Origin of the sequence: Streptomyces sp. NBC_00727 (genome assembly GCF_045161745.1) — a bacterium.
GTDB lineage: Bacteria > Actinomycetota > Actinomycetes > Streptomycetales > Streptomycetaceae > Streptomyces.
The window spans coordinates 2749637-2978624 of sequence record NZ_CP108981.1 but is presented as its reverse complement, the minus strand read 5'-3'; the positions used below and the strand labels follow the sequence as shown (position 1 = coordinate 2978624).

Annotated in this window: 207 protein-coding genes, 2 tRNA genes and 2 pseudogenes (1 of these 211 only partly in view); 122 read left to right on the top strand and 89 right to left on the bottom strand. The window is 70.6% G+C overall.

Annotation, left to right across the window (positions count from 1 at the left end; translation table 11 throughout):
• From OG242_RS13300 to OG242_RS13275, 6 genes are all read left to right on the top strand, one after another.
• A protein-coding gene (locus tag OG242_RS13300) for an Lrp/AsnC family transcriptional regulator (RefSeq protein ID WP_405898373.1) crosses the window boundary here: on the top strand, positions 1–78 show its 3' portion. Its footprint begins 378 nt before the window's first position; only the last 78 of its 456 coding nucleotides appear in the window; its start codon lies off the left edge, out of view; the stop codon is at positions 76–78.
• Positions 79–124: 46 nt separating this feature from the next.
• Entirely contained in the window at positions 125–1288 is a 1164-nt protein-coding gene (mqnE, locus tag OG242_RS13295; RefSeq protein ID WP_405898372.1) for an aminofutalosine synthase MqnE, read from the top strand.
• 124 nt (positions 1289–1412) lie between these two features.
• Positions 1413–1937 (top strand): GNAT family N-acetyltransferase, encoded by a 525-nt coding sequence (locus tag OG242_RS13290; RefSeq protein ID WP_405898371.1) that lies wholly within the window; start codon positions 1413–1415, stop codon positions 1935–1937.
• Positions 1938–2070: 133 nt separating this feature from the next.
• Positions 2071–2325, top strand: coding sequence for a DUF4229 domain-containing protein (locus OG242_RS13285; RefSeq protein ID WP_019521237.1), 255 nt, complete (start codon positions 2071–2073; stop codon positions 2323–2325).
• A 413-nt stretch (positions 2326–2738) separates the two neighbouring features.
• Positions 2739–4085, top strand: coding sequence for a dicarboxylate/amino acid:cation symporter (locus tag OG242_RS13280; protein ID WP_405898370.1), 1347 nt, complete (start codon positions 2739–2741; stop codon positions 4083–4085).
• 159 nt (positions 4086–4244) lie between these two features.
• Entirely contained in the window at positions 4245–4865 is a 621-nt protein-coding gene (locus OG242_RS13275; protein WP_405901594.1) for a TetR/AcrR family transcriptional regulator, read from the top strand.
• Here the strand turns inward: OG242_RS13275 and OG242_RS13270 are convergent.
• On the bottom strand, positions 4855–5670 hold the full coding sequence (locus OG242_RS13270) for a MaoC family dehydratase (RefSeq protein WP_405898369.1): 816 nt from the start codon (positions 5668–5670) through the stop codon (positions 4855–4857). The two genes, OG242_RS13275 and OG242_RS13270, sit on opposite strands and share 11 nt — an antisense overlap.
• A 4-nt stretch (positions 5671–5674) precedes the next feature.
• Positions 5675–6994, bottom strand: a complete 1320-nt coding sequence (locus OG242_RS13265; RefSeq protein WP_405898368.1) for a 3-oxoacyl-ACP reductase — start codon at positions 6992–6994, stop codon at positions 5675–5677.
• Between the two features lie 76 nt (positions 6995–7070).
• Between OG242_RS13265 and OG242_RS13260 the strand changes: the two genes are divergently transcribed.
• The gene (locus tag OG242_RS13260; RefSeq protein ID WP_405898367.1) at positions 7071–8369 is read left to right on the top strand and encodes an acetyl-CoA C-acetyltransferase; all 1299 of its coding nucleotides are present in this window, start codon (positions 7071–7073) and stop codon (positions 8367–8369) included.
• 172 nt (positions 8370–8541) lie between these two features.
• Complete coding sequence (locus OG242_RS13255) at positions 8542–10455, top strand: AMP-dependent synthetase/ligase (RefSeq protein ID WP_405898366.1); 1914 nt, start codon at positions 8542–8544, stop codon at positions 10453–10455.
• Between the two features lie 28 nt (positions 10456–10483).
• On the opposite strand, the gene OG242_RS13250 is transcribed toward OG242_RS13255, so the two are convergent.
• Complete coding sequence (locus tag OG242_RS13250) at positions 10484–11206, bottom strand: helix-turn-helix domain-containing protein (RefSeq protein WP_405898365.1); 723 nt, start codon at positions 11204–11206, stop codon at positions 10484–10486.
• 262 nt (positions 11207–11468) lie between these two features.
• On the opposite strand from OG242_RS13250, the gene OG242_RS13245 reads away from it, so the two are divergent.
• The 3 genes from OG242_RS13245 to OG242_RS13235 are packed head-to-tail and all read left to right on the top strand — an operon-like array spanning position 11469 to position 13933.
• Entirely contained in the window at positions 11469–12137 is a 669-nt protein-coding gene (locus OG242_RS13245) for a hypothetical protein (protein WP_405898364.1), read from the top strand.
• A 42-nt stretch (positions 12138–12179) separates the two neighbouring features.
• Positions 12180–13160 (top strand): ATP-binding cassette domain-containing protein, encoded by a 981-nt coding sequence (locus OG242_RS13240; protein ID WP_405898363.1) that lies wholly within the window; start codon positions 12180–12182, stop codon positions 13158–13160.
• A complete protein-coding gene (locus OG242_RS13235; RefSeq protein WP_405898362.1) occupies positions 13157–13933 on the top strand; it encodes an ABC transporter permease in 777 nt (258 codons plus the stop codon). Before OG242_RS13240 ends, OG242_RS13235 begins: the two co-directional genes overlap by 4 nt.
• Positions 13934–13963: 30 nt before the next feature.
• Here OG242_RS13235 and OG242_RS13230 read toward each other — a convergent pair whose 3' ends face one another.
• Genes OG242_RS13230 through OG242_RS13220 form a run of 3 tightly spaced genes read right to left on the bottom strand, consistent with a single transcriptional unit; the run spans position 13964 to position 15457 of the window.
• The gene (locus OG242_RS13230; protein WP_405898361.1) at positions 13964–14452 is read right to left on the bottom strand and encodes a hypothetical protein; all 489 of its coding nucleotides are present in this window, start codon (positions 14450–14452) and stop codon (positions 13964–13966) included.
• Positions 14449–14961 (bottom strand): RNA polymerase sigma factor, encoded by a 513-nt coding sequence (locus OG242_RS13225; RefSeq protein WP_405898360.1) that lies wholly within the window; start codon positions 14959–14961, stop codon positions 14449–14451. The genes OG242_RS13230 and OG242_RS13225 overlap by 4 nt, the downstream gene beginning before the upstream one ends.
• Positions 14951–15457: a DUF3995 domain-containing protein gene (locus tag OG242_RS13220; RefSeq protein ID WP_405898359.1), complete on the bottom strand. Its 507-nt coding sequence runs from the start codon at positions 15455–15457 to the stop codon at positions 14951–14953. Before OG242_RS13220 ends, OG242_RS13225 begins: the two co-directional genes overlap by 11 nt.
• A gap of 194 nt (positions 15458–15651) precedes the next feature.
• Here OG242_RS13220 and OG242_RS13215 point away from each other — a divergent pair, with 194 nt between their 5' ends.
• The 3 genes from OG242_RS13215 to OG242_RS13205 all read left to right on the top strand — a co-directional run bounded on the left by OG242_RS13215 (position 15652) and on the right by OG242_RS13205 (position 18571).
• Positions 15652–16929: an MFS transporter gene (locus tag OG242_RS13215; protein WP_405898358.1), complete on the top strand. Its 1278-nt coding sequence runs from the start codon at positions 15652–15654 to the stop codon at positions 16927–16929.
• 135 nt (positions 16930–17064) lie between these two features.
• The gene (locus OG242_RS13210) at positions 17065–17910 is read left to right on the top strand and encodes an LLM class F420-dependent oxidoreductase (RefSeq protein WP_405898357.1); all 846 of its coding nucleotides are present in this window, start codon (positions 17065–17067) and stop codon (positions 17908–17910) included.
• 64 nt (positions 17911–17974) lie between these two features.
• Entirely contained in the window at positions 17975–18571 is a 597-nt protein-coding gene (locus OG242_RS13205; RefSeq protein WP_405898356.1) for a hypothetical protein, read from the top strand.
• 25 nt (positions 18572–18596) lie between these two features.
• Here the strand turns inward: OG242_RS13205 and OG242_RS13200 are convergent, their stop codons facing one another.
• Positions 18597–19322, bottom strand: a complete 726-nt coding sequence (locus OG242_RS13200; protein ID WP_405898355.1) for a class I SAM-dependent methyltransferase — start codon at positions 19320–19322, stop codon at positions 18597–18599.
• A gap of 197 nt (positions 19323–19519) precedes the next feature.
• Between OG242_RS13200 and OG242_RS13195 the strand changes: the two genes are divergently transcribed.
• Together OG242_RS13195 and OG242_RS13190 are read left to right on the top strand one after the other, a co-directional pair.
• Positions 19520–19987 (top strand): hypothetical protein, encoded by a 468-nt coding sequence (locus tag OG242_RS13195; protein ID WP_405898354.1) that lies wholly within the window; start codon positions 19520–19522, stop codon positions 19985–19987.
• Between the two features lie 110 nt (positions 19988–20097).
• Positions 20098–20730 (top strand): DUF4333 domain-containing protein, encoded by a 633-nt coding sequence (locus OG242_RS13190; RefSeq protein ID WP_405901593.1) that lies wholly within the window; start codon positions 20098–20100, stop codon positions 20728–20730.
• Positions 20731–20772: 42 nt separating this feature from the next.
• Here OG242_RS13190 and OG242_RS13185 read toward each other — a convergent pair whose 3' ends face one another.
• From OG242_RS13185 to OG242_RS13175, 3 genes are all read right to left on the bottom strand, one after another.
• Positions 20773–20913 (bottom strand): prevent-host-death family protein, encoded by a 141-nt coding sequence (locus OG242_RS13185; RefSeq protein WP_405898353.1) that lies wholly within the window; start codon positions 20911–20913, stop codon positions 20773–20775.
• A gap of 73 nt (positions 20914–20986) precedes the next feature.
• Entirely contained in the window at positions 20987–21232 is a 246-nt protein-coding gene (locus tag OG242_RS13180) for a DUF397 domain-containing protein (protein WP_405898352.1), read from the bottom strand.
• Positions 21229–22095, bottom strand: coding sequence for a Scr1 family TA system antitoxin-like transcriptional regulator (locus OG242_RS13175; protein ID WP_405898351.1), 867 nt, complete (start codon positions 22093–22095; stop codon positions 21229–21231). The genes OG242_RS13180 and OG242_RS13175 overlap by 4 nt, the downstream gene beginning before the upstream one ends.
• Before the next feature lie 133 nt (positions 22096–22228).
• Here OG242_RS13175 and OG242_RS13170 point away from each other — a divergent pair, with 133 nt between their 5' ends.
• Complete coding sequence (locus OG242_RS13170; RefSeq protein WP_405898350.1) at positions 22229–22651, top strand: ATP-binding protein; 423 nt, start codon at positions 22229–22231, stop codon at positions 22649–22651.
• Between the two features lie 5 nt (positions 22652–22656).
• On the opposite strand, the gene OG242_RS13165 is transcribed toward OG242_RS13170, so the two are convergent.
• The 4 genes from OG242_RS13165 to helR form a co-directional block, all read right to left on the bottom strand.
• The gene (locus OG242_RS13165; protein ID WP_405898349.1) at positions 22657–24420 is read right to left on the bottom strand and encodes a protein kinase domain-containing protein; all 1764 of its coding nucleotides are present in this window, start codon (positions 24418–24420) and stop codon (positions 22657–22659) included.
• Positions 24421–24539: 119 nt separating this feature from the next.
• The gene (locus OG242_RS13160; RefSeq protein WP_405898348.1) at positions 24540–25964 is read right to left on the bottom strand and encodes an ATP-binding protein; all 1425 of its coding nucleotides are present in this window, start codon (positions 25962–25964) and stop codon (positions 24540–24542) included.
• A gap of 128 nt (positions 25965–26092) precedes the next feature.
• Positions 26093–26296, bottom strand: coding sequence for an ATP-binding domain-containing protein (locus OG242_RS13155; RefSeq protein ID WP_405898347.1), 204 nt, complete (start codon positions 26294–26296; stop codon positions 26093–26095).
• Positions 26239–28290, bottom strand: a complete 2052-nt coding sequence (helR, locus tag OG242_RS13150) for an RNA polymerase recycling motor ATPase HelR (protein ID WP_405898346.1) — start codon at positions 28288–28290, stop codon at positions 26239–26241. Before helR ends, OG242_RS13155 begins: the two co-directional genes overlap by 58 nt.
• 249 nt (positions 28291–28539) lie before the next feature.
• Between helR and OG242_RS13145 the strand changes: the two genes are divergently transcribed.
• Complete coding sequence (locus tag OG242_RS13145) at positions 28540–29922, top strand: serine/threonine-protein kinase (protein ID WP_405898345.1); 1383 nt, start codon at positions 28540–28542, stop codon at positions 29920–29922.
• 36 nt (positions 29923–29958) lie between these two features.
• A complete protein-coding gene (locus OG242_RS13140; RefSeq protein ID WP_405898344.1) occupies positions 29959–32541 on the top strand; it encodes a bifunctional FO biosynthesis protein CofGH in 2583 nt (860 codons plus the stop codon).
• Positions 32542–32555: 14 nt separating this feature from the next.
• Here the strand turns inward: OG242_RS13140 and OG242_RS13135 are convergent, their stop codons facing one another.
• Entirely contained in the window at positions 32556–33326 is a 771-nt protein-coding gene (locus tag OG242_RS13135; RefSeq protein ID WP_405898343.1) for a hypothetical protein, read from the bottom strand.
• On the bottom strand, positions 33323–34501 hold the full coding sequence (gene eccE, locus OG242_RS13130; protein ID WP_405901592.1) for a type VII secretion protein EccE: 1179 nt from the start codon (positions 34499–34501) through the stop codon (positions 33323–33325). The genes OG242_RS13135 and eccE overlap by 4 nt, the downstream gene beginning before the upstream one ends.
• A gap of 247 nt (positions 34502–34748) precedes the next feature.
• On the opposite strand from eccE, the gene eccB reads away from it, so the two are divergent.
• The 11 genes from eccB (at position 34749) to OG242_RS13075 (ending at position 44865) form a co-directional block, all read left to right on the top strand.
• Positions 34749–36299, top strand: coding sequence for a type VII secretion protein EccB (eccB, locus tag OG242_RS13125; RefSeq protein WP_405898342.1), 1551 nt, complete (start codon positions 34749–34751; stop codon positions 36297–36299).
• 229 nt (positions 36300–36528) lie between these two features.
• Positions 36529–37641 carry a type VII secretion-associated serine protease mycosin gene (gene mycP / locus OG242_RS13120; RefSeq protein ID WP_405898341.1) on the top strand — a complete coding sequence of 371 codons (1113 nt, stop codon included), beginning with the start codon at positions 36529–36531 and terminating at the stop codon, positions 37639–37641.
• 156 nt (positions 37642–37797) lie between these two features.
• Positions 37798–38148, top strand: coding sequence for a WXG100 family type VII secretion target (locus OG242_RS13115; RefSeq protein ID WP_360860779.1), 351 nt, complete (start codon positions 37798–37800; stop codon positions 38146–38148).
• Between the two features lie 54 nt (positions 38149–38202).
• Positions 38203–38484 carry a WXG100 family type VII secretion target gene (locus OG242_RS13110; RefSeq protein ID WP_405898340.1) on the top strand — a complete coding sequence of 94 codons (282 nt, stop codon included), beginning with the start codon at positions 38203–38205 and terminating at the stop codon, positions 38482–38484.
• Positions 38485–38595: 111 nt separating this feature from the next.
• Positions 38596–39078 (top strand): hypothetical protein, encoded by a 483-nt coding sequence (locus OG242_RS13105; RefSeq protein ID WP_405898339.1) that lies wholly within the window; start codon positions 38596–38598, stop codon positions 39076–39078.
• Positions 39079–39110: 32 nt separating this feature from the next.
• Positions 39111–40667: a hypothetical protein gene (locus tag OG242_RS13100; protein WP_405898338.1), complete on the top strand. Its 1557-nt coding sequence runs from the start codon at positions 39111–39113 to the stop codon at positions 40665–40667.
• Between the two features lie 97 nt (positions 40668–40764).
• Entirely contained in the window at positions 40765–41976 is a 1212-nt protein-coding gene (locus tag OG242_RS13095; protein ID WP_405898337.1) for a S8 family serine peptidase, read from the top strand.
• 43 nt (positions 41977–42019) lie between these two features.
• Positions 42020–42772, top strand: coding sequence for a YbaB/EbfC family nucleoid-associated protein (locus OG242_RS13090; protein ID WP_405898336.1), 753 nt, complete (start codon positions 42020–42022; stop codon positions 42770–42772).
• Positions 42773–42798: 26 nt separating this feature from the next.
• The gene (locus tag OG242_RS13085) at positions 42799–43101 is read left to right on the top strand and encodes a hypothetical protein (protein ID WP_405898335.1); all 303 of its coding nucleotides are present in this window, start codon (positions 42799–42801) and stop codon (positions 43099–43101) included.
• A gap of 28 nt (positions 43102–43129) precedes the next feature.
• A complete protein-coding gene (locus OG242_RS13080) occupies positions 43130–43870 on the top strand; it encodes a hypothetical protein (protein ID WP_405898334.1) in 741 nt (246 codons plus the stop codon).
• Between the two features lie 389 nt (positions 43871–44259).
• On the top strand, positions 44260–44865 hold the full coding sequence (locus tag OG242_RS13075; RefSeq protein ID WP_405898333.1) for a PH domain-containing protein: 606 nt from the start codon (positions 44260–44262) through the stop codon (positions 44863–44865).
• A 29-nt stretch (positions 44866–44894) separates the two neighbouring features.
• Here OG242_RS13075 and eccCa read toward each other — a convergent pair whose 3' ends face one another.
• Positions 44895–48863, bottom strand: a complete 3969-nt coding sequence (gene eccCa, locus OG242_RS13070; protein WP_405898332.1) for a type VII secretion protein EccCa — start codon at positions 48861–48863, stop codon at positions 44895–44897.
• 201 nt (positions 48864–49064) lie between these two features.
• Here eccCa and eccD point away from each other — a divergent pair, with 201 nt between their 5' ends.
• A complete protein-coding gene (gene eccD / locus OG242_RS13065) occupies positions 49065–50534 on the top strand; it encodes a type VII secretion integral membrane protein EccD (RefSeq protein WP_405898331.1) in 1470 nt (489 codons plus the stop codon).
• 155 nt (positions 50535–50689) lie between these two features.
• Complete coding sequence (locus OG242_RS13060; RefSeq protein ID WP_405898330.1) at positions 50690–51802, top strand: ADP-ribosylglycohydrolase family protein; 1113 nt, start codon at positions 50690–50692, stop codon at positions 51800–51802.
• Here OG242_RS13060 and OG242_RS13055 read toward each other — a convergent pair.
• The 4 genes from OG242_RS13055 to OG242_RS13040 all read right to left on the bottom strand — a co-directional run bounded on the left by OG242_RS13055 (position 51790) and on the right by OG242_RS13040 (position 56040).
• On the bottom strand, positions 51790–53379 hold the full coding sequence (locus OG242_RS13055) for a sodium:solute symporter family protein (RefSeq protein WP_405898329.1): 1590 nt from the start codon (positions 53377–53379) through the stop codon (positions 51790–51792). The two genes, OG242_RS13060 and OG242_RS13055, sit on opposite strands and share 13 nt — an antisense overlap.
• 436 nt (positions 53380–53815) lie before the next feature.
• Positions 53816–54016 carry a DUF397 domain-containing protein gene (locus OG242_RS13050; protein ID WP_405898328.1) on the bottom strand — a complete coding sequence of 67 codons (201 nt, stop codon included), beginning with the start codon at positions 54014–54016 and terminating at the stop codon, positions 53816–53818.
• Between the two features lie 210 nt (positions 54017–54226).
• Positions 54227–55084, bottom strand: a complete 858-nt coding sequence (locus tag OG242_RS13045) for a helix-turn-helix transcriptional regulator (protein WP_026243262.1) — start codon at positions 55082–55084, stop codon at positions 54227–54229.
• Positions 55085–55317: 233 nt separating this feature from the next.
• On the bottom strand, positions 55318–56040 hold the full coding sequence (locus tag OG242_RS13040; RefSeq protein WP_405898327.1) for a GPP34 family phosphoprotein: 723 nt from the start codon (positions 56038–56040) through the stop codon (positions 55318–55320).
• Positions 56041–56219: 179 nt separating this feature from the next.
• Here OG242_RS13040 and OG242_RS13035 point away from each other — a divergent pair, with 179 nt between their 5' ends.
• The 3 genes from OG242_RS13035 (at position 56220) to OG242_RS13025 (ending at position 61241) form a co-directional block, all read left to right on the top strand.
• Positions 56220–58580, top strand: coding sequence for a serine hydrolase (locus OG242_RS13035; protein WP_405898326.1), 2361 nt, complete (start codon positions 56220–56222; stop codon positions 58578–58580).
• Between the two features lie 199 nt (positions 58581–58779).
• The gene (locus tag OG242_RS13030) at positions 58780–60606 is read left to right on the top strand and encodes an MFS transporter (RefSeq protein ID WP_405898325.1); all 1827 of its coding nucleotides are present in this window, start codon (positions 58780–58782) and stop codon (positions 60604–60606) included.
• Complete coding sequence (locus OG242_RS13025; protein ID WP_405898324.1) at positions 60603–61241, top strand: ATP-binding protein; 639 nt, start codon at positions 60603–60605, stop codon at positions 61239–61241. Before OG242_RS13030 ends, OG242_RS13025 begins: the two co-directional genes overlap by 4 nt.
• Here OG242_RS13025 and OG242_RS13020 read toward each other — a convergent pair.
• The 3 genes and pseudogenes from OG242_RS13020 to OG242_RS13010 all read right to left on the bottom strand — a co-directional run bounded on the left by OG242_RS13020 (position 61207) and on the right by OG242_RS13010 (position 65540).
• Positions 61207–62091, bottom strand: a complete 885-nt coding sequence (locus OG242_RS13020; protein ID WP_405898323.1) for a GNAT family N-acetyltransferase — start codon at positions 62089–62091, stop codon at positions 61207–61209. The genes OG242_RS13025 and OG242_RS13020 overlap by 35 nt on opposite strands.
• A gap of 58 nt (positions 62092–62149) precedes the next feature.
• Positions 62150–63836, bottom strand: a pseudogene (locus OG242_RS13015) (restriction endonuclease).
• A 219-nt stretch (positions 63837–64055) separates the two neighbouring features.
• Positions 64056–65540, bottom strand: coding sequence for a hypothetical protein (locus OG242_RS13010; RefSeq protein ID WP_405898322.1), 1485 nt, complete (start codon positions 65538–65540; stop codon positions 64056–64058).
• Positions 65541–65730: 190 nt separating this feature from the next.
• On the opposite strand from OG242_RS13010, the gene OG242_RS13005 reads away from it, so the two are divergent.
• The 7 genes from OG242_RS13005 (at position 65731) to OG242_RS12975 (ending at position 75189) form a co-directional block, all read left to right on the top strand.
• A complete protein-coding gene (locus tag OG242_RS13005; RefSeq protein ID WP_405898321.1) occupies positions 65731–66144 on the top strand; it encodes a GNAT family N-acetyltransferase in 414 nt (137 codons plus the stop codon).
• A 102-nt stretch (positions 66145–66246) separates the two neighbouring features.
• Positions 66247–66528 carry a type II toxin-antitoxin system Phd/YefM family antitoxin gene (locus tag OG242_RS13000; RefSeq protein ID WP_405898320.1) on the top strand — a complete coding sequence of 94 codons (282 nt, stop codon included), beginning with the start codon at positions 66247–66249 and terminating at the stop codon, positions 66526–66528.
• 2 nt (positions 66529–66530) lie between these two features.
• Positions 66531–66812 (top strand): type II toxin-antitoxin system RelE/ParE family toxin, encoded by a 282-nt coding sequence (locus OG242_RS12995; RefSeq protein ID WP_405898319.1) that lies wholly within the window; start codon positions 66531–66533, stop codon positions 66810–66812.
• A gap of 947 nt (positions 66813–67759) precedes the next feature.
• The gene (locus tag OG242_RS12990) at positions 67760–69505 is read left to right on the top strand and encodes an N-6 DNA methylase (protein WP_405898318.1); all 1746 of its coding nucleotides are present in this window, start codon (positions 67760–67762) and stop codon (positions 69503–69505) included.
• A complete protein-coding gene (locus tag OG242_RS12985) occupies positions 69502–70728 on the top strand; it encodes a hypothetical protein (RefSeq protein ID WP_405898317.1) in 1227 nt (408 codons plus the stop codon). Before OG242_RS12990 ends, OG242_RS12985 begins: the two co-directional genes overlap by 4 nt.
• Positions 70728–73862 carry a type I restriction endonuclease subunit R gene (locus tag OG242_RS12980; RefSeq protein WP_405898316.1) on the top strand — a complete coding sequence of 1045 codons (3135 nt, stop codon included), beginning with the start codon at positions 70728–70730 and terminating at the stop codon, positions 73860–73862. Before OG242_RS12985 ends, OG242_RS12980 begins: the two co-directional genes overlap by 1 nt.
• Positions 73863–74061: 199 nt before the next feature.
• Complete coding sequence (locus OG242_RS12975) at positions 74062–75189, top strand: hypothetical protein (RefSeq protein ID WP_405898315.1); 1128 nt, start codon at positions 74062–74064, stop codon at positions 75187–75189.
• Here OG242_RS12975 and OG242_RS12970 read toward each other — a convergent pair.
• Both OG242_RS12970 and OG242_RS12965 read right to left on the bottom strand, forming a co-directional pair.
• A complete protein-coding gene (locus tag OG242_RS12970; RefSeq protein ID WP_405898314.1) occupies positions 75171–75734 on the bottom strand; it encodes a GNAT family N-acetyltransferase in 564 nt (187 codons plus the stop codon). The two genes, OG242_RS12975 and OG242_RS12970, sit on opposite strands and share 19 nt — an antisense overlap.
• Positions 75731–77014: an XRE family transcriptional regulator gene (locus OG242_RS12965; protein WP_405898313.1), complete on the bottom strand. Its 1284-nt coding sequence runs from the start codon at positions 77012–77014 to the stop codon at positions 75731–75733. Before OG242_RS12965 ends, OG242_RS12970 begins: the two co-directional genes overlap by 4 nt.
• Positions 77015–77240: 226 nt before the next feature.
• On the opposite strand from OG242_RS12965, the gene OG242_RS12960 reads away from it, so the two are divergent.
• The 7 genes from OG242_RS12960 (at position 77241) to OG242_RS12930 (ending at position 86381) form a co-directional block, all read left to right on the top strand.
• Complete coding sequence (locus OG242_RS12960; protein WP_405898312.1) at positions 77241–77687, top strand: ATP-binding protein; 447 nt, start codon at positions 77241–77243, stop codon at positions 77685–77687.
• A 511-nt stretch (positions 77688–78198) separates the two neighbouring features.
• Complete coding sequence (locus OG242_RS12955) at positions 78199–78378, top strand: FxLD family lanthipeptide (RefSeq protein ID WP_019759145.1); 180 nt, start codon at positions 78199–78201, stop codon at positions 78376–78378.
• Between the two features lie 88 nt (positions 78379–78466).
• Positions 78467–81550, top strand: coding sequence for a lantibiotic dehydratase (locus tag OG242_RS12950; protein WP_405898311.1), 3084 nt, complete (start codon positions 78467–78469; stop codon positions 81548–81550).
• Positions 81551–81561: 11 nt separating this feature from the next.
• The gene (locus tag OG242_RS12945) at positions 81562–82812 is read left to right on the top strand and encodes a lanthionine synthetase C family protein (RefSeq protein ID WP_405901591.1); all 1251 of its coding nucleotides are present in this window, start codon (positions 81562–81564) and stop codon (positions 82810–82812) included.
• Between the two features lie 21 nt (positions 82813–82833).
• On the top strand, positions 82834–84915 hold the full coding sequence (gene fxlM / locus OG242_RS12940; protein WP_405898310.1) for a methyltransferase, FxLD system: 2082 nt from the start codon (positions 82834–82836) through the stop codon (positions 84913–84915).
• Between the two features lie 88 nt (positions 84916–85003).
• Positions 85004–86125 carry a hypothetical protein gene (locus OG242_RS12935; protein ID WP_405898309.1) on the top strand — a complete coding sequence of 374 codons (1122 nt, stop codon included), beginning with the start codon at positions 85004–85006 and terminating at the stop codon, positions 86123–86125.
• A 70-nt stretch (positions 86126–86195) separates the two neighbouring features.
• Positions 86196–86381 (top strand): hypothetical protein, encoded by a 186-nt coding sequence (locus tag OG242_RS12930; protein WP_405898308.1) that lies wholly within the window; start codon positions 86196–86198, stop codon positions 86379–86381.
• Between the two features lie 259 nt (positions 86382–86640).
• Here OG242_RS12930 and OG242_RS12925 read toward each other — a convergent pair whose 3' ends face one another.
• From OG242_RS12925 to OG242_RS12900, 6 genes are all read right to left on the bottom strand, one after another.
• Complete coding sequence (locus tag OG242_RS12925; RefSeq protein ID WP_405898307.1) at positions 86641–88092, bottom strand: hypothetical protein; 1452 nt, start codon at positions 88090–88092, stop codon at positions 86641–86643.
• Between the two features lie 67 nt (positions 88093–88159).
• Positions 88160–89863 (bottom strand): relaxase/mobilization nuclease domain-containing protein, encoded by a 1704-nt coding sequence (locus OG242_RS12920; protein WP_405898306.1) that lies wholly within the window; start codon positions 89861–89863, stop codon positions 88160–88162.
• The gene (gene mobC / locus OG242_RS12915; protein ID WP_405898305.1) at positions 89860–90183 is read right to left on the bottom strand and encodes a plasmid mobilization relaxosome protein MobC; all 324 of its coding nucleotides are present in this window, start codon (positions 90181–90183) and stop codon (positions 89860–89862) included. Before mobC ends, OG242_RS12920 begins: the two co-directional genes overlap by 4 nt.
• A 411-nt stretch (positions 90184–90594) precedes the next feature.
• On the bottom strand, positions 90595–91404 hold the full coding sequence (locus tag OG242_RS12910; protein WP_405898304.1) for a DUF2637 domain-containing protein: 810 nt from the start codon (positions 91402–91404) through the stop codon (positions 90595–90597).
• 195 nt (positions 91405–91599) lie between these two features.
• Entirely contained in the window at positions 91600–92835 is a 1236-nt protein-coding gene (locus OG242_RS12905; protein ID WP_405898303.1) for a DUF3631 domain-containing protein, read from the bottom strand.
• Positions 92836–93050: 215 nt separating this feature from the next.
• Positions 93051–93281, bottom strand: coding sequence for a hypothetical protein (locus OG242_RS12900; RefSeq protein WP_405898302.1), 231 nt, complete (start codon positions 93279–93281; stop codon positions 93051–93053).
• 94 nt (positions 93282–93375) lie between these two features.
• Here OG242_RS12900 and OG242_RS12895 point away from each other — a divergent pair, with 94 nt between their 5' ends.
• Entirely contained in the window at positions 93376–94041 is a 666-nt protein-coding gene (locus tag OG242_RS12895; RefSeq protein ID WP_405898301.1) for a helix-turn-helix domain-containing protein, read from the top strand.
• Positions 94042–94052: 11 nt separating this feature from the next.
• Complete coding sequence (xerC, locus tag OG242_RS12890) at positions 94053–95603, top strand: tyrosine recombinase XerC (protein WP_405898300.1); 1551 nt, start codon at positions 94053–94055, stop codon at positions 95601–95603.
• Between the two features lie 821 nt (positions 95604–96424).
• Here the strand turns inward: xerC and OG242_RS12885 are convergent.
• The 4 genes from OG242_RS12885 to OG242_RS12870 all read right to left on the bottom strand — a co-directional run bounded on the left by OG242_RS12885 (position 96425) and on the right by OG242_RS12870 (position 101403).
• Positions 96425–98920, bottom strand: coding sequence for an NACHT domain-containing protein (locus OG242_RS12885; protein ID WP_405898299.1), 2496 nt, complete (start codon positions 98918–98920; stop codon positions 96425–96427).
• Between the two features lie 180 nt (positions 98921–99100).
• On the bottom strand, positions 99101–100477 hold the full coding sequence (locus tag OG242_RS12880; RefSeq protein WP_405898298.1) for an IS1380 family transposase: 1377 nt from the start codon (positions 100475–100477) through the stop codon (positions 99101–99103).
• 60 nt (positions 100478–100537) lie between these two features.
• The gene (locus OG242_RS12875; RefSeq protein ID WP_405898297.1) at positions 100538–100936 is read right to left on the bottom strand and encodes a hypothetical protein; all 399 of its coding nucleotides are present in this window, start codon (positions 100934–100936) and stop codon (positions 100538–100540) included.
• A gap of 394 nt (positions 100937–101330) precedes the next feature.
• Positions 101331–101403: transfer RNA gene (locus OG242_RS12870), tRNA-Arg, on the bottom strand.
• Between the two features lie 118 nt (positions 101404–101521).
• On the opposite strand from OG242_RS12870, the gene OG242_RS12865 reads away from it, so the two are divergent.
• Positions 101522–102007, top strand: a complete 486-nt coding sequence (locus tag OG242_RS12865) for a hypothetical protein (RefSeq protein WP_405898296.1) — start codon at positions 101522–101524, stop codon at positions 102005–102007.
• Here OG242_RS12865 and OG242_RS12860 read toward each other — a convergent pair.
• Positions 102004–103284 (bottom strand): M6 family metalloprotease domain-containing protein, encoded by a 1281-nt coding sequence (locus OG242_RS12860; protein WP_405898295.1) that lies wholly within the window; start codon positions 103282–103284, stop codon positions 102004–102006. The two genes, OG242_RS12865 and OG242_RS12860, sit on opposite strands and share 4 nt — an antisense overlap.
• Positions 103285–103557: 273 nt before the next feature.
• On the opposite strand from OG242_RS12860, the gene OG242_RS12855 reads away from it, so the two are divergent.
• Together OG242_RS12855 and OG242_RS12850 are read left to right on the top strand one after the other, a co-directional pair.
• Positions 103558–104205, top strand: coding sequence for a TetR/AcrR family transcriptional regulator (locus OG242_RS12855; RefSeq protein WP_405898294.1), 648 nt, complete (start codon positions 103558–103560; stop codon positions 104203–104205).
• Positions 104206–104376: 171 nt separating this feature from the next.
• Positions 104377–105909 carry an MFS transporter gene (locus OG242_RS12850; protein WP_405898293.1) on the top strand — a complete coding sequence of 511 codons (1533 nt, stop codon included), beginning with the start codon at positions 104377–104379 and terminating at the stop codon, positions 105907–105909.
• An 84-nt stretch (positions 105910–105993) separates the two neighbouring features.
• Here the strand turns inward: OG242_RS12850 and OG242_RS12845 are convergent, their stop codons facing one another.
• Complete coding sequence (locus OG242_RS12845; protein WP_405898292.1) at positions 105994–106506, bottom strand: MarR family winged helix-turn-helix transcriptional regulator; 513 nt, start codon at positions 106504–106506, stop codon at positions 105994–105996.
• A gap of 135 nt (positions 106507–106641) precedes the next feature.
• Here OG242_RS12845 and OG242_RS12840 point away from each other — a divergent pair, with 135 nt between their 5' ends.
• Complete coding sequence (locus OG242_RS12840; RefSeq protein WP_405898291.1) at positions 106642–107424, top strand: dioxygenase; 783 nt, start codon at positions 106642–106644, stop codon at positions 107422–107424.
• Between the two features lie 80 nt (positions 107425–107504).
• Here the strand turns inward: OG242_RS12840 and OG242_RS12835 are convergent, their stop codons facing one another.
• Entirely contained in the window at positions 107505–108551 is a 1047-nt protein-coding gene (locus OG242_RS12835) for a questin oxidase family protein (RefSeq protein WP_405898290.1), read from the bottom strand.
• A gap of 389 nt (positions 108552–108940) precedes the next feature.
• Here OG242_RS12835 and OG242_RS12830 point away from each other — a divergent pair, with 389 nt between their 5' ends.
• Complete coding sequence (locus OG242_RS12830) at positions 108941–109939, top strand: RNA polymerase sigma factor RpoD/SigA (protein WP_405898289.1); 999 nt, start codon at positions 108941–108943, stop codon at positions 109937–109939.
• Positions 109940–110035: 96 nt separating this feature from the next.
• On the opposite strand, the gene OG242_RS12825 is transcribed toward OG242_RS12830, so the two are convergent.
• Positions 110036–111019, bottom strand: a complete 984-nt coding sequence (locus tag OG242_RS12825) for a helix-turn-helix transcriptional regulator (RefSeq protein WP_405898288.1) — start codon at positions 111017–111019, stop codon at positions 110036–110038.
• Positions 111020–111081: 62 nt separating this feature from the next.
• Between OG242_RS12825 and OG242_RS12820 the strand changes: the two genes are divergently transcribed.
• Positions 111082–112602 carry an MFS transporter gene (locus OG242_RS12820; RefSeq protein WP_405898287.1) on the top strand — a complete coding sequence of 507 codons (1521 nt, stop codon included), beginning with the start codon at positions 111082–111084 and terminating at the stop codon, positions 112600–112602.
• A 79-nt stretch (positions 112603–112681) separates the two neighbouring features.
• Here OG242_RS12820 and OG242_RS12815 read toward each other — a convergent pair whose 3' ends face one another.
• A complete protein-coding gene (locus tag OG242_RS12815) occupies positions 112682–113437 on the bottom strand; it encodes a DUF6227 family protein (protein ID WP_405898286.1) in 756 nt (251 codons plus the stop codon).
• 134 nt (positions 113438–113571) lie between these two features.
• Entirely contained in the window at positions 113572–114660 is a 1089-nt protein-coding gene (locus OG242_RS12810; protein ID WP_405898285.1) for a P1 family peptidase, read from the bottom strand.
• Between the two features lie 127 nt (positions 114661–114787).
• On the opposite strand from OG242_RS12810, the gene OG242_RS12805 reads away from it, so the two are divergent.
• Genes OG242_RS12805 through OG242_RS12780 form a run of 6 tightly spaced genes read left to right on the top strand, consistent with a single transcriptional unit; the run spans position 114788 to position 120365 of the window.
• Positions 114788–115951 carry an MFS transporter gene (locus OG242_RS12805; RefSeq protein WP_405898284.1) on the top strand — a complete coding sequence of 388 codons (1164 nt, stop codon included), beginning with the start codon at positions 114788–114790 and terminating at the stop codon, positions 115949–115951.
• Positions 115948–118272: a molybdopterin oxidoreductase family protein gene (locus tag OG242_RS12800; protein ID WP_405898283.1), complete on the top strand. Its 2325-nt coding sequence runs from the start codon at positions 115948–115950 to the stop codon at positions 118270–118272. The genes OG242_RS12805 and OG242_RS12800 overlap by 4 nt, the downstream gene beginning before the upstream one ends.
• A gap of 7 nt (positions 118273–118279) precedes the next feature.
• Entirely contained in the window at positions 118280–118882 is a 603-nt protein-coding gene (locus OG242_RS12795) for a 4Fe-4S dicluster domain-containing protein (protein WP_018104243.1), read from the top strand.
• Positions 118879–119694, top strand: a complete 816-nt coding sequence (locus OG242_RS12790; protein ID WP_405898282.1) for a ubiquinol-cytochrome c reductase iron-sulfur subunit — start codon at positions 118879–118881, stop codon at positions 119692–119694. Before OG242_RS12795 ends, OG242_RS12790 begins: the two co-directional genes overlap by 4 nt.
• Entirely contained in the window at positions 119691–120125 is a 435-nt protein-coding gene (locus OG242_RS12785) for a hypothetical protein (RefSeq protein WP_405898281.1), read from the top strand. The genes OG242_RS12790 and OG242_RS12785 overlap by 4 nt, the downstream gene beginning before the upstream one ends.
• Before the next feature lie 36 nt (positions 120126–120161).
• On the top strand, positions 120162–120365 hold the full coding sequence (locus OG242_RS12780; protein WP_018524894.1) for a hypothetical protein: 204 nt from the start codon (positions 120162–120164) through the stop codon (positions 120363–120365).
• A gap of 22 nt (positions 120366–120387) precedes the next feature.
• Here the strand turns inward: OG242_RS12780 and OG242_RS12775 are convergent, their stop codons facing one another.
• The 6 genes from OG242_RS12775 to OG242_RS12750 all read right to left on the bottom strand — a co-directional run bounded on the left by OG242_RS12775 (position 120388) and on the right by OG242_RS12750 (position 126277).
• A complete protein-coding gene (locus OG242_RS12775) occupies positions 120388–120816 on the bottom strand; it encodes an MscL family protein (protein WP_405901590.1) in 429 nt (142 codons plus the stop codon).
• A gap of 174 nt (positions 120817–120990) precedes the next feature.
• Positions 120991–121566, bottom strand: coding sequence for a hypothetical protein (locus OG242_RS12770; RefSeq protein WP_405898280.1), 576 nt, complete (start codon positions 121564–121566; stop codon positions 120991–120993).
• A 172-nt stretch (positions 121567–121738) separates the two neighbouring features.
• A complete protein-coding gene (locus OG242_RS12765; protein WP_405898279.1) occupies positions 121739–122572 on the bottom strand; it encodes an S-methyl-5'-thioadenosine phosphorylase in 834 nt (277 codons plus the stop codon).
• Between the two features lie 109 nt (positions 122573–122681).
• A complete protein-coding gene (locus tag OG242_RS12760) occupies positions 122682–123026 on the bottom strand; it encodes an FmdB family zinc ribbon protein (RefSeq protein ID WP_405898278.1) in 345 nt (114 codons plus the stop codon).
• Positions 123027–123093: 67 nt separating this feature from the next.
• On the bottom strand, positions 123094–124377 hold the full coding sequence (locus tag OG242_RS12755; RefSeq protein WP_405898277.1) for an MFS transporter: 1284 nt from the start codon (positions 124375–124377) through the stop codon (positions 123094–123096).
• Positions 124378–124693: 316 nt separating this feature from the next.
• On the bottom strand, positions 124694–126277 hold the full coding sequence (locus tag OG242_RS12750) for a potassium/proton antiporter (RefSeq protein ID WP_405901589.1): 1584 nt from the start codon (positions 126275–126277) through the stop codon (positions 124694–124696).
• A gap of 243 nt (positions 126278–126520) precedes the next feature.
• Here OG242_RS12750 and OG242_RS12745 point away from each other — a divergent pair, with 243 nt between their 5' ends.
• Positions 126521–129274, top strand: coding sequence for a penicillin acylase family protein (locus OG242_RS12745; protein WP_405898276.1), 2754 nt, complete (start codon positions 126521–126523; stop codon positions 129272–129274).
• Between the two features lie 25 nt (positions 129275–129299).
• On the opposite strand, the gene OG242_RS12740 is transcribed toward OG242_RS12745, so the two are convergent.
• A complete protein-coding gene (locus OG242_RS12740; protein WP_405898275.1) occupies positions 129300–129884 on the bottom strand; it encodes a 5-formyltetrahydrofolate cyclo-ligase in 585 nt (194 codons plus the stop codon).
• Positions 129885–129991: 107 nt separating this feature from the next.
• Between OG242_RS12740 and galU the strand changes: the two genes are divergently transcribed.
• The 7 genes from galU (at position 129992) to OG242_RS12705 (ending at position 135403) form a co-directional block, all read left to right on the top strand.
• Positions 129992–130894 (top strand): UTP--glucose-1-phosphate uridylyltransferase GalU, encoded by a 903-nt coding sequence (galU, locus tag OG242_RS12735; RefSeq protein WP_405898274.1) that lies wholly within the window; start codon positions 129992–129994, stop codon positions 130892–130894.
• A gap of 4 nt (positions 130895–130898) precedes the next feature.
• A complete protein-coding gene (glp, locus tag OG242_RS12730) occupies positions 130899–132209 on the top strand; it encodes a gephyrin-like molybdotransferase Glp (protein ID WP_405898273.1) in 1311 nt (436 codons plus the stop codon).
• 122 nt (positions 132210–132331) lie between these two features.
• Positions 132332–132832 carry a cyclic pyranopterin monophosphate synthase MoaC gene (gene moaC, locus OG242_RS12725; RefSeq protein ID WP_093708401.1) on the top strand — a complete coding sequence of 167 codons (501 nt, stop codon included), beginning with the start codon at positions 132332–132334 and terminating at the stop codon, positions 132830–132832.
• On the top strand, positions 132829–133341 hold the full coding sequence (locus OG242_RS12720; RefSeq protein WP_405898272.1) for a molybdenum cofactor biosynthesis protein B: 513 nt from the start codon (positions 132829–132831) through the stop codon (positions 133339–133341). Before moaC ends, OG242_RS12720 begins: the two co-directional genes overlap by 4 nt.
• A gap of 17 nt (positions 133342–133358) precedes the next feature.
• Complete coding sequence (locus tag OG242_RS12715) at positions 133359–133970, top strand: GNAT family N-acetyltransferase (protein WP_405898271.1); 612 nt, start codon at positions 133359–133361, stop codon at positions 133968–133970.
• A gap of 137 nt (positions 133971–134107) precedes the next feature.
• Positions 134108–135232 (top strand): gephyrin-like molybdotransferase receptor GlpR, encoded by a 1125-nt coding sequence (glpR, locus tag OG242_RS12710; RefSeq protein ID WP_405898270.1) that lies wholly within the window; start codon positions 134108–134110, stop codon positions 135230–135232.
• A 97-nt stretch (positions 135233–135329) separates the two neighbouring features.
• A tRNA-Ala gene (locus tag OG242_RS12705) sits at positions 135330–135403 on the top strand.
• Positions 135404–135637: 234 nt separating this feature from the next.
• On the opposite strand, the gene OG242_RS12700 is transcribed toward OG242_RS12705, so the two are convergent.
• The 7 genes from OG242_RS12700 to OG242_RS12670 all read right to left on the bottom strand — a co-directional run bounded on the left by OG242_RS12700 (position 135638) and on the right by OG242_RS12670 (position 141932).
• Positions 135638–136930, bottom strand: a complete 1293-nt coding sequence (locus OG242_RS12700; protein WP_405898269.1) for a hypothetical protein — start codon at positions 136928–136930, stop codon at positions 135638–135640.
• 526 nt (positions 136931–137456) lie between these two features.
• On the bottom strand, positions 137457–138566 hold the full coding sequence (locus OG242_RS12695) for a hypothetical protein (protein ID WP_405898268.1): 1110 nt from the start codon (positions 138564–138566) through the stop codon (positions 137457–137459).
• Positions 138567–138987: 421 nt separating this feature from the next.
• Complete coding sequence (locus tag OG242_RS12690) at positions 138988–139572, bottom strand: hypothetical protein (protein WP_405898267.1); 585 nt, start codon at positions 139570–139572, stop codon at positions 138988–138990.
• A 347-nt stretch (positions 139573–139919) separates the two neighbouring features.
• On the bottom strand, positions 139920–140756 hold the full coding sequence (locus tag OG242_RS12685; RefSeq protein ID WP_405898266.1) for a hypothetical protein: 837 nt from the start codon (positions 140754–140756) through the stop codon (positions 139920–139922).
• A 70-nt stretch (positions 140757–140826) separates the two neighbouring features.
• Positions 140827–141186 carry a hypothetical protein gene (locus OG242_RS12680; protein ID WP_405898265.1) on the bottom strand — a complete coding sequence of 120 codons (360 nt, stop codon included), beginning with the start codon at positions 141184–141186 and terminating at the stop codon, positions 140827–140829.
• 18 nt (positions 141187–141204) lie between these two features.
• Positions 141205–141453: a hypothetical protein gene (locus OG242_RS12675; RefSeq protein WP_405898264.1), complete on the bottom strand. Its 249-nt coding sequence runs from the start codon at positions 141451–141453 to the stop codon at positions 141205–141207.
• A 290-nt stretch (positions 141454–141743) separates the two neighbouring features.
• Positions 141744–141932 (bottom strand): hypothetical protein, encoded by a 189-nt coding sequence (locus OG242_RS12670; protein ID WP_405898263.1) that lies wholly within the window; start codon positions 141930–141932, stop codon positions 141744–141746.
• 329 nt (positions 141933–142261) lie between these two features.
• Between OG242_RS12670 and OG242_RS12665 the strand changes: the two genes are divergently transcribed.
• The 7 genes from OG242_RS12665 to OG242_RS12635 all read left to right on the top strand — a co-directional run bounded on the left by OG242_RS12665 (position 142262) and on the right by OG242_RS12635 (position 146512).
• A complete protein-coding gene (locus OG242_RS12665) occupies positions 142262–142837 on the top strand; it encodes a hypothetical protein (protein ID WP_405898262.1) in 576 nt (191 codons plus the stop codon).
• A 15-nt stretch (positions 142838–142852) separates the two neighbouring features.
• Entirely contained in the window at positions 142853–143059 is a 207-nt protein-coding gene (locus OG242_RS12660; RefSeq protein ID WP_405898261.1) for a hypothetical protein, read from the top strand.
• 397 nt (positions 143060–143456) lie between these two features.
• Positions 143457–144128, top strand: a complete 672-nt coding sequence (locus OG242_RS12655) for a hypothetical protein (protein WP_405898260.1) — start codon at positions 143457–143459, stop codon at positions 144126–144128.
• A gap of 30 nt (positions 144129–144158) precedes the next feature.
• Positions 144159–144464, top strand: coding sequence for an RNase A-like domain-containing protein (locus OG242_RS12650; protein ID WP_405898259.1), 306 nt, complete (start codon positions 144159–144161; stop codon positions 144462–144464).
• Between the two features lie 11 nt (positions 144465–144475).
• Positions 144476–145159, top strand: a complete 684-nt coding sequence (locus OG242_RS12645; protein WP_405898258.1) for a contact-dependent growth inhibition system immunity protein — start codon at positions 144476–144478, stop codon at positions 145157–145159.
• A 178-nt stretch (positions 145160–145337) separates the two neighbouring features.
• On the top strand, positions 145338–145643 hold the full coding sequence (locus tag OG242_RS12640; protein ID WP_405898257.1) for a transposase: 306 nt from the start codon (positions 145338–145340) through the stop codon (positions 145641–145643).
• A complete protein-coding gene (locus OG242_RS12635) occupies positions 145640–146512 on the top strand; it encodes an IS3 family transposase (RefSeq protein ID WP_405898256.1) in 873 nt (290 codons plus the stop codon). The genes OG242_RS12640 and OG242_RS12635 overlap by 4 nt, the downstream gene beginning before the upstream one ends.
• A gap of 240 nt (positions 146513–146752) precedes the next feature.
• Here the strand turns inward: OG242_RS12635 and OG242_RS12630 are convergent, their stop codons facing one another.
• Positions 146753–147961 carry a hypothetical protein gene (locus OG242_RS12630; RefSeq protein WP_405898255.1) on the bottom strand — a complete coding sequence of 403 codons (1209 nt, stop codon included), beginning with the start codon at positions 147959–147961 and terminating at the stop codon, positions 146753–146755.
• 78 nt (positions 147962–148039) lie between these two features.
• The gene (locus OG242_RS12625; protein WP_405898254.1) at positions 148040–148549 is read right to left on the bottom strand and encodes a SigE family RNA polymerase sigma factor; all 510 of its coding nucleotides are present in this window, start codon (positions 148547–148549) and stop codon (positions 148040–148042) included.
• A gap of 49 nt (positions 148550–148598) precedes the next feature.
• Between OG242_RS12625 and OG242_RS12620 the strand changes: the two genes are divergently transcribed.
• On the top strand, positions 148599–149219 hold the full coding sequence (locus tag OG242_RS12620) for an ATP-binding protein (RefSeq protein WP_405898253.1): 621 nt from the start codon (positions 148599–148601) through the stop codon (positions 149217–149219).
• Positions 149220–149335: 116 nt separating this feature from the next.
• Here OG242_RS12620 and OG242_RS12615 read toward each other — a convergent pair whose 3' ends face one another.
• A complete protein-coding gene (locus tag OG242_RS12615; protein WP_405898252.1) occupies positions 149336–149839 on the bottom strand; it encodes a GNAT family N-acetyltransferase in 504 nt (167 codons plus the stop codon).
• Between the two features lie 50 nt (positions 149840–149889).
• Between OG242_RS12615 and OG242_RS12610 the strand changes: the two genes are divergently transcribed.
• Positions 149890–150705: an exodeoxyribonuclease III gene (locus tag OG242_RS12610; RefSeq protein ID WP_405898251.1), complete on the top strand. Its 816-nt coding sequence runs from the start codon at positions 149890–149892 to the stop codon at positions 150703–150705.
• 199 nt (positions 150706–150904) lie between these two features.
• Here the strand turns inward: OG242_RS12610 and OG242_RS12605 are convergent, their stop codons facing one another.
• On the bottom strand, positions 150905–151552 hold the full coding sequence (locus OG242_RS12605) for a MerR family transcriptional regulator (protein WP_405901588.1): 648 nt from the start codon (positions 151550–151552) through the stop codon (positions 150905–150907).
• Between the two features lie 433 nt (positions 151553–151985).
• Here OG242_RS12605 and OG242_RS12600 point away from each other — a divergent pair, with 433 nt between their 5' ends.
• The 4 genes from OG242_RS12600 to OG242_RS12585 are packed head-to-tail and all read left to right on the top strand — an operon-like array spanning position 151986 to position 155669.
• On the top strand, positions 151986–153512 hold the full coding sequence (locus OG242_RS12600; RefSeq protein ID WP_405898250.1) for a flavin-containing monooxygenase: 1527 nt from the start codon (positions 151986–151988) through the stop codon (positions 153510–153512).
• Positions 153509–154489 (top strand): alpha/beta fold hydrolase, encoded by a 981-nt coding sequence (locus OG242_RS12595; RefSeq protein ID WP_405898249.1) that lies wholly within the window; start codon positions 153509–153511, stop codon positions 154487–154489. The genes OG242_RS12600 and OG242_RS12595 overlap by 4 nt, the downstream gene beginning before the upstream one ends.
• The gene (locus tag OG242_RS12590; protein WP_405898248.1) at positions 154486–155379 is read left to right on the top strand and encodes an SDR family oxidoreductase; all 894 of its coding nucleotides are present in this window, start codon (positions 154486–154488) and stop codon (positions 155377–155379) included. The genes OG242_RS12595 and OG242_RS12590 overlap by 4 nt, the downstream gene beginning before the upstream one ends.
• Positions 155376–155669, top strand: coding sequence for a hypothetical protein (locus OG242_RS12585; protein ID WP_405898247.1), 294 nt, complete (start codon positions 155376–155378; stop codon positions 155667–155669). Before OG242_RS12590 ends, OG242_RS12585 begins: the two co-directional genes overlap by 4 nt.
• A 104-nt stretch (positions 155670–155773) precedes the next feature.
• Here OG242_RS12585 and OG242_RS12580 read toward each other — a convergent pair whose 3' ends face one another.
• From OG242_RS12580 to OG242_RS12570, 3 genes are all read right to left on the bottom strand, one after another.
• Complete coding sequence (locus tag OG242_RS12580; RefSeq protein ID WP_405898246.1) at positions 155774–156490, bottom strand: ricin-type beta-trefoil lectin domain protein; 717 nt, start codon at positions 156488–156490, stop codon at positions 155774–155776.
• Positions 156491–157160: 670 nt separating this feature from the next.
• Complete coding sequence (locus OG242_RS12575) at positions 157161–157364, bottom strand: DUF397 domain-containing protein (RefSeq protein WP_405898245.1); 204 nt, start codon at positions 157362–157364, stop codon at positions 157161–157163.
• The gene (locus OG242_RS12570) at positions 157345–158208 is read right to left on the bottom strand and encodes a Scr1 family TA system antitoxin-like transcriptional regulator (protein ID WP_405898244.1); all 864 of its coding nucleotides are present in this window, start codon (positions 158206–158208) and stop codon (positions 157345–157347) included. Before OG242_RS12570 ends, OG242_RS12575 begins: the two co-directional genes overlap by 20 nt.
• A gap of 96 nt (positions 158209–158304) precedes the next feature.
• On the opposite strand from OG242_RS12570, the gene OG242_RS12565 reads away from it, so the two are divergent.
• Complete coding sequence (locus OG242_RS12565; RefSeq protein WP_405898243.1) at positions 158305–158514, top strand: hypothetical protein; 210 nt, start codon at positions 158305–158307, stop codon at positions 158512–158514.
• Positions 158511–158936: an ATP-binding protein gene (locus OG242_RS12560; protein WP_405898242.1), complete on the top strand. Its 426-nt coding sequence runs from the start codon at positions 158511–158513 to the stop codon at positions 158934–158936. Before OG242_RS12565 ends, OG242_RS12560 begins: the two co-directional genes overlap by 4 nt.
• Positions 158937–158954: 18 nt before the next feature.
• On the opposite strand, the gene OG242_RS12555 is transcribed toward OG242_RS12560, so the two are convergent.
• From OG242_RS12555 to OG242_RS12545, 3 genes are all read right to left on the bottom strand, one after another.
• On the bottom strand, positions 158955–159527 hold the full coding sequence (locus OG242_RS12555; protein WP_405898241.1) for a dihydrofolate reductase family protein: 573 nt from the start codon (positions 159525–159527) through the stop codon (positions 158955–158957).
• 30 nt (positions 159528–159557) lie between these two features.
• Positions 159558–160166, bottom strand: a complete 609-nt coding sequence (locus OG242_RS12550; protein WP_405898240.1) for a dihydrofolate reductase family protein — start codon at positions 160164–160166, stop codon at positions 159558–159560.
• A gap of 76 nt (positions 160167–160242) precedes the next feature.
• Complete coding sequence (locus OG242_RS12545; RefSeq protein WP_405898239.1) at positions 160243–161025, bottom strand: polysaccharide deacetylase family protein; 783 nt, start codon at positions 161023–161025, stop codon at positions 160243–160245.
• A gap of 177 nt (positions 161026–161202) precedes the next feature.
• Here OG242_RS12545 and OG242_RS12540 point away from each other — a divergent pair.
• The 4 genes and pseudogenes from OG242_RS12540 to OG242_RS12525 form a co-directional block, all read left to right on the top strand.
• Positions 161203–161430: pseudogene (locus tag OG242_RS12540) on the top strand (type II toxin-antitoxin system RelE/ParE family toxin); the annotation flags it as partial.
• Complete coding sequence (locus tag OG242_RS12535) at positions 161427–161765, top strand: helix-turn-helix domain-containing protein (protein ID WP_405898238.1); 339 nt, start codon at positions 161427–161429, stop codon at positions 161763–161765. The pseudogene OG242_RS12540 and the gene OG242_RS12535, both read left to right, overlap by 4 nt.
• Before the next feature lie 13 nt (positions 161766–161778).
• Positions 161779–162015 (top strand): helix-turn-helix domain-containing protein, encoded by a 237-nt coding sequence (locus tag OG242_RS12530; RefSeq protein WP_405898237.1) that lies wholly within the window; start codon positions 161779–161781, stop codon positions 162013–162015.
• A gap of 142 nt (positions 162016–162157) precedes the next feature.
• Positions 162158–162751, top strand: a complete 594-nt coding sequence (locus OG242_RS12525; protein WP_405898236.1) for a DinB family protein — start codon at positions 162158–162160, stop codon at positions 162749–162751.
• Between the two features lie 67 nt (positions 162752–162818).
• On the opposite strand, the gene OG242_RS12520 is transcribed toward OG242_RS12525, so the two are convergent.
• Positions 162819–164093 carry a DUF1266 domain-containing protein gene (locus OG242_RS12520; RefSeq protein WP_405898235.1) on the bottom strand — a complete coding sequence of 425 codons (1275 nt, stop codon included), beginning with the start codon at positions 164091–164093 and terminating at the stop codon, positions 162819–162821.
• A gap of 244 nt (positions 164094–164337) precedes the next feature.
• Positions 164338–167622, bottom strand: coding sequence for a S41 family peptidase (locus tag OG242_RS12515; RefSeq protein WP_405898234.1), 3285 nt, complete (start codon positions 167620–167622; stop codon positions 164338–164340).
• A gap of 194 nt (positions 167623–167816) precedes the next feature.
• Between OG242_RS12515 and OG242_RS12510 the strand changes: the two genes are divergently transcribed.
• Together OG242_RS12510 and OG242_RS12505 are read left to right on the top strand one after the other, a co-directional pair.
• Complete coding sequence (locus tag OG242_RS12510; RefSeq protein ID WP_405898233.1) at positions 167817–168389, top strand: TetR/AcrR family transcriptional regulator; 573 nt, start codon at positions 167817–167819, stop codon at positions 168387–168389.
• A gap of 123 nt (positions 168390–168512) precedes the next feature.
• Positions 168513–170741 carry an MMPL family transporter gene (locus OG242_RS12505; RefSeq protein WP_405898232.1) on the top strand — a complete coding sequence of 743 codons (2229 nt, stop codon included), beginning with the start codon at positions 168513–168515 and terminating at the stop codon, positions 170739–170741.
• 125 nt (positions 170742–170866) lie between these two features.
• Here the strand turns inward: OG242_RS12505 and OG242_RS12500 are convergent, their stop codons facing one another.
• Positions 170867–171220, bottom strand: coding sequence for an SsgA family sporulation/cell division regulator (locus OG242_RS12500; protein WP_405898231.1), 354 nt, complete (start codon positions 171218–171220; stop codon positions 170867–170869).
• A 199-nt stretch (positions 171221–171419) separates the two neighbouring features.
• Between OG242_RS12500 and OG242_RS12495 the strand changes: the two genes are divergently transcribed.
• The 11 genes from OG242_RS12495 to OG242_RS12445 all read left to right on the top strand — a co-directional run bounded on the left by OG242_RS12495 (position 171420) and on the right by OG242_RS12445 (position 183170).
• Entirely contained in the window at positions 171420–172514 is a 1095-nt protein-coding gene (locus OG242_RS12495) for an energy-coupling factor ABC transporter permease (protein ID WP_405898230.1), read from the top strand.
• 1 nt (position 172515) lies between these two features.
• Positions 172516–173277: a cobalt ECF transporter T component CbiQ gene (gene cbiQ, locus OG242_RS12490; protein ID WP_405898229.1), complete on the top strand. Its 762-nt coding sequence runs from the start codon at positions 172516–172518 to the stop codon at positions 173275–173277.
• The gene (locus tag OG242_RS12485) at positions 173274–174047 is read left to right on the top strand and encodes an energy-coupling factor ABC transporter ATP-binding protein (RefSeq protein WP_018104173.1); all 774 of its coding nucleotides are present in this window, start codon (positions 173274–173276) and stop codon (positions 174045–174047) included. The genes cbiQ and OG242_RS12485 overlap by 4 nt, the downstream gene beginning before the upstream one ends.
• Positions 174048–174113: 66 nt before the next feature.
• Positions 174114–175274, top strand: coding sequence for a serine hydrolase domain-containing protein (locus OG242_RS12480; RefSeq protein ID WP_405901587.1), 1161 nt, complete (start codon positions 174114–174116; stop codon positions 175272–175274).
• Between the two features lie 75 nt (positions 175275–175349).
• Entirely contained in the window at positions 175350–176126 is a 777-nt protein-coding gene (locus tag OG242_RS12475) for an SDR family NAD(P)-dependent oxidoreductase (RefSeq protein ID WP_405898228.1), read from the top strand.
• Positions 176127–176211: 85 nt separating this feature from the next.
• Positions 176212–176784, top strand: coding sequence for an RNA polymerase sigma factor (locus OG242_RS12470; protein WP_405898227.1), 573 nt, complete (start codon positions 176212–176214; stop codon positions 176782–176784).
• Positions 176781–177716 (top strand): CU044_5270 family protein, encoded by a 936-nt coding sequence (locus tag OG242_RS12465; protein WP_405898226.1) that lies wholly within the window; start codon positions 176781–176783, stop codon positions 177714–177716. The genes OG242_RS12470 and OG242_RS12465 overlap by 4 nt, the downstream gene beginning before the upstream one ends.
• Positions 177717–177746: 30 nt before the next feature.
• The gene (locus OG242_RS12460; RefSeq protein WP_405898225.1) at positions 177747–178985 is read left to right on the top strand and encodes a sensor histidine kinase; all 1239 of its coding nucleotides are present in this window, start codon (positions 177747–177749) and stop codon (positions 178983–178985) included.
• Entirely contained in the window at positions 178982–179656 is a 675-nt protein-coding gene (locus tag OG242_RS12455; RefSeq protein ID WP_405898224.1) for a response regulator, read from the top strand. The genes OG242_RS12460 and OG242_RS12455 overlap by 4 nt, the downstream gene beginning before the upstream one ends.
• A gap of 140 nt (positions 179657–179796) precedes the next feature.
• A complete protein-coding gene (locus tag OG242_RS12450) occupies positions 179797–180642 on the top strand; it encodes an ABC transporter ATP-binding protein (protein WP_405898223.1) in 846 nt (281 codons plus the stop codon).
• Positions 180639–183170: an FtsX-like permease family protein gene (locus tag OG242_RS12445; protein ID WP_405898222.1), complete on the top strand. Its 2532-nt coding sequence runs from the start codon at positions 180639–180641 to the stop codon at positions 183168–183170. The genes OG242_RS12450 and OG242_RS12445 overlap by 4 nt, the downstream gene beginning before the upstream one ends.
• Before the next feature lie 129 nt (positions 183171–183299).
• On the opposite strand, the gene OG242_RS12440 is transcribed toward OG242_RS12445, so the two are convergent.
• The 3 genes from OG242_RS12440 to OG242_RS12430 form a co-directional block, all read right to left on the bottom strand.
• Positions 183300–185057: a discoidin domain-containing protein gene (locus OG242_RS12440; protein WP_405898221.1), complete on the bottom strand. Its 1758-nt coding sequence runs from the start codon at positions 185055–185057 to the stop codon at positions 183300–183302.
• Between the two features lie 133 nt (positions 185058–185190).
• A complete protein-coding gene (locus OG242_RS12435; protein WP_405901586.1) occupies positions 185191–186255 on the bottom strand; it encodes a DUF1996 domain-containing protein in 1065 nt (354 codons plus the stop codon).
• 188 nt (positions 186256–186443) lie between these two features.
• Positions 186444–187334 carry a LysR family transcriptional regulator gene (locus tag OG242_RS12430; protein WP_405898220.1) on the bottom strand — a complete coding sequence of 297 codons (891 nt, stop codon included), beginning with the start codon at positions 187332–187334 and terminating at the stop codon, positions 186444–186446.
• Between the two features lie 91 nt (positions 187335–187425).
• Between OG242_RS12430 and OG242_RS12425 the strand changes: the two genes are divergently transcribed.
• A complete protein-coding gene (locus OG242_RS12425; protein ID WP_405898219.1) occupies positions 187426–188355 on the top strand; it encodes an EamA family transporter in 930 nt (309 codons plus the stop codon).
• On the top strand, positions 188352–188987 hold the full coding sequence (locus OG242_RS12420; RefSeq protein WP_405898218.1) for an NAD(P)-dependent oxidoreductase: 636 nt from the start codon (positions 188352–188354) through the stop codon (positions 188985–188987). The genes OG242_RS12425 and OG242_RS12420 overlap by 4 nt, the downstream gene beginning before the upstream one ends.
• Here the strand turns inward: OG242_RS12420 and OG242_RS12415 are convergent.
• From OG242_RS12415 to OG242_RS12405, 3 genes are all read right to left on the bottom strand, one after another.
• Positions 188981–189139 (bottom strand): hypothetical protein, encoded by a 159-nt coding sequence (locus OG242_RS12415; RefSeq protein ID WP_405898217.1) that lies wholly within the window; start codon positions 189137–189139, stop codon positions 188981–188983. The two genes, OG242_RS12420 and OG242_RS12415, sit on opposite strands and share 7 nt — an antisense overlap.
• Positions 189136–190785 (bottom strand): penicillin-binding transpeptidase domain-containing protein, encoded by a 1650-nt coding sequence (locus OG242_RS12410; protein ID WP_405898216.1) that lies wholly within the window; start codon positions 190783–190785, stop codon positions 189136–189138. Before OG242_RS12410 ends, OG242_RS12415 begins: the two co-directional genes overlap by 4 nt.
• Positions 190786–190930: 145 nt before the next feature.
• The gene (locus OG242_RS12405; RefSeq protein WP_405898215.1) at positions 190931–192709 is read right to left on the bottom strand and encodes a dolichyl-phosphate-mannose--protein mannosyltransferase; all 1779 of its coding nucleotides are present in this window, start codon (positions 192707–192709) and stop codon (positions 190931–190933) included.
• A 52-nt stretch (positions 192710–192761) separates the two neighbouring features.
• Here OG242_RS12405 and rsmI point away from each other — a divergent pair, with 52 nt between their 5' ends.
• From rsmI to OG242_RS12380, 5 genes are all read left to right on the top strand, one after another.
• Positions 192762–193658: a 16S rRNA (cytidine(1402)-2'-O)-methyltransferase gene (gene rsmI / locus OG242_RS12400; RefSeq protein ID WP_405898214.1), complete on the top strand. Its 897-nt coding sequence runs from the start codon at positions 192762–192764 to the stop codon at positions 193656–193658.
• 160 nt (positions 193659–193818) lie between these two features.
• Positions 193819–194208 carry a hypothetical protein gene (locus OG242_RS12395; protein WP_405898213.1) on the top strand — a complete coding sequence of 130 codons (390 nt, stop codon included), beginning with the start codon at positions 193819–193821 and terminating at the stop codon, positions 194206–194208.
• Positions 194209–194250: 42 nt separating this feature from the next.
• Positions 194251–195147: a TatD family hydrolase gene (locus OG242_RS12390; protein WP_405898212.1), complete on the top strand. Its 897-nt coding sequence runs from the start codon at positions 194251–194253 to the stop codon at positions 195145–195147.
• Between the two features lie 36 nt (positions 195148–195183).
• Complete coding sequence (gene rsmA, locus OG242_RS12385; protein WP_405898211.1) at positions 195184–196071, top strand: 16S rRNA (adenine(1518)-N(6)/adenine(1519)-N(6))-dimethyltransferase RsmA; 888 nt, start codon at positions 195184–195186, stop codon at positions 196069–196071.
• A complete protein-coding gene (locus OG242_RS12380) occupies positions 196068–196961 on the top strand; it encodes a 4-(cytidine 5'-diphospho)-2-C-methyl-D-erythritol kinase (protein ID WP_405898210.1) in 894 nt (297 codons plus the stop codon). The genes rsmA and OG242_RS12380 overlap by 4 nt, the downstream gene beginning before the upstream one ends.
• 57 nt (positions 196962–197018) lie before the next feature.
• Here the strand turns inward: OG242_RS12380 and OG242_RS12375 are convergent, their stop codons facing one another.
• On the bottom strand, positions 197019–197651 hold the full coding sequence (locus OG242_RS12375) for a lipoprotein (RefSeq protein WP_405898209.1): 633 nt from the start codon (positions 197649–197651) through the stop codon (positions 197019–197021).
• Positions 197652–197787: 136 nt separating this feature from the next.
• Between OG242_RS12375 and OG242_RS12370 the strand changes: the two genes are divergently transcribed.
• The 5 genes from OG242_RS12370 (at position 197788) to OG242_RS12350 (ending at position 206246) form a co-directional block, all read left to right on the top strand.
• A complete protein-coding gene (locus OG242_RS12370) occupies positions 197788–199605 on the top strand; it encodes an ABC-F family ATP-binding cassette domain-containing protein (RefSeq protein ID WP_405898208.1) in 1818 nt (605 codons plus the stop codon).
• 144 nt (positions 199606–199749) lie between these two features.
• Positions 199750–201501 carry a PQQ-binding-like beta-propeller repeat protein gene (locus OG242_RS12365; RefSeq protein ID WP_405898207.1) on the top strand — a complete coding sequence of 584 codons (1752 nt, stop codon included), beginning with the start codon at positions 199750–199752 and terminating at the stop codon, positions 201499–201501.
• A 247-nt stretch (positions 201502–201748) separates the two neighbouring features.
• On the top strand, positions 201749–203572 hold the full coding sequence (locus OG242_RS12360; protein ID WP_405898206.1) for a PQQ-binding-like beta-propeller repeat protein: 1824 nt from the start codon (positions 201749–201751) through the stop codon (positions 203570–203572).
• Between the two features lie 57 nt (positions 203573–203629).
• Positions 203630–205432, top strand: a complete 1803-nt coding sequence (locus OG242_RS12355) for a PQQ-binding-like beta-propeller repeat protein (RefSeq protein WP_405898205.1) — start codon at positions 203630–203632, stop codon at positions 205430–205432.
• 121 nt (positions 205433–205553) lie between these two features.
• On the top strand, positions 205554–206246 hold the full coding sequence (locus OG242_RS12350; RefSeq protein ID WP_405898204.1) for a response regulator transcription factor: 693 nt from the start codon (positions 205554–205556) through the stop codon (positions 206244–206246).
• A 63-nt stretch (positions 206247–206309) separates the two neighbouring features.
• Here the strand turns inward: OG242_RS12350 and OG242_RS12345 are convergent, their stop codons facing one another.
• The 7 genes from OG242_RS12345 to OG242_RS12315 form a co-directional block, all read right to left on the bottom strand.
• Positions 206310–207584 carry a benzoate/H(+) symporter BenE family transporter gene (locus OG242_RS12345; protein ID WP_405898203.1) on the bottom strand — a complete coding sequence of 425 codons (1275 nt, stop codon included), beginning with the start codon at positions 207582–207584 and terminating at the stop codon, positions 206310–206312.
• A complete protein-coding gene (locus OG242_RS12340; RefSeq protein WP_405898202.1) occupies positions 207581–208783 on the bottom strand; it encodes a trans-sulfuration enzyme family protein in 1203 nt (400 codons plus the stop codon). The genes OG242_RS12345 and OG242_RS12340 overlap by 4 nt, the downstream gene beginning before the upstream one ends.
• Before the next feature lie 50 nt (positions 208784–208833).
• Positions 208834–210789 (bottom strand): FAD/NAD(P)-binding protein, encoded by a 1956-nt coding sequence (locus OG242_RS12335; protein ID WP_405898201.1) that lies wholly within the window; start codon positions 210787–210789, stop codon positions 208834–208836.
• Positions 210783–211784: a 2,3-diaminopropionate biosynthesis protein SbnB gene (gene sbnB / locus OG242_RS12330; RefSeq protein ID WP_405898200.1), complete on the bottom strand. Its 1002-nt coding sequence runs from the start codon at positions 211782–211784 to the stop codon at positions 210783–210785. Before sbnB ends, OG242_RS12335 begins: the two co-directional genes overlap by 7 nt.
• A 12-nt stretch (positions 211785–211796) precedes the next feature.
• Complete coding sequence (sbnA, locus tag OG242_RS12325; RefSeq protein WP_405898199.1) at positions 211797–212783, bottom strand: 2,3-diaminopropionate biosynthesis protein SbnA; 987 nt, start codon at positions 212781–212783, stop codon at positions 211797–211799.
• A 303-nt stretch (positions 212784–213086) separates the two neighbouring features.
• Complete coding sequence (locus tag OG242_RS12320; protein WP_405898198.1) at positions 213087–213377, bottom strand: hypothetical protein; 291 nt, start codon at positions 213375–213377, stop codon at positions 213087–213089.
• Between the two features lie 15 nt (positions 213378–213392).
• Complete coding sequence (locus tag OG242_RS12315) at positions 213393–215063, bottom strand: sodium:solute symporter family protein (RefSeq protein ID WP_405898197.1); 1671 nt, start codon at positions 215061–215063, stop codon at positions 213393–213395.
• Positions 215064–215300: 237 nt separating this feature from the next.
• Here OG242_RS12315 and galT point away from each other — a divergent pair, with 237 nt between their 5' ends.
• The 3 genes from galT to galK are packed head-to-tail and all read left to right on the top strand — an operon-like array spanning position 215301 to position 218487.
• Positions 215301–216344 carry a galactose-1-phosphate uridylyltransferase gene (galT, locus tag OG242_RS12310; protein ID WP_405898196.1) on the top strand — a complete coding sequence of 348 codons (1044 nt, stop codon included), beginning with the start codon at positions 215301–215303 and terminating at the stop codon, positions 216342–216344.
• Entirely contained in the window at positions 216341–217321 is a 981-nt protein-coding gene (galE, locus tag OG242_RS12305; RefSeq protein WP_405898195.1) for a UDP-glucose 4-epimerase GalE, read from the top strand. Before galT ends, galE begins: the two co-directional genes overlap by 4 nt.
• A complete protein-coding gene (gene galK, locus OG242_RS12300) occupies positions 217318–218487 on the top strand; it encodes a galactokinase (protein WP_405898194.1) in 1170 nt (389 codons plus the stop codon). The genes galE and galK overlap by 4 nt, the downstream gene beginning before the upstream one ends.
• A 21-nt stretch (positions 218488–218508) precedes the next feature.
• Here galK and OG242_RS12295 read toward each other — a convergent pair whose 3' ends face one another.
• On the bottom strand, positions 218509–218949 hold the full coding sequence (locus OG242_RS12295; RefSeq protein ID WP_405898193.1) for a GNAT family N-acetyltransferase: 441 nt from the start codon (positions 218947–218949) through the stop codon (positions 218509–218511).
• 198 nt (positions 218950–219147) lie between these two features.
• Here OG242_RS12295 and OG242_RS12290 point away from each other — a divergent pair, with 198 nt between their 5' ends.
• A complete protein-coding gene (locus OG242_RS12290) occupies positions 219148–219948 on the top strand; it encodes a LuxR C-terminal-related transcriptional regulator (RefSeq protein ID WP_405898192.1) in 801 nt (266 codons plus the stop codon).
• Here OG242_RS12290 and OG242_RS12285 read toward each other — a convergent pair.
• A complete protein-coding gene (locus OG242_RS12285) occupies positions 219907–220404 on the bottom strand; it encodes a MarR family winged helix-turn-helix transcriptional regulator (RefSeq protein WP_405898191.1) in 498 nt (165 codons plus the stop codon). The genes OG242_RS12290 and OG242_RS12285 overlap by 42 nt on opposite strands.
• An 87-nt stretch (positions 220405–220491) precedes the next feature.
• On the opposite strand from OG242_RS12285, the gene OG242_RS12280 reads away from it, so the two are divergent.
• Positions 220492–221292, top strand: coding sequence for a trans-aconitate 2-methyltransferase (locus OG242_RS12280; protein WP_405898190.1), 801 nt, complete (start codon positions 220492–220494; stop codon positions 221290–221292).
• The gene (locus OG242_RS12275; RefSeq protein WP_405898189.1) at positions 221289–221654 is read left to right on the top strand and encodes a VOC family protein; all 366 of its coding nucleotides are present in this window, start codon (positions 221289–221291) and stop codon (positions 221652–221654) included. The genes OG242_RS12280 and OG242_RS12275 overlap by 4 nt, the downstream gene beginning before the upstream one ends.
• 64 nt (positions 221655–221718) lie before the next feature.
• Here the strand turns inward: OG242_RS12275 and OG242_RS12270 are convergent, their stop codons facing one another.
• The 3 genes from OG242_RS12270 to OG242_RS12260 all read right to left on the bottom strand — a co-directional run bounded on the left by OG242_RS12270 (position 221719) and on the right by OG242_RS12260 (position 225348).
• The gene (locus OG242_RS12270; protein ID WP_405898188.1) at positions 221719–223398 is read right to left on the bottom strand and encodes an FG-GAP repeat domain-containing protein; all 1680 of its coding nucleotides are present in this window, start codon (positions 223396–223398) and stop codon (positions 221719–221721) included.
• A 283-nt stretch (positions 223399–223681) separates the two neighbouring features.
• Positions 223682–224368: a TetR/AcrR family transcriptional regulator gene (locus OG242_RS12265; RefSeq protein WP_132903237.1), complete on the bottom strand. Its 687-nt coding sequence runs from the start codon at positions 224366–224368 to the stop codon at positions 223682–223684.
• Positions 224365–225348: an acyl-CoA desaturase gene (locus OG242_RS12260; protein WP_405898187.1), complete on the bottom strand. Its 984-nt coding sequence runs from the start codon at positions 225346–225348 to the stop codon at positions 224365–224367. The genes OG242_RS12265 and OG242_RS12260 overlap by 4 nt, the downstream gene beginning before the upstream one ends.
• Before the next feature lie 334 nt (positions 225349–225682).
• On the opposite strand from OG242_RS12260, the gene ppc reads away from it, so the two are divergent.
• The gene (gene ppc / locus OG242_RS12255) at positions 225683–228412 is read left to right on the top strand and encodes a phosphoenolpyruvate carboxylase (protein ID WP_405898186.1); all 2730 of its coding nucleotides are present in this window, start codon (positions 225683–225685) and stop codon (positions 228410–228412) included.
• 69 nt (positions 228413–228481) lie between these two features.
• On the opposite strand, the gene OG242_RS12250 is transcribed toward ppc, so the two are convergent.
• The gene (locus OG242_RS12250; protein WP_405898185.1) at positions 228482–228952 is read right to left on the bottom strand and encodes a hypothetical protein; all 471 of its coding nucleotides are present in this window, start codon (positions 228950–228952) and stop codon (positions 228482–228484) included.
• Positions 228953–228988: the final 36 nt, after the last annotated feature.

The window sequence follows — 228988 nt, the reverse complement described above, 5'->3', positions numbered from 1 at the left end:
GTCTCGCGCACCCGTACCACCGTCGTGCTCTCCACCAAGTGGGAGAACCGGGTCGGAGACCTTCCCGAGGAGGGCTAGGCGTACGGTGGGCGGGTTCGGTACGGCGAGGAATTGAGGAGCACTGGTGGACGCGGGACTCAAGCGCGAGCTGGAGCAGAAGGTCGGGGCGGGCGAGCGGCTGACCCGCGAGGACGGGATCGCGCTCTACGAGTCCGACGACCTGGCCTGGCTCGGCGGGCTGGCCCATGAGGTGCGTACGCGCAAGAACGGCGACGTCGTCCACTTCAACGTCAACCGGCACCTCAACATGACCAACGTGTGCACCGCCTCGTGCGCGTACTGCTCCTTCCAGCGCAAGCCGGGGGAGAAGGACGCGTACACGATGCGCATCGAGGAGGCGGTGAAGCTCGCCAAGGCGATGGAGGGCGAGAACCTCACCGAGCTGCACATCGTCAACGGGCTGCACCCCTCGCTGCCGTGGCGCTACTACCCGCGTTCGCTGAGCGCGCTGAAGGAAGCGCTGCCGCAGGTCTCCCTCAAGGCGTTCACCGCCACCGAGATCCACCACTTCGAGACCATCTCCGGGATGTCCGCGTCGGACATCCTCGACGAGCTGATCGAGGCCGGTCTGGAGTCGCTGACCGGTGGCGGCGCGGAGATCTTCGACTGGGAGGTCCGCCAGCACATCGTGGACCACCGGACGCACTGGGAGGACTGGTCGCGCATCCACCGGCTCGCCCACGAGAAGGGGCTGAAGACGCCGGCGACCATGCTGTACGGGCACATCGAGGAGCCCCGGCACCGCGTCGACCACGTGCTGCGGCTGCGTGAGCTCCAGGACGAGACCGGCGGCTTCCAGGTCTTCATCCCGCTGCGCTACCAGCACGACTTCGTGGACATGAAGGACGGCAAGGTCCGCAACAAGCTCCAGGCGCGCACCACGATGGCGACCGGTGCCGAGGCGCTGAAGACGTTCGCCGTCTCCCGGCTGCTGTTCGACAACGTGCCGCACGTCAAGGTGTTCTGGGTGATGCACGGCGTGCAGACCGCGCAGCTCGCCCTCCAGCACGGCGCGGACGACATGGACGGCTCGGTCGTCGAGTACAAGATCACGCACGACGCGGACAACTACGGCACGCCGAACAAGCTGACCCGCGAGGACCTGCTCGACCTGATCCGCGACGCCGGTTTCCGGCCGGTGGAGCGCAACACCCGGTACGAGATCCTCCGCGAGTACCCGGGCCCGGACGCGGAGCGGCGCGAGTCGCCGCAGCCGATGCGGGTCTGACCCCGGCGCGCGCCGCGCGCGCGACGCTGCACGTACGAAAGCTCCGGCCACCGTCCCCGGCCGGAGCTTTCTCGCGTTCCGGACGGCGGTTGAGCCGAGGGGCTGTAATGGTTAACCTGCGCGTATGGCTCTTACGTTCGAGGTGGACCCGACCTACGACCGGTCCGTGCGCGACGACATCGTCGCGCTCTGGGTCGACGTCTCCAACGCGGGCGGCGCGGTGGGCTTCGTACCGCCCGTGTCGGAAGGGGACATCCGGCCGGAACTGCTCAAGTACCAGGTGGCCCTGACCGAGGGGCGGACCCGGCTGGTCGTCGGCCGCGACGAGGACGGCCGCGTCGCCGCCACCGCCTTCCTCACGCTCAACACGCACCGGCTGATGCGGCACTGGCTGTGGGCGTACACCGTGATGGTCCACCCCCGCCACCAGGGCAAGGGATACGGTCGCGACCTGATGGAGGCGGTCGCCGACACGGCGCGCGCGACCGAGGGCATCGAGGCCGTCCGGCTCACCTGCCGGGGCGGCACCGGCGCCGACCGCTTCTACGCCGCCTGCGGCTACAAGGAGGTCGGGCGGGTCCCGGGCGCGATCCGGGTGGCCGAGGGCGACGACCGGGACGACATCTACATGCTGCTGCCGCTGGGCTGAGCGCGCCGGGGCGTGGCCCAGCGAATCGATCGATTGCGGGGCATGCTTCACTGGTCGGGCAGGACTGTCGTACGTAGAGAGAAGGCCAGCTGTGTCCGCTGCCAAGCCGAGCGCAACGATCCGGTACACCGCGATGCGTCTCAGTATCTTCGTCGGCTGCTTCGTCGTCGCCGCCATCGCCGTCAACTTCGGAGTGGTGCCGTCCGGGGTCGGGGGATCCAACGTCGTCTGGGTCATCCTGCTCGCCCTGGTGCTCTCCGCGCCGCTCAGCTTCGTCCTGCTGCGCAAGCAGCGCGACGAGATGTCCGAGCAGCTCGTCTCCTCGGTCGACCGCGCCAAGGCCCGCCTGGAGGCCAACCGCACGCGCGAGGACGGTGTGACCCAGTAAGAGGAACGTAAGCTTCCTCACACCCCTCGCTTTTTCTCGTCGAACCCCGGCACGGGAGCGTCCGCTCCTGTACTGGGGTTTTTCGCTGCTCCAGGCGGAGTTGGGGATTCCGGGGCGGTTGCGGGCGGGTGCGGAGCGCTCTCTCGTACCAAAGAAGACCTTTGAGGTTCTCAAAGTTCAAGTGTTAACGTGTTCGGCATGAAGACTGATGTGCGCCTCCGATCTGCCACGAGCATCCCGCTCGTGGAGCGCCTTCACGTCGATCTCTGCCGCTGTATGTCCGCGGTCTGTTGCCGCAACGTCTGATACCGGCACCATGCAGCGGCGCCGCCCCTGACGCGGGCGCCGCATCCCCGTCCCCCCCCCGCACACCGTCCCCGTGCGTCCCGATGCGTCACATCTGGAGTGTGTCCGTGTCCGCGAACCCCGCGTCCACCGCCGAGAAGCCCGCAGGCTCCGGCTTCCGCATACCCAAGGTCCCGTTCTGGGCCCAGATCGTCGCCGGTCTGGTCCTCGGTGTCCTGCTCGGCTGGCTCGCCCGCAGCCAGGACATCGACTGGCTGTACACCACGCTCGACAAGGTCGGCCACATCTTCGTCCAGCTGCTGAAGCTGGCCGTCGCGCCCCTCGTCTTCTTCGCGATCCTGGTGTCGATCACCAACCTGCGCAAGGTCAACAACGCCGCCCGGCTGGCGTCCCGCACCGTGCTCTGGTTCATGATCACCTCGCTGATCGCCGTCGCCATCGGCCTCGCGATCGGCCTGATCACCAACCCGGGCTCCGGCACCGGCCTCACCCCGAGGGACGGCAAGCTCCCCGAGCACGCCGGCTCCTGGCTCGACTTCCTGACCGGCATCATCCCGGAGAACGTGATCACGCCGTTCACCGAGCTGAACGTCCTGCAGATCGTCTTCATGGCCGCCGTCGCCGGCATCGCCGCCCTCCAGCTCGGTGAGAAGGCGCAGCCGGTCCTCACCCTCAGCGAGGCCGTCCTGGAGCTCCTCCAGAAGGCCCTGTGGTGGGTCATCCGCCTCGCCCCGATCGGCACCATCGGCCTCATCGGCTACGCCATCGCGGACTACGGCTGGGACCTGATCGGCAAGTACGCGACGTTCACCGCCGACGTCTACATCGGCTGCGCCCTGGTGATGTTCGGCGTCTACCCGCTGCTGCTCGCCACCGTCGCCAAGGTCAGCCCGCTCCAGTTCTTCAAGGGCGCCTGGCCCGCGATCCAGCTGGCGTTCGTCTCGCGCTCCTCGGTCGGCACCATGCCGGTCACCCAGAAGGTCACCGAGCGCCTCGGCGTCCCGAAGGAGTACGCCTCCTTCTCCGTACCGTTCGGCGCCACCACCAAGATGGACGGCTGCGCCGCGATCTACCCGGCGCTCGCCGCGATCTTCATCGCGCAGATCTTCGACGTGCAGCTGGGTGTCGGTGACTACATCCTGATCGCGTTCGTCTCGGTCATCGGTTCGGCGGCCACCGCCGGCCTGACCGGCGCCACGGTCATGCTGACGCTGACCCTGTCGACCCTGGGCCTCCCGCTGGAGGGCGTCGGCCTGCTGATGGCCATCGACCCGATCCTGGACATGATGCGGACGGCGACGAACGTGGCAGGGCAAGCCCTCATCCCGGTCATCGTCTCGGCCCGCGAGAAGATCCTCGACCACGACGCCTACAACTCGGCCTCCGCCTCCCCGGTCGACGAGGACGACGAGGTCCGCGACACCGAGCCGGAGCGCGTCCCGGTCGCCGCCTGACCGCCCGGTTCCACCCCGAGGGCCCCTTCTCCCGTGCATCCGCGCGGAGGAGGGGCCCTCGGGCGTACGCGGCCGCTTCTCCGTTCCCCGTACCCTTACCGGGGAGTAGTGCTGCGGGGGGCGGGAGGAGTCGACGTGGGTGCTGTGCGGAACAAGCGGATGCCGCGCGCCGTGCGCGAGCAGCAGATGATGGACGCCGCGGTGCAGACGTTCGGGCAGCGGGGGTACCGGGCCGCCTCGATGGACGAGATCGCGGAGCTGGCCGGGGTGTCCAAGCCGCTGGTCTACCTGTATCTGAATTCAAAGGACGAGCTGTTCACCGCGTGCATCCGGCGGGAGGCGCAGGCGCTGCTCGTCGCCGTGCAGGCGGGTGTGGAGCCGGGTCTGCCGGCCGACCGGCAACTGTGGGACGGGCTGCGGGCGTTCTTCACGCACACTGCGGAGAACCCGGACGGCTGGGCGGTGCTGTACCGGCAGGCGCGTACCCACGGGGAGCCGTTCGCCACCGAGGTCAGCGTGATGCGCGAGGAGATCGTCGCGTTCGTGACCGGGCTGATCGGCGCCGCCGCCCGCGAGGCGCACCACGACCCGGCGCTCCCGGACCGGGACGTGGCGGGCCTCGCGCAGGCGCTGGTGGGCGCCGCGGAGGCGCTGGCCGGCTGGGCCAACGAGACCCCGGGCGTCTCGGCCCGGGAGGCGGCGGCCACGATGATGAACTTCTCCTGGGCGGGCCTGGAGAACCTGATGAACGGCCGCCCGTGGCAGGCGCCTAGCCCGTAGTGCCGGTGAGGTGCAGCCGTTCGCCGTCCGGGCCGCCGCGCAGCTGGAACGCGTGGCCGTCGGAGGCGTACGTGACCGTGCCGGGCAGCAGGACAGGGGCGCGGAAGTCGGCCCGTACGGTGCGGAGCGTGGCCGGGTCGGGGGCCTCGGCGAGGCAGCGGGCGACGGTCCACATGCCGTGCGCGATGGCCCGGGGGAAGCCGAACAGCCGGGCGGTCAGCGGGTGGAGGTGGATCGGGTTGCGGTCGCCGGAGGCCGCCGCGTACCGCCGCCCGAGGTTGGCGGGCAGCCGCCACTCGGCGGCGGCGGGAAGCGGTGCGGGGGGTTTCCCCGGTGCCGTCGCTTCGGTACGCGTGGCGTGCCGGGACAGGTAGCCGCTGCGGGACTCCCACACCAGCTCGCCCGCGAGGCGCGCCTCGGTCACCACCGTGACTTCGGTGCCGCGCCGGTGCGGGTTCAACTCATGTGCGTACACCGTGAGTTCGAGCATGTTCTGCGGCTGGAGGGTGCGGTGGGCGGTGATCTCGATCCAGGTGTGGACGAGGCCGGTGACCGGGAGCGGGAAGCCGGGGCGGGTCATCAGCCGCATGGCCAGCGGGAACGCCAGGACGTGCGGGTACGTCACCGGCAGCGGCCCGGTCGCCGGGAAGCCGCAGATCGTGCGGTACGTGGCAAGGCGCCCGGGTGCGAGGGGTGCGGCGGGCAGGCGGAGGCGGTCGGCGGGGAGGGTGGCGCCGGGGCGTCCGGCCCGTTTGAAGGGCGAGGTGACGGCGCCCCGGGCCAGCGAGAGGGTCAGGTTCGGCATGGGCTCACGCTCCCAGGAGGCTCTGGCCGCAGACCCGGACGACCTGGCCGTTGACGGCCGTGGAGGCGGGCTGGGCGAACCAGGCGATGGTCTCGGCCACGTCGACCGGGAGGCCGCCCTGGGAGAGGGAGTTCATCCGGCGGCCCGCCTCGCGGATGAGGAGGGGAACGGCGGCGGTCATCTTCGTCTCGATGAAGCCGGGGGCCACCGCGTTGACCGTGACGCCGTGGTCGGCGGCGGCGCGCGGGGCCAGTGAGCGGACGAGGCCGATGATGCCGGCCTTGCTTGCCGCGTAGTTGGTCTGGCCGTTGTTGCCGGCGATGCCCGCGATGGAGGCGGTGGCGACGATCCGGCCGCCCCGGTTGAGTGTGCCGGCCTTCAGCAGCGCGTCGGTGGTGCGCAGGACGCTGTCCAGGTTGACGTCGATGACCGAGGCCCAGCGTTCGGCGGGCATGTTGGCGAGCCGCCGGTCGCGGGTGATGCCGGCGTTGTGGACGAGGATGTCGAGCCCGTCCGGGGCGGCGGCCGCGATGCGTTCGGCGGCGTCCTCGGCGGTGATGTCGAGGGGGAGCGCGGTGGCGCCGAGGCGGTCGGCGGTGCGCACCAGGTCCTCCTGGGCCAAGGGCACGTCCAGGCAGATGACGTGGGCGCCGTCGCGGGCCAGGACCGAGGCGACGGAGGCCCCGATGCCCCGGGCGGCGCCGGTGACCAGGGCGGTGCGGCCGGTGAGCGGGGCGGCCCAGTCGCGGACCGGGCCGGGGGTGGCGTCGGTGACCTCGATGACCTGGCCGCTGACGTAGGCGGAGCGGGGTGAGAGCAGGAAGCGCAGGGTGGACTCGGCGGAGGCGACGGCTCCGGGGGCGATGCGCACCAGCTGCACGGTGGCGCCCTTGCCGATCTCCTTGCCCAGCGAGCGGACGAAGCCCTCCAGGGCCTGCTGGGCTGCGGCCTGGTGGTGGTCGTCCGGGGACGGCCGCACCCCGAGGACGACGACCCGGCCGCCGGGGGCGAGCGAGCGGACGACCGGGTGGAGGGCGGCGTGCACGGCGCCGAGCGCGGCTGCGGTGCCGACGGCGGTCGCGTCGAGGACGAGGGCGGCGGGCCGGTCGGCTTGGGCGGTGACCTCAAGGCCGGTGGTGGTGAGGAGCGCGGCCAGTTCCTCGGTGACGGCGGAGTCCCCGGCGGTGAGGTGGAGGACCGGACGGGTCAGCGTCGGTGTCTCCAGGGTCCAGCGTCGCAGCCGGGTGGGCTGCGGGAGGCCGAGCTTCCGGGTGAGGAACTTGCCGGGTGCCGTGCCGGTCAGGTGCAGATAGCGGTCGGCCATTGTCCAGACTCCCTGCTCGGTCGTAGATTTACTCCGGAGTAAGGTTACTCAAGAGTCAGGAGCTGGTCGAGATGAGTTGGTCGAGTTGATTCCCCTCGCACTCCCGCAGCCCCGCCGCGTCGCGGTCATCGGTGGCAGCCGCATCCCCTTCGCCCGCTCCGACGGGCCCTACGCGCGGGCCTCCAACCAGCAGATGCTGACCGCCGCGCTGGACGGTCTCGTCGAGCGGTTCGGGCTCCAGGGGGAGCGCGTCGGCGAGTTCGCGGCGGGCGCCGTCCTCAAGCACAGCCGCGACTTCAATCTGGCCCGCGAGACGGTGCTCGGCTCGCGGCTCGACCCGCGCACCCCCGCGTACGACGTCCAGCAGGCCTGCGGCACCGGCCTCCAGGCGGTGATCGGCGCCGCGAACAAGATCATGCTCGGGGCCGTCGACTCGGCGATCGCGGGCGGTACGGACACCACGAGCGACGCCCCGCTCGGCGTCAACGACGAACTGCGCAGGCTGCTGCTGTCCGTCCGGCGCGCGAAGTCGGCGGGCGCCCGCGCGAAGGCCCTCACGGGCGTACGGCCCCGGCACCTCGTCCCGGACATCCCGCGCAACGCCGAACCCCGCACCGGCCTCTCGATGGGCGACCACGCGGCGCTCACCGCCCGGCGGTGGGACATCGGCCGCGCCGAGCAGGACCGCCTCGCCGCCACCAGCCACCAGCGGCTCGCCGCCGCGTACGAACGGGGCTTCCTGGACGACCTCGTCGTCCCGTACCTGGGCCTGGACCGGGACCAGAACCTGCGCCCCGGCTCCACGGCGGAGAAGCTCGCCACGCTGAAACCGGTGTTCGGCACGGACCACCCGGACGCGACGATGACCGCCGGCAACTCGACGCCGCTCACGGACGGCGCCGCGACCGTCCTCCTGGCGAGCGAGGAGTGGGCCGAGGCGCACAACCTGGAGCCGCAGGCGTACCTCTCGCTGTACGAGACCGCCGCCGTCGACTACGTGGGCGGTGAGGACGGGCTGCTGATGGCGCCCGCGTACGCCGTGCCCCGGCTGCTGGAACGGGCCGGGCTCGGGATCGAGGACTTCGACCTCTTCGAGATCCATGAGGCGTTCGCCTCCCAGGTGCTGGCCACGCTGGCCGCCTGGGAGAAGCAGGGGCTCGCGCCCGTCGACCGGGACCGGCTGAACGTCGCGGGCTCCTCGCTCGCCACCGGTCACCCCTTCGCCGCGACGGGCGCCCGCATCGTCGCCACCCTGGCGAAGCTCCTCGCGGAGCGGGACGCCCCGGGCCGGGGCCTGATCTCGATCTGCGCGGCGGGCGGCCAGGGGGTCACGGCGATCCTCGAACGCGGCGCCTCGTCGTCCGACGGGGCGTAGGGGGCCGCTGCGCGGGGCCTTCTCCCCGCCCCTTCCCGAAACCGGGGCTCCGCCCCGGACCCCGCGCCTCAAACGCCGGCGGGGCTGGATGCGTCGCCGTCCGGCCCCGCCTCGCACGACCGGTCGTCCCCCCCCCAGTGAACCGCCCGTCCCCCATGCCGAGGAGCCGCACGTGTCCACGCCACCCGCCCCTTCACCCGCACCCTCCGTCCCCGCCCTGGTCGAGCCGACGCTGGAGCGGGACGCCCACGGCACCGTCCGGCAGGTCTCCGTACCGGCGTTCGCGCCGCCCGTCCGGCGCGGCTCGCTCGCCGAGATCCCGTTCGACAACGCCCGCGAGGCCCCCGGCGACGCCGTCCTCAGCCGCAAGCAGCCGGACGGCAGCTGGCAGGACGTGACGGCCGCCGAGTTCGCCGCCGAGGTGCTGGCCGTCGCCAAGGGCCTCATCGCGGAGGGGCTGCGCGGCGGCGACCGGATCGCGATCATGGCCCGTACGACGTACGAGTGGACGCTGCTCGACTTCGCGGCGTGGGCGGCGGGCCTGGTCACCGTGCCCATCTACCCGACCTCGTCCGCCTTCCAGGCCCGCTGGATCCTCCAGGACTCCGGGTCCGTGGCCTGCGCGGTCGAGACGGCCGACCAGGGCCGGATCATCAGCCAGGAACGCAAGCAGCTCGCCGGGCTCGCGCACCTCTGGCAGTTCGACACGGGTGCGCTCGGGCGGCTGAAGAAGCTCGGGCAGCACCTCCCGGACGACGCCGTCGCCCAGCGCCGCGCCACCCTGGAACCGGAGACCCCGGCCACCCTGATCTACACCTCCGGCACCACGGGCCGCCCGAAGGGGTGCGTGCTGACCCACGGCAACTTCTTCGCCGAGGTCGACAACGCGATCGAGCTGCTGCACCCGGTCTTCAAGTCGGTGAGCAAGTACCCCGCGTCGACCCTGCTGTTCCTGCCGCTGTCGCACGTCTTCGGCCGGATGGTCGCCATCGGCTGCCTGCGTGCCCGGGTCCGCCTCGGTCACGCGCCGTCGATCCAGACCGATGACCTGCTCGCCGACCTGGCCGGTTTCAAGCCGTCGTTCCTGCTGGCGATCCCGTACGTCCTGGAGAAGGTCTACAACACGGGCCGGGCCACCGCCGAGAAGATGGGCCGCGCCTCCTCCTTCGACCGGGCCGCCCGGATCGCCCAGCGCTACGGCCAGGCCGTCGAGGCCGCAGAACACGGCACGGGCCCCGGCCCCGGCCTCGGGCTGCGCGCCGCCCGGGCGCTGTACGACCCGCTGGTCTACCGCCGCATCCGGGCCGCGCTCGGCGGGCACGTCCGGTACGCGATCTGCGGCGGCTCCCCGCTGGGGCGCCGCCTCGCGGCGTTCTACGCGGGCGCCGGCATCGAGATCTTCGAGGGTTACGGGCTGACCGAGACCACCGCCGCCGCCACGGTCACCCCGCCGCTCAAGCCCCGCCTCGGCACGGTCGGCTGGCCGATGCCCGGCACCGCCGTACGCATAGCCGGCGACGGGGAGGTGCTGCTCAGCGGCGGGCAGGTGTTCCAGGGGTACTGGGACGCCGCGCGCGGGGTGTCGGTGCCCGTGCTCGACGGCGGCTGGTTCGCGACCGGGGACCTGGGCGCGCTCGACGAGGACGGCTACCTCACGATCACCGGCCGCAAGAAGGACATCATCATCACCTCGGGCGGCAAGAACGTCACCCCGGCCCCGCTGGAGGACTGGCTGCGCGCCCATCCGCTGGTCAGCCAGTGCATGGTGGTCGGCGACAACCGCTCGTTCATCACCGCCCTGATCACGCTGGAGGCGGACGGGCTCGCGCACTGGTGCCGGATGCGCAAGAAGCAGGACGTGCCGATGCGCGAACTCGTCCACGACGAGGAGCTGCGCACCACGCTCCAGCGCGCGGTGGACGAGGCGAACCGGCTGGTCTCCCGCGCCGAGTCGATCCGCAAGTTCACCGTGCTGCCGGTGGACTTCACCGAGGAGCGCGGCCACCTCACGCCGTCGCTGAAGCTGAAGCGGGACGCCATCGCGCGGGACTTCGCGGGGGAGATCGAGGAGCTGTACCGGAAGTGAGGGGCGCGCGAGGTGCCCCGAGGGCCCGTCAAGCCGGAGTGTCCGGGGCCTTCGTGTGGAGGATGGCGCGGGCCTGTTCGGCGGCGCGCGCTATCGACTCGGAGACGAAGTCCAGGTAGCGGGCCATGTTCTCCAGGCGGGTGCCCGCCGCCGTGTCCGCGCCGAGGACGGGGACGCCCTTGCGGGCGGTCTCGGCGAGCTGGGCCGTGGAGTGGGCGCTCGCCATCATCGAGTCGTGCATGAGGTCGTTGTCGACGACATAGCGTTCGCGGCGTCCCTCGCGCTCGCGGCGGACCATGCTCTGGGTCTCCAGGAACGCGACCGCCTTGGACACGGAGGCCGGGCTGACCTTCAGGTGTGCGGAGAGTTCGCCGGCGGTGAGGCTGCCGGTGTCGCTGAGGGTCAGGGCCGCGAGAACCCTCGACATCATCAGGGGCGCGCCCGAGGCCGTCATGGCCGTCGTGAACATCTCCTCGTACGCGCGCACCGCCTCGGCGTCCCGGCCGTAGGGCTGCGGGTCCGGGCGCGCGTCGCGGGGCGCGGGGTTCTTCCGGCGGTGGGCGCGCTGCTCGGTGGTGCGGTGGGCGACGTCGGCGCGGTAGCCGACGGGGCCGCCGTTGCGCGTCACCTCGCGGGTGATGGTCGAGGTGGGGCGATCCAGCTGCCGGGCGATCTCGGCGTAGGCCAGGCCGTCGGCCAGGCCCCGGGCGATCTGGCGGCGTTCCTGCTGGGTGAGCCTGCCTCCCGGCATCGCGTACTCCTTCGTGGCGCGGGCACGGCCGTGCGGTGGCCGGTGTGCCGACTATAGCGTTCGACGACAGGTCATTGCAACGAAACTCAGATCGGTCGTTGCGTTATCCGCGAGCTCATTGCTCCAACTTCTCTGTTTTGACGTGCAATTACGTGAATGCAGTGCAACAAGTGCGTTGCCGCGTTCATGAACGCAACGTAGCGTTTCCCTCATCGGAAAGCGCGAGCCGCCCGGGCCCGCCGCACCGCAGAAGGAGCGCATCATGCCGAAGTTCGAAACCCCCGCCGCCGTCACCGCCCGCGTCGACATCCCCGCAGGCATCATCCGGTTCATCGCCGCCGACCGCGCCGACACCGTCGTCGAGGTCCTGCCCGCCGACCCCTCCAAGAGCCGCGACGCGAAGGCCGCCGAGCGCACCGAGGTCACCTGCGCCGACGGCGTCCTGGACATCCGGACTGCCAAGGGCGCGAAGAGCCGCCTCCTCGGCGACTCCGGGTCCGTCGAGATCACCGTCCAGCTGCCCGCCGGGTCGCACGTCGAGGCGAAGGCCGGCGCTGCCGAGTTCCGGGGCGTAGGACGTCTCGGGGAGGTCGTGTTCGAGGGCGGATACCGCAACGTCAAGCTCGACGAGGCCGCGAGCGCCCGGATCGCCGCTCACGACGGCGCCGTCATCGTCCGCCGCCTCACCGGGCCCGGCGACCTCAGCACCCAGCGCGGCGACGTGACCGTCGAGGAGGCCACCCGCGGCGAGCTCACCCTCAGCACCCAGCTGGGCGACATCAGGGTCGGCGCGGCGCGCGGCGTCCCGGCCGTGCTCGACGCGGGCACCGTCCTCGGCCGCATCGACAACGCCCTGATGAACGACGGCGCGCCCGTCCTGACCATCCGGGCGACCACCACCAAGGGCGACATCACCGCCCGCAGCCTCTGACACCTCCCCCCCCACCTCGTACAAGCAGAAGGAGCCACACCCATGACGAACCCGGCCATCGCGGCGAACGGACTGCGCAAGGCGTACGGCGAGAAGACCGTGCTCGACGGCATCGACTTCAGCATCCCGGCCGGAACGGTGTTCGCCCTGCTCGGCCCGAACGGCGCCGGCAAGACGACCGCCGTCAAGATCCTCTCCACACTCGTCCCACCCGGCGAAGGGTCCGGCGCGATCAGCGTCGGAGGCCACGACCTGGCCACCGACGCGCAGGCGGTGCGCGCCGCCATCGGCGTCACCGGGCAGTTCTCCGCCGTCGACGGGCTGATCACCGGCGAGGAGAACCTGCTCCTGATGGCGGACCTGCACCACCTGCCCAAGGCCGAGGGGCGGCGGGTCACCGCGGAGCTCCTGGAGCGCTTCGACCTCACCGACGCGGCGAAGAAGCCCGCCTCCACCTACTCCGGCGGCATGAAGCGCCGCCTCGACATCGCGATGACCCTCGTCGGCAGCCCCAGGATCATCTTCCTGGACGAGCCGACCACGGGCCTCGACCCGCGCAGCCGGCACAGCATGTGGCAGATGATCCGGGGCCTGGTCGGTGACGGCGTGACCGTCTTCCTCACCACCCAGTACCTCGAGGAGGCCGACGAACTCGCCGACCGCATCGCCGTCCTGCACAACGGGAAGCTGGTGGCCGAGGGCAGCGCCGAAGAGCTCAAGCGGATCGTCCCCGGCGGGCACGTCCGCCTCCGCTTCACCGACCCGACCGCCTACCGCGAGGCGGCCGCCGCGCTCGGCGGCGACACCACCCGCGACGACGAGGCGCTGGCCCTCCAGCTCCCCAGCGACGGCACCCAGCGCGACCTGCGCGCCGTCCTCGACCGGCTGGACGCCGCCGGGATCGAGGCGGACGAACTCACCGTCCACACCCCCGACCTGGACGACGTCTTCTTCGCCCTGACCGACACCGAGACCGACACCGAAGCCGTCATCCCCGCCCCGACCAAGGAGACCGTCCGATGAGCACCCTCTCCCTCGCCGTGCGCGACTCGGCCACGATGCTCCGCCGCAACCTCCTGCACGCCCGGCGCTACCCCTCGCTCACCCTCAACCTGCTGCTCACCCCGGTGATGCTGCTCCTGCTGTTCGTCTACATCTTCGGCGACACCATGAGCGGCGGCGCGGGCCGCGACGCGTACATCGCGTACATCGTTCCCGGCATCCTGCTCATGACGATCGGCTCGACCACCGTCGGCACCGCCGTCTCGGTCTCCATGGACATGAGCGAGGGCATCATCGCCCGGTTCCGCACCATGGCCATCCACCGGGGCTCGATCCTCTTCGGCCACGTCGTGGGCAGTCTCCTGCGGACGCTGATGAGCGTGGTCTTCGTCGGGGCGGTCGGGGTGGCCATGGGGTTCCGCTCCACCGACGCCACCGTCCTGGAATGGCTCGCCGCCCTGGGCCTGCTCGCCCTGTTCACCCTGGCCTTCACCTGGATCGCCGTGGGCATGGGCCTGGGCAGTCCCAACGCGGAGGCCGCCAGCAACAACGCCACGCCGCTGATCCTGCTGCCGCTGATCTCCAGCGCGTTCGTCCCGCTGGACTCGATGCCCGGCTGGTTCCAGCCGATCGCCGAGTACCAGCCGTTCACCCCCGCGATCGAGACCCTGCGCGGGCTGCTGCTCGGTACGGAGATCGGCAACAGCGGCTGGCTCGCGCTCGGCTGGTGCGTGGGCCTCACGGTCCTCGGCTACTTCTGGTCCAGGGCGCAGTTCGACCGGGAGCCGAAGTAGGGACCCGTCACCACGGCCGGCCGGGGGTCATCACCCCGGCCGGCCGATGCGTGCGTCCAGCCGGGCCAGCACCTTGCGCCCCGCCCGGCCCACGCCCACCGGGACCAGCGCGGCCCGCCCCGGGACCCGCACCCCGCCCGTGAAGGCGACCAGGGTGTGCCCGGGGCGGGCCGCCGAAGGTGTGGCCGCGATGCCGATGAGGACGAAGCGGCTCTGGAGCCACAGCCAGCCGGGCCGCCGCACCCCGTGGAAGCGGGCGTGCATCCCGAACCGGCTGCGGGCGACCGCCTCGACGCGGTCCCCGTCGGCGCGGGTCAGCCGCAGCCGCCTCATGTCGGGTACCAGGCGGGCCAGTTCACCGTCGATGTCGGCGAGCAGCGGCTCCACCTCGGCGCAGGGTGCGGCGATCTCGCGGGTGGTGACGCGGGCGCCGGGCACCCCGGCCGCGAGGACGCGGAGGCGGCGGACCGGGTCCAGGGGGGCGGCGGCGGGCCACTGGGGGAGCGGGGTGTCGGTCATGACGTCCATGCCTTCCGGAAGGAGTCGCGGGCGCGGGACAGCCGGGACTTGACGGTGCCCACGCGGAGTCCGAGCAGGGCGGCGGCGGCCCGTTCGTCCAGCCCTTCGACGTCGCGCAGCACGAGCACGGCCCGGTGCTCGGGGCTCAGCCGGGCCAGGACGTCCCCGATGTCGGCGGTCAGCTGGGGGTCGCCGTGCTGGGGCAGCGTCGTGAGGTCGGCGGGCACGGACCGGGCGCCCCGGCGGGCGACGCGGACGGCCTCCCGGCAGGCGATGGCCCGCACCCAGCCGTACAGGGCGGCCGGCTCCTTCAGTGAGCGCAGGCCACGGAACACGGCGACCAGGGTCTCCTGGACGGCGTCCGGCCCGTCGGCGAGCGCGATCGGGGCGCAGATGCGGCCGGCGTACGGGGCGAGGACGTCCAGCAGCTCGTTCATGGCGAGCGTGTCGCCGCGCTGGGCGGCCACCACCAGACGTATCGCGCGGTCGCGGTCGGCGTCATCGGGCACGGGCGGCGGCTTCCTTCCCGGCGGCCACCCGGAGCGCGGTGGCTTCCTTCCCGGCGGCCACCCGCAGCGCGGCGGCGGCGAGCAGCAGGCAGAGCGGTGTGTACAGGGCCCGGTTGAGCAGCTGGAAGGTGTCCCCGGCCCCCGCGTCAAGCCCGGTCCGCAGCCCCACCGCCCAGCCGATGCCGGCGAGCCCGCGCAGTGCGGTGCCGCAGGCGACGGCGAGCGTACCGGCCTGAAGGAGGCGCCCGAGCCGGTGGGCGCGCCCCAGCCGGGCGCGGGCGGTGACCAGGGCCGCGCCGCCGAACAGGACGGCGGCGAGGGGGAGTACGACGGGCGGGGTGAAGGGCGCGTCGATGCCGAGGACGGCGTACGAGAGGGACGCCGCGTCCCCGGCGGGCCAGGTGCTTCCGGTGGACCAGAGCACATGGAGCAGCCCGTCGGCGGTGAGGACGGCGGCGACGGTCAGGGCGGCGGCACGGGTGGAGGTTGCGCTCACGGTGGCTCCTCGATGCGGTGAGGGGGCGGCAGGACGCCCGGATCACCCCACAGAGGAGCCGGGACGCGGATTCGTTCCCACGCCGCACCGACTTCATTTATCTCGCCTTCAAGCATCTTGACATCAAGAGAGTATCCGGGCAGGCTTCCGCGGGTCGGTGGGTCTCTTGATGTCGAGATACTTGGGGGTGCGGGATGGGACGCGTACGGACGGGCCTGGTCGCCCAGTTGCGGAACCCGCCGGGCGGCAGGGACGCCCGGATCATGCTGCGCGCCCTCGCCGTCGACCGCACCGGCACCGGCCTGTGGGCGGCCTCCTCCGTCCTCTACCTCACTTTCGTCACCCACCTCGGCGCCCAGCAGATCGGCATCCTGCTCGGCACGGCGGGCGTCGCCGGCATCGCGGGATCACCCCTCGCCGGACGCCTCGCCGGCCGCTTCCCGGTGCGCTCACTGCTGATCGGCTGCCACCTGCTGCGCCTGGTGACTCTGACGCTGGTGCTGCTCTGCACGCGGTTCGACGCGCTGCTCGTCGTGGTCGCGGTGACCTACCTGGGGGACAGGGCGGCCAAGACCCTGGAAATGCTGTTCGCCACCCGCGCGGCGGGCGAACGCCGGGCCGCCTACCAGGCGTTGTCCCGAAGCGCGGCCAACGCCGGATACGGCCTCGGTGCGGGCCTCGCCGCGATCGGCCTGGCGGTCGGCACGACGGACGCCTACCGCGTGCTGATCCTCGGCAACGCGCTCTCCTTCGTCGTCGCGGCCGTGCTGGTGTGTCGTACGGGGGACGAGGGCGGCCGGGCGGTGCCCACCGAGCCCGCCACGCGGCCGGTCCGCACCAAGGGCCCCTGGCGGGACCGGGGTTACCTGCGCTTCGTGCTCCTCGACATCCCCATGAACCTCGACGACTCGGTGCTCGGCGTCGGTCTCCCGCTGTGGCTCGTCGGCCACACCTCCGCCCCGCACGCCCTCGTCCCGGCCTTCCTGGTCGTCAACACGGTGCTCGTCGTCCTCCTCCAACTCGCCGTCTCCCGCCGGGCGGACGGCCCACGGGGCGCGGTACGGGCGCTGGCGCTGTACGGGGTCCTGATGTTCGTCACCTGCGCCCTGCTGGCCGCGTCCACCGGCTGCGGCACCTGGACTGCGGCCGCGATCCTGCTCGCGGCGGCGGTCCTGGTCACGATGGCGGAACTGATGCGCTCGGTCAGCTCCTGGGAACTGGCCGTCCTGCTGGCCCCACCGGACGAACGCGCCGCGTACCTCGGCGTGGCCGGCATGTCCCAGTCCATCCAGAAGTCGGCGGGCCCGCCGCTGCTGACGGGCGTGGTGATGGCCGCGGGCCCGGCGGGCTGGCTGGCCTTGGGGGTAGCGGTGGCGGGCTTGGCGGTGGTGCAACGGCGGTGCTGCGCGGCGCGGTTGGGTGACGCCGAGGTGCCCCTGCCGGTCGCGGGCCCCGTCGGCGGGGCGGCGTGATTCAAGCCTGTCCGGCGTTTGAGGACGGAACCGGTCATGGGGCGGGGCCGAGGCCCTGGGCGCCGTTCACCACAGCAAGGGGGCTCGGACCGCATACGTTGGAGCGTCACGGGACAACGACGGAGGTGCCTTCGTATGCGGATCGCGACCACGATCTTCCTCACCGACGAGACCATCACACCGGTGCGGCTGGCGCACCAGCTCGAACAGCGCGGGTTCACCGGGCTCTACCTGCCCGAGCACACCCACATCCCGGTGAGCAGGGACACCCCCTACCCGGCGGGCGGCGAGCTGCCTCGCGAGTACGGCCGCACCCTGGACCCGTTCGTCGCCCTCGCCCAGGCCGCCGCGGTCACCGAGCGGCTGGCCCTCGGCACCGGGATCACGCTGATCGCCCAGCACGACCCGATCGACCTGGCCAAGCAGATCGCCACCCTCGACCACCTCTCCGCCGGCCGCTTCACCCTGGGCATCGGCTACGGCTGGAACGTCGAGGAGGCGGCGGACCACGGCGTCGAGTGGTCGACCCGCCGCAGCCTGGGTCGCGAACGCCTGGCGCTGATGCGGGCGCTGTGGGCGGCGGAACCCACGGCTTACGAGGGCGAGTTCGGCTCGGTCCGCGCCAGCCACGCCCACCCCAAGCCGTACCAGCAGCCCCGGGGCGCGCTGACCGGCCCGCGCACCCTGATCGGCGGCGCGGCGGGCCCCAAGCTGTTCGCCCGCATCGCGGAGTCCGCCGACGGCTGGCTCCCCATCGGCGGCCGGGGCCTCACGGAGTCCGTCCCCCGCCTCCGTACCGCCTGGGAGGCGGCCGGCCGCGACCCGAAGGACCTCCACGTCGTCCCCTACGCCGTCCTCCCGGACCCGGGCAAGCTGGCCCACTACGCGGACCTGGGCATCGAGGAGGTCGTCCTCCAGCTCCCGCCGGCCCCGGAACCGGAGGTGCTGCGGACGCTGGACGCGTACGCGGCGTACCTGTAGGGACCGGCTGTCCGACCGCGCTGTTACGTTGCCGCGAGAATCCGGCTCACCCTGGGAGAGGCACATGGACGGCACGTACGGCGAACGGCTCGCCGCGTTCTCGCGCGAGCGGCTGGACGGCCGCCCGGTCCCCGACGACCTGCGCGTGCTGCTGATCGCGCAGTGGGAGGGCCGCGACGACTTCGCCCGCCTGCTCGGCCTCGAGTTCTTCGAGCCGGGCGAGCTCCACCCGTTCCTGGACACCGACTACCTGAGCGCGGAGGAGCTCGCCGACCCGGAGATGCAGGCCGTCAACGCCGGGGCCGCGCGGATGTCGGAGTACGTGAAGCTCGTCGCCAAGGGCGGCAAGGGCTGGGTCGGCTACTGGCTCCACCCGGACGAGCCCGCCGGCCGCCCGATCGAGCTGGACACGGAGTTCAGCCTCTGGCCGATGACCGGCTCCACCCTGACGGAGGCCGTCGCCTTCGAACAGTCCGCCTACCAGGACGAACCCGACGAGCGCCTCGCGTACGGGCAGCTGGCCGCCGAACTCCGCGCGCTGGGGCTGCCCCTGAGCACCGAGGACTTCGACGCACTGGACGACTCCGCGTACGCGGTGGACCCGGAGAAGCTGATGGAGACCCTGACCGAGGCGGAGCGCGCGAAGCTCGGGCTGGGGTGAGGGGGCGCCGGCCCGGGCGCGTGGGTCAGTCCCTCCGCGCCACGAACACGAACTCCCGCCCCGGCCGGTCCGGCGCCTCGCGGACGTCCTCCACGGCGTAGCCCGCCGCCACCAGGTCCGCTTCGACCTCCTCCCGTTCGCGGAAGCGCAGCGTTGAGTCCGAGGTCAGCACCTGGCCGTCCGCCGCGAAGCGGTAGGTCCAGCGGAAGGTCACCAGGGGCCCGGCCGCCTCCGTGACGTCGACCCAGGTCTCCACCGCACCGGTCCCGGGGACCTCGGTCACGCTGTGGGACTGCTCGCGCGTCCACTCCTCCCAGGCCCGCCGGGCCGGCACCCGCGTCTCGAAGACCAGGCGCCCGCCGGGCCGCAGTGCCGCGTGGGCTCCCCGCAGGGTCGCCCGCCAGCCCTCGGGGTCCACGATGGCCTGCGCGACGTTCGCGGTCATCGTCGCGAGGTCGACGCGCAACGGCGGGAGCTCCGTGGCGTCACCGCAGATCCAACGGACGCGCTCGCCGCCCGGCTTGGCCCGGGCGACGTCGATGGACGCCTGCGCGGGATCGACGCCGACGACCTCCCTCCCGCGGTCCGCCAGGAGCAGGGCGAAGACCCCGGTGCCGCAGCCGATGTCCAGGACGCGCCGCGCCTCGAACTCCTCAGCCATTCCCAGGTAGGCGTCGAGGTCGGTGCGGTCGGGGTCGAGCGGGTCGTAGAGCGTGGCGAGGCGCGGGTGGGCGAAGGCGTCGTCGGTCATGGCGACGAACGTAGGCGGGGCGGGCCCGGAGTGCGAGCGGGTTTCGGGCGGGGCGGAGGCTCGGTGATGCCCGCCCGCCGCAGACCGGTTGGTCACAATGGGATCACTGGTTCTCCGCAACTTCCCCACATCTCGTTCGAGGTAATACGGTCACTTCACTCGAAGAGGCGTATGACGAGATATATGGGGGGCCCTTCATGCCCAAGGTGTTGAGCCGGCGCAAGCAGTTCTGGGTCGGCGGGATAGCCCTGCTCGCCCTCGGGGCGGCCGGCTGCTCGCAGTCCGGACAGGACGACGCGGCGAAGGTGGCGGCGGCGAGCGCCAAACCGGCGCCCACGGTCACGGTGACCGTCACGGCCACGGCCACCGAGACCGCCACCCCTGCCCCGGCGCCCACGGTGACCGAGACGAAGACCGTGAAGGTGCCCGGGCCCACCGTCACGAAGACCGTCACCAAGGCCGCCTCCTCCGGTTCCGGGGGCAGTGGTTCGTCGGGTGGCGGCACCAAGGCCACCACCTGCTCGATCCGCTCCAACGCGGGCAACTGCTACAGCGCCGGCCAGTTCTGCCGGAACAGCGACCACGGCGCTGTGACGACGACGGCGTCGGGTGCGCGGATCAAGTGCAGTTCCAGCGGCAGTTCCTGGCGCTGGACGTATGCCTGAGCACCTTTGCTTCGGTCGCACGTTCGGGGCTCGGTGATAGCTTGGCGGGCCAGTTCTTGGCGTGTACATCGATGCTAGGGGGACCCATGCAGCAGTCCGTGCGGAGTCGGATGGTGGCCGGAGCGGCGGCCGGGACGCTGGCGCTGTTCTTCGTCTCGGGCTGTTCGTTCAGCTTCGGCGGCGACAAGGTTGTCAAGAAGGACGAGGTCGCCAAGCAGGCGTCCGCCGGGCTGAAGAAGGAGGTCGGGCGCGCCCCCGAGGACGTGAACTGCGAGGACGACCTCAAGGCCAAGGTCGGCGAGTCCGTCCGCTGCACGCTCACCGACGGCGGCAAGAAGCTCGGCATGACCGTCACCGTGCGGTCCGTCGACGGCGACGACGTGAAGATGGACTACAAGGTGGACGGCGGCGCCGGGGCCGGCAGCGGTGCCTCCGCTGACCCTCAGCCCAGCGACTCCGCGCAGCCGTCCGACTCGACGGGCGGCGGCAGCGACACCGGCGCGGCCGGGTCCGTGGACAAGGCCGAGGTCGCCCGCCAGGGCAAGGCCGCCCTCGCCGCTCAGGTCGGCAAGCAGCCCGACGCCTTCTCCTGCCCGAAGGACCTTCCGGCCAAGGTCGGCGCCACGGTTCGCTGCCAGCTGGCCGACGACGGCAAGCAGTACGGAGTGACGGTCACCGCGAAGTCCGTCGTCGGCGGCAAGGTGAACATGGACTTCAAGGTGGACGAGACGCCGGGCGGCTGAGGGGCCGGGCGTGCCCGGCGCGGGTCCGCTGCGGCCGGTGCGTCAGCGCCGCTCCAGGCCGAGCCGTGCGCGTACCTCGTCGTGAGGAACGGTTTTGGCGAGGCCGGCCGCCTGCCGGGCCCGGTACTCGGCGAGGGCTTGGGCGTCCTCCGGCTCGGCACGTTCCTGCTGGTTGTCGCTCATGCGTGAAGTGTGCCAGCCCTAGGCAGGGCCGGGCGGACGGCGAGCGCCGAGGCCGGGCTCGCCGTCCGGCCTTTCAGCCCTGGCGGGCGTACGTGACGAACGCGGACCAGGCCGTCGGTGCCACGTCGAAGTGGGGGCCGGGGATGTTCTTCGAGTCGCGGACGTGGATGGTGGACGCGCAGGACGCGACCTCGATGCACTGCCCGCCTTCGCCGCTGCTGTAGCTGGACTTGCGCCAGTCGTAGGCGACCTCGATGCAGTTGCCGCCCTCGCCGTCGCTGTAGCTGCTCTTGAACCAGTGCAGTTGCTCAGTGTTCATCGGTCTCCCAACATCTTTTCGATGAGCGCCAGGGTCTCCCTGGGGGAGAGTGCCTGTGCTCGCATAATGCCAAAGCGTTCGGTGAAGACTCGCACCTCGGCCGGGTCCGTGATCAGCCTTCCATGCCCGTAGGTCTCGGTGTACGCGGCCTCCGGGCGTCCCTTCGGCGTGACGAGGGTGAACGATGCGTTCAGGCTCGGGTGTTCGGTTCGGTCCGTTGTCATGACCTGGAGTTCGACCGTGCGCATTTGCCCTACCGTCAGCAGCCGCTGAAGCTGCGCCCGGTGGACGGCTGGCCCACCGATCGGGCGCTGCAAGACGGCTTCCTCCACGATGAAGCTGAGCGTCGGAGGGGGCCAGCGCTCGAAGATCTGCTGGCGCGCCAAGCGGTCCGCCACGCGCTTCTCGATCGTCTGCTCGTCCAGCAGCGGCCGCCGTTGGGTGAACACCGCTCGCGCGTACTCCTCAGTCTGGAGCAGGCCGGGGATCACCTGGTTGTTGTAGTCATGCAGGGCCACCGCCTCCGCCTCCGTACGGGCGAAGTCCCGGAACCACCCCGGGTGCCGCAGGCGCGTCCGCTTCAGCGCCTCCCGCACCTCCTCCGCCGCCGCCGACAGCAGTCCACCCGTGTTCAGGGCCCGTTCCGCCAGGGCCAGGAACTCCACCTGCGGGGTGCGCACCCCCCGTTCCATCGCGGAGATCAGGTCCTCGCCGCAATGCGTCGCCGACGCAAGCTCCTTCTGGCTCATCCCCGCGCGTTCGCGCAAGAACTTCAGCTGACGGCCCAGCGCCCTGAACAGGTGCGCGGTACCGTCGGATTCGACCGGGCGCTCCGGCCGTTCCTCACGTTGCGTGTGCGTCATCTTGCCCGTACCGCCTCTGTTCTTCCGGTCGCGGCCGACGTCCCGTACAGCCGGTCGGGCGGGCCCGTACAGCGTTCCGGAGTCGTGGTGTCACTCCTGGTCAGCGTACGAGCAGACGGACACGCTGGGTCACATGAACAGCGAAATCACCCTCGTGGGTACCGAGTTCGTCCAGCGCTTCAGCGCCACCCGCCGAGGCGCGCGCCTCGCCCGCCGCCTCGCCGTGCAGCAACTGGACGCATGGGGCGTGCCGTACGGGTGCGAGCTGTCCGACGACGTGGCGGTGGTCGTGGCCGAGCTGGCCGCGAACGCCGTGCTGCACGGCCACGTGACCGGCCGGGACTTCGAGCTGCGTGTGACCCCCGAGGCGGACGGCTTCCGCATCGAGGCCTCGGACGCGCGGGGCGAGCGGCGCCCGGAGCTGTGCGCGGGCGGACCGGACGCCGAGGGTGGGCACGGGCTGCGCCTGGTCGAGGCGCTGGCGGCGGAGTGGGGCGTCGCGGAGCGGATCGTCGGCAAGACGGTGTGGGCGCGGGTGGCCCCGGGCACCCCGTAGCGGGGTCAGCGCGCGTTGACCCGCCGGAGGATCGTGCCGTCGAACGAGGCGGTGAGCATGGCCGAGGTCTGGTAGTCGCCGTTGACGTAGAACCGCATGGCCTGCTTGCCGTTCTCCCAGTCGAAGATCACATAGGTCTTTGTCGGGTCCGCGTTCCGTACGCCCATCTCCTTGTAGCAGACGCGCAGCAGCCGGGGGAAGGTGTCCCAGTGGACCTTGCTGAGGTCCATCAGGGGCTGATCGTCGAGTATGGCCTTGTTGTTGTTGAGCTCGCCCGAGCCCTCGTCGTACGAGAAGCCGTCGAAGATCTGGTCGTTCGGCATCTTCTCGTCCTTCACGAGCACGTTGCCCGACGCATGGCTCTGGTGGATGGAGAACCAGGAGACCACCTTCGTTCCACCCGTCACCGCCTTGAGCTCCTTGACGACCCTCCGGCCGCCCGCCGCGCTGACGAGATCCGTGTCCTTGGTCGGTGTGGGGGTGGGGGAGGGCGTGGGGGTGGGCGTCGGGGTCGGGGTGGGGGAGTGGGAGTGGGTCGCGGACGGCGTGGGCCTGGCGTCCGCGGACGCGTTGTCGTCGTTGCCGAGGCCGGGTATGTATCCCTTGGCCAGCAGCCCGGCCGCCACGACGGTCATCAGGGCCCCGGGGATCAGCACCCGGCGCACGGCCCGGTTGCTCCCGGCACCCCGCACGGGCGTCCGGCCCGTCGTCGCCGAGGGCTCGCCCCGGCCCTCGGTGTCCCCGCCCGGACGGGCGTCGGCCGGTTCCGGCTGCGGCGGGGACACCGGAGCGCCCGGCCGCGGCGGTACCGGGGTCCCGGGCTCCGTGGGGGTGTAACCGGCCGTCGGCGCCGGGGTCCCGGGCTCCGTCGGGGTGTACGCGGCCGAGGGGGCTGAGGCCGGTCGCGCGTCCTCGGCGGCCCTCGCGGGGCGCTCGTCCGCCGCCCGGGCGAGCAGCCGGTCCAGCTGCTCCGCGTCCGGCCGCGCGGCGACGTCCTTGACCAGGACGGACCGCAGTACGGGGCCGAGGGCGCCGGCCTGCCGGGGTGGCGGGACGCCCTCCTCCAGGATCGCGGCCAGCGTCGCGAGGGTGGACGAGCGGCGCATCGGATGGTGGCCCTCCACCGCGACGTACAGCATCATCGCCAGCGACCACAGGTCCGACGACGGTTCGTCGTCATGCCCGCGCAGCCGCTCCGGAGCCATGTAGTCGGGGGAGCCCACCAGCTCACCGGTGTTGGTGAGGCTGGTCGCCTCGCGCACCGCGGCGATCCCGAAGTCCGTGAGCAGCGGCGTGCCGTCCGTACGCAGCAGCACGTTGCCCGGCTTCACGTCGCGGTGCAGGATGCCCGCCTCGTGCGCCGCCCGCAGCCCGGCCAGCACGCCCCGGCCCAGGCGCGCCGCCTCGACCGGCGCGCACAGGCCGCGCTCCAGCCGGTCCTGGAGCGAGCCGCCCGGGACCAGTTCCATCACCAGCCAGGGGTGCTCCACCTCCGGCGAACTCACGATGTGGTGGATGGTCACCACGTTCGGGTGGGTGATCCGGGCCAGCGAGACGGCCTCACGCAGCACCCGCTTCCGCAGCATCTCCGGCGCGTCCGGACGCAGCCGCAACAGCTCCGGATCGGGCGGCCGTACTTCCTTCAGCGCCACTTCCCGGTGCAGGACGATGTCACGCGCCCGCCACACGAGCCCCATGCCTCCGCCACCGAGCCGCTCCAGCAGTTCGAAGCGCCCATCGATCACGCGTCCCTCGAAACCCGCAGTCATGGGCGGAACGGTACGCGAGGGGCCGACCGCGCACCCGGGGGCGCCGGAGGCGCCGAGGCCGGGGCCCGAGCCGGGGGACGTAGGGGGCCCGGGCGCCCTCCGGGCCCGCCGGCAGGCCGTCAGGCCCAGGCGTCATGGAGGTCCTGGGGTGTGAGAGTGGGGACATCGGCTGTGCAGCCGCTGCGGGTGACGGCGAGCAAGGGGGTGGTCTCGTCGGCCCCGGGAAGCTGGGAGCGGTGGGTGACGAGGCGGGCGAGGTCGCGGTGGTCGAAGGGCTTCTTCTCCAGCCACTTGACCGAACCCACGAGGGTGATCTTCTTGGCGACGGGGGCGCGGTCGGCGCCGACGATGTCGATCTCCGGGTCGTTGGTACGGGTCCAGTAGCCACCGATCGCATCGGTGGCCGCGGGCAGTTGCCCGTCGTCGGAGCCGATTCGCCACAGGGCTTCACGGATGACGGGCTCGATGGCCCTGCCCCGCCACGACGTCCAATTGGTGCGGATGGTGTCGAGAACGCGGTCGCCCCGGCCGCGTTCGATCGCGGGAATGCCTGGGCCGATGAAGGAGAGCCAGAAGCGCAGGTAGGGGTCATCGATGCGATAGCGGGTCTCCCGGCTGGGCTTGGTGGAGAGCGGGAGCTCTGCGGCAACCATGCCGCGAGAGGAGAGACGCTCCAGCGAGCGGGACACCGAGCCGGCGTTGAGACCCCCAGCGGCCCTGCCGATCAGGGTGAAGGTGCGCTCGCCGTGACCGATGGCACCCAGGACGGTGCGAGCCTGAGCCTCGACGGGAAACTCGGCGGCCAAAGATCGTTCGCCGCTGACCAGCAGCGCAGACGTCGGTCTGCGCAGGGCCAGTTTCAGGTACTCCCACAGCCCGGCACCCTGTGGCCACTCCTCAAGGATGAGCGGGAGGCCGCCGGACACCAGATAGGCGTCGAAGGCGTCGGCGGGCGACAGATCGAGCATCGAGGCGACCTCGGCGGGATTCAACGGCGGTACGACCATTTCGGTTCCCCGCTGGTAGAAGGGCCGCCCGTAGGTGTTGAGCTGTTCCATCATTGCGATGTCGGAGCCGATGAGGACGAGCAGAACGGGCAGTTTCGACAGCGTCCGGTCGAACGCCTTCTGGAGCGCTCCCTCGAAGCTCGGGTCCTCGCGCACGAGGTAGGGCATTTCGTCGAGGACCACCACGCTGGGCGAGTCGGTGGGCAGTGCGGAGGCGAGCACGGTCAGCGCGGCGTCCCAGGTGAGGGGGGCGGCGAAATCGCTGAACCGTGCCACGTCAGGAAGCGGTGAAGCGGCCACCTCGGCGGCGAAACCTGCCAGGTCCTCCTCGCGGGAGCCACCGACGGCGGTGAAGAACACATGTGGCAGACCCGCCTGCTCCAGGAACTCCTCCACCAAGCGGGACTTGCCCACCCGGCGGCGCCCGCGGATCAGAACGGCCCGCCCCGGACGCCCGCTGCGCCCGCCGTCCTTGACGGGACGCAGCAGGTCCTCCAGAAGACTGAGTTCGGTGCGGCGTCCGATGAATCCGTTCATGGCAGTCCACCTCCATGGCATGCGCCCCGATGCTTGCATGCAAGATACTCTCATGAATGCAAGTAGCAAATGGATGCGGAGAGTGATCGAGCCCGCTGGGAAAACACCGAGGCGCCCCAGCGCGCCCCTCACGCCCCCGACAGCACCACCAGCTCCCGCGTAGCCCGGGTCATCGCCACGTACCGGTCCACCGCCCCGCCCACCCCCGTGCCGAAGTGCTCCGGGTCGACCAGGACCACGAGGTCGAACTCCAGGCCCTTCGACAGCGTCGGGGTCAGTGCGCGGACGCGGGGCGACGGCGGCGGAAGGACGCAGGCGCGCCGATGACGCACGCCGTGCCCTCGGGGTGGGTCGTCAGCCAGGTGTCGAGGACCGTGGGGAGGTCCGTGAGCGGGCCCCGGCGCACGGGGATGCCGCTGCTGCGGATGGACACCGGGACGTTGGCGGTCGGCAGGGCGGCCCGGATCACCGGCTCCGCGGCGGCCATGATCTCCTCCGGTGTGCGGTAGTTGACGGTCAGCGCGGACAGCGTGATCCGGTCGAGGCCGACCCGTTCCAGCCGCTCCCGCCACGACTCCGTGAAGCCGTGCCGGGCCTGTGCGCGGTCCCCGACGATCGTGAAGCTGCGCGAGGGGCACCGCTGGATCAGCATCTGCCACTCCGCGTCGGTCAGTTCCTGCGCCTCGTCCACCACCACATGCGCGAACGGGCCCGCCAGCAGGTCCGGTTCGGCGGCGGACAGCGCGTCCGGGTCGAGCAGCGTGTCCTGGAGGTCCCGGCCGCGCAGCATCCCCACCGCGCTCTGGCTCTCGTCGATCTCGGCGTTCTCCAGGAGGCTGTCGATGGCCTCGGCCCGGTGCGCCCGCTCGGCGGCGGCCGTCGCCTCGTTGCGGCGCCGGCGGCGGGCCGCATCGGGGTCGCCGAGCCGCTGCCGGGCCGCGTCCAGGACCGGCAGGTCGGAGACCGTCCACGCCTGGGGGTCGGAGCGCCGGAGGCGGGCCACCTCCTCGCGGGTGAGCCCCGGCGCGCAGCTGCGCAGGTAGGCCGGGACGGACCAGAGGTCACCGACCAGGTCCGCCGCCTCCAGCAGGGGCCACGCCCGGTCGAAGGCCGCCGTCAGCTCGCGGTCGCGCAGCAGCGCCCGGCGGACCAGGTGGTCCGGGACCTCCTCGTCCTGCCGGTCGGCGTGCTTGTCGGCCAGGATCGTCAGGATCTCCTCCAGGACCGCGTCCCGTGCCTCGTTGTGCGGGACGCCCGGCGCCGACTCGAAGGCCACGGCCCACTCGGCGGCGGTCAGCCGGACGTCCGCCCAGGGCGTCGTGTCGGTGAGGCCCCCGGCGGGCGGCTCCTCGTAGAACGCGACGGCCGCCTCGACCGCCCGCACGAGATCCGCCGACGCCTTCAGCCGGGCCACCTCCGGATCGGCCTCGGGCAGGGCCGCCGCGCCCTCCGGGACGAGGTCGCGCAGCGTGCACGTACGCACCCCGTCCTCACCGAGGCTCGGCAGCACATCGGCGACGTACCCCAGGTACGGCTGGTGCGGGCCGACGAACAGGACGCCGCCGCGCCGGTTTCCGAGGCGGGGGTCGGCGTACAGGAGGTACGCGGCGCGGTGCAGGGCGACGACCGTCTTGCCGGTGCCGGGACCGCCGTCGACGACCAGCGCCCCGCGCGAACCGGCGCGGATGATCGCGTCCTGGTCCGCCTGGATGGTGCCGAGCACGTCCCGGATCCGGGCCGACCGGTTGGTGCCCAGGCTCGCGATGAACGCCGACTGGTCGTCGAGCGCGGCGTGCCCGGCGAAGGCGTCCGGGGCGAACACCTCGTCCCAGTAGTCGCTGATCCGGCCGCCGGTCCACCGGTAGCGGCGGCGGCTTGCCAGGCCCATCGGGTTGCCGTGCGTCGCCCCGAAGAACGGCTCGGCCGCCGGGGAGCGCCAGTCGGTCAGCAGCCGGCGGCCCTCGCTGTCCGTGAGGCCGAGCCGTCCCACGTACACCGGCTCGGAGCCGTCCGCACCGGCCATGTGGCCGAGGCAGAGGTCCAGGCCGAAGCGGCGCAGGGTGCGCAGCCGCGCTGACAGCCGGTGGATCTCCGCGTCCCGGTCCATCGCCGCCCGGCCCACCCCGCCCGGCGCGCGGCGGGCGGAGTCGAGGGCGGCGGTCAGTTCGGCGACGGTCTCCTCCAGGCAGCGCGCGATCGCGGCGAAGTGGAGCTCGTCACCGGCGGTCAGGGCGGGGTCGGCCTTGGCCTCGGCGCGGTCGCCGGTCAGCGCGAAGGCGCTCGTGGTGAGGGTGGGGGAGGGGGTGACAGGGCTCAGGTCGGGCACTACGCATAACTCCCAAATGCCGCAGGTGGCTGGATCGGATCAGCGATTGTGCGGGACAAGGGGGGCCTTGCGGCAAGGCCCCCCTTGCGCTATACGTTGAGAGTGGCCGGAGGTGGCAGTCCCCTCCCGGCCGGCCGGTGAACACACCCGGCACCCCGCACCGCCTCTCCCAAACCCGCCCGCCCTGCCGCGTATTGGCAGGCACACGGCATACTGGGCCGCCGGGAACACGGGGGGAGCGCCAAGCGCATGGCGTACGGAACGGACGGGGCGGGCCTGCCCGAGAAGGTCGGCGGGTACGCCGTGGAACGGGAGCTCGGCGCGGGGGGCATGGGCGTCGTCTATCTGGCGCGGTCGCGGGGCGGACGTGCGGTCGCCGTGAAGGTGGCGCGGCCCGAACTGGCCGCCGATCCGCACTTCCGGACGCGGTTCCGGGCCGAGGTCGAGGCGGCGCGGAGCGTCGGCGGCTTCCACACGGCGCCCGTGGTCGACGCGGACCCGGACGCGACCGCGCCCTGGCTGGCGACGGCGTACATCCCCGGGCCCACGCTCGGCGCGCTCGTCGAGGCCGAGGGGCCGATGGACGAGGCGCGGCTGCGGCGGCTGGGCGCCGCCCTCGCCGAGGCGCTGGCCGCCATCCACGGCTGCGGGCTCGTCCACCGGGACCTCAAGCCCGGCAACATCATCATGGCGTCGGACGGGCCGCGCGTCCTGGACTTCGGGATCGCGCGGGCCCTGGAGTCGAGCCGGCTCACCGCCACCGGGGTGGCCTTCGGGACGCCCGGGTTCCTCGCCCCCGAGCAGGCGCAGGGCCTCGAAGTCGGTGGCCCGGCCGATGTGTTCGCCCTGGGGGCGGTGCTCGTCGCGGCGGCGGGCGGCAGCGCGTTCGGGGCGGGGACGCCCATGGGGCTGATGTACCGGTCGGTGCACGAGGCGCCGGACCTGGGCACGGTGCCGGAGGGGGTGCGGGACGTCGTGGCGTCCTGCCTGGAGAAGGAGCCCGGCGACCGGCCCACCCCCGACGCCCTGCTGGACCTCTTCGTGCCCGGCGGCCCGGCGCCCGCCCCGGCGACGGCCCCGCCGAGGGAGCCGGCCGACGCGGTCCCGCCGCAGCACTCCCGGCCGCCCGTCGACGCGACCCCGCCGCCGCCCGCGTACCCGCCGGTCGCGCCGACCACCCCGTACCCCTCGCCGTATCCGCCGGCCGCCGCGGTCCCGAACCCGTACGCGCCGTCCCCGTACAGCCCGTCCCCGTACAGCCCGTCGCCGTACCCGCAGGCCGCCACCCCGAATCCGTACGCGCAGGGGGCGCCGGCCAACCCGTGGCTCCAGGCACCGGCCCCGGCCGGCGGCGCCGGGCGCGACATCGGGTTCGTGGGCGTGGGCACGGACACGTCGTTGGTGATCGACGCGCTGGGCGTCGAGTTCGAAGCGGTCAACGGAGTCGTGCTGCAGTTCACCTGGGAAGAGATCGGCAGGATCGAGTACGCGGTGACGGGACCCAAGCACCTCGGCGTCACCGTCCGACTGCGCGCGGGCACCGTCCACACCTGGATGCTGACCGCCCGCAGGCGGTCCCGCCTGCGGGAATGGACGCAGGACCTCCCGCTGATCCTGGAGTGCTACGCGTAGCGGAGGCGCCGGCTACCCGTCCGTATGCTCGGAGGCATGACCGATCCTCAGAGCGGACTCCCCACCACCAACTCCATGCGACGGGCGCTCAGGCGTGCCCGTGACGGTGTCGCCCTCGACCGGGCGGAGGCCGCCGTGCTGCTGCAGGCGCGCGGCGACGACCTGACGGATCTCGCCGCGTCCGCCGCCCGGGTGCGGGACGCGGGCCTGGAGGCGGCGGGGCGGCCGGGGGTCATCACGTACTCCCGGAAGGTCTTCATCCCGCTGACCCGGCTCTGCCGCGACAAGTGCCACTACTGCACCTTCGTCACCGTCCCCGGCAAGCTCCGCCGGGCCGGGCACGGCATGTTCCTGTCGCCGGACGAGGTGCTGGCCATCGCCCGCGAGGGCGCCGCGATGGGCTGCAAGGAGGCCCTGTTCACGCTGGGGGACCGGCCGGAGGACCGCTGGCCCGAGGCGAGGGAGTGGCTGGAGGCCGAGGGATACGACGACACCCTGGCGTACGTACGCGCCATGGCGATCCGCGTCCTGGAGGAGACGGGTCTGCTGCCGCACCTCAACCCCGGGGTGATGAGCTGGACCGACCTCCAGCGGCTCAAGCCGGTCGCGCCGTCCATGGGCATGATGCTGGAGACGACCGCGACGCGGCTGTGGTCGGAGCCCGGCGGCCCGCACCACGGCTCCCCGGACAAGGAACCGGCCGTCCGCCTGCGGGTCCTGGAGGACGCCGGCCGGTCCAACGTGCCGTTCACCACGGGCATCCTCATCGGCATCGGCGAGTCGTACGAGGAGCGCGCGGACTCCCTCTTCGAGCTGCGCCGGACCGCCCGCGCCTACCACGGCATCCAGGAGGTCATCGTCCAGAACTTCCGGGCCAAGCCGGACACCGCGATGCGCGGGATGCCGGACGCGGAGCTGGAGGAGCTGGCCGCCGCGATCGCCGTCGCCCGGCACATCCTCGGCCCGTCCGCCCGCATCCAGGCCCCGCCGAACCTCGTCGACGCCGAGTACGCCCTGCTCATCGGTGCCGGCATCGACGACTGGGGCGGGGTCTCGCCGCTCACCCCCGACCATGTGAACCCCGAGCGCCCCTGGCCGCACATCGACGAACTCGCCGCCCGCACCGCCGAGTCCGGCTTCACGCTGCGCGAACGCCTCACGATCTACCCCGAGTTCATCCAGCGCGGCGAACCGTGGCTCGACCCGCGCCTGCTCCCGCACGTCCGGGCGCTCGCCGATCCGGAGACGGGCCTCGCCCGCGAGGGCGCGATCCCCGAGGGGCTGCCCTGGCAGGAGCCCGACGAGGGGTTCAACGCCTCCGGCCGCACCGACCTGCACCGCACCATCGACACCGAGGGCCGCACCGGCGACCGCCGCGACGACTTCGACGTCGTGTACGGGGACTGGGAGGCGCTCCGCGAGGCGGCGGCCCCCGGGATGGTGCCCTCCCGGATCGACGGGGACGTCCGCGCGGCGCTGAGCCGGGCGGCGGACGACCCGACGAAGCTCACGGACGACCAGGCGCTCACCCTGCTGCACGCGGACGGGCCGGCCCTGGACGAGCTGTGCCGGATCGCGGACACCCTGCGCCGTGACGTGGTCGGGGACGACGTCACGTACATCGTCACGCGCAACATCAACTTCACCAACGTCTGCTACACCGGCTGCCGCTTCTGCGCCTTCGCCCAGCGCCGCACCGACGCCGACGCGTACACCCTCTCCCTGGACCAGGTCGCCGACCGGGCCGCCCAGGCCTGGGACGTCGGCGCGGTCGAGGTCTGCATGCAGGGCGGCATCCACCCGGACCTGCCCGGCACGGCCTACTTCGACATCGCCCGCGCGGTGCAGGAGCGGGTGCCCGGCATCCACGTCCACGCGTTCTCGCCGATGGAGGTCGTCAACGGGGCCACCCGCACCGGCCTGTCCATCCGCGACTGGCTGACCGCCGCGAAGGAGGCCGGGCTCGGCTCGATCCCCGGCACCGCGGCCGAGATCCTGGACGACGAGGTCCGCTGGGTCCTCACCAAGGGCAAACTGCCCACGGCGACCTGGCTGGAGGTCGTCAGGACCGCCCACGAGGTGGGCCTGCGCTCCTCGTCGACGATGATGTACGGCCATGTCGACCAGCCCCGCCACTGGCTGGGCCACCTGCGCACCCTGGCCGCACTCCAGCAGGAGACGGGCGGCTTCACGGAGTTCGTGACGCTGCCCTTCATCCACACCAACGCGCCCGTCTACCTGGCCGGCATCGCCCGCCCCGGCCCGACGGACCGCGACAACCGGGCCGTCACCGCCATGGCCCGCCTGCTCCTGCACCCGCACATCACCAACATCCAGACCAGCTGGGTCAAGCTCGGTGCGGAGGGCGCGGCGGAAATGCTCCGCTCGGGCGCCAACGACCTGGGCGGCACGCTGATGGAGGAGACCATCTCCCGGATGGCCGGGTCCAGTTACGGCTCGTACCGGTCGGTGCGGGACCTGATGGCCATCGCGGAACTGGCCGGCCGCCCCGCGAAGCCGCGCACCACCCTGTACGGGGAGGTCCCCGAGGAGCGGGTCGCGGCAGCCGCCGCCTCGGACGGCCACCTGCCGGAGCTGCTGCCGGTGCTGCCGGACTGACGGCCGGGGCCGGGTCAGTCCAGGCGGCGCGGGCCGCCGAGGAGCCCGGCCTCGATGTCCGTCGGCTGCATCTTGACCAGCTTGCGGTGCTTGGGCGTGCACCACAGGACCATGTCGTCGCCGAGCTGGGACAGTGCCTCCGCGTTCACCCGGGGCAGGCGCAGGATGCGGCCGAGGACCGCGGCCTCCTCCGGCGAGACCCGCTGGATGCCGACCAGCCCCGCGTGCTCCACCAGCTTCGGCGCCGTCGGGCCCAGGAACGGCAGCAGCGTCAGCACGGACTGCCAGGGGCCGGCCGCCAGCCGGCTGCGCGGGGGCCGCATGCCGCAGTCCCGGACCACCAGGACCGGGCTGGTGAGCGAGGCGCCCTGCGGCCCCACCTGCTTCACGTCGTGCACCGTCATGCACTGCTGGCTGCCGCCCGCGGCCTGCGCGAGCCCCGTCCACGCCTGCGGCCGGGCCGTCTCGACGGCGACCCGTGCCCCGGTGCCGGCCGTGCGCAGCGCCAGCACCTGGGCCGTCCACACACTGCCGATGACCACGACGTCGAGCTGGACCGGGCGGAACAGCCCCAGCACCGCGGGCTGCCCCTGTGCGTCGGTGCCCGCCACGACCCCGTCGTCCCCGAGCGGCAGCCGAAGGGCCGCGAGCTGCTCCACGGGCAGCGCGTGGCGGTCCCGGCGCGGCCCGAACAGCCCGCGCCCGGCGCGCGCCCGCCCGGCCGGCGAAGGTGCGGGGGAGGCAGGGCCCGGGCCGCCGGCCGGGCTCGTACGGTGGATGCTCAACGGGTACCTCCGAGCGGCAGGGTGGCCAGCACACCGGGCAGTTGTTCGCGGTCCAGCCGTACCAGGCCGACCTTCACTCCACGCGCGGCGCGCTCCAACTGCCGCCGCACCGAGACCAGCTCATCGGCACCGCGGGCGGTGAGGCGGACGTGCCCGCTGACCGCCGGCATGCCGCCCGTGCCCTGCGACACCGTCAGGCTGAACGTGCTGACCGGGGCCGGCATGGACGTCAGCAGCGCCACCACCTGCGCCGAGGCCACCGCCCCCGCGCCCAGGTGCGGCCAGCGGCCCACCCAGTACGTGGTGTGCCAGCGGTCGTCGCAGCGCCAGGTGCGGCTGGACTCCTCGGTGCGCCGCTCGGCGGTGTCCGACCGTCCCGCCAGCGCGCTGGCCTGCGGGTTCACCCCGGCGGACGTCGCCAGGGCGGACGTCACCTGCGCCTCGGTCAGGAGCGAGGCGTCGAACCCGGCCGCCGTCAGCCGGCTCGCCAGCTGGTCCGCGGCCCGCAGCAGCGCCCGCTGCGCCCCGCCGAGCCCGCCGCCGCGCGCCTGGACCGCCTCCGGGCACAGCTTCGGGTCGAGCTTCAGCGCGATCCACGTCAGCCGGACCGCGGGGGTGCCGGCCTGCGCCTGGAGCGGCGCGTACGAGCGGGCGGCGGCCGCCTGTTCCGGCAGGTGCGGGCCGGGCGCGGGCTGCGTGTGCTGCACGACCTGCGCCGACTCCAGCCGGATGCCGTCCACCTCAAGGGCCTCGTGCAGCAGGCCGAGCTCCAGCGGGCGCGCCTCACGGGCGGCGCGCAGCGGTTCGTCCCGCGGCTGCACGAGGAGCAGCGCTGTCAGGAACGTACCGTCGCCCACCATCCCGACACCGCGCTCGCGCTGCCGGTCGGTGTAGGTGTAGGTGCGCAGCGCGCCCTCGCACTCCAGGACCGGCGCCAGCGCGGGATCGACGCCCACGGCCGTCCACGGCCGCCGTGCGGCCCGCAGCCGGCCGCGCAGGGCCAGGAACGCCTTGACCCACTCCAGCACCGGCCGCCCCCGCCAGCGCAGGACGGCCAGCAGTACCAGTACGGCCCCGACCAGGCCCATCGGCACCATCAGGACCTTGTCCGTCACCCACGCGATCAGCATCAGCGCGCCGGCGACCTCCAGCAGCACCATCTGGTGCAGCCGCACTCCACCGATCCGTCCCGGCCGCGGATGCAACCTCGTCACTGCGGTCGTCGTGCTGCTCATCCCCCGGTATGTCCCTCCGTGTCACGGCACTGCGGCGTGTGCGAGCCGGACCCACGCTATCGGCACACCGGCCCGTGGGCGCCCCCTGGCCCCCGGAGCCCGCACCCGGACGGCGGCGGGCGGGGCCGGGCGGGCATAGTGGGGTCGGTTCGCGACGCGTTCACAACCACGGGGAGAAGTCGGGCAGATGGCATCACGGCGTGACGAACTCAATGCCTACACCTTCGCGAAGAAGAGACTGGTCGCCGCCTTCCTGCAACCCTCGGCGGCCGGAACGGACGAGGCTGCGCCGCGCCCGCTGCGCGCCGTGGTGCCGAGCGTGGTGGTCGGTGCCCTGCTGGTCGCGGGCTTCGGCGCCTGGGGCATCTTCAAGCCGAAGGTCCCTAACGGCTGGTCCGATCCCGGGGCCCACGTCATCGTCGGCAGCGAATCCACCACCCGTTACGTGGTCCTGGAGACCAAGGGCGTCAAGCGGCTGCACCCCGTGCTGAACTTCGCCTCGGCGCGCCTGCTCCTGGACCCCGGTGACTCCTCGGTGATGCAGGTGCCCGAGTCCGAGCTCGACAGCGGCAAGCTGCAACGGGGCCCCATGCTCGGCATACCGTACGCCCCCGACCGGCTGCCCGGCGCGGACGAGGCGGGGAAGAGCAAGCTGTGGGCGGTCTGCGAGCAGCCGGGCGCCGGCTCCGGCGACACCGTCCAGAAGGCGGTGTTCCTGCTGGCCGACCGGGAGGCCGGCAAGGTCGGCGGCAAGCGGCGGCTGCACGACGGGCAGGCGCTCTACGTGGAGGCGGACGGCGGGGACGGCACGCGGTACCTGGTGGACGCGGACGGTACGCGGCACCCCATCGGGACCACCCCCGGCGACAAGCCCTCGGCCCGCGACGAGGTGCTGCGGCGCTCGCTCTTCAGCGAGGGCGCCCGGCCGCAGAAGGTCACCAAGGACTGGCTCGGCACCCTGCACGACGGTTCACCCGTCGACTTCCCGAAGCTGCCCGGCAAGACCGGCGACCCGGCCGGCGTGGACGGCCTCGACCCCGGCCTGAACAAGGTGGGCACGGTGCTCAAGGCCGTCGCCGGCACCGGGATGCAGCACTACGTCGTGCTGCCCGGCGCCGTCGCGCCCGTCTCCGACCTCGTCGCCCGGCTGCTCCTGACGAGCCCGGAGGCGGAGGTGCTGGGCCAGAAGGCGCAGGCCGCCGAGGTCGCCCCGCAGTCCTTCACCTCGTCGCCGGACGAGTTCTACGCGTCGAAGGGCTGGCCCAGGAGCGTCCCGGCCCAGGCCAACGACACCTCGGCCCGGACGGGGACCGTCTGCAACGTGCTGCACGGCGTCGACGCCAAGGGCGTGCCGAAGCTCACGACCTGGGCCGGGCCCCGGTACCCGGTGAGCTTCCTGGACGGCGCCACCAGCGCGTACGTCACCCCGGGCAGCGGTGTGCTGTACCGGCAGTTCAGCGGTGCCTCGCCCACCACCGGGTCGATCTTCCTGGTGACGGACACCGGGCTGCGGTACGCCGTGCAGACCAACAACGACAGCAGCTCCGACCACTCGAAGATCGGTGAGACGGCGAAGCCCGAGGCGCCCGGGGAGCAGATCGCCGAGGTCAACCAGGCGCAGATCAGGCTCGGCTACAAGGACGTGAAGCCGCTGCCGGTGCCGGAGAACTGGTCGAGCCTGCTGCCCAAGGGGCCCCGGCTCGACACCAACAGTGCCAAGCAGCCGCAGAGTTCCTGACGACGGAAGAGGGGGGAGCACGAAAATGATCAACCGCAGCACATTCCGGCGCCAGGCTTCTTCCGGAACTCATTCCGCATCGCGTTCCCCGGTTCGCCCAGCCGCCGCCGTACTGCTTCTGACATGCGCGGCGAGCGTCGTTCTGCCGGTATTTCCGGCCGCGCCGGCGGCAGCCGAGGATTCCGTTCCGCAAACGGGGGCCGAGGGCAGCGGCGAGTGCACCTTCCCGATGCCGAAGCAGATCCAGGGCCGTCCCTGGTCGCTCCAGCGGCTGGTGTTCGACCAGCTCTGGCAGGACACCAAGGGCAAGGGCGTCCGGGTCGCGGTGATCGACACCGGGGTGGACGCAACCAACCCGCAGCTGAAGGGCGCCGTCGACCGGAGCTCCGGCATCGACCTGCTTCCGGCGCTGAACCCGGACGGTTCGAAGGCCAAGGGCAAGGCCAAGGGCAAGCGGGGCGACGGCACGACCGACGTCGTCGGCCACGGCACCAAGGTCGCCGGCATCATCGCGGCCCGCCCGCGCAGCGGCACCGGCTTCGTGGGCCTCGCCCCGGAGGCGACGATCATCCCCATCCGGCAGAACGACGACAAGGGCAACGGCACCGCCGCGACGATGGCCGAGGCGATCCGCCATGCCATCAAGAAGCACGCCCGGGTCATCAACATCTCCCAGGACACCGCCAAACCCCTGCGCGCGGACTCGGAGTTGGGGCGCGCGGTGCGCGATGCCCTGAAGGCCGACATCGTGGTGGTCGCCTCCGCGGGCAACGACGGGCTCACCGCCCAGGTCAAGGCCACCTACCCGGCGGCGTACCCGGGCGTGCTGGCGGTGGCCGCCTCGGACCGCAACGACGAGCGGGCGCCGTTCTCCCAGACCGGTGACTTCGTGGGGGTCGCGGCGCCGGGCGTCGACATGGTGTCCACCGTGCCGAAGGGCGGCCAGTGCGTCGACAACGGCACCAGCTTCTCCGCGCCGTACGTCGCCGGGGTGGCCGCCCTCATCCGGGCCAAGCACCCGCGCTGGACGCAGGCCCAGGTGGTGGCCCAGATCGAGCAGACCGCCGAGCGCGCGGTGAACGGCCGGGACAAGTTCATCGGCTGGGGGGTGGTGGACCCGGTGCGCGCCCTCAACGACGACGAGCACCCGGTGAACGCGCCCACTCCGGACCGCGCGGTTTCGGACGGACCCGTGGGGCCGGAACCGGTGGCGCTCCAGTTGCGTGAAACCAGGCAGGAGCGGATGACTCGGATCTCGACCTACGTACTGGCCGCGACGGGGCTCCTCGTCGCGGTGGTCGCGGGTGTCGCGGTCCTGGTTCGGGACCGGAGCCGTCCGTGAATAGGTGAATGTCCAACAACTTGCTGTTGCAATAAGGCGGTTGGAATCATTGGCCATCGCAGTTAAAATGACAGTCGCAAAAATGCGGTCCGATCTGGACGTGCCAGCCGGCGGCCCGACAGCCCGCAACATCCAATTCATGGGGGAAGGTGCGCTATGGGAGACAAGCTCAAGGTCACATCCGGGGAGATCACTCAGCTGATCAAGGACCTCGGCCATATGCAGGACACGCTGCAGAGCAGGATCACCGCGCTCAACGCGGTCATCGACTCCGTCGAGGGCCACTGGAAGGGCGTCGCGGCCAACGCGTACAACGGCCTCCAGGCGCAGGTGAACCTCGATGTGCGCAACCTGAAGGAGCTCCTGGACTTCACCCACGAGGCCGTCCAGATGAGCCGCGACGGCTTCGACGCCGAGGAGGTCGAGCGCCTGAACAGCTTCAAGGGCATCGACGGCGTCGACCACACGGGCAGCAACAACATCCTGGACCGGTTCCAGGTTTCGTAACAGCCGGCCGCCCGGCCGTCCTCATTCCGCACCTTCGCGTCAGGAGACCGTTCCATGGAGATCACGTACGCCGGGGTCGTCGAGGCCTCTAACCAGGTCAAGACCACCGCCAACACCATCAAGGGCCAGCTGGACGACCTGAACACGAGGGTCAAGGCCGTCGTCGCCACCTGGGACGGTGAGACCCAGCGGGCGTTCCACGACCGCCACAACGGCTGGGACCTCAAGGTCAACCACATGCACGAGACGCTGCTGAAGATCTCGACCAAGCTGATGGAAGCCACCGAGGGCTACGCGGCGAACGACCTCGCCCAGTCCCGCCGCTTCCACGGCTGACCCAGGCCCAGATGAACCGCAACGGAACCGGCACGTCGTGGGTGCGGGGCGCGGACACCGCGTCCCGCATTCACGCCTGCGGGACCACGGCACTTTAGGGGAGGCGTTTCCATGGGGTCCCATCTTCCGGACGACCCGCCGCTGCCCGACAACGGCAAGGGCTCGCCGGACCTGGACGCGCCGAGCGAGTCCCTGAAGAGCTTCAAGACACGGGTGGACAAGCTCCTCACCGCGCTCGACGGCTCACCGGCCGCCCACGGCCGCATCACCGAGCAGAAGGTCACCGCCGCCGCGTACGGCACGGGTTTCTGGGAGGCCGTCGGGCTCTCGGCCTCCTACGACGTCGTCCACGCGCGCCTGACCGAGCTCTCCAAGACGCTCGGCGAGCAGCTGGAGGCGATGGGCATCACGGTCGACTTCGCCGACCGCGGGTACCAGAACGTCGACGATGAGTACGCCGAGCGCCTGCAGGCCATCCAGAAGCGCGTCGAGGCCGGCTACCAGAAGCCGGATATCGATCCGCAGACGGGGCTGTTGCCGAGGCCCGACAAGTCAACCGGCGCGGGCTCTACCGTCGATCAGCACAGCTGGTAGGAACGGGAAGTGAACGGGGGAGAGGGATAACCATGGGGGACAAGGGCAAGCTGCCGCCGCTCGACGCCACGTACTCCACGACCAACTTCGAGAGCATGTCGTACGAGGACATGCTCGCGATGGTGCGCAGCGTGGACCCCACGGCGATCATGGGCCGGGGAACCGCACTGATCGACGCGCAGACCGAGATCGAGAAGATCGGCACCGAGCTCAAGGAGCACGTCAGCCGCACCACGTGGAAGGGCAAGGGCGGCGACGCCTTCCGCGAGTGGGGCGACGACTTCGCCAAGCAGACCATCAAGCTGGCCGACTACGCCGGCGCCGCGGGCACCTCGCTGCAGACGGCCGGCCAGGCGCTCAGCGAGGTCAGCAAGGTCATCCAGGGCCACTCCGACGCCACGGGCATGTGCTACGCGGACGAGGAGAAGGAGAAGGCCCGGCTGAAGGCCGTCGACAAGGCGCGGAACGAAGCGATTCCGCAGATGAACAAGCTTGCCTCGTACTACATGATGGCGCAGCAGACGATCTCGTCGCAGGAGGAGCCGGTCTTCAAGCCGCTGCCGGAGGCGGCGTTGCCGGAAAAGCCGGTCGGTGGCGGCAAGTCGAGCTACGGGCCTTCTTCGGGTGGTAACTCCGGCACACACTCGGTGTCCACTGTGCCGATCACCGGTGGCTCGGCGGGTGCCGGCGGTTCGGCAGGCACCTACCACCACGTCACTACGCAGCCCGTCGACGGTGGCTCGTCCTCGGTCACCAACGTCTCCGCCCACACGCCGCAGCATGTCGGCGTGGACCCCGTGGCACCCGGCGCCCCGGACACCACGGGCACCAACATCGACACCGTGACCATGCCGGAGGCCCCGCCGGTCACGGCGACCCCGCCGACGAGCGGCCCTCCGCTCACCCAGGTCGGCGGCGGTGGCGGGCAGAACAACATCCCGCCCGTGGTCCTGCCCACGCAGACGGGTCCGACCGGTCCCGGCGGGAACCGGCGGACGATTCCGGTCGGCCCCAGTACCGACGGGAACCTCCGCACGAACCCCATCGGCCCCGGTGCCGACGGGAACCGGCACACGACGACGCCCGTCACGCCGGTGGGCAGGGGCGGCGCCGAAAGCGTCCGGCCCCCCATCACCCGGGCCGACCCCGGCATCCACGGCGGGACGCCGGGCCGGTCCGTGACCGGCCCCGTCGCGGGCGGACAGCGCGGAACGGTCATCGGCGGCGAGCACCCGCCGGCCGGCCGTTCGATGATGGGCGGTCACGGTATGGGCGCCGTCGGCTCGCCCGCGGGGCGTGGCGGAGTCGGCGGAGCCGCCGGTTCGCGGCGCCTGGTCACCCAGCCCGGCGGCGCGGTGGGGGAAGCGCGCGGTGGCGGCGCGGGTCGGGAGTTCACGCCCGGCGGCAGCGGTCTCGTCCGCGATCCCGCGCGCCCGGGTGCCATGGGTCCGATGGGCGGTGCGATGGGCGGGTCCCAGAGCGCTCGCCGGCGTCCGCAGCGGCGCGACGGCGAGAACCCGGACTACCTCGTGGAGGACGAGGAGACCTGGGCCACGGGGGACGACGTGGTCCCGCCCGTGATCGACTAGCAGCCGGTATCCGAGCACCGATGCCGGTGGGGCGGACAGAACACGAGTGGGTGGCATGAGGTCAACGGTCTGGCGACGGCGCGGTCGGACGTCAGCGGTGGTGTCCGCGCTGGGGGCCCTGCTCCTCCTGGGCGGCGCCGTCGCCCCGGCCGCGTCGGCGGACACCATGCGCGACCGCCAGTGGTACCTGGACCGGATGCAGGCCCCGGCGATGTGGAAGGTCAGCACCGGCAAGGGGATCACCGTCGCCCTGCTCGACACCGGGGTGATCCCCTCCGTCCCCGAGCTGACGGGCAAGGTGCTCATGGGCAAGAACTTCATGGAGCCCGAGCGGGGAGCCCACAAGGACAAGAACGGGCACGGTACCGCGATGGCGATGCTGATCGCCGGCAACGGGGCCAGCGACCAAGGCGTGAAGGGTCTCGCGCCGGATGCGCGCATCCTCCCGCTGACCGTTTTCGGCTCCTCCAAGGAGTCGGGAACCAACAGCGTTCCGGCGCTGACCGAGGCCATCCGGTACGCCGCGGACAGCGACGCCCAGATCATCAACATGTCGCTGGCCTTCGAGTACTACATCATCGATGCCAAGGAACGAGAGCAGATCCAGCAGGCGGTGGACTACGCCATCGAGCGAGGAAAGCTGCTTCTGGCGGGTACCGGCAACTCCGGCACGAAGGGGAACGACGTCGGGTATCCCGCGGCCTCGCTCGGCGTCGCGGGCATCTCCGCCATCGACCAGACCCTCCACGTGACGAAGTTCTCGGTCTCGGGCCCGCAGGTGGCGCTCGCCGCCCCGGGTAAGGACATCCCCATCCTCTGCGGTGGCGGCATGGCAGGCTACTGCAAAAGCTGGGGTACCAGTCAGGCAACCGCGATCGCCTCCGCGTCCGCAGCCCTCATCTGGTCCATGCACCCGGACTGGACCGGCAACCAGGTCCTGCGCGTCCTCATGAACACCGCGGGCAAACCGGCCAAGGGCAAGATCCCTAGCCGCTACCTCGGCTACGGTGCGGTCCGCCCCAGGTTCGCCGTCCTCGGCGGCAAGGTCGAGCCGGGCCCCCCTGACGTGAACCCCTTGGTCGCCGCCCGCGCAACCGCGTCCCCGTCGCCCAGCGTCTCCGCCTCCGCATCCCCCTCGACCTCGAAGAAGCCCGAACCGTCCGCCACCCCCGCCGCGAAGGACGAGGACGGACAGGGCGGCGGCACGGACACGACTGTCTGGATCGTCGTCGGAGCTGTCGCGGCCGTGATCGTCGTCGGCGGCGCGGTGTTCCTGATGCGCCGGAGAAGCGCCGGCCCCCGGTACTAGCCCCGTCCGAACTCCACCCATGTGCGAACCGGCAGGAGAAAGCGTGAGCGGCGACATGTTCCAGGAGCTGCAGCAGTTCCAGGAGTACATGAACAAGATGCAGCAACTGATGTCCGAAGTGCGCGAACAGATGCCGCAGAGCGCCGAGGGCGAGGACGCGCAGGGGGCCGTCACGGTCCGGTTGCTGGCGGGCGGGATTCCGGATTCGATCACGGTCGCATCGGACTGGCAGCGCAGGCAGCCTCCCGAGAATCTCGGTGCGGCGGTCGTCGAGGCGTACGGGTCCGCTCTCAGCGAGTGGATGGAGCGCTGGTCGGGTGGCCTTGAGCAGTCGGACTGGGAAGCCCGGGCCCATGAGACCGAGGACGGTCTTGACCGGCCCGCGCAGGCAGGGGCGGCCTCGGTGCCCCCGGAGGCCTTCGAGCGGGACGTGAGGTACGTCGTGCCGCGGCCCATCGAGGAAGTGGCCGAGGACGTGCTGACGGCCTTCGACGTGGTCGAGCGGCAGGACCCGGAGGCGTCCGCGCAGCCCGAGGTGAGCGGGGACTCCGCCGGCCGCCGGGTCGTGATCACCCTCGGTTCGCAAGGGCTCGCCTCGTGCGAGGTGGAGCCGGAGTGGGCCGCCCGGCAGTCGGTCGTACGACTGAACCAGGCACTTGCCGAGGCGCTGGCCGACGCGCGCGCGAAGTTCGGCAGCGCCGGGACCAGCGGCCCGGACGCCGTCGCCGACCTGAATCTGGGTGGCCTGCTGGACGAGGCCATGGCGATCATGAAAAATCCGCGTCACTTCATGTAGGACGAACCCTGAGGGGGCTGAGAGCCATGGGGAAAGACCTCAAAGTCATCACCGATGCGATACGTACCGACGTGGGCATGTGGGACGAGCAGGCCAAGTCGATCGGTGAGGTATCCGCCTCCATCAAGGGGATGCATCAGAACCGGACCGAACTCGGGCTCTTCTTTCCGCTTTTCTCCTCCTACAACGACGTCATCGATCACCTCTCGACTCGATGCGGCGAAGGGCAGACCGAGATGTCGAAGATCGCCGACGAGCTGGTCAAGAACGCGAAGGCCTACGACGACCAGGAAGTGGAAACCACAAAGTCCGTCGAAGGCGCCTACTAGCTGGACACCCTCAAGGGAGGAGCATCTCGTGGCATTCAATCCTGAGCAATTCCAGGCGATCATAGACAAGTTGAACACCGGCCTCACGTCTATCACCACGCATGCGAACGAAATCGGCCCCAAGGTGGAGTCGGCGGTCAATCACTGGTACGTCCCGGACGCCGTCGCGCGGGGATGCATCTGGATCGCGGAGCAGATCATCAAGGCCGTGAACTGGGTCATCAACAAGCTTGTGGACATTTTGCAGGGGGCGTTCGCCCCCATCATCATGTTCTACAACGCCATGCAATGGCAGGGTGAGGAGGTGCGGGGGAAGGCCTCCGGCGTGGCGTCCTCCACGCAGAAGTACAACCTCACGTCTCCCAAGTACTGGGAGGGGGAGGCGGCGACCACGTACACGAATGCCGTCTTTCCCCAATCGGCCGCTGCCGCTCAAGTCGCCTCCAGTGCCAGCACGGTAGCGGGATGCCTGGCTGCCTGCGGAGTGGCGGGACTCGCCTTCTACACCGCGGTAGGAGTCTTTGTCGCCCAGTTGATTCCCGTCCTTGCCGCTTCGGCAGTCGCGGCCGCTTCTGTGGTGGCCCTGCCCGCTGCCGGAGCCGCTGCCGCGGCGGAAGCGACGCTCGGGCCCGCGGTCATCGGGGGGGCCGTGCTCGCTCTGCTGACGGTGATCGGCGCCGAGGCCACGACGATGTCCCAACTCACTGGCGAAAGCACCGACAAGAGCGCCTTCCCGAACGGGGGCCACTGGCCGGTCGGAACGGTCTGACATCCCTGTTCCGCCGCTGGTCGCACTGATTCTGAAAGAGTGATCGGTGTTGCTTCTTTCGCGTTCTTGAGGATGTGGATGTGAACAGAACTCGTGTAGCTCTCTGGGTAATCGCGCTGGCGTCATACGTGTGGCTGTCGCTGCCGTTGCTCACGGCCGACATGGACAACCTCCCCCCCAAGAGTGCGGTCGGCGTTCTTTCCCTCCTGGCGGTCTGCTGCCCTGTGCTCGCAGAGGTTCTTCGAGTCCGTCGGAGGAAACGCGACAGGCCGGGGCAGACATCGATCCCGAGTTGGCCGCACACGACGGCAGACAGCCCGACGTGGCAACCTGAAGCGCCAGTTGCCCAGCACGTGCTCCCCACCCGAGGAGCAGACGGAGCAGACATCATGCCCGCAGCTCCCGGTGCGGACTCCGAAGGACTGTTCATCCCCGCCGAGCGGGCGCGCCGGGGCGGGGTCTACCTCCTGGCGGCTCTTGCGGGTGTGCTCGGCCTGGTGGCTCTCGAAGCGCTCATCATGTTCGTGGTGCTCGTACTGGTCTCGGGTGAAGGCATCGGGTCCATGGGCTGGGCGGGCGTCAGCGGGTACATCGGCCTGCCCCTGTTCTTCGCGGTGGTATTCCTGCTGCCGATGGCGGTGCTCATGCGGCTGCTCCCGGGCATGCGCATCGACGCGACCGGCGTGACCAAGGTGTGGCGCAAGCGCAGTCGGACGATTCGCTGGGCCGACATCGACCAGGTCCGGTTCAACAGTCGGCGGAGCTACCTGATGATCGTGCTGAAGCCGGGCGTGAACCCCGGGAAGCCGAACGACGGCGGCGGGCCGCGAGCGGTTCTCCACTCGCTCGGACACGCCCTCTGGCGCCGCCGGAGGCCCGGCCGGGCCGACCTGATCATCGAGGCGGTCGAACGCTTCGCCCCGGGTACGTACATCGCCGAGCCGTGGCCCGTGGCCAAGAAGGGCCGCGCGCGCGGGACGGGCGCCCCGGCGTAACGAGCGGGCGCCCCGGCGCGGCCCGTGCCTCAGTCCTCCTCCGGCTCCAGCCACCCCGTCTGGATCAGTGCCGGCGCGCCGCGGCGGGCGACGAACATGCCCCGGCCGGGCGGCAGCGGGCGGCCCTTCACGGTGCCGAGGAGTTCGCCCTCGTTGGGGTGGCCGGACAGGATCACGCCCTGTGCGCCCAGCTCCTTGAAACGCTGCATGAACGGCTCGTACGAGGTGCGGCCGGCGCCCGCGCTGCTGCGGGCGACGATGAAGTTGACGCCGGTGTCCCGGGCGAACGGCAGGTTGTCCACCAGCTGGGCCAGCGGGTTGGCGGAGGACGTGGCCACCAGGTCGTAGTCGTCCACGATGATGAACGCCCGGGGACCGCGCCACCAGCTGCGGGTGCGCAGCTGCTGCGGGGTCACGTCCGTTCCGGGGGTGCGGCTGGTGATGAGGGTGTTCATGTCGCCCAGGTACGACTCGAACGCGTTCTGCGTGGTCGCGTAGCCGACCAGGTACGGCTCGGGCACGACCTCCAGCAGGCTGCGCCGGTAGTCCCCGACGCAGATCAGGGCCTCCTGCGGGGTGTAGCGGGCGGTGATCTGCTTGATCAGCAGCCGCAGCAGCGCCGTCTTGCCGGACTCCGACTCGCCGAAGACCGCGAACAGCGGGTCCGTGTCGAAGTCGACGTACACCGGCGCGAGGTTCATCTCGTCGATGCCGATCGCGACACCGCCGCGCGTGGTGTCCGGGCCGGTCGGCAGGTCGCGGGCGGACAGCATCCGGGGCAGCATCCGGACGGCCGGGGCGTGCGGGCCGGGCCAGTTGTCGGTCGTGGCCTTGACGAAGGCGGCCGTGGCCTCGGACAGGTCGTCGCCGCCCCCGCCCGCCGAGTCGTCGATGCGCGGCAGGGCGCCCATGAAGTGCAGCCGCTCCGCCGTCAGACCGCGGCCCGGGGTGCCGGCGGGGACGTTCTTGGCGACCTTGCGGTCCAGCTCGGAGTCGGTCGGGTCGCCCAGGCGCAGCTCCAGGCGGTTGAGCAGCTGGTCCTTGAGCGCGGCGCGCATCTCCATGTACCGGGAGACGGTGGCGACCAGGTGGACGCCGAGGCCGAGGCCCCGGGCGGCGATGTCGGCGACGACGGGCTCCAGGAACTCGTAGTCCGTCTTGAAGGACTGCCAGCCGTCGATGACCAGGAAGACGTCGCCCCACGCCTCGCCGGGCAGTTGGCCGGTGGCGCGCAGCCGGCGGTAGGTGGTGATGGAGTCGATGTTGTTGTCCCGGAAGAACGCCTCGCGCCGGTTGAGGATGCCGGCGACCTCGGCGACCGTACGGCGGATCTTCTCCGGGTCGAGCCGGGAGGCGACCCCGCCGACGTGCGGCAGGCCGTCGACGGCGACCATGCCGCCGCCGCCGAAGTCCATTCCGTAGAACTGCACTTCGTGCGGGGTGTGGGTGAGGGCGAAGGCGCTGATGAGGGAGCGGACGAGGGTGGACTTGCCGGAGCGCGGGCCGCCCACGATCAGCATGTGTCCTGCGGCGCCGGAGAAGTCCCGGACCAGGGTGTCGCGGCGCTGCTCGAACGGCTTGTCCACCAGGCCGAAGGGCACGACGAGCGCCCCGTTCCGCTGGTACTCGGGCGCGTGCAGTCCGCGTTCCGGCGTGACCGCGAGCGCGGGCAGCAGCCGGTCGAGCGAGGGTGCCTCGGTGAGCGGCGGCAGCCACACCTGGTGGGCGAGGGGGCCCTGGCCCTCCAGACGGCGGGCGATGACATCGAGGACGGTGTCCGCCAGCGCGTCGGGGGTCGCCTGTCCGGGCACGAAGGGGACGTTCGGCTCGGGCTCGGGGTAGTGGACCGCGACCGGCGCGGCGGTGAACAGGGCCGGCCGGCGGTCGATGGCGAGTTCTCCGTTGTCGGAGACCGGCGCGACCCCGGGCCGGTAGGTCCCCGACACGTACGCGGCCTTGAAGCGGGTCATCCCCTCGGTGCCGAACTTCAGGAACCCGGAACCGGGCACCGACGGCAGGTGGTAGGCGTCGGGCACGCCCAGCGCGGTCCGGGACTCGGCGGCGGAGAAGGTCCGCAGCCCGATCCGGTACGAGAGGTAGGTGTCCAGGCCGCGCAGGCGGCCCTCCTCCAGGCGCTGCGATGCCAGCAGCAGATGCACGCCGAGGGACCGCCCGATGCGGCCGATCTGGATGAACATGTCGATGAAGTCGGGCTTGGCGGTGAGCAGTTCGCTGAACTCGTCGATCACCAGGACCAGCGAGGCCAGCGGCTCCAGCGGGGCCCCGGCGGCGCGCGCCTTCTCGTAGTCGGTGAGGTTGGCGTAGTTGCCCGCCGCCCGCAGCAGTTCCTGGCGGCGCTGGAGCTCACCGGTGATGGAGTCCCGCATGCGGTCGACCAGGGTGAGGTCGTCCGCCAGGTTGGTGATGACCGCGGCGACGTGCGGGAGCTCCGACATTCCGGCGAAGGTGGCGCCGCCCTTGAAGTCGGCGAGGACGAAGTTGAGGGTCTCCGACGAGTGGGTGACCGCGAGGCCCAGCACCAGGGTGCGCAGCAGCTCGGACTTGCCGGAACCGGTCGCGCCCACGCACAGCCCGTGCGGGCCCATGCCCTCCTGCGCGGCCTCCTTGAGGTCGAGCATGACGGGGGAGCCGTCCTCGCCGACACCGATCGGCACCCGCAGCCGGTCGGCCGTCGAGCGCGGCCGCCACACCGTGTTGGTGTCCACCGCGGCGGGGTCGCCGATGCCCAGCAGGTCCGTGAAGTCCAGGTTGGCGAGCAGCGGCTCGTCGTCGTCCCCGCCGCTGCCCATCCGGAACGGTGCGAGCTGGCGGCCCAGGGCCTCCGCGGTCTCGACGGGCAGGAGGTCCGGCGTGCCGTGGTAGGAGACGCTGGCCGATTCCAGCCGCAGCCGGCCCGGCCGTACGGCGATGTGCAGCCCGCCGCGCGGCTCGTCCAGCTCCTCCGGGACGACCTCCACCACGGTGACCCCCTGGAGCCCCTCGGCGGAGGCGAACAGCGAGTTCTGCGGGACGACGCCGCCGTCGAGCACGAGGACCACGTGCGGCTGGTCCAGGAGCGGGGTGCCCTCGCGGTTGAAGCGGGAGCGGCCGTCCAGGGTGTGGTGGAGCAGCGCCTCGACCTCGGTCAGGTCGTCGCTGAACAGCCGCTTGGTGCCGGCCCCGTCCGACGTGCCGGGGGCCTGGGTGTGCGGGAGCCACTTCGTCCAGTCCCACTGGTCCGTCACGTCCGTGGACGCCACGACCGCGACGAGCAGGTCCTCGGGCGAGTGGAGCGCGACCAGTCCGGAGATCATCGCGCGCGCGGAGCCGCGTGCCGAGCCCGGGTCGCCGGAGACCACGACGTGGTAGAAGGCGCGCAGGGACATCGCCATCGGGAGCCGGTCCACCGCGCCGTGGGCGGTCAGGAAGCGGTGCATGGCACCGGCCGACAGCGGCTCCAGTTCCTCCACCGGCGCGGTGGTCGGCGCGACGAGCGGGGTCCACAGCTGCTGCGGGCCCAGGCCGACGCGGACCTGCCCGAAGTCGTCGTCGGTGATCCGGCGCTCCCAGAGCCGCCCGCCCTCGGCGACCAGCGACCACAACTGGTCCGGGTCCGGGTGCAGGTAGAACTGCGCGTCGCGCTGGGCCCGTGCGGTGCGCCGCACCTTGCGCCGGGTCTGCCCGAGGTACTTCAGGTAGTCCCGGCGGCCCTGCGCGGCCTCGCCCTGGGTGCCCTTGCGGTACCGGATCATCTGCGCCACGGCCATCGCGACCGTGGACATCAGCATCATGACGCCCATGATCTTCATGAACGGCTGGGAGCCGGGCATGAAGAAGAACACCACCGACGAGCCCATGCCGAGCATCGGCAGGAGCTGCATGGCCATGCCCTCCTGCTGCCCGCGCGGCAGTTCAGGAGGAGCTTCCAGCCGCAGTTCCGTGGCGGACGTCTCGGGCGGCATCGCTCGGGGCGGGCGCTTGACGACGATCTGGGTCACCGGCGAATCAGTCCCTCAGTGCGGCCCGGAGAGTTGTGGGCCGGCACCCCCGTGGCAGCGACCTACCTCCGCGCGCGGATCATCCTAATGTAGGCACGGAAGGGGGCCCCGATAGGGTGACGCCCTGCGGGCGTACGACGGCGCTGTGCCGACACGGCCCGCCCAGCAGCACGGCGTGCAGCGAACGAGGGGACCCCACAGGTGAGTTCGACCCTGACAACCACCGGCTTCTGCCGCATAACGGTCGTGGCGCCGGACAGTCGTATCGACGTCGCCCTGCCGGACGACGTCGCCGTCGCCGATCTCCTCCCGGAGATCCTGCGGCTGACCGGCCAGGAAACACCCGCGGGAGCGCCTCCGGGCTACCACCTGACCCGCCGCGACAACACGGTCCTGGACGCCACCCACACCCTGGGCGTCCAGCGCGTCCTGGACGGTGACGTGCTGCGGCTGAGGCCGTTCACCGAGTCGCTGCCGCCGGCCGTCTTCGACGACGTGGCCGACGCGGTGGCCTCCGCCGTCCGTCGCGACCGGGCCCTGTGGAGCGACCAGCTCCTCGGTGTCGCCGGTCTCTCCGGCGGGGCGCTGCTGCTCGTCCTCATGGGCTTCGTGGTCTGGTTCGCCGACCCGGTCCGGCACGACATGCACGGACTTCCGGGCATCGTCGCCGCCGCCGTCGGCGTCCTGCTCGCCGTGCTCGCCGGGGTCCGCGCCCGGCGCTACGACGACCGGGCCTCCGCGGTCGCGCTCGGCCTCGCCGCCCTGCCGCACGTCATGATCGCCGGGTCCGGGCTCCTCGCCCTCGACCCGGGCACCGGGATCGGACGCCTCCAGTTCATGCTGGGCTGCGCCGCGGTGCTCCTGGTCTCCGCCGGGCTCGTCGTCGCGATGCCGACGGGCGACGCCCCGTTCGTCGCCGTCGTGTTCGCCTCGGCGGCCGGCACCCTCGCCACGTTCCTGTCGATCGTCACGGAGGCCGACCCGCGCGAGGCGGCCGCCGTCTGCGCCGTCGTCGCGATCGGCCTCGTCGCCTTCCTGCCCGGCCTCTCCGCACGGGTGGCCCAGCTGCCCATCGGCTACGCGGCCCCGCGCCCCACGACGGACGCCGACCTCGACGGCGAGGCCGGCCTCGGCGACCCCGACCCCGTCGACACCGAACGCATCGCGGCCCGGGCCCGGCGCGGGCACGAACTGCTGCTCGGCCTCGTCGGCGGCTGCTGCGTCGTGGTGGTCGCCTCGGCCGCCGTCCTCGGCTTCTCCTCCGACACCTGGGGCCGGGCCCTCGCCCTGGTCGCCGGAGTGGCCATGCTGCTGCGCGCCCGCCTCTTCCGCTACACCTCGCAGGTCGCCGCCACGCTGAGCGCGGGCATCGTCGCCCTGGGCCTCCTGGTGCTCGGGCTCTCCCTCAACCCGCCGGCCGACGCCGTCGTCAAGCTCCTGACCGAGAACGACCGGGGCCCGCTCGACATCCGTACGCTGTGGCTCGCCGCGGCCGTCACGGCCGGCGCCGCCCTGCTGACCGGCATCGCGCTGATCATCCCGAAGAAGGGCCTCTCCCCGTTCTGGGGCCGCATGTCCGACCTGGCCGAGGTCCTGCTCCTGCTCGCCCTCGTGCCCCTCTGCCTGGCCGTCCTCGACCTGTACTCCGCGGCCCGCTCCATGACCAGCTGAGCGCCGGGCCCCGCAGCCGCCGCGGGGCCCGACGCGCCTCGGAGCCGTACAAAACGTTCCGTCTCCCCGGGCGCCGCACCTGTTCGATTACAGTGCTGCGCAGTTACCGCACAGTCGCACAGGGGAACGAAACCACGGCATACGGGAGTGGCGCGGTGAGCACAGGGATCACGGCCGTCTGGGGCCGGGCCGAGCAGCAGGACTTCCGCAGCCGGGTCCGCGGCGCCCTCCTCGGCGGCGCCGTCGGTGACACCCTCGGGGCCGGTGTCACCGCGCTCACCCTGGAGGAGATCCGCGCCGCCCACGGGCCCGACGCCGTCACCGGCCTCGTCCCCGCCCACGGCGCGCGCGGCACCGTCACCGCCGCGACCCAGCTCACCCTGTTCACCGTCGACGGGCTGATCCGCGCCCAGGTCCGCCGCGACACCGGCGCCTGGCACCCGCCCACCGACGTCCACCGCGCCCACCTGCGCTGGGCCGCGACCCAGCGCGACTGGGGGCCCGACGAGCGCCGCAAGGACAACGGCTGGCTCGCCGGGCAGGAATGGCTCTACGCCCGCCGCGACCCCACCCGGGAATGCCTCAACGGCCTCGGCGACGACATCATGGGCACCCTGGACCGGCCCAAGCACCCGGCCGCGCACGACGCCGCGGCGCTCACCCGCTCCGCACCGTTCGGGCTGCTCGTCGGCTGGGAGCCCCAACTGGTGTTCCAGCTCGCCGTCGAGTGCGCCGCGCACACCCACGGCCACCCCACCGCCCTGCTCTCCGCCGGCGCCTTCGCCGTCCTCGTGCACGGACTGGCGCGCGGCGAGACCCTGGACGGCTCCGTCCAGCACGCCCTGGGGCTGCTCGCGGAGCGCCCCGGCCACGAACCCGTCACCGAGGCGCTGCGCCGGGCCCTCGGCACCGTGCGCCAGGGCATCCCGGGGCCCGCGCTCATCGAGTCCCTGGGCGCCACCGACTCCGCCGACGAGGTGCTGGCGGTGGCGGTGTACTGCGCGCTCGTCGGGGAGGACGTACGGCACGGGCTGCGGCTCGCCGTGAACCACGGCGGGCCCTCCTCGGCCACGGGCTCGCTGTGCGGGGCGCTGATGGGCGCGATGCACGGCGAGACCGCGCTGCCGCCGGACTGGCTCGTGGAGCTGGAGGGGCGGGCCACCCTCCTCGAACTCGCCGACGACTTCGCCATGGAGATGACCCAGGGGCCCGCCCTGCACAGCCCGGCCACCGCCGCCCCGGGCTGGCTGGCCCGCTACCCGCGCTGAGCCTCCCCCTTCGTGCCCTCGGCGGCGGTTTCGACGCCCTCGGGGCCGCCCTGCGCCGGGACGGCGGCCGCGCCGGAGGTCCCGGGGCCGTCGGCGTTGATCAGCTCGATGAGCGCGTCCCGTTCCGGGGTGTCCTCCGGGCGTACGAAGCCGATCACGATGTACAGCACCAGCGAGATCGCCAGCGGCAGCGCCACCTGGTACTGGAGCGCCACGCCCTCCTTCACCGAGCCGTCGATGTCGTAGTTGGTGAAGAAGAACGCCAGCAGGCCCGCCGCCCAGCTGGTGAGCGCCGCCGTCGGCCCCGACCGGCGGAAGCGGCGCAGCAGCCCCAGCATGAACGGGATCGCGATCGGGCCCATGAGCCCGGCGACCCACTTGATGACGACGGAGATGATGTCCTTGAACGTGGGCGAGTTGATCTGCGTCGCCAGCGCCATGGACAGGCCGAGGAAGCCCAGCGTGGACAGGCGCGCGGCCAGCAGCCCGGCCCGGCTGCTCCACTCGCGGGCGGCCTTGGAGAACACCGGGGCGATGTCCCGGGTGAAGACGGCCGAGATCGCGTTGGCGTCGGAGGAGCACATGGCCATCGTGTGCGAGAAGAACCCGACGACCACGAGGCCCAACAGCCCGTGCGGCAGCAGCTGTTCGGTCATCAGGGCGTAGCTGTCGGAGGCGTCCGGCTTCTGCGCGTCCACCAGCAGCGGGGCGCACCACATCGGGAAGAACAGCACCGTCGGCCAGACCAGCCACAGGACGGCGGAGAGCCGCGCCGAACGCGTCGCGGAGGCGGCGGAGTCGGTGGCCATGTAGCGCTGGGCCTGGTTCCACATGCCGCCGTTGTACTCGAAGGTCTTGATGAACAGGTACGCCAGCAGGAACGTCACGGTGTACGGGCCGGCCGTCGGGTCGGCGTGGCCCTCGGGCAGCTTGTCCCAGACCGTCCACAGGGTGCTGAAGCCGTCCAGCTCGTGCATCGCGGTGATGAGCATCGCGAGCCCGGCGAGCAACTGGATGACGAACTGCCCCAGTTCGGTGAGCGCGTCCGCCCACAGGCCGCCGACCGTGCAGTAGACGGCCGTGATGATGCCGGTGATGAAGATGCCCTGGGTCAGGGAGATGCCGGTGAAGACGGACAACAGGGTGGCGATGGCCGCCCACTTCGCGCCGACGTCCACGATCTTCAGCAGCAGCCCGGACCAGGCCAGCGCCTGCTGCGTGGGCACGTTGTAGCGGTCCTTCAGGTACTCCAGCGGCGAGGCCACGTGCAGCCGCGAGCGCATCCGGTTGAGCCGGGGCGCGAACAGCTTCGCGCCGATGCCGACACCGATCGCGATCGGCAGCGACCAGGTCACGAAGGACGTGACGCCGTACTGGTACGCGATGCCGGCGTAGCCCGTGAACATCACGGCGCTGTAGCCCGACATGTGGTGCGAGATGCCGGACAGCCACCACGGCATCCGTCCGCCCGCCGTGAAGAAGTCGCTGACGTTGTCCACACGCTTGTGGGACCAGAGCCCGATCGCGATCATCACGCCGAAGTAGCCGATGAGCACGACCCAGTCGAGACTGTTCATGTGTCCCCTCCGGGGGTCCGCCTTATGAACGGGATACGCACTTCGCCAGTACGGCCGTCTCAGCGGTGTCCCCTTGCGGGAGCGGGGACTTCGGGGATTGAACCGTCTGCCCGGGGCCCCGGTCAAGGACTCTTTCGGTCAGAGATGTGAACGCAGATCAGCAAGTCGAACGATTTTGCTCGTTCTTGACCCACGGAAGCGTTGTCGTGAACGTGACGGCGGCCACACGATGAGCGGGCGCTTCGCCAGGCTGTGGGCGCGTACAGGCACGAAAAAGACCGCACGGGATGCGGGTCCCGTGCGGTCGAGAAGGAGGGGAACTGCCGGAGGAGAAGGCCGGCCCGGAGGTGCGAAAGCCCTCTCGGCCAGGACGGCGAGCCGGTCGAGAGGGCCTGGCCCGGGCTGCGGCACGAGCCGGCAGCCGAACCGCTCGGTCTCAGTACTGGGCGGTCCGGGTGACGTCCGAGAGGAACGCCGACCAGGTCTTCGCGGAGAAGTCGAGGACTCCGCTGCTCACGCTCTTCGAGTCGCGGACCAGCAGCGCGTGACCCTCCGCCGCCTTGACCTCCACGCAATTCCCGTTCGCGGAATAAGAGGACTTGGTCCACTCCGCCAGTGCGTCCTGCCGAATCACCATAATGACTCCGATGGTTGTGCCGGTCGTTGGGCGTTGCGCCCAGCCGCTGCGCCCAGCGACTTGTGAAGGGACGCTACGCCGCAACATCATCGGACGTGAGTGGCGTTCACTCGTTCGGATGACATGAGCCGCTATTGTCTTCCGGCACAACCTTGCGGAGGTGTACCTTCCGCGCCGCCTCCCAAATCCCCCCGGCAGGCGACGAATTGTTCACGCTTCGCAGTTGTCCGCCGTCTCCAGAATGAACGCGCGGGACTGCTCCGCGCTCAGTGCCTTCGCGCGCAGATGCTCGTACATCACCGCATAGCTCTGGACATCGGGCGCCTTTTCCAGATACAGGTCGCTCGTGATGCCTTCGAGGTAGACGACGCTCGCGTCCATGTCCTCCTGGAATTCCAGGATCGTGTAACTCCCGTACATCCCCGGGTGCGCGCCGACGGTGTACGGCAGCACCTGGAGCGTCACGTGGGGCAGCTGGCTCAGCTCCGCCAGGTGCCTCAACTGGTCCGCCATGATCTGCGGGTTGCCCACGACGCGGCGCAGCACGGCCTCGTCGATCACGGCCCAGAACCGCAGGGGCTCGACCGGATCGGTCAGCCGGTCCTGGCGCTTGATACGGATCTGGATGCGCTTGTCGATCTCGGTGGGCGTCGCCTCCGGCCACATCCCCTCGATGGCCGCCTGCGCGTACTCACGCGTCTGCAGCAGGCCCGGGACGATCAGCGACTCGTACACCCGCAGCGACGCCGCGTCGGTCTCCAGACCGATGTACACGCTGTACGGGATGTCCCCGAACGCGTGCCACCAGCCCTGCTGGCGCGAGTCCTTGGCCATCTGCATCAGCGAGTCGACGACCCGGTGGTCCTCGACCTCGTACACCCCGCAGAGATCGCGCACATCGCGCTGGCTGATGGAGCGGCGGCCGTTCTCCAGGCGGCTGATCTTCGACTGCGAGACCAGCAGCCGCTCCGCCACCTCCTCGGCCGTCATTCCCTTGACCTCGCGCAGTCGGCGCAATTCCTGACCCAACCGGCGTCGCCTGACGGTGGGATTGACGTTGGACGGCACGGAAACGGCACCTCCGGCTATGTAGCTGTGCGTATCTACTGCTGAGCAGATTGCCACCCATGCCCCCGGCCGCGCTGGGAAACGGCCACACAAAGCGGCGCGGGGCAGTCGGTGGTATCGACTGCCCCGCGCCCTGGTGCGGCTCCCGAACCGGGTCCGAGAGGACGACGGTGCGGCGTTCTGCGGTTGTTGACGCGATGGTGCGGGTGGTGCCGGGTGCGCGCGGTGCGGACCTAGTGGGCCGCGGTGTGCGCCATGCTGCCGCGGTGTGACTGCGACTGCACTTGCGGTTGCAACGGAACGCCCGCCGCCTGACCGCGGCGTGGCTGCGCGACCGCCCCGTTCTGGACGTCCATCACGGCGTGCGCCACGAGACCGCCCATCGGGTCGTGCCTGATCAGGTCCCGGAGCCGGGAGCGTGATGAACGCCCCTCGTTCCCGGGGTACAGGTGCTTGCCGAGTCCGACCGCGTGGGCCAGTGCGGCGAGCGCCGCGGTCCGCGGGTCCGGCGGTACGCCGGTGCGGATCGCACTGTCCAGCCGGGACCTGATGTCCCGGCTGATCGCCGTGTCCGTCGCCTGGTAGCGAGTCGTCGGCAGCACTCCGCACATCTGGCCCGCCACGGCATGCACCATGCCGCACCGCTCCAGATGAGCGAGATAGATCTGGCGGAGCCCCAGCCGGGGTCCGCCGATCCAGTGGACGGCCCGTACCGGGCTGCCGCGCCTGCGCAGCAGTTCCAGTGCGGAGTCCAGGGTCGGATCTCCTGTCGGCCGTGGCATCACCACGGCGATACGATCCCCGTCAGGGGCTATCCGTCCTGCCAGGGCCAGCTCTACTAGCTGGGCTCCGGCGAGGCCGAGGTCGAGCGACTGCGGCTGCGCTGTGGTACCCGTGGTCGGGTCCAGAGCGAGCAGCAGAAGCTCCTCCGGAATTGTTCTGCGGCTCCTGCCCATCCATGCCTCCCCGCGTGGATGAATGACAGGGTGACCCCTCTCACATCTTCCTGTCGAGGGTGCCTGGGTGCTTTGTAAGGGAACCAGTAGGTATGTCGTTCTCGTCTAGCAGCCCGGCCAAGGGTTCACACGGGACACTGGTAGATGGTTCGGACAGCGCGGGTGGTTCCCCGCGCCGCATGGAGGAGGCATCGGTGGCGGGCGAGTCCCCCGACAAGTCGGAGCAGCAGCAGTCGTCGGGAACGACTCGGAGCGAGCGCGATCCGCGGCTCGATGTCTTCCGCGAGCCCGAACCTCCGGCGGAGCCCGGCGTCGCCGGTACGGGGGAGGAGCCGGCGTCCGTCGAGCCGGCCGGTGACTCGGACGGCGATGCGCGTACGGACGCGGCTGGGGCCCCGGAGGCCACCGAGGGCGCTGAGAGCGCCCCGAGCCCCGCGGAGGCCCCCGAGGGGGCCCCGGGCGGGCCCGAGGCGGCTGAGGGCGGCCCGGAGGCGGCTGAGGGCGTCTCGGAGGGCGCCTCGGGCGCGGACGAGGAGGCCGGGGCCGTCGAGCCCGAGGCCGAGGTTTCCGAGCCGGAGCCCGACGCTGAGCCCGAGGCCGTCGCTGAGCCCGAGGCCGCTGAGCCCGAGGCCGACGAGCCCGAGGCCGTCGCTGAGCCCGAGGCCGCTGACGACGAGGCCGAGCCCGGCACCGGTGGGCCCGAGGCGGACGACTCCGAGCCCGACGCCTCGGAATCCGCTCCCGAGGAGGGCGACGCCCGCCTCCGGGCCGCCGTGGCCGCCTGGGTGACGAAGACCGACGACGGGGACAGCGGCGCCGCCGACGACGACGCCGACCAGGCCGACTCCCCGGACGAGCAGCCCCGCGTACCCCGCTCCCGCGACGAGAAGCCGGCCCCCGAGCCGGACGGGAAGCCGGAAGCCGACGCCGAGGCGGAAGCGCCCGCCGACGACGAGAAGCAGCCCGCCGCCGAGGCGCAGGCGCCCGTCGACCAGCCCACCGCCGTCTTCAAGGCCCCCCGGCTGCCCAAGGTCGACCAGCCGACCACCGCGCTGAAGATCACCAGGTCGCCGTCGGGCCGCCCCGTCTCGGCCGAGACCGAGTCGCTCACGGAGCGCACCAGCCAGTTCGTACCGCTGCGCTCCGACGACGCACGGCCCGCGCCCGCGCCGCCCAAGCCGGAGAGCCCCGCGCCGGCACCCGGCGCCCCCGCGGCCCTCAGCGGTGCCGAGCGGACCCGGCAGCAGCCCATGCCGCCCAGGCCGCCGCTCGACCTGCTCGCCGAGCTGACGAACACCCCGCCGCCGCCGGAGACCCCGGTCCGCACCGCGGTGCGGAGGGTCAAGATCTGGACCCCGCTGGTCCTCCTCCTGCTGCTCGTGTTTGCGATCGTGCAGATGGTGCGCCCGCTGCCGGACCCGACGCTGACGATGACGGCGAAGTCGACGTACGGCTTCGAGGGCGCGGCCCCGAAGCTGCCGTGGCCCGACCAGGGCCAGGGCTACATGGCGGCCACCGGCCTCGGCAAGGTCGACTCGTTCGGCGAGCAGAAGCCGGTGCCGATCGCGAGCGTCGCCAAGGCCATGACCGCGTACCTCGTGCTCAAGAGCCACCCGCTCAAGCGCGGCGAGGAAGGACCGAAGATCAGGATCGACGCCAAGGCGGAGGCGGACGGCAAGCTCTACACCGAGGGCGAGTCCACGCTGAGCACGGTCAAGGAGGGCGACTACCTCACCGAGCGTGACGCGCTGTCGGCCATCATGATCCCGTCGGCCAACAACATCGCCCGGCTGCTGGCGCGCTGGGAGGCCGGCTCGGAGAAGGCGTTCGTCGAGAAGATGAACACCACCGCCGACGAGCTGGGCATGAAGAACACCACATACACCGACCCCTCCGGACTCACCGCCTCCACGGTCAGCACGGCCGAGGACCTGGTGAAGCTCGGTGAGAAGCTCGTCGAGTTCCCGGCGCTGATGGACATCACCAAGCTGCCGGAGTGGAAGGACCCCTCGGGCCATGTGTGGCGCAACTGGAACACGCTCGTGCCGTACGACGGCGCCCTCGGCATCAAGACCGGGTCCACCACCAAGGCGGGCGGCAACCTGCTCTTCGCGGCGCACAAGATGATCGACGGTACGGACCAGCTCATCGTCGGCGCGGTGCTGGGGCAGTACGACAAGAACTCGATCATCGACGAGGTGAACCGGGTCAGCAAGAAGGTGATGCTGGCCACCCAGGACCTGCTGGAGGGCGCCAAGGTCGTCAAGAAGGGCGACGTCGTCGGTGAGGTCGACGACGGCATGGGCCACACGACGCCCGTCGTCGCGACGAAGGACGTCAAGGCGGTCGGCTGGTCCGGTCTCACGGTCAAGCTGGAACTGACCGACGACGGGAGGACGATCCCGCACGAGGCGGTGGCCGGTACGCACGTCGGCACGCTCACCGTGGGCGAGGGACGCAGCCAGGTGAAGGTGGCCGTCGCGCTCCAGAGCGATCTGGCGAAGCCGTCGTTCGGCGACAAGCTGACCCGCCTCGGCTGAGAACCGGCGGTGCGGGGCGCCCACACGGCCGCCCCGCACCCCCGTCCGGGCAGGACGCCCTTTCCGGACACCGCGCGCGGCCGCGTGTTAGCGTCCCGGGGGCAACGCGTGGACCCTGGAACGCGTCTTTCGGCCCATGAGACCCGAGCAGGAAAGCCGGCCGAGACCACACGTCCGGGGAGGGACGGGGAGAATCAAGGTGACCGCTGCCGAGCCGACACGGGCCGACGACGACACCGCCGCCCCGGACCCCGCGCACACCAAGCGCGGGAGCGACGGCGAGCGCACGCCGGAGCCGTCCGGCCGTCTCGACGGCCTGAAGCAGAAGTGCCTGCGCCACCCGGTCCTGCTGACGACCGCGGTCGCCGCGGTCGCCCACATCCTGTGGTTCCTCTTCTTCGCCAACAGCGGCGGCGACATCGCGGCCCAGGACGCCTGGGCCGAGTTCGTCGGCCGGCACCCGGGCACGGCGTACAACCTCGCCTGGTACGGGGGCATGCACCCCGTCTCGTACAGCGTGGTCTCGCCGTACCTCATGTCCCTGCTCGGTGTGCGGACGACGATGATGATCGCCGGCACCGTCTCGGCCGGGCTGACCTCGCTGATCCTGTACCGGGTGAAGGCGGTCCGTAACCCGCTGGCCTGCTCGATGGCGGGCGTCTTCGCGTACCTGTGCAACGCGCTGTCGGGCCGGGTGACGTTCGGGCTCGGCATGATGTTCGCGGTCGGCGCGACGGCGGCGGTGTTCTGCTGGCCGTACCGGTGGCGCTACAAGCGGTGGGCGAAGGCGGCCGTCGCCGCACCCCTCGCCGGGCTCGCGACGGCGGGCAGCCCGGTGGCGGGCCTCTTCCTCGGCGTGGTCGCGGCCGCGCTGTTCCTGAACAAGCGGCGCCCCGGCGCGTACGCACTGGGCCTCGCGCCCGTCGCGGTGGTCGCGCTGTCCGCGTGGCTCTTCCCGTTCTCCGGCACCCAGCCGATGTCGGTCGCGACCCTGTCCGGCCCGTTCGTCTTCGCGTGGCTCGTCTTCTTCCTCGTACCGAGCGACTGGAAGACGGTCCGCACGGCGTCGGCCGTGTACGGGGTCGGGACGCTGGCGACGTACATCGTCGACTCGCAGATCGGCTCCAACGTCTCGCGGATGGCGATGCTGTTCGCGGGCATCGTCCTGCTGGCCGCCCTGCCGTACACCACACCCCGCTCCCGGAAGTGGTACGCGGTGGTCATCGCGTTCGCCTCGCTGAACTTCTGGATCGGCTTCAAGGGCGTCGACGACATCGTCAGGACCGCCCCCACCGCCTCCTGGACCCGCTCGCTGGGCCCGCTCGTCAACCAGCTCCAGAAGGTCGGCGCGGAGCGCGGCCGGGTCGAGGTCGTCCCGCCGAGCAGCCACCGCGAGGCCTCCGCGCTGCCGCACTCCGTCAACCTGGCCCGGGGCTGGAACCGCCAGGCCGACATGAAGCGCAACCCGCTGTTCTACGACGACACCCTGGACCCCGTCAACTACCGTCAGTGGCTCGACCGCTGGGCCGTGCACTACGTGGTGCTGCCGCAGGGCGACCCCGACTACAGCGGCGCCCGCAAGGAGGCCGAACTCGTCGGCAAGGGCCTCTCCTACCTGAAGCTGATCTGGTCCAACAAGGACTGGCGGCTCTTCGAGGTGGACAGCCCGGTGCCGCTGGCCGACCCGCCGGCCACGGTGGAGCGCGCGGGCGAGGGCGAGCTGACGATCCACGTCAAGAAGGCCGGCCGGGTGCTGATCCGTGTCCCGTACTCGCCCTGGCTCGCCCTCGTCGACGAGAACGGCAAGGGCCTGGAACGCCCCCGGGAGACCGAGGCCTCCAAGCAGCGGGCGGACGAGAACACCCCGAGGACCTTCGTCAACGAGAACGGCTGCCTGCTCAAGGTGGACGAGGACGAGGACGGCGACGAGTGGACGGAACTCCTGGCCCCGCGCCCCGGCACCTACCGCCTGAGCGCCCCGTACCAGTTCCAGCCCGGCACGCCGTGCCCGGACGAGCTGCGGTGACGGCTGCGGAGGGCGTACGAGGAGGCCCGGACGCCGTACGCGCCTCCTGGCGGAACACGACCCACGACTGGGCGGCCGAGGTGGACCACGCCCACCTCGACGCCGTCCGCCGGGCCCCCGAGACGTACGCCCCCGGCGGCGTCCACCACCTCGTCCTGGAGGTCCTCGCCTACGCGGCGGACGAGGCGGAGTGCACCGGCGGCGGGCGCGCCCGCGTCACCCTGCACGCGGACGGCTCGGTCTCCGTCACGGACGACGGCCGGGGCACCGACACCCGCCTCGACGCGGCGGGCCACCCGGTGAAGAAGCCGGTCATGGCCACGAAGGACCTCCGCTTCTTCGACGCCCCCGACACCCCGGCGCTCCCCGACGGCCACCCGCGCCGGGGCATGTCCGTCGTCGCCGCACTCAGCGACCGGCTGACCCACACCAACCGCCGCGCCGGCGGCTCCTGGACCCAGCGCTACGAGCACGGCGTCCCGGTGACGGACCTGGACCCGCTCCCGGACGACGGCACGACGGGCACCCGGGTCCACTTCCACCCGGCGGCGGGCCTGACCGCGGCTTCGGGAGCGGGACTGACGGACTGGCCGGCGCACCTCACGGTCGCGGTGGAGCGGGAGACGGCCCACTGAGGTCGTACACCGCGAAGTCCGTCACCGGCCGGTAGCCGACGCGCTGGTACAGCCCGTTGCTGGTGGGGTTGGCGAGGTCCGCGAAAAGCAGCACATCGTCCGCGCCCTCGGCGAGCGCGGCGCGGCTGACGTGGGCGGTGGCGGCGCCCGCGTAACCTCGGCCCCGCAGTTCGGCGGGGGTGTAGACGGCGCTGACCCGGATCTGCCCGGCGACCTTCGCCGTCGTCCCCGCCATGGAGACGGGCACCCCGTCGGGGGTCTCCCAGAGGGTGATGCGCCGGTCGGCGATGTGCGTGTCGGCCCAGGTTCCGGGGTCCTGAACGCCGCCCCCGCCGATGTCCCGCACGAACTCCGCGTACCACCGCGCCAGCAGCTCCCGGTCCCGCTCGTCCACGACCCGGGCACGCCCGTCCGGCACCGGCTCGGGCCGCTGGAGCTCCCCGAGCCGGTAGAGCCGCATCCGCTCGTGCAGCCGCGGCTCGACCCCCGTACGGGCCCGCCAGGCCTCCGCGAACGCGGCCGACGTCTCGCTGTCCGCGTTGACCCCGGGCACGTCGTCGCCGACGTCCGCCAGGTGCGCGACCAGCGACCGGGCATCCTCGGGCACGAGAGGCGTGACGATCAGCTGGTAGGGCGGCGTCCGGAAATACGCGCCCCGCACCTCCCCGCCCCGCTCCAGCACCCCGAACACGGGCTCCTCGTCCCCGTACACCTTGGCACCCCGGACACGCAGGCCCTCGGTCACGGTCAGGGACACGGTGTGCAGAGCGGGCCGCGACCGCAGGAAGCGCCCGGCACGGTCGAGGAAGGCGTGGACGTCGGGCAGGCGAAGCCAGTGCGAGGTATCCATGACTCATCCTCCCGCGACGGGCGAGGGGAGCGCCTGGGACCTTCCGCGCCCCCGGGCCCTACTCGACCTCGATGCCGTATTCCTGCACCAACTCCTCCAGCCCGCCCGGATACCCCTTCCCGCCGGACACGAACTCCCAGTCACCGTTGGCCCGCCGACGGAACGGACCCCAGTACGAGGGCGGTCTCGCCGGGCCGGCCGTCCGAGACGTCCAGCTGGTCGAGCGGAGTGCGTTCGGCGTCCAGGAGCCGGATCCCGGCATCGGTGAAGCCGGACAGATCGGCGTCGGGATTGGCGACGGGATCGATCGCGGCGACGACGACGAGCCGGTCCGCGCGCGCCGGAAGCGCGTCGAAGCCGACCTGGATCGCGGCCTTGTCGGGAGCGACGGGGATCAGCTCGCGCACCGTGCCGTCGGGCGTACGCGGGTTGTTGAAGAAGACGAAGTGGTCGTCGTCCAGGACGCGGTTGCCCTGACAGACGAGCGCGCACACGTCCAGGGCCACCGCGCCCGACCAGTACATGCCGAGCACATTGTGGTCGTTGCCGCGGCTCTCGCCGTCGTCCGGCGCCGTCCGCCGCGCCGGCACCTGCCGCTCCCCGCCGCCCAGCCGGCCGCGCAGCCCGTGCCGGTGCAGCAGGTCGACGAGCTCGGCGCCCGGAACCAGCTCCAGCGGCTTGCCGTTGGCAAAGGTGTGGGAGCCGGGGCCGAACTTGGAAGTGGTGACCAGGACGCCCTTGTTGGCGCCGGCGTCCTGCACGGTTCCGTACAGGTCGCGGACCGCCGTCGGCGGCACGGTGTTGCGGTAGCGCTTCACCTGGACGACGATCTTGCCGCCGCGTATCGGGGTCGGGTCCAGCGCGTCGACGTCGACACCGCCGTCGTTGGAGCGCTGCGTGGTGACCGCCTGCATGCCCATCGCCCGGAAGAGCTCGGCGACCAGCGCCTCGAAGGCGAGCGGGTCCATCTCGTACAGGTCGGGCTCCTCGTCGCCCCCATGCGTCACGACCCCGTTGCCGACGTCCTCGGGGACCCGGGCGGGCCGCACAGCCGCGTACTGGTCGGGGCGGGCGGACAGCTGCCCGCGCAACCCGTCCACCAGGCAGTTGACCGCGTTCACCTGCTCCAGGTGCAGCTCGGCGAACTCCGCGCGCGACGCCATGACCGTGCCGAGGAACATGGGCACCCGCCGCCCCGTCGCCGGGTCGTGGTCGTCCACGAACCCGTTCAGCGCGACCGACTCCAGGGCCCCGAACTCGTCGGCGGCGAAGAGATCGCGCAGGACGAGCAGCAGGCACTGGGCGAGCACGTCCCGGTACAGCGCCCGGCGCTGTGTGACCGGCCGGGGCGACTCCTTCTCCTGGTCCGCGTTGATCATGTACCGCACGGACTTCGCCTCGGGGACGATGTCGTACCTGGGCAGCTCCCAGCCCAGCACCAGCTGCCGGGCGCCCGAGTCGTACGCAGCGGACACCTGCCGGGGCAGCCCGTCGGGCCACGCCAGCAACCCCTGCAACCCCTCTACCCGCGCATCCAGCTCCCGCGTACGCCGCCGGGCCTCCGCCTCACGCTGCTCCCGGTACGCCGCCTTCTGCTCCCGCTGACTCCGCGCGAGCTCCCGCTGCTGGGCCCGCTGATCCCGTTCCTGATCCCGCAGATACCTGGCCTGCGCCTCCTGCTGACGCTGTTGCTGCCGCTGCGCCTCGGCCCAGACCCCGACCAACCCATTGGAGCGACGACTCATCCCGCCCAGGCCCTCCCCACCGGAACCCGCGCACACACGACGAGCCCCGACCCCATAACCAGCTGTGATGGCACAACTTTAGTGCGCAACGAACGCGGGGCCCATGGAGTTGACGGGGTTTGGGGGGAAGTTGAACGTGCGGAGGGCCGGTCCGGGAGAAGACCTCTCCCGGACCGGCCCTTCTCGCTGCGCCCTGCCGGGTGGTTGTGCGCGCCCCGCCTAGTTGGAGACGTGAGGGCTCGGCAGGGCGGCCCCGAAGTAGCCCTTGGCGTTGCGAACGGTGATTCCGGCGCTCTTGCCGTCCAGGTTGACCGAACCGCTCAGGAGCGGGCCGGAGGCCGAACCGCGGGCGGTCCACAGGCAACCGTCGCTGTTCTCCGTGGGTACGCCGACGACCGTCTCGGCCTTGCCGTCCTTGTTGAGGTCGGCAAGGTGGACGGTCGCGCCGAATGAGTCGCCCGCCTCTGCCGTACCGGGTATGCCGGCCGTGCTCTGGGTGTACCCGACCGCCTTGGCCGTGGTCAGGCCGGAGGCGGAGCCACGCAGCAGAACGGCGGCGCCCGCCGATTCGCGCGAGCCGACCGCCTCACCGGGAGAGCCGACGAGGACATCGGCGTACCCGTCGGCGTTGACGTCGCCGACGCTGAGCGACTGTCCGAACCGGTCGCCGTTCTCGGCGGTTCCGGGGACTCCGGCCGTGCCCTGGTGGAAGACCCGTGGCCGCTGGTCGACGGTGATGCCCTGCGCGCTGCCGTAGAGGACCTGGATCTCGCCGCCGCGGTGCGCCGCGCCGGTCGCGTTCATGGTCGAATCGTCATCCGCGATGCCCGTGACGAGGTCGCCGTAGCCGTCACCGTTGATGTCGCCGATCTGGCCGGCGTGGCCGTCGGCGTGGGTGAGTTCAATGGGCCAATTGGCCAAGTAGTCGTCGGTAAGCGGGCCGTTGTCGGCGTACACAGGTCCACGAAGGTCGTCGTCCGCGGGCCCGGCCAGCCAGAAACGCTCCGCTCTGCCATCGCCGTTCACATCTCCCATCACCACGCCCCGGCTCTCGCCCAGGCGGCTTTCCCCGTAGTTGGAGGCGGCCTTTCCGGTGCGGGTGAAGGGACCGGTGTAGGAGGCGCCCTCGCAGCGCGAGCCGATGGTCACCTCCGGGGCGCCGTCCCCGTTCATGTCGCCTGTGGCCAGGGATTTCCCGAAACCGCAGTACGTGCTTCCGTCCCCGTATCCGGCCGGAGGAGAGATGGTCGCACCGCCCGTCAGCCCGCTGGGCCCGCCCCATACGACGGTCGCGGAGCCCCGGGACTCCTTGTCGCCGACCTGCTCCCTCGGGGTGCCGACGATCAGATCCGCGTACCCGTCCCGATCCAGATCGGCGCTGGCCACCGTCGTGCCGAAGGCGTCCCATTCCTCGGGGGTGCCGGGGACGCCGGAGGTCGCCTGCGTGATGACCGTCCTGTGCGTGGTGCTCACCGATGAGGCCGACCCGTACAGGACGACGACGGCACCGGCTTCCTCCACGCTGCCATTGGCGGCGTAGGGCGCGCCGACAGCCAGGTCCCGGTAGCCGTCACCGTTGAAGTCGTCCTGGACGGCTGCGGTGTTGGCCCCCTTGTAAGGGCTGGCGGCGGAAGCCGTCGTCGGGGTGAGGGCGAAGGCGATGAGGGGTGCGAGCACGGCGGCGGCCGTGGCTGCTCTGCGCAACGGGACTCCTTGACGGAAGGACGGAACTGCAGGGACCGCGGAACGACCGAAGCGACAGCACCTGAAGCGCGGTCGCCACACTGGACACACGAGGGGCCCTCGGGGTTGTGCGCGACTCTCTCCGATTCTGTTCTGTGCGACGCGCGACTGACAGTGGTCGCTGAGGGGCCCGGCCGGAAAGACTGCAGCAATGATCACTCACATTTCGAGCGATGACCTGCCACTCCTGGACCGGGCAGCGCACCAGTTCAGAGGAGTGCCCGCCGACGCCGCGTTCCTTGAGCCGCGGAGCGTGATGGCTTTCGTGGCGAGCAAGGGCGACGAGATCCTGGGCTGGTGCTGGGGCTACCGCCTGGTGCGGCCGGATGGATCCGCGATGCTGTACGTCCACGGACTGGATGTGGCGGAGGCCCACCGCCGGCGGGGGATCGGACGAAGCCTTCTGACGGCGTTCATGGCGGCGGGCAAGAAGGCCGGCGCCTCGACGATGTTCGTGTTCACCAACGAGGCGAATGCCGCTGCCCGATCCTTCTACGAGTCCATGGGAGGCGGACCGCCGGCCCAGGGCCCCTCGGTGAACTACTGGTTCCGGCTCGACTCGTAAGGGCTGTTCGCGGCACAGCGACCTCCGGGAGCGGGCCGGCGTGCGCCGACGGCGGCCCGCGTTGGAGGTCACCCCTTCATGTACATCTGTTACTTTGATTACATGAGTGAACCGGTGATTGAATCCATGGCTGAGGTCCGCAGCCACCTCGCTGACGTCATCGATCGCGCTCGTCGAGAGGAAACCCCGACGATCATCACTCGACGCGGCAAGCATGAAGCCGTCGTGATCGATATCCAGGAGTACCAGCGCCTGAGGCAGATCGCCGAAGAGGCCGAAGAGGCGTGGCTCAACCGACTGGCCGACGAGGCCGAGTCCGAGGGCACCGAAGGGTCGGTCTCGCTCGAAGAGATGGCTGCCCTGCTCCGCGCCCGTGAGGGCTGACCATGGGGCACGCCACGCGTTTCACGCCGCACGCTCAGCGGGACATGCTCAAGATCCCGCGCCCGGATGCCCTGCGCGTCCTGCATCGCCTTGCTGAACTTCAGAAGGCGATGGACGCGGGTGACACGACCGCGTTCGACATCAAAGCCCTCCAGGGTCACCACGCTCGTTGGCGACTCAGGGTCGGTGATTACCGCATCGTCTGCACCGTAGAGAACGGCCGACTCATCATTTGGGTCCTGGCCGTCGGCGGCCGTCGCGACGTGTACCGACAGGTCCCGTAGAACTCGCCGCGCCGCTGATGTCGGTGGCCCGCCGTACGCCGTAGTCTCATCGGTTCATGCAAGCGGCCAGGATGTGGACGTTCAAGGCCGACGAAGGACCCGCGACGCCGCTGAGCGGGGTTCCGGCAAGCCTGCTGTCGAAAGGCCGATACCTTGCCTCGGCGCGGTGATCCGTTGTCCCGGCGGGGTGTGGCCGTGTCCGACGTCAGGCGCCAAGATCGGCCCCGTGCGCGGCGGCGATCGCACCCACGCTCGTACCCCTAGCGCTGTTCGCCTGCCGCCCCCCTTGGCTTCGACGCCCAGCCGTCAAAGGGCCCGGACCATGGCTGGTCCGGTCCCTTTCCCTGGTGCCCCCGGCAGGATGCGAACCTGCGACACCCGCTTTAGGAGTGGGATCGGATCCTTGCCGGGGGGTGTTCGACGGTGCCGCGAGGTGCTGTTTCGCCTGGTCAGCGCCACGCGGCTTCGTGGTCGATCCCACTCATGACATCTCGTGACGGACAGTCCGCTCACGCATCGCGCACGCACGGAGGGGTGTCCGCTTGGGCTTGCCGCAGAAGATCGGACGGACCATCCCCGATCCTCCGAGAAGGACCCGATCGCACCAGCGGTCCGGGCCTTCGGCGTGTTCGGAAAGCGACCCGTCGTCGCATTCCAGCATGCAGGATGCCCGCAGATCCACCCCAAAGCGAGGGCGGCCAGCAAGGCCGTCGAGGCGATGAGACTGAGGCTTCCAGGCACTGGAAGGTCCAGTGGGCGGCCGGCCGTCTGCTCGACGAGCCCGACACGGGCGGGTTGCCCTTGGACAGGCAGGTGGGCAGCTCAGAGAGAGGCACCTGGGTCGATCGGCGAGATCATGTCGAGGGGTGGTAGCTGAACCATGGGACGCTGGCTGCTGCCTCTGGCAAAGTGATCGTCACAGCTAGACGATTCTCGTGAGGAATTTTGTGAGCACGCTCGGTCGCTTCATCTGGTCAATCGCTGACCAGCTTCGGGGCCCCTATCGCCCCAACCAGTACGGGACAGTGATCCTCCCGTTCACGATCCTAAGACGGCTCGACTGCCTACTCGAGCCGGACCGCGCGGCGGTACGGGAGCTGGCTGCGAAGCACGAGAACCCGAACCGGCTCAAGGTCGAGGTTAAGAAGGCCACGGGGCGGACGTTCTACAACACCTCCAACTACGAGTTCGCGAACCTGCTGGCCGATGCGGACGGGCTGGCGGACAACCTCGCTGACTACATCGACCGGTTCTCCGCCGACGTGGACGTGTTCGAGTACTTCGACTTCAAGAAGGAGATCCTGGCCCTGGAGAAGGCCGGGCTCCTGCGCGAGATCGTCAAGTCCTTCGGCGCCGTCGACCTGCATCCCGACGTGGTGTCCAACGCAGACATGGGGGATGCGTTCGAGTACATCATCCGCAAGTTCAACGAGGCCGCGAACGAGACCTCCGGAGACCACTACACGCCGCGCGACGCGATCCGGCTGCTGGTGGACCTGCTATTCGCAGAGAAGGACGTCGACCTCTCCGAGGGCAGCATCATCAGGTCGCTGTACGATCCCACCGCCGGTACCGGAGGCATGCTCTCCCTGGCAGAGGAGCACCTGCTCGCCCAGAACTCCGAGGCGAAGCTGAGCCTGTACGGTCAGGAGTACAACCCGCAGTCGTACGCCATCTGCAAGTCCGACCTGCTTGCCAAGGGCCACGACACGGCCAACATCGCCTTCGGCAACACGCTCACCGACGATGCCTTCAGGGGCCGCCAGTTCGACTATTGCATGTCCAACCCGCCCTACGGGGTGGACTGGAAGCAGTACGCCAAGGCGGTCAAGGAGGAGCGCGACTCCGCCGGCCCTTACGGCCGCTTCGCGCCGGGACTCCCCGCAACCTCGGACGGCCAGATGCTCTTCCTGCTCCACTTGGCCCACAAGATGCGCGCACCCGAGGACGGCGGCGGCCGCGTCGGCATCGTCATGAACGGCTCGCCTCTCTTCAACGGTGCCGCCGAATCCGGCCCCTCCAACATCCGCAGGTGGCTGCTAGAGAACGATCTTGTTGAGACGATTGTTGCCCTGCCGACCAGCATGTTCTTTAACACCGGCATTGCCACCTATATCTGGATCCTCGACAACACCAAGCACCCCGACCGTCAGGGCAAGGTTCAGCTTATCGACGGCACGTCGTTCTGGACCAAGATGCGCAAGAACCTCGGGTCCAAGGGACGCGAGATCAGAGACCGTGACCGTGCCGAGGTCGTGCGGCTGTACGCCGACTTCGAGGACGCCGACCCTGACTTCTCCAAGGTGCTACGCAACGACGAGTTCGGCTACTGGACCATCACTGTCGAGCGTCCCCTCCTCGATGATGACGGGAACCCTGTCGTCGACCGCAAGGGCAACCCGAAGCCCGACTCGAAGAAGCGAGACACCGAGAACGTCCCGTTTACCTATGGCGGCTCCACCGCTGGTGCGGCAGGGGAGCGCGAAGTCATCCAGACGTGCTTCGACACGGAGGTGAAGCCGCACGTTCCCGATGCCTGGGTGGAGTGGGCCAAGACCAAGACCGGCTACGAGATCCCCTTCACCCGCCACTTCTACAGGTACGTTCCACCTCGCTCGCTCGCCGAGATCGATGCCGACCTGGAGAAGCAGGTCGCCAAGATCCTCGACCTGCTGCGGGAGGTGGAGCAGTGACTACCGCGTCGCCGCCCGACTGGCGCGAGACAACGGTGCGGCGAGTGTTGCGCCCGCTGGACCGACCTGCTCGGTCGGGGCTCGGTGTTATCACCGCCTACCGGGATGGCACAGTCACTCTGCGCTCGAACCGTCGCGAGGACGGCTACACCTTCTCTGATACCGAGAATGGCTATCAGGAGATCCGCCCCGGCGACCTGGTCTTCCACGCCCTCGACGGTTTTGCTGGCGCCGTCGGCGTCTCGGACAGTCACGGCAACGGTTCACCCGTCTACCACGTCTGCGAGCCTGTGGCGGGCGATGATCCCGCTTACCTTGCTCGTCTGCTGCGCCTCCTAGGCACCTCCGGCTTCCTCACTACCCAGGCGCCGAACGTCCGCGAGCGCAGCGTTGACTTTCGCAACTGGGGCACCTTCGCTCGCATTCCTCTGGTACTGCCCCCGGCCAACGAGCAGCGCTCCATCGCGGCCTACCTCGACCGTGAGACGGCCCGCATCGACACGCTCATCGAAGAGCAGCAGCGTCTGATCGAACTTCAGTGGGAGCGTCGAGCGGCCGTGGTTGATGCGGCGCTGGTTCCATTGAGTTCGTGGACGTGCACAGCACTGAAGCACGCACTCGATGGGATCGATCAAGGTGTCAGTCCGCAGGCCGAGGCAGGACTTGCAGACGAACCCGGCGCATGGGGGGTGTTGAAGAGCGGATGCGTAAATCGTGGGGTTTTCCGCCCCAATGAGCACAAACGGCTTCCAGATGGCTTTCCGTTCGATCCTGCTATTGCAGTGAAGGAGGGTGATGTCATCGTTTCACGAGCGAGCGGGTCACCGGATCTCGTCGGATCGGCTGCGATCGTTGAGCATCTCGACTACCGCCTGATTCTCTCTGACAAGTTGTTCCGTTTGCAGCCGCGACGCTCGACGGATTCCAGGTTCTTGGCATGGAGCCTCAACTCCGGCCGGTACAGAATCCAAGTGCGCCGTGCCATCAGCGGGGCCGATGGGCTCGCGAACAACCTCCCGCTGTCCAAATTGCGCGGCTTCGAGATGCACTTTCCGTCCTTGGAGGAGCAGCGGCGCATCGCTGCATACCTTGACGGTCAGACAGCAAAGATCGACATGCTTATCGTCGAGACCGAGCGATTCATCGAGCTCGCTCGGGAGCGCCGGTCGGCGTTGATCACGGCGGCAGTGACAGGTCAGATCGACGTGCGGCGGGTGGCGTGATGGCTGACCACAACGAGGTGGTCTTCGAGACAGAGATCTGCGAGTACCTAAACGGCCGCGGCTGGCTGCACTCGGCCAACGACACGGGATACGACCGTGAGCGGGCGCTGTTTCCCAACGACCTTGTCGCGTGGCTGGAGGAGACACAGAAGCCGGCGTACAAAAAGGCGTTGAAGGCGGCGGGCTCGCAGGCAAAGTTCCTCGATGTCTTGACCGCGGCGCTCGACCGGCCGCTGGAACATGGCGGTGGGACGCTGAACATCCTGCGTAACGGGGTGCAGTACATCGGCGGTGGTCGGTTGAAGATGGCGCAGTTCCGTCCGGAGACGTCGCTCAACGAGACGACCACTGCACACTACGAGGCGATGCGGGTGCGGGTGGTGCGGCAGGTGCACTTCTCGACCGCCGACCAGCGCAGTATCGATCTGGTGTTCTTCGTCAACGGGCTCCCGGTCGCTACTGTGGAGCTGAAGACCGACTTCACCCAGTCGGTGGACGAGGCGGTCAACCAATACAAGCAGCATCGCGCTCCGTTGACGAACGGGCGGCCGGAGCCGTTGCTGTCGTCCGGGCACCGGGCACTGGTGCACTTTGCGGTCTCGAACGACCTTGCTGCGATGACCACGAGGCTGGAGGGGGAGAAGACCCACTTCCTGCCGTTCAACATGGGCTTCGACAGCGCTGCCGGCAACCCGCCCGGCTCGGACGGACGCTCGTCGACCGCGTACCTGTGGGAACGCGTCTGGGAGAGGCACGCCTGGCTGAACATCATCGGGCGGCTAATGATCGTGCAGACCAAGGAAGAGTGGGACGTCACCACCGGCACCTCGGTGCGGCGTACGAGCATGCTCTTCCCGCGGTTCCACCAGTGGGAGGCCGTCACGAACATCGTCGAGGCGGTAAAGGAGGAGGGTGTCGGGCAGCGGTACCTGATCGAGCACTCGGCCGGGTCGGGGAAGACGAACACCATCGCTTGGACGGCTCACCGGCTGGCGCGGCTGCATGTCGATGACCAGAAGCTCTTCGACTCGGTCATCGTGGTCGTGGACCGCACCGTGCTCGACTCCCAGCTGCAGGATGCGATCCGGCAGATTGACGGCACCGGCAAGATCGTCGCGACTATCAGCCCCGAGGACGTCCGTAAGGCCGGCGCGAAGTCAAAGTCGGGTCTGTTGGCACAGGCGTTGAAGAACGGTGAGCTCATCATCGCGGTGACGGTGCAGACCTTCCCGCATGCGCTGGCCGAGATCCGGACCGACGCCGGCCTGAAGGGCAAGCGGTTCGCCGTCATTGCCGATGAGGCGCACTCCTCCCAGTCGGGTCAGATCTCCTCGAAGCTGAAGCAGGTGCTGACCGCTGAGGAGCTGAAGGAGATCGAGGAGGGCGGCGAGGTCGATGTGGAGTCGGTGCTGGCCTCGGAGATGACCGAGCGGGCCGATTCGGAGAACATCTCCTACTTCGCTTTCACCGCCACGCCGAAGAACAAGACGCTGGAACTGTTCGGCCGCAAGGGGCACGACGGCAAACCGTGCGAATTCCACCTGTACTCGATGCAGCAGGCGATCGAGGAGGGCTACATCCTCGACGTGCTCAAGGGATACCAGCACTACGACACCGCGCTGAAGATCGCTGGCAGGGCCGAGAGCGGCGACGGAGGAGAGGTCGAGGAGTCTGCGGCCCGCAAGGGGCTGATGCGGTGGGTGCAGCTCCACCCGACGAACATCAGCCAGAAGGTGCAGATCATCGTCGAGCACTTCCACGCCAACGTCGCCTATCTCCTCGAAGGCAAGGCGAAGGCGATGGTGGTGACCGGGTCACGCAAGTCCGCGGTGAAGTACAAGCTGGCCATCGACGCCTACATCGCCAGGCGCCGCGCCGAGGACGCCTCGTACAACTACCGCACGTTGGTCGCCTTCTCCGCCGGGGTGACGATGGCCGAGGACGAGACCTGGCACAGTGACTGGGGCCCGCAGCCGTCGAAGGATGACGAGTTCACCGAGGGCAACATGAACCCCGGCGCCGGGGCTGATCTGGCTGCGGCTTTCAAGAGCGACACGTACAAGATCATGCTGGTCGCTAACAAGTTCCAGACCGGCTTCGATCAGCCCCTGCTCTCGGCGATGTACGTCGACAAGAAGCTGTCGGGGGTCACTGCGGTGCAGACACTCTCGCGGCTCAACCGCACCCACCGCACCGCTGGCGGGGAGCAGAAGCGCAAGACGTTCGTCATCGACTTCGCCAACAAGCCGGAGGACATCAAGGCAGCCTTCGAGCCGTACTTCAAGAAAACGACCCTGGAGACCGAGACCGATCCGTACGTCGTCGTCCACCTGGCTAACAAGCTCGCCCAGGCAGGAATCTACACCGAGGACGACGTCCGCAAGGTCGCCGAGCTGTGGGTGATCCGGAAAGGCAACAACGCACTTTCGGCGGCGATTAGCCCGGCCCAGCACGACTTCCGCCGCCGCTACGTGCGAGCGATTGAGGAAGAGGACAAGGTCACGCTCAACGCGCTCGACCTCTTCCGTAAAGACGTCTCCACCTACGTGCGCCTCTATGACTTCATGTCCCAGATTGTCGACTACGGCGACCCTTACATGGAGATGCTCTCGATCTTCCTGCGCCTGCTGGAGAAGGTCATCGCCGAGTCAGCCTGGACGGCCGACGTAGACCTCTCCGACGTGGTGCTGGTCGGGGTCAAGCACGACAAGGCGATCGCGGTCGACATCTCACTGGTGGGCGACGGTCAGCTGAAGGGCATCAGCGCCGCCGGCACGGGCTCGAAGAAGGATCCCAAGTACGTCGCGCTCCAGGTCGTCATAGCCAAGATGAACGACCTCTTCGGCGCCGAATCGTTCGCCGAGTCTCAGGTCCGGGAGTTCGTGCAGGGGCTCGTCCAAAGGTTGCTCGCTGACTCGAACCTGATCAACCAGACCAAGGTGAATTCCAAGAAGCAGTTCATGGAGTCACAAGATTTCCAAGCAGCAGTTTCGGAGGCGGTCGCAGACAACCAGGACGCCCACAACACGATGGCTGACTACTTCTTCACCGACGGGCCGGCTATCAACTCGATCATCGTCGCCCTCGCGGATGCCTTCTACGAAGCAGCGGTCGATCAGCAGGTGGATTCCTAGATAAGGCAGCACGCACGTCGCGCCCCCAACAGGCCGTCCCGCTGCGGAGGTGAGGGCGAGCAGGATCCATGGAAGCCCCGCCAGCAGCCAGATCGGAGCTTTCTGTTGAAATCGGTTATTGGGGGGGTAAGTGAGAGTCTGCTTTCTGATCAACGAAGGTTGGAGCTCGCCGGAGGCGGGAGCCTGGGGATGGCTCACCATGAGGGAATCTCTGGTGCGAGCATTCATGGAATCGGTTCCGCGACATAGGCGCCATGCCCGCTTTTCCACGGGTACTCTCCCGCTGCGGCGGCTTGCCCAAGAGGTGGGCAGCGCTGAAGCCGCTGCAAACAGCATTCTCGGCGAACACTGGGCAGCCTGGAGCACTTTCTTTGGGCCGGACCTTGTCAAGGGTGTCGAATCATTTGATATCGCAGGTATGGTAGTGGAATCTTTGACTCCCTCAGACGCTCGCGCCATGCACATCCGGCTGAAAGATATGGACTGGTATCTGGGGGCAGTGCAAACTCGTCCGGAGATTCCGGAGCACTGGGTGGTTTTTCTCAAGGGTATCCCGAGTCGCTTTCGGATCTTCGAAGACTCACTCTATTTATTTTATAGAGGCTATGAGTCGGAATTCGAAGACAACCGAGACCACGTAGAATATCGCGAGTGGGAATCTTCCGGCCTCTTCTCCTCGGTTCGTTGGGAGGACTCCGGGGTGCGAGAGACCATCTTTGATCCATACGACAACATGCAGCACTTTCGCAGGCTCGGCGAGGCGGACGAACTTCTTCATGGCCAGTTCTCATCTGCGCTGGGCGAGACCCTGATGCGTTGCTCAGACCTAAACCCGAACCTAACTCAACGGCTCCATGCGGCCATCAAGGCGTTTGAGGGCCACGAGACGGCTGAAGAACTGGCGCATGTGTCGTTGTCCTGTCGACGATTCACAGAAAAACTTGCGGACTGCCTATATCCTCCACGTGATGAGAAGGTAAACGGACGAAAGGTCGGTCCGGCTGAATACCGGAACCGTCTGTGGGCATACGTCGCTGAGAATGTCACTTCCGACACCTCGCGAGAACTGCTCGTCGCGAATGTTGAGGATTTGGGGAAGCGTATTGACAAGCTGGATAGCCTGAGCAATAAGGGGCTGCACTCTGACGTTTCGTCCTCAGATGTGAATCGATTGTTGCTTTCGCTTCTTGTCGTGGCGCATGACTTGATCTCGCTTCGCCCGCCCGGCGGTGCCTTTATGTACGAACCGTACGAGACCACCATTCGTACCTTTATGGAGGGGCTGTTGCAACAACAAGAAGGTCGGTCTCAGGAGGATGAGGAATAGAGTGGCCAGTGGCTCGCGCGGATCATCACGGTGAGGACTGGTGAGGCCGGTGACGGTTGGCTCTGGCCGATGTCCTCGTAGCCCCACGACTTGTAGAGCGCGTGGACCTTCCCATCGCCGGCGGCCCGGTTAACCATGAGCGTGACGTACGGCTCGTCGCGTGTGGCGAGGAGGGCGTCGTGGATGCGGCGGGCGGTGCCGGTCTTCCGCCAGGCTGGCCCGATGCCGATCTCCTTCAGGGCCACTGCCGGACGCTCGGTGTACTTCTCCGCCGGCGTCGGGCTGGTGCGCTGCCAGTAGCGGTCGCCGTGCTCGATGGTGTTGCTGTACGCGTAGCCGACCGGTTGGCCGGCCGCGTACGCGAGGACGGCCGTGAAGCCTGGTTCGGTGGAGTGCCGGTCGATGCGTTCGCCGAAAGCGGTCACCGCGTAGTTCGGCAGGTGGAGCAGCGGGGCGCGTACCTCGGCGTACACGTCGAGGAGGTCGCCGCGAGCGGTGTCCAGGTTGGTGAAAGTGCGCAGCTCGGTGGCGGGTGCCATGGTCATGCGGCCGTCCTCCAGGTGGTGGTGTGCTCGGTCCAGGTCTGGACGGTGGTGCTGAGCGGGGCGGTGGCGCGGAGCGCGGCCCCGAACTCTTGGAGCATGCGCGACACGCGGGCGTGGCGGGTGGCGGCGTCTGCGGGGACCTTCATCGCGGTGGCTGTTGCGGCCTCGGCGGCGCCTTGGGCGAGTAGGGCGTGTGCGAGACGGGTCGTGGTGATGGCCCGGGACCTGACCATGTGGGGCCGGAGCGATGACAGGCAGCGGTGGGCGTGGTACTCGGCGGTTGGGTAGTCGCCGAGCGCCAGGTACGCGGAGAGGGCCAAGGAGTCCAGTTCGGCTTGGTCGTAGAAGGCGAGCAACCAGACCGGCCGGTGGTCGGCTGGATCGGCGCGCAGCATGGCGTCCTGCGCCTGCTCGAACGCGCGACGTGTATCAGCCCGGTTCTGGGCCGTGCCGTGGATGGCGCCTTGGCGGGCCAGGCCGAGGGACGCGAACAGCGGGTCGCGGCGGGTGAGGTGCAGGTTGCGGGCGACATCGTTGGCAGCGCACGCGTCGGTGGGGCGGCCCATGTGGCGGTACATGGTGCCCGCGTGACTCCAGATGCGGAACTTGATTGCCTGGTCCCCCGACATCTCCGCGAGGGCTTGGGCCTCGCGCATGTGCGCCTTCGCGACGTCGTAGCGCCGGCCGTCGATGGCGGCCCACATCGCAGACGAGCGGAATGCGGCTCCGGAGGCGTAGAGACTGCTGCGTACCCGCTGCGTGGCGCTGCCCGCGTTCTGGAGATTGAGCGCCTCGTCGGCGAGCGCGGCGGCCCGCTCCTCGATGCCGAGTTGCCCGCCGTGGCGGTGGTCGCTGGCGATGATCTCGGTGAAGCGCTTGTTCAGCCGGTTGACGTCGCTCATGCCGATTCGGCGCGGTGACGCGGTCCCTGGGGTGGCTGCTGCGGCAGCCGCCGCTGCGATGCCGCCGACGAGGGTACGGCGCTTCATGTCGGGCTCCTCCTGCTGCGATGGCGCTGGGGTGGGCGAAGGCCGGCCCCGTGGCACGAACCCTAAGGCGACGGCGGGTAATCCGGTGACGTCCTCAAGTGCGGTACGCGTTGCTGATTTTGGCCAGGCAACTCGGCCTGCTTTCCACGCCCGGACCGAGGACCCGTCGAGCCCGCCTACGTGTCCCGTCAGCTGTTCAACAGCCCTGTTCACGGCGTCGGCCAGGCTGTTTGAGCTGTATCCGTGCTCGGTCATCCACGCCTCAAGGACGGTGTTGCGGATCGCGTCCATGCGGGCACGGTAGCCCGCGCTCTCCCTACCCACCAGGTAAAGGGCAGGTCAAAACGTCCTAGGTAAGCCCGTCGGACGAGCACCTGAACGCCCTAACCAACCTTCCAGGCAACGGCGTTATCTGGGTGTCGGTCACTCCCCGCGAGCGGCTGTTGACGGCTCGGTTCCCCCCTGAAGAGCCACCAGGGGTGGAGCGAGCGCCGAGACGACACGAAGGCTCCAGCCCATGCCGATTCTGAAGAAACCAGTTGAGGCGGTCCTCGCCAGCCACCCCACGTACAGCGAGATCTTCCCGTGCGTGCCGTCCACGGCCGAGACCGGGCGCAGGCTCGTCCGGGGGGTTCTCGGGATGTGGCACCTCGATGTCCTTGCCGACCGCGCCGAGCTGATCATCACGGAGTTGATCGCGAATGCCTCCAGACACACCCCGTGCCCCGAGATCCGTCTCGTCGTCGGGCGGCCGAGCGCGTCACGGGTACGCGTCGGGATCGTGGACGAGGCACCGTCGCGTCTGCCGGCGCTGAGCCACGCGGGCGAGGAGGACGAGTCGGGCCGCGGGCTGCTCCTTATTGATGCTGTGGCCGACCGCTGGGGCTGTGACCTTCAGAGTTCAGGCGGACGTCTGCGGGGCAAAGAGGTCTGGGCCGAACTCCATACCGAGGGCGACGAGTGAGAGCCCGGACGCGATGCCCTCGCTTCTTCTGGGCCCTGCCCGCTCGCCGTTTCAGTTCTGGGCCGGCGCCGCCAGATATCAGGCTGCCGGTTCGCCCGTCTCGGCTGGCTGGGGAAGGGCCGTTCCTTGATGAATTCGTCATGGATCACCGGTGACTGCTGGCTCGGCTGCGAACGGACCGGAGTGCGGGTGATCTGGCTCGGCCCGGTGCAGTGGGACGGGCAGCACGCCCCCTTTTACGCATGTGAGCTGTGTCTTGATCGTCTCAAGGCACAGGCCCTCACCTACCTCATGGGGCGTTGATCGACTTCCGCTCGATCAGCCCCTCACACACGACTTCCTGGCGTGAGCGGGCGGTCCGGCCAGAGCTTTCTGTGTGGGCCGCGCCCCCTCGTGCCGGGCAGCCAGGAGCTGGTCCGAGGGCCAGCCGTCCGGCATGGCTCTTCTGGCGGCTCCTGGTGGGCATTCCAGCCCAGCTCAGCAACAACCAATGATGAAAGAGGAGTGCAGCATGACGCGCAGCACCGTAGTGCCCAGCCGTACCGAAGTACGACCGCAAATTCCGGGGACGTCAGACGGCTTCGACTTGGATGTCTCTCTCGTGGAGATCGCTGACCCGGCAGGTCTGGTCAACCTGACCGACGACAACTGCGGTTCCACCTGCGGCGCCTGCACCACCAACGTCGCCTGACCGAAGCCCAGGTCGCCTTCGGCCTGGTGCCGCCGCGTCTCCGCGCGGCGGCACCAGCCGCCCATCCCCTCGCTTATGGAGGTCATCGGTGGTTGCTCAGCCCACAGTGTTCCGAGCCGGTTCCACCGCTCTCGTGCGCGCCGTGGCCCGACGGTCTCTGTCGGTTCCTCCGTGCCCTGACCCGGATGACCACTCGCCCCACGGCTCCTCCGCCTGTGGGACGTGGCTTCGCGCGGTCTGGGCGGACGAGGACACCGCCGAGGCCGTGGAGCACTCCAGCCCAGCCTTGGCCATGCAGGTGCGGGCCGTGTGTACGGCCGAGAATCCTCCCCATCGAGACGCTCGGCGCGCGGCGCAGTCGGTAGCCCGCTATCTGTTGCGGGCTCAGCACCGGGCGACGCCCTTCGGTCTGTTCGCCGGAGTGACCACTGCGGCGTTCGGCCCTCGGGTGCGTGCGGACTGGGGCGAGGAGCACGTAGCCGTCGGTCGAGCGGGGGCCGAGTGGCTCGCCGCTGTGGTCGAACGGCTGGAGTTTTGCCCGGAACTCCTTGACCGGCTGCCCGTCGTCGTCAACAACACCGTGACGAGCCGGGGAGACCGGCTCATCGTGCCGTTCCAACCCGACGCCAATGACGACCGGATGCGCGCGGTCGAGGCATCCCTGGCCCTGACAGAACCGGTGCGTGCGGTCCTCGCCGTGACCCGGACGCCTATTCGCTGCGGAGCCCTCGTGGAAAAGCTCCGGGTGGAGTTCCCCGAGGCCGGTCCGGAGAAGGTGCGCCGTCTACTGGCGGCGCTGGTCCGGCGGCGAGTGCTGATCACGAGCCTGCACGCGCCAAGCACCGAGACCGACGCCCTCGGGTACCTGCTCGACCAACTCGACGCGATCGGCGTCGACGACCTTGCGTCGGTAGCAGAGACGGCACGCGAGCTGCACGCGGTCCGAATGGGCTTGAAGGAGTGCGCCACGCGCGGCGGCCGGGACAGCACCGCAGCGCGGATGCGGGCCCTCGTGCCCGGACTGCGTCGGCACCCTGTTGCGCTTGACCTGCGGTTGGATGCGCAACTCGTCCTACCCGAGGAAGTGGCCCGGGAGATCGAGCGCGCCGCCTTTATCCTGGCCCGGGTGAGCACCCGCCCGTACGGGACATCCGCGTGGAACGCTTACCACCAGCGCTTCTACGAGCGGTACGGCACTGGCACGATGGTCCCACTCGCGGAGGCCGTCGCGGACAGCGGGACTGGCTACCCCGACGGCTACCCGGGCAGTCCTGACGGTTCGCGTCGGCCCCGCGTCTCCGCTCGGGATGACGCCCTCGTACGCCTGGCGCAGGGTGCCGCGCTCGACGGCCGCGACGAGGTCGTACTCACTGACGAACAGATCGACGTCCTGGACGTGGGGCCCGACGAGCCACGACTGCCGCCGCATCTGGAGGTGGGGGTGCGAGTGCACGCCGCCAGCGTGGAGGACTTGCAGGGCGGACGATTCCGGCTGGAGGTAGTGAGCGTGTCGCGCGGGGCCGGCGTTTCGACAGGCCGGTTTCTCGGCGTACTGGCACCCTCCAAGCGTCAGGCCCTGGCCGCAGAGCTGGCCGACCTTCCGGCCGCGGACAGCGACACCGTGCCCGCCCAGCTTTCCTTCCCGCCGCTGCTCCCGGAGAGCGCTCATGTCACCCGCGCCCCGCAAGTCTTGCCTACCGTGATCAGCCTCCAAGAGCACCGCGCACCGAAGGACACCGTCCTTACCCCGGGCGAATTGGCCGTGGGGTGCGACGGCCGCCGCATGTACCTGGCCGTTCCGGAACGGGGGCACCGCGTCGAGGCCGTCGGTATGAACGCGCTGAACCTGCATACCCACACTCCGCCGTTGGCCCGGTTCCTCGCCGAACTGTCCCGCGCCCAGTGCGCGCAGGTCACCGCCTTCGACTGGGGCGTCGCAGCAGCGATGCCGTTCCTGCCGCGCCTGCGGTACGGGCGTACGGTGCTGACCCCGGCGCGCTGGCGTCTGGAGGCGTCCGAATTACCCGGTCGTGCTCGCCCTCGTACTGAGTGGGACACTGCGCTCTCCGAATGGCGGGCGCAGCGGGGATTGCCTCGCCGCGTGCTCCTCGTAGAGGACGACCGGCGTCTCTTCCTCGACCTCGACGAAGCCGGCCACCGGACGCTCCTGCTCCGGCACCTCGACCGCTCGCACCAGGCCGTGCTCATTGAGGCCCCGGAACCAGAAACATACGGCTGGTGCGGCGGGCGAGCCCACGAGATCGTGGTGCCGCTCAGAGCGACCCGATCGCCGTCCTGGCCGCCCCTGCCCGTTCCCACGCAGGCTCGCGTCCTCTCGTCGGCTCAGCTGCAGACTCCCGCCGCTTCGTCGGTGCTGCTCGCAGCCTTGTACGGAGACCCTCGCCGCCAGGACACCTTGCTCTCCCAGCACCTCCCCGGCCTCCTCGAACGACTGGGCAACCCGCCGTGGTGGTTCATCCGCTTCCGCGACCCGGACCAGCACCTCCGCGTACGCATCGCCCTTCCCGACCGCAGAACCTTCGCTCAGACGGCGCGCACCGTGAGCGCGTGGGCCGACGACCTGCGCAGTGTCGGCCTGCTGGCAGATCTGCGCTACCCCACCTCCTATCGGGAAATGGGCCGTTGGGGCTCCGGCGCCGCTTGGGAGGCGGCCGAGAAGGTGTTCCGGGCAGACTCGCGCAGCGTCCTGGCCCAGCTCGCAGAGCCACAGAGACCGGCGCAACGCGCACTGGTGGCGGCCCACACCGTCGCCATCGCCTCTGCGTTCCTCGGCAGCGCCGAGGCCGCGATGCGCTGGCTGGCCGACCACGTCTCGCCGACGGCGCCTGCGTCCGTACGCCGCCCGCAATTCAGCGAGGCCGTACGGCTCGCGAACCCAACCGACGACTGGGCCGCCCTGCGCGAGGTCCAGGGCGGAGACGCCATCGTGTCGGGTTGGGCAGAGCGCGATGCGGCACTCGCCGCGTACCGGTTGCACCTTCCCGGCCCGGACACCCAGGGCATCGCCGTCGATGACGTCCTGACCTCCCTTCTGCACGTCCACTTTGTGCGACACGTCGCGGTGAACTTCCCCGAGGAAGAGGTGTGCCTCTACCTGGCTCGCGCTGCTGCTCTGGCGTGGACTGCCCGCACCACCAGGAGGCCGGCGTGACCGTACTCCCGATGCTCGGCCTGGGTGATGCCGTTGCTGCGCGGATCGCCGACCCCGGCAGGGCGCCTTCCGTCCTTCAGGCTCATCGGCAACATCTCGCCTATGGCCCGCCCGGTATCGCGCTTCTCCATATCGAGCGGGCAGCGAACGGCCTCGGACCGTGGCAGCATTCGCACGACTGGCTCGCTGCCGCGTCTCACGGGCCTCTCACGAGCGGACCCGACAGCCACCCTTTCTACGGGATGCCCGCCTTCGCCCACGCCCTTGCCTGCGCCGCCGACCATCTTCCTGGCTCTTACCGGCGCGCCTTGGACGCGATGGACCGGCAGATCGAGATCGACGTCAGACGCCTCCTCGACGCCGCGCATCGCCGCATCGATACCGGATGCCTGCCGCAGCTCGCCGAGTTCGACGCCATCCGGGGCCTGACCGGATACGGCGCCTACCTTCTACGTCGGAACCCAGGCAGCCCTATGGTGCGCGCTGTCCTCGACTACTGCGTACGCCTTACCGAACCGATCAGGCACTCCGGCGAGGACCTTCCGGGTTGGTGGACCGCGACCGGGCCCTCGGGCAGCCCGGACGAACGATTCCCCGGCGGGCACGCCAACACCGGCATGGCACACGGCATCGGCGGAGTGCTAGCGCTCCTGGCCCTCGCCGCCCGGAAGAGCACCGTTACGGACGGGCACCTCAGAGCACTGCGCGCCATCCTGGCCTGGCTCGACCGCTGGCAGGAGGAGACGGGCCGAGGACCGGCCTGGCCGTATTGGGTCACTCGGAGCGAGCTACGCACCGGTCGCCGCGCCGCGTCCAGGCTCCGGCGCCCGTCATGGTGTTACGGCATCTCCGGCCTTGCCCGCGCTCAGCAACTTGCCGCGCTCTCCATAGGAGACACCGAACGCCAGATCACGGCGGAGAATGCGCTCGCCGCCGCCCTCGGTGACCCGGACCAGCTCGGAGCCACGACGGACAACGGCCTCTGCCACGGTTTCGCCGGCCTCATCCACATCGCCGTCCGCACGGCCGAAGACGCCCATCCCTCAACCGTCGGTCGACTCCGAGCTGCGATCCCGGGACTTTTGGCCGCCATCTGCCCGGTGGACAACGACATCGAACGCGCGGCCACGGCACTCGTCAGCGGCACCGGAGCGGGGCCCGGCCTGCTCGACGGAGCCGCCGGAACAGCCCTGGCTCTTCTCGCTGCAGATACCGCAGCACCGTCCCAGTCCGCCTGGGATTCCTGCCTGCTCATCGCCTGATTCACCGACCGAAGGACTTCGATGCCCCCCGACCGCTGGCAGCAGCACAACATCACCTTCATCGACCGCGAGAGCGCCCGGCACGCCATCAACGAACGCGTCGGGCCCGCCCTGATCACAGCCGAGACCGCGGGGCAGCTCACCGGCTGGTGGTTCTTGAACAAACAGCCTTGGCCGCTGCGGTACCTCGCCGACGATCCCTCCTCGATCATTGAGTCGCTGCTCAGCGATCTCGTGGGCGACGGGGCGGTCGTGTCGTGGCTGCCCTGTGTCTACGAGCCCGAGTGCGAGGCGTTTGGCGGCCCGGACGCCATGGACGCTGCCCACGAACTGTTCCACAGCGACTCCCGCCAGCTGCTCACCTACCAGCCGGGCCCGGAGCACCTGGGGCGCAAGGAGACTGCGGTCCTGCTGGCGAGCGCCATGATGCGCGGCGCCGGACTCGACTGGTTCGAGCAGGGCGACGTATGGGCGAAGGTCGCCGCCCTCCGGCCGGTCACCAGCGCTCTGTCACCCGCACGCGTCGCCGAACTGACTCCGTTCGTGCGGAAGCTTATGAGCGCTGAGGCTCACGGCCTGTCCCTCCGGGACGGCCCGCTCCACGGGCACGGGGCGTGGGTGACCGCTTTCGAGCGGACGGGGGCCACACTCGCCGGCCTCGCGAAACGAGGCGCTCTCACACGCGGCCTGCGAGCCGTCATCGCCCACCACATCATCTTTCACGCCAACCGCGCCGGTCTTCTCAGGGAGGACCAGAGCGCTCTGTCCAACATCGCACGAGAGGCAGTCATGGGAACGAGTGACCACACCGCGTCGCCCACCGAGTCAACGACCAACGTCGATAGCGTGAAAGCGGTGAACACCGACACGATCACCCTCCCGACGTCCGATGCCGAGCGCCTCCGCAACGCCCTGGTGGACCAGCTCCGTGCTGACGGAATCGCCCGCACTCCCGCCGTGGAGACCGCGTTGCGGACCGTGCCCCGTCACGTGTTCGTGCCCGATGTGCCGCTCGAAGACGCATACGCCAACGCGCCGGTGCACATCAAGTACGACACCGACGGCAGCTCGATCTCCTGCGCTTCCCAGCCGGGCGTGGTCGCCCTCATGCTGGACCAGCTCGAGGTCCGGCAAGGCGAGCGCGTCCTCGAACTGGGCGCAGGCACCGGTTACAACGCCGGTCTGCTCGCCCATCTGGTCGGTGAGAGCGGGCACGTCACCACGCTCGATGTCGACGACGACCTCGTGGAGGGCGCCCGCGCGCATCTCTCCGCCGCCGGAACCACCAACGTTGAGGCGGTGACCCGAGACGGGGCCCTCGGCTACGCGGAAGGTGCGCCGTACGACCGAATCATTGCCACCGTGGGTGCGCACGGCGTGCCGCATGCCTGGTTGCAGCAGCTCGCTCCCGGTGGCCGTCTCCTCGTTCCGCAGCGCCTCAAGGGCACGGTGTCCCGGTCCATCGCCTACGAGCAGCGCGATGGCCGGTGGATGTCCCTCGATAGCGAGATGAACACCTTCATGCCCCTCAGGCGAGGCATCGCCGACGACGACCGCCGAGTCATTCCGCTCAGCACGGACGGAACCGTACGGCTCCAGGCCCCCGCGGGGCAGGAGATCGACGCCGAAGCCCTCGCCAGCGTCCTGCACGAGCCGCGCATCGAGGAGTGGACGGGTATGACGGTCCGCGCCATGGAGTCGCCGGAGTGGATGGAACTGTTCCTCACCTGCTCCCTTCCCTCCGGCCTGATCCGAATGCTGTTCCCGCAAGCCGCTAAGGGCATTCTGCTCACCGAAGACCCCTACCCCTCCTCGACTGCAGTCGTCGACAAGGGCGCCGTCACCTACCTCGCCCGGCGTCTGTCGGAGAAGAAGACCCCCGAGGGCGGCAAGCTGTGGGAGTTCGGGGTCATCGGCCACGGCCCCGGCAGCGATGAACTGGCAGCGAAGGTCGCCGCAGCCATCCGCGCGTGGGACCTGGAGTACCGAGACCGCGAGGCCACGTTCGAGATCCAGTCCCTGGACGCCCCCGCGATCGAGCAGCGAGCCGGCCTCTTTGCGCTTGACACGCCGCTGAACCGCATCGTCGTCGACTGGCGGTGAAACCCCACGCGTAGTGGACGGCGGCCGCCGGCGCGCAACCGGCGGCCACCGTCGCCTTACCCGTCTTCACGCACACCTGGGGGAGTCCATGGACCCGCACGGATCCACAGCTCAGCGCTTTCCGCTCGTCGCCCGATTCCGGCCCGCCTGCCTTTCCCTGCCGAAGCGCGTGCGCGCACTCATCGACCTGGCCGACACCGCGGTGACGGAGACCAATCAGGGGGTGGCGTCCTCCGTCTACAACCAGGCTGCGCTCATCGCCTCCGATCTCGGCCTTCCCGACCTCGCGCGCGAGATGTGCCACGGGCATGCCGCCGCATATCTCCACGCCTGCCCCCTGCCCGCCATGAGCGCGATTCGCGGCTTGGAGCCCGTCGTCAATCTCGCCCGCCTCCAGATCCGTGGTGGCCACGCCGATGTGGGTCGTCAGCGGCTGCTCGACCTGTACGCGGCTGTCGAGGCAGGCACACCAGCCAGGTTCGAAGGCGTTGCGATTCCGGCGAACCTCACCGCCACAGACAAGGACCGCCACGAGGTCGTCGCGTGGCTGTGGCGCGTGCTCCTCGCCGACGGCACGCGTGCTCTCACCACCGAGGGACGCTGGTCCGAGGCTCTGGCGCACATTGAGGCCCACCGAGGCGTGGGCAGGCGAATGCTAGACGGACGCCAAGTAGCGGTACTGGCTTCGCTCGTCAGGGGGAACACGGCACACGCCTCGGCCATCCTGGGTGACACGATGCCCGGCGAGCTGTGGGAGCAGGCCGTCGCGGCATGCCTGACTGTCCTATGCCGCCGCGACGTTGGGCATCCGGTTGGCAGGCAACTGGCGGACCTGGTGACGACCTACTCCGAGCGGAAGATCGAACCCGGCATGGCCGTCTTCGATATCCGGCTCGGACTTACCATCCTCGATGCGATCGGCTCCGCTGAGGCGCCCGGCGCACGCCGCATCGTCGAGGAGCTGCACCGTAGGACGACGAACGCCGAAGACGGATGCGCGGCCCGCGAGAACTTGGCGCATCCTCTGTTCATCGCGATCGCCACGGATCGGCAGGCGCAGAATTGCCGCGCATTGTTGCGTTCCTGCGCACTCAGGGCAGGGACCATGCCGGACGACCTGCAAGGAGAACTGACGGCGGCACTGCGCGCCAGTGACGGAGTGATCCGGGAAAGTCTCGCAACTTCTTTCGATTCCGAACGACCTCTATGAATGGGTCCTGATGGGCGCACACACCAAGTAGCGCATGAGCGGCTGCGGGAGGCCAGCCGCCAAGAGCCCTGTGACCGGCGACGCCGCGAAGGCCGTGAGTGACTCAAGATCGGCGATCCGCGCGAGTGAACAGTTCGACAAGCCGTCACAGGAGCGTCTTTTGGACATCGGCATGATCGCCACTACACAAGGACTCGGATTCCTCGACATGGAGGCGCTTGACGCCCAGGCCGGCCGCCCCATCCGGTCGGTCTGACGATCACGGGGAGAGTCGAGTCCGACTCGGCCTGGGGAGGCGGATTGCGGTCAACCCGGCTGGGGGGAACCCGGCGGCGGAACGGGCGAGGAACTTATCCCTGATCACGCGGCATGTGGCCGCCGCCTTCCTGACCGCCATCCTCGCCGCCCTCGCCGGCAAGGTGGACGAACCAGGCACGGACCTGCCGTACCGGGACGCCGACGCGCCTGGGTGGCTGCCGGAGAGTCGACGCGCCGGCGGCCAGCCGTGGCTGATTTCAAGGCCCAAACAGCGACTGCTGTCCGGTGCCGGGATTCCGGGAGTTCCTGTTGCGCATCCTGGTGGCGAGGGTCTTGTCGTACCCTCGGGCGTGGTTACGCCTGTGCCGTTCCTTGACTGTCTCGCGCGGCGCGGCGGTGGCTCGGTCCACGACGATGGCCACGGACATTCCTTCCTCTGCCCGCTGCAACCCGAGCGTCCTCAGGTCGTCGAGGGTGGTGCCCACTGTGCCAACGAGCCCATTTTTGACGAGCTCAGTGAACTGCGTGTTCCCCAGGTACCGGTCGACGTATCCGTACCCGAGTCGTGTGCCCTCGTTCGGCCCCTGCGTCACGTCGTCATCCAGCAGCAGTCGCACGTACGGCACCGGCAGATACATGCCTGGCGCCGGTCCGGGATCGACTGTTTCCTCCAGCGGCCAGTAGGCGAGTTTGACGAAGCAGGGGTCTGACCCCAGCCGCCATTCGTGGGGCGTCTGCGGATTCCTGCTCATCATGGCCACCTGGTCCAGGCGGTCGAGTTGCCCGAGCAGCTGCTTGTCCACGTACATCCATCGGCTGCCCGCGACCGGGGGAAGCCGTTTGGCCTGCACGAGAACGAAGCTCTGAGTGGCCTCGTGGTAGTAGATCAGGTCTGCGCCGAGTCGGGCTTCAACCGGCGTTGCGTTGATGTTCGCCACCTCGATCCGGCTCCCGAGGTGTTCGAAGACCTGGATGTCGCAGCGGAATGAGGCCCCGGTGACGCGGCTTCCGGAAGGCCACCCCGCTTCAGTGAACACATCCGTGCCGATATCGATGTGACGCGCGTCGTTCTCGATCATGCCCTGTTCGAACGGTTCCGGGATCAGCCCGGCCAGGTAAGGGGCGGCAGGGTCACTCGGACGCCGCCAGGCCGCGAGCCGCGAGGGAGGGATGTTGCCGATGGCCAGACCCAGCCGGGTCATGTCGTACTGCTCCTGCCAGGAGCGATCCTCGACGCGCCGAGGGTCGAACGGATCGGGTTCGGCCGCCTCCCCAAGGAAGTCGAGTGTCCTGCGCAGGAGTTCGTGCTGCCGCGCGAGTACCTTTAGCACCTCTTCCGAGTCCTCGTCTCCGAGCACGGTCACTTCGCCTGAGAGAGCACGTACGAGGGCGTGCCGTACGTGAAGCGGCACCGTGTGGAGGAACTGGCGCATAAGGACCTGGACGGGACACTCCCGCACCAGCTCAACGGTGATTCGGGAATCGACGGCCGCGACTTTCTCCCCTCTGGGCCGCCGCACGACTCCCAGCCAGAGCAGCGGGCATGGGTCGCGCTCGGCGGAAGACCGCGTGACGATCAGGGTGATACGGGGCGTCTGATCGCGAGGGAGGGAAGCGACGGCGACCGTCTTCGTAAAGGACTGTTTGATCCGTAAGTCCGTGTCGATGCGATCCAGTTCCTCGGCGCTGAGCGCAATTATGTAAACCATGCACGGAGCGTACGTGGATCACTACTCAGCCCGTCGCCGAACATTTACTTGGCTGTCTGTGGGGTCGTTATCCGTGCCGCCGTGTGCGTGACGGCTGCGGGGCCGGAGCGACGGCTGCTGCGTGGGCCGAGGTCGTGGAGCGCTGTGCTGAGCTACGGGCCATTGCCGCATGTGTTCGTGCGCTGGGTGCCTGGCGGGCACTGAGGCGCTGGATGCGCCAGGTCAGTGTCCTTGCGGGGGAGCGGGCGTCATCCAAGGCACGCTGGTCGGCGGCCTGCCGGAGGAGTTGTTCGGGGTCATGGCCGGCGGATTCGGCCTTGGCGAGGGCGCCGGCGAGAGTGCTGAAGGCAGCATCTTCGACGATCTGTTCGGCGTGCTCAGGCATGGCTCGGCGCAGGTGGCGGATGTGCCGGTCCACGGTCTGCTTGGGTGGTCGGTTCAGGGCGAGGGCGGCCAGTGGCTCGGCTGCAGCCTGGTCGTAGGCGGCTTGAAGGTGGATAAGGGTCTGCTGAGCGGCAGCTACTTGCTGGTCGTGGTGGTGGAGCTGGTGCCAACGGGCGGCGGCGGTGACTACGAGGATCGCAGCGTCGAGGAACATCGCCAGGGCAGTGCCGTCCTTGGGGGCGGGCTCGCGGAGCATGGTCCGTACGGCGCTGCGGAGGGCGCGCGCGTGGTGGTGTTCGGTGTGGATGCGTGAGCGGGTGGCGCGCTCGAATGCGGCTGTTGCCTCACGGAGCTGGTGCCGAAGCACCTGTGGTGCCACGAGCGGGAGGGCATCGAGGGATTCGCCGAAGGCGGCCAAGTGGCTCTGGGCAGCTATGTCCCCAGCCTGGTCGAGGTGGTGGGGAATGCGTTCGACGGCGGCGGTGGCCTGGTGCCAGGGATTGGGCTTGTGTCGGCCTGGCCGCTCGATGGGCTGTGCGTAGGTGCCGTTGAGGCGTTCCCGGATCTTCGGGAACGATAGGTCTGGGGAAAGTTCGGAGCCGGAGAACCAGACGTGCTCACCGCCCGCGTTGATGTCGTCCGAGCGCGCGACCTTGTAGCCGCGTACGTCACCGGATGGGAAGTGCACGACTTCGACGAGCATGCCGTCGATGTTGCTGAGGAGGTGGACGAACTCTTCCATGCTGGCAGCGGCGGCCACGGCGGTCCGGACGGTGGCGCGCAGGCGTTCGCGGGCGGTCTTGGCCTGGCCGTTTCGGCGGGCCTTCTCTTGTTCCGCTCGGGTGGGGCGTTTGGCGGCGGTGCGGTCTCCACGGGCGACCTGGTGGAGCCCGTACTCCGTCTCCACAGAAGCGAGTTCGCGGTCTGCTGTGAGGTAGTCGTTCCAATGGCGTGCGGCGCGCAGGTCGCCTCGGACTTTGGTGGCGGCGATGTGGATGTGGTCCGGTGCGTGGCGTACGGCGACCCATCGGCAGCCGTCGGGATCGTCGGTGGGTGAGATGCCGGTGGCTGCGACGACACGGCGGGCGATGTCGGCCCATTCCTCGTCGCTGAGGGTGGGATCGGTCTCGGCAGCCCGGATCGAGCAGTGCCACACGTGCTTCTCGGGCGCACGGCCGAGCCGCCTGGCCTGCTTGACACGTAGGTCGAGGTCGGCGACGAGGAGCTTCTTGGTCGCGGTGATGTCGTCGGTGCGGCCGGGGTCGGGGGCGTAGCCGTCCCAGGAGGCGACGAGGTGGGGGTCGGTATGTTCGTTGGCGCGGCCGGGGCCGTAGAGGTAGCGGATGAGGCCGGCGGTGCTCTTGCCGCTGCTGATCTTCGCGATCATCGGTGGCTCTTTGTGGCGGCGGCCTGGTTGGTGGCTGCTGCGATGTGGCGGACGGTGCTGCCGATCACGCCGAGGGCACCTTCGGCCTGGGCAATTAGTGCGCTGTCCCCAGAGTGTGGGCGGTCCCCGGAGTTGAGCTTCCTGGCGATCTGGTTGATGTTATGGCCGATCTTGGCGACCTCGCCACGAAGAGCGGTCAGCTCGTCGATGTAGTCGTCGAGTGAGGTGCGGTGGCTGGGCAGGGCGAGGTCTCGGCGGATGTGGGCCATGACGACGGCGCCGACGTAGTGGGCTGCGGCGATGTTCAGCGATCGGGCCATGGCCAAGATGGCGGCCTTCTCATCGGTGCTGTAGCGGACGTCTACGCGCTCTCGGCGCTGGGTCTCTTTGCGCTGTCGGCGTCGGGCGACGCGATGCAGTGCGGCGGCTTCGGCGGCGCGTGGTGGCGAAGCGGCGGTGATGCCGACGGGCTGGTCCTGCTCGGGCGCCCCCTGGCGTCCGAGTACCTCCGCCACCCCCGGGGCGGAGGTACCTGCGTTGCACCGGCCCTTGGACGGTCCAACGCCATACCTTGCTCCGCCTGGTGCTGGGGAGGAGGCCAGCTGCTGCTGTGATGACGAGGGTGCGTGGTCGGGGCTGTGCATGTGGGCTCCTGCAAGCGGTGGTGGCGGGAGAGGGCCCGTTCCTCCCGTCCTGATTCGCGGGAGGAACGGGCAGGGGGGATGTGAGGTTCAGCCGGTGCTTGTGGTGGCGGCGTCGAGCTCGGCCTGCAGCAGGTCCTTGACCTCGTCCAGACGACCCCGGGAGATCCCGAAACCCTTGTCCCTGACTGCCTTCTCGATGCTGCGGCGCGAGGCACGGCCGGCTCGTCCGAGAGGAGCCGTGCGGCCGATGGCCACGGCCTGCTCTCGGGAAATGCTCGGTCGTTTGCTTCCCGGCTTCCCAGGCTGCTGTGGGGTCTCCGTCCCTCGCTTCGCGAGTGACTCTGGCACGTCGTCGTCGGTGTCTGTGGCGGGTGGCGGCGCGAGCGGGCTGGTCTGGTTTTCCTCGGCGGGTTCGTGGCGGTCTTCGGGGTTGTGGCGGTCAGGGGTAGCGGGGCGCCGGGCGACGAGGAGATAGAAGTGGACGGCTCCGGCCAGGGCGAGTGGGGCGATGGCGGAGATGACTCCGACGGTGATGTCGTCGAGGGAGAGTCCGTTGTGGCGGGCTTGCTGGTTAAGACGGATGGCGTGCAGGACGTTGGCCCAGATGCTTGTGGCGGTGGCGGTGCCGACCAGCGCCGAGACGTAGAGGCGCGCGGACAGGGGCGCGGTCCGCAGGACGAGCAGGGCGCCGATTCCGATGGCGATGAACCCGTCGATGACGAGCGGGAAGGCGTAGGTGAGCGCCGGGTGGATGTGGCTGGCGGCGGCCATCTGACGCAGGGCGTCGTAGGAAAGCGCGAAGGCTGCCACGGCCAGCAGCGCCACGCCCGTGCGGATCGCTGCGGTCAAGGGCACCGGGGCAGGGGAAGGTACCGCGGTGAAGGCGGGAGAAGGCAAGGGGGAGCGCTCCAGGAGTACGGAGATGAGACTGGTGTGGGCCGGTGGCGGGTGGGAGAGACCCGTCGCAACTCGTCGCGTGCCTGGTCAGGGCAGGTACGGGTGCGGAGGTGACATCGAGTCGACTCGTCACCGGGTCCCGACTCGTCACCGCTCTGACCTGCGCGGAGACGAGTCGCGACGGGTCGTGCCGGGTCAGGCCCCGGCCGTGGCTTCCGGTACGGGCTCGGGGCAGTAGCGTGCCCAGGAGTCGGTGAAATGCAGGAGGGCATAGCCCCGGGCCTGGACGTTGCCATGGAAGCGGCGGGGTGCGGAGCTGATGCCGTACTCCTTGAGCAGGATCTGTAGGCCCCGAGGAGTCAGGCCGTTGGTGGTGTACTCCGGCCAGGGGGTTTCGGCGTCCTGGTTGAGGATGTCGAGGAGCCGGCTGGTGCGGAGAGCCGGCGGATTGCCTTCGGTGGCGAAGGCGCGGCGGATGTCGGCCAGGAGGCGGATGCCGAGGCTACTGCTGTCCTGGTCCTGCTCGGCCTCGTGCTGGGCCATGACCCGGCAGGCAGTGCGGGCAAGGTCGGGCCACGTCCCGCCGGCAAGGTCGGCAACGGTCACCAGCGGCTGCCAGGTGTCGGCCGCGCGGTCTTCGACCGGCATGGCCGGTGTCAGCTCCATCGCGTCGGCGTGCAGCGGGGCCAGCCAGGCGACGAGCCGGTCGCGCAGCGCGTGGAGGGGCGGGGTGTTACGGAAGGTGCGGAACTCCGCCACCTTCTCGCCCGGCCTGCGGCGGCGCATCCGGATGACGATCGACCGGTCCATGATCGTGTCCGGCAGGTCGCCGATGCCGGCGAGGGCCGCCATGGCGAACGTGGGGAACTTCGAGACCTCATGGTTGGGCCCGGAAACCCGCAAGGTGGGGCGATTGCGCTGGTGCCCCGCGTTGAGCAGGCCGCGCATCTCCTCGTTCTTCTCCGCGACCTTCGCGGAGCCGAAGAGAGTGTCGGCCTCGTCGACCAGCAGGGTGGGCGGCGTGGCGGTGATCGACCGGAACACTGCAGCGGCCGAGGCGTTGACCGTGATCAGCGGATCGTGAACGCTCTCGGTGATCACGTCCAGCAGCCGAGACTTGCCGCACCGCTTTGCCGGCCCGACCACGGCCAGGCGCGGGGCGTGCTGCCATGCCGTCTGTAGATGGGTCGCCGCCACCCACAACGTCACTGCCGTGAACGCTTCCTCGCTCGGCAGTACGACGTAACGGCGGATCTGCTCCCGCAGCTCCGTCAGCACCTGCTCCCCCTCGGATACCGGGGCAGTCTCGGAGACGGTTGCGTGCGGCTCTCCCGGTGAAGCAGGGCGGCTTGTCGGCTGGCCGGGTATGGCGACCGGCGGCCAGGAGGGCTTGTCAGAGGTGGAATAGGGCTCGGTTCCTGTGTGTTCCACGGGGCAGCTCCTCGTCTGGCGGTGGTGGGCTTGCCTGCCCTTGCCGCCGGGTTGGTTCTTCCAGGGCCGTTCGGGGCTGCTCGGGCCTCCGGCGTTGCCTCGCCGGAGGCCCACTTCGTACCCCGAGGGAACACGGACCGTACGTCCACTCCTGCCAACAGTCCAGCGATTCTGTGTCAGCTCAACGCAGAATGCTTTGCTAGGTTGCCGTCCCTTCATGCCTCCAGCCCGAGCAGATTCAGCAAGTCTGCGGTCACGACGCGGTAGGCGTTGCCGAGCCGCAGGACCTTGCACGGGTACGCGCCCCGCTTCGCCAGCTCATACCCCTTGCTTCGGCCAAGCCCCAGGGCGCGATTGCTCGTTTCCAGGTCAACGGCTACCGGCAAGGCCAACAGGTCTTCTCGGCTCATCCCCTTGGGCTGCCCTCCTGTGGTGTTTTCGCGCATGCGGTATCCCTTTCGGTACAGCCCTCGGCGAACGTGGTCATCCCGTCCGGCTCCAGGCGTCTACCAATCAGCATCCTCAAGCTAATGTGTCTGTATGACACAACGTCGTTCGGATGATGAAGAGGATGACTTCCCGGAGTGGGTGGACCGGGTCCAGGCGAACGTGGCCGGTGAGGTCCGCCGGAGAAGGAAGGAGATGGGGTGGAGCGCGCAGGATCTGGCCGACCGGTGCGAGGAGCTCGGGCACCCCATTCCCCGCAACGTGATTGCCAACATGGAGTCGGGCCGCCGGGCCGGCCTCCCGCTGGTGGACGTCATCGTCTTGGCTGCCGCGTTGGAGACGTATCCGGCCTGCCTGATCTTCCCGGTCGGTTACGTCGACCGGACGCAGGAACTCCCCTTTCAGGGACTTGTGCCGACCTGGGATGCCCTGCGGCGCTTCACCGGCGAAGAGGAAGTGCTCGGTTATGACTCGGGCCTCGTGCCCGATTTCGAAGCCCACACCAGTCTCGTGCGCACTGCACTGGCCGCGCTCGACGAGGAAGAGCGGGCACGGTTCGCGGCCAGGACGGCAACGAGCCGCGCCCAGCAGGAAGAGGCCGAACGCAAGCAGAGCGCGTACGCCGATCAGGCCATCTCCGCCAAGTACAAGCTCCGCTACCTCCGTCGCGAGCTCAGCGAAGACGGAGCCACCCCACCCGACCTCCCACCCGCACTTCACGACGTAGACCCGCCCGAATGGGCCCCTGAGACCACCTAGGAGGAACGCCCTTGAAGGGCTCCACCCACCGCCGCTGCTACTGCCGCGACCCCAAGACCGGAAAGCCGCTCGGCAAGAAGTGCCCCAGGCTCGCCGGCCGCAAGCACGGCTCCTACTCCGTACGCCAGGAACTCCCGCCCCGTGCCGACGGAACCCGCCGCTCGTTCAGCCGTGCCGGCTACGAGAGCCTCAAAGCCGCACAAGCCGACCTCGACCACATACGCGCGCTTCTCGGCCTTGCCGACGCCGACGACTCCGAAGGTCTGGATCAGATCGCCGAGTTGCTGGAGAAGGTGGGGGACGAGAAGGCCCCGCTACCGGACATCGAGTCGACCCGTCGGCGGCTGAGCCACGGCTTGGACCTCACGAGCCGCCTCACGGTCGGCGACTGGCTGGATATCTGGCTGGCGGGCAAGAAGGGGCGGCAGAGCGCGATCAGCCGCGACGAGAGCAACATTCGTGTCCACCTCCAGCCGCGCATCGGGCACCTGCGACTCGACCGCCTGCGGGTCACCCACCTGTCGGAGATGTTCGAGGCCATAGCCGAGGCCAACGTCGAGATCGCCGAAGGAAACGCCGCACGGCGCAAAGCGGTCGAGGATCTCGCACAGATCCCCTGGAAGGGGCGCGAGCCGCGCTCCCGCCGTAAGGCGATGAAAGCGGCCATCGCAGAGATGGAGCCCTACCGCCGGATCGTCGGTCCGGCAACGCGCCAACGCGTTCGCTCCACACTGCGTGCTGCGTTGAACGCCGCGATCGCTCAACAGCTGATCACCTTCAACCCGGCCTCCCACGTCGAGTTGGAGGCGGGCAGGCGTCCCAAGGCACTCGTGTGGACCGAGGAGCGCATCCTCCACTGGAGGCGCACCGGAGAGAAGCCCTCGCCGGTGATGGTCTGGACGCCGGAACACACCGGCCTCTTCCTCGACCATGTAGCCGAGGACCGGCTGTACGCGCTGTTCCACCTGGTCGCCTTTCGTGGGCTACGGCGAGGTGAGGCATGCGGTCAGAGGTGGACCGACACCAACCTGAGCGCCGGCCTCCTCACCGTCGCCAAGCAACTCGTGGTGAACGGCTGGGAGGTGTACGAGGACGATCCCAAGACCGACGCCGGAGCGCGCACCATCGCCCTCGACTCCGACACGGTCCAGGCCCTCAAGCGGCATCGCGCCCAGCAGGACAAGGACCGCGAGAAGTGGGGGAGCGCCTGGGCGGAGACCGGAAGGGTCTTCACCCGCGAGAACGGAGAACTGCTCCACCCTGCCAACGTCACGCGGCGATTCATCGAAGTGTGCGAGGAGATTGACCTCCCGCCGATCCGGCTCCACGACCTCCGTCACGGTGCCGCGACTCTGGCTCACGCAGCAGGTGCCGGCCTGAAGGACATCCAGGAGATGCTCGGCCACTCCTCGATCACCATCACGTCGGACACGTACACCAGCCTGCTCCCCGAGGCGGATCTCGCGATCGCGGAGGCCGCAGCGCGGCTCGTGCCACGCACCCGCCCGACCTCTGAGAACACCGATTTCCCGGCGGCACCTATAAGGCCGAAAAATCCATAGAGCCCTCGCCATGCGGTGAACCGCCCCTCGGTGAAGGCAGCAGTGGATAGATCAATACCAATGGCTCGCTCCTGGTAATGCTCGCACGCGGCCAGGCGGGGGAATCATGCGGCTGAATGGGAAATCCAGGATATGCTCGCTGAAGCACTATGTGCCTCGGATCTTCCCATTTCGCCGCATGTGGCCCATGCCCTAGAAAACGACATGCCTACATGCATTACGCTTTCCCCTCGCGATGCGCTGCTTTTTGCGCAGACTCAATCGCAAGCTTCGCTGGATTGGCGCCGACAGTCGAGCAGTTTTCCTTCATGCAGGAGGTGCGCCCTGGAGGGGGATTCACGGTTCGACAGCTTAAGCACATCCACCCCGGTGCTGGCCGGCCGATGACCTTGTCCAGGATCGCGGCTAGATCCGGCGGCTGGGCCCTGACGATGTTCCTGACAGCTTCCTCTTGAACGTGGCCGTCCAGGTCGTCCAAAAGCTCTCGGATCTGTTCGCGGAGCACGCCTCCACGCAGTGGTCTGATCATGGACGCCGCAACGCCACGCAACACGGGATCGTCGCTATTTACCCAGCACTCCGGTTCAGGACCTGTCCCGAGTGATGCCAACGCTGCGGCCCCGAGCTGCTGATGTCTCGTACTGGGGGCGAGCCTGGGGACCAGGTCCCGTAACTGCGGGGCTGCCTGCTCGGCGATGGGAGCCCTCCACAATGACTTCGCTGCAAACCTTGCCTGGCCCAGCCCGAGTTTAATCAAGACTATCAACGTGCTGACTGCGGCCTCGGTGTTGGGCACTGCGGACCAATCAGGATTGGAACGTTCACGAGAGTAATCGAAGAGAGCAAAGTAGGGGGTATGGCCGTCCCAGCGCTCCATGCGAGCCAAGGCGATGTTCGCTTGGGCCGCGAGGACTGCTTGGTCGAACCCGTACAAGGACGTTGTTAGCTCGATTAGCTCTTGGAGCACGCTGTCCGGCTGCTTGTATAGATGCGTCACCCCCCCCATCGTTCAAGTCGATGGTCTCGACGAAGTCGGCCAGCTCGTTGAGGAGGGTTGCCTGTGTGGTCGAGAGCTGTGTCGTTGCGTGGTCGGCTACCAGACGGAGGAAGTGCGCATACTTATCGTCGGCGCGATCTGACCACGACGGGAACTTCAGCCCTGCGAACTTCTGAGCCATCGCGCTGCGAATGGCTTGAACATCGTCGTCGAAACCTAGGTCCGCGAGAAGTCGCGTCAGAGCCTCCTGGAGACCACTCGGAGCCTCGACTGCACAAGCCGCGACCGTAGGTGACATATGTGGGGCTTGGTCGAGTAGCGCTTCGGCAGCCTTTTCTTGTGTTCTGGTCAAAGTGCGATCAACTAGCCACGCTGTAAAATCGAACGCCTCGCGTCCGCACGCCTGCGGCCGGTGCGGCAAGGACCGTAGAGCGAGTACGTCCTTGAGTAGCTTTGCATTCTCTGCGCCGCAGGAATTTGGGTGGAATTGGAGCTCCAGTGACGCACGTGCAACCAGGGCATGATCAGGACTATGCCGCGCTGCGGCCGATTCAGCAGAAGCGCGGAACTCGGCCGGAATGGGAAGCCATAGAAGGTCCTCCCAGCTCATCCATCCCTCCTGAGTTCCATCGGCGACGTGGCTAATCAGACATTCGCTGATCTTTCGCGTTGTAACGTCATTGAGTTCGGCCCCTTCCCGGGCGCTCCGAACAAGTGCTCTTGCCAGTGCGGTGTTACGTGGATTGTTGTGCAGAGCGCGAGAGGCGGCGCGCGTCACAGATGCGTTGAGAGTGCAGGCAAGTACAAGTGGTTCGAACTGTTTGGCTGCGATCCGCGCATCGACCCATTCGGGCATCTCGTTGGGACGGGAGACGATGCGCATGGCGTCTCCAATTTCCGCGAACAGCGCGATCCGTGGGGCAACGGTTTCTTCGGCACCGGACAGTACGAAGATGCCGGTTTCGTCGAAGAGGTGGACTGCATCCCGGGCCGCAGTCGCCGCCCGGGCCGGCGCGAGTCCCCAGGGTTCACGGAGATCGGCGGCAATCGCGGCGACGACCGACTCCTTCACGGCTCGCCCCTGACTGTTCAGGATCTCAGCGGCCTCGCTGGTGAACGCATACATGGTTGCTGCGGGTAGTTCGCTGCCTCCCAATGGTCCCAGAGTGCGACCGCCGCCGCGCCGTACCTCGCGGTCGGCCACGATGTCCGTCACGACGGCTTTGAGGATGGTCGCACGCTGCTTCGGGAGCGACTCGGTTGCCCGTCGTGCGGCGAGTAGAGCCAGAAGCACCGGTATGAGAGGCGTCTCGTGCAGTAATTCGTCCTGTGCCAAAGCTGATTGCACCCATGCTGCGCGCTCGGCAACCCAGCCCGGCCTGTCCGCTGCTTCGGGAAGCTTCTGCGCCGCGGCCGTTGCCAGGACTGCGGTCACCGTGGTCTCGGCAGTGGATGGTGAGCGCAAGCGCAAGCTCGGCCATCCGAGCGTAGCGGCCTGACCATAGGCGACATCGCGCGTGGCCAGCAGGATGCAGACTCCTTCCGGTAAAGCCGCGACCAGATCGCAGATCTCACCGACCACTATCGACCGCTGATCGTAGGTCTCATCGAGCGAGTCGAGGATAAGAGCGATGCCACCATCCTCGTCCAAGCGCTCGTTGATTTCGGTGATGAGCACGTTCCGGTCCGTCGGCCTGTCCTCGCGTACGGCTGCAGTGATGAGGCGATCCCGGAAGCTGGCCTGCGAACCAGCCATGTTGACCTCGCGAAGCGATGCCCGTACAGGAAGAGGCAGAGTTCGATCCGAAGCCAGATGCGCTGCCAAACCCTTCAACGCGGTGGTCTTACCGCCTCCGGGCAAACCGGTCAAAATGGCGCGGCCGCGGCGAAGGAAAGCCCAAATTAGCTCACTTTCGGCCCGGGGTTCGTCCGGGTTCGTACCTACTCTGATGCCCGCATCCGCATGGGCGAGAGGGAGGTTGGGCAACTCGGCGCCCAGAGAGCGCAGATCGATCTCCGCACCCTCCCGGGCAAGGCGGGCCCTGTAGCGTTCCAATGCCAGCCGTCGGGTCTCCAGCACGGCCGCCGGGGATCCCTTGGTGTTGCTGATTTCGATGCCCTCACCGTGCAGAGCGTCCAGCCAGCCAGCGAGCCTGTGCCCACCCCGAAGCCGGGCTGTACGACCCGCGATTTTCGTCAGCGCTGCCCACGCCCCACGGGCCGAGTCATATCCTTCGTCGGCAACAACGTGGCGCAAATGGCCGATGGCCATCTGCGACTCTGCATCGTCCGGTTCCTCTACCCGCAACTCCCAGATCACGGCGCATTTAAGGGCTAACCTCGATCTTTCTTGACGGGCTGCCGACGGAGTCGGTGGCCCGTTTTTGTGCTGTGAGCTGAGGGTGGGCAGGCTGAGGGCCCGAGTGTCGTCTCGGGGTGGCGCCGGGTTCCACTGCTCCGGTTGGTGAAGGGCTGTCGTGGGGACGGGTGAGTTCGCTGGTCAGCCGGGGTTCGGCAGGAGTGCGAGCCGTTCGAGTGCGGCGGTGATGTGGCCGGTCCAGGGCCAGTGCCGGGCCAGGCGGAGGATCCGCCGGCGGCCGGTGGTGACGAGTTGTCCGGCCGCGGAGAACAGGCGGAACCGCAGACGGCGGGGCTCCCAGAGCCGGGCTGTTCCGGTGAGGGCGAGCATGGGCATCCAGGCCAGCAGGTCGAGAGCAATCTGGACGATCTCGAGCCAGACCTTGTTCTGGGCTGTGGTGTGCAGGGGCAGGTTGCGCAGGCCGGTGGCCCGGGCGGCCCGGATCCTGTCCTCTGCCCGGGCCCGAAGCCGGTGACGGAGCTCGAGTTCGGCGATCGGCCGGCCGGCGGTGTTGGTCGCGAAGCACGTGATCCGCATCCCGTCCGCGTCCGTGATCCTCAACTGGGCACCGGGGTGCGGCCGTTCTCTTCGGACGATCAGCCGCATCCCCTTCGGCCAGCCGTCCAGCAGCTTGCCGGTGAGCTCGGCGACCCAGGCCCCGTCACGGACCTCACCATTGGTCTCGACGGCCGCCGTCCAGGCCGAGGCGGGGACCTTCAGCACGTGCTCGTGGACCTGCTCGGTGACCGTCATGCCGACCGAGTAGGACAGCCATCGCCCTCGCCGGGCGAGCCAGGACACGAAGTCGTGAGTGCCGCCCGCGGAGTCCGTGCGGATCAGCGTCTGCCGCCCTCGCCGGTAGCGCTTGGGCAGCTGGGCCAAGGCGAGCTGGGCGGTGGTGATGTGGTCGGCTGCTGTGTTGGAGCCCGCGTTCCCCGGCCTGAGGAGGGCGGCCACGGGCTCACCGGTTCCTCCCGGTCCGTGGTCCACGAAGGCCGTCAAAGGGTGATGGCCGTAGGTCTTCTTCCAGGTCGCGGCCGCGTCCTGTTTGTCGGAATGCGCGATCACGAGGACACCGTCAAGATCGACGACGACCTGGCCGTCGGTGTCCGGGGCGTTCTCACCGGCCAACGACCAGACACGGTGACGGACTTCGGAGCGTGCGGACCGGATCGCCTGCAACGCCTTCTCGTCGGAGGCGGCGAGGGTGCCGATCAGGCGGGAGACGGTCGGGTCGGAGGCGACCGGACCGAAAACGGCCGGCTCGCACCGCAGCAATGCGACGTCCGCGAGGCAGTCCCCGCCCAGTGCGACCGCCAAGGCCACGTCCAGGAGGACCTTGCCGGGATCGTGGACGGCCCGCGGCTTGCGCCACGGCGCCAGAGCTGCCGATATGGCCTGGTCAAGACCGGTCTTGCGGACCGTTTCCACGAGCAGGACCGACCCGGCCTGGGAGACGACCTGGCGACCGCCGTCCTGGACGCGGACACGGGGATAGGACCCGATAGAGTGCTTCACCTGGGAAGTGCCTCCGGCGGTGGCAGGAACAAGGACCTCGACAATCCTCATTCTTGCTGGTCAGAGGCACTTTCTGCTTTCCTGCCCGCCTGCCGGACACCCCGCTTCATGAAAGCGCGAGGCTAAGGCGCGCTCGGACTCATCCAAGCCGCCCAGGAGGCCCCGGACGCCCTCCAGGATGCGGTGTTCCCCTCCCGTAGGTGAGCCAGGGTGGTCGGTCCGCTCACGATCCAGGACTTGCTGCAGCTTCCTCATGGGCTCGCTAAGCGTTCCTGAAACGATTACGAGGCGATCCTTGGTGGGGTCAAGACCCGCCCTGGCGGCCGGCACCCACTGCGCCACAGCCTCTTTGAGTGGTTTGCCAGCGGTCAAGCTCCGCTTGGCCTGGACGAACGCGCGCTGCCCTGACTCGAAATCGATCCTGATGTCGTCGACGGGATCGTCGGTTTCCAGTGACACAGACGCCACTCGGGCAAGTGCGGGAGGGATCCCTGTCCCCGGCACCGGAACTCCTGCGAGCCCACATGCCACTGCGTACGCAGCAACCCCGCGCCGATATTCGGTCCCCGCATCGCCGGAAGCGCCCGCAACACTTCCAGACCTCGCTGTTGAGCTGCCGACCACACACGAATCCTACGCGGGCCGGTGCCGCCTTGAAGGATATCCAGGAGAGTCGGGCATTCCTCGGACCGGAGTCTGTGCCGACTGATGCTGATCAGGCGGGAGGAATACCCGACCCTGGCGGCCCGTCCGCTCACGCACCGCTCACGCAAACGGCCCCGGACGAGAAGTCCGAGGCCGAGTAAGACCCCTCCCTGGGGGAGAAACCCCAGGTCAGAGCGGTAACGCGTTGTGCCCCCGGCAGGATTCGAACCTGCGACACCCGCTTTAGGAGAGCGGTGCTCTATCCCCTGAGCTACGAAGGCAGGGTCGTGGCCGCCAGTGTAGCGGGTGGTGTGCTCGGGGTACGGGGGTCGGGGGCGTGGGGATCTTGGAAGGTCGGGAGGGCATCGTTGGGGTGTCGGGTGTGAGGGGGAGCTGTTCGTGACGTACAACCTGTTGACCGTTGATCCCGTGCTGCCCGGCGTCATCGCCCGTGCGCTCGCCGGGTGTCTTGGTGTCGCCGTGAGGGACGTCGACGTGGCCCATGCCGGCGGGGACCAGGAGTCGCGGGACTGGGAGGCGGCCGTCCTGTGCACGTACCACGGCCTCCGTGGGAATCTGACCTTGTCGTGGGACGTCTACGTGCAGGAGTTCGTAGCTGAACAGCCGGCCGAGCGCGAGGTTGCCGCCGCGCTCGCGAAGGCCGCGGGGACCACCGTGCTCTGCCCCGCCGATGAGGCGCCGCCCAGTGCGTACTGGGCCGTGACGCCCGACGGCCTGCTCACCCGGGCCCGGCTCGAACCGTCCGACGACGAGCCGCCGGTCTGCACGGTCACCGCGGTCGAGGCGCCCGTCCCGCAGTTGCCCGGGGCGGCCGTGACGCGGTTCGCCGAGATCGTGCGGGAGCGGTGGCCGGACGCCCCCTAGGGCCGCGTCACCCGCACCCGGTAGTCCCCCTTGTCGTCCTTCCCCAGCACCGAGATCCGTATCCCGTTCGTCCGGTCCGTGAAGGTGTCGCCCGGCTGGAACGCGGCGTCGGAGAGTTCCGCGTGGACGTTGGGGAGGCGGGTGCAGCCTGCGCTGTCCTTCGTGCTGTCGGCGACCGAGACCGGGCCCCGGCCCGTGTCCACGGCGGAGCTGACCTTGTAGATGAGGACGCCGGGGCGGCAGATCGCCTCGTCGTTGCCCGCCGGGGTGCGGACCTCCACCGCGTAGCCGGACTCCGCGGTCAGGGGGACGAACGCCAGCTTCAGGCCGCCGCGGGTGGCCAGGGGTTCCAGGACGTTTTCCGTGGTGCCGGGGCGGGCGGCGCAGCTGACCTGGTCGTTGTCCAGCCAGCCGAGCTTCCACTTGTGCCAGCCGAGCATGTCGTTGTTGGCGCCCCAGTCCTCGGACATGATGTCCCAGTGCCCGACGGAGCCGCCGCCCTCCATCGTGTAGAGGTCGGGCAGCCCGAAGACATGGCCGTTCTCGTGGGGCAGGACCCGGTAGCCCGTCCGGGCGTACGAGCCGGAGCCGTCGTCCTGGCGGCTGTAGACGAAGGACGTGTTGGACAGCGGCACCCCGTCCGCGAGGGGGGCCTCGTCGTTGCCCGAGAAGGTCACCGACAGCACGGTGTCCAGCGCCGAGGGCCCGGCGTTCGGGGTGACCAGGATGTTGACCAGGTCGTACTCGTCGAAGTCCACCTTCGGGTCCGCAGCGGCCACGATGTCCTGGACCAGGTGGCGGTAGCCCGGCTCGTACGGGGAGCCCCGCTCGATTCCGTACTCCTCGAAGGGCAGCGGCATCCGCAGCCACGAGCGGATCGGGGCCTCGGGTATGTAGGTGAGCCGGCCGTACGAGCTCGTCCGGAACCAGTCCGTGGTCTGCGGGAAGAATTCCGCCAGGCGGTCCATGGCCGGCTCGGTGCCCTGTGCGTCCGGGAAGTCGATCATCAGGTTCAGCGCGCGGACGCGGCCGGTGGAGCGGGCGTAACCGGGCTGGGTCGGCATGCCCTCCGACATCTGTACGCCCATGGACGACGCGATCCGGCAGGGGCCGAGCCCGGTCGCCCGGGGGGCCGTCGCGGCGGGGCCGGCCGACGCGGGGCTCTGCAGGGGCAGGGTGCTGCTCGCCGTCGCCAGGGCCGCGATGACCAGGGCCGTCGCAGCGCCGAGGGCGACCGGGCGGCGGTGCTTGCGTATCCGGCGGCGGGGCTGCTGCATCGGGGCGCCTTCCGGTCCGCGGCAGTCGGCCGGCCCCGGCTGCGCTCTGCCGTCAGCCTCTGCCGGGCGATCGCGGGCCGCTCGCTGGGTGCGCCGTTCGGTTGGTTTTCAGCGACCACGGTGTGCGTGACGCAGGTCACAAAGGAGAGGGAAATAACCGGGGAGGGTTTCCCCGTTTGAACTCGTGTCCCCCGCGAAACGGGGAAGCGGTCCCCGGTTGGTCCTCCCGCCGTGACCGCAGCCCAAGACAGCCGGAAGAGAAGGAGCACTGCCGTGGCCACCACCGCACCCGCTCAGCCGCGTACTCCCAGGCCGAGGGCCGACGCGCTGCGCAACCGGGAGCGGATCGTGACGGCCGCGCGCGAGATGTTCGTCGAGTTCGGGCCCGACGTGCCGCTCGACGAGGTCGCCCGCCGCGCGGGCGTCGGCAACGCCACCCTCTACCGGAACTTCCCCGACCGGGCCGCCCTCGTCCACGAGGTCGTGCTCGCCGTCACCTCCCGTACCACCGACCGCGCCGAGGAGGCGGCCGCCGAGGAGGCGGACCCCTTCGACGCGCTCACCCGCTTCGTCCACGCGGCGGCCGACGAACGCATCGGGGCCCTGTGCCCCATGCTGTCCGGCGGCTTCGACAAGGACCACCCCGAACTGCTCGCCGAGCGCCGACGCCTCGAAGAGGCCGTCGAAGGGCTCGTCGCGCGCGCCATGTCCGCCGGGCGCCTGCGCACCGACATCGCCGTCGGTGACGTACTGGTCGCCCTCTCCCAGCTCACCCGGCCGTTGCCGGGCATCGCCTGCCCGAACATCGACCGGTTCACCCACCGCCACATCCAGCTGTTCCTGGACGGACTCGCGGCCCCGGCCCGGTCCGTACTCCCCGGGACGGCGGCGACCTTGGAGGACCTGCGGCGCCGGACGTGACGTGATCCGCGCCCGCCCTTCCCTCTTCTCCCTCCCCTGAAGCCCGACGACACCTCCGTCAGACCTGCACTCAGACCTGCCGTCAGACCTGCCCTCAGCCGTGCCCGCGACCAGCGGCACGCACGGTTCGCGATCTTCTGCGCCCTCGCGCGCCCCTAGGTGGCTACTCCCATGTCAAAAACAGCTGATCTCCGACTCCCCGACCCCAGTCGCTGGAAAGCGCTGGCGTTCATCGCGCTCGCACAGTTGATGGTCGTGCTCGACGCCACGATCGTGAACATCGCGCTGCCGCACGCCCAGACCGCACTCGGCATCACCGACGCCAACAAGCAGTGGGTCATCACCGCCTACGCCCTCGCCTTCGGCGGACTGCTGCTCTTCGGCGGGCGCATCGCCGACCTCTGGGGCCGCAAGCGCACCTTCGTCGTCGGCCTCATCGGCTTCGCGCTGGCCTCCGCGCTCGGCGGCGCCGCGCAGAACCAGGGCATGCTGTTCGGCTCCCGCGCCCTCCAGGGCGTCTTCGGCGCACTGCTCGCGCCGGCCGCCCTCTCGCTGCTCGCGGTGATGTTCACCGACGCCAAGGAGCGCGCCAAGGCGTTCGGGATCTACGGGGCTATCGCCGGTGGCGGTGGCGCCGTCGGCCTGATCCTCGGCGGTCTGCTCACCCAGACGCTGAACTGGCGCTGGACGTTCTTCGTCAACATCCCCTTCGCGATCATCGCCGCCGCCGGTGCGTACTTCGTCATCCGTGAGCCCGCCGGCAGCCGCAACCGCTCCCCGCTCGACGTCCCGGGCGTCGTCCTGTCCGCGCTGGGTCTGGTCTCGCTGGTGTACGGGTTCACCCGCGCCGAGTCCGCGGGCTGGTCGGACGCGCTGACCGTCGGTTCGTTCGTCGCCTCGGCCGTCCTGCTGCTGGCCTTCGTCCTGACCGAGGCCAAGGTCAAGTCGCCGCTGCTCCCGCTGCGCGTCGTGATGGACCGCAACCGCGGTGGCGTCTACCTCTCGCTGGGCCTGGCCGTCATCGCGATGTTCGGCCTGTTCCTCTTCCTCACGTACTACCTGCAGGTCGTCAAGGGCTACTCGCCGATCAAGACCGGCTTCGCCTTCATGCCGATGATCGCGGGCATGATCACCGGGTCCACGCAGATCGGCGCCCGGCTGATGACGCGGGTCCCGGCCCGCAAGCTGATGGGTCCGGGCTTCCTGACCGCCGCGGTCGGCATGCTGCTGCTGACGCGCCTGGGCGTCGACTCCTCGTACGCCGCGGTCATCCTGCCGGGGCAGCTGCTGCTGGGTCTGGGCATGGGTACGGCGTTCATGCCGGCCATGTCGCTGGCCACGCACGGTGTCGAGCCGCGTGACGCGGGTGTCGCCTCCGCGATGGTCAACACCTCGCAACAGGTCGGCGGTGCGATCGGTACGGCCCTGCTGAACACGATCGCCGCCTCGGCCGCCACGGCGTACGCCACCTCGCACGCCGCGCTCGGCGCCAAGAACCCCGAGCTGCTGAAGCTCGAGTCGATGGTGCACGGCTTCACCGGTGCCATCTGGTGGGCCGTCGGCATCCTGGTGGTCGCCGCCGCGATCGCGCTGACCTTCATCAACGCGGGCCGTCCGACGTCGGCGGGCACCTCCGAGGGTTCCGCTTCCGGTGACGTGGACGGTGTCGAGGACGAGATCCGGGTTCCGGTCGTCGCCCACTGATCCGTCGCCGCCTCTGCGGATACGTTTCTGCCCCGGTTCCCTCGTACGAGAGGGCCGGGGCAGAGGTATGTCGGGGCGGGTGGCTCAGCGCAGCCAGGGGAGGTCGGCGTCCGCGCCCTCCGGCTGGAGTCCGGCCGCCAGGACCTGCATGATCTCGCCCAGCGAGTGCACCTGCTCGGGCGTGAGGCGGTCGAACATCGCCTGGCGGACGGCCTTCACATGGCCGGGCGCGGAGCGGCGCAGCATCTCGTGGCCCTCGTCGGTCAGGACGGCGTTCTGGCCGCGCTTGTCGGAGGGGCAGTCCTCGCGGCGCACCCAGCCGCTCTTCTCCAGCCGGGCCACCGCGTGGGAGAGGCGGGAACGGGTGATCTTGGCGTTCCTGGCCAGTTCGGTCATCCGCATGCGGTGGCGGGGCGCCTGGGAGAGCTGGACGAGCAGGCCGTAGTAGATGTGCGGCATGCCGGCATCGGCCTGCAACTGGCGGTCGAGGTGATCCTCCAGAAGCGTGGTGGCGTGCAGATACGCCCGCCAGACGCATTGTTCTTCGTCGGTGAGCCAGAGCGGCGCACCGGTTGATGCCGTGGTCATGTACTCCACTGTACGACCTTTTCTTGAAAGTTGAACTAGATAGAGCTAAGGTCTCCGAAGGTAGGAGCTTGAAGATTAAAGAATCTTCCCTGTCGAAGCCTCCTACAGAAGACTTACCTTGAGTAGCCGCAGATGGGGAGTGTCATGACAATCACCGCGGAGCGCATGCCCGCCCTCTACCTCTCCCACGGCGCCCCGCCCCTGGCCGACGACCCCGTCTGGCCCGGCGAGCTGGCCGCCTGGTCGGCGGAGCTCCCACGCCCCACCGCCGTCCTCATGGTCTCCGCCCACTGGGAGGAGGCCCCGCTCGCACTCGGCGCGACCGAGACGGTCCCGCTGGTCTACGACTTCTGGGGCTTCCCCGAGCACTACTACCAGGTGCGCTACGCCGCCCCCGGCGCCCCGCGACTCGCCGAGAGCGTGACCGGGCTGCTGCGCGGCGCCGGTACGCCGGTCCAGGACATCCCGGACCGCGGCCTCGACCACGGTGCCTACGTACCGCTGGTCGAGATGTTCCCCGAGGCGGACATCCCGGTGCTCCAGATCTCCCTGCCCACGCTCGACCCGCAGAAGCTGATGGACATCGGGCGCAAGCTGGCGCCGCTGCGCGACGAGGGCGTCCTGATCATCGGCAGCGGCTTCTTCACGCACAACCTCGCCGCCCTGCGGCACACCAGCGGCTCCACCCCCGGCTGGTCGGCGGAGTTCGACGAGTGGGGACACCGCGCACTCCAGGCACAGGACATCGACGCCCTCCTGGACTTCCGGCACAAGTCCCCGGCGGGCCGCCTGGCACACCCGCGCACCGAGCACTTCGCCCCGCTCTTCGTCACCCTCGGCGCCGCCGAGCAGGAGCTCGACCAGGGCCGCAGCGTGATCGACGGCTTCTGGATGGGACTCGCGAAGCGCTCCGTGCAGTACGGATAGAGGGCCGGCGCGGTACGGGTAGGCGGCCGGCGCGGTACGGGTACGGGGGCGCACTCGCGTACCCGTACCCGCCGCCCGGCTCAGAGCACCGGAGGGTTCAGCTCCACCGAGCGCAGCGCCGCCGCCAGGGCCGCCGCGTCGCCCACGTCCAGCGCGGTGTCCGTGAACTTGATGGTGTGGTCGTCGCCGTGCGCAGCCGCCCGCGCGAACACCTCATCGGCGGTGAGCGACGCCCCGTACCCGGCCGGGAGCACGGCGGCCTCGGCGGGGGAGTACGCGGCGGTCACCGCCGCGCTCGCCGCCCACGCCGCCCCCACGCTCGGCGCCCACAGCTCGCGCGGCAGCGCCGGCAGCGTCCGCAGTACGGCGTTGGGCGCGGTCGCCGCGTGCACCAGCATCACCGGCGAACCGTGCCCGTACTCCGCGTAGCGGTGGACGGCCGCCCCCACCAGCTCCTCCAGACCGGCGCGCGCCTCGTCCGCGCCGGTCACGGCCGCGCCCTGCCACTGCGGGAACGCCGTGATCTGGGCCAGCCGGGCCTGGATGCCGCCGCTCTGGTCGGGCACCCGGGCCACGGCGGCCAGCGCCTCGCCGGCCGTCCGGGCCGGGGCGAGCGGGGCCGGCGGGGGCAGCGGCTGGTGGCGGGCCGCCCAGTAGCCGAGCGCGTGGGCCAGCTCCTTGACGCGGGGGCCGCTCTCCTCGGTCGTCAGCAGGGTGCGCACGCTGTGGCCGACCCGGATCACCGGGTGCGTGGCGCCGCCCGCGATGCCCGGGAGCAGCCGGGGCCACCACGCGGCGAGCACCTCGCGCCAGGGCCGGTCCGCCGTCTCCCGCTCGAAGTACGCCGCCCAGTCGGCGATGCGGCGGGGGTCGCCGAGGGCCTCCTGCCAGTTCGCCGGGGTCACCTCCGCGAAACGGTCCGGCATGTCCTCCAGCTTCGCCCGGTAGTGGTCGAGCCAGCGGTGGACGGAGGCCGCCTGGCCGTTGCGGACCAGGGCCTCCACCGCCATGGGCGCGTGGTTGCTCAGCCAGCCGTCGCGCTCGGGGCCGGAGGAGTGCAGCCGCTCCAGGGCCTCGTCGAGCGTTCCGGAGGAGTCGGGGGCGGTGGTGTGTGTCGTCTCGTCCATGACAGTGACGCTATGCACCTGGGGCGCGCCCGGTAACGGACTGCGGTCCCAAGGTCCCGGGCATGGGGCCTAGGACTACGGACCCGGGACGGAGGTCCGGGTAACGGTCCGGGCAACCGGCGACCCGTACCCGACGTCTACCGGGGTACTAGCGCGGAAGAGTCACCGCAGAGGGTGTCGAAGGGCCCCGAAACACCCCGGAGACCCACTCCGACCTGCGTAAACGTGCCCGGCCGCGCCACGCGCCCGCCCCGGCGGCGCGACAGGGTACTGCATGACCGCGAAATTGAATGCCAGGCATGGGAATTCTGTCCGGATTCCAGTCGTTGTTTCCATCGGATGCAGGGCACCCGAGAGGGTGTCGCGACCTACTCAGCAAGGGAGCACGCATGGCAACCCGTGCCGTCGCCCGTCGTTCGTCCGCCACCGGCGGGACCAACCGGGCGAGCAGCGTTCGCGCCGTGGGCGGAGAGATCGCCGATCGCGACCTGGTCGGCATGTACCTGGACGAGATAGCGCGTACGCCACTGCTCGACGCCGCCAAGGAAGTCGACCTGTCGCAGGCGGTCGAGGCAGGCGTCTACGCCCGCCAGATCCTCGACGGCCAGGCCGAGAGCGACGCGGGCGGCGCCTCGCGCGAGGAGCTGGAGGCACTGGTCGCCGAGGGCGAGCGCGCGAAGGACGTATTCATCCGTTCCAACCTCCGTCTCGTCGTCGCCGTCGCCCGCCGCTACCCGCGGGCCGGGCTCCCCCTGCTCGACCTGATCCAGGAGGGCAACGCGGGCCTGGTGCGCGCGGTCGAGAAGTTCGACTACGCCAAGGGCTTCAAGTTCTCCACGTACGCCACGTGGTGGATCCGCCAGGCCATCACCCGTTCCATAGCGGACCAGTCGCGCACGATCCGGCTCCCCGTCCACCTCGTGGAGGAGCTGGGCCGCATCCGCCGGGTGCAGCGCGAGTTCAACCGCGAGAACGGGCGAGACCCGGAGCACGCCGAGATCGCCGCCGAGCTCGGCTCCACCCCGGGCCGCGTCGGTGACGTCCTGGACTGGGCCCGCGACCCGGTCAGCCTCAACATGTCCGTGGACGACCAGGGCGACACCCAGTTCGGCGACCTCCTCGAAGACACCTCCGCAGTCTCGCCCGAGCAGTCGGTCCTCACCCTGCTGCGCAGCGAGGAGCTGGAGGAGCTGATCGGCAAGCTCGACAACCGGACCGCGTCGATCATCCGCATGCGGTACGGCATCGAGGACGGCCGCGAGCGTACGCTGACCGAGGTCGGCAAGGAACACGGCCTCACCCGCGAGCGCATCCGCCAGATCGAGAAGCACGCTCTCCTCGAATTGAAGCGAATGGCTCACGACACGGGCTTTGACGCTGCGGCCTGAGCCCAAGTCCAGTAACCTCCGAATTGGGCCGCTTCACCTGGCCCCCCTGAGCTGAGTCCCGGCGCCCACCCCCCCCTGGCGCCGGGGCTCATTCTTTTACGCGCGCCCGTCCGGTTCCGTGCCGGAGGCCGCGCGGCTGAGCCGTCCGCCCATATCCGCCACGTACGCCACCAACTGCGGCGGCCCGTGCACGGTGAACTCGCAGTCCACCATCGCCAGCCGCACCGCCACCCACTCCAGCTGGTCCCGCAGCACGGCACGCAGCCGGCAGCCGCCCTCGCCCTCCGGCTCCAGCGGACCCATCCGGCCGTGCAGCCGCGACGCGACGGACTCCGGCGGCGCCGCGAAGCTCACATCCACCTCGATCTCCGACTGCCGACGCGCCATCGAACTCGACAGGAACTCCGCCGCGTCCCCCTCCGGCAGCTCCCTCGGCGCGAACCGGGCCCCCGTCGCGAACGGCTCGCTCACCCGGTCCACCCGGAACGTGCGCCACGCCTCCCGCTCCAGGTCGTACGCCACCAGATACCAACGCCACCCGGTGCTCACCAGCCGGTACGGCTCGACCTGCCGCCGCGTCTGAGCGCCGTCCCCCGCCCGGTACGCGAACCGCAGCCGCTCCCGGCCGGTGACCGCCGAGGCCATCACGGTCAGGGTCTGCGGGTCGATCGTCGAGCCGTCGCCCCGGGCGAGCGGCACCGTCGCGTTCTGCAGGGTGGAGACCCGGTGGCGCAGCCGGGACGGCAGCACCTGCTCCAGCTTGGCCAGCGCCCGTACGGACGCCTCGTCGACGCCCTCGATGGCATGGCCGGCCCCGGCCCGCAGCCCCACCGCGATGGCGACCGCCTCCTCGTCGTCCAGCAGCAGCGGCGGCATGGCGGCGCCCGCCACCAGCCGGTAGCCGCCGACCGAACCGCGTGACGCCTCGACCGGATAGCCGAGGTCACGGAGGCGGTCGACGTCCCGGCGGATCGTGCGCGGGCTGACGGCGAGCCGCTCGGCGAGCTCGCTGCCCGGCCACTCGCGCGGCGTCTGGAGCAGTGACAGCAGATTCAGCAGTCGTGCCGGGGTATCGGTCATGCCACCCAGCATGCGCGCTCATTGGGTCATGATCTGTCCTATTGGCTGTTTAGGTTCTTCCCATGACTTCCTCCGCACCACTGCCGTCCCCCGCGGCTCCCTCGGACCGCCGCCGGTGGTTCGCCCTGGCCATCGTGATGACCGCGGCCTTCATGGACCTGGTCGACGTCACGATCGTCAACATCGCCATTCCCAGCATTGAGCGGGACACCGGCGCCTCGTTCAGCTCCATCCAGTGGATCGTCGCCGGATACGCCCTGGCCTTCGCCGCCGGGCTCATCACCGGCGGCCGGCTCGGGGACATCTACGGCCGCAAGCGGCTCTTCCTCATCGGCATAGCGGGCTTCACCCTCGCCTCCGCGCTCTGCGGCTTCGCCGCCAACCCGGAGATGCTGGTCGCCTCCCGCTTCCTCCAGGGCGCGACGGCGGCGCTGATGGTGCCGCAGGTCCTGTCGATCGTGCACGCCACCTTCCCCGCCCACGAGCGCGGCAAGGTCTTCGGCCTCTTCGGCGCGATCGTCGGCCTCGGCGCGGTCTCCGGGCCCCTGCTGGGCGCGCTGCTGACCGAGTGGAACATCGCCGGTCTCGAATGGCGCCCGATCTTCCTGATCAACCTGCCCGTCGGCATCCTCGGCCTGGTCCTCGGCAGCAAGTTCATCACCGAGTCCAAGTCGCCCAAGGCGCTGCGCCTCGACCTGGTCGGCGTCGTGCTCGTCACGCTCGGCATGCTGATGCTGATCTACCCGCTGACCCGCGGCCGTGAGCTGGGCTGGCCGCTGTGGGGCTACCTGTCGATGGCCGGGAGCGTCCTCGTCTTCCTCGTCCTCGTGCTGTTCGAGCGCGCCAAGGCCGGCCGGGACGGGTCGCCGCTGATCGAGCTGTCGCTGTTCCGGGTCCGGAGCTTCGCCGCCGGGATCGCCGTGCAGCTGACCTTCGGCATCGGGCTCGGCATCTTCTTCCTGGTCTGGACGCTGTACATGCAGATGGGCCTCGGCTGGACCGCGCTGCGGGCCGGTACGACCGGAATCCCGTTCTCCGTCTCCGTCTCGGTGGCCGCCGGCCTCTCCGTACAGAAGCTGGTGCCCCGCTTCGGCCGCAAGGTCCTCCAGACGGGTGCCCTGCTCATGGCGGCCGGCCTGCTGCTCTACATCTGGGAGTCGAACCACTACGGCATGGACATCACGTCCCTCCAGATGGCGCTGCCCCTGGTCGTCATGGGTGTCGGCATGGGCCTGATCGTGGCCCCGCTGGCCGACGCGGTGCTGTCCGAGGTGCCCAAGGAGCACTCCGGTTCCGCTTCCGGCCTGTTCAACACCGTGCAGCAGATGGGCAACGCGCTCGGCCTCGGGCTCGTCTCGGTCGTCTTCTACGGGGCGATCGGCGACCGGCTCACCCAGGCGCAGGTCGGCCCGGCGTTCGCGGACGCCTTCGAGCAGTCGCTGTGGTGGGTGACCGGTGTGCTGCTGCTGATCTTCGTGGTGATGTTCGCCCTGCCGGCCAGGCCGAAGCAGCACGTGGAGGGCGCGACGGAGGACGAGCCCGCCGCGGAGGAGCCCGCCAAGGAGCCGGTGCTCACGCACTGACCGGACGGCGTACGCGGCAGAGTCACCGGTGCCCGCATCCCCCCGGGGGGACGCGGGCACCGGCATGCGGCGGACCGGGTCAGCAGATGCGCGTACGGGATTCCATCGCGCCGCGCGCCGTCTCCTCGTCCCCGTACACCTCGCACATGTGGCGGCCGTCCGGCGTCGCCGTGTGCTCGACCTCCCACAGGCTCGTCTCGCTGCCGTCGAGGAGCAGGAACGCGTGCTCGTACAGCGTGAAGCCGGCGTCCCGGCCCTCCACCCGGCACTGACGGCCGAAGACCTGCGTGATGTGGTGGGCGAAGGCGGCCCGCAGCAGATGGGCGGTCTCCTCGCCGGGCACGTCGCCGTTCTCCGCGCGGCGCAGCACGCGGCGGGCGTGGTCCGCGGAATTGTCCGGCGCGTACATCCGGGGGAGCGGGGCCGGGGGCGCCGCCAGCAGGGCCGACATGAGCTCCAGGTCGGCCTGCGCCCCCTCCTCGTCGCCGAACTCCGGAACATCCCACAGGCTGCCGGTCAGCCGGGCGACGGCGATGTGCGCGTCGGCCTCGTCGTCGTACAGCTCGTGCTGCCGGGTGTCGGGATGACCGGCCCCGCGCGGACCGCCGTGCACCAGCTCCCACAGGGTCGACGCGGAGCCGTCGCTCAGCAGGTACGTATGGCGGTACGTCTCGCGGTGCAGGGTGGCGCTGTGGTGCGAGGAGTGCAGGGAGCTGCTGTGGGCCAGCGCGGAGCCCAGCCGCTCCACCGTGCTGTCGGGCAGGTCGAACGAATTGAGAGCCCGACGCAGGATTCGCTCGAGGTGCTGCTCGGTCGTCTCGTACGGATCGCTCAAGGTGCTGTCTCCAGGCCGTCGCCGCGTGTGACTCGATGCGTGCATAACGTAGCCCCTGGGGCTGACATCGGGACCGGGGTTCAGGAAAACGCACGGGGCGCGCGGAAGGTTCCGTGCACGCCGCCCGAACTTCCCTACGCGGGGGGCGAGTCGGTTTCCCCGCCCTGCTCGTTCCCGGCGTGCGGTGGCGGTCCGTAGAGGTCGCCGTACGAGGGGAAGGTGCCCCCGCCGGTACGGCCCTCGACGCCCGTGGCCGCCCGGACCGCCTTCACGATGGCCCGGGCCACGGCCTCCGCACCCGCCGCGAGCAGCGGGTTGAGCGCGCCCGGGTTCTCCGCGTCCAGGTCCTGCCGGCCGGTGGCGAGCGCGAACACGGTGTCCCCGTCGGTCATCAGGTGCACGGGCCGGATGGCGCGCGCCAGCCCGTCGTGCGCCGTGCCCGCGAGCTTCTGCGCCTGCGCGCGGGTGAGGCCGGCGTCGGTGGCGACGACGGCGAGCGTGGTGTTGAGCGGGGGGCGCGTGTTCGCGTCGCGCGCCTGTGCCAGGCGCCGTTGCGCCGCCTCGTGGACCGCGGCCGGCGGCGCGACGGCCGGCTCCTCGCCGCCGTACTCCCCGAACAGCACCCCCGTACGAGGATCGAGCACCGAACCCGCCGCGTTGACCACGACGAGCGCGCCCACGGTGACCCCGGACGGCAACAACACGCTCGCCGTCCCCACCCCGCCCTTGAGCTGCCCGGCGACCGCGCCCGTGCCCGCGCCGACACACCCCTCGGCGACCGCCGCACCCTCCTGCGCACGCGCCGCGTCCTCCACCGCGGCCCGGCCCGTCGCCGCGTCCGGCCTGGCCTGCCAGTCGCCGCCCCGGCCCAGGTCGAACACGCAGGCCGCCGGGACCACGGGGACCACCTGGGCCGGATCGGCGCCCACCCGCACCCCGCGCCCCCGCTCCTCCAGCCACGCCATCACCCCGGACGCCGCGTCGAGCCCGAACGCACTGCCACCGGTGAGCACGACCGCGTCGATGCGCTGCACCAGGTTGCGCGGATCCAACGCGTCCGTCTCCCGCGTCCCCGGCCCGCCGCCCCGCACATCGACGGCGGCGACGACCCCGCCCTCGGGTGCGAGTACGACGGTGGTGCCGGAGAGCGCACCCTCCCCGGGGACCCGCGCATGGCCTACGCGCAGCCCGTGAACGTCGGTGAGGGCGTCCTGACGGGTCATGAGGGGCTCCTTCGGAGGGAGGCGGGTGGACGGGCGGCCAACGTACCGTCGACGGCCCCCGCGACTCGCTCACCCCCTGGGCCCACAAAACAGGACCAATCACCACACGCCGCCCTACCGTGGCAGCGTGACCGAGCCACCTGAAGCCGCAGGCGCAGCCGCGCAGCCCGCCCCCGGGGGCCCTCCCGGGGCCGTCGAAGGGGCCGTCGACGGGGCCGGCGGTCCGCCGCCGCAGGGCGGGTCCGTGCGCGCCGGGGGGCTCGTTCCCCGGTCCGTCACCGGGCGGGCGACCGCGGCGGGCGTCATCGTCTCCCTCCTGCTGGTCGTGGCCATCGTGCTCGGCAGCCGGTTCCTGGAGCACTTCGACTCCGCGCTGCTGCCGTACGCCGTGGCCACGGTGTTCCTCGCCTTCGGCGTCGCGTACCGGTACACCGTCTGGGTCTCCGGGCCCGGCGCCAAACGGCTGTTCAAGAAGGGCTGGGGGAGCCTCTTCTCGGTCGACAACTTCCGGCGGGCGCCCACCGCACTGCCGAAGATGATCGCCACCTACCTCGGCTTCCAGAAGTTCCTCGGCGCCCGCTCGCACGCCCGCTGGGCCGCCCACCAGCTGATCTTCTGGGGCTGCGTCCTCGCCTCGCTGATCACCTTCCCGCTGACCTGGGGCTGGTTCACCTTCACCTCGGGCACCGGCTCCGGACCCGGTTACGAGATGCGTGTCTGGGGCTTCAAGATCATCGGGTTCGACTCCCTCGACTTCCTCGGCTGGCTGATGTTCCACGGCCTGGACATCGCCGCAGTCCTCGTCATCCCCGGCGCCTCGTACTTCCTGTGGCGGCGCATGAAGGACCGCGCGGCCATCACCGGCCAGCGGTTCGGCTACGACCTGGTGCCGCTGATCGCGCTCATCGTCATCTCGGTGACCGGTCTGCTCCTCACCTTCTCCTCGATCTTCCTGCACGGCGGCGGCTACGAGTTCCTGGCGATCCTCCACATGGTCGCGGTGGTCTTCACCCTCATCTACATCCCGTTCGGGAAGTTCTTCCACATCGTCCAGCGGCCCGCCGCCGTCGGTATGCAGCTGTTCAAGTACACCGGCCGGCAGGACGAAGAGGTCTTCAGCTGCCGCCGCTGCGAGGAACCCATCGACACCACCCCGTACGTCGACAACCTCCGCGGCACCATGCGCGACCTCAGCCTCGGCTTCGACGAGTGGGCCGAGTACTGCCCGCGCTGCAAGCGGGTGCTGCGAGGCAGCGCCTACCTCTCCCAGGTGAAGAAGGGCTTCAAATGACCGCGGACTCGCGCACGCCCGAACCGCATGCGGTCGTCCCCCTCGATCCCTCCCTCGCACCCCCGGGCACCCGCGCCTTCCGCGACGCGGGCGGAATCCCCGCCGACCGGTGGCACGCCGACCAGAACGGCGAGACCCTCGTCCCCACCCACTGCTGCTTCTGCGGCGTCCAGTGCGGCATGTATCTGCGCGTCGACCGCGGCGGCAAGGTCTTCGGCGTCGAACCCCGCAACCACGACATCAACCGCATGCGCCTGTGCCCGAAGGGCATCAACGCCTACCAGCAGGTCAATCACCCCGACCGGCTCACCGCCCCCCTCATGCGGCGCTCCCGCGACGAGGAACTTCGCGAGGTCTCCTGGGACGAGGCGCTCGACTTCACCGTCGCCGAGATCAGGCGCATCCAGCAGACGTACGGGAACGACGCCTTCGGGCTGCTCGGTGGAGCGAGCCTGTTCTCCGAGAAGACCTACCTGGTCGGCAAGTTCGCCCGGGTCGCCCTCAAGACCCGGCACGTCGACTACAACGGCCGGCTCTGCATGGTCAGCGCGGCCGGCGCCAACAAACTGGCCTTCAACATCGACCGGGCCGGCAACCCCTTCTCCGACATCCTCCTCACCGACTGCCTGCTCATCGCCGGCTCCAACGTCGGCGAGTGCTTCCCCGTGATGACGCAGTACGTGTGGGGCGCCCGGGACCGCGGCGCCAGCCTCATCGTGATCGACCCCCGCGAGACGGCCGTCGCCCGGACCGCCGACATCCACGTCGCGCTGAAACCCGGCACCGACTCCGCGTTCTTCAACTCCGTGCTCCACGTCATCGTCGAGGAGGGCCTCACCGACGAGGCCTACCTCGCCGGCCACGCCACCGGCTGGGAAGAGGTCAAGGCCAAGGTCGCCGAGTACCCGCCGTCCCGCGCCGCCGAGATCTGCGGTGTCCCCGCCGAACAGATCGTCCAGGTCGCCCGCACCTTCGCCCGCGCGCCCAAGGCCATGGCCTGGCACGCCCGCGGCATCGAGCACCACTCGCAGGGCGTCGAGAACTGCCTCACCGTGATCAACCTCTGCGCCGCCACCGGGAACATCGGCAAGCCCGGCGCCGGCTACGGCACCATCACCGGCCAGGGCAACGGGCAGGGCGGCCGCGAGCACGGCCAGAAATCCGACCTCCTTCCCGGCGGACGCTCCATCAACAACGCGGAGCACCGCCGGCAGATCTGCGAGATCTGGGGCATCGAGGAGTCCGAACTCCCGCCCGCCGGAACCTCGATGATGGAAATGGTCTGGCAGATGCAGCGCCGCGAGATCCGCGGCCTGATCGGCGTCTGCAACAACCCCTTCGTGTCCCTGCCCAACTACAAGGTGGTCAAGGAGGGGTACGACGCCACTGAGTTCCACGCCCAATTCGACTTCTTCCTTTCCGAGACCGCCGCCAACGCGCACGTCGTCTTCCCCGTCACCACCTGGGCCGAGGACGACGGCGTCATGGCCAACGCCGAGGCCCGCGTGGTCAAGCACAACAAGGCCCAGGACCCACCCCCCGGCGTCCGTACGGACACCTGGGTGATGTGCGAACTCGCCCGACGGCTCGGCGCCGGCGACAAGTTCGCCTTCGACAACTCCCGCCAGGTCTTCGACGAACTGCGGATCGCCTCCGCCGGCACCGTCAACGACTACTACGGCATCACCTACGAACGGCTGGAGGAGACCGGCGGCATCGCCTGGCCCTGCCCCTCCACCGACCACCCCGGTACCCCCCGGCTCTTCGAGGACGGGAAGACCTACCACCCCGACGGCAAGATCCACCTCCAGGTCGTCGAGTGGCACCCGCCGATGGACCCGTACGACGACGAGCACCCCATGACGCTCACCACCGGACGCACCGTCGCCCACTTCCTCTCCGGCAACCAGACCCGCCGCCTGGGCGCCCTCGTCGAACAGACCCCCCGCCCCTGGGCCGAGGTCCACCCCTCGCACGGCTTCCGCAACGGCGAACCCGTCCGCGTCGTGACCCGGCGCGGCAGCGAGGTCTTCCCCGCCCTGGTCACCGAGGCGATCCGCCCCGACACCGTCTTCATCCCCTACCACTGGCCGGTCCCCACCGCCGCCAACGTCCTCACCATCGACGCCCTCGACCCCCGCTCCAAGATCCCCGAGTACAAGGTGTGCGCCTGCCGCATCGAGCACGCCGAGCGGATCGACGTGGTCCCCGCGCCCCCGGTCGCCCCCGGGCACGTCGCCTACCCGGAGACCCAGGTCTCCCGCACCGACCCGCTGCCGCCCACCTCCCCGCAGGGCCGCGGCACCTCGGAGAGGAGCTGATGCCCGCATGATGGGCCGCACGATCTTCATCGACCCGGGGCGCTGCATCGGCTGCCAGGCCTGCGTCTCCGCCTGCCGCGAATGCGACTCGCACCGCGGCAAGTCCATGATCCACCTCGACTACACCGACGAGGGCCAGTCCGTCGCCTCCCTTCCCACGGTCTGCATGCACTGCGAGGACCCCGTCGCCCCCTGCGCCGAGGTGTGCCCCGCCGACGCGATCCTGGTGACCGCCGACGGCGTCGTGCAGCAGGCCGACACCACCCGCTGCATCGGCTGCGCCAACTGCGTCAACGCCTGCCCCTTCGGCGTACCGAAGATCGACCTCCAGGCGAAGCTGCAGATGAAGTGCAACCTCTGCTACGACCGCACCGCCTACGGCCTCGCCCCCATGTGCGCCACCGTCTGCCCGACCGGCGCGCTCTTCTACGGAACCGCCGAGGAGCTCCAGGCCGAACGCCCCGGTGTCCAGGTCGCCGACTCCTTCGTCTTCGGCGAGAGCGAGGTCCGCACCGGCGTCGCGATGGTCGTGCCCGCCGACCGGGTCCAGTGGCCGGTACCCGGTGGCCTGCCCGTCGTCGAGATCAACGGGAAGGACGTCCGACGGTGACCGAAACCCACTACCCGCCCCCCGGCGACCCGAAGCAGCCCCCGCCCCGCGACCCCGGCAGCACGCCTCCCGGCCCGCCCGGACAGCCGGCCTCCGGGGACCCGCGCGAGGCCCTGCACGACCGGATCGCCGCCGACGCACTCACCACCCGCCGCGACTACCTGCGCATCGTCGCCACCGTGTCCGGCGGGCTCGCCATCGGCGGTCTCGGCGTCGCCGGCGGCATCCTGCCCCGCCATGGCGACCCCGACGACAACGGCAAGGCCCCCGCCCCGAAGAAGATCGCCGCACAGCTCCTTCCCGGTGAGTCCATCGCCTTCGACTACCCCGATGAGGAGGACCGCGCGGTCGCCGTCCGGCTCAACGACGGCACCCTCGTCGGCTACTCCGCGATCTGCACCCATCTCGCCTGCGGGGTGCTCTGGCGCAAGGACCGGGGCACCGAGGGCGAGTTGTACTGCCCCTGCCACGAAGGCGTCTTCGACGCCCGCAGCGGCGAGGTCACCGCCGGACCGCCGCCCCGGGGGCTGCCCAAGGTCGTGCTCACCGAGCAGACCGACGGCAGCATCTGGGCCGTCGGCACCACCCGGTCCGGCGAGAGCATCGAGCACGGGCTGTGCCGCCAGCTCGGCGAGGACCGCCCCGACCTGGCCTCCCGCCTCGGCTGCCCCGGCGTCCGCGACGGTGCCGAGGCACCCCCCGCTTCCGGGGCCGCCGCCCGCACGGCGGCCCCCGGGCCCGCCCCGGGTCCGTCCCGTACGCGCACCCGTACCGCGGCCGGCATGTCCGACACCCCCGGGAGCCCGGCATGAGCGACGACGACCGCAGCCCGGCGACCGGCCCACAGCCCTCTCCCGACTCGCAGTACCTCGGACCCCCGCAGCACCCGGGGCCGCGCTATCCCGAGTACCACCCCGGCAGCGCGCGGGCCGAGCTCAACCGGCCCGTCCACGAGCGCTACCCGCAGATCCGGCCCACCAGCGGCTATGGGGACCCCCGGGTCCGCCACACCGGGCCCGGGCCCGGTGCCGGCACCGACCAGGAGCCGGAGCGGTCCTCGAAGCTCACCGCCCGCCTCGTGCTGGCCATGAGCGTCGTCATCGGGCAGCTGTGGGGCCTGACGGTCATCGTCGACGAATGGATGGAGGGCAACTCCGGCACCGCCTGGTGGGGCGCCGGGTTCCTCTGCCTGTCGTTCCTCGTGGTCCTCGGGCTCTGGCTCATCGACCCCAAGGACCGCTGACCGCCTGCCCCGGCCGGACGGCCGTACCCTGGAGGTATGAGTACCGCCCCCGCTCCCGGCCCGCGCGATGCGGAGCCCACCACGCCGGACCGGCCCAGGCCGGCGCTGATCTTCGACGATCCGCTGGACCAGCAGTCCGCGGACGACACGGACCAGGGGTGGGGCGAGCGGGCCCCGTCCGGCAACAGCGCCGCCGACCTGGCGCGCTTCCTGGACGAGAAGCCGCCGCACCACATCTGACACCGGCCCCGGCGGGAGCGCCCTAGGCGGGGTTCCCGCTGCCGCCGCGCTGCGCGACCAGGGTGTCGCGGATCTCCTTCAGGACCTCCAGCTCGGTCACCTCCAGCGTCTCCTGGACGCCCTCCTTCGCCGCCTGCATCGCGGCCCGCCGGGCAAGGTACTTCGCCATCGGCAGGACCATCAGGAAGTAGACGACGGCGGCGGTGATCAGGAAGCTGAGCGTCGCGCTGAGCACCGAACCCCACATGATCCGGATGCCCTCCGTCGCCTCGCCCGTCGCCGGGTCCGTCCCGCACGGAGCCTTCAGACAGGAGCTGTACTTCTCCAGGTCCTGGGTGCCGAACGCACCGACGAGCGGGTTGATGACCCCCTTGACGATCGAGTTCACGATGTTCGTGAACGCCGCGCCGATGACGACGGCAACCGCCAGATCGATCACGTTGCCACGCATCAGGAAGGCCTTGAAGCCCTCCAGCAGACTGACCTTCTTTGTCTCGCTCACGGCTGCGCCGCCCTCCGTAAATGCCACAAGTGGGGTGGACTCCCCGGCAACCTACGGCAGTGGGGCACGCAACCAGCCCATTCAGGCGGGCTGCCAGGTGAGGTGATAGGTCGTCAGTACGAATCAACACAGGATCACCGCGAATCCACCGGAAATCCCCGCACCCGCCAGATCGGCGGCCGTCGCCCTCGGCACCGCCAGCACGACCAGCGCCCCCGCCTCGCCCGCACCCCCGACGGCCGCCGGCACCCGCTCCACCCGCGCGCCCCTGGCCAGCACCCGGGCCTCCGCCGCCCCGGCATCCCCCGACGCGACCACGTCCACCCGGTCGCCCGGCCGCAGCAGCCGCACGGTCTCCGCGTCCGCGATCCGCACCGGCGCCGACACCAGACGCACCGGCGGCGACGCCCGCTCCCGGGCCGCGCCCTGCGCCGTACCACCGCCGTGCCCGCCGCCACCGCCCCCGGCGAACCCGGAGACCGCCAGCGCGGCCGCCGTCAGCGCCAGCCCGGCCGCCATGGACCGGCGCTGCCGCCACACCGCCCGGCGCAGCCGCTGACCGGTGCCCCCGCGCACCCGCAGCGGCGGGAACGCGGGCACCCCGCAGGGCGCGGGAGAGGGCAGCGGCCCCGGCGGCGCGCCCGTGAACGGAGCGGCGGGGCCGGACCGGGGCGAGAAGGGAGAACGTGAGGAGCGCATCGCGAACACCGCCTGCGTCGGGAGTCTTCGGGTCGGGCCGGCCGCCGGAACCCGTGGGTTCGGCCGCCGGACAACCCCCACGATGCGCCGTCCGCACGATTCCCGCCGGAGCCTGTGGACCGTCCACCGGATGTGGATAACTCCGCCACCCGCCGCAGCTACGACCAGCGCCCTACGGCAGCGCGATCCCCGTATCGATCCCGTCCAGCGCGTGCCCGCACGGGCACCCGCGGTCCGCCTCCGACGGCAGCCCCGCCACCGCGTCGAAGAGGACCGTGCGCAGCCGGTCCACATTGGCCGCGAACACCTTCAGCACCTCCTCGTGGGAGACGCCCTCGCCCGCCTCGGCGCCCGCGTCCAGGTCCGTTACCAGGGTCATCGTGGTGTAGCAGAGCCCCAGTTCGCGGGCGAGCACCGCCTCGGGGTGCCCGGTCATGCCGACCACGGACCAGCCCATCGCGGCGTGCCAGCGCGACTCGGCGCGGGTCGAGAAGCGCGGCCCTTCCACGACCACCAGCGTGCCGCCGTCCACGGCCTCCCAGTCCCGGCCCCGCGCGGCGGCCAGCGCCGCCTTGCGGCCCATGGGGCAGTACGGGTCCGCGAACCCGAGGTGGACGACGTTCGGCAGGATCCCGTCGGCCCGGGTCTCACCGTCGTAATAGGTCTGGACGCGGGTCTTCGTGCGGTCCACGAGCTGGTCCGGTACGAGCAGGGTGCCCGGCCCGTACTCCGGGCGCAGCCCGCCCACCGCGCACGGGGCGAGCACCTGGCGTACGCCGACCGAGCGCAGCGCCCACAGGTTGGCGCGGTAGTTGATGCGGTGCGGGGGCACGTGGTGGCCGCGGCCGTGCCGGGGGAGGAAGGCGACCCGGCGGCCGCCGGTCTCGCCGATGAATACGGAGTCGCTGGGTTCTCCGTAGGGGGTTTCCACGCGGACCTCGGTGACGTCCTCCAGGAAGGAGTACAGCCCCGAGCCGCCGATCACACCGATCTCTGCGTTCGCCATGCGGTCACCCTAGGCGCCGGGCCCGCCCTCCCCGCAGGCGGGCGCGGGTGCGCGAAGACCCCGCCGAGCGGCTCGGCGGGGTCTTCGCGAAGGCTGTGGGGCCGGCTGCTCAGGCGGCTGACGAACCGCTCGTCGAGGAAGAGGACGAGGAGGCCGACGACGTGGACGCCGGGGCGGGCGACGACTTCGTCTCCGACGAGGTCGAGGAGCCGGTGGAGGACGATCCGGAACCGGCGGTCTTCGATGCGGAGGAAGCCGGGGTGCTGCTCGACGAGGAGCCGCGGCTGTCGTTCCGGTAGAAGCCGGAACCCTTGAAGACGATGCCGACCGCCGAGAACACCTTCTTCAGGCGTCCGTCGCAGTTCGGGCACACCGTGAGGGCGTCATCGGTGAACTTCTGCACCGCTTCGAGGCCCTCGCCACACTCGGTGCACTGGTACTGGTAGGTCGGCACTTTGTTCCTCCTGGCACTCTGACTCGATGAGTGCTAACGACGCTCCATAGTGACGCATTCCGCTGGATCAGTCCACCGTGACCGGCCCGCGGTGACCGATACCACGTGCCACGGTCCGCCCCGGACCGGCCGGAAGAAGCCTCGAACGCAGCGTCACGAGGGTGACCAGCGCCAGCACCGTGCCCACCAGCGGCACCAGGAATCCGGTGCTCGCGCCGTGTCCGTCCGCGAGCCGGCCGGCCACCGTCACCGCGGCCGCCTGGCCCAGCGCGACCGCGCCCGTCAGCCAGGTGAACGCCTCGGTCCGCGCGGACCCCGGCACCAGCGCCTCGACCAGCGTGTAGCCGCTGATCAGGGCCGGAGCGATGCAGAGCCCGACCAGCAGGCCGAGCGCGGCGAGCAGCGGCACCGAGTGCATCGCCCACAGGCCCGACGCGGTCAGCGCCAGCCCGGTGTAGCCGACGACCAGGCGGCGGCGGGGTCCCACCTTCCAGGCGATGGCTCCGCAGGCGATCCCGGCGAGCATGTTGCCGGCGGCGAAGATCCCGTACAGCACACCGTTGGCGCCGGGGTTGCCGATCTCCTCGGCGAACGCGGTCAGCGAGACCTGCATGCCGCCGAAGACCGAGCCGATGCCCAGGAAGGCGACCGCGAGGACGCGCACGCCGGGGATGGACAGGGCGGAGGCGTGCCGCTCGGCGCCGGGCAGGGCGCGGTCGCGGACGGGCGGCTGGGTGGCGCGCCGCGCGGCGAAGAGCAGGCCGCCGACCAGGGTGAGCGCGGCTTCCGCGATCAGACCGGCCGCCGGGTGCACTCCGGTGCAGAGCGCGGTGGCGAGGACGGGGCCGATGACGAAGGTGAACTCGTCCGTCACCGACTCGAACGCGGCGGCCGTCGCCAGCAGCGGCGACGCCTCACGCCCGGGGGCGGCTCCCAGCACGGCTGCCCAGCGGGCGCGCACCATGGGGCCGATCTGCGGGACGGACGCGCCGGTCGGGGCGGCCGCGGCGAACAGGGCCCACAGGGGCGCGTCCGCCAGGGCGAGTGTCACCAGGAGGGATACGGCGGCGGCATGGAGCAGTACGCCGGGCAGCAGGACGGCCTGCTGGCCGAAGCGGTCGGCGAGCTTGCCGGTCTGCGGGGCGAACAGGGCCATGGAGACCCCGGTGACGGCCGCGACGGCGCCCGCGCTGCCGTAGGAGCCGGTGGTGTGCTGGACCAGCAGCACGATGCCGATGGTCAGCATCGCGAAGGGCTGCCGTGCGGCGAAGCCGGGAAGGAGGAAGGTCCACGCACCGGGGGTGCGCAGCAACTGCCCGTATCCGGGGCGGTCGGAGACCGTGGACGCCACGGTCCTTGCCTTTCTGCCGCCTGGTGGCCGTGCTCCCCGGGGCGGCCGGCACAGGGGTGCGGGCCGGGCGGGGGCTGCCGAGAGCTGTCCTCTTCGCGCGGAACTGCGGTAGATGCCGGGCGCTCGCGGCCGGCGTGCGGTGCACAGCCGGTACGGAGGACGCCACGACCGCCATACGGTCGCGCCAGCTCTGCGTCAGGCAGAGTTGGTCGATCAATTGGTGGTTCTAGGTTTCCTTCATGCTACAGGCAGGAAGGGCGGAGGCCCTGCGATTGTGCGCACCCCGCCCCTCGCCGCCTGTGAACACTGTGTGCGCTCAGTGGTGTGCCTTCGCGTTGCGTTTCTTGCCCTCGTCCGCCCTGCCGCCGAGTTTCTTGACCGCCTTGAGCGCCCCGGCCACCTGCGGCACGGGGGACTCCTGCCCGGCGGGCTGCCCGCCGGGCGTCCCGAGCCAGCCGGCCAGCTTGCCGCCCTCGGCGACCGCGCGCAGCCGGGCCTCGGCCGCGTCGCGCACCGGGTCGGTGGCCACGACGAGCAGTTCGTCGCCGCGCCGCAGCACCGTCGAGGGGGCGGGTACGAAGCTCTTGTCGTCGCGTACGACGAGGGTGACCGCGGCGCCCGCGGGCATGCGCAGTTCGCCGACCTCGACACCGTGCATCTTCGACTCCGCGGGAACGGCCACCGACAGCAGGTGCCCGCGCAGCCGCTCCAGGGGCGCCGACTCGATGCCCAGGTCGGAGGCCTCGGACGGGTCGTCCTTGATGTTGAGTGCCTTGGCGAGCCAGGGCAGGGTCGGGCCCTGGATGAGGGTGTAGACGACGACCAGGACGAAGACGATGTTGAAGACGCGGGCGGAGCCGTCGATTCCGGACACCATGGGAATGGTCGCCAGAACGATGGGCACGGCGCCGCGCAGTCCGGCCCAGGACATGAGGGCTTTCTCCTGCCAGGGCAATCGGAACGGCAGCAGCGAGATGAAGACCTCCAGCGGCCGTGCCACCACGGTCAGCACCAGGCCCACGACGACGGCGGGCCAGAAGTCGTCGAGCAGGTCGTGCGGGGTGACCAGCAGTCCGAGCAGGACGAACATGCCGATCTGGGCCAGCCAGCCGAGTCCGTCCGCGAAGCCCCGGGTCGCCGGCCAGTGCGGCAGTTTGGCGTTGCCGAGGATCATCGACGCGAGGTAGACGGCGAGGAAGCCACTGCCGTGGAGCATGGCGCCCGCGGCGTACGCGGACACCGCGATGGCCATGACGGCGATCGGGTAGAGGCCGGAGGCGGGCAGGGCCACATGGCGCAGTCCGTACGAGCCGAGCCAGCCGACCGCGATGCCGACGGCTGCGCCGATGGCCAGTTCCAGGGCTATCTCGCCGATCAGCACGTACCAGCTGTCGACCTCGCCGACGGTCGAGAAGGCGACCACGAGGATGACGACGGGGGCGTCGTTGAAGCCGGACTCGGCCTCCAGGACACCGGTGACGCGGGCGGGCAGCGGGACCTTGCGCAGCACGGAGAAGACGGCTGCGGCGTCCGTGGACGAGACGACGGCGCCGATGATGAGCGCCTGCCGCCATTCCAGGCCGACCAGGTAGTGCGCCCCGGCCGCGGTCACGCCCACGCTGATGCCGACGCCGACGAGCGACAGCATCGCGGCAGCGGGCAGTGCCGGCCTGACCTCTTTCCACTTCGTGCCGAGGCCGCCCTCGGCGAGGATCACGACGAGCGCCGCGTAGCCGATGACCTGCGTCAGTTCCGCGTTGTCGAACTTGACGTCGAAGAAGCCGTCCTGCCCCAGGGCGATGCCGATGCCCAGGTACAGGAGCAGGCTGGGAAGCCCGCTGCGGGACGAGATGCGCACCGCCGCGACGGCGACGAGCAGGACGAGTGAGCAGACGAGCAGGAGTTCGTTGAGTGTGTGGACAGTCAGTGGCCGGTCCTCTCCCTGCGTACGCCTGCCGGATCGTCTTCCGGCGGCCGGTACTTCGTTACCTTACCTAATCTTTAACGCTTTCTTGATGCGTTCGAGTATTCGTACGATCGCTACGCAATTCGAGCCATCCTGATACCGCGTCCGAGTGGGTTACGCGCTGCGCCTATGGTTGCTCCTGCACTCCCAGGACCGCCCTGCCCTCGAAGGACAGCGATGCCCGCCACAACAACCGCCTCTTCCGGATCCACCGGTACCGCCGGTGGCGGGCCGCGCAAGAAGAAGAAGGGGCGCCGCGCCCGCCTGCTCGTGCTCGTCCTGGTGCTGGCGCTGGTCGCGGGCATCGGTTACGGGACGTACTGGTCCGTGTCCACCGTGCGTGCCTCGTACCCGCAGACCAACGGCACCATCCACATCGACGGCCTCTCCGGCAACGTCGAGGTCAAGCGCGACGGCTACGGGATCCCGCAGATCTACGCGGACTCCGACGCGGACCTGTTCCGCGCCCAGGGCTTCGTCCAGGCGCAGGACCGCTTCTGGGAGATGGACGTACGCCGCCACCTGACGGCCGGCCGGCTCTCCGAGATGTTCGGCTCCGGCCAGGTCGAGACGGACTCCTTCCTGCGGACGCTGGGCTGGCGCAAGGTCGCGCAGGAGGAGTACGACACCGTCCTGTCCGACGAGACCAAGAAGAACCTCCAGGCGTACGCGGACGGCGTGAACGCCTACCTCAAGGGGCGCGACGGCAAGGACATCTCCCTCGAGTACGCCGCGCTCGGCTTCACCAACGACTACGAGCCGTCCGAGTGGACCCCGGTCGACTCCGTCGCCTGGCTGAAGGCCATGGCCTGGGACCTGCGCGGCAACATGCAGGACGAGATCGACCGCTCGCTGATGACGAGCCGGCTCGACGCCGGCCAGATCAAGCAGCTCTACCCGGACTACCCGTACGACAAGCACGAGCCGATCGTCACCGAGGGCGCGATCTCCTCGGCCACCGGAAAGTTCGACCCCAAGGCGACCGACACCGACGGCAGCGGCGCGAACACCGTGACGGGTGCCACCGAGGGCCTGAACACGCAGCTCGGCGCGCTCTCCGACACCCTCGACGAGATCCCCGCACTGCTCGGCCCGAACGGCACCGGCATCGGCTCGAACTCCTGGGTCGTCTCCGGTAAGTACACGACGACCAACAAGCCGCTGCTCGCCAACGACCCGCACCTCGCGCCGATGCTGCCGTCGCTCTGGTACCAGATGGGCCTTCACTGCCGGCAGGTCTCCGAAACCTGCAAGTACGACACCGCCGGGTACACCTTCTCCGGCATGCCCGGTGTGATCATCGGCCACAACCAGGACATCGCCTGGGGCTTCACCAACCTCGGCGCCGACGTCACCGACCTCTTCCTGGAGAAGGTCTCCGCCGACGGCTACCTGTACGACGGGAAGACGAAGCCCTTCACCACCCGCGAGGAGACCATCAAGGTCGCGGGCGGCAAGGACCGGCACATCACCGTCCGCGAGACCAACAACGGCCCACTGGTCTCCGACCGCAACAGCGAGCTGGAGAAGGTCGGCCAGAAGGCCCCCGTCACCAACTCCGCCCCGGACCGCGCCGACGGTTACGCCGTCGCCCTGAAGTGGACCGCGCTGGAGCCCGGCCACTCCATGGACGCCGTCTTCGAGCTGAACCGCGCCAAGGACTTCACGACCTTCCGCAAGGCGGCCCAGCACTTCGAGGTTCCCTCCCAGAACCTGATCTACGCCGACACCAAGGGCCACATCGGCTACCAGGCCCCCGGCAGGATCCCGGTCCGAAAGCAGGGTGACGGCACCACGCCCAGCCCCGGCTGGTCCTCGGCGTACGGCTGGAAGAAGGACCCGATCCCGTTCGACGAGCTGCCCTACGAGTACGACCCGGAGCGCGGCTACATCGTCACCGCCAACCAGGCCGTGATCGACGAGGACACGTACCCGTACCTGCTCACCAAGGACTGGGGCTACGGCAGCCGCAGCCAGCGGATCAACGACCTCGTCCAGTCGAAGATCAAGGGCGGCGGCAAGATCTCGACCGAAGACATGCAGAAGATGCAGATGGACAACACCAGCGAGATCGCCGCGCTGCTGGTGCCCGAACTGCTGAAGATCAACGTCTCCGACAAGGACGTCCGCCAGGCGCAGAAGCTGCTGGAGGGCTGGGACTACACCCAGGAGGCCGACTCGGCCGCCGCCGCGTACTTCAACGGCGTCTGGCGCAACATCCTCAAGCTCGCCTTCGGCGACAAGCTGCCCAAGGAGATGCGCGTCGAGGGCGAGTGCCTGAACGTCCGCCCGGCCAAGAGCTCCGGCCCGGTCGACGAGCAGGACCGGCTGGTACGCGAGTGCGGCCAGCGCGCCCCGGACTCCGCGCAGCCCGACGGCGGCGACCGCTGGTACCAGGTCGTCGCGAACCTCATGGACAAGCCGGACAGCGACTGGTGGAAGTCGCCCAAGAACCGCAAGGACAAGGCGACCGAGACCCGCGACCAGCTGTTCGCCCGCGCCATGGAGGACGCCCGCTGGGAGCTGACCGCCAAGCTCGGCAAGGACATCACCACCTGGAACTGGGGCCGGCTGCACCAGCTGACCCTGAAGAACCAGACCCTCGGCACCGAGGGCCCCGGCCTCCTCCAGCGGGTCCTCAACCGCGGACCCTGGAACCTCGGCGGCGGCGAGGCCGCGGTGGACGCCACCGGCTGGAACGCGGCCGGCGGCTACGAGGTGGTCTGGGTGCCGTCGATGCGGATGGTCGTCAACGTGGGGGACTGGGACAAGTCCCGCTGGATCAACCTCACCGGCGCCTCCGGGCACGCGTTCGCCGCGCACTACACCGACCAGACCGACAAATGGGTCAACGGTGAGCTGCTGCCCTGGTCCTACGGCACGAACGCCGTGGCCGGGACGACGACGGACACGCTGACGCTCAAGCCGTAAGCGCTCCCCGCAGGCCCCCGGTGCTTCAGCTCACGCCGAAGCGCCGGGGGCCTTGTGGTGTGACCACCGCGTGCACGGGGAAGTCGTGCGGCTCCGCCGGGACCCGCTCGGCCACCTCGTTCGCGTACAGCAGGACGACCAGCGCGGGCGTGGCCCCGGCGGCCGTCAGGCGCGCCAGCACCCGGTCGTAGCTGCCGCCGCCACGCCCGAGGCGCATGCCGCGCGCGTCCACCGCGAGACCGGGCAGCAGCACCGCGTCCGCCTCCAGGACCGCGTCGGGGCCAAGCCGCTCGCCGGCCGGTTCGAGCAGCCCCCGCCCCGCCTTCACAAGGCCCTCGGCGCCCTCGTACGGTGCCCAGTCCAGGTCGTTGTCGGTGAGCAGCACCGGCAGCAGCACCCGTACGCCCCGCGCGCGCAGCGCGTCCAGCAGCGCGCGGGTGCCCGGTTCGCGCCCCACCGAGACGTACGCGGCGACCGTGCGGGCACCGCCCAGCTCGGGGAGTGCGAGTGCGTGGCGGGCGAGAACCGCGGCGGCACGTTCGGCGTCCTGGTCCGTCAGGAGGCGACGTGCGGCGAGCAGTTCATGCCGCAGCAGCGCCTTTGCGGACATGTCGGTGTTCAACGGGGTACCTGTCGGCCTCTCGTACAGGGCTGTATGAGGACAAAGTTAACCGGAGGCTCATCTTCCGCCCATGTGACCCCGTTAGGGTTCAGCGCATGACCCAGTCGAACCCCAGGATCAGCAAGGCCGTCATCCCGGCGGCGGGCCTCGGAACCCGCTTCCTGCCGGCCACCAAGGCCACCCCCAAAGAGATGCTGCCTGTCGTCGACAAGCCTGCCATCCAGTATGTCGTCGAGGAAGCGGTGGCCGCCGGACTGCACGACGTGCTGATGGTCACCGGGCGCAACAAGCGTCCCCTGGAGGACCACTTCGACCGGAACTACGAGCTGGAGGGCGCCCTGACCCGCAAGGGCGACGCCGACCGGCTCCGCAAGGTCCGCGAGTCCACCGACCTCGCCACCATGCACTACGTCCGCCAGGGCGACCCCCGGGGTCTGGGCCACGCCGTCCTGTGCGCCGCGCCGCACGTCGGCGACGAGCCCTTCGCCGTACTCCTCGGTGACGACCTCATCGATCCCCGCGACCCGCTGCTGTCCCGGATGACCGAGGTCCAGGAGCGCGAGGGCGGCAGCGTCATCGCGCTCATGGAGGTCCCGACCTCGATGATCCACCAGTACGGCTGCGCGGCCGTCGAACCCACCGCCGAGGCGGACGTCGTACGCGTCACCGGCCTGGTCGAGAAGCCGGAACCCGCCGACGCGCCCAGCAGCCTCGCGGTGATCGGCCGCTACGTCCTGGACCCCGCGGTGTTCGACATACTGCGCCGGACCGAGCCGGGCCGGGGCAACGAGATCCAGCTGACCGACGCCCTGCAGCTGCTCGCCGAGGACGAGAAGGCCGGCGGCCCCGTGCACGGCGTCGTCTTCAAGGGCCGCCGCTACGACACCGGCGACCGCAGCGACTATCTGCGTGCCATTGTCAGACTCGCGTGCGAACGTGAAGATCTGGGGCCGGAGTTCCGCAGCTGGCTCCGCCGGTACGTCACCGAGGAGATGTAGCACGTTGAGCAGCACGATCTGGTCGGTGGACGAGCACCTGGAAGACATCCTCGCCGCGGTGAAGCCGCTCGAACCCATCGAGCTGCAACTGCCCGAGGCCCAGGGCTGCGTCCTGGTCGAGGACGTCGTCGTGGAGATCGCCCTGCCGCCCTTCGACAACAGCTCGATGGACGGTTACGCGGTCCGCGTCGCCGATGTCGAGGGCGCCACCGAGGAGTTCCCCGCCGTCCTCACCGTCATCGGCGACGTCGCCGCCGGCGACGCCGGACTCGGCGACGGCCGGCGCGTCGGCCCCGGCGAGGCCGCCCGCATCATGACGGGCGCCCCCCTCCCGGAGGGCGCCGAGGCCGTCGTCCCCGTCGAGTGGACCGACGGCGGTACGGGCGAGGGCCCCGCCGCCGCGATGCGCGCCCACAGCGACGCCCCCGAGGGCGCCGGCGGAGAGGTCCGCGTCCACCGCCCCGCGGAGGCCCGCGCCCATGTCCGCGGACGGGGCAGCGATGTGCGCCCCGGCGACCTCGCGCTCAAGGCGGGCACGGTGATCGGGCCGCCCCAGATCGGCCTGCTCGCCGCGATCGGCCGCTCCACCGTCAAGGTGCGCCCCCGCCCCCGCGTCGTCGTCCTGTCCACCGGCAGCGAACTCGTACAGCCCGGCGGCGAGCTGACCGGCGGCCGGATCTACGACTCCAACAGCTTCGCCCTCACCGCCGCCGCCCGGGACGCCGGCGCCATCGCCTACCGCGTCGGAGCCGTCGCCGACGACGCCGAGACCCTGCGCGCCACCATCGAGGACCAGCTGATCCGCGCCGACCTCGTCGTCACCACGGGCGGCGTCAGCGTCGGCGCGTACGACGTGGTCAAGGAGGCCCTGTCCTCGGTCGGTGACGAGGACGAGCCGGGCGGCGGCGTCGACTTCCGCAAGCTCGCCATGCAGCCGGGCAAGCCGCAGGGCTTCGGCTCCATCGGCCCCGACCACACACCGCTGCTCGCCCTCCCCGGGAACCCGGTCTCCAGCTACGTCTCCTTCGAGCTGTTCGTCCGCCCCGCGATCCGCACCCTGATGGGGCTGCCCGCGGCCGACCGCCCGACGGCGAAGGCCACCCTCGTCGCGGACAAGGCCCTGTCGTCACCGGCCGGGAAGCGCCAGTTCCTGCGCGGGACGTACGACGCGGAGGCCGGGACCGTGGCGCCCGTCGGCGGTTCCGGGTCGCATCTGATCGCCGCGCTCGCCCAGGCGGACGCGCTGATCGTGCTGCCCGAGGACGTCACCTCAGCCGAGCCCGGCGCCGACACCGAGGTGATCCTGCTCCGCTGACCGGGGCGCGGTGGCGGTACGGTATCTGGCGCTGTGCCGTCCGGGGGACACCCCCCGGCCCCCGGACCGCGCCCCGGTGCGGGCACCGGGGAATCCGGCGCCCTACCGCTAGGCGGAGTGAGTTGAGTACGCAGAACAGGCTGACGCACATCGACGAGGCGGGTGCCGCCCGTATGGTCGACGTCTCCGGGAAGGACGTCACCGCGCGCGTCGCCCGTGCCAGCGGCCGGGTCCTCGTGTCGCCGCGTGTCGTCGAGCTGCTCCGGGGCGAGGGGGTGCCCAAGGGCGACGCCCTCGCCACCGCGCGGATCGCCGGGATCATGGGCGCCAAGCGCACCCCGGACCTGATCCCCCTCTGCCACCCGCTGGCCGTCTCCGGCGTCGGCGTCGAGCTGAGCGTGGCCGACGACGCGGTGGAGATCACCGCCACGGTGAAGACCACCGACCGCACGGGCGTGGAGATGGAGGCCCTGACCGCGGTCTCGGTCGCCGCGCTCACCGTCGTCGACATGGTCAAGGCCGTCGACAAGGCCGCGGTCATCACGGACGTCCGGGTGGAGGCCAAGTCCGGCGGCAAGTCCGGCGACTACGTCCGTACGGCGCCGCCGGGAGCCGAGGCGTGAGCGCCGGGCCCCCGTCCCCGTACCGCGCCCTCGTCGTCACCGCGTCGAACCGCGCGTCCGCCGGGGTCTACGCGGACAAGGGCGGGCCGCTGATCGCCGAGGCGCTGACCCGGCTCGGGTTCACGGTCGACGGCCCCCGGGTCGTCCCCGACGGCGACCCGGTCGAGCAGGCCCTGCGCGAGGGGGTCGCGGACGCGTACGACGTGGTCGTCACCACCGGCGGTACGGGCATCTCACCCACCGACCGCACCCCCGAGGCCACCCGCCGCGTCCTGGACCACGAGGTCCCCGGCATCCCCGAGGCGATCCGGGCCGAGGGCCGCGACAAGGTCCCCACCGCCGCGCTCTCGCGCGGTCTGGCGGGCGTCGCCGGGCGCACCCTGATCGTCAACCTCCCCGGCTCGACCGGCGGGGTGCGCGACGGGCTCGCCGTCCTGGAACGGCTCCTGGTGCACGCCGTGGACCAGCTGCGCGGCGGCGACCACCCCCGACCCGGGAGCCCGAGCTGAACGTCCCGACCTGGCCGGTGATCCTGGCGGACGGCGATGTCGCCCTCCGGCCCATCAAGCTGCGCGACCAGCGCGAGTGGCGCGAGGTCAACCGCCGCAACCGGGACTGGCTGCGCCCCTGGGAGGCGACGGTCCCGCCGCCCGCGCCCGGCGGACCGGTCGCCCAGCGGCCCACGTACCGGCAGATGATCCGCCACCTGCGCTCCGAGGCCAACGCGGGCCGGATGCTGCCGTTCGCCATCGAGTACCGGGGCCGGCTGGTCGGGCAGCTGACCGTCGCCGGGGTCACCTGGGGCTCGATGTGCTCGGGGCACGTCGGCTACTGGGTGGACCGGGAGGTGGCCGGGCGCGGGGTGATGCCGACCGCCGTCGCGCTCGCCGTCGACCACTGCTTCCAGGTGGTGGGGCTCCATCGCGTCGAGGTGTGCATTCGCCCCGAGAACGGGCCGAGCCGGCGGGTCGTCGAAAAACTCGGATTCCGCGAGGAGGGCCTTCGCCCGCGCTATCTGCACATCGACGGGGCCTGGCGGGACCACCTCATCTACGCGCTGACGGCGGAGGAGGTGCCGGACGGGCTGCTGCGGAGATGGCACCGGTCGCGCCCTGACCGGCCGGCGCCTTCCTCGTAATAGGAAATGTGTTCGAATTGCCTTTCGGTCCGCTGATCTGAACAATCACAAAAAAAGTCCGGGATATCGGCCGGATCGTGCGACACACCGCGCCAATTGGCGGATGCCTCCATGCAAACCCCTCTACGGTGTGAGATGTGAGCAGCAGCGGCCTCATCTACGCAGTCATCGTCGGGGCCTGGGCCGCCTACTTGGTGCCGATGTGGCTCCGCAGGCAGGACGAGCTGAACGAGGAGCGTCCGACCGAGCGCTTCAGCACCGCCATTCGGCTGCTTTCCGGCCGGGCGGCGATGGAGCGCCGTTATGCCAAGGGGCTGCAGGAGCGCACCGAGGACGAGGCGGCGCCCGACGCCGACCCGGGCTTGAGCGCGGACCGAAAGGACTCCGCCGACGTCCGGGCCTTCGCCGCGCCTCCAGCGCACACCGAGGCCCGGATCCACGACCCGGCCGCCACGCCGGAGCGCGCCCCGCGCAAACGGCGCGGCGCCGCACCCGCGGCCCCCGGGCCCGCCCGTCGCGCGCGCCCCGGCGGGATCGACGCGGAACGCGCCCGGCGCGCCCAGCGCCTCCAGGTCCTCGCGCGCCGCCGGCGCACCACCGTCGTCCTCTTCCTCGCCTTCACACTCGGCGCGATCGTCGCCGCCGTCGGCGGCCTGCGCTTCCTGTGGGCGCCCGCGGTCCCGGCCGTCCTGCTCAGCGCGTACATCGCGCACCTGCGGGCGCACGAGCGGCGCCGGTTCGCCTTCACCATGGACCAGCGCCGCGCCGAGGTGGCGGCCCAGCGGCTCCGCGAGAACCGCCCCCGCCGCCACCAGCCCGCCGCCACGGCCCCGGCCGACACCGACGAGGACTCCGAGCCGCGCCACCCGGCCCCCGAGCCCACCCCCACGGTCTCCCCGCAGGAGGCCGGCCGCCGCGCCCTCGTCGAGCAGACGGACCACGCGGAGTGGGTCGACCAGCAGCGCGAACGCGGCCGGGTCCAGGGCGACAGCTGGGAGCCCGTCCCGGTGCCGCTGCCCACCTACGTCACCGCCCCGGTCGCCCCGCGCGCCACGGGCGGCGTCGAGGTCGGCAACCCGGAGACCTGGAGCGCGGCCCGCTCCAGCACCGCCGAGCCCGCCCAGCCGGAGACCGCGGCACCCCCGGTCGACCCGGCGCCGCGCCAGCGCTCCCCGCAGTCCCGCCGCTCCCGCGACCGGGGCCGCACCCCGCTCTTCGACCAGTACGAGGACGGCGACCGCCCCCGCGCCGCCAACGAGTGACCCCGCGCCGGACGCCCGTGCCCCACGCCACGGCTGACCAGCGCGGAACGGATTTCCGAGCACCCCGTAGAGGGTGCTAGAGTTTCACACGTCGCAAGGGCCTGTGGCGCAGTCTGGTAGCGCACCTCGTTCGCATCGAGGGGGTCTGGGGTTCAAATCCCCACAGGTCCACGCACGGGCCGTTCACGAGTCAGCTCGTAAGCGGTTCACGAAATCCCGTCCGATCACTTCGATCGGACGGGATTTCGTCGTTTCTGGGCTCGTCAGGAGGTCTGGGTGCGTACGTCGGGGTGGTTCGGTGGGCGCCGTACGGGCGTCTGCCTGTGTGCGGGCATGGGTGTGCACGCCGGTCTGTGGGGTGATCGGCGTGCGCGGGTGGGCTGGAGTTGTCGTACGGGGCTGGTTTCAGCGAGAGCGTGGAGGCGGGTGGCGCCCTCTGCTTGTCCTCGGCAGCGTGATGGCCGGGGTACTGAGCGGGGGCAGCGGACCGGTGGTGTCGAAGTCAGCGTCGGTGAGCTCGTCGGGTCCGTCCCGTTCGGTGAGCCAGGTCTCGAGGATTCTCAGGTTCGCGACGGTGAGCATCAGGGCGAGGAAGAGGGCCTGAGTGACCTGGCCCGGGGCGGGTCGGTGCTTGCGGTTGCCGATGTCGAGGGCCCCGCTCTTGAAGCGGCCGTTGGCGCCTTCGTTGTGGCTGCGGATGGGTTTGTACGTGTTCAGCCAGGGGGTGCGGAGGTAGGGGACGTCCTGGCGGTACTTGGCCAGACGCCAGTCGGTCCCCTCGGCGTCGGCGGGCACGGTGACCGAGCCTGCCCCGCACACCGCGGGCAGGGCTTCCTTCGGTGGTGGCGCGAGACGTTCGGCGTCGGAGACGTGGACGGTGGGACGGGCCGCCGAGTGGGTGGTACGGAATTGCGGGGCATCGAGGTCGATCACCCGGGCCGGCATTGTGGCGGAGGCGCGGGGATGCAGCCGGTCGTGGCGTGCGCAGTTGACCGACGGGCAGGAGCCGCCGGCGGGGCACTGGACACGGATCGAGCCACGGGCGTCCGGGCCCTGCTTGAGCTTGAGGTGAAAGGGGCCGCGGGCCTCGATCTTCTCGCAGAGGGCGTCGCCGGGCGCGCGGACGGTGTCGTCGTCGGCGCCGGTGGTGGCGTGGACGAGTGGGGCCGGCGTGAGCGGGCACAGCAGGGAGCCGTCGACGAGTGGAGCTCCTTGCCAGCTGCCCTGCATGCCTCGCTCTTTGACCTTGTAGTCCAGGGCGAGGCGGTAGCCGAGGCGGCGGACGGGCGTCTGGAAAGTGGGTGGGCTGCAGCCGGTGTAGGCGCGGTCGGCAGCCAGGATGCCGGTGGGCAGGCCGAGTTCGGTGAGCTGGGTGAGGACCGTGACGGCGTTGGGGCCGGTGCGGACGGTGGGGGTATCGAGTTCGAAACCCAGGCACAGCTGGGGGTACGCCTTGGATGGGTTGTTGTCCGCGTCGCGGTGGTGGGCGGCGATGGCCAGGGTCGCGCTGTAGCCGAAGACTTTATCGCCGGTGCCGCCCTTGAAGTGCCAGCCTGCGGTGATGTCGGTCGAGGCGGTACCGCGCCGGGGGCTGTGAGGGTGGGTGTTCACGGGGATGTCGGTGGCGTCCACACCGACGTCGCCGTTCCAGCCGCGCAGGTATCCGCGCTGGTGGGCCATACGGACCGTGGTCAGCACCAGGCGGTTTGTCAGGACCTGCAGCCGGGCGGCGGCCTGCTGGCCCTCTGGGCTGTCCCAGATCGCGGCGTGGAAATCGGCCAGGCGCAGGGGCAGACGGGAACGGCGGTCGTGGCGGGCCGGGTCCAGGGCAGTGGTGATCGTGTCCAGGCCCCGGTAGAGGCGCTTGCTGGAGGCGATACGCGCCCAGGGATCACGTGGGGGCAGTCCGGGATGCCCAGCCAGCCGCGTGCTCTGGGTCTGAGGCTGTAGTGCAGGATGCGCCAGGCGTCGGCAATGGTGGCGCGGTTGTTGTAGTACACGGCCAGCAGCAGTCCGGCCAGTACCACTCGCGGGCGCATGCCCTTGGGGCCGGGACGGCCCTTGATGAGTTCTTCGAGTTCCTGGGGAATACCGGAGCGGTCGATCAGGGTCAGCAACTGGCCGACCTTGGAGTCAGGGATCTCCGCAGGTCCGCTCAGCGGCGGTTTGGGCCGCAGCTGTCGGATATGAGCGGCCGGAGCGGCGGGGTCGTCCGGCCGGTGCATCATCGGTTCTGTCCACGCAGCAGTTCGGCGGCCTGCTCGGGCGCGAGCGGCGGCACCCAGTGGAAGTAGGGGCCCAGGGAAGCAGCCGAGTTCATGCCCGCAGCCTGGGCGACCAGGGCCGGATCGATGCGCTGTCGCAGCAGGTCCACGATCCAGGTGGTCCGCAGCCGTCGCGCGGAGAGCGGGGGCAGACCGGCATGCGGCCGGTGCCGGGCGGGCCAGGAAGACACCAGATTCTTTGCTGCCTCAACCTTCCGGCCGGGCCGGAACAGGTAGCTGTTCCCGGCGATCTGAGCGAGTTCGGCCAGCGTCGCCTCCCACTCCGCGCGGCAGGCCACCAGCCGTCCCAGCCACGGAGCGTCGATCACCACCATGCCGCTGTCGGTGATGCGCAGATCACTGCCGCGTACGGTGGGCAGCTCGCCCGGGTTGAGCCCGCAGCCCGCCGTCAGGGCCATCATCGCCAGCCCGTCCAGCCGGGCCCGCCCCGGCAGCAACTCGGCCCACCCGCCCAACCGGGCCAACTCGCTGAGTTCGTACGGTGGTTGAGGTCGTCGATTGGCGGAGATCCGGACCGCAGGGGCCTCCCCGCGCTCCACCCACACCAGTGCCTCACGGGTGCGCCGCAGCCAGGTGCGGAAGGTCTGCCGGCTGCTTCCCACCCGCCCGGTCAGCCCACGCAGGATGAACAGATCAATCGTCTCGGTCCGCAGCCACAGCCCAGGATCGCGCGGCAGTCCGCAGCTGTCGGCCCAGACGGCGAGGCGGCCGACTACATGGAGCAAGTGTCCGGCCTCGTAACAGGTGGCCGGGGCGGCTGCTGCGACCGTGGCACGCACCTGATCGGCCACCGGTCCCCACCGCTCCGGTGGCAGTCGGGGACGGTAGCGGCGGATACGGGCGGAGACCTGCGGGTTCAGTGTCACAGACCAATCCCACCGGCTGGTCAAGCAGCCAGTGAAGGGATCGGCGACGATCTTCACGTAAAGGAGTGCAACACAATGGTCGGTGGCATGAACCGGCGAACCCCGCCGCGCGAGCTTGCCCGCGATCCGGAAGCCTGGCCCCACGCGGACGTCGCTGACCCCGGCGCCGTCGCTGTCCAGCACATCGCAAGGATTCTCACCGCAGCCATGACTGAGCGGCGGTTCAGCCTGCGTGGCCTCGCGGAAGCATCCGGCGTGAACCGGCAGGCCATCGCCGATCTCCTGGCCGGGCGTTCCTGGCCGGACGTGGCCACGGTAGCCCGCCTCGGAACCGCCACGGGCACAGCCCTGTGGCCCCAAGCAGTCGCATGTGAAAGGGAGATCGGGCATGAAGCCTCACTTCGTGTCCGAACTCGCTCACTTCGCGATCGGACATGACGCTTTCGTGGCTCCGCCCGCCGAGCGCAGCGCCTCTCGCCTACGCTCGGACACACGGGAGCCACCTGCAGGGTGCTCACGTGCCGGCACCGCCGACGCTTTCCACGGCTTGACGGCGGTGCCGGACCTCCCCGTGCCCAGTGAAACGTGGGACGGGAGTCTGGGTTCAGGCGGCCCCGGGCGCCCCCTCGTCGGCAGTAGCAGTGTTGTCGGTGGTCGCGATGGCGAACCGGGACGCGGAGTCCTCGATGACGAGCCCTTCCTTCACCAAGGTCTTCAGCCGGGCCCGGGTCGTTTCCACCCGCGCCGGGGTGGACACGACCTCGCCGATGGCGGCGGCAACCGCCTTCGCCTTCATCCCCCGCTCCGGCCCGGCCGTCGTCAGCACCGACAGCATCCGGCGTCTGCCCTCCTCCCACTCGAGAGGCGGCTTCGAGGAGGCAGACCCGGTGTCGACTCCAGACAAAGAGTCGTCGACCCCGTCGGAATCCTGTGCGGTGCCAGAGCCTGTGTCCGCTTCGCCCGCGTCCTGACCATCTGGCTCGCCCGGCGGGGCAGCAGAGCCAACCGGCTCCTCGACATCATCCGGAGGCAGCGAATCGAGCGTCTTCTGGGTCAGCGCCAAATCGCGCAGCCGTTCCTCGGCTGCCGCGATCTGCCGACGGATCGTCCCGATATCCTCGTGCAGCGAGGCCACACTGGCGCGAACGGTGGCCACTTCCCGCTTCAGACGGTCGTACACCGACGTCACAACCAGCCCCCGGTCCTTGGCGACATCCCTGAAGCCCCCAGCGCTTCCGCCGGAGCCTTCGCCACACCGTATGAGCCAAAGCCGCAAGATCGCAGGAGCTGTTCGCTGAAGACCGCAAACGACAACGCGCATTCACCCAATGCCACTTGCTGCACGAGGCGGGGGCAGTTGTAGACGGATCAGAGGCGGAACAGGTCAGTCCCCCTGGGCTGATCGCGCCAGTGTTCGCGAGTTCCGCCGTCAGAGGGGCGCGGTTCAAGCGACGCCGACATGCGTGTTCGCTGAACTCCAGGACCGGCAGCTCGCCTTCTTCTGGGCCCGGCCGGAGTGCAGCCACGTGCCGTCGTTCAGCCTCGTACGACGGAAAGCAGCAGGGGGGTGCGCACGCCGAGGTGGGATGCGGAGTCGGCGATCGTCGCGGCCAGCCAGCCGACTGCGTCGCAGGACCACTCGGTGAGTTCGCCTCGTAGGGTCATGCCGTGCAGAGGTGGGCCGTTCCAGAATCCGTCGGCGAACGGCGGTGGCAGAGTCTCGTCCTCATCGGCTCTTCCCGACTTGCCCGGGATGAATGCGTCTTGCTCCAAGTGACCGAGGAAGCTGACGAGTTGCTGCGCGATGGCAGGGATGGAGGGGTTGCGCCCGCTGTCAATGGTGATCTTCACCGGTGTCTGGGCCTGCGGGGCGTGCTCACCGAACCAGTCGCAGGTCTCCATGGAGGGCACGAGCGCGTTGCGCGGGCGGGAGGCGGGGGGAAGTCCTTGAAGGGGCAGCAGAAGCTGTACCGCGGACAGATGTGCCGTGCCGATGCGCGCAGTGGTGTCCTCGGCGCAGCGCAGAAACGGTTGCACGGGCAAAGGCCTGTCATTCGCCGGCGTACTGCACTCGACCTGGAACCAGGCGAAGGGCTCGGCAGCGGCATGGCGAGTACCGCAGAGGGCGTTATTCATGGCCCACAAGCCCGGCGCTCTGGACACGCGTTCGTCCCCTGCGGCGCTCGATTGCTCGTCCAGCCAGCCCATCGCAATCGACCGCTGGTGGAACAGCTGGTACGCGTCATGCTCGGACTCGGGGTCGCGCCACGGGTGCGGGACTAGCTCGCCATGAAACGCGGCGAACATGGGGCCTGCCGTGGACAAGCCCGCGGGGTCGATCCCTGGCTGGACGACGTCGTGTTGTTCGGACAACTGACCCCCTCGGTCCTGCTGCGGCTGTTCATCGACCGGCCCTCACCTCACGGAGAGGTGGCGACTTCCGTTACTGCGCTCGGCATGCGGCTTTGGCCTGGTTCATCGGCTTCTCCCCGGTGTCGAGCTCGCCGATAACGTCGACTTCCACGTGGTTGCGCCACGACGTCTGCTGGAACGTGCGGCACTTGATGCGGGCCACCGTACGGTTCGAGCTGCCACCACCCGGCTTGAGTTCCTTGGTGGGCGAGCACGCCTGCTGCCGCCAACTGTGATCCGTGAAGTATTCGTAGATGCAATTGAGTACTTTGGCGCGGTTGTTGGAGCAGTCCCCCTTCTTCCACCACCCGTGCCCGGACATGTCGATCTTGTTCTCGGAGACGTGAGGGTTGTCCCTCCCGCTGATCGGTGTGCAGCGGAGCCCGCTCACCTTCGGGGATTTAGGGGCTTACGGGGTCGCGTCCGCGCTCGGGGACATATCCAGAACCTGGCCTGCCCGGTCCAGGTAGACGGCCGCGTTGCCGAGGTCTGGTGGAGCGATGCCCGGCTCGGCCGTTGACGCGGTGACCTGAGAGGTGGGGTCACCTTGCAGATGCCCTTCGTGACCGGAGGCGCCGGTTGTGGACGCGGACGCGCCTCCCACCACGAGGACGGTGAGTACGGCGATGGCGGTGCGGCGGAGTCCCCGGTTCGACATGTACTTCCCGTTCCGTGAGTACGTGCGTGGCCGCACCTTGATAGTTGCTGCGGGCCGGACCAGTTTCTGATCCGGTGCTTCCGTTCAGCCACAAACGAGAGGGAGGGTCCACCTAAAGGGTGAGAACACCCCTCGCATGGAGTACGCATGCCCTTGCGGTCGTCCTTGTCTGTAGCGACATAGTCGGGGAAGGATCACTGACCTGTCGGGGAGCGGGCCACGAAGTGGCGAATCAGGGCTGATCAGAGGTACTCGTGAACACCCCACTGCACAACTGTTCTTGAGTTGGCTCAGGAATGGTGACGAGATCCCGTCCGATCGCAAGATCGGGCGGGATCTTCGTCGTTTCGGAGGTCGTTCGATGCCTGTTCGGGGTGGTGGATGGCGGTGTAGTTTCCGATGGCCACCGTGATCGCGATCAGGATCGCCTGGGCCACCCGGCCGGGTGCGCGGCGGTGCAGCGGGCTGCCGATGCCCATGTAGGCGCCCTTGAGGCGGCCGTTGAGGCCCGCGTTGTGGGAGTGGATCGGCTTGTAGAAGGGGCCAGTCCCTCTCGGTGACCGCCGGGCGGCACTACTACGAGCGATACGACGTTGGCGCGGGAGTCGCCTGCCGGAGCAGGTGCCGACCAGTTTCAAGGCCGAACCGGACGGCGCCCCCGTCCCGACCTACCGCCACAGCGTGCGACGTGCACCTTCCTCCACCCCACGGTTGACAGGCACGCCGAAGGTTTTCACGTCCTGCCTCTGCTCTGGAAACTTGATAAATTCCGGCTGTCTTTTCTGGAGAGTTCGAGGAGAAGTTGAAGATGAGGCTGGTCTCGGCAATCGTCGCTTCCGTTGCAGCGTTGGCTATGTCTCCTGCGTCGGCTTATGCCGAAGCGGTAGGTCCGGTGAGTAGGGTGGATGATGTTCCATCGGACTACGAGAATGAAGAATTCACCGATAATCTGATTGTCGAGAACCTCCCCTCGCAGCCGGAGGGGCCGACCGTGAGGGGGGCGGCGGGCTCTGCTCCTATCGACACGTTTTCGTACGAGTTCGGCGGCGTCCAGTTCTCCGTTCCGACCGGATGCTTCCTGACGCATGTCATCAAAGGTGAAGGGGTGAGGATCACCAACCAGATGTCCGGCGTCGACTGCGTGGGGCCTTCCGCCCTGCTGGCGAAGTTCTGCAACACTCGCCTTGAATTTCACTACGCAAACACTTCGAACAAGACCTATAAGATTGTTCGAGGGCCGCTCAAGAGCAGCTGCAGGACGGGGACCGTAGATAGCTACAACCGTACGACCGACCACACCTTGCCCCGCGCGGGCAAGGCATGCGCCCAGCTCTTCGTCAGCGGCAAGCGGCGATCGATGCAATGCCACTACATCACCCTGTAGGGCATAATGCGAAGCATGGCTTACGGATCGAAGGAATGGTGGAACGAGTTCGCGCTTTTCCTTGCCATCACTTTTGCTAGTATTTTCGTCCTGGCCTCTCTGGTGGCGATTTTCCTTAATGTGCAGGCGGAGAGTGTGAGTGGACTCATCGTCATCGTCCCTAGCGTGTTCATCGGTCTTGCCGCTGCCCGCATCCATCGGCGCCGCCATGGGCACAGGTGACAGTCGGCGGCCATTCGAAGACGCTGTGGACCACGGCGAACAGGACGTGCATACAGGCTCCTGGCCCGGCCGCCTGCGGAGTCGGCGGTCGTCGCGGCCAGCCAGCCGACTGCGTCGCAGGACCACTCGGCGAGTTCGCCTCGTAGGGGCATGCCGTGCAGAGGCGGGCCGTTCCAGAATCCGTCGGTGGACGGCGGCGGCAGAGTCTCGTCACCGGCCGCACTGTCGAGCGCGCCGACTATGATGCGCACGGAATGGGGGCGACCGCGACCGAAGTGCACTCCGCGCAGGTCGCCCTGAAGTACAGGAAGGGCATGGACCCCCCCTTCGTGGTGATCACGTCTTACCCCGTGTCTCCATAAATCCCTCGGACGCTTCTCGTGGAGGTGATCGCGACGTGATCTCGCACACCGGTACCCTCTTCAACGACGGACCGCTCAGACGCGTGCTCGAGACGGCTGTGCGCGCCCGGGAGTCGCAGGGCGCCCTCGACCTGGACGACGAGGTCAGGCGCTTCGTCCGTACCGCAGGTGCCACCGATACATCGCGCTGGCTGTTTCCGGTCGTGACCGTTGCCGCCCTGCTCGACCACACGGCCGACCTGCTTCGGTTGGAGGGCGCGGCATTTTTCCCGCGTGAGTTCACCGAACGGCTGGACAAGGCGCGGGACGGTGTTCCGGGGGAGGAGTTCCTGCGCACGCTGGCCGGCCGGGTCAGGATGGCCGACCAGGAGCTGGACGCAGGATTCGACGAGCTGCCCCTGGCGGACTGGGAGGCGGCAGCCCGTTTCCCGGAGCTCCTCGGGTTCGGCCCCAACTGGATCTATGACGGCGAATTCCCCTTGCTGTCCGATTCGATCGCGGCCTTCATCGAAGCGGAGCATCCTTTCTGTAGCGAGGCGTTCTCCCGACTGGCCGCTGATGCGCAAGCGGTCCTCGTGCTCTTTCCGGAGCCCTCGGCGCTGTCCAGCAACGTGACGCGATGGATTCCCTGGGCTTCGCACGAGGCCTTGCGCCAGATCACGCGGAGCATCGACGACCACATGCGGACGGAGCATTCCGGTTCCTGAAGCACACAACGCCAACAGGAAGTTTTGCGCATGACCGTAAGGACCCGCTCGGCCACCTACCCCGACCGGGAAACCGCCCACTGGGCCACCCAGCAGGTGGTGACCGGCAACGAGCAGAAGATCCACCGCTGGCTCGCCCAGGGGACCCGGGGCCGTCTCACCATCGAGGCCGCTTGGCCCTCCCGTGAGGCTCCCGTCGGCCGCGTACTGCTGCAGGCGATGATGCTTGCCGGACGCGAGCCCGTCGAGGTGCGCGCGGCGCGTGTCGTTCTCAGGCGTGAGCCGAGCAGCCCGCACGGCTTCGTCGTTCTCACCACCGTCCCGATCTACCTGTAGAGGTCCGTGCCGTGTCCATGAAGCCACTCGAGTTCGATCGCCGCTACGGCGAGTTGGACCAGGTGATCAGCGCGTACACCGGAGTGTCGGCCGACGATGAGCCGGGCAAGCCGAGCGAAGCCCTCCAGGCCTATCTCCGCCACACCTGGCATACCCGCCCCTGGGCCCTGGGCACGGCCGAACAGCAGATCCGCGAGTACGCCCGCAATCCACCCGGCCGACTGCGCTTGAGCCTCGGTGAGTTCTACCCCGTGCCTGACGTCGGGCTGCCCGAGTCGGCAGTCCAGGACTGGCTGTTCGTGATCGCGGATCACCTGAAGCGGTCGATCGAGGAGGGCGAGGTCCCACCCCCGGCCGGCCCCCGCACCCACTGGGAGTGGCACGCCCGCTTCCCCGAGCTCGGCCAGTTCCTCGGCGGCTGGTTCTCGCAGGACATGCCGGACGAGTTCCCGGACCACGACGCGGCCGTAGACGACTACACCGCCACCACGGATCCACAGCTGGTTGCCCGCCTCACGGGCGAGGTCCATGAACTGCTCGCCCTCGGCCTCGAAGAGTCCGAGTACGCCCTCGCGATGGCGGAGCTGGGCATGGAGGTCGACCCGCCCCAGCCGTACTCCCCGAGCGGCTGGCTGGCCCACCTCGCGGACTGTCTGGGCGGATTCAGGGCGGACTACGGCCCGGACCGGCCATAGGCTGACCGCGTGACCGCTGTGCCGCCTTCGGCCTGAAGATCTCTCCCTGCCACCCCGCCCGCCACACTCCTCGGCAGTCCTCCGAGTGCTCCTTGGGTCGCCCGGCCGGGTGGAGTGACCCCCGAAATTCCGGCACCTGGACGCTGGATGTTTCGTCATCCAGGGGAAGTGATCCAAGGTGGCGAAGCGGAAGAGCTACCCCGAAGAGTTCAAGCGGGACGCGGTGGACCTGGTGCGTTCCTCGCCGGACCGTTCCCTCACCGATATCGGTCAGGGCCTGGGCATCCATCTGGAGACCTTGCGCAAGTGGGTCCGGGAGGCCCGGACCCGCGTCCGGGCGGCGGACAGCGGGGGCGATGCCGGCGTGACCCCTGACGCGAGGGAAGAGCTCAGGCGCTTGCGGCGGGAGAACGCCCGGCTGAAGGAGGACAACGAGATCCTCCGGAAAGCCGCCGCCTATTTCGCGCGGGAGACGACACGGTGATCCGCTTCCGTTTCGTCGACGAGCACAGAGGCGCCCACAGGGTGAAGCGGATGTGTGATGTTCTCGGCTGGGGCCACGCCTGGCACCAGAACAAGGAGGCGCGGCAGGAGAAGGTCGATGAGGAGGAGGTCCTGGCCTGCCGAATCCGGGAGATCCACACCGATTCCCGGGGAGCTTACGGGGCCCTGCGGATCACCTGGAAACTCCGGGACCAGGGGCACGTGGTGAACCGCAAGCGCGTCGCACGGATCATGCGGGAGCGTGAAATCGTCGGGATAACGCGACGGAAGTCGCGGTCGCTGACGAAGCAGGACCGCACGGCGCCGCCGGCGCCGGATCTGATCCTGCGGGACTTCACCGCGCCGCTGCCGGGTCTGGAATTCGTCGCGGACATCACCTGCCTGCCGACGGCTGAGGGATGGCTGTATCTGGCGACGGTGATCGATCTGTGCACGCGGGAGGTTGCGGGCTGGTCGATGGCCGACCACATGCGCACCGAACTGGTTGCGGACGCCATCCGGATGGCCCATGCGGGTGGACACACGTCAGGAAACACGATCTTTCACTCCGATCGAGGATCCCAATACACGTCCCGCCAATTCCGTTGTCTACTAGGCGAGTTGGACCTTCGAAAGAGCGCCGGGCGCACCGGTTCGTGCTTCGACAACGCTGCCGCGGAGAGCTTTTTCGCCGTCCTGAAAGCAGAGATCGGGACGACCGTCCGGGAAACCCGGGCGCAGGCTCGGCAGGACGTTTTCCGGTGGATCGCCGAACATTACAACCGGGAGCGGATCCACTCGACCATCGGCTACATCACGCCGTACCAGGCGAGGATCCGCTGCCATCAACGACTGGACCTCGCGGCATAAAACGGAAGTGTCGGGACCTGAGGGGTCACCTCATCATCGAGGAGCACCCGGGAGACAACAGCCCCGGCCGCCGCCCAGGAGTTACGAGGACGCCTGGGCGGCGGCCGATACCCACCGGCAGGAACGGCCGCAGCCGCTCCCACTCGTCATCCGACAAGTCACCACGCTGATCCCGCCCCGTGCCCAGTTCACCGAGCCATCGACGAGCCAGTCACGCGATCGGCCGGACAAGCTCCTGACCTAGCTCTGCCACAACGTGCCCGTGGCGATCTTCTCCAGTTCGGTGAGGGACAGGGCGGGGGCCTCGTTCTGGTCCTCCGTGTTGAAGGCGGGGACGACCACCCGGAGGCCGCTGGGGCGGATCGTGTCGACCTGCCTCATCTTCCCGCCCTCACCGCCCTTTTCCCCGGCCCCCTGACGTGTGGCGGCCTTCGTGCCATCCGCCAGGACCTTCACGTCGGAGTCGAAGAGATCGCCCTCGACGTACGCGTACTCCGCCTCCTGCTTCCCGGACGCCTTCACCGCCAGGCGGTCGGGGAGCAGCTTGGGCAGCTTGCCCAGGACCACGTCACCGCTCTGACCCTGCGGGGTCAGCGGTTCCGGCGCCGTCGACGGCGCTGCGGGCTCGGGCAGGGACGCGAGGATCGGGTGCCACTCCCTGGCCTGGGCCAGTACCTTCATCCGGTCCAGCGACAGCGGCGGGGTGGAACGGCTGACCGGAGCATCCTTCGCTCCGGTCGCGTTCGATTCGGACACCGAAATCCGGTAGCCCTCGGGTGTCAGCAGGTCCGCGTGCCACCGCTTGGTCTCCACCTGCCCGTCCTGGTGCTCCCTGCCCTTGGACAGCACGAGGCGCGAGCCGTCCGCGAGCGTTATGGCGGAGCAGCCTTCATGCACGTTCGGGTTGTCCGGGCAGGAGAACTCGTTTTCGCTCATAGCCTCGGAGCTCTGCCGTCTCAGGCTCACCGACACGGCGGCCTTCCCCTGGCCGTCGTCGTACACGACGGAGGCGTACGGCGACGACGAGCTCTTCTGGTCACCCGTACCGCTGGTGCCGCGGCCAGTCTGCTCGCTGAACTTCCCCTTCGGCAGCAGCCCTTCGAGCGTCCTGATCACCTGCTGCGCGGAGTAGTGGCGCTTCGAGGGCCCCGCGCTCCTGTTGGCGTTCTCCGTCGACCGTGCGGCCACTGCCGACCCGTTGCCACCGTCCTGCGAAGCGCCGATGTCTCCGGTGACGAGCGACCCGCCGAGCCCGATCACGGCAATCGCCGCCACGCTTCCGGTCACTACGGCGCTGCGGCGCAGCACCATCCGGCGCCGACCGCGCGTGACCGCACCGTCCACGAGCGGCCGTCCTGTGACGGAGAACCCCTCTCCCGTCTGCTTCATCGCCGCGCCGAGCCCGCCCTCGAAAGCGTCCCGGTCCTCCTGAGCACCGTTTCCGTACACGCCGTCCACCACCGTTCCCCACGTCTGTGGAAAGAGAAAGAATAGAAAAAGAACGAAAGAATTCAGTGCGCGGCCGGTTCAGTGCGCGGCCAGTTCGCCGACGCTGCCGCCGAGTTGCTCACGCAGCCGGGCGAGCGCACGGGTACTGCGGGTGCGTACGGCTGCCGAGCTGACGTGCAGTATGTCCGCGGTCTCCGTGACCGACCGGTCCTCCCAGTAACGCAACACGATCACCGCCCGGTCCTTGGGCGGCAGGCCGCGCAGCGCGGCGAGGAGCGTGATCCTCAAGGACGCGTCCTCCGCAGACTCCCGTGCCTGGTCCGGTAGTTCGCCGCGCGGTCGTTCCCCCGTCGATTTGCGCCGCTGGTGCCCGAGATAGCACCGCACAAGCACGGTCTGCGCGTACGCCACCGGGTTCTCGACACGCGACGTACGCCTCCACACCGAGTACATCCGGCCGAGCGTCTCCTGTACGAGATCCTCGGCAAGGTGCGTGTCTCCGCCGGTCAGCAGGCACGCCGAACGGAACAGATGATCCATACGGGCTTCCGCGAACTCACGGAAGGCGCTCTCTTTGGCCTGCCTCATCCGCCACCTCCTCTCACCTACACCCTTTAGATGCGGTGACCGCCGGGAAATGTTTCACCCTGCGAGGCCGAGGCCGAGCCCGGCCTGCTCCGAACGAGAGGCCCTGGCCGGCTCTTTGACAGAGTTGAGGGGCAGGCCGCGTCCGACGCGCCCGTACAGCCCCGTCAGTCGAATCCCCGACCCCGACAGGTCCCGTTCGTACGCCCGTTGCCCCTGGTGGAGGCGGTGCGCGTCACGGAAGCCTTCGGCGTATGACGATCCCCCGCCGCACCCCGGCGACACCTTCGAGCTCCGCTTCTCCGCTACCCCGCGCGGAGCCCGTCTCGCGCGGTGGCTGGCCTCGCACCGGGTGCACGAGTGGGGCCATCGCTACGGCTCCGAGGTGAACGACACAGTGGGTCCGGTCGTCGGCGAGCTGGCCGCGAACGCGGTCACGCACGGACTGGTGCCCGGCCGGGGAGTGCTGCTCCGGCTGATCCGGGCGGCAGGAGGGTGGCTGCGGGTGGAGGTCAGCGACACCCGGGGCGAGTGGCTGCCGGTTCCGCCCACCGACCTGCTCGCCGACGCGGAGACGGGACGCGGGCTGGTCCGGGTCGCCGCGCTCGCCGAGGAGGAGTTCGCCGCCCACGAGGTCCTCGGGCGGCGCACCTGGGTCCACCACTGGAACTGACGGCGGCCTCGTGGGGCCGGAGACGTCGATGCGGTGGCTCCTGACCTTGCTGTCGGGGCCTTCGACGACCGCTCGTTCGGGCCGGCAGGCATCCACCGGAAGCCCGGTCCTTGTCCTCAGGGCGTACCGACCGCCCCGCCCTCCCGCAGCGGCTTCGCGTAGCAGCGGCTGCTGTCGTACGTGCGGTAGTGGCCGAACTTCTCGCACGGGGTGTAGCCGCTGGAGAGGTACAGGGCGATGGCCTCCGGCTGGCGGTCGCCGGTCTCCAGGACCATGCGGGTGCGGCCGGCGGCGCGGGCGTCCGCCTCCAGGGCGGCCAGGATGCGGCGGGCGAGGCCCTGACCGCGGCCCTCCGGTATGACGTACATCCGCTTCAGTTCGGCGTCGCCGTCCGAGTAGCCCTCGTCGTTGCGTTCCTGGGAACGCCAGCCGCCCGTGGCGAAGGGATGGTCCGACGCGTCGTACGCGATCAGGTACAGGCCGTGAGGCGGGTCGAACATCGTGGCGTCCAGCGGTGTGACATCGCCCTCGTCGCCGTAGCGCTCGGCGTATTCGAGCTGCACGCGATCGTTGAGTTTGACGGCGTCGGGGTGGTCGAAGGCCCGGACCTGGATATTCATGCGATGGAGTGTACATGTATGCGGCACCGGTTGGTCGGTATCGTGCCGGAATGCTCACTGTGACCTCCGTGAATGTAAACGGTCTCCGCGCCGCGGCCAAGAAGGGCTTCGTCGAGTGGCTGGCCGAGACCGACGCCGACGTGATCTGCCTCCAGGAGGTGCGCGCCGAGCCCGAGCAGCTGCCCGCGGAGATCCGTGAGCCCGAGGGCTGGCACACCGTCCACGCACCGGCCGCCGCCAAGGGCCGGGCCGGGGTCTCCCTGTACTCGCGGCGCGCCCCCGAGCGCGTGCAGATCGGTTTCGGGGGTTACGGGCACGCCGGGTGCGAGGAGTTCGACGCGAGCGGGCGGTACGTCGAGATCGACCTGCCCGGCGTCACGGTCGCGAGCCTCTACCTGCCCTCCGGCGAGGTCGGCACCGAGCGGCAGGACGAGAAGGAGCGGTTCATGGCCGCCTTCCTGCCCTACCTCGTCGGGCTGAAGGCGCGCGCCGCCGCCGAGGGCCGCGAGGTCGTCGTCTGCGGTGACTGGAACATCGCCCACCAGGAGGCCGACCTCAAGAACTGGCGCGCCAACCGCAAGAGCTCCGGCTTCCTGCCCGAGGAGCGGGAGTGGCTGACCCGGGTCTTCGCGGAGGCCGCGTACGTCGACGTCGTACGCGCCCTGCACCCGGACGTCGAGGGGCCGTACTCGTGGTGGTCGTACCGGGGGCGCGCGTTCGACAACGACACGGGCTGGCGGATCGACTACCAGGTGGCCACCCCGGGCCTCGCCGGGCGCGCCGTGAAGGCGTGGGTGGAGCGGGCCGCCACGCACGGCGAGCGGTGGAGCGACCATGCGCCGGTGACGGTGGTGTACGAGCAGTAGGAGCGGGGTAGGGCGAGGGCGCTGCGCCCCTACCTGATCCGTACCCGGGTGGCTCTGCGTCTACGCCTGCGCCTGCGTCTACGCCTGCGCCTGCGCCTGCGTCTACGCCTACGCCTGCGCCTGCGCCTGCGCCTACGCCTACGCCTACGCCTACGCCTAGGCCTCGCCTAGGCCTGCTCCTGCGGCCCCGGGCACCCCGCTACTCCCTCCGCAGCCGCCGGTCCAGCGCCATCGACAGTTCCGCGTCCAGCACCGCGCGGGCCAGCGGGCGGAGTTGGGGCGGTTCCGGCACCGCCCCCGAATCCGCGTCCGCCCCCGTCTCCGCGCCGTACTCCTGGAGCACCGAGACGAACAGGTCCGCCAGCGCCTCCGCGTGTTCGCGGACGCGGCGGCCCGTGGCGAGGACCGTGGCGAGGGGGACGCCTTCCCGTACCAGCTCCGCCGACACCTCCAGCAGGCGGCGGCTGATGTGGACGATCTTCTCGCCGTCCGTCCCCAGGTAGCCCAGCTCCATCGCGAGCGCCAGGTTCTCCGGCGTCGACTCGCCCTCGAAGTAGTCCGCCAGCTGCTCCGGAGTGAGGCGGACCGGGGTCTCCTCGGAGGGTTCGCCCAGGCCCAGCACCTCCGCGACATCGCGTCCGCTCTCGAACGTACGGGCAAGATCGGCGATGCCGGTGAGGGTGTGGCCGCGCTCCAGGAGGCCGGTGATCGTGCGCAGGCGGGCCAGGTGGTGGTCGTCGTACCAGGCGATGCGGCCCTCGCGGCGGGGCGGCGAGATCAGGCCGCGCTCCCGGTAGAAACGCAGGGTCCGGACGGGGATGCCGGCCTCCTTGGCCAGCTCCTCCATGCGGTACTCGCGGTGCTCGCGTCCTTCTGCCACCCCCGCACCCTAGACCGTCCGGCACATGGTGGGCGGCGTCGCGGGGCTGGGCACGCGCTCCCCCAAGCTCTCAACTTCGTTCGAGCAGGGAGGGGCCCCCTCCGGCGTTGTCGGCAATCACCAACGCTCCTTCCCCAAGTTCTCGGCTGCGCTCGAACAGGGGAGACCCCATTTGGCTCGATCCTCCGCCTTGCAGCTGCACGCACCCAGCCCCGCTCCTTCCTCCGCCCATCACGTGCCGGACGGTCTTCTCCGCCTCCCCGGCGCCGGAGCCGCAAGTTGTACCGCCGGTAACTTTCCCCCGCCGGCCCCCTACCCATCGGTACTCCGCTGCTCTACCCTCCCAACAATGCCAGTGATTGCTGGCAGAGTCGTGTGACGTACCGCGGGAGGCGGCAGCATGGCCCAGCACGAGCATGTACGCGTGGCGGTGATCGGATCCGGATTCGGGGGCCTCGGGGCCGCGGTCCGGCTGCGACGCGAAGGCATCACCGATTTCGTGATCCTGGAGCGCGCCGGTTCCGTCGGCGGCACCTGGCGCGACAACAGCTACCCGGGCTGCGCCTGCGACGTACCGTCCCACCTGTACTCCTTCTCGTTCGCCCCCAACCCCGAGTGGCCGCGCACCTTCTCCGGGCAGGAGCACATCCGCGCCTACCTGGAGCACGTCGCCGACACCTTCGGGCTCCGCCCGCACCTGCGCCTCGACCACGAGGTGACGCAGATGCGCTGGGACAACGACGAGCTGCACTGGGTCATCGACGGCGCCAACGGGACGACCGTCGTCGCGGACGTCGTCGTCTCCGCGACCGGGCCGCTCTCCGACCCGAAGACGCCCGACATCCCGGGGCTCGCCGACTTCCCCGGCAAGGTCTTCCACTCCGCCCGCTGGGACCACGACGCCGACCTCACCGGCAAGCGCGTCGCGATGATCGGCACCGGCGCCTCCGCCATTCAGATCGTGCCCGCGATCCAGCCGAAGGCCGGCAAGCTCACCCTCTTCCAGCGCACCCCGCCCTGGGTCATGCCCCGCATGGACCGGCAGATCAGCGGCGCCGAGCGATGGCTGCACCGCGCCCTGCCCGCCACCGGCACCGCCCGCCGCGGACTCCTCTGGGGCATCCGGGAGTTGCAGGTCAGCGCCTTCACCAAGCACCCCGACCAGCTCGGCCTGGTCGAGCGGATAGCCAAGTCCAACATGGCCCGCGCCATCAAGGACCCCGCCCTGCGCGCCAAGCTGACCCCCTCGTACCGCATCGGCTGCAAGCGCATCCTGCTGTCGAGTACGTACTACCCCGCCCTCGCCCAGCCCAATGTCGACGTCGTCGCCTCCGGCCTCGCCGAGGTCCGCGGCTCCACCCTCGTCGCGTCGGACGGTACGGAGACCGAGGTCGACGCGATCATCTTCGGCACCGGCTTCCACGTCACCGACATGCCGATCGCCGAACGCGTCGTCGGCGCCGACGGGATCACGCTCACCGAGTCCTGGAAGGACGGCATGCAGGCGCTGCGCGGCGCCAGCGCGGCCGGCTTCCCGAACTGGATGACCATCATCGGCCCCAACACCGGCCTCGGGAACTCCTCGATGATCCTCATGATCGAGTCCCAGCTGAACTACATGGCCGACTACCTGCGGCAGTTGAACGTCCTCGGCGGCAAGGTCGCCCTCGACGCCCGCCCCTCCGCCGTCGGCGCCTGGAACCGCCGCGTCCAGGAGCGCATGAAGCGCACCGTCTGGAACACCGGCGGCTGCAACAGCTGGTACCTCGACGCCAACGGCCGCAACACCACCGTCTGGCCCGGCACCACCGCCGAGTTCCGCAAGGCCACCCGGACCGTCGACGTCTCCGAGTACCAGGTCCTGCGCCCGGCCCTCCCGGCCCAGCGCACCTCGGGCGAGACCCTCTCCGAGGAGGCCGTCCGATGAGCCGCCCACTGCCCGTCGCCGGCCGCCGGCCCGTCCCGGCCCGCGAACTCCTCGCCGTCTCCGCCGACGGCTCCCGGATACACGTCGAGATCCACGGCCAGGAGGGCGCGCCCGCCGTCGTCCTCTCCCACGGATGGACCTGCAACACCAGCTTCTGGGACGCCCAGATACGGGACCTCGCCGTCGACCACCGCGTCATCGCCTACGACCAGCGCGGCCACGGAACCTCACCCGCCGCGCACCGCGACGGCTACACCACGGACGCCCTCGCCGACGACCTCGAAGCGGTCCTCGCCGCGACCCTCGCCCCCGGCGAGAAGGCCGTCCTCGCCGGGCACTCCATGGGCGGCATGACCATCATGTCCGCCTCCCGCCGCCCGGGGCTGCGCGAGCACACCGCCGCCGTCCTGCTCTGCAGCACCGGCAGCTCCCGGCTCCTCGCCGAGTCGCTGGTCGTGCCGATGCGCGCCGGAGCCGTACGCACCCGGCTCACCCGTGCCGTACTCGGCGCCCGCGCCCCGCTCGGCCCGGTCACACCGGTGTCGCGGCGGATACTGAAGTACGGGACGATGGGCGCCGGTTCGGCCCCGGACAAGGTCGACACCTGCGCCCGTATCGTGCACGACTGTCCCCGAGTGCCGCGCGTCGCCTGGGGCCACGTCCTCGCGGAGCTCGACCTCGACGCGGGCGTACGGGAGTTGCGGGTGCCCACCGCCGTCATCGCGGGTACGGAGGACCGGCTCACGCCGCCCGTCCACGCCCGCGCCATAGCGGCGGCGCTGCCGGACTGCCTGGGGCTCACCGAACTGACGGGCATGGGGCACATGACCCCGGTGGAGGCGCCGGAGGTGGTCACCGCGAAGATACGCGAACTGGTGACCACCTACCTGCCGGTCGTCCCGGACCGGAACACAGCGGGCCCGACGGACGTCGGACAGGTCGAGGACAACGCCGAGGGCAAGGAGGAGGTCGCATGAGCGGCAGGGGAAGTCTCGAAGGACAGGTCGTCGTCGTCACCGGCGCCGCCCGCGGCGTCGGTGAACTGCTCGCCCGCAAGCTCTCCGCCCGCGGCGCGATCCTCGCCCTCGTCGGCCTCGAACCCGACGAGCTGAAGAAGGTCTCCGCCCGCCTCCACGGCGAGAGCGACCACTGGCACGCCGACGTCACCGACCACGAGGCCATGGCCCGCGTCGCCCAGGACGTCAAGGCCCGCTTCGGCAAGGTCGACATCGTCGTCGCCAACGCGGGCGTCGCCACCGGCGGCCCCCTCGTCGACTCCGACCCCGTCGCCTGGCGCCGGGTCATCGAGGTCAACCTCATCGGGGGCGCGGTGACCGCCCGCGCGTTCCTGCCCGTCCTCATGGAGAGCCGCGGCTACTTCCTCCAGATCGCGTCCCTCGCCGCGATGACTCCGGCCCCGATGATGAGCGCCTACTGCGCCTCCAAGTCCGGCGTCGAGGCCTTCGCGCACAGCCTCCGCGCCGAAGTCGGCTACCGGGGCGTCAAGGTGGGCGTCGGCTACCTCTCCTGGACCGACACCGACATGGTCCGCGGCGCCGACGAGGACGACGTCATGCGCGACCTCCGCCAGCGCCTCCCGTGGCCCACGAACCGTACGTACCCCCTCGGCCCCGCCGTCGACCGCATCGTCGCCGGCATCGAGCGCCGCTCCGCCCACGTCTACGCCCAGTGGTGGCTGCGCGGCATGCAGTCCGTACGCGGCTACCTGCCGACCCTCATCGGCGTCGTCGGCCAGCGCGAGATGCGCCGCTTCGGGCCGCGCATGGAGGGCAGGAGCAGGGGCCTCGTGGGCGCGGGAGGCGTGGCTGACCAGCAGGAACGTGCCGCGCGTACGCAGCGTGAATGATCGACATGCGGAGCGTGGCGGGCCGTGTGAATCTGGTCGAGGCCCCACCGGGGCCGACCCCCACGCACCACATAGGAGTGAACAGCATGGGCATCGCCGACCAGTTCAAGGACAAGGCCAAGGACCTCGCCGGCCAGGCGCGGAACGAGGACGAGCCGCAGTCGAAGGGCCGCGACCGGGCCAAGAACGCGTCCCAGCAGGGCCGTGACCGCGCCCAGGACGCGACGCGGCAGGGCCGTGACAAGGCCCAGGACACGGCGGACGACATGCGTGAGCGCTTCGACCGTTGACGGTTGCCTGACGCACTGAAGGGCGCGCCCCGGATCACTACGGGGCGCGCCCCTTCTGCTGCCGGGCGCCCCCTACCGCGGTACGCCGCGCAGGGCGGTGGCGGTCAGGCGGCACTCCAGTGCTGGTTGTCACGGCCGTTGCATTCCCAGAGCACGATCTGGGACCCGCTCGCGCCGCCGAAGAGATCCAGGCACTTTCCGGTGGACGCGGACACCAGCGTCCCACCGGAAAGGCCGATGCGCTGGGCGGAGGACCCGGTGCAGCCCGCCAGGACGACCGGAGTGCGGTCCTCGGTCCCCGTGACGGTCACGCACTGCCCTCCTAGCCGCAGACTGCCGTCGGAACCGGGAGTCCAGGACTGGCCGGACGAACCGTCGCAGACGGATGCCACAAGCTGCGAACCCGAGCCCGCGGCGGTCAGGCACTTGCCCGATGCCTCGACGGCCAGCGGAAAGCCGTGGACCTCGGGCGAATCACTGCCGCTGCCGCTGCCCGGTTTCGCGGCACTGTCCCTTCCGGAGCCGTCCGTGCCCGACGACGGGCCGGACCCCTTGGAGGCGGTGCTCCCGCCCGGACCGGGCGTGCTCCGGGACTTCTTGCCCGACGCCGACGAGGAGGCGGTGGCGGACGGGGTGGCGGAGGGGGACGCCGTCCGCCCCGCCGTCGGAACTCCCGGCAGCGGCGCCTGTTCCCCCGCCGCCTCGACGTCATCTTCTGGCCGTACGGAACCTTCGGCGGGCGCATCGGCCCGGCTGCTGGAGCTGTCGGAGCCCCCGCCGGCCGTAACGGCCACGCCCGTGACGACAGCAACGGCTGCCACACCGACGACCGCAGCCGACACCCACGCCCACCGCGGGAACGCCCGTCGACGCCGGGCAGCGGCCGGTGACATCTCATGAGCCGATATCTCATGAGCCGGTATCTCGCGAGCCGACTCCGCGGAAGCCCCCGCCGGGCCGGGCCCCGTGAGGCCCTGCGCCGGTGTGCTCCGCCCCGCCTCGTTCTCGGCGTTCTCCGCGGTCTCGGCCTGCTGTGCCGCGATGGCGCGAGCGAGCGCGGCACGGGCGGAATCGAGCTTCGACGCGTCGTTGCCCCGAAGGGGCTGGGCCGGCCGTGAGCTGACGGGCCTGCTGACGTTTCGCTTCGGCAGCTCTGGCATTCGGTTGTGCTCCTTGGAAATGAGGCCGAGCCCCGAGTGCCGTTCGGGCACGAAGGGACGACCAACGGTGCTCACCTCCCCCTGACGCGGCACGCGGCACGCGGCACCGATGGCGCAGGTCCCGTCCCAGCGGACGGGGGCCTTCGGGGCGCGTGAGGAGGGATGCGGTGGATCAATCCCCATCCAATCGCCGCATGACCCGATAAAGGAAGGCGAACACGCCGGGGAGCGCCATGAGTTGCCGGGGGCCGGTGCGCGGTGAGCCGTTCATGCCTCGACCGTGCCCGGCCCCCCCGGAAGAGCGCGCCGGCCGTACTGCCAGGGTGTTGCGTCAGACGGCCTTGACGGCCTCGATGAACGGGGCCCAGGCGGCGGCGTTGAGGAGGAGCGCGGGCCCGTTGGGTCGCTTCGAGTCCCGGACGGGGACGAGACCGGGGTGGCCGTCGGCGACTTCGAGGCAGTCGCCGCCGGAGCCGTTGCTGTAGCTGCTCTTGCGCCAGCGCGTGGTGCTGAGATCAAGGGTGGTGCTGGCCATGCCGGAGCTCCTCAGCCGCCTTTTCGAGCAGGGCGAGGGACACCTCTGGCGGCAGCGCGGCGGCCCTGAGGCGATCGTATGTGTTGCGGTACTGCTTAACGAGCCCAGGATCATCGATGGTCTGCCCGTGATAGGCGCCCTCGGTGTAGAGCAACGGCGGCTCGTCATCGAAGTCCAGGAGCAACAGCGGCATCTCGCTGATGGGCCGGGTGGCCGCGTTCCACGGAAGGATCTGTAGAACGACTCGGCGGCTGCGCACCATGGCGGCGATGCGGTCCAACTGCTTTGCCATATCCGCTGGTTCGAGCAGCGGATGACGAATCACTGACTCGTGCAGAACTACCCAGTACTCGGGCTTCTTCGGGTCGGCGAACAGCTTGGCCCGCTCCTGACGAGCGTCGATCTTGGCCTGCACCTCCTCCGGAGTGTCCAGAGGGTGCGTCGCTTGGATGACGGCTCGCGCATAGGCCGGGGTTTGCAGGAGCCCGGGGAGCAGGGTGCCCGACCACTGGTTGATGGTCCGGGCGCGAACCTCTGCCTCCGCGATGCCCACGAAGAACGCGGCGTGCCCCTTGCTCCGGGCCTCCCGGACCTCTTCGCAACGCCGGGTGAAAAAGTCCGTGCCCAGTTTCTGGTCCACGTGCTGCGCGAGCTGTCGCGGCATGCGGCGATCTCCGTGCTCGACCGCGCTCAGCATGCCGACCCCGTAGAAGCTGCCGTCCAGCAGCTTCTCCAGGGTCAGGCCCGCCGCCTCCCTCTGGTACCGCAGCTCCTTCCCGTAGAACTGCGGCACCCCCGCCGAACCGTCGATCTCCTTGGCCACCGCCGACCGCCTTTCACACATCGCTCTGTGGAGCGGAATTGGCTTCCACGGTAGAGGCCCATGCGGCAGCGTGTGAGGTGTTCGTCACAGCTAGCAACCGAAAGGTGGACGGCCCTCATGGACCACGCCCCGTACGACATCGGCCCGGAGATCGACGCATTGCGCGCGGCGCTCAAGGCGAACGGCATCACGCTGCCGTCACTGGGAGTTGACCCGCTGACGCTCGCAGGGTGGACGAGCCGGCCGCCGCTGGTCGCGCTCGGTAACTGCAACACGGAGACCGCGCGCCGGCTGGCCGAGGTGTTGCAGAGGGCGGCCGGGGGATGAGCGGGCTGCCGTTGACGTGGGAGTTCCTGGCCGTGCCGCAGGCGGTGCCGGAGGTGCGGCAGATACTGCGGGCACGGTTCGCGGGGGACGACGCGAACGATCTCGTCCTGTGCGTCGGCGAGTTGCTGGCGAACGTGATCACGCATGTGGGGGAGCGCACGCCGGTGTCGTTACGGGTGACCGCGACGCCCTCGGGACGCGTACGGGTGGCACTGAGCGACCCGGCGCCGACGGTGTGGCCGGTGCTCCGGGAGGCCGGGCCGGAGGGGACGTCGGGGCGCGGGCTGCTGCTGATCGACGCGGTGGCCCTGCGCTGGGGCGTGGAGCAGGGCCCGTACCGCAAGACGGTGTGGTGCGAGCTGCGGGCGCCCAGGACCCGGGCGGGGGCGGGCGCAATGACCACCGGCGGGTGGCGGGGGTGACGCGCCCGCCGACTCGGCTCAGCGGACCACGTCGAAGACGTTCTTCTGGATGCCGTTCGGGAACGCCTTGTGCTCGACGAGCTTCAGGTTCTGGGTGTCCTTGTCCGTGCCGCTGAACAGGCGCTTGCCGGCGCCGAGGAGGAGCGGGAAGACGAGGAGGTGGTAGCGGTCGATGAGGTCCGCGTCGGAAAGGGCGCGGTTGAGGGCGGCGCTGCCGTGGACGATGATCGGGGCGCCGTCGGTCTGCTTGAGGGCGGCGACGTCGTCGATGGACCTCAGGATGTGGGTCTCGCCCCAGTCGGCCACGAGGGCGTCCTCGGTGAGCGTGCTGGAGACGACGTACTTGGGCATCGCCTTGTAGCCGGCGAACTCCGCCATGCCGGGCCAGACGGGGCTGAACGCCTCGTAGCTGGCGCGCCCCATCAGGAGCGCCCCGGCCTCCTCCTGTTCCCGGCCCTTGATCTCGTACGCCTCGGGCAGGAAGTCGATGTCCTTGAAGGTCCAGCCGGAGTTGCGGTAGCCGGGTTCGCCGCCGGGGGCCTCGACAACGCCGTCGAGGGAGACGAAGGCGGTGGTGATGAGCGTGCGCATGGGTGACGTCCTCGCGGTGGGGGTGGGGGGCTACTGGTAGCTGTCGTACGTCGGCTTGCCCGTCGTGCGATAGACCGCCAGGACCGTGCCGCTCTTCGTCGTCGAGACGCTGACCGGCTCCAGGGCGGTGGGGACCGTGCCGTCGGCGAAGAGGCGCTTGCCGGTGCCGATGATCACCGGGTGGATCGTGAGGCGGTACTCGTCGACCAGGTCGTTGCGCATCAGGGTCTGGGCGAGGTCGCCGCTGCCGACGACGTTGATGTTGCGGCCCTCGGTCGCCTTCAGGCGGCGTACGGCTTCGGCGGTGTCGCCGGTCAGGAGCTCGGAGTTCTGCCAGTCGAGGGAGGTCAGGGTGCGGGAGGCGACGTACTTCCGCATGCCGTTCATCCGCTCGGTGAACGGGTTGGCCGGGTCGGCGGTCGGCCAGTACGAGGAGAAGATGTCGTACGTCTTGCGGCCGAGGAGCATCGCGTCGGTGTCCTCGTACCAGCCGCCGATCGCCTCACCCACCTCGTCGTCGGACGTCGGCTTCTGCCAGCCGCCGTGCGCGAAGCCGCTCTCGGCGTCCTCGTCGGGGCCGCCGGGGGCCTGCATGACGCCGTCGAGGGTCAGGAACGTGGAAACGATGATCTTGCGCATGGGGTGCGCTCCTTCCGTCAAGGGGTAGACGTCGGGAGCGCCGGAAACTCATCGGCGGGGGTGTCCGCCGCCGGACTCACCGCACCGGGAAGCCGTACGCGTACCCCTGCTCCCTCAGCCACGGCAGGACCTGGCCGAGTGCGGCCAGGGTCTGGGATCGGTCGCCGCCCGCGTCGTGGAAGAGGACGGTCGGGCCGTTGGCGATCTCGCTCTTGACTGTGGCGACGATGGTGTCCACGCCGGGGTGCTCGAAGTCCTTCGTGTCGACGTTCCAGCCCAGCGGCCGCATCCCGTGCGAGGCGGCGAGCTTCCGGCTGTACGGGGTGAACGCGCCGCCGGGGGCGCGGTAGTACTGCGGGTGGACGCCGCCCGACGCCTTGGTGATCATCCGCTCGGCGTCGAGGATCTCCTTGGCCTGGTAGGCCTCGGACTTCTTGTCCATGGTGACGTCGTGCGAGACGGTGTGGTTGCACAGGCGGTGACCGGCCGCCACGACGTCCTTGACCAGGTCGGGGTACGCCTGGGCCTGCGTGCCGACCATGCAGAACGTGGCCTTGACGCCGTTCTCCTTCAGGAGTTGGAGCACCTGGGGCGTCCAGGTGGGGTCCGGGCCGTCGTCGATGGTGATGTTGACGCCCTTGGGGCCCTTGTCCGACGCGTGGGCGATGTCCTCCGCGACCTTCTCGGTCACGGGCCGGTCATGGTGCGAGGCGGACGGCGACGCGACGGCCGCCGGCCGCTCCCCGTCGGTGGTGCCGGCCTGCGCGGTCCACACCGAGGTGGCCGCGGCCAGCGCCGTGACCCCGAGAGCCGCCGCGATGAGCCGGCTGTGCCACGTTCTCTCCCTGTGCTTCGCCATGTCCGCCCCGCCCCTTTGTCCGCCACCGCTGTGTTACCCGTACCGTGCCTGCACTGCTCCCAGCAGGACAGAGGAAGGGGCCCCTGAGGATGCCTCTGTTACGGAGCGCGGACAAATCTGCGGGAGACCGGCGACAAACGGGGCCGTCCGGGCGGGGTGAAGGTGGCCTCGCGCTCAGGCAAGCTGCGTGAGCTGCGCTTCCGCCTGGGTGATGTCCACCAGCGCATCACCTACTGGCTGGCACCCGACCGGCGCGTTGTGCTGTTGACCGTGTTTCGCAAGACCAAGATGCGCGAGCAAGCAGAAGTGCAACGTGCCCACGCCGCTCAACGGCTTTGCGAAGCCGAGCACAAGGCAGCCGGCGAGCACGACCGTTACAGCCGCGACTTCGGGGAGAACCGATGAACCACAGTGAATGGAGGACCCGGCGTCACCGCCGGATGAGCGGCGAACGCCTTGACGCCGACCCCGAGTACGACCGCGTTTACGAGGAAGCCGGCCTTGCCATGACTCTGGGCAAGGCTGTCTACGACCGGCGCAAGCAACTCGGCCTGAGCGAGGCCGACCTGGCCGAACGCATGCACACCACCACCGACGAGATCGAAGGCATCGAGACTGCGACCGAGCTGCCCCCCATCGCCGTCATCATGCGTTTGGCCCGGGCCCTGGACCTCACAGTCGACATGCACCTTGCCCCTGGGGACGAGCCCACAGTCACGATCGTCACCCCGGCCGCCTGATACGGGAGGAACCGTGCATGAAGCCTCCACGGCGCTCGCCCGTGAGCTGGGACGGCTCGTCCGCGACCGGCGAATCGAACTCGGGCTGTCCCAGGCTGAGGTGGCGGAGCGATGCGGGATGAAACAGCCGCAGATCTCGCGCTTCGAAGCCGGCGGCACGATGCCCACCCTTCCACTGCTGGGCCGACTGGCCGACGCCTTGGGCGCCGATCTGACCATCAGCCTCACATCGCACGGCAAGGCTGCTTGACACGGAAGCCGGGAGACCGGCGCCGAACGGGGGAGCCCGGAAGCGGGTGGGTCGGCACGGCAGCGCGCGGGTACGGCAGTTCCGAACGTTCAATCCGTTCACCCGTCCCCATCCCGCGCCCGGGCTGGCAGAGTCGTCTCGCATGATCGACGATTACGCGAAAGAGCGACTCAACAAGAACCTGCGGACCGTGCGCGAGGTGGTCGTCTGGAAGCTCGACGGGCTCGACGAGTACGACATCCGGCGGCCGCTGACCTGGACCGGGACCAACCTGCTGGGTCTGGTCAAGCACCTGTCGTTCTGGGACGCCCGGTACTTCGGGGAGGTTTTCGGGCGGCCGTTCCCCGAGCCGCTTCCCCGCTGGCAGGACAACGAACCCGGCGGGCCGGAGATGTGGGCGGCCGAGGACGAGACACGGGAGGAGATCACCGGCCGCTACCGCCGGGTGTGGGCGCACTCGGACGCGACGATCGCGGCGCTCGCCCTCGACGCGCCGGGCCGGGTGGAGTGGTGGCGGCGGCCCGAGGTGACGCTGTTCGACATCTTGGTCCACATGCACGGTGAGACCGCCCGGCACGCCGGCCACGCCGACATCCTCCGCGAACAGCTCGACCACGCGACGGGGACGTCGGCCGCGTTCGGCACCCCGCAGGAGGACGAGGCGTTCTGGGAGGCGCACCGGACGACGGTGGAACGGGCGGCGAGGGCGGCGCCCCTGGCCGCCGAAGGCGCGTAGGGCGACGCGGCCCGGCGCGCAGGTTCGGCGGCATCCGGCTGGCCTGCTCGCTGGGCAGCCCGCGGCCTCAGGCCCAGGGGAGCGTGAGCCAGGGGCTGGCCGGGTCCGTGGTCAGGGCGCGGTGGGTCGCCAGGGCGGTTTCGTACCACTCGCCGAACTCCTCCTCGTCGAAATGGAGGCAGCGGCCGAGGATGTAGGCGGCCGAGAAGGCCTCCCACGAGCGGTAGTTGAGCTGGACGAGGCGGCCGGCGCGGACCACGGCCGCCTCCGCCTCCTGGAGGGAGCACAGGCGGGCGGCGAGGCCCCAGCGGGCCATGCCGGAGGCCCGGCCGTAGTCCCATGCCTCGACGCTCTGGACGAAGCCCCTTTCCGGCAACAAGCCGTCGGCGCGGAACCGCGCCTCGTAACGGGCGATGCGGCCGATCAGCCGCTGCACGCCGGTCACTTGGCCCTCCAGCTCCACGGGGGTGACGGTGTGGCCCTGGGTGACGCCGTCCGGGGTCAGGCGGGGTTCGGTGGCGGCCTCGATGCGCCGGCGCACCACCTTCGCGGCGGCCTCGCGCCAGTGCTCGACGTCGACGGGGCCCGCGAAGTCCAGGGCCATGGTCCGGCGCAGTTGCAGGACGAACTCCCAGACGTCGCTGACCATTCCGGCGCTCAGCAGCAGTTCCTGCATTCTCTGCCACTGCTCACGGGTGGTGACGCTCCACCAGCGTTCCAGCGTGTTCTTCTCGATGCGGTAGCCGGAACCGTGGTAGGCCATCGCGTTCCAGTACTGCCCGTTGCGCACGTTGATGTGCGCGCCGACCGCGAGCCCAAAGGCGACGGCCCCGCTCCGCGGCCCGCCCGTCTCCAGGGTGTGCACGGCGTCCCGGGCCAGTCCGGGCTCTTCGACGGATGCCGAGTGGTGCTGCCACAGGGCGCGGCCCTCCGGCCCCGCCGGCAGGACGCCCTCGCACGGGCTGCCTGGGTTGACGACGAGGTAGGGCGGGTCGTTCTGCTCCCAGGTCTCCGCGAACCAGCCCAGGTCGTAGCAGTTGTAGACCGGGTCGGCGACGGGCGGCGGCAGCATGCCGCCGGTGTAGACGGCCAGGCACATGGACCGGGTCTGCGGGTTCCAGTAGGGGTGGAAGCGGGTGTTCTCCGGGTTCGCGTCGACGTACGCCCGCGACTGCATCATGTACAGGTCCGCCCGGGCGACGACGTCGTAGTACGCGGGCCAGTCGCCGCGCGCCTTCGCCTCGTACAGCCCCCTCTCGACCGCGCTCGGCGCCTGCCAGCCCTGTGCCGGAGCCGTCGGACCGGACAGAGCTCCTCCCCCGTCACCCACTGTCGAACTCATGGGGGAAACCTTAAGGGGCGGTCGGTCGGCCGCGGGCGCCGGGCCGAACCCGCGGACCGGGTTCAGCGGCCCCGCTTGCGCAGCGCCCGCACCTCCCGGTCCGCCTCGGGGCGGCCCGAACTCGCGGCGGTGCAGGTGCGTGAACTCGGCTGCTGGTGCGGGGCGTCGGCCCGTCTCCGCAGCCGGCTGGAACGGCAGCTGGCCCTTCGTACGTCACCTTGAGCAGAGCCCCACAGCCTCCCGCCTACCTCGGCGGCAGCGGTGGCCTCCTCAGGTCCGGGGCCGTGTCGTACGTCGGCGGGGTCGCCGGGGGGTGGGCCGCCAGGAGGTCCAGGGCGGTGCGGACCGCGTCGTCCAAGACCGCGTAGCGGCCCTCCGCCCAGTCCAGTGGGGTGCGCAGCGCCTCCAGGTCCGGTTCGACGCCGTGGTTCTCGACGGACCAGCCGTACGTGTCGAACCAGGCGGCGTTCATCGGGACCGTGATCACCGTGCCGTCGCCGAGGCGGTGGCGGCCGGTCATGCCGACGACGCCGCCCCAGGTGCGCTGGCCGACGACCGGGCCCAGCTTCAGCAGGCGGAACGCGGCCGTGATCATGTCGCCGTCGGAGGAGGTCGCCTCGTCGGCCAGGGCGACCACGGGGCCCCGGGGGGCGTTGGAGGCGTACGAGACGGGCTGGGCGTTGCGGGTCAGGTCCCAGCCCAGGATCGTGCGGGTGAGCTTCTCCACGACCAGCTCGCTGATGTGGCCGCCGGCGTTGCCGCGTACGTCCACGATCAGGGCGGGGCGGGAGACCTCCATGCGCAGGTCCCGGTTGAACTGGGCCCAGCCGGAGCCGCCCATGTCGGGGATGTGGAGGTAGCCGCACCGGCCACCGCTCAGTTCCCGGACCACCTCGCGTCGCTTGGCGACCCAGTCCTGGTAGCGCAGGGGGCGTTCGTCGATGAGGGGGACGATCGCGATGCGGCGCGGGCGGCCCTCGCCCTCCGCCGGGCGGAACGTCAGCTCGACCGTGGTGCCGCCCGCCGCCGTCAGCAGGGGGTAGGGGCCGGTGACCGGGTCGACCGGGCGGCCGTCGACATGGGTCAGCACCGCGCCCTCGCGGATGCCCGTACCGGCCAGCGGGGAGCGGGCCTTGGAGTCCGACGAGTCGCCGGGGAGGATGCGCAGCAGGGTCCAGTCGCCGTCCCGGCAGGCGAAGTTGGCGCCGAGGAGGCCGATCGCGCGCTGGTAGTGCGGCGGGCCCTCGTTGCGGCGCGCGGGCGACACGTACGCGTGCGAGGTGCCCAGCTCGCCCACCACCTCGCGCAGCAGGTCCGCGAACTCGTCGGGGGTCGCGACGCGTTCGACGAGGGGGCGGTACTGGTCCAGGACCGCGGGCCAGTCGATGCCGCACATGTCCGGCTCCCAGAAGTAGGAGCGGATGATGCGGCCCGCCTCGTCGTACGCGCCCCGCCATTCCGCCGCCGGGTCCACCTCGTGCAGGATGCGGCGCAGGTCGAGGTAGACCGTGGAGTCGTTGTCGCCGGGCTCCGTGGCGGGGACCGCGCGCAGTTCGCCGTCGTCCATGACGACCAGCCGGGAGGCGTCGCCGCTGACCTGGAACCAGTCGAGGTGGCCGACGAGTTCGGTCTTCTTCGCCTTGGCGATGCTGAAGTGCTCCAGGGTCGGCCGGCCCGACATGTCCGACGGGTTGGCGAAGGTCTCGCCGAGCGCCCCGGAGATCGGCCAGCGCAGCCACACCAGACCGCCGCCGGACACGGGCGCCAGCGCGGAGTACTTGGACGCGGAGACCGGGAACGGGGTGACCCGGCTCTGCAGGCCCTCGAACTCGACGGTGACCGTGGACCCCTCCGTCATCCCCGCCTCGGCCGTGTCGACCGGGTCCAGGCCGCCCGCGGCGGGCCGCCCGTCGGGGAGCAGGGCGAAGGGGGACGGGGTCGCCGAGGAGAGCGGCACCAGGTAGGGGCGGCAGCCGAGCGGGAAGGACAGGTCGCCGGTGTGGACGTCGTACACGGGGTCGAAGCCGCGCCAGGACAGGAACGCCAGATAGCGGCCGTCGCCCGTGAAGACCGGGCTCTCGTCCTCGAAGCGGCCGTTGGTGACGTCCACGACGGCGGGCTCGCCGGGGCCGGCGATCCGGGCCAGCTTGATCTTGCGCAACGAGCGGCCGATGCCCGGGTGCGACCAGGTCAGCCAGGCGCCGTCGGGGGAGAACGCCAGGTCGCGGACGGGACCGTTGACGGACCGGATCAGCTCGGCCGGCTCGCCGGTGGACGTCTCCTCGTCGGTGTCCAGGAGCAGCAGGCGGCCGTCGTGCGAGGCGATGGCGAGGCGTTCGCCGTCCGGGTCGGCGACCAGCTCCTGGACCCGGCCGATCTGGCCCGAGGCGAGGCGGCGGGTCGGGCGGTCGCCGCTGGCGCGCGGCAGCGGGGCGATCTCGATCGCGTCCTCGCCCTCCGCGTCGGTGACGTACGCGACCTGGCCCCCGCTGCCCAGCATCTCCGGCAGCCGCAGCCGTACCCCCGGGGTGTCCGAGATGGTGCGTGCGGGCCCGTCGCGGTGCGTGAGCCAGTACAGGCTGCCGCGTACCGACACGGCGCTCGCCCGGCCGGTCTCGTCCACGGACACCGCGTCGACGTGGCTCGACGCCGGGACCTGGTACGTACGGCGGCCGGCGCGGGGGCCGCCGAGCCGGACCTCCAGCTTGCGGGGCACGGCGTCGGGCGTCTCCAGGTCGTCCACGAGCCACAGCTCGCCCGCGCACTGGTAGACGACCCGGCGCCCGTCGCTCGCCGCGTGCCGGGCGTAGAACGCGTCGTGGTCGGTGTGGCGGCGCAGGTCGGTGCCGTCGGGGCGGCAGGAGTAGAGGTTGCCGACGCCCTCGTGGTCGGAGAGGAACGCGATCCGGCCGCCGACGAACATCGGGGTGTCGAGGTGCCCGCCGATGTCCGGCAGCAGCCGCTCGCCGTGCAGCCACAGCCGGCCCGTGGCCCCGCCCCGGTAGCGCTTCCAGGCGGCCGGTTCGTGCGGCGGGGTGCCGGTGAGCAGCAGGGTGCGGCGCTCGCCGTCGGTGTCGGCGACCGCGATGTCGGAGACCGGGCCCCAGGGGAGCTTGCCGCCGGGGCTGCCGTCGGTGGGGACGCTGTAGGCCCAGGAGAAGTAGGAGAACGGCTGGTTGTGCGAGGAGACGGCGAGGATCTGCGCCGCGTCGCCGGGGTCGGGCGTCCAGCCGCAGACCCGGGTGTCGGTGGAGCCCCAGTGGGTGAGCCGGCGGGACGGGCCGCCGGCGACCGGGGCGAGGTGGATCTCGGGGTCGAGGCTGCGCCAGGACGTGTACGCGATCCGGGTCCCGTCGGGCGAGAACCGCGGATGGCCGACTCTGGTGCGGTCGACGGTGGCCCGCCAGGCCCGGCCGGGGCGCTCCCCCTCGGCGGCGAGCGGGGCGACCCAGAGGTCGTCCTCGGCCGCGAAGCAGAGCAGATCCTCGTGGAGGTGCGGGAACCGGAGATACGAGACGTCGTCACTCACCCCCCAATGCTTTCCGCGCGGAGGGGGCCCGGCAACTCAGAGGGCCCGGCTCTGTGGTGCGGGACACAAGCGAAACTGTTTCGTTTCGCTAGGTGGTCGGGGTACCGTTCTGCTGTACGAAACAGTTTCGTTCGATTTGCTTATGCGCAGCTTACGCGCGGCAGGCCGGGCCCACGGGAACAGGAGGTCGAACCATGGCACGCACACGGCTCACGCCCGAGCGTGAGAGCGAGCTGTACGCCGCCGTGCTCGACCTGCTCCGTGAGGTCGGCTACGACGCCCTCACGATGGACGCCGTCGCCGCGCGTACGCATTCCAGCAAGGCCACCCTCTACCGCCAGTGGGGGAGCAAGCCGGCGCTCGTCGTCACGGCCCTGCGGCACAACAAACCCGGCACCCTCGGCGACGTCGACACCGGCTCGCTGCGCGGTGACTTCCATGCCGTGCTCAGCCGCAGTGACGACTGTCAGATGGAGAAGGACGCCGCGCTGATGCGGGGTCTGAGCCATGCCGTCCACAACAACCCCGACCTCCTCCAGGCCCTGCGCGAACTGCTCGTCGAACCGGAGATGACCGGTCTCGACACGCTGCTGCGACGGGCCGTGGACCGGGGAGAGGTGAGCCCGGACAACCCGGCGCTCGGATACGTACCGCACATGCTGATCGGCGCCGTCGCCGCCCGGCAGCTGGTCGAGGACCGCCCCGTCGACCAGGCATTCCTCCTCGACTACGTCGACTCCGTGATCCTCCCCGCTCTCGGCGTCTGACCTCGGGTCCCCGCGCTTTTCGTACGGCCCCCTCCCCAAGCCCCACCTGACACGCCGCTCTCGTCGTCGGGCTGGTTCCTCACGCCCTTTTCCACTCAACGACCTGACCGGGAGTAAGCCCCCGTGGCCACATTCCTCTACAAGCTCGGACGGCTCGCCTTCCGGCGCCGCCGCTATGTCGCCCTGATCTGGGTGGCACTGCTGGCGCTCGCCGGATTCGGCGCGGCCTCCGCAGCCACCGCCACCTCCAGCTCCTTCTCCATCCCGGGTACGGAGGCCCAGAAGGCCTTCGACCTGCTGGAACAGCGCTTCCCGTCGTCCAGTGCCGACGGCGCCACCGCGCGCATCGTCTTCAAGGCCCCCGAGCACGAGAAGATGACGGACGCGGCCAACAAGGCCGAGGTCAACAAGATCACCCGGGAGCTGAAGGAAGGCTCCGGCCAGATCGCCTCGGTCACCGACCCGTACACCGGCGACGCCGTCTCCAAGAACGGCTCCACCGCGTACATCTCGGTGTCGTACAAGGTCAACTCGATGGAGCTGACCGACGCCACCCGGGACGCGCTGGAGGACGCGGGCACCCACGCCCAGAAGAGCGGGATGACCGTCGAGATCGGCGGTGACGCGCTCCAGGTGATGCCGGAGACCGGCGCCACCGAGGTCATCGGCATCGCGCTGGCCGCCGTGGTGCTCGTCATCACCTTCGGCTCGCTCATCGCCGCCGGGCTGCCACTGCTCACCGCCCTGATCGGGGTCGGCATCGGCGTCTCGTCGATCACCGCCCTGGCCAACGTGCTCGACCTGGGCTCCACCACCTCCACGCTCGCGATGATGATCGGCCTCGCCGTCGGCATCGACTACGCGCTGTTCATCGTCTCCCGCTACCGCGCCGAGCTGGCCGAGGGCCGGGAACGCGAGGAGGCGGCGGGCCGGGCGGTCGGCACGGCCGGGTCCGCGGTCGTCTTCGCCGGGCTCACCGTGGTCATCGCCCTCGTCGGCCTGGCCGTCGTCAACATCCCGATGCTCTCCAAGATGGGCTTCGCCGCGGCCGGCACGGTCGCCATCGCCGTCCTCATCGCCCTCACCCTCGTCCCGGCCATGCTGGGCTTCGTGGGCAAGCGGATCATGGGGCGCAAGGCGCGCAAGGCCGCCGAGGCGGAGAACAAGCCCGAGGCGAAGCCGAACATGGGCACCCGCTGGGCCCGGTTCGTGCTGCGCAAGCCGGTCTGGGTGCTGCTCGTCGGCGTCCTGGGCCTCGGCGCCATCGCCGTACCGGCCGCGTCGCTGGAGATGGGCCTGCCGGACGACGGCTCCCAGCCCACCAGCACCACCCAGCGCCGCGCCTACGACCTGCTCTCGGACGGCTTCGGCCCCGGCTTCAACGGGCCGCTGCTCGTCGTCGTCGACACGGAGAACAGCTCCGACGGCAAGGCAGCGGCCAAGCAGGTCGGCGACGAGATCTCCGGCATCAAGGGCGTCGTCGCCGTCACCCCGGCGAAGTTCAACAAGGCCGGCGACGCGGCGATGATCACCGTCGTCCCGAAGGACCGCCCCAGCTCCGTCGAGACGGAGAACGTGGTCCACGCGATCCGCGACGCGGGCAAGGACATCAAGTCCGACACCGGCGCCGAGGTGCTGGTCACCGGCTCCACCGCGATGAACATCGACTTCTCGCAGAAGATGAACGACGCGCTGCTGCCCTACCTGGCGCTCGTGGTCGGCCTCGCCTTCCTGCTGCTGATGGTGGTCTTCCGGTCGGTGCTGGTGCCGCTGAAGGCGGCGCTCGGCTTCCTGCTCTCGGTCGTCGCGGCCCTGGGCGCGGTCGTCGCGGTCTTCCAGTGGGGCTGGCTCGGCTCGCTCTTCGGAGTGGAGCAGACCGGTCCGATCATGTCGATGATGCCGATCTTCATGGTGGGCGTGGTCTTCGGCCTCGCGATGGACTACGAGGTCTTCCTCGTCACCCGGATGCGTGAGGCGTACGTCCACGGCGAGAAGCCCGGCCAGGCCATCGTCACCGGCTTCAAGCACGGGGCGCGGGTCGTCACGGCCGCCGCCGTGATCATGATCGCGGTGTTCTCCGGGTTCATCGGCTCCAGCGAGCAGATGATCAAGATGATCGGCTTCTCGCTCGCGATCGCCGTCTTCTTCGACGCGTTCGTCGTCCGCATGGCGATCGTGCCCGCCGTCCTGGCGCTGCTCGGCAAGCGCGCCTGGTGGCTGCCGCGCTGGCTGGACCGTGCGCTGCCCAACGTGGACGTCGAGGGCGAGGGCCTGCGCAAGGAGCTGGACGAGCCCGCCGCCGGTGACGGCGGCCCGGAGTCAGGCGGCGAGCGCGAACTGATCCGCGTCTGACGCGGACTTGACTCCGGGGCCGCGTCTGAGCGGAGCGCGGCCCCGGGAGCCCGGGTTACCTGTGGGGACGGGGGGCCGGGGCGACGAGAGCCCCCGTGCACGGTCGCACGGGGGCTCTCGTCATCTCAGGCGGGGGTGGTCTCCGGCTTCGGCACCTCGTGATGCGTACGGCGCAGGAAGCGGACCAGCGGGGCGCAGTCGAACTGCACCACGTCGACGCCGGCCGCGTCGTGCCGCTCCACGATCACCTGGACCCGGCCGCACGGCCATATGCGCCAGCCGTCCTGCTCGACCGGGTGGCGCAGGCCGCGTTCCAGCAGTTCGCGCTCGACGGCCCACTCGGTGCCCCCGGGATAGGCGACGCGGACGGTGGCGGGCGTGTCCGCGCTGTCGAACCGCAGCTCGACGGGGACGACGGGGAGGTCACGGGCGTCGGTGACGAGCCGGGCTCGGGCATGGTCATGGATCACGGGGGACATGGGCCGACTCTCCATCCTGATTCTGCAACTTTGTTATCTAATGTCCCATATTTTACGTAAAGGGCACTAGGGAAGCCCTATGCAGTTGTGGCGGACGCGCTCTTGCGAGTGCTTCGCAACAAGGTCCTATCATTGAGAGGTTCACGACCCCGCGCACCCGGCGCAGCAACGCGAGAACGCAGGAAGCGGAGCCTCCCCCATGCATGTACCCGACGGATTCATCAACCCACCTGTTTCCGCCGTCGCGGGCGTCGTCGCCGCCGGTGCCGTGGCCGTCAGCCTCAAGGGGGCCCGCCGCGAGCTGGGGGGCACCTCCCGTTCGAGCGGAGCCGAGAATGGGGGAGAGCGCACTGCGCCGCTGGCCGGGCTCGTGGCCGCCTTCATCTTCGCCGTGCAGATGCTGAACTTCCCCGTCGCGGCCGGCACCAGCGGCCATCTGCTCGGCGGAGCGCTGGCCGCGATACTCGTCGGGCCGTATACGGGCGTGCTCTGCATATCCGTCGTCCTGCTGATGCAGGGCATCCTCTTCGCCGACGGCGGCCTCACCGCGCTCGGCGTCAACGTCCTCGACATGGGCGTCGTCACCACCGTCGTCGCGTACGCCCTCTTCCGCGGCCTGCTCGGCGTGCTGCCGCGCACCCGGCGCTCCGTGACCGCCGCCTCGTTCGTCGCCGCTCTCGTCTCCGTACCGGCCGCCGCCTGCGCGTTCACGCTGATGTACTGGATCGGCGGGACCACGGACATCCCGATCGGCAAGGTCTTCACCGCCATGGTCGGCGTCCACGTCCTCATCGGCATCGGCGAGGCCCTGATCACCGCGCTCACCGTCGGCGCCGTCGTCGCCGTCCGCCCCGACCTGGTCCACGGCGCCCGCGGCCTCACCGCCCCGCTGAAGCTCCGCGTCGACGGCGAGCTGGTCGACGCCCCGGCGCCCGAGCGCGAGCCCGCCCCCGCCGCACACCGCCCCACCCGCGGCCTGTGGGTCACCGGCCTGGTCACCGCCCTCGTACTGGCCGGTTTCGTCTCCTTCTACGCCTCCGCCAACCCGGACGGCCTGGAGAAGGTCGCCACCGACAAGGGCATCGACAGGGAGGCCAAGGAGCACGCCGCCAAGGACTCCCCGCTCGCCGACTACGGCGTCAAGGACGTCTCCAACGCCCGGCTCTCCGGCGGCCTCGCCGGGGTGATCGGCGTCGGCGCCACCCTCGTCGCGGGCAGCGGCGCCTTCTACGTGGTCTCCCGCCGACGGCGTACGCAGGGCGAGGCCGACAGCCGCACCGAGGAGAAGGTCTGACATGGGCGCCGGCCACGCGCACAAGCTCTACCGGCACGGGCACTCACCGGTGCACGACCTGCCGCCGCACTGCAAGCTCGCCGCCGTCTTCTGCTTCGTCGTGGTCGTCGTCTCCACCCCGCGCGAGGCCGTCTGGGCCTTCGGGCTCTACGCGCTGCTCATCGCGGGCGTCACCGCGCTCGCCCGCATCCCGGCCGGCTTCCTGCTGAAGAGGCTGCTGATCGAGGTGCCGTTCGTCGCGTTCGCCCTGCTCATGCCGTTCGTCGTGCCCGGCGAGCAGACCCACGTCCTCGGCCTCTCCGTCAGCGTCCCCGGCCTCTGGGGCGCCTGGAACGTGCTGGCCAAGGGCACCCTCGGCGTCGCCGCCTCCGTGCTCCTCGCCTCCACCACCGAACTGCGCTCCCTGCTGCTCGGCCTCCAGCGCCTCAAGCTCCCGCCGCTGCTCGTCCAGATCGCGTCCTTCATGATCCGGTACGGCGACGTGATCACCGACGAGATGCGCCGCATGTCCATCGCCCGCCGCTCGCGCGGCTTCGAGGCGAGCGGGATACGGCACTGGGGCGTCCTCGCCAAGTCGGCCGGGGCCCTGTTCATCCGCTCCTACGAGCGCGGCGAGCGCGTCCACCTCGCGATGGTCAGCCGGGGCTACCGGGGCTCCATGCCCGTCATCGACGAGACGACCGCCTCGCGCACCCAGTGGGCGTACGCCTCCGCCCTCCCGCTGCTCGCCCTCGCCGTGTGTCTGGTGGGATGGACCGCATGAGCACCGACCCCGCCCCCGTACCGCCCTCCCTGGAGGTCAGCGGCCTCGCGTACGCGTACCCCGACGGCCACCAGGCGCTCTTCGGCGTCGACCTGACCGTCGGGCGCGGCGAACGCGTCGCGCTGCTCGGCCCGAACGGCGCCGGCAAGACGACGCTGGTCCTCCACCTCAACGGCATCCTGGAGGCGGGCGCCGGGTCGGTGCGCGTGGCCGGGATGCCGGTCGACAAGCGGAACATGGCCGAGATCCGCCGCCGCGTCGGCATCGTCTTCCAGGACCCCGACGACCAGCTCTTCATGCCCACCGTCCGCGAGGACGTCGCCTTCGGGCCCGCCGCCGGGGGACTGCGCGGCGCGGAGCTGGAGGAGCGGGTCATGGAGGCGCTGAAACAGGTCGGCATGGAGGAGTACGCCGGCCGGCCCCCGCACCACCTCTCCTTCGGGCAGCGCCGCCGCGTCGCCGTCGCCACGGTCCTCGCCATGCGGCCCGAGATCCTCGTCCTGGACGAGCCCTCCTCCAACCTGGACCCGGCGTCCCGGCGCGAACTCGCCGACATCCTGCGCTCCCTGGACGTCACCGTCCTGATGGTCACGCACGACCTGCCGTACGCGCTCGAACTGTGCGGCCGCGCGGTGATCCTCAGCGAAGGCGTCATCGCCGCCGACGACCGCACCCAGGACCTCCTGTGCGACGAGCCCCTGATGCGCGCCCACCGCCTGGAACTCCCCTTCGGCTTCGACCCGCGTTCCGTGACGGTGAATTCAGGGTGACCCGGCCCACCTCCCACCTGCGGTGCCGTGCACCATGGGGGGATGAGCGGGAGTGCGGCAGCAGGGGTGGACGTACGCGGCACGGCGGCGCCCGGATTCGAAGCGGTCCGGGACGCCTTCGTCCGTAACTTCGAACAGCGCGGGGACCGGGGAGCGGCGGTCACCGTCTACCGGCACGGGCGCAAGGTGGTCGACCTGTGGGCCGGCACCAGGGACGTGGACGGCCGCGAACCCTGGGCCGTCGACACCGTCCAGGTCGTCCGCTCCGCGGGCAAGGGCATCGCCGCCGCCGTCCCCCTGCTGCTGCACCAGCGCGGGCAGATCGACCTGCACGCCCCGGTCGGCACGTACTGGCCGGAGTTCAAGGCGAACGGCAAGGAACGCGTCCTCGTCCGCCACCTCCTCGCCCACCGGGCCGGCGTCCCGGCCCTGGACCAACCGCTGACCCCCGAGGAGGCCGCCGACGGGGTGAGCGGGGCGCACGCCGTCGCCGCCCAGCGCCCGGCCTGGGAGCCCGGCACCGCGCACGGCTACCACGCGCAGACCTACAGCTGGCTCATCGGCGAACTCGTGCGGCGCGTCACCGGGCGCACCGTCGGCCGCTGGGTCGCCGAGGAGATCGCCCGCCCGCTCGGCCTCGACTTCTGGTTCGGCATCCCCGACGACGAGGCCCACCGGGTCGGCCGGATCGGGCCCGTCGAGCCGCCGGCCACCGAGAACACCGGGGCGCTGCGGATGCGCCCGAAGCGGTCGGTCGTCGACGCCTACCGCGACCCGGAATCGCTGACCCGGCGGGCGTTCGGCGCGATCGACCCGCTGCCCGACGAGAACGACCCCGGCTACCGGGCGGCCGAACTCCCCGCGTCCAACGGCACCGCGACCGCGCGCGGCCTGGCCCGCTGCTACGCCGCGATGATCGGCCCGGTCGACGGCCACCGGCTGTTCGCCCCGGCCACCCTGACCCTCGCCCGCACCGAGGAGTCGGCGGGCCCGGACCAGGTCCTCGTCGTCAACACCCGTTTCGGGCTGGGCTACATGCTCCACGGACCCGCGAGCCCGCTGCTCGCGCCCGGCTCCTTCGGCCACCCGGGCCGGGGCGGCTCGCTGGGCTTCGCGGACCCCGAGTCCGGGATCGCCTTCGGGTACGTGACGAACGGCCTCCAGAAGGGAGTCACGGCCGACCCCCGGGCCCAGGCCCTGGTGCGGGCGGTACGGTCGGTGCTGTGACTGCTGTGTGCTTCCGAGGAGTTGCTGCCGGCTGCCCCGGGTCCAGGTCCTGATCCGCGCGGTACGGTCGGCGCTATGACTCGCTTCGATGGATACGGCGTCCTCATCACCGGTGCGGGCCGGGGCATCGGCGCCGCCACCGCCCGCCTGATGGCCGCCGAGGGCGCCCGCGTCCTCGTCACCGACCTGGACGGCGAGAGGGCGGAGACCGTGGCGGCGGAGATCCGGGCGGCCGGCTTCGTGGCCGAGGCACTGGTCTGCGACGTGGCGGACCGGGCGGCGGTCGACGCGGCGGTCGCGTACGCCGTCGAGACGTTCGGCGGGCTCGACGTGCTCGTCAACAACGCGTACTCGTGCAGCCTCGACAGCACGCTCTTCGAGGACGAGCCGGACGAGACCTGGCACCGCGACCTGGACGTCTCGCTGGGCGGCGCCTACCGCTGCTCGCGCGCCGCGATGCCGCACCTCGCCGCGTCCGGGCGGGGCGCGATCGTCTCCATCGGCTCCGTCAACGGCATGCAGGACTTCGGCAACCACGCCTACAGCGCCGCGAAGGCGGGCCTGGCGAGCCTCACCCGCACGCTTGCCGGGCACGCGGGGCCGCGCGGCGTCCGGGCCAACCTCGTCGTCCCCGGCACGATCCGCACCGACGCCTGGGCGGGGCGCGAGGCGGAGCTGGACCGGGTCACCGCGCTGTACCCGCTCGGCCGGGTCGGCGAACCCGAGGACATCGCGAAGGCCGTCGCGTTCCTCGCGTCGTCGGACGCGGAGTGGATCACGGGCACGTCGCTGTGCGTGGACGGGGGGCTGACGGCGGTGAACACGGGGTTCCGGGCGGCGGTTTCGGAGTAGCCGGGGCCGCCCGCGAACGCTTGAGGCTCTCCTGTGCAAGTACGGGGTGAGACCGCCGCCCCGGCGGTCCCGGACAGGAGACTCCATGGACCCGGACGAGGACCTGCTCGCCCGTTCCGCACGTGAGCCCACGGCCTTCGAACCGCTGGTCGCCCGGCACTCCCAGGCCCTGCACGGCTACCTCGTACGCCGCGCCCCGGCCGCCGCCGCCGACGACCTGCTCTCCGAGGTGTGGCTCCAGGCGTACGCCCACCGCGCGACGTTCGACGCCGCGCGCGGCTCAGCCCGGGGCTGGCTCTTCGGCGTCGCCCGCAACGTGCTGTCCCGCCACCGGCAGTCCGCGGCGCGCGCGGCTGCCCGCACGGAGCCGGGGCCCGACGCCGACGCCACGACGGCCGACCCCTGGCAGGCCGTCGACCAGCGCCTGGACGCGGCCTCGGCCGCCCCGGAGCTGCGCCGCAGACTATCCGAACTCCCTTCCGCGGAGCGCGAGTTGCTGCTGCTCGTGGCCTGGGAGCAGCTGACCCCCGCCGAGGCGGCCGCCGCCGTCGGCATACCCGCCGGAACCGCCCGCTCCCGCCTGCACCGGGCCCGCGCCCGGCTGCGCGACGGACTGACCGGCCCCGCCCGTACCACCCTGACGGGAGACTTCGCATGACGCACGAGAACCGACCCACGGACCTGCTCGACTTCCCCGGCGCCGCCGCCCTGGAGCGCGCCGGCCGCACCGAACCCCTCGACCCGGCGGTGCAGGCCCGCGCGCACGCGCTGGTCCTGGACGCGATCGCGGCGGACGCCGCACCTGGTCCCGTTGCCGTTCCGCGCTTCGGACGCCGCCGGGTGTTCGCCCTCGCGGCGGCGGTCGCGGCCGTCGCGGTGGGCGCGGCGGTCCTCCCGGTCACCGACGTCGGCGGCGACGGCCCGGCGGCCAGCGCGTCGGCGTCGGAGGTGTTCACGAGCATGGCGAGCCACATCACCATCTCCGACAAGTACAACGCGCAGACGATCACCGACGCGTACTGGAAGACGACCATCCGGACGTGGGCCGAGGGGCGCCGGGCCCACACCGACGACATCTACCTGGCCCGCGACAGGGTCGTCGTCAAGACGGAGGACGGCCGCACGATCACCAAGAAGAGCTTGAACCTGGCCACGTGGCAGGTAGGCGCGAGGCGGATCGGCTGGGACGACCTGGACACCCTCCCCACCCGCCCCGACGCCCTCCGCAGTGCCCTCTCGGCCGGCGCGAAGGGCTCCGCCGCCGAACAGACCATCGTCCAGGCCGGCGACCTGCTGACCGACGCCCCCATTTCGCCGAAGCTGAGGGCGGCGCTCTACCGCGTCCTCGCGGACACGCCGGGCGCGGTGGTGACGGAGGGCGTCAAGGACGCGACGGGCCGCACGGGCACCCGTATCTCCTGGAAGTGGAAGGAGAAGCGGCCGGGCTACAAGATCTACAACCCGAGCTGGATCGTGCAACCGTCTACCGGCCGCCTTCTGGAACGCGACTACACCCCCCTCGGCAAGGGCGGCCACATCACCGACCGCGACACGTACCTGTACGCGGGCCCGGCGAAGACCACGGGCTGACCTCGCGGCGGTGCGCCTACGCTGGTGCCCATGACCTCAGTGGAGGAGCGGCGCCCGCGCGCGCTGCTCGCGGGCGCTTCGCGGCGGTGGGTGCGGGCGCTCCCGTGGGCCCTGGCGTTCGTGCTGTGCGTCGCCCTGCTGCCCACCACCATCCAGGTACTCACCGCCGACTACGGCCTGAACGGGGGCGTCGCCGCCGCGCTCGCCGTCGCCCAGGCAGCGCCGCTGCTGCTCGCCGTCGTACAGCCGTTGCGGGCCTGGTACGTGATCTTCGCCGCCGAGGTGGCGGGGGCGCTCGTCCTGCTCACCGTCGACTTCGAGGACCGTCTGCTGTGGCCGTTCCCGCCCATGCAGATCGTCGGGTACGTCGGGCTCTGCCTCGCCCTGGGCCTGCGCGAGCGGCGCCGGACGCTGATCCGGGTATGGCTGGTCACGGCGGTGGCGAACGTGGCCCTGGGGTTCGCCGCACGCCACGGCTTCGGCGCCGGGGACCTGCTGTTCACCATCCTCGGGGGCGTCGCGCTCCTGCTGGGCGGTGCGTTCCGTGAGCGGTCCGACGCGCAGCGCAGGCTGGCCGAGCAGGAGACCATCAGCGAGGCCGAGCGCGGCCGGCGCACCCTGCTGGAGGAGCGCGCCCGGATCGCCCGCGAACTGCACGACGTGGTGGCCCACCACATGTCCGTCATCACGGTGCAGGCGGACACCGCGGAGTACCGCCACGACGGGCTGCCCCCGGAGATGCGGGAGGAGTTCACCACCATCGCGGCCACCGCGCGCCAGTCGCTCGGCGAGATGCGCAGGCTCCTCGGCGTGCTGCGCAACGAGGAGGCGCAGGGCGAACTCGTGCCCCAGCCGGGCCTGGCGCAGATCGGGGCCCTGGCGGAGGCGACGGCGAGGGCGAGCGGGCCGGTGGAGTTCACCCCCTGCGACGCCGACGTGCCCGAAGCGGTGGGCCTGTCCGCCTACCGGATCGTCCAGGAGGCGCTCGCGAACGTCGTGCGGCACGCGCCGGGAGCACACACGCGGGTCTCGCTGTCCGTGTCGGAACCCGAGCCGCCGGCCGGCCCGCGGCTCACCGTCCTCGTCGTCAACGGCCCGCCGCCGGATGCCTCCGGAGGGCCGCTCGAAGCCAGTGGTACCGGGCACGGTCTCGTCGGCATGCGCGAGCGGGTACGGATCATCGGCGGCACCCTCGACGCGGGGCCGCTCCCCGACGGCGGCTTCCGCGTCGCCGCCCTGCTCCCTCTGACCGGAACGGACCTCACGTGACGACACGCGTCATCATCGTCGACGACCAGGCCATGGTGCGGGCGGGCTTCGCCGCGCTGCTGGCCGCCCAGAGCGACATCGACGTGGTGGGCGAGGCCCCCGACGGCGCGCAGGGCGTCGAGCTGAGCCGGCACACCCACCCCGACGTCGTGCTGATGGACGTCCGGATGCCCGGGATGAACGGCCTGGAGGCCGCACGCGACCTCCTGCACCCGCCGTCGGGCGTCACCCACCGGCCCCGCGTCCTGATGCTCACCACCTTCGACGTCGACGACTACGTCTACGAGGCGCTCCGGGCCGGTGCGAGCGGCTTCCTCCTCAAGGACGCGCCCCCGGCCGACCTGATCGCGGCGGTCCGCGTCGTGGCCTCGGGCGACGCACTTCTCGCCCCCTCCGTGACGCGCCGCCTCATCGCGGACTTCGTCAAGCAGCGCCCCGCCGCCCGGGGCAAGCCCGCCCAGCGGCTCAAGGGCCTCACCGAGCGCGAGACCGAGGTCCTCGCACTGGTGGCCCGCGGCCTGTCGAACGGGGAGATCGCGCAGACACTGGTGCTGGCCGAGCAGACGGTGAAGACCCACGTCAGCCGCGTCCTCACCAAGCTCGGCCTGCGCGACCGCGCCCAGGCGGTCGTCTTCGCCTACGAGTCGGGGCTGGTGGCCCCGGGCGAGTAGGCGGTCCACGCACGCCCGCTCTCCTCCACCCCCTACGGCCGTAGCACTGCCATCTTGGCTCCCGGGTATGACGCCCGGCGCACAGCCTTCCCCGCACTCTTCACCCGTCGGAGAAACGCACGTGTGAAGGAGACCGGAGAATGAGGCTACGCAGTGGCAAGCGGCAGAAGGCGGGCGACCGGCCGGAGGCGGACAACCGGCCCGGGGCCCCGGCCGCCACGCCCGGCCTCGCCGTCGAACTGCGCGACGTCCGGCGGCACTACGGACGCGGGGCGGGCACGGTGCACGCCCTCGCGGGCATCGACCTGGCCCTGCCGCGCTCCACGTTCACCGCGGTCATGGGCCCGTCCGGGTCCGGCAAATCCACCTTCCTCCAGTGCGCCGCCGGGCTCGACCGGCCGTCGGCGGGATCGGTGCGTCTCGGCGGTACGGAGATCACCGGCATGAGCGAGAACGAGCTCACCGAGCTGCGCCGCAGCCGCCTCGGCTTCGTCTTCCAGGCGTTCAACCTGCTGCCGTCGCTGACCGTGGAGCAGAACGTACTGCTGCCGATGCGCCTGGCCGGGCAGCGCCAGGACCGGCACCGGGCGCAGGCGGTGCTCGCCCGGGTCGGGCTCGCGGACAAGGCGCGGCGCCGGCCGGCGGAGCTCTCCGGCGGTCAGCAGCAGCGCGTGGCCGTCGCCCGCGCCCTGGTCACCGAACCCGACGTGATCTTCGCGGACGAGCCCACCGGCGCCCTCGACACCGGCACCGCCGCCGAGGTCCTCGGCCTGCTGCGCAACGCGGTGGACGCCCTCGGCGCCACCGTCGTCATGGTCACCCACGACCCGGCCGCTGCCGCCTGGGCCGACCGGGTGCTGTTCCTCGCCGACGGCGCCTTCGCCGGCCACGTCGAGCGCGGCTCGGCGGAGCGGATCGCGGCCCGGATGGCCGCGCTCACCTCACGTACCGCCCGCGACGGGGCGATGGCGGGGGCGGCGGCATGAGGCGCCCCAACGGACTCGCCCGCGAGGCCATCCGCTTCAAGCCCGCGTCCTTCGCGGGGACCTTCCTCGCGCTGCTCATGTCCGCACTGATCGTCTCGGCCTGCGGAATCCTGCTGGAAACCGGCCTGCGCGCCTCCGTGCCGCCCGAGCGGTACGCCGCGGCGCCGGTCGTCGCGGCGGCGGACCAGAACGAGTACGTCGTCACCGGCAGCGGCGAGGACCTGGAGAAGGAGGCGACGCCGCTGCCGGACACCGCACGGATGGACGCCGGGCTGGCGGCGAAGGCCGCCGAGGCGCCGGGCGCGGCCGCAGCCGTCGCGGACTTCACCTTCCCGGTGCACGCGCCGGGCTCCGGCGCCCGCACACCGCACGTCCCGGGCGGTGTGCTCACCGCGCACGGATGGGGCGCGCACACCTTCACCGGCACCTCGCTGACCGCCGGCTCCGCGCCCCGCGAGGGCGAGGTCGTCCTCGACGCGGGCACGGCCCGTGCCGGACACACCTCCGTAGGCGACACCGTCGCACTGGAGACCGCCGCCGGGCGGCAGGACTTCCGCGTCGCCGGCGTCGCCGAGGCCGGTCCCCGGGAGACCGCCCGGGACTCCGGCGAAGCGGGCGCCACGGCCTGGTTCGCCGACGCCCAGGCCCCCGCCCTCGCCGGGCACCCCGGCAAGGCCGACGCCGTCGTCGTCCTGGCGGAGAAGGGCACCGGCACCGACGCCCTCGCCGACGCCGTGAAGCAGGCCCTGGCCGGCTCCGGTGTCCAGGTCCACACCGGCGACGACCGCGGCGCCGTCGAGGACCCGGGCCTCGGGTACGCCAAGGTGACGCTCTTCGGCATCGGCGGCTCCTTCGGTGGCATCGCCGCCATCGTCGCCGTCTTCACCGCCGCCGGAACCGTGGCGCTCTCGGTCGGCCAGCGGGCCCGCTCCTTCGCCCTGCTGCGCGCCATCGGCGCCACCCCGCGGCAGGTCCGCCGCGCGGTCGCCTCCGAAGCGCTGCTCGTCGCGCCGTTCGCCGGGATCGTCGGCTGCCTGCCCGGCATCGGGCTCGCGCACTGGTGGTTCGGGCAGCTCCAGGACCGTGGCGCCGTCCCGCACGCCGTGGACCTGCACGTCTCCGGGCTCCCGCTGCTCGCCGCCGTCGTCATGGGGCTGCTCACCGCGCTCGGCGCGGGCTGGACGGCCGGGCGCCGGCCCGCGAGGATCAAGCCGGGGCAGGCGCTGTCCGAGGCGTCGGTCGAGCGGCTGCGACCCGGCCCGGTCCGCACCCTTCTCGGCGTCGGCGCCCTCGTCGGAGGCGCGATCCTCACCGGCGTGTCCGCCCGCTCCGCCGGAGACGACGCGGCCGGCGCCGCCCTCGGCGTCGTCATGCTCTTCATGCTCGCCGTCGGGCTGCTCGGCCCGCTGGTGGCCCGGCTGTGCGCGGGCCTGTTCGGGCTGCCGCTGCGCGGCGCGGGGCCGGCGGCCGGGCTCGCGGCCGCCAACTCCCGCGCCAACGCCCGCCGCCTCGCCTCGGCGATCACCCCGATCGTCCTCGCCGTCGCCTTCTCCTCGACCCTCGTGTTCATGCACACGAGCGAGAACCACGCCGCCGACAAGCAGTTGCGCGCGGGCATCACCGCGGACCACGTGGTGACGGACCCGGCCGGGCTCCCGGTGGACGCGGCGGCCCGCGCCGCCCGGGCGCCGGGTGTGGAGGCGGCCGTCGGGCTGCTGAACACGCAGGTGCTGGTGCCGACCGGCTCCGGCGAGTTCAAGTCGTTGCAGGGTGCGGCCACCCAGGGCGTCACCGGTTCCGGTGCCGAACTGGCGAAGGTGCAGGACCTGGACGTACGCGAGGGCAGCCTCGACCGGCTCGGCACGGGCCGTATCGCCATCGACCGCACCCTGGCGGCGTCGGCGGACGCCGGCGTCGGCGACCGGCTCCCGCTGTACCTCCCCGACGGGACCGAGGCCGCACCCGAGATCGTCGCGGTCTACGGCCGCGGCCTCGGCCTGGCCACCGTGACGATGGACCGCGCGTCCCTGGCCGGGCACCTCACCTCGGGCTTCGACAGCACGCTGCTGGTACGGGGCGGCTCGGCGGAGTCGCTCACCGCCCTGGGCAAGGTCACCGACGCCTCCGGCTACGCCACCGAGCAGAACCTCGACGCGGAGCTGGGCGCCTGGATGAACAACACCATGGCCGCGGTCCTCGGCGGGTTCGCGGCCGTCGCCGCGGTCAACACCCTGGTGATGACGGTCCTGGACCGCCGCCCCGAACTGGGCGCGCTGCGCCTCGTCGGCGCCACCCGGCGGCAGGTGATGGCGATGCTCCGCTGGGAGGCCCTGCTGGTCTCGGTGGTGGGCCTGGTCCTCGGCTCCGCGATCGCCGCGGCCACGCTGATCCCGATGATGAACGGGGTGACCGGAGACGCGCCGTACGTGCCCCCGCTGATGTACGGGGCCCTCGCGGGGTCGGTCGGCGGCCTGGCCCTGCTCGCGGTCGCGCTGCCGGCCAGAGGGGCGCTGCGCCGCTGGGCGTAGCGGAGCCGTACGAGGCGGCAACGCCGACCGGCCTCCCGGGGGCAGTCCCGGGAGGCCGGTCGGCGTTGCCGTTCCCTCAAACGGAACGCCGAGGTACTGGTGCCACTGCCGTTCCGGCGGGGTGCCCGGTCAGCTGTATACGCCGAACTCGTACAGCGAGTAGCCGTAGCCCGAGCCGCGCTCCGTGCCGTTGACGCGGACGTAGCGGCCAGTGCCGGTGACGTCGAGGTCGTCGATGTCGCCGTTGCCGTCGGTCACGGACTTCACCGTGGTCCAGTTCCGGCCGTCCTCGGACGTCTGGATCTCGTAGCCCTTCGCGTACGCCGGGTCCCACGCCAGCTGCACGTGCTTGATGGCCGTGGAGGCACCCAGGTCGACCTGGAGCCACTGCGGGTCGCTCCAGTCACTGGCCCAGCGGGTGTCGGACCTGCCGTCCACCGCGTTGTCCGCGCCGCACGGGCAGCCGCCCGTCGGGTCCGTCTGGAAGGAGGAGGCGGTGGCGGGCTTGCCCTGGGAGACGTTGGTGCCGTCCACCTTCGGCGGGATCACCTTGAGGGACTTGGTCTCGATGCCCACGTTGCCGTGGCCGTCCCTGGCCTTCACGTACACCTTGTAGACGCCCGTCTTGCTCGGCGCCTTCGCCGTCAGCGTGCCGTCGCCGTCGTCCTTGGTCTCGGCGGGGACGAGCGCCTTGTTCTGGTCGATGTAGTTGCTGCTGAACAGGACCTGGTAGGTGATCGCGTCGCCGTCCGGGTCCGTGGTGTGCGTGCTGACGCGCACGTCGGAGCCGGTGGGGACGCCCTCGGTGGCGTGGTCGACGGTCATGTCCGAGATCACCGGCGGGGTGTTGTCACCGGAGGTGTCGGCGCCGTACGCCTTCTTCACCGCGTAGTACGAGAGCCGCTTCTCGCCGCCCGGCGTCAGGTTGAACCAGACGCCGCCGAAGTCGTCCTCGGTGCCGTAGTGGAACATCGTGGCGCCCAGGGCGACGCCGGTGTGCCCGGTGACGCAGCCCCACGCCTTGGTGTAGCCCTCGGCCTTCGCCGCGTCGGTGGGCTCCTCCGGTACGCCGTTGGCGTCGTCGTCCACCTCCCACTCGCCGGCCGGTCCGGTCTCGGTGACGATGTACGGCTTGTCGTAACCGCCCTGCTCCCAGTCGGACTTGATGTTGCAGACGGCGTCGTAGGCGTTGACCGCGTAGAGGTCCAGGTCCGGGGCGTTCCTCTTGTAGTACGGCCAGGCGCCGGTCCAGGCGTCCGTGGAGGTGACCGGGTGGTTGGGGTCGACCTCGTGGATCTTCTTCGCGATGTCGTTGACGAAGGAGGTGTACGCGTTGCGCTGGGCCTCCAGCTCGTCGCCGCCGTAGCAGTTCTGCAGGCCGAGAGTGGACTCGTTGCCGACGTTCCACATCAGCACGCCGGGGTTGTCCTTGTAGGTGTCGACCCACTTCGGGAACTCGGCGAGCATGTCGTTCTTGTACTGGGTGTCCGTGAGGTAGTTGACGCAGCCGCCGGCGCCGGGGCCGCCGCCCGGCTGGAGCCAGAAGCCGGCGATCACCTTGACGCCGTTGGCCACCGCCGTGTCGAACAGCGGCTTGCTCGTGGCGTCCGTGCCCCAGGTGCGGATCGTGTTGACGCCCATCGACGCCAGGTCGGGCAGGTACTTCCCGGCGTCCGCGACCGAGGGGCCCCAGGTGAGGCCCTTGACCGTATACGGCGAACCGTCCACCGTCAGCTGCCAGTCGCCCTGCGAACCGGTGACCTTCACGACGTTGCCGGCCGCCTGCGCGGCGGGCGCCTGGAGGGCGAGCAGACCGCCGCCGAGCAGCGCTGCCGCGGCGACGGGCGCGATCAGACGGCGGGTCGTACGGGTGGGGGGATGGTGCATGCGTGTATCTCCTTGCGTGTGGGGGGAGTTGGGGGGAAGTGTTCTGCGCGCGTGGTCCGGGGCCCCGCGATCTTGGAGAGCGCTCTCCGGTGTGGGCCGAAAAAAGGCCCCGGACCTGTGGGGGTGTGCGCGGCTACGGCAGTTCGTAATTCCCGTCGAGCACCGCGCCCCTGTCGGGGTGGTTCTCGTCGTAGCCGTGCGGGTCGCACTGGAGGCCGCCCTTGATGCAGTGGGTGACCATCGCGTCGAGGGTGGCGGTGTCCCAGCCGTTCATGAAGTCGTAGTGGAACGTGTAGCCCGCCCCGCTCGCCAGCCTCACCTGCGACATGTCACCGTTGACCGGCCAGGCCATCTTGAACTCGATCATCGGCAGCGCGACCGGGTGATCGGCCGGGCAGGAGTTGAAGTTGGCCCCTCCGGCGACCGGGTACGCCATGTGGCTCTTGTGGTCCGGCGTGTCCAGGTGGATGCCGTCCCAGCAACTCGGCGACTGGAGGCGGAGGTTGAGCTGCACGTCCCGGCGGTCGGGGCAGCTGGGCGGGAAGTTGTAGTTCTTGAAGGAGTCACCGCACTCCCAGCCCTCGACGGTGCCCTTCAGGTTCTTGAACTCCTCCTGGCTCTGCATCGGGCTGCCGACCACGTACCGCAGGCCCTTGGGGAACGGGCGGACGCTCCGGTAGTCGGTGACGCCGGACTTGTAGTAGATGGTCTGGACGCCGTCCGGGAGGATCTTCTGGTCTCCCTTGAACAGGCTCGGCATCCAGTACGCCGACTTGTCACCGGGCGCCAGACACGTGGTGTCGCCGGACTCCAGCGAGGCGGCCGTGGTGTTGGCGTTGGTCGTGGTGTTGCCCATGAACGTGTGGTCGTGGGACTTGCCGGGCTGGCCCGGGTAGACGATCGGGTCGTCCGGCGCGGTGTGCGTGGGGGCGCACTTGGCCTGGAACTCGTGGAAGTAGGCCTGTGGCGGGGCCTCCGTCGACGGGGTGACCCCGGTGACGGGCGGGTCGGCCATGATGTAGCCGTCCCCGTCCGGGTCGTCGCCGGACGCCTGGGTGGACGCGGGCATGCCGGGCATGCCCGGCATCGAGTACGCCGCGTGTTCCGCGTGCGTGGTGGCGGTCGTCCCGGGGGCCGCGTTCGCCGTCGCCGTGATCCCGGCGATCCCCGCCGTGGTCAGTCCGAGCGAGGTGAACAAGAGCAGTCCGGTGAGGGTTCTGGACCTCCGTGGCATGGAGACCTCCTGTTGCGTCGTGGGGGAGCGTGGGGTGGCGGGAGCGCGCTCGGCCGGGGAGGACGGAAGCGGTGCGGGCATTCTTGGAGAGCGCTCTCCCATTGGAGTGTTCCGTCCCTGACAAGAGCGTGTCAATACTTCGTGTCATCACTTCACGAGTCGTCCCCGTCCGTTACGGGGATGCCGAGCGCCTCCAGGAACGCCGTCGCGGCGGGCGTGCGGCCGGACCGGCTCCAGACGACGTGCTGGACGCGGACCGGCGCGTCGGCGACCTCGATCGCGACGACGCCGGCCAGCTGCGCGGCGTACGCGGGCGGCAGCATCGCCACCGCGAGGCCGGGCCCGACGAGGCCGGCGATGTAGTCGGCGGTGCTGACCTCGAAGGCGACGTCCCGGACGAGGCCGGCGGCCGTGAACGCCTGGTCGGTCTGGGCGCGGCCGGCCGTGCCCGCCGGGAAGTCCACGAACACCTCGGAGGCGAGGCGGCGCAGGCCCACGGGGGCCGCCCCGGCCAGCGGATGGTCCGGGGCGACCACGGCGACGAGCCGGTCGCGGGCCAGTTCGTGGCGGCCGACGCCCCGGGGCGTTGCGGTCGCGGGCAGCCCCAGGAACGCCACGTCGAGCGCGCCCTCGCGGACCTGCTCGGCCAGTTCGTCGCTGGCGCCCACCCGGAGGCCGACGCGCACGTGGGGGTGGCGGAGGCGGAAGTCGCGCAGGGCGGCCGGGATGTCGACGGCGGTGACCGTCGGGATCAGGCCGACCGCGAGCCGGCCGCGTACCTCGCCGACGGCCGCGGCGACCTCGGCGGCGGCGCGTTCGGCGGCCTCCAGGCACTGGCGGGCGGCCGGCAGGAACGCCTCGCCGGCCGGGGTGAGCCGCACCCGGCGGGTGGTGCGCTCGAAGAGGCGCGCGCCCAACTCCCGTTCCAGGCGGGCGACCTGGTGGCTCAGGGCCGACTGCACGACCAGGCACCGCTCGGCGGCCCTCGTGAAGCTGCTGGTTTCGGCCACGGCGATCACGTAACGCATCTGCTGGAGCTCCATGGGTGCATCGTTCATCCATCGTGGACCGAGATCAATGACGTGACAGACATGTGTTGGACTCATCAATGGGTCCGGCACAAGACTTCGATCCATGACAAGCCGACCCACGCGGGGGGCTGCCGGGGCGCTGCCCCGTACCGCCCTGACCGCGCTCGCCCCGGCGGTGTGGGGCACGACCTACATCGTCACGACGGAGTTCCTGCCGGCCGGGCACCCGCTGTTCGCCGGCCTCCTGCGCGCCCTGCCCGCCGGGCTGATCGCCCTCGCCGTCACCCGCACGCTGCCGCGCGGGGCCTGGTGGGGGAAGGCGGCGGTGCTCGGCGTGCTGAACATCGGGCTCTTCCTGCCGCTGCTGTTCATCGCGGCGGAGCGGCTGCCGGGCGGTGTCGCCGCCACGCTGGGCGCCGCGCAGCCGCTCGTCGTCGCCGTCCTCGCGGTGGCCGTACTACGCCAACCCCTCGCGGCCCGCCCCCTGTTGTGGGGCGCTACGGGGCTCCTCGGCGTCGGCCTGGTGGTGATCGGGCCCGGGGCGCAGCTGGACGCGGCCGGGGTGGCGGCGGGGCTCGCCGGGGCCGCGACCATGGGGCTCGGCGTGACGCTCACCAAGCGGTGGGGGCGGCCCGAGGGCGTCGGCCCGCTCGCCTTCACCGGCTGGCAGCTCACCGCCGGGGGCCTCTTCCTGGCGCCGGTGACCTTCCTCGCGGAGGGCGCGCCGCCCGCGATCGACGGGCGGGCCGCGCTCGGCTACCTCTGGCTGGGCCTGATCGGCGGGCTGCTCACGTACGCGCTGTGGTTCCAGGGCATCGCCGCGCTGCGGGTGACCTCGGTCGCGGTCCTCGGGCTGCTGTCGCCGCTCGTCGCGGCCGGCCTGGGCGCGCTGGTGCTCGGCCAGACGCTCGGCCCGGTCCAGCTCGTGGGCTTCGCGCTCGCCCTCGCGTCGATCGTCGGGGGCCAGCTCCCCGGGCGCGCCCGTACCCCTCTCGTTCCCTCAACCCCCGTACCGGAAAGGACTCCTCGATGAGGATCTCCGTCATCGGAGCCGCAGGCATGGCCGGCTCCCGCGTCGTCACCGAAGCCGCGAACCGGGGCCATGCGGTCCTCGCGGTGTACCGCAGCAGCCGCCCCGACGCCCTGCCGCCCGGCGTCACCGCGACCGGCGGTGACGCGGACGACACCGACGCCATGAGCGCGCTGTTCGACGGCGTCGACGCGGTGGTGGCCGCGACCCGGCCGGCCGTGGGGCGCGAGCACACGATCGCCGCGACGACGACAGCCCTGCTCGACGCGGCGGCGAAGACCGGGACGCGCGTCCTGGTGATCGGCGGCGCGGGCCCGCTGGAGGTCCCCGGACACCCGGGCCGACGGGTGGTGGACGACCCCGCGTACGTACCGCCGCAGTGGCGCACGGTGGCCGCAGCCAGCTCGGCCCAGCTCGCCGCCTGCCGGGCGCACCCGTCGGCCGACTGGACCTACCTGAGCCCGCCCGCCGTCCTCGAACCGGGGGACCGCACGGGTGCGTACCGCCGGGGCACGACCACCCTGCTCACCACGGAGGACGGCGCCTCGCGCATCTCGGCGGAGGACCTGGCGGCGGCGGTGCTGGACGAGCTGGAAGTACCGCGCGGGGGACGGCACTTCACGGTGGGCTACTGAGGCCCGGCGGCTCGCAGGGCGGCGGCGATCCTGTCGTGGATCAGGAAGTCGGCGGGCTCGCGGTTCTTTTTGAGCCGGTCCAGGTCCCCGGGGCCGACCAGCACGGGCGGATCTGCCGCCGCCCCGCGCTCCTGGTCCGCCGGTCCCGTCACGGCCCCGCCCGCAGGACCTCCGCGACGACCGGGCCCGCCGCGTCGCCGCCGTGGCCGCCGGACTGGACGAGCGCGGCGGCCGCGAGGTCGTTGTTGAAGCCGGTGAACCAGCTGTCGGAGGTGGCGTGGCCGTCGACCTCCGCCGAGCCGGTCTTGGCGCCCTTGTCGCCGCGCACGCTCGCCATGGCCTGGGTCGCCGTGCCCTCGGGGGCGGTCGCGGTGTAGCGGAGCATGTCCTTGAGCTGGGAGGAGACGCCGGGCGGCAGCGGGGTCGCGGTGGCGAAGGTCCGGTTGTCCAGGGACTGCGCCACGATGAACGGCTGCCGGAAGCGGCCGTTGACGGCGGTGGCCGTCACCGAGGCCATGTTGAGCGGGTTCATCTGGATCTTGCCCTGGCCGATGAAGGAGGCGGCGGTCTCGGCGTCCTGGGACTCGGGGACGCTGCCGTCGACCGTGACGATGCCGGTCTGCCAGACCTGGCCGATCCCGAAGTACTGCTTGGCCTCGGTGCCCAGCGCGGTGTCGCGCTTCTTGTCCAGGGGCAGTACCGGCTTGATGAACGCGGTGTTGCAGGACCGTGCGAACGCCGTCTTCAGGGTGGCGCTCGGCATCGAGAAGTCGTCCAGGTTGTGGAAGGTGACCCCCACCCAGGGCACGGTGGCCGGGCACTGTACGGGCGAGTTCGCGCTGCCCAGACCGTTCTGGATGATCATCGCGGCGGTGATGATCTTCATCGTGGAGCCGGGCGCGACCGCGGCCTTCCTCGCCGCGTCGTAGCCGTCGTCCCGGTTGTTCGCGATGGCCCGGATCGCCCCCGTGGACGGCTCCACGGCCGCGACCGACGCCTGCGCGAACTTCTTCACGCCCCGCTCGGCCGCCGCCTGGATCTTCGCGTCGAGCGTCGTCTGCAGCTTGCCCGGCTTGCCCTTGACCAGGGTCAGCAGCGTCCTGTCCGCGCCGTCGGCGCTCGCGCTGTTGATCCAGGTCTCGACGCCCGTGGTGCCGCCGGCCTTCTCGCCGTACTTCTTGCGCAGCTCGTCCAGGATGCCGCCCAGCGACGGGTACTTCTCCTTGGTGAGCACCTGGCCGTTGCGGTCGACCGCCTCGATCGACGCGGTGGAGGACTCGCCCGTCTCCAGCGACTCGCCCTTCGCGAGGTCCGGGTGGATGACCGCGGGCTCCCAGTCGACGAGCGGGCGCCCGGTGGTCAGTCCGCGGACCACGGTCAGCTTCGACGCGTACGACCAGGGCTTGGACGTGCCCTTGTACGAGACGGTCGCCTTCACGGTGTACGGGACCGTCGAGCCGGTCGCCCTGCCGGGCGTGATCACCGCCTTGGTGACGTGGGCCGTGTCGCTGTAGCCGGCCAGGGCCGGTTCGGCGTCGCCCTTGTTGTTGGTGAGCGCCGCCGCGACCGCCGCGTCGCCCTCCGCCCACGCGGCGAGGAACTTCTTCGACGTGTCGGCGATCTCCTCCTCGGTGACCGGGCCCGTCCTGACCTCGGAGGAGTCGGCGGCCGTGCTCGTACCGCCGCCGACGCCGCTGTCCCCGAGACCGTCCAGGACGTTGTACGCCCCGTAACCCACCCCGCCCAGGACGAGCGCGAACACCCCGCCGACTATGCCTACCTTCGCTCCACTACGCATTCCCTGCTGTCCCCATCCCCCGGACCCTTCCTCTTGAACATGTTCAAGAGGGCTGTGCGGCGCACCATACGGGACGGTAGTGGCGGGAGTGCGGGTTGTTATCGGAATGCGATGCGGCCGGACCGTGAATGGCGTGAACGGCCCGTCAGATCCAGGTGTCCAGCCACATCCGGTCCCGCCAGGAGTCCTCCGGAATGGACGTCCCCGTGTACAGCGGCCAGAAATAAATGAAATTCCAGATGATCAGCAGCACCAGCACACCGGCCGCCACCGCCCCCAGCGTCCGGCGCCGTTCGCCCGAGGGGTCGGGCTTCGCCAGGCCGAGTTCGTACCGCGGTCCGGTGTCCGCCGCCGGGCCCAGCATCGCACCGACCATCATCGTCACCGCGAGGCACAGGAACGGCACGAACACGACCGCGTAGAAGAGGAAGATCGTGCGCTCCTGGTACAGGAACCACGGCACCCAGCCCGCGGCCACCCCGCAGGCGATCGCGCCCGCCCGCCAGTCGCGGCGGAAGATCCACCGCCACAGCACGTACACCAGGGCGAAGCAGGCCGCCCACCACAGCAGCGGTGTCCCGATCGCCAGCACCTCGCGGGCGCACTTGCCGGTCGACGACGTCGGGCAGCCGTTCTGCTCCTCGTAGAAGTACGAGACGGGCCGGCCCAGCACGATCCAGCTCCACGGGTTGGACTGGTAGGTGTGCCCGGACGTCAGGTTCACGTGGAACTCGTAGACCTGGTTCTCGTAGTGCCACAGGCTGCGCAGCCAGTCCGGCAGCCAGGTCCAGTGGCCGCCCTTGCCGGCGGTCGTCGCCCAGTCCCGGTTGTAGCCGCGATGGCCCGGGGAGTCGCGGACGATCCAGCCCGTCCAGGACGCGACGTACGTGAGGACCGCGACCGGCACCACCGAGACGAACGCCGGGAGCACGTCCCGCCGCAGCACCGCCGTGTACGGGCGCACGGCCCCCGCGGTGCGGCGCGCGCCCGCGTCCCACAACACCGTCATCAGGCCGAACGCGACCATGATGTAGAGGCCGTTCCACTTCGTGGCGAAGGCCAGGCCCAGCGAGACACCGGCGGCGATCCGCCAGGGGCGCCACCCCAGGCGCAGGGTCTCCGCGACCCGGACGTCCGGGCGCAGCACACCGTCCTCGTCGACCGGCAGCGCGGCCGCGAGCCGGCGCCTCGCCCAGTCGCGGTCGATCAGCAGACAGCCGAACGCGGCCAGCACGAAGAACATCAGCACCAGGTCGAGCAGCGCGGTTCGGCTCATCACGAAGTGCAGCCCGTCCACCGCGAGCAGCGCGCCCGCCAGGCAGCCGAGGAACGTCGAGCGGAACAGCCGGCGGCCGATCCGGCACAGCATCAGCACCGACAGCGTGCCGAGCACGGCGACCATGAACCGCCAGCCGAACGGCGTGAACCCGAACATCTGCTCACCGATGCCGATGATCCACTTGCCGACCGGCGGGTGCACCACGTACCCGGGATCGGTCGGCACGGCCACCTGCGAGGGGTCGTTCAGGATGAGCTTGTCGACGTCCTTGGGCCACGCGCCCTCGTACCCCTGGTTGATCAGCGCCCAGGAGTCCTTCGCGTAGTACGTCTCGTCGAATATCACCGCGTGCGGGCTGCCCAGCTTCCAGAAGCGCAGCACCCCCGCGACCGCCGCCACCAGCAGCGGACCGCCCCACGCCGACCAGCGCACCAGCCGGTCCGCGAGCAGCGGCGGCACGCCGAGTACCGCCCACAGCTGGTTCCCGGGCCGGGTGTACGGCGGAATGAGCCGCTCCCGCAGCCCGATTCCGGGGCGCGGGGAATGGCCGAAGCGGCGCAGCCGCTGCTGCCAGGAGGTCGGCCCCGGGCCGTGCTGTTCCCCGGCGTCTTGGCCCTGCCGTGCTTCGGGCGCAGTACTCGTCACCGCGCCATCGTAGGGAACACGTCTGTGGGAGCGGTGCTCCCCGTGCGGGAGGATGGGGCTTGTGACTGGAACGACTGGAACGCTCGTGCTCGCAGGGACCCCCATCGGCGACCTGGCGGACGCCCCGCCCCGCCTCGCCGCCGAACTGGAGGCGGCCGACGTCATCGCCGCCGAGGACACCCGCAGGCTCCGCCGGCTGACCCAGGGGCTCGGCGTCCACACCACGGGACGCGTCGTCTCGTACTTCGAGGGCAACGAGTCCGCCCGTACGCCCGAACTCGTCGAGGCGCTGGCCGGCGGGGCCCGGGTGCTGCTGGTCACGGACGCCGGGATGCCGTCCGTCTCCGACCCCGGCTACCGGCTGGTCGCCGCCGCCGTGGAGCAGGACATCAAGGTCACCGCCGTGCCCGGCCCGTCCGCCGTGCTCACCGCGCTGGCCCTGTCCGCGCTGCCGGTGGACCGGTTCTGCTTCGAGGGCTTCCTGCCGCGCAAGGGCGGCGAACGCCTCTCCAAGCTCCGCGAGGTCGCCCGCGAGCCCCGCACGATGGTCTTCTTCGAGGCCCCGCACCGCCTCGACGACACCCTCGCCGCGATGGCCGAGGTGTTCGGCGCGGAGCGGCGGGGCGCCGTGTGCCGCGAGCTGACCAAGACGTACGAGGAGGTCAAGCGCGGTCCGCTGGGCGAGCTCGCCGCCTGGTCGGCCGCCGAGCAGGTACGCGGTGAGATCACCGTCGTCGTCGAGGGCGCGCCCTCGGGCGGGGAGGATCTGGACGCCGGGGAGCTGGTGCGCAGGGTGCGGGTGCGCGAGGAGGCGGGGGAGAGGCGCAAGGAGGCGATCGCCGCCGTCGCCGCCGAGGCCGGCCTGCCCAAACGCGAGGTGTTCGACGCGGTCGTCGCGGCAAAGAACGCTGCTCGGACCGGCCACGCGGACGGCAAAGAACTATCCTGAAGAGCAAAGCGGGAGCCGCGTACCGGCCCTTTTGACCACGACGAGGCCAAAACCGCTCCAATACTCGGCAGGGCCCGGTGCGCTCCCGCCGGAGAAGGCGTCCACTGGAAGGCAGGGCGCATTCTCCGGAGTGCTTGTCCGACGGACAAGAGGAGCAGGCATGAGCGACACCACAGCAACCACCGCGCACGAGGCATACGCCTTCGCCTGCATGAGGTGCGGACACGGGTGGGAACAGGCCTACGAGATAGAGCACCACGTCGACGCGTCCGGCCACGCGTACGTGGTCTACAAGGCGGACGGTGAACGGGTGCCCTCACCCCTCTCCACCCCCACCTGCGCCAACTGCGGCGGGCACGTCGTGCGGATCATGCGGGCCGGGCGGGTCTCCAACATCCAGCGGTTCCTGTACAACCAGAACCGTTCCCAGCCCCCGGCCGGGCCGCTCGTCCCGGAGGAGCCCGCCGAGGAGCCGGTGGCCGCCACCGCAGCCCCGTCCGCAGGCCACCACTGGCACCTGTCCGACCTCCTGCACCCCTTCCGCAAGTGACCCCGTAGGCCGGTGCGCCGCGATCCTCGTACGATCGTGGCCATGAGCCGCACCGAAGCCCCGCCCCTGCCGGAACCCCTCCGGGTGCCGGTCGCCGATTCGCACACCCACCTGGACATGCAGGACGGCACCGTCGAGGAGGGCCTCGCCAGGGCCGCCGCGGTGAACGTGACGACCGTGGTCCAGGTGGGCTGCGACGTGAAGGGGTCCCGCTGGGCCGCGGAGACCGCCGCCGCACACGCCAACGTGCACGCGGCGGTGGCCCTGCACCCCAACGAGGCGCCGCGCATCGTGCACGGGGATCAAGGGGGCACCTCCCAGCCCCCCGGGGCTGGGGGAGGCTGGTCGCGGCAGGGGGCCCGTGAAGGGGGCGGTACGGCCGCGCTGCACGACGCCCTCGCCGAGATCGACGCGCTGGCCGCGCTGCCGCACGTCCGCGGGGTCGGCGAGACGGGCCTCGACTACTTCCGTACGGGCCCCGAGGGCATGGCCGCCCAGGAGGAGTCGTTCCGGGCCCACATCGAGATCGCCAAGCGCCACGGCAAGGCCCTCGTCATCCACGACCGGGAGGCCCACGCGGACGTCCTGCGCATCCTCGCGGACGCGGGGGCGCCCGAACGGACCGTCTTCCACTGCTACTCCGGCGACGCGGACATGGCCCGGCTCTGCGCGGAGGCCGGCTACTTCATGTCGTTCGCCGGCAACATGACCTTCAAGAACGCCCAGCCCCTGCGCGACGCGCTGGCGGTCGCCCCGCTGGAACTGGTCCTGGTCGAGACGGACGCCCCGTTCCTGACCCCGGCGCCGTACCGGGGCCGGCCCAATGCCCCCTACCTGATCCCGGTGACGCTGCGGGCGATGGCGGCGGTGAAGGGCCTGGACGAGGACACGCTGGCCGAGGCGATCGCGGACAACACAGCGAGGGCGTTCGACTACTGAGTGGGAGCGCCCTGCGGGGGCCCGTACGCTTTACAGGTGAGTACGACTGAGCCCGACGCCCTCCTGGGCCCCGCAGACATCCGCGAACTGGCCGACACCCTGGGCGTACGCCCCACCAAGCAGCGCGGCCAGAACTTCGTCATCGACGCCAACACGGTCCGCCGGATCGTGCGCACGGCGCAGGTGCGGCCGGACGACGTGGTGGTCGAGATCGGCCCGGGCCTCGGCTCGCTGACCCTCGCGCTGCTGGAGGTCGCCGACCGGGTCGTCGCCGTCGAGATCGACGACGTACTCGCCGCGGCCCTGCCCTCCACCGTCGCCGCCCGGATGCCCGCCCGCGCCGACCGCTTCGCGCTGGTGCACTCGGACGCCATGCTCGTACGCGAACTGCCGGGCCCGCCGCCCACCGCGCTGGTCGCCAACCTCCCGTACAACGTCGCCGTGCCGGTGCTGCTCACCGTGCTCGACCGCTTCCCGAGCATCGAGCGCACGCTCGTCATGGTGCAGGCGGAGGTCGCCGACCGGCTGGCCGCGCGGCCGGGCAACAAGGTGTACGGCGTGCCGTCGGTGAAGGCGAACTGGTACGCGGACGTCAAGCGCGCCGGGTCCATCGGCCGCAAGGTGTTCTGGCCCGCGCCGAACGTCGACTCCGGGCTCGTCTCGCTGGTGCGCCGCGCGGAACCCGTGGCGACGACCGCGAGCAAGGAAGAGGTCTTCGCGGTCGTCGACGCGGCGTTCGCCCAGCGCCGCAAGACGCTGCGCGCGGCACTCGCCGGGTGGGCCGGTTCCGCGCCGGCCGCCGAGGCCGCCCTGCTCGCGGCGGGCGTCTCGCCGCAGGCGCGCGGGGAGTCCCTGACGGTCGAGGAGTTCGCCGCCGTCGCCGAGAACAAGCCCGCCGCCGACGAGATGGGGAGCGCCCAGTGAGTGTCACCGTGCGGGTCCCCGCCAAGGTCAACGTCCAGCTCGCGGTCGGGGCCGCGCGCCCGGACGGCTTCCACGACCTGGCCAACGTCTTCCTCGCCGTCGGGCTGTACGACGAGGTCACCGTCACCCCCGCCGACAGCCTGCGGATCACCTGCTCCGGGCCGGACGCGGCGCAGGTCCCGCTGGACGCGTCGAACCTGGCGGCCCGGGCGGCGTCCGCGCTGGCCGCGCGCCACGGCATCGCGCCGGACGTGCACATCCACATCGACAAGGACATCCCGGTCGCCGGCGGCATGGCCGGCGGCAGCGCGGACGGCGCCGGCGCCCTGCTGGCCTGCGACGCGCTGTGGGGGACCGGCACCCCGCGCGAGGACCTCCTCGCCCTCTGCGCCGAACTGGGCAGCGACGTGCCGTTCAGCCTGGTCGGCGGCGCCGCGCTCGGCACCGGCCGGGGCGAGCGGCTGACTCAGGTCGCGGTGGGCGGCACCTTCCACTGGGTGTTCGCCGTGGCCGACGGCGGGCTCTCCACACCTGCGGTGTACCGCGAGTTCGACCGGCTGACCGAGGGCACCCGCGTCCCCGAGCCCCTCGCCTCGGACACCCTCCTCGACGCCCTGCGGTCGGGCGACGCGAAGGCCCTGGCCGGCGCCCTGAGCAACGACCTCCAGGCCCCCGCGCTCTCCCTGCGCCCCTCCCTGTCCGCCACGCTGGCGGCGGGCACCGGGGCGGGCGCCCTGGCCGCCCTGGTCTCGGGCTCGGGGCCGACGACCGCGTTCCTCACGGAGGACGAGGCGACGGCCCGGGAGGTGGCCGCCGCCCTCACCGCGTCCGGCACCTGCCGCACGGCCCGCCCGGCGGCCTCCCCGGCCCCGGGGGCGACGGTCGTGTAGGTCCTGTCTGGAGTTCCCGCGACGCCGCGGGGGAACTCCAGACAGGACCTAGGAGCCTCAGCCCACCCGTACCGACTTCTTCGCCAGCTCGTACGCCGGGAGCATCTCGCCGTGCTCGGCCGAGTCCAGGCCGCCGAGGTGGACGACGACCGGGCCCTCGGGCGTCGGGAGGGCGAAGGCGTGGGCGGGGCGGTCCTCGTCCATGAGCTTGCTGTGGAGCGTGTAGGCCACCTCGACCAGCTGCTGCCCGCCACTCGTGACCTCCTTGTACGTGGCCTTCGAGGCGTTCTCGTCCGCCCCTACGAACCCCTTCAGCGCCTCGCGCGGCGTGACCGTCGTGACCTTCGCCTGCCACACCCGCAGGAAGCCGATCTGCCCGGCCGGCTTCGCGTCGATCTCGCAGACCATGGTGACCGGGCCCTGCGTCCCGAGTTCGGCCAGCTCCGAGTCCGGGTCGACCGAGACGGCCTCCGGCTTCCAGTCCTTCGCCAGGTCGAACGTCACCGGCAGCTCGCAGCCCGAGCCGGCGCCCCCGACCGTGCCGCCCTTGGCCGCGGCCTTCGCGGCCGGCGTCCCGGCGGACTTCTCCGCCTTCGCGCCGCCGCCGGAGTCCGAGTCCGACGAGCAGCCGGTCAGCGCGGCCGCGGCCAGCAGCACGGGCACCAGCCCGCGAACCGTACGACGTGTCATGAAAATCCCCACCCCTGAATTCCCCACCCTTGATCGTTGCGCGCAAGGTACACCGGGCCCGTCGGGCGCTCGTACGGAGGTCCGTGCGGCGGCGACTACGCTGAAGGCCAGAGTCTTCCTTCGAGCTGGAGCGTTCGTGGCCGTCAACCTCATCAATGTCGAGCAGGTCAGCAAGGTCTACGGCACCCGCGCCCTTCTCGACGGTGTCTCCCTCGGCGTCTCGGAGGGCGACCGGATCGGTGTCGTCGGCCGCAACGGCGACGGCAAGACGACCCTCATCCGGATGCTCGCCCGGCTGGAGGAGGCGGACACCGGCCGCGTCACACACAGCGGCGGGCTGCGCCTCGGCGTGCTCACCCAGCACGACTCCCTGGACCCCGCGGCCACCATCCGCCACGAGGTCATCGGCGATCTCGCCGACCACGAGTGGGCGGGCAGCGCCAAGATCCGCGACGTCCTCACCGGCCTGTTCGGCGGGCTCGGCCTGCCCGGCTTCGAGAACGGCCTGGACACCGTCATCGCGCCGCTCTCCGGCGGCGAGCGGCGCCGGATCGCCCTCGCCAAGCTGCTCATCGCCGAACAGGACCTGATCGTCCTCGACGAGCCCACCAACCACCTCGACGTCGAGGGCATCTCCTGGCTCGCCGGCCATCTGCGCGCCCGCCGCTCCGCGCTCGTCTGCGTCACCCACGACCGCTGGTTCCTGGACCAGGTCTGCACCCGCATGTGGGACGTCCAGCGCGGCTCGGTCCACGAGTACGAGGGCGGCTACAGCGACTACGTGTTCGCCCGCGCCGAGCGGGAGCGCATCGCCGCGACCGAGGAGACCAAGCGGCAGAACCTGATGCGCAAGGAGCTGGCCTGGCTGCGGCGCGGAGCCCCCGCCCGTACCTCCAAGCCGCGCTACCGCATCGAGGCCGCCAACGAGCTGATCGCGGACGTGCCGCCGCCGCGCGACACCAGCGAGCTGATGAAGTTCGCCAACGCCCGGCTCGGCAAGACCGTCTTCGACCTGGAGGACGTCACCGTCGAGGCGGGCCCCAAGACCCTGCTCACCCACCTGACCTGGCAGCTCGGTCCCGGCGACCGCATCGGCCTGGTCGGGGTCAACGGCGCAGGCAAGACCTCGCTGCTGCGGGCGCTCGCCGAGGCCGCCCGCAGCGAGGGCGAGGTCCAGCCGGCCGCCGGGCGGATCATCGCCGGCAAGACCGTCCGGCTCGCCTACCTCTCCCAGGAGGTCCACGAGCTGGACCCGAAGCTGCGGGTCCTGGAGGCCGTGCAGCAGGTGCGGGACCGGGTGGACCTCGGCAAGGGGCGGGAGATGACCGCCGGACAGCTCTGCGAGCAGTTCGGCTTCACGAAGGAGAAGCAGTGGACGCCGGTCGGCGACCTCTCCGGCGGTGAGCGGCGCCGGCTCCAGATCCTGCGCCTGCTGATGGACGAGCCCAACGTCCTCTTCCTCGACGAGCCGACCAACGACCTCGACATCGAGACCCTGACCCAGCTGGAGGACCTGCTCGACGGCTGGCCCGGCTCCATGATCGTGATCTCCCACGACCGGTTCTTCGTCGAGCGCACCACGGACCGGGTCATGGCCCTGCTCGGCGACAAGTCGCTGCGGATGATGCCGCGCGGCATCGACGAGTACCTGGAGCGCAGGCAGCAGCAGGTGCAGACGGCGGCGCCCGCAGCGGCGGCCCCGGCCACCTCCCAGGCCGCCGCCCCGGCACCGGCGGTCTCCGCGCAGGCGGCCCGCGCGGCCAAGAAGGAGCTCCAGAAGGTCGAACGGCAGCTGGAGAAGATGTCGACCCGCGAGACCACCCTGCACGCGCAGATCGCCGATAACGCCACGGACTTCGAGAAGGTGGCGAAGCTGGACGCCGAGCTGCGCGAACTGGTCGCCGAGCGCGATGTGTTGGAGATGCGCTGGCTCGAACTGGCCGAGGACGCCTGACCGCTGCACCGTTCGCCGTAGCAACGACGCGGCAACGGGTGTGACTGCTGGGGCCTGTGGGGCGGGTGGTAGAAAGAAACCCTGCCCGGTGCGGGGTACGACCGTGCCGCTTCACAGGTGACAACGGAACAGGGGGACGGGCCGATGAGCCAGCCGCCCGGACAGCAGCCGCCGCAGAGCGGGTTCGGAGCACCGTACGACCCGGAAACCGGCACCGGCAGCGGGCCGCACCCGCAGCCGGCCGGCCCGTACGACGCCCCCACCCAGCCACCGGGCCCCTACGGGCAGCCCCAGCCCGGCTACGGCTACCCGCCGCAGGGGTACGGGCAGGCCCAGCCGGGCCCGTACACGCAGCCCGGTCCGTACACGCAGCCGGGCCTGCACCAGATGCCCACCCAGCAGTACGCCGCCCCGCCGCCGGGCGGCCCGCAGGGCGGGGGCGGCCGGTTCCGCGGCAAGGGCGCGAAGATCCTCGGGGCCGTGGTCGCCGTGGCACTCCTCGCCGGCGGCGGGATCTGGTTCGCCACCAGCGGCAGCGGGAGCAACGACAAGCCCCTGTCGGGCCCGACGCACTCCGCGAAGCCCACCGTGGCGCCGTCGCCGACCAAGGGCGGGGCCACCGGGGAGCCGGTGGTCAGCCCGGAGGAGGAGGCGCGGACCATCAACGCCGGCGTGAAGCCCGGCGAGGCGAAGGTCGCCTGGATCCAGAAGGGCGGCATCGACCTGCCGCGCTACGGCGAGGACATGTTCGGCCCCTGGTTCGCCGGGGACACCGTCGCCAGGGCGCTGTTCAAGACGGTCTCCGGCTATTCGGTCGCGGACGGCACCCTGAAGTGGACCCTGCGGCTGCCCACCCGGATGTGCGCGGCCCCCTCGCAGCCCACCGCCGACGGGAAGATCGTCCTCGGGATCAGGCACGACACGACGGAGGGCTCCGACTGCGACACGCTGCAGATGGTCGACGTGAGGACCGGCAAGGCCGGCTGGCGCAAGTCGTTCGTCCGCAAGGGCCTCTGGGACGGTCTCTCCGACCTCGCGATGTCCATCAACGGCGACACCGTCACCGCCGGACGCACCGGCCGCACCGAGGGCTTCCGGGTCAGCGACGGCAAGAAGCTCTTCGGTCAACGCGAGGACCCGTGCCAGCCGTTCGGCCTGGCCAGCGGCCCGGTCGCCATAGCCGCGGTCAGCTGCCACACCGCCGACGACCAGTACAAGGACCAGCGGGTCGAGCGCATCGACCCGGTCACCGGCAAGACCCTGTGGACGTACGGGCTCAAGAAGATCTGGGAGGTCGGGCAGATCTACTCGGTCAGCCCGCTGGTGATCTCGCTCAAACAGTCGGACGACCCGGACAAGTGGGCGGTCCTCGTCCTCAACGCCGACGGCACCTACCGCTCCCAGCTCTCCGGCGGACCGAACGACCTCCAGGTCAGGTGCGACACGGACCTGATGTCGAGCAAGGGGAACCTGGACAACTGCGTGGGCGTGGCCGCCGACGCGAACACGATCTACATGCACACGGGGATCGACACGGTCACCGGCCACGGCAACAAGATCGTCGCGTACGACCTCTCCACCGGCAAGTACCGCTGGTCGGCCGCAGGGCCGGGCGGGCAGACCGCCGTCCCGGTGCGCACGGAGGGCGGCAAGCTGCTGATGTACGTGGCGGCGATGAAGGGGAAGGGCGGCGGGATCGCCACGCTCCCCTCCACCGGCGGCACCCCGCGGTTCGTCCTGCGCCACCCGGTGTCCGGCATCGACCTGGAGCGCGGCTTTTACGAACCGCGCATCACGTACACCGACGGACGCACCTACCTGTCGCGGACGAGGATCTCCGGCGAGAAGGACGGGGACGAAGTGGAGACCCGGTCCATGGCGGTCTTCGAGAACTGACGGACCGGAGCATCACGGCTCCATCACGGCCCGGTCCTCCCTTGGGAACAGGGCTGGACCGAACCGGAAGGCCCCCTTGGGCGGGTGGTACAAAGAAGTCCCGCTCGACTGACGTGACACTGCGGGATCCATGCCCGATTCGCTCCATTCCGTCGTGCTCCGGGGGTCTTGACCGACCCGCGGACCACCGGCGGGACCGCGGGGGAGTCCGGAACGGGCACCGGACCGCACGAAGGGGGACGCGCTGATGACCCAGCCGCCCGGACAGCAACCGCCGCAGGGAGGCTTCGGCGCTCCGCAGGAGCCGCCGCACGGGGTACCGCAGCCGCCCCAGGGCCCGCCGCAGACTCCGCCGCCGCCGGCCGCCCCGCCCCAGGCCCCCGCCGCGCCGCCCACGCAGCCGGGCTACGGCCACCCGCAGCAGCCGGGCCCGTACGGCCAGCAGCCCGGCCCCTACGGCCAGCAGCCCCAGCAGCCCGGCCCCTACGGGCAGCCGCAGGCAGGCCCGTACGGACAGCCGCAGCAGCCGGGACCGTACAACGCGCAGCCGCAGGCCGGTTACGGCTTCCCGCCGCAGCAGTACCCCGGCGCGCCCGTCCCCCCCGGCCCCGGCGGTCCGTCCAAGCGCAAGCCCGCCCTGATCGTCGCCGCCGCGGTCGTCGCGCTCGCGCTCATCGGCGGCGGCGTCTGGTTCGCGACCAGCGGGGGCGACGACGGTGACGACAAGCCGGTCGCCAAGAAGAGCGAGCAGGTGACGAAGCCGTCCGTCTCCCCCTCCGTGGACGACGGCGACGGCAACGGCACCGGGCGGGAGGACGACGACCTCAACAGCGGCCGCAAGGACGGCGAGGCCAAGGTCCTCTGGCTGCAGAAGAACGACGTCGACCTGCCGCGCAACGGTGCGGAGGTGTACGGGCCCTGGATCGTCGGCGACACGATCGTCAAGGGCATGTACCGCACGGTCTCCGGCTACTCGGTGGCCGACGGCACGCAGAAGTGGACGCTGAAGCTGCCGGCGGACATCTGCTCCGCGCCCGAGCAGACCACCGCGGACGGCAAGATCGTCATCGCGGTCAAGAACGGCACCACCGACAAGGCCGACTGCTCCGCGCTCCAGCAGATCGACCTCAACACCGGTAAGGCGGGGTGGAAGAAGGAGGTCAAGAAGAGCGGCCTCTTCGACATGATGTCGGACCTCTCCATGGCCATCAGCGGCGACACCGTGACGGCCGGCCGCACCGGTGCCGCCAACGCCTTCCGGGTGAGCGACGGCAAGGAGGTGTTCGGCAAGCGGTCCGGCACCTGCCAGCCGTTCGCGTTCGCCGGCGGCGCCAAGCTGATCGCCGCGGTCAGCTGCCGTACGAGTGACGTCAACAACCCGCAGCACGAGATCGAGGAGCTGGACCCGAAGACCGGCAAGGCCAAGTGGACCTACAAGCCCGCCCGCGGCTGGGAGGTCGAGAAGGTCTATTCGGTGAACCCGCTCATCGTCTCCCTCACCAAGGGCAGCACCAGCGACGACAAGAAGTGGAGCATCATCACGCTCCGCGAGAACGGCACGCTGCGCTCCCAGATGCACAGTGACAAGGGCGACAAGTTCGCCCCGGACTGCGGCGGCGGCTTCACCATCTTCGGCCAGCGGCTCCAGGGCTGCACCGGGGTCGCGGCCGACGCCAACACCTTCTACATGGCGACGCAGGACGACACCAGCGGCTCCGCCCGCACCAACAAGGTCGTCGCGTTCAACCTGAACACCGGCAAGACGAAGTGGAAGGCGAACGCCCCCGCCGAGCAGACCATGAAGCCGCTCGGCATGGAGGGCGGCAACATCCTGCTCTACATCGACGGCGGCTACAGCAAGGGCGGCGCCATCGCCACCCTCTCCCCGGCCGGCGGCAGCCCGAAGACGGTGCTCCAGCACCCGGACTCCACCTCGGCGATCGAGCGCTCCTTCTACAACCCGAAGATCCAGTACGTGGACGGGCGTTCGTTCATCACGAGCGGGCGGGTCAGCGCGAGCAACGACAAGGAAGAGCTGGAGACGAAGACCATGATGGTCTTCGGCGACTGACGGCTCACCCCACCCGCACCAACCCGACCGCCCCCCTTCCCCGAGGTACGCAACGCCATGACCCAGCCGCCCCAGCAGCCGCCCAACGATCCGCCCCAGGGCGGCTTCGGTGCGCCGCAGGACCCGCCCCCCGGCGGTTTCGGCGCCCCGCAGGACCCGCCCCCCGGCGGTTTCGGCGCCCCGACCCCGCCGCCGCCCCCCGGCCCGCCCCAGCAGCAGCCGGGCTACGGCTACCCGCAGGCGCAGCCGCCCACCCAGCCGGGCTACGGCTTCCCGCAGCAGGGCCAGCCGGGCCAGCAGCAGCCGTACGGCTACCCGACCGCCCCCATGCAGACGGCCCCGTACCCGCCCCAGCAGGGCGGGAACGGGCAGAAGAAGAAGTTCTCCACCCAGGCGCAGATCATCGTCGCCGCCGTGGTCGCCGTCGCACTGATCGTCGGCGGCGGAATCTGGTACGCCTCCAAGGACGGTGACGGCAAGAAGGACGAGGCGGGCTCCTCCGCCGGCACCACGGGCGAGAACAAGGGCGGCAACGGCGGCGGCGAGGACGGCGGCAAGGACGGCGGCTCCACCGGAGGCGGCAGCAAGGAGAAGGCCCCGGCCGACGTCGAGTCGACCGTCGGCTTCCAGCTCCCGCAGCCCAAGGTCACCGACGTCACCACCGTCTCCGGCTCCTGGGTCACCGACAAGGCGTACGTGAAGACGGGCGTCAACGAGATCATCGGCTACGACCTGGACAAGGGCACCAAGCTCTGGTCGATCCCGCTGGAGGGCCAGGTCTGCGCCGCCTCCGCCCACATGAGCAAGGACTTCAAGACCGCGATCGCCTTCGAGGAGGGCAAGCGGACGAAGGCCAAGAAGTACCAGAGCTGCAACCGGGTCGGCGCGCTCGACCTGGCCACCGGCAAGCTCATCTGGAGCAAGCAGGTCACCGCGTCCAGCAGCGGTGACAACGCCGTCCGGTTCGACGAGGTCACCCTCAGCGGCAACACCGTCGCCGCCGGCGGCAACGACGGCGGCGCCGCCTTCAAGCTCGACACCGGCGCCGAGCTCTGGAAGCCGAAGGCCTCCACCGACGGCTGCTACGACAGGGGCTACGGCGGCGGCGAGGCCCTCGCCGTGGTCCGCAGGTGCGGTGCGTACGACGACCCGCAGCTCATCATCCAGGCGCTGAACCCGACGACGGGCGCCCCGATCTCCTCGTACAAGATGCCCGCCGGTGTCGACTACGCGAGCATCGTCTCCACCAAGCCGCTCGTCGTCGCCGCCGACGTCGGCGACACCGCCGGTGACGGCAGTGGCATCTCGGACTTCTTCTCGATCGACGAGGCCACCGGCAAGCTGAAGATCCGCATCTCCGCCGACGCGGAGAAGTACGCGGCAAACTGCCGCTCCACCAAGGTCGAGAGCTGCCAGCACCTCGCCGTCGGCAACAACCGCATCTACCTGCCGACCGAGGAGCACGAAGGCACCGGCGAAAGCTTCAGCCGGACCAACGAGATCGTCTCCTTCGACCTCACCACCGGCAAGCAGACCGGCGACCGGGCCGACGCGGGCGAGGAGTTCACGATGTTCCCGCTGCGCATGGACGGCGGCAACATCATCGCGTACCGCGAACCCCCGTACGACAAGGGCGGTGAGGTCGTCTCCATCGACGGCAGCACCTTCAAGCAGACGGTCCTCATGCGCAACCCGGCCGACGAGGCCATCCGGGACGCGGAGACCAGCTTCTCCTCCGACTACGCGGAATTCCGGTACGAGCAGGGCCACTTCTTCATCTCCGAGACGATGATCAGCGCGCCGCGCAAGAGCTCGTTCGACGACAAGGAGTACCTGGTGGTGTCCTTCCACACCAGCTGAGTGCGGATACGCGTGTGGGGGTGGAACCGGCCGGTTCCACCCCCACACGCGTATCCGGCCGTGTAACTTGCAGGCCCTGGAGGGCCGGGGGGCCCGGGACGGTGTACGGGGGGATGGGGCGATGGGTGTCCGGCTCATGGTGGTCGACGACCACCGACTGCTCGCCGAGGCGCTCGCCTCGGCGCTGAAACTGCGCGGCCACCGGGTGCTGGCCGCCGCCGCACCCACCACCGGGGCCGCCGACCTGGTCGTCGGACGGGCCCCGGAGGTCTGCCTGTTCGGCACCGCGTCGCCCGCCGTGCCCGGGACCTTCGACCCCGTCGTCCGGATCAGGCGGGAGCGCCCGCAGACCGCGGTGGTGGTCCTCGGCCCGGTCCCCAGCCCCCGCGGCATCGCCGCCGCCTTCGCCGCCGGGGCCGCCGGGTACGTCCGGCACGACGAGCGCATCGAGGGCGTGGAGCGCGCCATGGTGAAGGCCCGGTCCGGTGAGGCGGCCATCGCGCCGCAGCTCCTCCAGGGCGCCTTCGCCGAGCTGCTCGATCCGGTGGAGCAGCCCGACGACGAGGGCCGCCGGCTGCTGCGGATGCTCACCCCGCGCGAGGTGGAGGTGCTGGTCCGGGTCGCGGAGGGCGAGGACACCCGGCTGATCGCGGCCGGGATGCGGATCGCGCCGAGCACCGCCCGTACGCACGTCCAGCGCGTCCTGATGAAGCTCGGCGTCGGCTCCCGCCTGGAGGCCGCCGCGCTGGCCGCCCGCACCGGGCTGCTGGACCGGGCCGCGGTGACGCGGCAGGGGCCGGACCCCGTCGGCTGACGGTGTCCGGCCCCTGCGGGGTGCCGTGGCGGCGGCCGGGGGGCGCCCCTGCCGCCGGTGCGGTCAGGTCGCCGGGGCGGGGCGGCGCAGGCGGGTCAGGACCAGGTGCGTGACCATGCCGAACAGCAGGCCCCAGAACGCCGAGCCGATTCCGTGCAGGGTGATCCCCGAAGCGGTGGCGAGGAAGGTGATGAGCGCGGCCTCGCGGTCCTTCTCCTCGGCCATGGCTCCGGTCAGCCCGCCTGCCAGCGCGCCGAACAGGGCGACGCCCGCTGTCGCGGCGATCAGTTCCTTGGGCAGTCCCGCGAACAGCACCACCAGCGTGGAGCCGAACAGGCCGATCAGCAGGTAGAACGCCCCGCAGGAGACTCCTGCGACGTACCGGCGCCGGGTGTCCTGGTGGGACTCCGGGCCGGTGCAGATGGCGGCTGTGATGGCGGCCAGGTTGACGGCGTGCGAGCCGAACGGCGCCAGGACCGTCGAGACCAGGCCGGTGGAGCCGATGAGAAGCCGGTCGTCCGGGCGGTAGCCGGCGGCTGTGAGCACCCCGATCCCGGGGGCGTTCTGCGAGCCGAGCGTCGCCAGCGTCAGCGGTACGGCGATGCCGATCAGGGACGCCACGGAGAAGTGCGGCGCGGTGAACACCGGCGTGGCCAGACCGACGCCGTCGAGGTGCACGTGCAGGCGCGACGTGGCCGCCGCGGCCACCACACCGGCCGCCAGCGCGGCCAGCACCGCGTACCGGGGGAACATGCGCTTGCCGAGCAGGTAGGCCACGAGCACCGAGCCGCCGATGTACGGAGCGGACGTGAGCGAGGTGAACACCCCGGTGCCGAAGGAGAACAGGATGCCCGCGAGCATCGCGGAGACCACCGCCGACGGCACGTGGCGCATCAGCCGCCCGAAGACCCCGGTCAGCCCGACCAGGGCGATCACCACACCGGTGACCAGGAACGCGCCGACGGCCTCGCCGTAGGAGTACGCGCCGAGGCTGGTGACCAGCAGGGCGGCGCCGGGCGTCGACCAGGCGGTGATGACCGGCATCCGGGTCCGCAGACTGAGCCCTATGCAGGTCAGGCCGCTGCCGATGGAGATGGCCCATACCCAGGAGCTGGTCTGACCGGTGCTCAGGTGACCGGCCGAAGCGGCCGCCAGCACGATGACCAGCGGCCCGGAGTAGGACACCACGACGGCGATGAACCCGGCGAGCACGGCCGACAGGGACGCGTCCCGCCAGAGGCCGGGCCTCTGCCCGGAGGGGTCCTCCGCCGGTGCCGCGCCGGCGGCCGGTGGGGCACCGGCCGCCGGGGGGTGGGGGGTGTGGGTATCAGGGCTCAACGGTCTTCCTTCGCAGCCCTCTCCAGGGCCTGTTCGAGATCGGCGACGAGGTCCGCGGGATTCTCCAGGCCGACGGAAACGCGCAGCATGTCCTTCGGGGAGGTGCTGCCCGGACCCTCGAAGGTATAGCGGTGTTCGATCAGGCTCTCCACTCCACCGAGGGAAGTGGCTCGAATGAACAACTCGCAGTGCTGGGCGGTGCGCAGGGAGCGCTGCCACTCCCCGGCCACGTGCAGGGAGAGCATGCCGCTGAACCCACCCGTCATCTGACGTGCGGCGATGACGTGGCCCGGGTCGTCGGGCAGCCCCGGGTAGGCGACCTTGCGGATCAGCGGATGGCCGGCGAAGTGCTCGGCGAGTGCCATGGCGGTGGCCGAGATCTGCCGCATCCGCGGGAACAGCGTCCGTATGCCGCGCATCAGCAGATAGGTCTCCAGCGGTCCGAGCATGGGACCGGTCAGCCGGCGGTGCAGTTCCAGCCGTTCCCACAGGGCGGCCGCCCGCTCGCCCGGCTCGGGGGCCAGCACCAGCAGCCCGGCCACCACGTCGGTGTGGCCGTTGAGGTACTTGGTCCCGGAGTGCATGACGATGTCGGCACCGTGCTCGAACGGCCGGGAGTGAACGGGGGTGGGCACCGTGTTGTCCACGCCGAACAGGGCTCCGGCCTCGTGTGCCACCGCGCCCACCGCGGCGAGGTCCGTCACCGTCCAGGTGGGGTTCGCGGGGGATTCCGCCCACACCAGGCGGGTCGGGGCGGCCGCCACCGCGGCGGCGACGGCGTCCAGGTCGTCCATGGGCACCTGGACCACGTCGAGGCCGTGCTCCGTGCCGAACTCCAGGAGCCACTTGGTGAGCCCGAAGTACATCGTCCGGGGCACCACGACCCGGGAGCCGGCGGGGAGCACCTGGAAGACGGAGGTCGCGGCGGCCATCCCGGAGGAGAACAGCAGGCCGCGCGATCCGCCCTCCAGACCGGCCACCACGTCCTCGACCTGTTCGTATCCGGGGGACCCCTGGTCGCGCAGGTAGGCCAGGCCGGCGGGCGTGCGGTACTCGCTGTCCCGGGCGTAGGTGGCGCCCATGCTGATGGCGGGCGGCAGGGCGCCGGTGGTGGGGGAGCGCCAGCCGTCGCCCTGCGCGGCCCGGGTCTCCACGTGGTACGCGTGCGTCCAGGGGGTGTACTTCTCGCGGTTGTTCATCGGTTCCTCTCGTCGGGGGGCCTCGCGGCCGGTGGGCGTGCGGTGGAGGGTCAGACGGCCCGGAGCCGCGGCAGGGCTGTGGTGAGGGCCAGCTCCGCGTCCAGCAGCGCACGTGAGGGGGTGCCGGGGGAGGGGACGTAGTGGTTGTAGTAGCTGGAGCCCTCCGTGTGGGGGCCGAGGAAGAACAGGCGGGACTGCACCGCACCCGTCCGGGCGATGCCCTGGCCGCGCCGGTTGACGTCCAGGCCGGGCAGCTGCGTCCCGGCGGCGGTGCGGGTACGGGCACGGCCGGACCGGACCAGGTGGCTCAGCAGCGAACCGGTGACCCGTTCCGCCGCGGGCTCGCTCACGTGGGCGCGCACCACGTGGTCCACTTCCGCGGTGGTGTGCTCGTCGAGGAGGGTCGACTCCAGCAGCCAGGGCCCGCCGCCGGCCGGCGGGACGAGCTTCGGGCCGGGGCCGGGCCCGAGCCGCAGCACTCCCGCTGCGAGCAGGGAGAGGAGTTCCGCCGAGCGGTCGAGTTGCGGACCGATCACCAGACGGTTCACCAGCGGGGCGAAGGTGGTGAAGAAGTACGCCGACGACTCGTCGTCCAGGCCCGGCTCGTCCACGGCGGCGCGGAGGGCGTCGCGGTGGTCGCGCAGGACCTCCAGGGCTTCCTTCAGTGGGCTGACGCCGAGGCCGGCACGTGCCTCGCCGAGGTCGTCCGCCACCTCGGCGGTGAAGTACGCGGTGTACTCGCGGTGGCCGGGCCAGGTCCGGGCGGGCGCGTCACCGAGGTCCTCGGCGGCGGGCGACGCGCCGTTCAGCAGTCCGGCGACCGGATTCGGCCCGAATCGGTCCCGTAGGCCGGTGAGGAGCCCTTCGTACCCGGACTCGCCCGCCGCGTCGGCCAGTTCGCTGGCGGCCCGCGCGGCGTCCGGGGTCCCGCCGCCCAGGGTGCGGGCCAGGAGGGTGCGGTACCAGGCGAGTTCCATCTCGGCGGTGACGAGAGGCAGGACGTCCTGGGCGAAGGACAGCCGGCCGTCCGGTCGCCGTGCGCGCAGAGCGGCCAGGTGTTTCCCGGTCAGTGCGAGCGGTGCGGGGCGGAGCCGGCCGGGGTGGAGGTGCGGCCTGCTCCGGGCGGGCAGCCCGGAGCGGTTGACGAGCACGATCAGTGGTTCGCGTCCGCCGCGTTCGTAGCGCAGGTGCTCGCCGTCGCGGACGTGGCGGCCGCCGCGGCCCACGGTGAGGGTGGCGATGACGTCCATGGCCGTCAGCCCGGTGCCCAGCACGGCGACCCGGTCCCCGGGGGCGATGGTGTCGAGGACGCCGGGCAGCGGGTAGGGGCGGCTGATCGACCGGGGCGCGTCGGCGGGCGGTGGGGGCAGGTGGAGGGAGTGGTGTCCGACGGTGACGAAGACCGCGTCCGCGGCGATGCGGCTGCCGTCGGCGAGCACCACCGTCTCGGGGTGCTCCCGCCCCGGGCCGGGGCGGGAACCGTCGTCCGTGTCCTGCCCCGTGTCACCGGCCCCGGAGAGCACGTCGACCGCCGTCGTCGTGTGCCGTACGAGGGTCAGGTGGCCGGGGGCGGCGTCCATGATCCGTCGCGCCGCCCATGTGAGGTACTCGCTGAGCAGTCTGCGGGGCAGGAAGTCGTTGGGTCTGATCGTCCGGCCCCGGCCCGGGCGGACGGTGAAACCGTCCTCGCCCAGCCGCAGATCGCGCTCTTGGCACCAGGTGTGCAGCGACGGGCCGGCCAGCGGCACGGGACCGTCCACCATGTCCGCGTCCGCGAACGCCGTCACCTGGGCGCAGACGGTGTTGAGCAGCAGGTGGTCGGGCTCGCCCGACCGGTGGAATCCGGGGCCCTCGATGCCCGGGTCCACCAGATGCACGACGAGCGGGAACGGGGCCGCGAGGGTGTGAGCGGTCAGCCGTTCCAGCACGCCGAGTCCGCGCGACCCGACGCCTATGATCACGACCGACGCCGGTGCGGCGGCCTCTTCCTGTCGGGTCGTCACCATCGGCTGGTCTCCCCGAAGAAGTCCGGAACCGCCAGCGCGGTGCCGTCGGCGCGTGCCTGGGCGAGGACGTGGGTGCCGACCGCCAGGTCGAGGACCCCGAGCCCGAAGGGCGAGAAGATCACCGGACGGCCGGGGTCCGGCGTGACTTCGCCGTTCAGCACGGCCGCGAGGGTGCCGGTGACGAACGAACGGGAACCGGAGAGCTGCTCGGCGAGGTGCGGTGAGGTGTTGGCCTTCAGGCAGTGCTCGACGTCGTCGAGGACGTTGTCCGCCCCGAGGACCACCTCGGGTGCCAGGTCCCGCAGAGAGATGTTGAGGACCACCTGGCCCGCTTCGAACGGCCGGGTGACGTACGGTTCGAGGGACGTTGTGGCGAAGACGACGGTCCGCGCCGCCAGGGCGGTGTCGCGGTCGGCGGTGAAGGACGCGGGACGGCCCTGCGTGATGCGGATGTGATCGGCGAGTGCCCGGCCGGACGGCTCGTGGATGTCGTGCACCAGGTACGAGTCCGGGGCGCACCCCGCGGCGTGCAGGTAGTCGCAGATGTTGCGGGCGATGACTCCGCCGCCCACGACGGCGATCGTGGTGCCCTCGTAGCCGCCGGGCCGCAGCGTGCGGGCGGCGACGGCGGCCGAGGCGGCGGTGCGTGCCGCGCTGATGCCCGCGGCCTCCATGCAGGCGACCGGGTAGCCGGTCTCGTAGTCGTTGAGCACGAGGACCGCCGCCGCCCGGGGCAGACCGGACTCGGTGTTCCGCGGGAAACTGGCGATCCACTTGATCCCGGCGAGCTGCACGTCGTCGCCGAGGAAGGCGGGCAGCGCGATGATCCGCGAGTCGGGCTTGTCGGGGAAGCGCAGGAAATAGCTGTCGGGGTTGACCGAGTCACCCCGTTCGTGCGCCAGGTACGCGCGCTCCACGATGTCGAGGACGGAGGTGCGGGAATTTCGCAGGATCTCCTGTACGGCCTTACCGGTGACGATATCGAATTCGAACATTTCTCCCCCTTGTCAGGCGTGCGCCCGAGGCAATTCTTCGTCGTTCGTGCGGGGCCAGCGCTCCGCCACCCACTGTTCGTCGTAAAGGGTGTCGAGATAGCGGTCGCCGAAATCCGGCGAGATGGCTACCACGGTGCTTCCCTCCGGAATTTCCTTCGCGGCCTTCTGTACGGCGGCGAGCACGGTCCCGGTCGATCCGCCGAAGAGCAGACCGCGTTCCCTGGCGAGCGCGTGGCACATGGCGACGGCGTCCGACTCGGGAACGAGGACGAGGTCGTCCACCAGGTCCGTGTCGAGGATCTCCGGCCGCCGGCTGGTGCCCAGGCCCGGGATGTGGCGGGGGGCGGGCGGGGTGCCGAAGGTGACCGAGCCCACGGTGTCGACGGCGACGATGCGGGTGTTCGGGCTGTGCCTGCGCAGGTACGCCCCGCAGCCCATCAGCGTTCCCGTGGTGCCCGCGCCGACGAAGACGTAGTCCGGGTGGCCGATGTGCTCGACGATGGACCGCCCGGTGCGGTCCCGGTGCGCGGCGGGGCCCGCGGCGTTGGCGTACTGGTTCAGCCAGTGGGTGTTGGGCTCGCGGCGCAGCCGCCGCCTGATGTAGTTGATGCGGGACTGCAGGAAGCCGCCGTTGGCGTCGGGGGCGTCGATGACGACGACCTCCGCGCCGAGCGTCCGCATCAGCTGGACCGACTGGCGGTTGGCATTCGGGTCGGTGACGCAGGTGAGCGCGTACCCCTTGGCCGCGCACACCATGGCCAGTGCGACGCCGAGGTTTCCGGATGTCGATTCGATCAGCCGGGTTCGCGGAAAGGTGCGATGTGACCTCTCGGCCTGCTCTTCGGCGTCACGGACCAGAGCGACGGCGGTCTTGAGTTTGACCGAGCCCGCTGGATTGAGACCTTCCAGCTTGAGGTAGAGAACGCTTCCCGGAACTAATTGGTCGAGCCGGACGAAGACGTCGTCCAGCACCAGGTCGTAAACTTCTTCTGCTATCACTGTGTACTCCCCCTGGCCGAGGGACTCCCGTCTCTGCTCGGCCGTCCTGGATCCTGGCACGAAATGACGGCTCGATCAATCCGTATTCCAGTATGTGGAAAAGGTTGATTAGTAAATGACATTCGGCCCTGAAAGGGAATTCACAATTCCGGGGCAGCCGGGGCAGCCGGGGCAGCCGGGGCAGCCGGGGCAGCCGGGGCAGCCGGGGCAGCCGGGGCAGCCGGGGCAGCCGGGTCGCGGGAACGCGGCAGGGGCCGGACCCCGTCGGCTGACGGTGTCCGGCCCCTGCCGCGTGAAGGCGTACTAGCTCTCCGGGGTGTCCTCCGGCGCGTGCTCCGGGGCCTGGGCCGGGCGCAGCTTCATCCAGACCAGGAAGAACAGGCCGAGCGCCAGCATGGCGAGACCGGTCCAGAGGTTTATGTGGACGCCCTGGGCCTTCTCCAGGTCCTCGTCGGACGGGCTGATCCCGGCGATCGTCACGATGATCCCGTAGACCACGAAGAGGCCGCCGATGATCCGCCGGATGTCGAAGAGGCGGGCCGCCGTGGCGGACTTCTGCTCCAGGTCGGAGACTTCCTTGTGCAGGTCGGACATGGTGGGTTACTCCGATCAGAACGAGTAGGGGACGTAGCACAGGGCGGCGAGCACGATGGCTCCCCAGCCCAGGAGTGCGGGCCTGCGGTACCAGGCGCTGTCACCCTCGTCGGGCACCTCGGCGGCGTCCGGGGACTCGGTTCCGTAGACGAGACCGGCGAGTTCGGCCTCGGGCTTGGGAGCGGTGAAGAGCGTGACCGCGATCATGACGACCGCGCCGGCGACGAAGCCGACGATGGCGGAGACGAAGTTGGCGCCCTGGTCGCTCGGGATGTCGATGACGCCCTGCTTGTAGATGACGAAGTAGTTGACCATCGCGGCCGTGGTGCCCGCGAGCAGGCCCCAGACACCGGACTTCATCGAGGCGCGCTTCCAGAACATGCCGATGATGAACACGACGAAGAGCGGCACGTTGAAGAACGAGAAGAGTGTCTGCAGGTAGCTCATGATGTTGGAGAAGCTGGCGGCGATGAACGCGGTGCCGATGGACGCCAGCACGCCGAGCGCCGTGATCAGCCGGCCGAAGCGCAGGTAGTACGCGTCCGGCTGGTCCTTCTTCACGTACCGCGCCCAGATGTCCGTGGTGAACACGGTGTTGAACGAGGAGACGTTGGCGGCCATGCCCGCCATGAACGCGGCCAGCAGACCGGTCACCGCGATGCCGAGCACACCGTTGGGCAGCAGCTCGCGCATCAGCAGTGGGATCGCGTCGTTGTACGTGGTGCCGGAGCCGGCGGTGCCGATGTTCGGCACGACCACGGCGGCGACCAGGCCCGGGATCATCACGGCGAAGACGATGAACATCTTCGGGAAGGCGGCGATCAGCGGGGTGCGCTGGGCGGCCGAGAGGTTCTTCGCGGACAGGGCGCGCTGCACCTCGGCGAAGTTCGTCGTCCAGTAGCCGAAGGAGAGCACGAAGCCGAGGCCGAGGACGATCGTCAGCCAGTTGGCGCCGAGCGGGTTGGCGTCACCGATGCCGGTGCCGCCCCAGGCCGACATGAAGTTCGAGCCGTGGCTCGACGTCAGTGAGTCGCTCAGCCCGTCCCAGCCGCCGACGCGCTTGAGGCCCAGCAGGGTCAGCGGGATCAGCGCGGCGAGGATGACGAAGAACTGGAGCACCTCGTTGTAGATCGCGGAGGAGAGCCCGCCGATCGTGATGTAGACGAGGACGAAGAGGCCCGCGACGACGATCGCGACCCACTGCGGCCAGCCGAGCAGCGCCTCCACGACGATCGACAGGGCGTACAGGTTGACGCCCGCGATCAGGATCGCCGAGAAGGCGAAGAGCATGGAGCTCAGCAGGTGCGCGGACTTGTCGAAGCGCTGGAGCAGGAACTCCGGCACCGAGCGCACCTTCGAGCGGTAGTAGAACGGCATCATCACGAGGCCGAGGAAGACCATCGCGGGGATGGCGCCGATCCAGTACCAGTGCACCACCGCGACGCCGTACTGCGCGCCCGTCGCCGCCATGCCGAGGATCTCGGTGGCGCCGAGATTCGCCGCCACGAAGGCCAGACCGGTCACCCATGCGGGCAGTGACCGTCCGGAGAGGAAGAAGTCGAGGCTGGTCTTGACACTCGCCCGGGCGGCGAAGCCGATGCCGAGCACCACGACGAAGTAGATCGCCAGGATCGTGTAGTCGAGCCCGTTCGTGGGGAGCCGGAGCCCTGCTGCCAGATATTGCATGTGGGGGTCTCGCTTCGTTGCGCGAACTGAACCCGAAGGAAACTACGCTCTTGTGTTCGGAAAGTGAACAGTCTTCAAGGGGTTCTTTGTTTGTTTGTGATCGTATTGCCGGTTTCGCAGGCTTCAAGCGGCCGTGATCCACCTCGCGCCACCCGTCTGCCTGCTGACGTCGGCTCATTGACGCATCTGTTGACTTGTGGTTCATTGTGTTTGCTTATGTTGGATGGGAGGAGTCTGGTGAAGAAGACGGTTACGACGCTCGCCGACGGCCGGGAGCTGATCTACTACGACAGCCGCGACGACCTCGTGCGCGAGGCCGTCGACCCGCGCCCCCTCGACGCCGTCTCCACCTCGTCCGAGATCCGGCGCGACCCCCTGCTCGGCGACAGCGTGGCCATCGCCTCGCACCGCCAGGGCCGGATCTACCACCCGCCCGCCGACGAGTGCCCGCTGTGCCCCTCGCGCGAGGGGCGGCAGAGCGAGATCCCGGAACCCGACTACGACGTCGCCGTCTTCGAGAACCGCTTCCCCTCCCTCGCCGGCGACTCCGGCCGCTGCGAGGTCGTCTGCTTCACCTCCGACCACGACGCCTCCTTCGCCGACCTCACCGAGGAGCAGGCCGGGCTCGTCCTGGACGCCTGGACCGACCGCACCGCGGCCCTCGCCCGGCTCCCGCAGGTCAAGCAGGTGTTCTGCTTCGAGAACCGGGGCGCCGAGATCGGCGTCACGCTCGGCCACCCGCACGGCCAGATCTACGGCTACCCCTTCGTCACCCCGCGCACCGAGCTGATGCTGCGCTCGATGGCCGCCCACCACGCGAAGACCGGCCGCAACCTCTTCGACGACGTGGTGGCCCGCGAGGAGGAGGACGGCTCCCGGATCGTCCTCGCCGCCGAGCACTGGATCGCCTTCGTCCCGTACGCGGCCCACTGGCCGTACGAGGTCCACCTGCACCCGCGCCGCCGCGTCGCCGACCTGCGGGAGCTGGACGAGGAGGCGCGCACCGAGTTCCCACAGGTCTATCTGGAACTGTTGAGGCGATTCGACCGGATCTTCGGACCCGGAGAGCCGCCGACCCCGTACATCTCCGCCTGGCACCAGGCGCCGTTCGGGGTCCCCGGACGTGAGGACTTCGGGCTCCACCTCGAGCTTTTCACCATCCGACGGACCTCCGGCAAGCTGAAGTTCCTCGCGGGTTCCGAATCCGGCATGAGCGTGTTCATCAACGACGTGCCGCCGGAGACCGCGGCCCAGCGACTGCGAGAGGTAGCGAGCCAGTGAGCAAGACCCCGAAGAAGTACCTGGTCACCGGTGGCGCCGGTTACGTGGGCAGTGTCGTCGCCCAGCACCTCCTTGAGGCCGGCCACACCGTCACCGTCCTCGACGACCTCTCCACCGGCTTCCGCGAGGGCGTCCCGGCCGGCGCCGACTTCATCGAGGGCCGCGTCCAGGACGCCGCGAAGTGGCTCGACGCCTCCTACGACGGGGTGCTGCACTTCGCCGCGTACTCCCAGGTCGGCGAGTCCGTCGCCGACCCCGAGAAGTACTGGCTCAACAACGTCGGCGGCTCCACCGCCCTGCTCGCCGCCATGCGCGACGCCGGGGTCCGCACCCTGGTCTTCTCCTCCACCGCCGCGACCTACGGCGAGCCGGTCTCCAGCCCCATCACGGAGACCGACCCCACCGCCCCGACCAGCCCGTACGGCGCCACCAAGCTCGCCGTCGACCACATGATCACCGGTGAGGCCGCGGCCCACGGCCTGGCCGCCGTCTCGCTGCGCTACTTCAACGTGGCCGGGGCGTACGGCGACTGCGGCGAGCGGCACAGCCCCGAGTCCCACCTCATCCCGCTGGTCCTCCAGGTCGCCCTCGGCCGGCGCGAGTCGATCTCCGTCTACGGCGACGACTACCCGACCCCGGACGGCACCTGCGTCCGCGACTACATCCACGTCGCGGACCTGGCCGAGGCGCACCTCCTCGCCCTCGACGCCGCCACCCCCGGCGAGCACCTGATCTGCAACCTCGGCAACGGCAACGGCTTCTCGGTCCGCGAGGTCATCGAGACGGTCCGCGAGGTCACCAGCCACCCCGTCCCCGAGACCGCGGCCCCGCGCCGCGGCGGCGACCCGGCCGTCCTCGTCGCCTCCGCCGCCACCGCCAGGGAGCGCCTCGGCTGGCAGCCGTCCCGCGCCGACCTGGCCGGAATCGTCTCCGACGCCTGGACGTTCGCCCGCCGAGAGGAGCCCACCGCACCATGACCGACGACCACGCAGAGCTCACCGCTTCCTTCACCGAGCTGTACGGAAGCGAGCCCGAGGGGATCTGGGCCGCACCCGGCCGGGTCAACCTGATCGGCGAGTACACGGACTTCAACGACGGCTTCGTCATGCCGCTCGCCCTCCCGCACACAGCCCGCGCCGCCGTCTCCCGCCGCACCGACGGCGAACTGCGGCTGCACTCCACCGATGTGCCCGGCGGCGTCGTCCGGCTCCGCGTGGACGGGCTGACCCCGCACGAGGGCCACGGCTGGGCCGCCTACCCCGCCGGCGTCGTCTGGGCGCTGCGCGAGGCGGGCCACGCGGTCACCGGCGCGGACATCCAGCTGACCTCCACCGTCCCCACGGGCGCCGGGCTCTCCTCGTCCGCCGCCCTCGAAGTGGTCACCGCCCTCGCCCTCAACGACCTCTTCGGCCTCGGTCTCGGCGCCGCCGAACTCGCGGTCATCGCCCAGCGCGCGGAGAACGCGTTCGTCGGCGTCCCCTGCGGCGTCATGGACCAGATGGCGTCCGCCTGCTGCACCGAGGGCCACGCCCTGCACCTGGACACCCGCGACCTCGGCCGCCGCCAGGTCCCCTTCGACCTGGCCGCGCACGGGCTGCGGCTCCTGGTCGTCGACACCCGCGTCAAGCACGCGCTGGGCGACGGGGCGTACGCGGAGCGGCGGGCCGGCTGCGAGGAGGGCGCCCGCCTGCTCGGCATACGCACCCTGCGCGACCTGCCGTACGAGGAGCTGGACGCCGCGCTCGGCCGGCTGGCGGAGGCCGGCGCGGACGAGTCCGTCGTGCGCTACGTGCGCCACGTGGTCGGCGACAACCAGCGCGTCGAGCAGGTCATCGCGCTGCTCGACGCGGGCGACGTGCGAGCGGCCGGCCCGGTCCTCACGGCGGGGCACGTCTCGCTCCGCGACGACCTGCGGGTCTCCTGCCCGGAGCTGGACCTCGTGGTCGAGGCGGCGAACGCGGCCGGTGCGCTCGGCGCGCGCATGACCGGGGGCGGCTTCGGCGGCTCCGCGATCGTGCTGGTCGAGGAGGCGCAGGCGGACACCGTCACCAAGTCCGTGCTGGAGGCCTTCACTTCGGCCGGGTACGGCACGCCGGGCGTCTTCCCCGCGGTGCCGTCGGCGGGCGCGCGACGGCTCGTCTGACGGGGCGGCTGCCGCCGGGCGTCAGAGTTCCTTCGTGAGGGTGAACTCCGTGACGCCCGGCGGGAAGTCGTCCACCCGCCCGCGCACCTCGTACCCCTGCTTCCGGTAGAAGCCGGGGGCCTGGAAGTCCCAGGTCTCCACCCGGGAACGGGTGCAGGACCGGTCCTCCCGCGCCACCCGCTCCGCCTCGGCGAGCACCCGCGCGCCGAGACCGGAACCCCGGTGCGCGGGGTCCACCCAGAGCAGCTCCAGATGGAGCCAGCGCGCCCAGGTCCGGGCCGCCAGCCCGGCCGCGAGGCGGCCCTCGGCATCCAGCGCCCAGACGTCCAGCGGAACTTCGTCCGCCTCGGGGGCGCCGCGCAGGGCGCTCATGTGCGGTGAGCGCGAGGTGTTGTCGTCCCGCAGCCGCCGGAACAACAGCGCCCGCCGCTCCTTGTCCACTTCTGTCTCAAGATGAAACATGCGCCCAAGACTAGGACGCACCCCAGGACAAGTTCCGCCAATTACCATCCCTGCGGGTTCCCCGCCTCTACCCTGATGCTCAGCGCCGGCGGGGGGCCTGCGCCGCATTCAGGGGTTACGAGACAGCCGGGCGCAGCACCCGCGCGGGTCCGGCCCCGCCGGGGGACGCACGCTTCGGGGCGCCCCGTCACACACAGCATGGGGGTGCCTGTGGCCCGTATCCGGGTTCTCGTGGTCGACGACCACCGGATCTTCGCCGAGTCGCTCGCCGCCGCGCTCGCGGCCGAGCCGGACGTCGAGGTGGCCGCGGCGGGCAGCGGCCCGGCGGCCCTGCGCTGCCTGGAGCGCGCGGCGTCGGAGGGCCGGGGGTACGACGTGCTGCTCGTCGACGCGGAGCTGGGCAACCTCGCCCCGCAGGCCCGCACCGGCGCGGACCCGGCCCCGGTGCCCGCCCCGCGCGACGGGCGGACCGGCCCGGTCGACGGGATCTCCCTGGTCGGCACGGTCCGCGCGGCCCGTCCCTCGGTGCGTACGGTGGTGCTCGCCGAGAAGGACGACCCGGCCCGGGCCGCGCTCGCCCTCCAGGCCGGTGCCTGCGGCTGGGTCGCCAAGGACAGCTCGCTGCAACGCCTGCTGGCGGTGATCAGGGGCGTCCTGCGCGACGAGACGCATCTGCCCGCCGCGCTGCTGACCGGGGTGCTGCGGGAGCTGCTGGCCGGCCGCAAGCACCGCACCGAGAGCGAGAAGCTCGTCGAGTCGCTGACCCCGCGCGAGCGCGAGGTGCTGCGGTGCATGGTGGCGGGCCTGGGCCGCAAGGCCGTCGCGGAGCGGCTGTTCCTGTCCCCGCACACGGTGCGGACGCACATGCAGAACGTGCTGGGGAAGCTGGGCGTCCACTCGACGCTGGCCGCCGTGGCGCTTGCGCGGCGGGCCGGGATCGGCCCGGTCGAGCTGGAGCTACCCGGGGATGTTGTCGAACGGGGCGGTCAGCCGGCGTAGCAGCCCGGCCAGCTCGCCGCGCTGCTGGCGGGAGAGCTCGCCGAGGATGGCCCGCTCCTGGGCGAGGAGACCGGCCAGCGACTGGTCGGCCTTGTCGCGGCCCTCGGCGGTGAGCCGGACCAGGACGCCGCGGCGGTCGCTGGGGTCGGGGAGGCGCTCGACGAGGTTCTTCTTGGTCAGGCGGTCGATGCGGTTGGTCATCGTGCCCGAGGTGACCAGGGTCTGGGTGAGCAGCTGGCCGGGGGAGAGCTGATAAGGGGCGCCGGCCCGGCGCAGCGACGTGAGGACGTCGAATTCCCACGGTTCCAGCTGGTGCTCGGCGAAGGCGATGCGGCGGGCCCGGTCGAGGTGGCGGGCCAGGCGGGAGACGCGGCTGAGGACCTCGAGCGGTTCCACGTCGAGGTCGGGGCGCTCGCGGCGCCATGCTGCGACCAGACGGTCGACCTCGTCCTCCATGTGGATCAGTGTAGAGGGTCTGTCGACGTGAAGTCTCTTGAATTCAAGTGTCTTGACATCAAGATATCGACTGATCATGCTGGACCCATGACCGCACCCCTCTGGGATCCGCAGCAATACCTGCGCCACGCGGATCACCGCACCCGCCCCTTCCACGACCTCCTGGCCCGCATCCCCGACCCGCCCGGCACCCCCGCCCCCCGCGTCGCCGACCTCGGCTGCGGCGCCGGCAACGTCACCGCCCTGCTCGCCGAGCGCTGGCCGCACGCCCGGATCACCGGCTACGACAACTCCCCGCAGATGCTCGAACGGGCCCGCGCCCACACCACGGACCTGCTGGACTTCACCGAGGCCGACGCCGCCACCTGGACGCCCTCCCAGCCGTACGGCCTGATCGTCTCCAACGCCCTGCTCCAATGGGTCCCCGGCCACACCGACCGCTTCCCCGACTGGCTGGACGGCCTGCTCCCCGGCGGCACCCTCGCCCTCCAGGTCCCCGGCAACTTCGACCAGCCCTCGCACGCCCTGATGCGCGGACTCGCGGAGTCCCCGCGCTGGCGCCCCCGCCTCGGCGGCCTGCTGCGCCACGCGGACGCCGTACTGAGCCCCGCCGGATACCTGGACGCGCTGACCGGCCCCGGCACCACCGCAGACGTCTGGGAGACCACCTACCTCCACCTCCTCCCGGGCGACGACCCCGTCCTGGACTGGGTCAAGGGCACCGGGCTGCGCCCCGTCCTCACCGCCCTCGCCGACGACGAGGACGCCCGGGACGCCTTCCTCGCCGACTACCGCGACCTGCTGCGCACCGCCTACCCGCGCGGCCCGCACGGCACGGTCCTCCCCTTCCGCCGCATCTTCGCCGTCGCCCGCAAGGAGAACCGGTGATCGCCTCGCTCGACCACGTCCAGCTCGCCGCCCCGGAGGGCAGCGAGGACGCGCTGCGCGCGTACTACACGGATGTCCTCGGCATGACGGAGATCCCGAAGCCGCCGGTGCTCGCGGCCCGGGGCGGCTGCTGGTTCGCCGCCGGGCCGGTCCAGCTGCACCTGGGCGTCGAGGCGGACTTCCGCCCCGCCCGCAAGGCGCACCCGGGCCTGCGCGTCACGGGCATCGAGGCGTACGCGGCCCGGCTGGCCGGACGCGGCGCCGAGGTGGTGTGGGACGACAACCTCCCGGGCCACCGCCGCTTCTACAGCCACGACCCGGTGGGCAACCGGCTGGAGTTCCTGGAGCCGGTCGCCGGCTGAGCTCCGGCACACGACAGCGCCCCGCCCCGCGGACGCGGGAACGAGGCGCCGTGGTCACGCGGGCCTAGTACAGGCCGTTGTAGATGTCCCAGCCGTAGCCGATCTTGACGCGCTTCTCGATCTTGCCGGTGCCGGTGGACGAGTAGCGGTACACGTCGCCCTTGCCGTCGACGCCGACCAGGTCGGCCTTGCCGTCGCCGTCCAGGTCGCCCGGGGCGGCGAACTGCTTGTACGTGTTGTACCCGTAGCCGATCTTGACGCGGGCCGAGAGCGGCTTGGCGGCGTTGCCCGTGCCCTTGTACAGGTACAGGTTGCCCTTGGTGTCGCGGGCCACGACGTCCGCGCGGCCGTCGCCGCTGAGGTCACCGGCGCCGACGATCTTGTTGTACGTGTTGTAGCCGTAGCCGACCTTGACCTTGGCCGAGAACTTGGTGGCGGCCCCGTTGCCCTTGTACAGGTACAGGTTGCCCTTGGTGTCGCGGGCCAGCACGTCGCCCTTGCCGTCACCGCTCAGGTCGCCCGGACCGGTCAGGCTGTTGTAGACCTGCCAGCCGGAGCCGATCTCCTTGCTGCCGACGTAGAGCGTGCCCTTGTAGACCTGGAGGAGCTCGCCCCAGCCGTCGTTGTCCAGCGAGGAGGCCAGCGACAGGCTCACCTGGTTCCAGCCGCTGTCCGAGCTGTCCAGCTGACGCGGGAAGAACTTCTCGTTGTTCCGGCTCTGGTACCAGTACAGGCTGCCGCCCTTGGTGCGCGCCTCCAGCTCCTGCTTCCCGAAGGCCGGGTTGCCGCCCGCACCGGCGAACAGCGCCGCGGCGTTCCAGCCCGTGCCCGCCTTGACGCGCGCCTCGAACGTGCCGTCGCCGGTGGCGAAGTACGTGTACAGGTCGCCGCCCGGCTTACGGGCGACGATGTCGCCCAGGCCGTCGCCGTCGAGGTCGTCGAAGCTGATCAGCTGGTTGTAGATGTCCCAGCCGTACCCGACCTTCACGCGCGCTTTGAAGGGCTTCGCCGCGTTGCCGGTGCCGGCGTAGAAGTACACGTCACCGGCGGGCGTACGGGCGACGACGTCGCCCAGGCCGTCGCCGTTGACATCGTTGGCGCCGACGATCTGGTCGTACGTGTTCCAGCCGTAGCCCACCTTGACGCCGGCCTTGAAGGGCGCGCTGAGGACCTTGCCGGTGGAGATGTAGACGTAGATGTCGCCGGAGGGCGTCCGCGCGAGCAGGTCGCCGCGGCCGTCGCCGTCCAGGTCACCGGGGGCGGAGACCTTGTTGTACTTCTGCCAGCCGTTGCCCGACCAGCCGGCGGCCCCGGTTCCGTCGGAGGTCCAGCCCGGGTAGACCGTGAGCCTGCCCGAGGCCGACAGCGCCACGATGTCGGACCGGCCGTCGCCGTCCAGGTCGCCCGGCGTGATGATGTCCTTGAACATCTCGTCGGAGTCGCTGTTGTTGATCGAGAACCGCTGCGAGCCCGAGGAGTCCATGGCGGCGTACACGTTGCCGTCCAGGCCCCGGTACAGCATGTCGCTGAAGCCGTCGCCGTCCAGGTCCGCGCGCGGCTTGGCCGGGACGACCGAGGACGGGGACTGCCCGCCCGCCACACCCGAAGCGCCGGACTTCTTCTTCGCCGTGCGCTTCGGCAGGGTGAGCGTCGGCTGCCCGCCGAGCTCGGGGGTGGACTGCGCGGTGGCGCCGCTCGGGGCGGGCGCCGAGTCATCGGCCGAGGCCGGGGCCGCCAGCATCATGCCGGCGGAGAGAACGAGTGCGGTGCAGGCAGCGATCCGCCGCGCGCGCTTCGAGCGCGGAACGGAACGGCCGGGTTCCACAGAAGACAAAGCCCCCCCAGGGGTAAGTGGTGGAACCGGGAGAAACGCGTCCACGGGCACATTACGTGCATGGTGAAGCCTTCCCGGGATGTTCACAGACTCTACAACTGAGCACCCCGGGACTGAAGTGGTTTGGCGAGGGATCGCAGTTGCGGCCCGGCCGCACCGGCCCGGCCGCACCGGCCCGCCCCCCGACGGGCCGTCAGCTCTTGCGGTGCCCTATCAGCCGCGGCTTCGACTCCAGGTTCTCCAGACCGTGCCAGGCCAGGTTCACCAGATGGGCCGCGACCTCCGCCTTCTTCGGCTTGCGCGCGTTCACCCACCACTGGCCCGTCAGCGCCACCATGCCCACCAGCGCCTGCGCGTACAGCGGGGCCAGCTTCGGGTCGAAGCCCCGGGCCTTGAACTCCAGGCCCAGGATGTCCTCCACCTGGGTGGCGATGTCGCTGATCAGGGAGGCGAAGGTGCCCGTCGACTGGGCGACCGGCGAGTCCCGGACCAGGATGCGGAACCCGTCGGTGTACGTCTCGATGTAGTCCAGCAGCGCGAACGCCGCCTGTTCGAGGAGCTCACGCGGATGGCCCGCGGTCAGGGCACCGGTCACCATGTCCAGGAGCTGGCGCATCTCCCGGTCCACCACGACCGCGTACAGCCCTTCCTTGCCGCCGAAGTGCTCGTAGACGACCGGCTTCGACACCCCCGCCCGGGCCGCGATCTCCTCGACCGACGTGCCCTCGTAGCCCTTGTCGGCGAACAGGGTGCGACCGATGTCCAGCAACTGCTCGCGGCGTTCCTTCCCCGTCATCCGCACCCGGCGGGCCCGCCGGGTGGAGGGTGCACGGGTGTTCTCGCTGCTTGCGCTGGAGTCGGTCGCCACGTCGTCCATCATGCCGCGTCGGCCGCCGCGCGGTTGCGCCGGGACTCGATACGGGCGTCGTCGGGCCAGCGCACGTCGTACGCCCAGCCGGCCTGCTCGAACCAGCGGATGAGACGCGCGCTCGAATCGATCTGACCGCGCATCACGCCGTGCCGCGCGCTCGTCGGATCCGCGTGGTGCAGGTTGTGCCACGACTCGCCGCACGACAGGACCGCCAGCCACCACACGTTGCCGGACTTGTCACGCGACTTGAAGGGGCGCTTGCCGACCGCGTGACAGATCGAGTTGATCGACCACGTCACGTGGTGCAGCAGGGCCACCCGCACCAGCGAGCCCCAGAAGAACGCCGTCGCCGCACCCCACCACGACATCGTCACCAGGCCGCCGACCAGCGGGGGAATCGCCAGCGAGATGATCGTGAAGGTCAGGAAGTGACGCGAGATGCCGCGGATCGCCGGGTCCTTGACCAGGTCCGGAGCGTACTTCTGCTGCGGCGTCCGCTCCTCGTCGAACATCCATGCGATGTGGGCCCACCAGAGGCCCTTCAGCAGCGCCGGCAGCGTCTCGCCGAACCGCCACGGCGAGTGCGGGTCGCCCTCCGCGTCCGAGAACCGGTGGTGCTTGCGGTGATCGGCCACCCAGCGCACGATCGGCCCTTCGACGGCCAGCGAACCCGCCACCGCCAGAGCGATCCGGAGCGGACGTTTCGCTTTGAACGAACCGTGCGTGAAGTACCGGTGGAAGCCGATCGTGATGCCGTGGCAGCCGATGAAGTACATCGCCACCATCAGACCCAGATCGAGCCAGCTCACACCGCGGCCCCAGGCCAGCGGCACCGCCGCGACCAGCGCCACGAACGGCACGACGATGAAAAGCAGGAGCGCGATCTGCTCGATCGACCGCTTGTTGTCCCCGCCGAGCGTGGCGGAGGGAAGAGCCTGACCACCGGCCGCCGGAGCGGCGGCCTCGATCACATCGGGGCTGTTCTTCATGGGGAGTCCCCTGAGGGTGAGAACGGGACGGACAGCCGGGTTACGCATCCGTAACCTACGGCTTCGTAAGTATGGCAGCGCGAAGGCCCGCCCACGAGACGACGAAACACCGCGCACAGACACACGAATACCGGGTAGACAGTCACCGCGTACCCCGGCCGGAGCCCACACCAACATGGGCCACCTTCCGGGGCGCGAACAGCGCCGAAAGCACGGACACCTATCCTGGAGAGGTCGGACAGCGCGGTCCGCACCCTGCTTTCCGGGGTGGCGTCGGCATCCGCCGACCGCGGTCCCGGGTCCCGTGCACAACCACTGCAAGGAGCCGCACACTGTGAGCAGTGCCGACCAGACCCCCGCCGCCAGCACCGAGCTGCGCGCCGACATCCGCCGCCTCGGCGACCTGCTGGGCGAGACCCTGGTACGCCAGGAAGGGCAGGAACTCCTCGACCTCGTCGAGCGCGTACGCGCCCTGACCCGCACCGACGGCGAGGCCGCGGCCGAGCTCCTCGGCGACACCGGCCTGGAGACCGCGGCCAAGCTCGTCCGCGCCTTCTCCACCTACTTCCACCTCGCCAACGTCACCGAGCAGGTCCACCGCGCCCACGAGATGCGCGACCGCCGCGCGGCCGAGGGCGGCCTCCTCGCCCGCACCGCCGACCGCCTCAAGGACGCAGACCCCGAACACCTGCGCGCCACCGTCAGCAACCTCAACGTGCGCCCCGTCTTCACCGCGCACCCCACCGAGGCCGCCCGGCGCTCCGTCCTCAACAAGCTCCGCCGCATCGCCGCCCTCCTGGAGACCCCGGTCATCGAGGCCGACCGCCGCCGCCAGGACCTCAGACTCGCCGAGAACATCGACCTCATCTGGCAGACCGACGAACTCCGCGTCGTACGCCCCGAGCCCACCGACGAGGCCCGGAACGCGATCTACTACCTCGACGAACTCCACGCCAACGCCGTCGGCGACGTCCTGGAGGACCTGGCCGCCGAACTGGAGCGCGTCGGCGTCGAGCTCCCCGCCGGCACCCGCCCCCTCACCTTCGGCACCTGGATCGGCGGCGACCGCGACGGCAACCCCAACGTGACCCCCGAGGTCACCTGGGACGTCCTCATCCTCCAGCACGAGCACGGCATCACCGACGCCCTCGAACTCGTCGACCAGCTCCGCGGACTCCTCTCCAACTCCATCCGCTACACCGGCGCCACCGACGAACTCCTCGCCTCCCTCCAGACCGACCTCGAACTCCTCCCCGAGATCAGCCCCCGCTACAAGCGGCTGAACGCCGAGGAGCCCTACCGCCTCAAGGCCACCTGCATCCGCCAGAAGCTCGTCAACACCCGCGAGCGCCTCGCCACCGGCCGCCCCCACCGCCCCGGCTGCGACTACCTCGGCACCGCCGAACTCGTCAGCGACCTCGCCCTCGTCCAGGACTCCCTGCGCCGCCACAAGGGCGGCATCGTCGCCGACGGCCGCATGGACCGCACCATCCGCACACTCTCCGCATTCGGCCTCCAGCTCGCCACCATGGACGTCCGCGAACACGCCGACGCCCACCACCACGCCCTCGGCCAGCTCTTCGACCGGCTCGGCGAGGAATCCTGGCGCTACGCCGACATGCCCCGCGACTACCGGCAGAAGCTCCTCGCCAAGGAACTGCGCTCCCGCCGCCCCCTCGCACCCACCCCCGCCCCGCTCGACGCCGCCGGCGAGAAGACCCTCAGTGTCTTCCACACCATCAAGGAAGCCTTCCAGCGCTTCGGCCCCGAAGTCATCGAGTCCTACATCATCTCGATGTGCCAGGGCGCCGACGACGTCTTCGCCGCCGCCGTCCTCGCCCGCGAGGCCGGACTCCTCGACCTCCACGCCGGCTGGGCCGAAATCGGCATCGTCCCGCTCCTGGAAACCACCGACGAACTGCGCGCCGCCGACGTCATCCTCGACGAGATGCTCGCCGACCCCTCCTACCGCCGCCTCGTCTCCCTGCGCGGCGACGTCCAGGAGGTCATGCTCGGCTACTCCGACTCCTCCAAGTTCGGCGGCATCACCACCTCCCAGTGGGAGATCCACCGCGCCCAGCGCCGCCTGCGCGACGTCGCCCACCGCTACGGCGTACGACTGCGCCTCTTCCACGGCCGCGGCGGCACCGTCGGCCGCGGCGGCGGCCCCTCCCACGACGCGATCCTCGCCCAGCCCTGGGGCACCCTCGAGGGCGAGATCAAGGTCACCGAACAGGGCGAGGTCATCTCCGACAAGTACCTCATCCCCGCCCTCGCCCGGGAGAACCTGGAGCTGACCGTCGCGGCCACCCTCCAGGCCTCCGCCCTCCACACCGCACCCCGCCAGTCCGACGAAGCCCTCGCCCGCTGGGACGCGGCCATGGACACCGTCTCCGACGCCGCCCACGCCGCCTACCGCAAGCTCGTCGAGGACCCCGACCTGCCGTCGTACTTCCTCGCCTCCACCCCCGTCGACCAGCTCGGCAACCTCCACCTGGGCTCCCGGCCCTCCCGCCGCCCCGGCTCAGGCGTCTCCCTCGACGGACTCCGCGCCATCCCGTGGGTCTTCGGCTGGACCCAGTCCCGCCAGATCATCCCCGGCTGGTTCGGCGTCGGCTCCGGCCTCAAGGCCCTGCGCGAGGCCGGCCTCGACACCGTCCTGGAAGAGATGCACGAGCAGTGGCACTTCTTCCGTAACTTCCTCTCCAACGTCGAGATGACCCTCGCCAAGACCGACCTGCGCATCGCCCGCCACTACGTCGACACCCTCGTCCCCGACGAGCTCAAGCACGTCTTCGACGTCATCGAGGCCGAGCACGCCCTCACCGTGCAGGAGGTCCTGCGCATCACCGGCGGCGAGAAGCTGCTCGACACCAACCCGGTGCTCCAGCAGACCTTCGCCATCCGCGACGCCTACCTCGACCCGATCTCCTACCTCCAGGTCTCCCTGCTCGCCCGCCAGCGCCAGGCCGCCGAAGCCGGCGAGGAGGAGGACCCGCTCCTCGCACGCGCCCTGCTGCTCACCGTCAACGGCGTCGCCGCCGGCCTGCGCAACACCGGCTGACCCGGCACCACACGCCGACGGGGCGCGGGGAATCCCTCCCCGCGCCCCGTCGCACGTCCGGCCGCCGCCTCACAGCGCGACGAACGCCGCCAGCAGCAGCGCCCCGCCCGCGACCCCGGCACCCCACGCCGTACGCGCCAGCCGCAGACCCCCGCCGATCACCAGCGCCGCCAGCACCAGGGCCCCGCCCAACGGCACCCACGCGTGCAAGAACCCCGCCGCCCCGGTCCGCACCACCTCATCCGTCCCCGGCTTCACCACCACCGGGAAACGGTCACCCCTACGGGCCGCCACCGAACTGTCCACCGACACCCGGGACCGCGCCGACGCCCCCTCCCCGGGCGCGAACGTCCCCGTACAGACCTCGTCACCGCACCCCGTCACCGTCATCGTCCCGTGCTCCCGCCCTTTCGCCAGCACGATGTGGTGCGCCGCGTCCCACGACGCCAGCACCCCCGCCACCAGCAACACCAGGACGACAAGGCCGAGCACCGCGCTACGGCCGTACAACAGGGCACGGTGGGAGGGATTCCGCTTCATGGACCCAGATCCTTGGCCAGAGCCTTGTGGCCGGTC

Coding starts and splice junctions, on each gene's coding strand:
- OG242_RS13170 (WP_405898350.1), top strand. CDS start 22,229: ATGAACAGCGAAATCACCCTCGTGGGTACCGAGTTCGTCCAGCGCTTC.
- OG242_RS12465 (WP_405898226.1), top strand. CDS start 176,781: ATGACGCACGAGAACCGACCCACGGACCTGCTCGACTTCCCCGGCGCC.
- OG242_RS12280 (WP_405898190.1), top strand. CDS start 220,492: ATGACCGCACCCCTCTGGGATCCGCAGCAATACCTGCGCCACGCGGAT.
- OG242_RS12955 (WP_019759145.1), top strand. CDS start 78,199: ATGACGCGCAGCACCGTAGTGCCCAGCCGTACCGAAGTACGACCGCAA.
- OG242_RS12765 (WP_405898279.1), bottom strand. CDS start 122,572: ATGGCGAACGCAGAGATCGGTGTGATCGGCGGCTCGGGGCTGTACTCC.
- OG242_RS12800 (WP_405898283.1), top strand. CDS start 115,948: ATGACCGCGGACTCGCGCACGCCCGAACCGCATGCGGTCGTCCCCCTC.
- OG242_RS12520 (WP_405898235.1), bottom strand. CDS start 164,093: ATGAGTTCGACAGTGGGTGACGGGGGAGGAGCTCTGTCCGGTCCGACG.
- OG242_RS13185 (WP_405898353.1), bottom strand. CDS start 20,913: ATGAGCGACAACCAGCAGGAACGTGCCGAGCCGGAGGACGCCCAAGCC.
- OG242_RS12810 (WP_405898285.1), bottom strand. CDS start 114,660: ATGACCCGTCAGGACGCCCTCACCGACGTTCACGGGCTGCGCGTAGGC.
- OG242_RS13275 (WP_405901594.1), top strand. CDS start 4,245: ATGCCGCGCGCCGTGCGCGAGCAGCAGATGATGGACGCCGCGGTGCAG.
- OG242_RS13290 (WP_405898371.1), top strand. CDS start 1,413: ATGGCTCTTACGTTCGAGGTGGACCCGACCTACGACCGGTCCGTGCGC.
- OG242_RS12565 (WP_405898243.1), top strand. CDS start 158,305: ATGGACCACGCCCCGTACGACATCGGCCCGGAGATCGACGCATTGCGC.
- OG242_RS12775 (WP_405901590.1), bottom strand. CDS start 120,816: ATGCGTGGCAACGTGATCGATCTGGCGGTTGCCGTCGTCATCGGCGCG.
- OG242_RS13020 (WP_405898323.1), bottom strand. CDS start 62,091: ATGGATACCTCGCACTGGCTTCGCCTGCCCGACGTCCACGCCTTCCTC.
- OG242_RS12965 (WP_405898313.1), bottom strand. CDS start 77,014: ATGGACGCGATCCGCAACACCGTCCTTGAGGCGTGGATGACCGAGCAC.
- OG242_RS12575 (WP_405898245.1), bottom strand. CDS start 157,364: ATGGCCAGCACCACCCTTGATCTCAGCACCACGCGCTGGCGCAAGAGC.
- OG242_RS12850 (WP_405898293.1), top strand. CDS start 104,377: ATGTCAAAAACAGCTGATCTCCGACTCCCCGACCCCAGTCGCTGGAAA.
- OG242_RS12545 (WP_405898239.1), bottom strand. CDS start 161,025: ATGGCGAAGCACAGGGAGAGAACGTGGCACAGCCGGCTCATCGCGGCG.
- OG242_RS12615 (WP_405898252.1), bottom strand. CDS start 149,839: ATGAATATCCAGGTCCGGGCCTTCGACCACCCCGACGCCGTCAAACTC.
- OG242_RS12675 (WP_405898264.1), bottom strand. CDS start 141,453: ATGTCGAACCGGGGACTCCGCCGCACCGCCATCGCCGTACTCACCGTC.
- OG242_RS13195 (WP_405898354.1), top strand. CDS start 19,520: ATGCCCAAGGTGTTGAGCCGGCGCAAGCAGTTCTGGGTCGGCGGGATA.
- OG242_RS12595 (WP_405898249.1), top strand. CDS start 153,509: ATGAGCCGCCCACTGCCCGTCGCCGGCCGCCGGCCCGTCCCGGCCCGC.
- mycP (WP_405898341.1), top strand. CDS start 36,529: ATGCCGAAGCAGATCCAGGGCCGTCCCTGGTCGCTCCAGCGGCTGGTG.
- OG242_RS12475 (WP_405898228.1), top strand. CDS start 175,350: ATGACTCGCTTCGATGGATACGGCGTCCTCATCACCGGTGCGGGCCGG.
- OG242_RS12670 (WP_405898263.1), bottom strand. CDS start 141,932: ATGGGCATCGGCAGCCCGCTGCACCGCCGCGCACCCGGCCGGGTGGCC.
- OG242_RS12500 (WP_405898231.1), bottom strand. CDS start 171,220: ATGTCCCCCGTGATCCATGACCATGCCCGAGCCCGGCTCGTCACCGAC.
- OG242_RS12935 (WP_405898309.1), top strand. CDS start 85,004: ATGGACCCGCACGGATCCACAGCTCAGCGCTTTCCGCTCGTCGCCCGA.
- OG242_RS12470 (WP_405898227.1), top strand. CDS start 176,212: ATGGACCCGGACGAGGACCTGCTCGCCCGTTCCGCACGTGAGCCCACG.
- OG242_RS12285 (WP_405898191.1), bottom strand. CDS start 220,404: ATGGAGGACGAGGTCGACCGTCTGGTCGCAGCATGGCGCCGCGAGCGC.
- OG242_RS12860 (WP_405898295.1), bottom strand. CDS start 103,284: ATGCAGCAGCCCCGCCGCCGGATACGCAAGCACCGCCGCCCGGTCGCC.
- OG242_RS13175 (WP_405898351.1), bottom strand. CDS start 22,095: ATGACGCACACGCAACGTGAGGAACGGCCGGAGCGCCCGGTCGAATCC.
- OG242_RS13050 (WP_405898328.1), bottom strand. CDS start 54,016: ATGGTGATTCGGCAGGACGCACTGGCGGAGTGGACCAAGTCCTCTTAT.
- OG242_RS12605 (WP_405901588.1), bottom strand. CDS start 151,552: ATGGAGGAGCTGGCCAAGGAGGCCGGCATCCCCGTCCGGACCCTGCGT.
- OG242_RS12460 (WP_405898225.1), top strand. CDS start 177,747: ATGACCTCAGTGGAGGAGCGGCGCCCGCGCGCGCTGCTCGCGGGCGCT.
- OG242_RS12425 (WP_405898219.1), top strand. CDS start 187,426: ATGACAAGCCGACCCACGCGGGGGGCTGCCGGGGCGCTGCCCCGTACC.
- OG242_RS12975 (WP_405898315.1), top strand. CDS start 74,062: ATGAGGGAATCTCTGGTGCGAGCATTCATGGAATCGGTTCCGCGACAT.
- OG242_RS12260 (WP_405898187.1), bottom strand. CDS start 225,348: ATGAAGAACAGCCCCGATGTGATCGAGGCCGCCGCTCCGGCGGCCGGT.
- OG242_RS12900 (WP_405898302.1), bottom strand. CDS start 93,281: ATGCGCGAAAACACCACAGGAGGGCAGCCCAAGGGGATGAGCCGAGAA.
- OG242_RS13160 (WP_405898348.1), bottom strand. CDS start 25,964: ATGAACGGATTCATCGGACGCCGCACCGAACTCAGTCTTCTGGAGGAC.
- sbnB (WP_405898200.1), bottom strand. CDS start 211,784: ATGTTCGAATTCGATATCGTCACCGGTAAGGCCGTACAGGAGATCCTG.
- OG242_RS12740 (WP_405898275.1), bottom strand. CDS start 129,884: ATGTCCGCAAAGGCGCTGCTGCGGCATGAACTGCTCGCCGCACGTCGC.
- OG242_RS12550 (WP_405898240.1), bottom strand. CDS start 160,166: ATGCGCAAGATCATCGTTTCCACGTTCCTGACCCTCGACGGCGTCATG.
- OG242_RS13230 (WP_405898361.1), bottom strand. CDS start 14,452: ATGACCGACACCCCGCTCCCCCAGTGGCCCGCCGCCGCCCCCCTGGAC.
- OG242_RS12395 (WP_405898213.1), top strand. CDS start 193,819: ATGAGCGACACCACAGCAACCACCGCGCACGAGGCATACGCCTTCGCC.
- OG242_RS13075 (WP_405898333.1), top strand. CDS start 44,260: ATGCCCGCAGCTCCCGGTGCGGACTCCGAAGGACTGTTCATCCCCGCC.
- OG242_RS13115 (WP_360860779.1), top strand. CDS start 37,798: ATGGGAGACAAGCTCAAGGTCACATCCGGGGAGATCACTCAGCTGATC.
- OG242_RS12390 (WP_405898212.1), top strand. CDS start 194,251: ATGAGCCGCACCGAAGCCCCGCCCCTGCCGGAACCCCTCCGGGTGCCG.
- OG242_RS13180 (WP_405898352.1), bottom strand. CDS start 21,232: ATGAACACTGAGCAACTGCACTGGTTCAAGAGCAGCTACAGCGACGGC.
- OG242_RS12525 (WP_405898236.1), top strand. CDS start 162,158: ATGATCGACGATTACGCGAAAGAGCGACTCAACAAGAACCTGCGGACC.
- galK (WP_405898194.1), top strand. CDS start 217,318: ATGACCGACGACCACGCAGAGCTCACCGCTTCCTTCACCGAGCTGTAC.
- OG242_RS12600 (WP_405898250.1), top strand. CDS start 151,986: ATGGCCCAGCACGAGCATGTACGCGTGGCGGTGATCGGATCCGGATTC.
- OG242_RS12830 (WP_405898289.1), top strand. CDS start 108,941: ATGGCAACCCGTGCCGTCGCCCGTCGTTCGTCCGCCACCGGCGGGACC.
- OG242_RS12375 (WP_405898209.1), bottom strand. CDS start 197,651: ATGACACGTCGTACGGTTCGCGGGCTGGTGCCCGTGCTGCTGGCCGCG.
- OG242_RS12925 (WP_405898307.1), bottom strand. CDS start 88,092: ATGGTTTACATAATTGCGCTCAGCGCCGAGGAACTGGATCGCATCGAC.
- OG242_RS13000 (WP_405898320.1), top strand. CDS start 66,247: ATGAGTGAACCGGTGATTGAATCCATGGCTGAGGTCCGCAGCCACCTC.
- fxlM (WP_405898310.1), top strand. CDS start 82,834: ATGCCCCCCGACCGCTGGCAGCAGCACAACATCACCTTCATCGACCGC.
- OG242_RS12355 (WP_405898205.1), top strand. CDS start 203,630: ATGACCCAGCCGCCCCAGCAGCCGCCCAACGATCCGCCCCAGGGCGGC.
- OG242_RS12290 (WP_405898192.1), top strand. CDS start 219,148: ATGGGGGTGCCTGTGGCCCGTATCCGGGTTCTCGTGGTCGACGACCAC.
- OG242_RS13205 (WP_405898356.1), top strand. CDS start 17,975: ATGGACGGCACGTACGGCGAACGGCTCGCCGCGTTCTCGCGCGAGCGG.
- galU (WP_405898274.1), top strand. CDS start 129,992: ATGACCCAGTCGAACCCCAGGATCAGCAAGGCCGTCATCCCGGCGGCG.
- OG242_RS12840 (WP_405898291.1), top strand. CDS start 106,642: ATGACAATCACCGCGGAGCGCATGCCCGCCCTCTACCTCTCCCACGGC.
- OG242_RS12665 (WP_405898262.1), top strand. CDS start 142,262: ATGAGGCTGGTCTCGGCAATCGTCGCTTCCGTTGCAGCGTTGGCTATG.
- OG242_RS12315 (WP_405898197.1), bottom strand. CDS start 215,063: ATGCAATATCTGGCAGCAGGGCTCCGGCTCCCCACGAACGGGCTCGAC.
- OG242_RS13165 (WP_405898349.1), bottom strand. CDS start 24,420: ATGACTGCGGGTTTCGAGGGACGCGTGATCGATGGGCGCTTCGAACTG.
- OG242_RS12495 (WP_405898230.1), top strand. CDS start 171,420: ATGCATGTACCCGACGGATTCATCAACCCACCTGTTTCCGCCGTCGCG.
- OG242_RS12835 (WP_405898290.1), bottom strand. CDS start 108,551: ATGGACGAGACGACACACACCACCGCCCCCGACTCCTCCGGAACGCTC.
- OG242_RS12335 (WP_405898201.1), bottom strand. CDS start 210,789: ATGGTGACGACCCGACAGGAAGAGGCCGCCGCACCGGCGTCGGTCGTG.
- OG242_RS12560 (WP_405898242.1), top strand. CDS start 158,511: ATGAGCGGGCTGCCGTTGACGTGGGAGTTCCTGGCCGTGCCGCAGGCG.
- OG242_RS12820 (WP_405898287.1), top strand. CDS start 111,082: ATGACTTCCTCCGCACCACTGCCGTCCCCCGCGGCTCCCTCGGACCGC.
- OG242_RS13240 (WP_405898363.1), top strand. CDS start 12,180: ATGACGAACCCGGCCATCGCGGCGAACGGACTGCGCAAGGCGTACGGC.
- OG242_RS12445 (WP_405898222.1), top strand. CDS start 180,639: ATGAGGCGCCCCAACGGACTCGCCCGCGAGGCCATCCGCTTCAAGCCC.
- OG242_RS13250 (WP_405898365.1), bottom strand. CDS start 11,206: ATGCCGGGAGGCAGGCTCACCCAGCAGGAACGCCGCCAGATCGCCCGG.
- OG242_RS12510 (WP_405898233.1), top strand. CDS start 167,817: ATGGCACGCACACGGCTCACGCCCGAGCGTGAGAGCGAGCTGTACGCC.
- OG242_RS12770 (WP_405898280.1), bottom strand. CDS start 121,566: ATGCGCTCCTCACGTTCTCCCTTCTCGCCCCGGTCCGGCCCCGCCGCT.
- OG242_RS12920 (WP_405898306.1), bottom strand. CDS start 89,863: ATGATCGCGAAGATCAGCAGCGGCAAGAGCACCGCCGGCCTCATCCGC.
- rsmI (WP_405898214.1), top strand. CDS start 192,762: ATGGGGCTTGTGACTGGAACGACTGGAACGCTCGTGCTCGCAGGGACC.
- OG242_RS12270 (WP_405898188.1), bottom strand. CDS start 223,398: ATGATGCTGGCGGCCCCGGCCTCGGCCGATGACTCGGCGCCCGCCCCG.
- OG242_RS12320 (WP_405898198.1), bottom strand. CDS start 213,377: ATGTCCGACCTGCACAAGGAAGTCTCCGACCTGGAGCAGAAGTCCGCC.
- OG242_RS12980 (WP_405898316.1), top strand. CDS start 70,728: ATGGCTGACCACAACGAGGTGGTCTTCGAGACAGAGATCTGCGAGTAC.
- OG242_RS12485 (WP_018104173.1), top strand. CDS start 173,274: ATGAGCACCGACCCCGCCCCCGTACCGCCCTCCCTGGAGGTCAGCGGC.
- OG242_RS12625 (WP_405898254.1), bottom strand. CDS start 148,549: ATGAGGCAGGCCAAAGAGAGCGCCTTCCGTGAGTTCGCGGAAGCCCGT.
- OG242_RS13200 (WP_405898355.1), bottom strand. CDS start 19,322: ATGACCGACGACGCCTTCGCCCACCCGCGCCTCGCCACGCTCTACGAC.
- OG242_RS12430 (WP_405898220.1), bottom strand. CDS start 187,334: ATGGAGCTCCAGCAGATGCGTTACGTGATCGCCGTGGCCGAAACCAGC.
- OG242_RS12360 (WP_405898206.1), top strand. CDS start 201,749: ATGACCCAGCCGCCCGGACAGCAACCGCCGCAGGGAGGCTTCGGCGCT.
- OG242_RS12340 (WP_405898202.1), bottom strand. CDS start 208,783: ATGAACAACCGCGAGAAGTACACCCCCTGGACGCACGCGTACCACGTG.
- OG242_RS12620 (WP_405898253.1), top strand. CDS start 148,599: ATGTTTCACCCTGCGAGGCCGAGGCCGAGCCCGGCCTGCTCCGAACGA.
- OG242_RS12365 (WP_405898207.1), top strand. CDS start 199,750: ATGAGCCAGCCGCCCGGACAGCAGCCGCCGCAGAGCGGGTTCGGAGCA.
- OG242_RS12785 (WP_405898281.1), top strand. CDS start 119,691: ATGAGCGACGACGACCGCAGCCCGGCGACCGGCCCACAGCCCTCTCCC.
- OG242_RS13245 (WP_405898364.1), top strand. CDS start 11,469: ATGCCGAAGTTCGAAACCCCCGCCGCCGTCACCGCCCGCGTCGACATC.
- OG242_RS13145 (WP_405898345.1), top strand. CDS start 28,540: ATGGCGTACGGAACGGACGGGGCGGGCCTGCCCGAGAAGGTCGGCGGG.
- OG242_RS13035 (WP_405898326.1), top strand. CDS start 56,220: ATGGAGGAGGCATCGGTGGCGGGCGAGTCCCCCGACAAGTCGGAGCAG.
- OG242_RS12350 (WP_405898204.1), top strand. CDS start 205,554: ATGGGTGTCCGGCTCATGGTGGTCGACGACCACCGACTGCTCGCCGAG.
- OG242_RS13005 (WP_405898321.1), top strand. CDS start 65,731: ATGATCACTCACATTTCGAGCGATGACCTGCCACTCCTGGACCGGGCA.
- OG242_RS12745 (WP_405898276.1), top strand. CDS start 126,521: ATGCCCGCCACAACAACCGCCTCTTCCGGATCCACCGGTACCGCCGGT.
- OG242_RS13100 (WP_405898338.1), top strand. CDS start 39,111: ATGGGGGACAAGGGCAAGCTGCCGCCGCTCGACGCCACGTACTCCACG.
- OG242_RS12650 (WP_405898259.1), top strand. CDS start 144,159: ATGACCGTAAGGACCCGCTCGGCCACCTACCCCGACCGGGAAACCGCC.
- OG242_RS12535 (WP_405898238.1), top strand. CDS start 161,427: ATGAACCACAGTGAATGGAGGACCCGGCGTCACCGCCGGATGAGCGGC.
- OG242_RS13140 (WP_405898344.1), top strand. CDS start 29,959: ATGACCGATCCTCAGAGCGGACTCCCCACCACCAACTCCATGCGACGG.
- mobC (WP_405898305.1), bottom strand. CDS start 90,183: ATGGCCCGATCGCTGAACATCGCCGCAGCCCACTACGTCGGCGCCGTC.
- eccB (WP_405898342.1), top strand. CDS start 34,749: ATGGCATCACGGCGTGACGAACTCAATGCCTACACCTTCGCGAAGAAG.
- OG242_RS12555 (WP_405898241.1), bottom strand. CDS start 159,527: ATGCGCACGCTCATCACCACCGCCTTCGTCTCCCTCGACGGCGTTGTC.
- OG242_RS12660 (WP_405898261.1), top strand. CDS start 142,853: ATGGCTTACGGATCGAAGGAATGGTGGAACGAGTTCGCGCTTTTCCTT.
- OG242_RS12440 (WP_405898221.1), bottom strand. CDS start 185,057: ATGCACCATCCCCCCACCCGTACGACCCGCCGTCTGATCGCGCCCGTC.
- OG242_RS13110 (WP_405898340.1), top strand. CDS start 38,203: ATGGAGATCACGTACGCCGGGGTCGTCGAGGCCTCTAACCAGGTCAAG.
- OG242_RS12970 (WP_405898314.1), bottom strand. CDS start 75,734: ATGACCATGGCACCCGCCACCGAGCTGCGCACTTTCACCAACCTGGAC.
- OG242_RS12995 (WP_405898319.1), top strand. CDS start 66,531: ATGGGGCACGCCACGCGTTTCACGCCGCACGCTCAGCGGGACATGCTC.
- OG242_RS13105 (WP_405898339.1), top strand. CDS start 38,596: ATGGGGTCCCATCTTCCGGACGACCCGCCGCTGCCCGACAACGGCAAG.
- OG242_RS12825 (WP_405898288.1), bottom strand. CDS start 111,019: ATGACCGATACCCCGGCACGACTGCTGAATCTGCTGTCACTGCTCCAG.
- OG242_RS12265 (WP_132903237.1), bottom strand. CDS start 224,368: ATGATGGACGACGTGGCGACCGACTCCAGCGCAAGCAGCGAGAACACC.
- OG242_RS12570 (WP_405898244.1), bottom strand. CDS start 158,208: ATGTGTGAAAGGCGGTCGGCGGTGGCCAAGGAGATCGACGGTTCGGCG.
- OG242_RS12250 (WP_405898185.1), bottom strand. CDS start 228,952: ATGAAGCGGAATCCCTCCCACCGTGCCCTGTTGTACGGCCGTAGCGCG.
- OG242_RS13265 (WP_405898368.1), bottom strand. CDS start 6,994: ATGGCCGACCGCTATCTGCACCTGACCGGCACGGCACCCGGCAAGTTC.
- OG242_RS12960 (WP_405898312.1), top strand. CDS start 77,241: ATGCCGATTCTGAAGAAACCAGTTGAGGCGGTCCTCGCCAGCCACCCC.
- OG242_RS13270 (WP_405898369.1), bottom strand. CDS start 5,670: ATGCCGAACCTGACCCTCTCGCTGGCCCGGGGCGCCGTCACCTCGCCC.
- OG242_RS13285 (WP_019521237.1), top strand. CDS start 2,071: ATGCGTCTCAGTATCTTCGTCGGCTGCTTCGTCGTCGCCGCCATCGCC.
- OG242_RS13235 (WP_405898362.1), top strand. CDS start 13,157: ATGAGCACCCTCTCCCTCGCCGTGCGCGACTCGGCCACGATGCTCCGC.
- OG242_RS12795 (WP_018104243.1), top strand. CDS start 118,280: ATGATGGGCCGCACGATCTTCATCGACCCGGGGCGCTGCATCGGCTGC.
- cbiQ (WP_405898229.1), top strand. CDS start 172,516: ATGGGCGCCGGCCACGCGCACAAGCTCTACCGGCACGGGCACTCACCG.
- OG242_RS12295 (WP_405898193.1), bottom strand. CDS start 218,949: ATGTTTCATCTTGAGACAGAAGTGGACAAGGAGCGGCGGGCGCTGTTG.
- OG242_RS13215 (WP_405898358.1), top strand. CDS start 15,652: ATGGGACGCGTACGGACGGGCCTGGTCGCCCAGTTGCGGAACCCGCCG.
- OG242_RS12585 (WP_405898247.1), top strand. CDS start 155,376: ATGATCGACATGCGGAGCGTGGCGGGCCGTGTGAATCTGGTCGAGGCC.
- OG242_RS12590 (WP_405898248.1), top strand. CDS start 154,486: ATGAGCGGCAGGGGAAGTCTCGAAGGACAGGTCGTCGTCGTCACCGGC.
- OG242_RS13040 (WP_405898327.1), bottom strand. CDS start 56,040: ATGGGCAGGAGCCGCAGAACAATTCCGGAGGAGCTTCTGCTGCTCGCT.
- OG242_RS12945 (WP_405901591.1), top strand. CDS start 81,562: ATGCTCGGCCTGGGTGATGCCGTTGCTGCGCGGATCGCCGACCCCGGC.
- OG242_RS13210 (WP_405898357.1), top strand. CDS start 17,065: ATGCGGATCGCGACCACGATCTTCCTCACCGACGAGACCATCACACCG.
- OG242_RS13085 (WP_405898335.1), top strand. CDS start 42,799: ATGGGGAAAGACCTCAAAGTCATCACCGATGCGATACGTACCGACGTG.
- OG242_RS12410 (WP_405898216.1), bottom strand. CDS start 190,785: ATGCGTAGTGGAGCGAAGGTAGGCATAGTCGGCGGGGTGTTCGCGCTC.
- OG242_RS12780 (WP_018524894.1), top strand. CDS start 120,162: ATGAGTACCGCCCCCGCTCCCGGCCCGCGCGATGCGGAGCCCACCACG.
- OG242_RS12895 (WP_405898301.1), top strand. CDS start 93,376: ATGACACAACGTCGTTCGGATGATGAAGAGGATGACTTCCCGGAGTGG.
- OG242_RS12610 (WP_405898251.1), top strand. CDS start 149,890: ATGCTCACTGTGACCTCCGTGAATGTAAACGGTCTCCGCGCCGCGGCC.
- OG242_RS13190 (WP_405901593.1), top strand. CDS start 20,098: ATGGTGGCCGGAGCGGCGGCCGGGACGCTGGCGCTGTTCTTCGTCTCG.
- OG242_RS12420 (WP_405898218.1), top strand. CDS start 188,352: ATGAGGATCTCCGTCATCGGAGCCGCAGGCATGGCCGGCTCCCGCGTC.
- OG242_RS12450 (WP_405898223.1), top strand. CDS start 179,797: ATGAGGCTACGCAGTGGCAAGCGGCAGAAGGCGGGCGACCGGCCGGAG.
- OG242_RS13055 (WP_405898329.1), bottom strand. CDS start 53,379: ATGAACAGTCTCGACTGGGTCGTGCTCATCGGCTACTTCGGCGTGATG.